The sequence below is a fragment of the Thermocrispum agreste DSM 44070 genome, from assembly GCF_000427905.1.
Lineage (GTDB): Bacteria > Actinomycetota > Actinomycetes > Mycobacteriales > Pseudonocardiaceae > Thermocrispum > Thermocrispum agreste.
In genome coordinates, this window is record NZ_KE386604.1 from 285,026 (window position 1) to 514,977 (window position 229,952).

Sequence of the window (229,952 nt, forward strand, 5' to 3'; positions counted from 1 at the left end):
GACGGTGGCAGCGACGACGCGGCGCCGCTCTCTGGCGCTGATGCCACCGCCGTTGGTGGCGTCCGAGGTGTTCATGAGAACTCCCGCTGGGTGTCGTGACGTCGGTGTCAGACGACTGGGGTGACGTCGTTATCGCGTGTGCCGGGGCCTGGTGCGCCGTTTGCCCTGCTGCGCTCCGTTTGCCCCTCTGCGCGGGTATCGTATACGATTTCGGATACAACACAAGGGTGTGAAGGGAGCTCATGACTTCACCGCAGCAGTCCGCCGGGGATCCCGCGAGCGACAGCCGCTTCGGTGTGCTGCCGCGCCGGCCCGGCAAGATCGTGGCCGTCCACCTCAGCTACGCCTCGCGGGCTGAGCAGCGTGGGCGCCGGCCAGCCCATCCCTCCTACTTCTTCAAGCCGTCGAGCTCTCTCGCGCCGTCGGGCGGCACCGCGGAGCGCCCGGCGGGCACCGAGCTCCTGGCCTTCGAGGGCGAGATCGCCTTGGTGATCGGCACCGAGGCGCGGCGCGTCCCGCTCGCCGAGGCGTGGCGGCACGTCGGCTGGGTGACGGCGGCCAACGACCTGGGCGTCTACGACCTGCGCGCAGCCGACAAGGGCTCGAACGTGCGGTCCAAGGGCCGGGACGGATATACCCCGATCGGCCCGGCGCTGTTGGACGCCGCGTCGCTGGACCCCGCCGGACTGCGGGTGCGGACATGGGTCAACGGTCGCCTCGTGCAGGAGGACACGACCGCGAAGCTGCTGTTCCCGCTCGCCCAGCTGGTGGCCGACCTGTCGCAGCACATGACGCTCGAGGTCGGCGACGTCATCCTCACCGGGACGCCCGCGGGCTCCAGCGTCGTCGGCCCCGGCGACGTCGTCGAGGTCGAGGTCGACGAGCCCGCTTCCGGGGCGACCACCGGGCGGCTCGTCACCACCGTCGCTCAGGGGCAAACCCCGTTCGACCCCGCGCTCGGGTCGCTGCCGCAGGCCGACGACCGGCAGCGGATCGAAGCGTGGGGTTCACGCCAGGCCGCGGGACTGCCGCCGGAGGGCCTGGCGCCGGAGCTGCGCGCCAAGCTCGAGGCGGCCCCGACCGCCGGATTGTCCGCTCAGCTGCGCAAACGCGGCCTGAACGACGTGACGATCGACGGCGTGGCTCCGCTGAAGCCGGGCGTCAAACTGGTCGGCACCGCCCGCACGTTGCGTTTCGTGCCCCATCGCACGGATCTGTTCGCCAGCCACGGCGGCGGCTACAACGCCCAGAAGCGGTGCTTCGACAGCGTCGGCGAGGGCGAGGTCATCGTCATCGAGGCGCGCGGTGAGACCGGCTCGGGCACGCTCGGCGACATCCTCGCGCTGCGCGCCCGCGCCCGTGGAGCGGCCGGTGTGGTGACCGACGGCGGTGTCCGTGATTCTGCCGCCGTCGCCGGCATCCTCCCGGTGTTCGCCGCCGGCAGGCACCCCGCGGTGCTGGGCCGCAAGCACGTGCCGTGGGACACCGACGTCACGATTGCTTGCGGTGGCGCGACGGTGCAGCCCGGCGACGTGATCGTCGGCGACGACGACGGCGTCGTGGTCATCCCGCGTGCGCTCGTCGAGGAGGTCGTCGACGCCGCGCTGGCGCAGGAGGAAGAGGACGCCTGGATCGCCGAGCAGGTCGCCGCGGGAGAGCCGGTGGACGGGCTGTTCCCGATGAACGCCACCTGGCGGGCCCGGTACGAGCAGCAGCGGGGGAAGGCGTGACCGAAGCAGAGACCAAGGCGGCCAAGCAGAGCAAGTCGCAGCGCGCCTACCAGTGGATCAAGGAGCGCATCGCCAACCACCAGTTCACTCCCGGCTACCGGCTGGTGCTCGGCACGATCGCCGCCGAGCTGGGCATGAGCGTGGTGCCGGTGCGCGAGGCGATCCGGCAGCTGGAGGCCGAAGGCCTGGTGACGTTCGAGCGGAACGTCGGCGCGCACGTGGCGATGCTCGACGAGGACCGCTACAGCGCGAGCATGCAGGCGCTCAGCCTGATCGAGGCGGCCGCGGTGGCGCTGGCCGCGCCGACGCTGAAGCCGGACGACCTGCGCCGCGCCCGTGAGGTCAACGACCACATGCGGGAGATCCTGGACCCGCCGCTCGGGTTCGACCCGCACGCGTTCACCGTGCTCAACCAGAAGTTCCACGCAATCCTCTACCGCGCTTGCCCCAATCGGCGCCTGATCGAGCTGATCGAGGCCGAGTGGGCGCGGCTGGGCAACATGCGCGACTCGATCTTCGCGTTCGTGCCTGATCGGGCGCGCGAGTCGGTGCGCGAGCACGACGCGCTGCTCGACCTGATCGAGCGGCGCGCCCCGGCGCACGAGATCGAGCACGCGATGCGCCGCCACCGCGCGGGCACGCTGCAAGCGCTCCTCAGCCACACCCACCCCGACCAGCCGGTCCGGCTGCCCGACCTGTGACGTCAGGAGGTACGTCCATGAGCACCGTCAACGAGCCAGCGGTTGGCCACGTCCCAGCGGACCTGCCCGACCGGATCCAGCACTACATCGACGGCGAGCACGTCGACTCGATCGACGGCGCGACGTTCGACGTGCTCGAGCCGGTCGGCAACACCACGTACGTGAAATGCGCGGCGGGCAGCGCGGCCGACATCGACCGGGCGGTGCGGGCCGCGCGCCGGGCGTTCACCGACGGCCCGTGGCCGCGGATGCTGCCACGCGAACGGGCGCGCGTGCTGAACCGGATCGCCGACATCGTGGAGTCCCGCGACAAGCGGCTGGCCGAGCTGGAGTCGTTCGACTCGGGCCTGCCGATCACCCAGGCCCTCGGCCAGGCACGGCGCGCGGCGGAGAACTTCCGGTTCTTCGCCGACCTGGTGGTGGCGCAGGCCGACGACGCCTACAAGGTGCCCGGCCGCCAGGTCAACTACGTCAACCGCAAGCCGATCGGCGTCGCCGGGCTGATCACGCCGTGGAACACCCCGTTCATGCTGGAGTCGTGGAAGCTGGCGCCCGCGCTGGCCACCGGTAACACCGTGGTGCTCAAGCCCGCGGAGTTCACGCCGCTGTCGGCGTCGCTGTGGGCGGGCATCTTCGAGGAGGCCGGGCTGCCGCAGGGCGTGTTCAACCTGGTGCACGGGCTGGGCGAGCAGGCGGGGGACGCGCTGGTCAAGCACCCCGACGTGCCGCTGATCTCGTTCACCGGGGAAAGCCGCACCGGCGAGATCATCTTCGCCAATGCCGCGCCGCACCTGAAGGGCCTGAGCATGGAGCTCGGCGGCAAGAGTCCCGCGGTGGTGTTCGCCGACGCCGACCTGGAAGCCGCCGTCGACGCCACGATCTTCGGCGTGTTCTCGCTCAACGGCGAGCGCTGCACCGCCGGCTCCCGGATCCTCGTGCAGCGGGAGATCTACGACACCTTCGTCGAGCGCTACGCCGAGCAGGCCAAGCGGGTGCGGGTCGGGTATCCGCACGACCCGGCCACCGAGGTGGGCGCGCTGGTGCACCCGGAGCACTTCGAGAAGGTGATGAGCTACGTCGAGCTCGGCAAGACCGAGGGCAAGCTGGTGGCAGGCGGCGGCCGTCCCGAGGCGTTCCCCACCGGCAACTTCGTCGAGCCCACGGTGTTCGCCGACGTGCCGCCCACCGCGCGGATCTTCCAGGAGGAGATCTTCGGCCCGGTCGTCGCGATCACGCCGTTCGACACCGAGGAAGAGGCGATCGCGCTGGCCAACGACACCAAGTACGGGCTGGCCGCCTACGTGTGGACCAACGACCTCAAGCGCGCACACAACGTCGCGCACGCGATCGAGGCCGGCATGGTCTGGCTGAACAGCAACAACGTGCGTGACCTGCGCACCCCGTTCGGCGGCATCAAGGCTTCCGGACTGGGCCACGAGGGGGGCTACCGGTCGATCGACTTCTACACGCACCAGCAGGCCGTGCACATCACGCTCGGCAAGGTGCACAACCCCACCTTCGGCAAGGCGGAGCGCGACTGAGCACCGGCGCTCACCTCCGGTGCCCCGCAGTCGTGCCACGGATCAGAGCAAGGACGCCTGAGATGACCAAGAACGACAAGACCTTGACCTCCTCCGGGTTCTACGTGTCGCAGGAAGCCCCGATCGTGTGCGACAACCCCGTGCCGAAGCCGTCGGTGCCGCCACCGGAGGTGCTGCGGTGCGCGTCGATGGAGCTGGTGGTGAGCGACCTCGCGGCCGCGCGCGAGTTCTACGTCGACGTGCTGAACCTCGTGGTCACCGAGGAGACCGACGGGGTGATCTACCTGCGCACGCTCGAGGAGTTCATCCACCACAACCTGGTGCTCCGACAGGGCCCGGTGCCCGCGGTGGCTGCGTTCTCCTACCGGGTGCGCTCGCCGGAGGACTTGGACAAGGCGGTCGCGTTCTACTCCGAACTCGGCTGCCGGATCGAGCGCCGCAAGGACGGCTGGGTCAAGGGCGTCGGCGACACGGTGCGCGTCGAGGACCCGCTCGGTTTCCCGTACGAGTTCTTCTACGACGTCGACCATGTCGAGCGGCTTGCGTGGCGGTACGACCTGTACACGCCGGGCGCGCTGGTGCGGCTGGACCACTTCAACCAGGTCACCCCGGACGTGCCGAGGGCCGTGTCGTACATGCAGCACCTCGGGTTCCGGGTCACCGAGGACATCCAGGACGACCAGGGCACGGTGTATGCGGCGTGGATGCGGCGCAAGCCGACCGTGCACGACACCGCGATGACCGGCGGTGACGGGCCGCGCATGCACCACGTCGCGTTCTCCACGCACGAGAAGCACAACATCCTGGCGATCTGCGACAAGCTCGGCGCGCTGCGCCGATCCGACTGCATCGAGCGCGGCCCCGGTCGGCACGGCGTGTCCAACGCCTTCTACCTGTATCTGCGCGACCCGGACGGCCACCGCGTGGAGATCTACACGCAGGACTACTACACCGGTGACCCGGACAACCCGGTCGTCACCTGGGACGTGCACGACAACCAGCGGCGTGACTGGTGGGGCAACCCGGTGGTGCCCAGCTGGTACACCGACGCGTCGCTGGTGCTCGACCTGGACGGGAACCCGAAGCCGGTGGTCGCTCGCACGGACAGCTCGGAAATGGCGGTGACGATCGGCGCCGACGGGTTCTCCTACACCCGCAAGGACGACGACAAGCCGCTGCCGGAGTGGAAGCAGGGCGAGTACAAGCTGGGCCACCAGCTCTGAGTCGCCACACGCTGGGTCACCAGCGCTGAGCCTCGCTCGCCCCTGACCGCCTAGCTCGAGGGAGATTCATGCTCGAACCCGACGTGATCACCGCGATCGCCGACGAGCTCGCCGAGGCCGACCGGAAGCGGACCGTGGTGCCCCGGATCACCGCCCGCTACCCGCAGGCCGACGTCGAGGACGCCTACGCCATCCAACGCACCTGGCGGGACCGCCAGCTCGCCGCCGGGCGGCGGCTGGCCGGCCGGAAGATCGGGCTGACGTCGAAGGCGATGCAGTCGGCGACCGGTATCAGCGAGCCGGACTACGGGGTCGTCCTCGCCGACACCGTGTGGACCAGCGGGTCGACGATCCCGTTCGACGCGTTCTCCAACGTGCGCATCGAGGTCGAGTTGGCGTTCGTGCTCTCCGCCCCGCTGGAGGGTCCCGGGCGTACCGTGATCGACGTGCTGCGCGCCACCGAGTACGTGATCCCGGCGCTCGAAGTGCTGAACTCCCACATCGAGCTGGAGGGCCGCACGATCGTCGACACCATCGCGGACAACGCCGCCTACGGCGCGATGGTGATCGGCGGCAACCCGACCCGGCCGGAGGACGTCGACCTGCGCTGGGTCTCGGCGTTGCTGTACCGGAACGAGACGATCGAGGAGACCGGTGTGGCGGCCGGGGTGCTCAACCATCCCGCGACCGGGGTGGCGTGGCTGGCGGACAAGCTGTCCCAGCACGGTGACCGGCTCGAGGCGGGGGAGATCATCCTCGCGGGCTCCTTCACCCGCCCGATGTGGGTCGAGCGCGGTGACAGCGTGCTGTGCGACTACGGACCGATGGGGACGATCACGTGTCGCTTCCAATGACCTTCCGTGATGCGCTGGCAGCCGCCGACCGGCCGCTGGCCGGCATGTGGTGCTGCACCGGCAGCCCGCTGGTCGCCGAGATCTGCGCGGGCTCCGGGCTGGACTGGCTGTTGATCGACGGCGAGCACGGGCCGAACGATCTGACCACGATCCTCACCCAGCTGCAGGCCGCGGCCGCCTACCCGGTGACCACGGTCGTCCGGGTGCCGAGCAACGACGCAGTGATCATCAAGCAGGTGCTCGACCTGGGCGCGCAGAACATCCTGGTACCCATGGTCGCCTCGGCCGAGGAAGCCCGTGCCGCGGTCGCGGCGATGCGCTACCCGCCGGGCGGAATCCGTGGCGTCGGGTCGGCGCTCGCCCGTTCGGCCCGGTGGAACCGGGTGGACGGCTACCTGGCAGATGGCGACCGGCACGTCAGCTTGTTCGTCCAGGTGGAGAGCGGTGCCGCGGTCGAGGCGGCCGGCGAGATCGCCGCGGTCGACGGAGTCGACGGGGTCTTCGTCGGCCCGTCCGACCTGGCCGCCTCGATGGGGCTGCTCGGGCAGCAGACCCACCCGGACGTCGTGGCCGCCGTGCTGCGCACGTTTGAGGCGGTGCGGGCGCGGGGGAAGCCTGTGGGGGTGAACGCGTTCGACCCCGAGTTCGCGCAGCGGTACCTGGACGCCGGGGCGTCGTTCGTCGCCGTCGGCGCCGACGTCACGCTGCTCGCCAGGGGCAGTGAGGCGCTTGCCGCGCGCTACATCCGTTGAGCTGCCCCATCCCCAGACCGATGCGACCGGTCCGCGGGGCGGGCCGGAGAGGACGGGAACGATGACCGACGAGCGAGAGAAGCAGCTGCTGGCCGGCGTGCCGGACGGACTGTTCATCGGTGGCCAGTGGCGCCCGGCCGAGGGCGGCCGCACGTTGCCGGTGCACGACCCGGCCACCGGCGAGGTCGTCAAGGAGATCGCGGACGCGTCCGTCGCCGACGGCAAAGCCGCGCTGGACGCCGCCTGCGAGGCGTTCGACGACTGGGCGGCGACGCCGGCGCGGGAGCGGGCGGAGCTGCTGCGCCGGACGTTCGAGCTGGTGCGGGAGCGGGCCGAAGACCTCGCGCTGCTGATGACCATCGAGATGGGCAAGCCGCTGGCGGAGTCGCGCGGCGAGGTCACCTACGGCAACGAGTTCGTGCGTTGGTTCAGCGAGGTGGCCGCGCACGTGCAAGGCCGGTACGGGGCCAACCCGGAGAACACCGGCCGGATGATCGTCTCGCAGCATCCGGTCGGGCCGTGCTACCTGATCACGCCGTGGAACTTCCCGCTCGCCATGGCGACGCGGAAGATCGCCCCGGCGCTGGCGGCAGGCTGCACGGTCGTGATCAAGCCCGCCGCGCTGACCCCGCTGACGACGTCGGCCTTCGTGCAGATCCTGGTCGAGGCCGGGCTGCCGCCCGGGGTGGTCAACGTCATCAACACCTCCGACTCCGGCGGGGTGTCCGAACCGATCATCACCGACCCGCGGCTGCGCAAGCTGTCGTTCACCGGGTCCACGCAGGTCGGGCAGATCCTGCTGCGGCAGGCGTCGGAGCGGGTGCTGCGCACCTCGATGGAGCTGGGCGGCAACGCGCCGTTCATCGTCTTCGAGGACGCCGATGTGGACAAGGCAGTCGAGGGTGCGCTGCTGGCGAAGTTCCGCAACATCGGGCAGGCCTGCACCGCGGCCAACCGGTTCCTCGTGCACGCCGACGTGGCGGAGGAGTTCACCCGCCGGATCGTCGAGCGGGTGAAGTCGTTCAAGGTCGGCCGCGGCACCGAGGAGGGCGTGACGATCGGCCCGCTGATCGACGACCGTGCGGTGGCGAAGGTCGAAGCGCTGGTCAAGGACGCCGTCGCGCGAGGCGCGAAGGTGCACACCGGCGGGCAGCGGCTGGACCGGCCGGGCTCGTTCTACGCGGCCACCGTGCTGAGCGACGTGCAGCCGGGCAGCGACATCCTGCGCGAGGAGATCTTCGGCCCGGTGCTGCCGATCGCCACGTTCGGCGACGAGGACGAGGCGGTGCGGCTGGCCAACGACACCGACTTCGGCCTGGTCTCCTACGTCTACACGGAGAACCTGGCCCGCGGGCAGCGCATGATCGAGCGGCTGCAGAGCGGGATGATGGGCCTGAACATGGGCGTGGTGTCCAACGCGGCGGCGCCGTTCGGTGGCTGGAAGCTGTCCGGGCTGGGCCGGGAGGGCGGCGCCGAGGGCATCAACGAGTACTTGCAGACCAAATACACGTTGACGCCCAACCCGTTCGCCTGATTGGTTGGGTGGCCGAGGGCGGGCCTGCGACGCCCACTGCGCATGGCCCGCCCGACCTGCCCTGCGTTCCGGTCTCCCTGGTGTCCTGGTGGCCCGGGCAGTGACCGGTCATCCCGGGGCCGCCGGGCTCACTCGCCAGGGCGGCTCGGTGCCAGGACGGGCTGGCGCAGTTCGAACCGGCTTGAGCTGCGCTGTTCGCTGCGCGTGGCCCTGTCCGGCCTGCCCGCGTCCTGGTGACTTCGCCGGTGGCCAGGGGCCTGCGGCCGGCGGACCGCAGGCCCGAGCCTGTCCGGCTCAGATCGTGCGGCCCACCCCGCGCCAGTACGGCTCCCGCAGCTGCCGCTTGAGGATCTTGCCCGACTCCAGGCGCGGGATCTCGCGAAACTCCACGACCTTGGGCGCGTTGTAGGAAGCCATGCGCGCACGCACGTAAGCCCGGACCTCGTCGGCGGTGACCGGCGTCGTGCCGTCCAGCTCGACCGCCGCCGCGACCGACTCGCCGTACTCGTCGTCCGGGATGCCGAACACCGCGACGTCGCGGACGCCGGGCATGGTGAGCAAGCATTCCTCGATCTGCGGCGGGTAGATGTTCACCCCGCCCGAGATGATCATGTCCTTCTTGCGGTCGTTGAGATACAGGAACCCGTCCTCGTCGACGTAGCCGACGTCGCCCGCGGTCAGGAACCCGTCACGTTCGATCCTGCGACGGTCCTCCGGGTTGTTGGTGTACTCGAAGTCCGGCTGCTCGGCGATCCTGGTGTAGATCTCACCCGGCACACCGGGCGGGACCTCGTTGCCCTCATCGTCCAGGATCCGCAGTTCCACGCCGGGCAGCGGCTTGCCGACGGTGCCCTCGTGCGCCAGCCACTCCGCACTGTCCGCCCCGGTGACCAGGCCGATTTCCAGGCTGCCGTACATCTCGTAGAACACCGGGCCCCACCAGTCGATCATCGCCCGCTTCACGTGCCGGGGACAGGGTGCCGCTCCCTGGGTCACGTGCTGCAGCGAGGACACGTCGTACCGGTTGCGCACCTCCTCCGGCAGCTGCAGCAGGCGGTTGAACATGATCGGCACCAGCATCAGGTGCGTGATCCGGTACTTCTCGATGGTGGCCAGCAGGCCCTCCGGGTCGAACTTGGGCGCGAGCACGACGAACCCCTTGCTCCGGACCCAGCCGTTGGCCCAGTTCAGTGGTGCGCCGTGATACATCGGGCCGGTGACCACCGCCCGGACGCCCGGCCGGAAACCGCAGAACTTGGCCAGCTCGGTGTGATACCGGGTGGGCCGGGTGACCGGATCGCGGCGCACGCCCTTGGGCTTGCCGGTCGTGCCCGAGGTGTAGAGCATCGCGGAGGGGGCGGGTTCCGGCGGGTCGGTGCGCGGCTCGAAACCGGCGATCCACCCGTTCCACTCCGTCGCACCCTCCGGGACCTCGCGCTGGTCGCTCGGGATCCGGTACGCATCACCGATGTCCGCCGGGGTCGGGACGACGCGCACCGCGACGTGCGGCGGGAGCAGATCGAGCAGCGGCCGGACCAAGTCGGCGTGGCCGACGAGCACCTTGGCGCGCGCGTCCAGCACGATGTCGGCCACTTCCTCCGGCTTCAGATGCCAGTTCACCGGCGCCGCGGAAACACCGAGTATGTTGGCGCCCGCCATTGCCTCAAAGAACGGAATGTCGTTGCGCATCAGCAACGCCACGGAATCGCCACGTGTCACCCCGAGGGATGCCAACGCGCTCGCGGCCCGCTTGCTGCGCACGTCCAAGTCGTGCGACGAGACGAATTCGTCGCCCCGCAGAATGCCTGGTTCGTCGATCACGTACGCCTCCGCGCTGGAAGAACTGAGAAAGCCGAGAAAGAAACGCTGACTAGTGCTTGCTGACCGGTTCCAGGGCTTCGAGCAGCATGCGATGCCGCTGTTCCAGGTACGGGCCGATCATGTCGTCGGTGTAGATGTAGAGCCGGTTCTCCTTGATCGCCTCGAGCACCATGATTCCCACGTCGTCGGGGGAAACCCCGTTGGCCAGCGCGGACGAATGCGGGTGGTCGTCCCTTTTCCGCCCACCGGAGCGTGGGCTCAATGCTTGGGAGTGGGCGAAGATGTCGGTGTCGACGTAGCCGGGGCACAAGACGCTGACCCCGATGTCGTGCTTGGCCAGGCCGTGCCGCAGCGCCTCGGACATGCCTACGACGGCGAATTTCGTCGCCGTGTACATCACGCCCGCGCCGATGACCACCAGGCCGGCACCGGATGCGGTGTTCACGATGTGGCTGTCGCCGCCGCGGGCGAGCATGCGCGGCATGAAGGTCTGGATGCCGTTGACGACGCCGAACAGGTTGACCCCGACCATCCAGTCCCAGGTCTCGTAGGTCATCTCGGTCGTCGGCTCGCCGCCTGCCACCCCGGCGTTGTTGAACAGCAGCGACACCGCCCCGAGTTTCGTCTCCACCTCGTCGGCCACTTCGCGGTAGCGATCACGGTCGCGCACGTCGAGCACGTGTGCCTCGACGGCGGTGAGCTCGCTCAGCTCGGCCTTGGCCGCATCGAGGCCCGCCTGGTCGACGTCGACCAGCGCCAGCCGGGCGCCTTCCTTGGCCAGCGCGCGAGCGATGCCGAGGCCGATGCCCGCGGCGCCACCGGTGATGAATGCCGTCCGACCGTCGAATTGCTGAATCGCCACGCTCGATCCTCTCTTCGCCCGGATGTCGCCCCCGCACCGAATCTAGACGCGCAATCTAGCCTATGTCAATCAACATAGTGACATCACGGTCCAGTGCACGTAATGCGACGGCGGCCGGTGCTGGCGGGCCCGAGGCATTGGGATCACTGCGCGCGCACGTGCGCAAAATGATCACTGCGCGCAGAGCGCCTCGACCGGCGAATACGCCATGACAGATGACGCGGACACGGTCGGAACCTGGTGCGATGGCGCGCCGGGGCTATTTGTTGTTGATCATGTTTTCGACCAGTTTCTCCAGCCAGTCCATGGCCGCGTCGAGGTCGAAACCGGGGTCGAGCTGCCGCTGCAGGCCGAGGCCGAAGATGGCGCCGTTGACCACGGCCGCGATGTGATACGTCGACTCGTCGCCCTGGTCGGCGCCCGCCGAGGCGAGGATGTTCGCCGCCGCTTTCCGGCGGTTGGCGAAGAACTGCACGTAGTGCTCGTGGATCGTGCCGTCCTTCGACATCGCCTCGCTCAGCAGCGTGTAAAGCATGGCGGCGGCGGGGGTGTGCAGCCACTCCTTGACGCGATCGAAGAGCTCCCGCACGCCTTCCGGTCCTGGATTGGTGATCGTTCCGGCGTGGATGAACTTGTCGATCGCGCGCTCGACGACGGCGACGAGCAAGCCTTCCTTGTTGTCGAAGTGCCACGGGATGGAACCCCGGCTGATGCCGGACAACTCCGCGATGTCGACGAACGAGGTGCGCGCGAACCCCTTCTTGGCGAACAGGGTTTCGGCAGCGTCCAGGATGCGGCGGCGGCTCTCCTCGCCGATCTCGTCCATCCGGCTCTTGCGCCTGCTCATCTCACCATCCTCCCGACCGGGCTGGACATACTCTATGCCTGGTGGCACCGGCTCTGCCGGCCGGCTCGGTTCCCGGGGATCTCGCCGTCCAGGCAGCGTGCCTCGGCGAAGGCGCAGCGATCGTGGAAGCGGCATCCGGCGGGGAAGGCGCCCGCCGGTGGCACTCGGCCGGGAATGATCGGCAGGGCGGTCAGCCGTCTGCCTGCCTGCGGCACCGAGGACAGCAGGGCCCTGGTGTAGGGGTGCGCGGGGTTGGCGAAGAGTTCTTCGGTGGGCGCCTGCTCGACCGTCTGGCCGGCGTACATCACCACGACGCGATCGGCGATGCCGGCGACCACGCCGAGGTCGTGGGTCACCAGCAGCATGCCCATCCCGGTGCGTTGCTGCAGGTCGGCCAGCAGTTCCAGGATCTCCGCCTGGACGGTGACGTCGAGCGCGGTGGTCGGCTCGTCCGCGATGAGCAACCGCGGTTCGCAGGCGATGGCGGCGGCGATCAACGCCCGCTGCTGCATGCCCCCGCTCAGCTCGTACGGGTAGGCTGCGGCCCGGGCCCGGGGGTTGGGAATCCCGACCAGCTCGAGCAACTCGACGGCTCTCTCCAGCGCCACCTTGCGGGGTTCCCGCAGGTGCAGCCGCCGGGACTCGGCGATCTGCGCGCCGACGGTCATCGTCGGGTCGAGGCTCGACATGGGGTCCTGGAACACCGAACCGACGACCGACCCGCGCAATGCGTCCATGCGCCGGGCGGTGGCGGCCGTGACGTCCTCCCCGGCGACGGAGATGGTCCCGGACGCGACGACGACCTGTGGGGGAAGCAGATCGAGAACGGCCAGGGAGGTGATCGACTTGCCGCAACCGGACTCGCCGATCAGGGCGACGGTCTCCCCGGCGCGCACCTGGAAGCTCACGTCCTCGACCAGGCCGGGCTGGCCGGGAGAGCCCAGCAGGTCCAGGCGCAACGTGTCGACGGACAGCACCGTTTCGTGCCGAGCAGCGGTGGCGTTCATGAGTTCTTCCGATCGGCCGTCACGTCGCGCACCACGTCGCCGAGCGTGTTGAGCGCGAGGATGGTCAGGGTCAGGCAGACGCCGGGCGGAACGACCGCGTAGGGGGCGCGGAACTGCTGGTCGGCGGCGGCTTTGAGCATCGATCCCCAGCTCGCTTCCGGCAGCTGCACGCCGAGCCCGAGGAAGCTCAGGCCCGCCTCCGCCAGCAGCGCGAAACCCATCATCAGCGTGACCTGCACCAGCAGCGGGGCCAGCACGTTCGGCAGGCAGTGCACCCAGAGGATCCGGCGGGTCGAGCAGCCGATGGATTCCGCGGCGTCGATGTAGCCCTCTTCGACCACGGTGAGCGTGGCACCACGGACGATGCGGTACAGACGGGGAGCGAAGACCAGGCCGATGGCGATCATGGTCGGTCCGATGCCGGGTCCGAGGACCGCGACGATGGCGATGGCCGCGACGATCGCCGGAATGCTCAGCAGTGCGTCGGCGATGCGCGAGAGCACGGCGTCGAATCGCCCACGGAGGTAGCCGGCCAGCAGCCCGGCCGGTAGGCCAAGCAGAACGGCGATGCCCACCGCCACCACCGGCGCGACGACCACGATGCGGGTGGCGTAGATCAGGCGGCTGAGCACGTCCCGCCCGTAGTCGTCGGTGCCCAGCCAATGCGCGGCGCTCGGACCTTGGAACTGCTCGCTGAGGCTTTGGGCATAAGGGTCGTACGGGGCGAGGACGGGCGCGAACACCGCCGTGACCACCAGGCCGACGAGAAACGCGAAGCTGACTGCTCCTGCCGGCCTTCGCAGGATGAGCCGCACGGTGCGGAAGGCGGGCCGCTTTCCCTGGGACGGCACGACCGCGGACGACGCAGCTGACGTGGTCATGAGCGCACCTTCGGGTTGATCCAGCCGTAGGAGATGTCGACCAGCAGGTTGATGACGATGACGATGAGCGCGACCAGGACAACGTAGGCCTGGATGACCGGGTAGTCCTGGCGGACGACCGAGGTGATCGCCAGCGTCCCCAATCCGGAGATGCCGAAGACGGCCTCGATGATCACGACACCGCCCAGCAGGGACGCCGACTGCAGCCCGAAGACCGTGACGACCGGGATGGCCGAGTTGCGCAGGACGTGCTTGCGGACCAGCCAGCCGCGGCTGGCGCCACGGGCACGGGCGGCCAGGATGTAGGGCCGGGAGAGCACGTCGACCACACCGCCGCGGGTCTGCCTGGCGACCTCGGCCGTCATGGCCAGGGCCAGGGCGAAGGCGGGCAGGATGACGTGCCGCAGCCAGTCGCCGAATCCTTGCTCGATGGGCACGTAACCGGTGGCGGGCAGCCAGCCGAGATCGAACGCGAACACCGAGACCAGCAGCAGGCCGACCCAGAAGTTGGGCATTGCGATGCCCAGGGTGGCCAGCAGCGAGACGCCGCGGTCGGCCCAGCTGTTCTGGCGCAGCCCGGCGACGGTGCCCGCCGTCACGCCGAGCACCGCGGCGATCAGCAGCGCGACGACGGAGATCGAGATGGTGGCGGGCGCCGCCGCCAGCAGCGAGTCGATCACCGGCCGGTCCGAGTACAGCGATGTGCCGAAGTCGCCTTGCACCGCTGCCAGCAGCCAGTTGCCGAACTGCACGACCAGCGGCTCGTTGAGTCCCAGCCGCTCGCGGGCGGCCTCCACCTCGGCCGCCGTCGCGTCGCTGCCCACCAATGCCTCCGCGGCATCGCCGGGAGCCGCCTGCATCAGCAGGAAGACGACCACCGCCACCAGGAACAGGGACACGAGCGAGATGCCGAGGCGGCGCAGGAGGCGGATCACCATGGCGTCACCACCGCGCGATGTGTGTGTCTCGCGGGTCGGTGCGCTGCCGCGCGATGTGCGTCTCCCGCCGGCCGGTGCGGCGTCGTGGCGACGCTGCGCGTTCGGCAGTCCAGGCGCTGCACGATCTCTCCACTCCCTTGTGTTGTGAGCTGCAACACGTGGCTGACTTGGCTAGGTACCGTACAGCATGGCAGAGGATATGTCGAGCAACATAGACTTTGATGCGCCGCAGGGAAGGTGGGGCGACGAGGTGGCCGAGCCGGGGTTCGGCCGCCTTGGCACGGCGGAAAGGGAAGGCTCGATGCGCGGTGAGCGGATTGCGTTGCACGCCCGACGTGGCAGGCGAAAGTGCTGGTCAGGTGGCCGCGAAGGTGCCGGTGATACTCAGCTGGCCCAGCTTGTCAAGCGGGGGAGCAGGGCGGCGTAGACGTCGGGGTCGAGCGCCATGCCGGTGTGCGTGCTGCGCACTTCGACGTGTTCTGCACTCGGGTCCCGGCACAGCTCCCACGGCGCGATCTTGTCGTGCCGGGAAAAGACGGAGACCGCCGGGATGTCGCCGGGCAGCGGGCTGTCCAGGTGCTCGCGGTTGGTGCGGTAGCAGGGGCCGGTGAAGCAGTCCTGGTCGACCACGCCGGGGATGCCGGCGGTGCCGAGCCGGGCGATCACGCGGGCGACGGCGAGGAACTTGGCCCTGCCGCCCAGGGGGTTGAGCACCGCGCTGGCCAGCATGACCAGTCCGCCGACCAGGTCGGGCCGGCGGACCGCCACGATGCGCCCCAGCCAGCCGCCGCGGCTCTGGCCGAAGACGATCACTTTGCGGCCGGTCGCCTCGGCATGCCGCTCCAGCGTGCGCTCCAGTCGCTCCACCATGGTGGTGGTGCAGCCGACGTTCAAGCCGGTGCGGGAACCGATGGCGCGATAGCCACGCGCCGCGAACCAGGTGCGCGCCAATGCCAGGCTGCGGTCGCCGAACCCGAAGCCCGGGATCAGCAACACGCCCTGGCCTCGGCCGATGTGTTCCCGACGGGTCCAGATCGGATGCCGGAGAAGCCGGGGGATGTCCCGCACGATGGTGCGGAACGTTCCTTCTTCGACGGCCGACGGAGGTTGCGCTGGCACGCCGGATGGATATCCCGTTCGGCCGGCTTTCATGCGCGGCGCGCGGACCGCGTCACCCGAGACAGCGCCACAGGAACGCGAAGGTCAACGCCCAGTGGAACGCGCGCTGGGCGTTGTCGGCCGCCGCACCGTGGCCGCCTTCGATGTTCTCGTAGTAGTGCACCTCGTGGCCCAGTTCGCGCATCCGGGCGGCGAGTTTGCGGGCATGCCCGGGATGTACGCGGTCGTCCCTGGTCGAGGTCACGATCAGGGTCGGCGGGTAGCGGCGGTCACGCTCCAGGTTGTGCAGCGGTGAGTAGGTGCGCAGGTAGGCGGCGTCCTCGGGGTCGTCGGGGTCGCCGTACTCTGCGATCCAGGAGGCTCCGGCCAGCAGCCGGTGATAGCGCAGCATGTCCGTCAGCGGCACATGCGCCACGACCGCACCGAACAGTTCGGGGTAGCGGGTGAGCATGACGCCCGCGAGCAGGCCACCGTTGCTGCCGCCTTCCACGCCGAGCTGCTGGGGCGTGCACAGGCCGCGGTCGAGAAGGTCCCTGGCCACGGCGGCCAGGTCCTCGTAGGCCCGGTGACGGTTGTGTCGCAGGGCCGTCTGATGCCAGCGCGGACCGTACTCGCCGCCGCCACGGATGTTCGCCACCACGTAGCGGCCGCCGCGGGCCAGCCAGCCTCGGCCGACCGTCCCGCTGTAGGAAGGGGTCAAGGAGACCTCGAAGCCGCCGTAGGCGTTGAGCAGGGTGGGGCCGGGCTCCGGTCGCCCGACGACGAAGTAGGGGATCGCGGTCCCGTCGTCCGAGGTCGCGAAGTGCTGCTCGACGGTGATGCGGTCGGTGTCGAACCAGGCGGGGCTCTGCTTGAGCGGCTGCGGCTCCTCGGCGTCGAGGACGCCCCGGCTGAGCGTGGACGGCTGGGTGAATCCGGAGGTGCGCAGGAAGTACTCGTTGGAGTCGTCCGGCGAGGTGTCGATGATGTCGGCGCTGCCGATGTCCGGGACCCCGGGGAGCTCGTCTCGCTGCCAGGTGCCGGGTTCGACGAGATACAGGCGGCTCTTGACGTCGGTGAGTGTCTCGAGCAGCAGGTAGTCGCGGGTCCAGACGTGATACTGCAGCGAGGAATGCTCGTCCGGTCGGTAGACGACGGTGAAGTCACGCTTGCCCGCGAGGAAGTCGTCGAACCGGATGGCCAGTAGTGAGCCGGGTGGATGGCCCAGCCACTCGGAGCGCGGACGCACCAGCATCCACTCCCGGTGAACGCTGAGCCTGCTGTCGTTCGGCACGTCGATGCGCCGCAGGCCGTTCTCGGTGCGCAGCAGCTTTTCCGAGTTGAAGAAGTCGATGGAGCGATGGATCCAGTCGCGCTCGAAGCCGGGAGTGGCGTCGTGCCAGCCGCCGACCGCCACGTCGTCCTCTTCGCCTTCGAACACCAGCTGCGCCTCGGACACGGGGGTGCCGCGCCGCCATTCCCTGACCTGCCGGGGATACCCGGAGGCGGTCAGCGAGCCGGGGCCGAAATCCGTGCCGACGTAGATGCGGTCCCGGTCGATCCAGCTGACCTGGTGCTTCGCCTCGGGCAGCGTGAACCCGTCGGGCACGAACCTCAGTTCACGCAGGTCGAACTCCCGGACCACGGTGGCGTCGGCCCCGCCGCGGGACAGTTCGATCAAGCAGCGGTCGTAGTCCGGCCGCCGCGCTGTCGCTCCGCGCCAGACCCAGTTCTCGCCCTCCGCGGCGGCCAGCTCGTCGACGTCGAGGACGACCTCCCAGTCTGGTTGCGCTTGGCGGTAGGACTCCAGCGTCGTCCGGCGCCAGAGACCGCGCGGATGGTCGGCGTCCTGCCAGAAGTTGTAGAGGTACTCGCCGCGCCGGACGACGAACGGGATCCGGTCGTCGGCGTCCCACACCTGGCGAATCTCGCGCTGCAGCTGCGCGAACCGCTCGTCCTTGGTCAGGGTGGTGACCGTCTCCTCATTGCGGGCCCGGACCCAGTCCAGCGCACGGTCTCCGGTGACTTCTTCCAACCACAGCAGTTCGTCCACACCGCGACGTTAGCCGCACTGAGTGACGCGGGTCGGCCCGTGCCCGGACGGTGGGCTTGTCGATCTCGGGACGGCGAGCCAGCCATCCAACGCCGCACACTTTGTCGACAAAACGACTTGTTTACTTGTCGGTGGGGAGATCGGTCGCCGAGCCGGCGCCTTCGCGTCCCAGCGGTAGCTCGCCACGAGGCGGCACGCGCGGTACTCGTCCAACCGCTACGCCCGCCCAGCGAGTCGCCGTACCGCGGCGAGGTCGGGCTGGGCGGCGTTGACGATGGCCTCCGTTACCGAATCCATGCTCGCCGGATCGACCCCCGTTGCGGCGCAGTTGTCGCGGAACTTCGCGATGACGCGAGTGGCATCCCACGGGCGGGAGCCGTTGCCGTCGACGTCGGGGATCCGGACGAGTTGGCGGCTGCCGTCGTCCCATGCCGCTTCGAGCTTCGCGGGGAACCGTGCGGGATAGCCCGAATCCGGCCAGGGCTCCCAGGTCACGCGCTGTGCGAACCGCACGACTTCCGGGTCCGGCTCGCCGACGAAGTCATCAAGGTCAACCTGACCGCGCACGGCTTGCAGGGCCACGACGTACGGCAGGCTCCACCGTGCTTCGTCAGCACGTTCGGGTGACTGCTTGCGCTCCCAAGGAACCGCGATGACGTGCTCCTGCCTGGTGGGCACGTGGCACGTCAGTCGCTGCAGGCGCTCGTGACCACCGGGTCCGAGGTTCAGCTCGGCGACGGCCTCGACGAACGGGTGCAGGAAGTGGCAGCACGGCAAACCCTTGAACGCCGCTTCCGCCAAGTACCAGCGCGTTCCGAGATCCTCCAGCGACGACTGGAAGCGCTCGGCAGCGGCGGCGTCTCGCGCGTAGAGCCCGAAGAATCCGCGCTCGCCCTCGAAGACCGTCCGGGCTCCGGTCACACCGCCACCGACCAGGCGAACCGCGGACACGGCGGCCTGCGCTGCGCTGCCGACCTGGGCGGCTTTGCTGGTCGCGCCGCTGGCCAGGAACGTGAAGTTGCCCGCAGCGAAGCTGGCCGCGACGCCGATCGCGTCAGCGAGCCGTTCGCGGTCGAGACCGTTGATCAGGCCGACGGCCAGGGCGCCGGCGAGCGGCCCGGCGACCGACGTGCCTTGGAATCCCACGCGCTGGAACCCGCTCGGGCTGGCCAGGCCGAGGCGGACGAGCACCTCCCACCCCACGGCGAAAGCCTTGATGACCTGCCGGCCGTCCGCGCCGGTGTCCTCGGCCGCGGCAAGCACCGCAGGCGCGAGCACGCTGCTGCCGTGCATCACGGAGCCGGTGTGGGTGTCGTCGTACTCCAGCGAGTGGATGAGTGTGCCGTTGACCAGGGCCGCTTCGGCCGGCGAGGTGGTCGCGTCGGCGCCCAGAACGGTGCAGGGCCCGGTCGTGGCGACGGTGGAGGGAAGCTCACGTACGGGCCCGCGACGAGTGGCTGCCAGCCCCACTCCGACGGCGTCGAGGAAATGCAGCCGCGCGGACGCTTCGATGTCCGGCGGAAGCTCCGGAAGATCGGCGACCTTGTCGATCAGAACGTCGACGACGGACATCAGGACACCTCCCCGAGAAGTCGATCCAGCACCACGCGGAGCGGGACGTCGAGGTCCAGCGGCCGGTCAGGGTCGGTCAGCGCCTCAGCCTGTGCAGCGAAGCCGGGTCTGAGCTCGGCCGTCAGCGTTCGGAACTTGTCGAGGAGCTGCTCGCGCGACATCGGCCGGTCCGGTCCGCCGAGCGCAGACATCACGGTTTCCTCGTGGACGCTGCCATCCGCCAGGGTCACCCGCACACTGGACGGCCGGTCGTGCGGCGGCTCGGGTACGTCGGTCCACTCCTCGATCCGCACGCGATCCCGCAGCTGGACGACTGTTGCCTCGTGCAGTGACTCCCGGGCGAACGCCTTCATATCGGGTTCGCCGGCCAAGAGCACGGCGGCCACGGCATGGGGCAGCGAGAAACGCGCGGCAAGGCTCGTTTCGGGGCTCTTGTTGTCGAGCGCCGCAGCAAGCGGGTGCGCGCGTACAGCAATCTCGACGATCTTGTCGACCGGTATCCGCTTCGCCAGCTGACCGGCGGCTTCCACGCTGGAATGCAGATACTGACAGCACGCGTACGGCTTGTGATAGGCGTCCTGCACGCCGTAGCGCTCACCCAAGCCCTGCGTGAGCTCTTCCTCTCGCGCCGCCGCGCCACCGACGTCGGCGAAAACTTCGCGGAACGCCGTAGGACTGCCGGTCAGCCCGGCGTCAGCCATGTCCGCGGCGAGGAATCCGAGCTGGGAAGCGGCCGCCGCCCACGCGTTGCGCACGGTGGCACCTTGGGTCGCATTAACGAACGGCCTGGTCATCGACATCGAGGCCGCACCAAGCACGGTTCGGGCAAACGCGTCCGCTGGGAGACGACGAGCGGCGCCCACCGCAGCGGCGGCCCCGATCGGCGACAACGACGCATGAGGATGACGCGACAACGGAAGCGGTGGCCGATACGCGCGGGCGACCCGGGTGACGACCTCGTACCCGGTCACGAGCGCGATGAGCAGGTCACCCACGCTGCCGTTCGTCGCTTCCACCTCGGCGAGCGCGGTCGGCAGCGTGTACAGCGAGCCGTGGCAGGTTGCCGGGCGGTAGCCGCCGTCAAGCTCCGTCCAGTTCGCGGCCACCGCATTCGCCACCGAAGCCCGACCGCGATCAGTTCGCCGACCAGGGACGCCGACCACGGTCGACTCGTCACCGTCGACGGCCTGCGCGGAAACCTGCCGTACCTCGTCCTCGGTGTGCGCCGCGATCATCTCGGCCAGGTCGTCGCAGACGATGAGCATCGCCTTGCGCAGCACGGGTTCGGGAATCGTGGCGACTCCGCGGCGCGCGTGGTCCGCCGCCCAGTCCAGCAGCTCCGTGGCCTCAGACATGCACGCCTCCCGCCGGCTCGGCGGCCGCTTGCGTGACCCGCACGTGCCGGCGGTGCGCCAGCCACGCACATCCGGCCGCAACCAGGCAGAGCCCGACGATGTACCAGGCCATGGCGGTGTTGCTGTCGGTTTCGCTGTACAACCAGGTCGCGATGAACGGCGTGGTCCCGCCGACGAGCGTGGTCGGCAGCGCGTACGCCAGCGACGCGCCGGTGTAGCGGATCTTGGTCGGGAACAGCTCGCAGTAGATCGCCGGCTGCGGCGCGTAGGCGGCGGACTGGATGACCGCCAGCCCGAGAATCATGCCGAGCAGGATGATCCACGAGTCACCCGTCTCGATCATCGCGAAGTACGGGAACGTGAAGGCAGCGGCGGCCAGGGCCGCCAGCGTCACCTGACGGCGCAGCCCCACCCGGTCGGAGAGCCACCCGAACACCGGGATGGAGATCAGATAGCACACCGAGACGATGGTCAGGTGGTTCAGCGTCTGCGACTCCGGCACCTTCAGCGAGTCGGTGACGTACGCCAGGGTGTAGGTCGCGATGACGTAGTAGAGCGCATTGTTGGCCGCCGCCAGGCCCGCCCCGATCAGGACCGACCGCCAATCCGTGCGTAGGACCTCCGCGACCGGGACCTTCGTGACGTCGTCCTTCGCCTTCGTGGTGACGAAGTCCCGCGACTCGGCCAGCCCGCGGCGGATGTACAGGCCGACCAGGACGATCACCACGTTGGCCAGGAACGGGATCCGCCAACCCCAGTCGCCGAAGGCGTCCCCGCTGACCCACGACGACACACTGACGACAAGGCTGGCCAGCAGCAGCCCGGCGGGGGGAGCCGATCTGCGTGGACGAACCGAACAGTCCCTTGCGGCGGGCCGGCGCGTTCTCCACCGACAGCAGCGCGGCGCCACCCCACTCGCCGCCGAGCGCGATGCCCTGCGCGATCCGGCACAGCGTCAGCAGCACCGGAGCCCAGACACCGATCGCCGAGTAGGCCGGGATGAGGCCGATGAGGACGGTCGCGCCGCCCATGATGAGCAACGTGGCGACGAGGACGTTCCGCCTGCTGATCTTGTCGCCGAAGTGCCGCCGAAGCGCATCCAGCAGATGAGGTGTTGCAGCCCGGTCTCGTCGTGCAGCGACTCGAGCTGCCGGATCAGGCCGTCGGGGTCGCCGACGTAGACGACGCCGCCGTCGCGCAAGCCGTCAACGGTGACGCCGCCCGCCTTGTCGGTGGCGGAGACCAGTTCGGCGTACCGCTCGTAGCTCGGCGGCACGTCCTCGCCTTGCGGAACGATGGACAGAACCGAGTCGAAGTACCAGGTCAGCGCCTCGCGCGCGTTGTCGACCGCGGCCTGTTCGGTCTCCGCGAGGTGGATCTGCCAGTTCATCGGGAAATCCAGCTCGAGGATGTCCCGGCCGAGATCCCGTAATCGCCGTTTGGCGTCGACGACGAACGCGTTCAGCTCCGGCATCGTCATCAGCGTCGGCGTGACGAGCATGTTGCAGCCCTGTGCGACGGCCAGGTCGAACGACTCCGGGCTGATCGAGGCGAGGTAGATCGGCGGGGTCGGGCGCTGCACCGGGGTGGGCCGGCAGTCCACGTCGGTGATGTCGAAGTGCTTGCCGTGGTACGAGAACGGCTGACCGGTGGGTTTGCTCCACAGGCCGCGGATGATGTCGAGGGCCTCGACGAACACCTCACGGCTTTCCGCCTGCCGTTCGCCCGCGCCCATGTTGCGGAACTCGTGCGGTTGGTAGCCGCGGCCGACGCCGAAGTCGAGCCGTCCGCCGGAGAGGACGTCGGCCATCGCGTAGTCCTCGGCGATGCGGACCGGCCAGTCGAACGTCAGGTTGCTGACCGCGATCCCGATGCGCATGCGCTCGGTGCGTTGCGCGATGGCGGCGGCGGCCACCTGCGGGGAGGGCATCGAGCCGTAGTCGCTGCCGTGGTGCTCGGCCAGCCACACTTCGTCGAAGCCCAGCAGTTCGGCGTACTCGACCTGTTCGAGCATCTCGCGATAGGCACGCGGGAAGTCGTGGTCGGGACATTCCAGGACGTAGAAGATGCCGAACTTCACGCAAGGTCCTCCTCGTGACGGGCGTGGAGGTGCGGGTTATGCGGGTGAGGGCGCCGCATGGTGCGGGTCCGCGAAGAGTCCGGCGCCGACGCTGCTGCGCAGCCGCTTCTTGTCGAGCTTTCCGACGCTGGTCCTGGGCAGGGAGTCGACGACGATGACGCGTTCGGGCAGCCACCAGCGCGGCACCCGCTCGGCCAGGGCCGACCGCACCTGCTCGGGGTCCAGCTGGGCGCCTTCGGCGGCGACGACGAAGGCCAGTGGACGTTCCTGCCAGCGTTCGTGCGGGACCGCGATGACGGCTGCCTCGGCGACCTGGGGGATCGTCGTCAGTGCCTGCTCGAGCGCCAGCGAGCTGATCCACTCACCGCCGCTCTTGATCAGGTCTTTGGCCCGGTCGACGATGGTCAGGTAGCCCTCGGAGTCGATGGTCGCGATGTCGCCGGTACGCAACCAGCCGTCGGCGAACGCCTCCGGGTGCTCGTCGCGGAAGTAGCGGTCGGCGACCCACGGTCCGCGCATGAGCAGCTCGCCCCGGTCGACTCCGTTGTGCGGGACCTCGTTGCCGTCGTCGTCGACGAGCTTCCAGTGCAGGCCGGGTAGCAGGCGTCCCTGGCGACGGACGTACTCGTAGCGGCGCTGCGGGTCGTCGTCGGCGTCGCGTGGTGGGCGGGCGAATGTGCCCATCGGGGACAGCTCGGTCATGCCCCAGCCCTGGTAGGCCGGCACGCCCAGGTCTTCCTCGATGCTGCGGATCAGCTCCGGGGTCGGGGTCGAGCCGCCGAGCACCAGGGCCCGCAAACTGGTCAGGTCGATCCGGTTGGCCGTGGCGTGTTTGACCAGGTCGACGGCGACCGTCGGGACCATGCCGGTGTAGGTGACCTGTTCGGTCGAGAGCATGGTGGCGATGTCGGCCACCGACGGGTGCGGCCCGGGCAGGACCTGATTCGCGCCGGTCATCAACGCGGCGAACGGGATGCCCCACGCGTTGGCGTGGAACATCGGGACGACGTGGCAGACGGTGTCGCGCTCGCAGATCGCGTGGCCGTCGGCCAGGCATGCGGCGAAGGTGTGCAGGTAGAGCGCGCGGTGCGAGTAGCCGACGCCCTTGGGGGCGCCGGTGGTGCCGGAGGTGTAGCAGAGCGCGGCCAGGTCGTTCTCGTCCCGCGGTACGGGTTTTTCCAGCGGCGTGGCGGCCGCGATCAGTTCGTCGTGGTTCGGGCTGTCCCCGTCGGTGGTGATCACCGGCATCTCGGGGCGGCGGGAGCGGACGCTGTCCAGCAACGGCAGCAGCGACGAGTCGACGAACACCACGCGGTCATCGGCGTGGTCGACGATGTAGGCGATCTCGTCGGCTGCCAACCGCAGGTTGAGCGTGTGCAGCACGGCTCCCGCCAGCGGAGCTGCCAGGTACAGCTCGAGATGGCGGTGGTGGTTCCACGCCAGCGTCGCGACCCGATCGCCTGGCCGCACCCCGAGGTCGATCAGGGCTTGAGCGAGGCGCAGCACGCGGTCGGCGTACTCGGCGTAGGTGTAGCTGAAGATCTTCTCGCCGTCCTGGTACTGGGTGATCGTCTTCGCGGCGAACAGGTCGCGTGCCCGGTACAGGAAGTCGGTGATCAACAAGGGGGAGCCGGAGGCCGGCGCAGGGGTCATACGGACACCTCCTGTCGTCCGGCCGCGACGGCCGCGCGTACTTGCGGGATGACGCGGGAGGTGAGCAGTTCGATGCGGGCCGACCCGCTCTCCACCGATTCGCCGGGCAGCTGCGCCCAGAAGTGCACGTCCTTGATCTGCGGACGGTCGAGCAGCAGCGTGGTCAGCTCGCTGACCGCGGTGTCGACGTCCCACAGCAGGAACGCGCCGGCGTCCAGCAGGGCCTGCGGGTTCGGGAAGGTGGGGACCTGGTCCGGCGGGCCGAACGCGCCCATGCCGATGTAGCCGTTGATCTGGTAGAGCGCGTGCTGGCCGATGCGGGCCCACTCGCGTTCCGGGTCCTCGGCGATGATTGCCCACTGACCTGCGTAGATGCGGCCCTCGTCGACCGGTTTGCCGACCTTCTCCAGCGCGTCGATGTACATCTGGTGGTGGGCGTTCTGGGTACTGAGGAAGCCGTCGGCGATGCGGGCGACGCGCTCGATGGCGGGCTCGGCCATGGCGCCGACCAACAGTTGCGGGGTGGCCTCCGGCTGCGGGGTGACCGGCAGCGCGGGGAAGTCGTAGCGCTTGCCGTGGAACTCCGCGGTGTCCCGCGACCAGGCGCGGCGGATGATCTCGACGCCTTCTTCCAGCAAGCTGGGCCGGTTGCGCAGGTTCCGGCCGAAGGCTTGGAACTCCGGCTGCCAGTAGCCCTGGCCGACGCCGAGGTCGAACCGGCCGCCGCTGAGCAGGGACAGGGTGGCGGCGTCCTCGGCGAGGCGGATGGGGTTGTGCAGCGGGGAGACGATCAGGTTGGTGCCGATCTTGAGCGACTTCGTGCGGGCGGCGATCGCGCCACCGATGACGAACGGCGACGGCGTGTAGCCGTCGGCCATGAAGTGGTGCTCGGTGAGCCACACCGACTCGATGCCGCGGCTTTCCGCCCAGGCGATCTGGTCGAGGGTCTCGGCGTAGAAGCTGGTGAAGCTGCGCGGCCACCGCGCCGGATTCCGGAAGTCGTACCACAGGCCGAAGGTGCAGGTGTGCTCGGACACGGCGGGCTCCTCAGATCGTCACAGCGGGCACAGGGGTATGTCGTGGATCACAGAATGGGCCCGGGGTGGTGGCCGGTGAAGGCGCTGGAAGCCGAGCCGTTGTCGGTGGATCCAAAGGCTTTGCGGCGAACAGCACCCGGTGCGGTGATCCGGCGTGGGCAGTGCCGAGTGCGCAGGTGAGCGGGTCTGCCGTGGGTGATTCGGCGCAGATAGCGGGGTGGATCTGCACCTCGGCGGGGTTCGGTCAGCCGGAGTTGATCAGTCCTCCGGGCGGCGCAGCGGGACGTGTGACAGGGCGCACATTGCTCCAGAAGTGTTGGAGGTCCGCACAAGGCGGCCTTCGACGGTCATTCGTCCCAGGTGGAGCGCTTCGCGTGCGCGGAAACCGCTTCGCCGATCCGTTGGATCCGCTCGCCCAGCATTCTCATGGTGGCAGGCTCGAGGTCGGCTTCGGTGAGCTCGCGTATCAGCAACGTCAGCGTGCGCACGATGCCAGGGCAGGATTGCGCGATCGTGGTGAACAGCAGGGTGTCAGTTTCCACCGTCCGCTCGTGCCCGGTGTCGGCGGCGGACTGGCCAGGTGGTGGCGGCACCATCGGTCCGGAGTTCCACGTCATGGCTTCCGAGCCTGGTCACAGGGGTCCTAGGGCGGGAGGGAAGATCGGCAGGATCCCGCGGGAACGTCGTACGCTGAATTCGTGCCCGAACCGAACGAACGGCTGCGGTTCGCCCGCGAATCGATGCCCTCTCGACGCTCACCGGGCACCCATGCGAGCCGCGAGGAAGTGGCCGAATTGGTGGTGGCGTGGATCGCCCGTCATCACGGCAAGGACTCGGCCTTCGACGCCAATCACCTCGGCAAGTTGGAACGCGGGACCGTGCGGCGTCCGTCGTCGCTCGTTCGCGCCGCACTGTGCGCTGTGTACGACGCAACAGAAGCCGACCTCGGCTTTGCGCCTACCGAAGCCGCCGATCGTGTGTCGGCTGCGCTGCGCGGACGGACCGACGTGGTCGCGCTCGATGCTGTCGCGTCGGTGCTGGGGAGTTTGCGACGGTTGGAAGACGTCGCGGGTGCTGCCGAAGTCGTGCCCAGTGTTCGGCGGCAAGCCGCACTGGTGGACCGGCTGGCTCGCAACGCATCGGGCGATGCGCGCTCCTGTGCCGTCGGGCTGTTGTCCGAGATCGAGCAGTACCTCGGGTGGTTGGCGATCCCGCTCGGTCAGTGGGGTGAATCGCGGCGACATCTGGACCGGGCGACTGTTCTGGCGATCGAAGCGGACGACTCACATCGCCTGGTGACCGCGTTGTCGTTCGCGGCGGACCGAAGCTTGCGCCGTCACGACGTGCGTACGGCTGATGCGCTGAACGAGGCCGCTGCTCGCAACCCGCGCTCCCACCCTGCACTGCGCACGTACTTGGCCTATCAACGCGCCGACGTATTGGCGCGCGGCGGGGACCGGACCGAGGCCGCCCGCCAGCTCGGTCGAGCTGACCAGTTGGTTGATCGGCTTCCGGGTGAGGTGCCCGAGTCCGGCTACTGGTACACGCCGTCGTTCTTCACCGGCGAGCGAGCCTTCGTGCTGCACGCCCTTGACGATCGGCAAGGCGCCCGTCGCGCCGCCGCAGATGCGTTGGCCGCCATGCCTGCCACGTGGCGCGGGGAAGAATGGGAGCAGCGCCGCCGTGAGCTTGCCGAGCTCGCGGCATAGCCAAGTCGAAAGAACGCGCGAGCCCGTGACCGTTCCGCTGACCGGCACGGGTGAGCAGCGCATTCGTCGCTCAGGATGAGACGGCTGGCGGTCCGGGCGCACGTTCAGCAGAATCATGCGCGGATGCGTACCCGAACGAAAAGGAACCGAGCATGTCGGATCCGGGCAGCCGGGAGATGCCTTCACGATCAGCGTTACTCGTCCTGGGCCGGATTCCCGCGGGCCGGTCATGAGCGGTCCGCGCGTCGCACTGTTCGCCACCTGTCTGACTGACACGCTGTACCCGGACACGGCCAAAGACGTCGTTCGCCTGCTGGAACGGCTGGGCTGCGAGGTCGATTTCCCACTCGGGCAGACATGCTGCGGGCAAATGCACTTCAACACCGGCTACCGGGATCACGCCCGCAAGCTCGCTGAGTCTTATGCCGACGTCTTCGCCGAATACGACTATGTGGTGGCGCCGTCCGGCTCGTGCTCGGCGATGGTGCGGGACATCCACCCGGACCTGTGCGGCACCGGGCCGGCGGTCGAGCACACCTACGAGCTGAGCGAGTTCATCATCGACGTATTGGGTGTCGAGGACGTCGGCGCCTACTTCCCGCACCGCGTCACCTACCACCCGACGTGCCACTCACTGCGGATGCTCGGCGTGGGGGACCGGCCGCTGCGCCTGCTGCGTGCGGTGAGAGGGCTGGAGCTCGTCGAACTGCCGTTGGCCGAGCAGTGCTGCGGCTTCGGTGGCACGTTCGCGCTGAAGAATTCCGAGACGTCCACGGCGATGCTCGCCGACAAGATGCGCAACGTGCTGGACACCGGTGCGCAGGTGCTGTGTGCCGGCGACAACTCGTGCCTGATGCATATCGGCGGTGGTTTGTCGCGGTTGAAGACGGGCGTGCAGACCGTCCACCTGGCGTCGATCCTGGCGAGTACGGAGGAGGAGCCGTGGGCGGCCGCAACCCGGTGACCTGGCTGGGCAGTCCAGCCTTTCCGAAGGCCGCGCACGAGGCGTTGGCCAACACGCAACTACGTCGCAACCTGCGCAAAGCGACCACGACGATCCGGGCCAAGCGCGCCGAGGTCGTCTCCGAGATGGCGGACTGGGAGCGGCTGCGCCGCGCGGGCGAGGCGATCAAGGACGACGTGCTCGCCAATCTCGACACCTACTTGGTGCGGCTCGAGGAGGCCGTCACGGCGCGCGGCGGCGTCGTGCACTGGGCGCGGGACGCCGAAGAGGCCAATCAGATCGTGCTCGATCTGATCCGCGCCGAGGGCACCGACGAGGTGGTCAAGGTCAAGTCCATGGCCACGGCGGAGATCGGGCTGAACGAGGCGCTGCAGGCCGGCGGGGTGAACGCGATCGAGACCGACCTTGCCGAGTTGATCGTGCAGCTCGGCGAGGACCGGCCGTCGCACATTCTGGTGCCGGCGATCCACCGCAACCGGGCGGAGATCCGCGAGATCTTCAGCAGGCGGATGACGGAGAAGCCGGCGTCCGACGAGCCGAAGGATCTGGCGGAGGCGGCGCGCAAGTACCTGCGGCGCAAGTTCCTTTCCGCCAAGGTCGCGATCTCCGGGGCGAACTTCGCCGTCGCCGACACCGGGTCGATCGTGGTGGTCGAGTCGGAGGGCAACGGGCGCATGTGCCTGACGTTGCCGGAGACGCTGATCACCGTGATGGGCATCGAGAAGCTGGTGCCCACCTGGCAGGACCTCGAGGTGTTCCTGCAGCTCCTGCCGAGGTCGTCCACCGCGGAGCGGATGAATCCGTACACGTCGGTGTGGACGGGGGTGACACCGGGCGACGGGCCGCAGAAGTTCCACCTGGTCCTGTTGGACAACGGACGAACAGCAACGCTGGCGGACAAGGTGGGCCGGCAGGCGCTGCGGTGCATCCGGTGTTCGGCATGCCTGAACGTGTGCCCGGTGTACGAGCGGACCGGTGGGCATTCCTACGGGTCGGTCTACCCGGGACCGATCGGGGCGATCCTGGCGCCGCAGCTCGTCGGCGACATGCACGACAAGCAGGCCGCTTCGCTGCCGTACGCGTCGTCGCTGTGCGGAGCGTGCTTCGAGGTGTGCCCGGTGCGGATCAACATTCCCGAGGTACTGACGCACCTGCGGGCGGAGGCCGTGGAGGCGAAGGGCAAACGCACACCGGAGGCGCTGGCGATGGCTGCGGCCGCGTGGGTGTTCGCCGATCCGAAGCGGTACGAGGCGGCGCAGAAGGCCGGGTCGCTGTCGCGGTTCCTGGCCCGTGACGGGTGGATCAAGAGGATTCCGGGGCCGGGAGCGAAGTGGACGGATTCGCGGAACGCGCCTGCGGTGCCCAAGGAGTCGTTCCGCACGTGGTGGAGGCGCAATCGTGTCGAGCGCTCGTGAAGAGATCCTGAGCAGGATCCGTGCGGTGGACCGTCCGGCGAGTCCGCCGGTGGTGCGGGACTACGAGCGGGAGCGCTCGGCGTCCGACGTGCTCGCGCTGCTGGACGAACGGGTCGCCGACTACAAGGCGATCGTGCACCGGGTGTCCGAGGCCGAGGTGCCGGATCGGATCGCCGAGTGCTTGGCCCGGCGCTCGGCGAAGACCGTCGTCGTGCCTGCTGATGCCCCTGATTCGTGGCGAGTGTCCGGGGTCGAGTGGAAGTCCGACGATCCGCCGCTGGCGTTGTCCGAGCTGGACAGGGTGGACGGTGTGGTGACCGGTTGCGCGGTGGCGATCGCGGAGACGGGCACGATCGTGCTGGACTCGGGTGCCGCGCAGGGGCGGCGGATCATCACTCTGGTGCCGGACTACCACCTGTGTGTGGTTCGGGCCGATCAGGTGGTGGTCAGCGTGCCGGAGGCGTTGGCGCGGCTGGAGGCCACCCGGCCGTTGACGTTCATCAGCGGGCCGTCGGCCACCAGCGACATCGAGCTCGACCGGGTCGAGGGCGTCCACGGTCCCCGCACGCTGGAAGTCCTGATCGTCGGCTAGTTGAGCGTGGCGTCGAGAATCGCCGCAGCTGCTTCCCGTGCGCGCGTGGCGGGTGCGGACGAACCGGCCATCGCGCAGCGGGTGATGGCGCCTTCGCTCAGCAGGATGAGCTGGTCGGCCAGCTGCTCCGGGGCGTCGGCTCCGGCTTCGCGGGCGAGTTCGACGAGTTCGGCGCGGAAGCCGTCCTTGTGATGGGTAGCCATCTCCGCGATGTGCGGTGACGTGGCGCGAAGCTCGTTGAACGTCCTGATGAACGCACAGCCGCGGTAATCCGGCTGGCTCGACCAGTCGCGCAGGAAGTCGAACACGGCGAGGATGCGTTCGCGCGGATCGGTCCGGGCGTCGACGTGCTCGTCGAGCATGGACTGCCACAACGCGTCGCGGTGCCGCAGGTAGGCCTCGATCAGATGCTCCTTGGACGGAAACAGCTGGTAGAGGCGCTTGAGCGACACACCCGCGGCATCGCGGATGGCGTCCATGCCGACGGCTTGCACGCCGCGCTCGTAGAACAGTCGATCGGCCGCGCTCAGGATCTGCTGCTGCGCGGTCTCGTCGTCGAGCCTGGTCCTGCTCGTCTTGCCGCCGGTCTTGGTTGCTGTCTTGGCTTCACTCGCCGTTGCTGACTTGGCCACTTCGCCTTCCCTTCGTCCCTCAGCTTGCCTTCCCGGCACCGTGCGTCTGTATGCCCCTCCGCCTCGCGCCGACAATTCGCTCCGTCTGGGCGTTGCTGAACTGCTCCGCCTTCGCGATCCCTCGGCCCGTCGCGTCTGCGTCCCTGCGCCTCCGCGATCACCGTCATTCATCCCGGGATCGCCGTCTTTCGTCTCCCGCGACCGCCACGTGACGCACGCCATGTTGCGGGGAGAACCATCGTTCTCCTAGAGTAGCAGACATCGGAGAACGAACGTTCTCCAAAGACTTCCACAAGGGTTGCGAGTCCCCGAAGACCTCGAGGGCTCCGAGTTCGAAAGGGTTGTTCGACATGAGTGTTGTTCTGGAACCGGCCGCTCAGGAGTTCGCCAACGCGACCGCCAACCCGCCGTTCCTGTTCGAGTTGCCTCCGGAGGAAGGTCGCAAGGCGGTCGACGAGGCGCAGACGACCGACTACCCGAAGCTGCCGGTCGACGAGGAGTGGATCACCCTCGAGGACGGGACTCGGGCGCGGATCGTCAAGCCGCAGGGCGCCACCGGCGTTCTGCCCGCGATCCTCTACATCCACGGCGCCGGCTGGGTGTTCGGCAACGCGCACACCCACGACCGGCTGGTCCGTGAGCTGGCGGTCGGCGCGGAGGCCGCGGTGGTGTTCCCCGAGTACGACCTGTCGCCGGAGGCGCGCTACCCCCGTGCGATCGAGCAGAACTACGCGGTCGCGAAGTGGATCGTGACCAAGGGCAAGGAGAAGGGGCTCGACGCGGAGAAGCTGGCGATCGCCGGTGACTCGGTCGGCGGGAACATGTCGGCCGCGCTGACGCTGCTGGCCAAGGAGCGCGGCGATGTGAAGTTCGTGCAGCAAGTGCTGTTCTACCCGGTCACCGACGCTGCCTTCGACACCGGTTCGTACCACGAGTTCGCGACCGGCTACTTCCTGCAGCGCGACGGCATGAAGTGGTTCTGGGACCAGTACACCACCGACGAGAAGCAGCGGAACGAGATCACCGCCTCGCCGCTGCGGGCAACGACGGAGCAGCTGAAGGACCTTCCGCCGGCGTTGGTGATCACGGCCGAGGCCGACGTGCTGCGTGACGAGGGTGAGGCGTACGCCGCCAAGCTGCGCGAGGCCGGGGTGCCCACCACCGCGGTCCGATTCGCCGGAATCATCCACGACTTCGTGATGCTGGACGCGCTGCGCGACACCCACGCCGCCAACGCCGCGATCGACCTGGCCATCCGCACGCTCAAGAGCGCGCTGCACTGACCGAACAGCGACCAAGGCCGCCGGAATTACGGCCCGGGCAGACCCCGAAGGATCTGTCCCCGCCGTTGCTCCGGCGGCCTTTGTTGTTCTCGAGCCAGGTCATTGCCGCTGCGGCGCGAACCGCGGCCGTGTGGCGTACCCGCCCGCGTGCAGCAGACGCACGACGCGGTAGCGGTGCGGCCGCCACGGTTCGAGTGCGGCAACCATGGCGTCGTCGTCGAAGTCGGCGTTGAACATGGCGTGGCCGACCACACGGGCGAGGTGCACGTCTCCGACGGACAGGGCGTCCGTGTCCCCGAACGCCCGCTGGGCGATCTCCGCCGCTGTCCACACCCCGATCCCGTCGATCGTGCACAGCAGGCGCTTGGCGTCCTCGGTGGGCAGCCCGCTGAGTCGTTCGAGCCGACCGGCTCGGCGTACGCAGGCGATGATGGTGCGAGTTCGTCGTGGGTCGACCCCGAGGCGATGCCATTCCCAGGCGGGTATCGCCGCCCAGGTGGACGGCGCCGGGAAGACCTTCATGCCCTCAGGCGCGGGCCCAGGCACGGGGGGTGCCGTAGCGGCGAACCAGTCGGCGCCAGGCCGTCGTGGCTTGCCGCCCGAGCACTCGCTGCTCGAGGATCGCGGGGATCAGGGCTTCGAGGACGCGATTGGTGCGGCCGATGCGCAGCCCGCGGTTGCGCCGGAGCAGGCCCTCCAGCATCGGATGATCCGGCCGGAACTCGCTCGGGTCGTCGGCCGCGCCGCACAACTCGGGCGCGTTCTCGACGGCCCGCCGCGCACCGGGACCCCATGCCCGGCAGGTCAGCGTGTGGACATCGTCCTGCGTCAGCAGCATGCTCACCGGGCCGTCATCGGTCAGCGATGTCCGCCAGACACCCGGCAGCCCGGAGTGGGCGGCCGACTCCACGATCCGATGTGTCGGGTCGGCCCGGCCACGCTGCAAAGGAGCCACGGTCTGCGCTATGGCCGTCGGCCAGGACGACTCCCACGTCGTGCTGGCGTCCGGTTTCGGCAGATGCGTGTGGCCCACGCGGCGATTGTCCCGCAGCGGCCGTTGATCAGGTGAATGCCACCGGGAGCGCGGGCGTAGGTAGGAACGCCGGAAGGGGATCGGCTGATGCGTTGATCTTGATCCGGTACGACGGTGCGCGGCGTGCAACGAATGATCAATGCTCCGGGGCGGTGCGCCGTCTAGGGCAAGAAAAATGGCCCCTGATCAGGGGCCTGATGCGCGCCCGGAGGGATTCGAACCCCCAACCTTCTGATCCGTAGTCAGATGCTCTATCCGTTGAGCTACGGGCGCCTGTTCGGTTGCGCGGTACACGTTACCGGGTCCGCGGGAGCGGCCTGCCACCGGGTCCCGGAAGGCATCCGCCCCTGCCGGTGGCGCAACCGCCAACTGCCTCAGCCAGTGTACCCGGGCGACGGCCCGCAACGGCGCAGGGCCAGGCGGCCGCATAGGGGCCGGCCTGTGGGGCGGTGGCTGCGCCGAGTATGTGATGTCGTCCTGGCAACGTGATCAACTTGTGGTGGGTGATGTTGACGGTGGCCGGAGGGTTGCTAGGTTGCCGCCGGGACGAAAGGGGCATATCTCCATGGATGGTTCGGTGCTTGATCCGGAGGGCGCCCGGGAGCGCTTGGCGGCGTGGAAGGGCCGGATCGACCAGCTGGCCGCCAACACCAAGGCGATGAGTGATCGCTTGCAGCAGTTGCAGGAGACGGTGGCTGATCCGCGTGGGCTGGCGAAGGTGACCGTCGACTCGACTGGGTCGTTGATCGGTTTGCAGCTGACGTCGAGGATTCAGGGGCTTCCGCCGGATGTGATCGCGCAGGCGATCATGGACACCGTTCGCCGTGCCAAGGCCCGGTTGGCGGAGCGGTCGCGGGAGATCGTCGAGGAGACGATCGGCACCGAGTCGGCGGCAGGGCGGGCGATTGCGGCCTCGGTGGGCAAGCATCTGCTCGCCGACGATGTGTCCGAGACGGTGACCAAGACCACGCCTGCTGCCCCGCCTCCGCCGACACCGTCGCCTGGGGTGTCGATGTCGTCTGGTCTGCCGGGGTCGGCTGGCCCGGCGGGTGCTTCGCCGCCGTCCGCGCCCGCATCCACTGTGAAACCGTCGAGTGCTCCACGGCGTCCAAATCGGGTGGACGAGGACGACGACGAGGAGCCGTTCGAGTTCAAGTTCGAGTGACGGCCGGGAGGTGTCGTGGGGCATCAGGGGTATCACGCTCCGGTGGAGGACATCACCAAGCACGCGGGCAACATCGACGCGTTGCGGGAGCGGTTCGGCGCGATCAAGGCCGCAAGCAGTCACATCGCCAAGGACAACGAGGCGTACGGGTTGTTGTGCGGGTGGATCGCGGACGTGTTGGAGGGCAAGCACGTCAAGGTCGACGACGTGATCGCCTACGTGGAGGAGAACCTGCAGCTGGTCGCTGACACGTTGCGGGATGCCGCGAAGGTCTACGAGCGCATGGAGGAACAGCATCGCGGCACCTTCCAAGCCATCGAAAGCGGGGTGCGATGACCGACACCTCACTGATCGCTCCGGTCGAGTCCACGCGCAAGCCGTGGACCGGGTCCACCCTGGCCGACGGGGTCGAGGGCTTGGTGCAGGCGATCAAGTCGGAAGGCTGGGTCGACGACGTGCTGGCGGGTGCCTCGCTCGGGGTGGACGTGGCCGCCACGGTGATGGATCCGATCAGCGCGCTGCTGGCCAACGGGCTCGGCTGGGCGATCGAGTACTTCGACCCGCTGCGCGAGATGCTGGACGAGCTGACCGGCAAACCGGACGTGGTGCAATCCCACGCCCAGACCTGGGCGAACATGGCCGGCGAGTTCGCCTCGATCGCCGACGAGCTCAAGAACGCCGTCGACAACGACCTCAAAGCCTGGCAGGGCGAAGCGGCGGACGCCTACCACAACCTGATGGAGCACAACGTCGAGGCCATCAACGGCCTGTCCGCCATCTGCACCGCCATGCAATCGGCCACCGAAGGCGCCGGCGGCCTGGTCCAGCTCACCAGGGACATCGTCCGCGACCTTATCGCCGACCTGGTCGCCCGCGTCATCGTCTGGGCCGCCGAAGCGATCTTCGTCGTCACCATCCCCGTCATCGCCTCACAAATCGCCGCCGCCGTCGTCAAATGGGCCGGCCGCATCCTCACCTACGTCACCGCCCTGATCACCAGCCTCACCAACCTCGCCAAACTCCTCGGGTGAACCGACCATGACACCCAAACCGAAAACACCCAACACCACCGGGAAAACCCCAGCAACGAACAAAGGCGACGGCAACAGCGCCGACGGCAAGAAGCAGTCGACCACCAAAGGCACGCCCACCATCGACAGCGTCGATCAAGGCGTGGCCGAGGTCAAAGCCAGGGCGATCGAGGGGCGGCCGAACAACGCCCTCAAGAAGACCCTGGAGGATCCCACGAAGTCCAGCACGGACTCCGAGACGAACAAGGGCGACAAGGACGACAAGGGGCCCGAGAACCAGGAGAAGGACAAGGAGCGGACCGAGGAGAAGGAGCGGGAGAAGGAGAAGGACGAGGGCAAGGACAAGGACGAGAAGAAGGACAAGGACGGGGACCAGCAGGGGCAGGAGGAGCTGCCACCCGGCGTCAAGGAGGGATGGACCAAACGCACGGCCGACAACGGCAAGGGCGTCGTGTGGCAGCGCCCCGGCGCCCAAGGAAACGCCGACATGGTCCGCATCATGGATCCGACGCCTCGGTACCCGTATGGATATGTCCGGTTCTACAACAAGCACGGCCAGCCGATAAATTTGGACGGCAAGCCGGGCTCCAGGGCGGACACCCACATTCCCAGAAATCCGGACGGATCGTATCCGGTGCCCAAAGGCTGGTAGGAGATGACTATGGACTTGGGCGTTGCTGGGCAGTTCATCGCGGAAGCGACGGGCGAATTCGCGCTGGTCGTGCGCACCGACGGTGGGGTCGAGGTGCGAGTCGAGTCCGATTTCACGGTGTCCGGCAACCGGGGCACGGTGACGTATTCGCCGGACACCATCACCGACTCCACGGTGTTCAACTGGCTGGTCGGCAAGCGCATCATCGCGGCAGTCGTCGACGATGCGGGCGCGCTGACCATGACGCTGGCCGACGGTACGAAGATCTCGGTGCCGCCGGACGAGGAGTTCGAGGCGTGGACGCTTGCCGGGCCCGGCGCGCGGAAGATCGTGTCCATGCCGGGCGGCGAACTCACCGTGTTCAGCGGCGACAAGTAGCCAGGACGGAGCGAGTGCTCCGGCACTGATCACCGTGGCTTGGACGAAGTGAGCGCTTGGCGTCCGAGCGACGTCGGTGCGGTTTCCGCGACCAACCGCCGACATGCGGCGGCTGCCCCGGATCATCCAGGGCAGCGCGCCGGCATCTTGCGGAGGCTGCGGGATTCGAACCCGCGAGGGGGCTCAAACCCCCAACCGCATTAGCAGTGCGGCGCCATAGACCAGACTAGGCGAAGCCTCCCGGGTATATCGGTGCGACTAGGTTACCGTCCACCCTCCGCGCGACCCACCCCGCCCCCACCATCTCCGTGGCCACGCCCACCGAGCAGCCGACGGAGCCGGCGCTGACCGCCGGAAGGCATGGGCCGGTGCCCCGCGCTGGGCGGCCGCCAGAACTCAATTTCTCCGATCCGTACCTGGGAGGTGCCGGTGCCCCGCGCTGGAAGGCCGCCAGGGTCGGCACTTGCGGAAGCCGAGGCAGGCTGACACACCCGGGAGCGGACCCGGACCGCTCAGCGGTCGGTCCGGGCCGCGGGCTCCGGCTCTTGGGTGGCTTTCAGGTCTCGGCGTTGTCCGCCGGGGGCGCGGGCTCCGGCTCTCCGGTGGCCCTCAGGTCTCGGCCTTGCCCGCCATCGCCACGAACGGCTTCAGCGCCGCTGGATCGGCCAACGCGTCCGCGCTGATGGCCTCGGCCGGGTCGACGCCGCTGAGGATCTTCTTCACCGGCACCTCGCACTTCTTGCCGTTCAACGTCCGGGGGATGGCCGGCACCTCGATGAACCGGTCCGGAACGTGCCGGGGCGACAGTTCGGACCGCAGCTTCGTGCGCAGCTGCGGCTCCAGCTCTGCCAGCGATGCCCCCGGCGCCAGCACGAGGAAGCACAGCAGTGCGCCCTCTTCCTCGCCGATCCGGGTTGTGTCGATCACCAGCGAGTCGGTGATGGCGTCGAAGCTTTCCACCACGCGGTAGAACTCCGCAGTGCCCATCCGCACCCCGCCGCGGTTCAACGTCGAGTCGCTGCGGCCGTAGATGACCGCGGATCCGCGTTCGGTGATCCGCACCCAGTCGCCGTGCCGCCACACGCCGGGGAAGTCCTCGAAGTACGCGGCACGCAGCCGCGACCCGTCGGGGTCGTTCCAGAAGGACACCGGCATCGACGGCATCGGCTTGGTGACCACCAGCTCGCCGACCTCGTCGACGATTTCGTTGCCGTGCTCGTCGTATGCCGCCACGGCCGCCCCCAGCGAACGACACGACAGCTCGCCGAGCCATACCGGCACGTCCGGCGAGGCGCCGAGGAATGCCGTGCAGACGTCCGTCCCGCCGGAGACGGAACAGATCTGCACCGGGCCGACCTCGTCGACGATCCATCGGAATCCGTCCACCGACAGCGGCGCACCGGTCGACCCGATGGCGCGCATGGCCGACAGATCGTGCTCCGCGGCCGGCCGGATCTTCTGCTTCATGCAGCTCTGCACGAACGGCGCCGAGGTCCCGAAGTACGTGATCCGATGCTGGGCGGCCAGCCGCCACAACGTGCTCAGGTCCGGGTGTCCCGGGCTGCCGTCGAACAGCACCACGGTGCTGCCCACCAGCAAGCCCGACACCAGGAAGTTCCACATCATCCACCCGGTGGTGGTGAACCAGAAGAACCGCTCGCCGGGCCCCAGGTCGAGCGCCAACGCCATCTGCTTGAGGTGCTCGACGACGATCCCGCCGTGCCCCTGCACGATGCCCTTCGGCAGGCCCGTGGTCCCCGACGAATACAGCACCCACAGCGGGTGCTCGAACGGCACCGGTTCGTACTCCAGTGGCGCGCCGTCGTGCTCGGCCAACGCGGTGTCGAAATCCACTGCGCCCGCCAGCTGCTCCTGCTCCAGCTCGACGTAGTCGATCAGCAAGATGCCCTGCAGCGACGGCATCTTCCCGGCCAGTTCCCGCACCGTCGGCCGCACGTCGAACTTCTTGCCGTTGTACAGGTAGCCGTTGACCGCCAGCATCACCTTCGGCTCGATCTGGGTGAACCGGTCGGCGACGGCCCGCACACCGAAGTCCGGCGAGCACGACGACCAGATCGCCCCCAGGCTCGCCGCGGCCAGGAACGTCACCAGCGTCTGCGGGCAGTTCGGCGCCAGCGCCACGACCCGGTCACCACGCTGCACGCCCAGCGCGCGCAGCATGCCGCGCGCCGCACCTACCTTCGCGCGCAACTCACCGAACGTCAGCTGCTGCTCCAGCCCGTCTTCCCGGCGGAAGATCACCGCGAGCTCGTCGTCGGCCTTCTCGGCCCCGGCAACACCGCTCAGCGCATGCTCGGCGTAGTTGAGCTCGCCGCCCGGGAACCACCGCACACCGGGCATCCGGTCGCCTTCGCGGACCGCGCTCGGCTCGCTGCGCCACCGCACGCCGATGAACTCGCTGAACGCGGACCAGAACGTGTCGAGCTCGTCGACCGACCACCGCCACAGGTCTTCGTAGCGGCTGACATCGAGCCCGTGCTGCTCGGACAGCCATCGTTTGAACTGCTCGATGCGGGTGTCGGGCAGACGATGCGGATCCGGACGCCAGAGGACTTCGGGGATGTCGGACATGCCCCGCAGACTAATGCGGCACTGTGGATCAGACCACGGTGTCGAGCATCTCCTCGGCCATGGCGACCAGCCTGGCCTCGTCCGCGGGCGTCACCGTCATCCACTCGCCGTCGGTGCGCAGCGCGTACCGGCCGTCCTCGGCGTCCACCCACGACACGGTCACCGGCGCACGATGCCAGCGGCCACGGCCGTCTCTGGCCTTCGCGCCGAGGCGGCCGCCGCCGAACCTGGTCCCGAACGCCTTGGACAGCACAAGACACTCTTCCCGTCGCACGCCCAGTTCGGTGAGCGTTTCGACGAACCCGCTGACGCCGTCCTGCGCGGCGGCCGAGCACGCCTTCTCGAAATCCGCGATCGGCAGGTTGGCCGAGATGCCGCTGCCCGGGTTCATCGGCGGGGGCACCTCGAGCATGGTGCGCACCAGCGCGTCGCTGCTCGCCGGCCCGATCCGGACCTGAGTGTTCACCCGTGCCACCGCCGCCGCCCGTCCCGCGGTGATGCCGCCGAGCGCGCGCAGCGACGCTTCCCGGGTATCGACCTGGAGCTCGAGCATGGCCTCGGCGTCCGCGATGGTCCGCAGCAGTCCGGCCAGGTCACCGGCCGGACGCTCCACCGTGCCGAGGTCGCGCATCGTCAGCGCCTCGCTCACGATGGCCGACCACTCGGCCCTGGCCCGCGGTGTCCGCCCGAACGCCGGTATGCCCAGCCACTCCGGCACGTCGCCCAGATCGAGCCCGCGCCACAGCAGAAAGAACTCCGCCGCGTGCAGTTCGATCCAACCCGTTTCCTCGTCGCGCACCCGTCCTCCGGTCTAGAACCGCCGCGGCGGCTCGTCGTCGCCGGCCTCCCCGAGGAGCCTGCGTTGAATGTCGTTCTTGCCGACGTCGAAGATGCCTTCTTCGCCGGCTACCGGCGTGGAGCGCTTGTGCGACCGATCGTCGGACCGGCCCCCTGCGGCTCCGGCGCCCATCGCGCCCACGGGCATGGCGCCCATGCCCCGGGCACCGGCACCGGCTCCGGCGCCGGCCGCAGCGGCCGCCGGGCCAGCGGCGGGTGCGCCCGCATTGCCGCCGGCGAGCACACCGGAATGCGCGCCGCCGCCAAGAGATCCCGAGCCACCTGGCGTGCCGCCGGCCGCGCCACCGCCGAGACTGCCGACGCCGCCGACAGCACCGACTGTCCCGGAGATGGCACCCGCAGCGCCGGCGCCGGTGGCCACGGCGGCGCCGGATGCCGCCGACGTGGTCGTCCGCGGCGGCTGGTCCGGCACCCGGGGCGCCCTCGGCTCGTCGTCCGGACGACGCCGCCGGTCGTCCGGCACCTCCTGCTTGAGCGGTGTGAACCACGGGACCGAGCCGTACACCTCGGCCGACTCGCGCTGCATCGTCCGCATGACCTCGGCGGCTCGCCGGTGCGCCGCGCGGGACTTCTCCAGCGGCCCCCACGGATCCTGGACCAGCAGCCCGGCGTTGGAGAGATCCTGGCTGACGAACGGGCTACCGGAAGGGGACAGCACCCGGACCCCGTCGGACGCCGACATGGCCATCGTGCCGCCACTGGACGCCGACATGGCCATGGTGCCGCCACTGGACGCCAGCGCCACCGAACCGCCACCGCTCACGCCACCGGCCACCCCGCCGGTGCCGCCCGCCGACGGGGTCGGCATGGGGATCTGCTCGGGCACCAGGACCGGCTCCGGCATCTCCCGGGCGGCCCGCACCGCGATGTCCGTCTGCCTGCTCACGCACGTGCCCGCCTCGTGCGCGCGGCCGCCGGTGTCCTCGGCCCAGCGGGCCAGCTGCGCGGCCGTCTTCCTGGCCAGCTCGGCGGCCGACCCTTCCCAGCCCGCTTCCGACTTGCGCGCGGCCCGGTCCAGGTCGTCGGCGATCTCCTGCAGCAACACGCCGACGTCGCCCCACTTGGCCGCCACCGCGTTGGCCCCGGCCACGTCCAGGCCCTGGGTGGCCATCAGGTAGAGCTCTTCATGGCTCCACGTCATCCAGTCGATGTCGGCGTGCAGATCGCCCGCGCCGAGCGGTCCGTAGTCGGTGTCCTTCGGCCAATGGTCCGGCGGGATGCAGCCACCCGGCCCGATACCCATCGACGACGACCCGCCGCGATCGGCAGGCGTCTCGTCGCGCTCGTCCGGCGGGGTGCCGTCGGTGTCCCAGCCGTCGTCCGTGCCCCAGGTGCCGCCGCCCTTCGGCAGACCGGGTTCGTCCGGCCGGACACAACCGCCGGGAGCAATGCCTTGGGCCTGCCCGCCACCACGCCCGCGCAGGCCGCCTTCGGAAGGTGGGAGGGTCACGCTCGGCTCCCTTCGTCAGCGACTTTGCGTTGCATGTCCCGCATCGCCGTCTGCAGCTCTTCCTCGGTGGTGTAGTAGCGGCGCGTCGCCGCCCGCACCGCCGCCTCGTAGTCGGCGATCACCATCGCGAACTGCTTCAGCACGCGGATCGCCGCACTGTCGGTGCCGTCCGCCACCGCGTGCAGCCGCTTGCTCATCGTCTCGGCCACCCAGTTGGCGCCGAGCTTGAGCGGCACGTCCAGCTCGCGCGCCTCGGACAGCACCTTGTCCACCTTCTCCTTGATGTCGGCCAGGTCCTTCAGCAGCGCGTCGGCGGTCTCCTCGTCCAGCCGCAGCTTGCCCTCCTGGGCGGCTTCCTTCAGCGCCGCCATGTCCCGGGACACCGGGACCAGGTCGACGCCCGACCCTTTGCCGAACGTCTCGTCCGGGTCGGGCCGCTGCGGAGCATCGGCGACGTCGTCATCGGCCACGTCACCGGGAGTCACGGGAGCAACGACCTCCGGGTCGGGCGCCAGCGCACCTTCATCGGACGGCGACGGGACGGGCGGAGCCGGAGCAACCCCTGGCACGGTACCCTCGCCCGTCTGGTAGGCGGGGTCCAGGTGAGCCGGTGGCGGATCCTCACCACCGAGGGCGACCAACTTGTCTTCGCTCATGCTGCGGAGTACCCCCTCCTGCGGCGCCTGGCGATCAAGCCCTGCAAACACGGTACCGAGTCGGCCCGATTCGGAAAGGATTTTTGCCGGAATTCCTCGGCGGCCCTCGGCGCGCTAGCCTCAAGCCACCAACAAGCACTGACCAACCCCTTCGACGGTGCCTCCCACCAGGAGGTTCCCGGTCGCGCGACAGATACAAGGAGCCGTGTCGATGCCCGTCACCCCGCGAACCGACCTGGACACGCTGCCCAGTTACGTGCCCGGCAAGTCCGTGCCCGGGGCGATCAAACTCGCCAGCAACGAGTCCGCGGACGGCCCGCTGCCGAGCGTGGTGCGCGTCATCGCGGACGCCGCGGAGGCGATCAACCGCTACCCGGACATGGGGGCGTGGACGCTGGTCGAGCGGCTGGCGGACAAGCTGGGGGTCGAGCGGGACCAGGTCGCCGTCGGCTGCGGCTCGGTGTCGCTGTGCCAGCAGCTCATCCAGGCGATGTGCGGGCCGGAGGACGAGGTGCTGTTCGCCTGGCGTTCGTTCGAGGCGTACCCGATCATCACCCAGGTCGTCGGGGCCAAGCAGATCACCGTGCCGCTCGACGACAGCTACGCCCACGATCTCGACGCGATGCTGGCGGCCATCACCCCGCGGACGCGCGTGGTGTTCGTGTGCAACCCGAACAACCCGACCGGCACCGTCGTTCGCCGGGAAGAGCTGCTGCGGTTCCTCGACGCGGTGCCGGACGGTGTGCTGGTGGCGCTGGACGAGGCGTATCGGGAGTACGTGACCGACGGCGACGTCCCCGACGGTGTCGAGTTGCTGGCCGGCCGGGACAACGTGGCCGTGCTGCGCACGTTCTCCAAGGCTTACGGGCTGGCCGGGCTGCGCGTCGGCTACCTGGTGTCGAACCCGAAGGTCACCGCGGCGGTGCGCAAGGTGTACGTGCCGTTCAGCGTGAACTCGCTGGCCCAGGCGGCCGCGCTGGCCTCGCTGGACGCCTACGAGGAGCTGATGGCCCGCTGCGCCCAGGTGGTGGCGGAGCGGAGCAGGGTGCGCAACGAGCTGCTCGCCGCGGGCTACGACGTCCCGGAGACCCAGGCGAACTTCGTCTGGCTGCCGCTCGGCGAGCAGACCGCGGCCTTCGCCGAGCACGCGCTGGCGAGCAAGGTCGTGGTCCGGCCGTTCGTCGGCGACGGTGCCAGGGTGACCATCGGCACCCCGGAGGAGAACGACACCTTCCTGGCGGCGGCGCGTTCGTTCAATCGAGCAGGAGCTTGATCACCGCGGCCAGGCCGACCACCACGATCACCGCGCGGAGCACCTGCGGCGGCAACCGGCGGCCGATCTTCGCACCCAGCATCCCGCCGAGCGTGGAGCTCACCGCGAGGATGGCCACCACCGGCCAGCTCACCGGCGCGAGGAACGCGTAGATGATCCCCGCGACGGTGTTGACCACGCCAGCCAGCACGTTCTTCAGCGCGTTGAGCCGCTGCAGCGACTCGGTCAGGAACAGGCCGCCGATGGCCAGCAGCATGATGCCCTGCGCCGCGGTGAAGTAGCCGCCGTACACGCCGACCAGCAGCGTGCCGATCCACATGGCCAGGCCGCCGTGCTCGTGCCGCTTCTCGCGTCGTTCGCCCAGCCAGGCGCTGATCCTGGATTGCAGCACGACCAGTGCCAGGGCGAACAGGATCAGCACCGGCACGATCGTCTCGAACGCCGTCGGCGGCAGGGACAGCAGCAGGACCGTGCCGAGCACCGCGCCGAGGAACGAGGCTACCGCCAGCCGCATCACCCTGGCCCGCTGCCCGGCCAGCTCGCGGCGGTAGCCGATGGTTCCTGCCACCGTGCCGAAGATCAGCCCGATGGCGTTGGACGTGGTGGCGGTGACCGGTGGATAGCCCACCGTCACCAGTACCGGGAACGTCACCAGGGTGCCGGAGCCGACGACGGTGTTGATGGTTCCGGCCCACAGGCCGGCCAGGAAGATCAGAACCGCTTGCCACCAGCTCACCGCCTGCAAGCTACGCCAGTGATCGTCCGGGCGCTTCTCGTGCGTGGCGCAGGCCACGGCCGGCCGGTGCTCACAACCGGCGCAGCAGCCTCCCGGTGAAGTCGATGAGCCGGGCGTAGTTGGCCAGCGACAGCCGTTCGTCGGTGCCGTGGATACCGCTCAGGTCGGCGCTGTCCACCAGGATCGGGGCGAAGTTGAATCGTTCCCTGGCGACGTGGTGGTAGTGCCGCGCGTCCGTGGCACCCGGGACCAGGCCGGTGGTGACCACCGCCTCCGGCACGACCGCCGTGGCCAGCTCGGCGAGCATCCGGAAGACCGGGCTGTCGGTCGACGAGATCGGCGACGGTTCGGAATGGTGCTCGCCGGGCGCCAGCTCCACGCCGACCTGCTTGTCACGTACGACCCGGCGGCAGTGCTCGAGCACGCTCTCGGTGGTGTCGCCGTGCAGGATGCGGAAGTTCACGTACGCCTCGGCCGTCTGCGGGAGGACGTTCGGTTTGACACCGCCTCGGATGACCGTCGGTGCGGTGGTCGTGCGCACCAGCGACGCGCTTTCCCGGCTGAGCGCCAGTGCGTAGGCGAGCGGTTTGCCCAGCGATGCGGCTCGGCCGGCCAGCTTGCCGAGCGGGCCGCGGATGTACGGCGCGACGCGGGCGACCATCTCCCGCACCGGGTCGGTCAGGCGCAGCGGCAGCGGATGGTCCTGGATGTCGGCAACCGCGCGCGCCACGCGAGCCACCGCCGTCTGGCGCGGCGGCATGGACGAGTGACCGCCGACGTCGCTGGTGAACAGCCGCACGGTGGCGAAACCCTTCTCGCCGGTCATGATCATCGCGGTCGGCACCGGCACGCCGTCGACCAGTCCCAAGCCGATCACGCCGCCCTCGTCGAGCACGAAGTCGGCGACGACACCCTCCGCGGCCAGCAGGTCGGCCATCTTCGCTGCGCCGTGCATGCCGCCGATTTCCTCGTCGTGGCCGAATGCCAGGTAGACCGTGCGTCGCGGACGCCACCCTTCCGCCAGGGCCCGCTCGGCCGCCTCCAGCGTCGCCAGCACGCGTGACTTGTCGTCGATGGTGCCGCGGCCCCACACGTATCCGTCGGCGATGACGCCCTCGAACGGCGGATACGTCCAGGCTGCCTCGTCGTCGACCGGCACGACGTCCTGATGGGCGAGCAACAATGCCGCGGGCCGCCCATCCGCGCGGCCGGCCCAACGGTAGAGCCGGCTGTGTCCCGCCGTGCGCAGTTCGAGCTCTGCATGCACGCGTGGGAACGACCGCTCGAGGAACTGGCCGAACTGGGCGAATTGCTCGTCGTCGATGCGATCGCGCTCTTCGTAGGAAACCGTGCGGTACCGCACCGCCTGAGCCAGCCGCTCGGCGGCGGGATCGACGTCTCCCGGCCGGTGACGGACGCTCAGTCCGAGCTTCACCAACGGATCGGGGAGGGGAGCGCCGGTCAACTCGACGGTCGCGCGCTGCACGGAGGAGCGCGGCACCAGCTGCAGGACGGTGTCTCCCGCCCGCCACACCGCGCCCTCGCCGGGCAGCAGGGCACGGTAAGCACGGGCGGCCCGATCAAGGTCGTGGACGGGCACCACCACGCGCCGGATCTCGCGCTCGCCGTGGCGGTCGTCGGGCGGGGCCGAGCGGTATTCGATCACCAGCGGGACATCGGGATCATCGCAGTCCGCCTGGCGCCAGCGGCTCCGTTCTCCGCCGGGTGCCGATCGCTCACGGTCCACCGGGTCGTGCACGGCGAACCCGGCGGACCGCAGGGCTGCGACGGCCTCTTCGAGGTCGTCCACCCGCAGCACCGGGACGACGGTTCCCGGTTCGTGTTCCGATCCCGAGTGCCGTCGCCATCTGCGCAGCAGCCGCCGGCCCCAGGGAGTGGAGCGCAGCTCCAAGCGGCAGTGCGCCAGCGGAACCTGCACGGTGCCACCGGACGGCGAGCGCCACGCGACGAAGCCGGCTTCGGCGAACTGCCGCGTGCATGTGCCGAGGTCGTCCACCACGCACACCAGGTGATCGAGCTCGGCCATGCATGTGATCCTGCCACCACGACCCGGTCACCGGTAGCTCGCGCGGATAAGGTGAGCAACCAGACAGCGAAGGAGGCGCCGTGGCAGAGCCGACCGCGCACAGTTCCATCGACATCGCCGCCCCGCCGGAGCTGGTGTATCGCATCGTCTCCGACGTGACCGGCTTGCCGGAGTGGGCCGAGGAGACCGAGCGCTGCGTGTGGCTGGGCGGTGCCACCGGGCCCGCCGTCGGCGCCCAGTTCCGGGGCGTCAACCGGCACAAGGGCCGCAGGTGGGCGATGAAGTGCACCGTCACCGAGGCCACGGAGGACCCGCAGCGTTGCCGCTTCGCGTTCCAGGTCAGCCTGCTCGGCGTGCCGACCGCGGTGTGGAGCTACGACATCGAAGCCACCGAGCGGGGCTGCCGGGTCACCGAGAGCACCCGCCGCCTGGCGCCGGACCTGCCGACCAAGCTGGTGAACAGGTACCTGCTCGGCGTGCCCGACCGCGACCGGCACAACCAGCGCAACATCGAACGCACGCTGCAGCGGCTCAAGGAGTACGCCGAGCGGCAAGCGGCCAACTCCGCCGACGTCTGAGGGACGGGCGCGCGCACCGAGTGCTGAACGGATTTCCGGGCGGCGTCGGCGTCGTTCTCGGCGACGGGCGCGCGCCGGGTGCCGAACGGTGCGCCGGCCGCGCTAGCGGACCTGGAGCACCACCTTGCCCAGCGCCGCGCGATCCTCCAGCGTCTGCAGCGCCTTGCCGACCTCGGACAGCGGGAACCGGGCGCCGATCAGCGGGTCGAGCACGCCGGAGCTGATGTGCGGCCACAGGTCGTCCCACTGCCGCTGCATGAACTCCGGCTGCGGCCTCCAGTACGGGCCCCAGCCCACCCCGACCACCGCGATGTTGTTGAACAGCAGCCGGTTGACCTTCACGGTCGGGATCTCGCCCGCGGTGAAGCCGATGACCAGCAGCCTGCCGTCCGGGCGCAGGCAGCGCAGCGAGTCGGTGAACCGGTCGCCGCCGACCGGGTCGACCACGATGTCCACGCCGCCGGTCAGCTCCTGCACCGCGTCCTTGAACCCGTCGACCCGCACCACGTCGTCCGCGCCTGCGTCCCGCGCGACCTGTGCCTTGGCGTCGGTGGACACCACGGCGATCACCCGGGCGCCGAGCACCTTGGCCAGCTGGATCGACGCCGTGCCGATCCCGCCCGCGGCGCCGTGCACCAGCACGATCTCGCCCGGCTGCAGCCTGCCCCGGTGCACCAGGGCGAAGTGCGAGGTCAGCACGTTCATCGGGATCGCGGCCGCGGTCTCGAAGCTCATCCGCTCCGGCAGGCGGAACACCGCCCGCCGGTCGACCGCGACCGTCTCGGCGAAACCGCCGAAGCCGGGGAACGCGGCGACCCGCTGGCCGGGCTGGAATCCGGAGCCCTCCGGGGCCGACCGCACCGTCCCGGCGACCTCGGAGCCAGGCACGAACGGCAGCTCCGGCTGAATCTGGTACTTCCCGCGGCTCTGCAGCACCTCGGGAAACGTCACGCCCGCGGCGTGAACGTCGATCAACACCTGGCCTTCGCCCGGCTCCGGCTCGGCGATGTCCACCACCCGCACCGCGGCGGGCCCGTCCAGGCGCTCGATGTGCACGGCTCGCATGCGCCACATGCAATCACACCGACGGCCACACTGAGTGTGGCCCCGATCACCGTCAGAGCCGGGTGATCGGGGCCACGTCGCGCCGGAGATCAGCCTGCGGTGCCGCTGCCCGCGCCGACCTCCTCCAGGAGGATGTCAACGGCTCCGTCGTTCCGGCTGGTCTCCCGCTCGATCACCTCGTCCGGCGGGTAGAAGCCGTCGATGCCACCGCTGGACGGGTACATCTCGAAGCAGAAGCTGAGGATCTTGTGCTTGCCCCACATCCAGTCGTTGATGTCCCCGTCGGTGATGTACAGGTCGCTCGCCTGCTCCGGGGTGTACCCGTTGCTCTTCGCCATCCGGGTGCCGACCCTGCGGAACCGGGCCGCCTCCTCCTCGGTCATGCCGTCGGTGGTTTCGTCGGTGGTGTGCCCGAACGGCCACAGCACCAGCTCGCTGAACGTGTGGAAGTCGATGTGGCCCTTGATCTGCTGCTCACCGTCGATCACCCGGGAGTCGACGAACGTGGTGATCGCCTTGGTCTCCGGCTGGTCCTCTGGGGCCGCGCCGCGGTAGTCCTCGGCGCCCGGGTGGCCGCTCGACCCGCCGCAGCAGCCCCACTTGTAGGAGAAGTTGCGGTTGATGTCGGTGCCGACGTACTGGCTGCCCTCGTTGGGCTTGCGGGTCTTGCGCCAGAACCGGTACTGGCCGGTGGCGATGTCGTACTCCACGCCGTCCGGGTTCACCATCGGGACGACCCAGATCTCCGCGGTGTCCACCAGCGACTTGATCTTCGGGTCGGAATCGTAACCGTCGGTGAACCGGTTGACGATGTGCAGGCACATCTCCGTGGTCAGGTGCTCCCGTGCGTGCATGTTGCAGGTGAACAGCACCTCGGGCTCGTCCTCGTCGACGGCCGCCGAGTCGCTGATCTTCACCAGCGGGATGTCCCTGCCCTCGTAGGACGTGCCGATGCTGCTGACCTGGACGATGTCGGGGTGGTCCTGGGCGGCCTTGGTGATCTCGGCCACCATCTCGTCGTAGTTGTGGTAGCCGGAGTCGGCAGGCGGGAAGTCGCCGGGCTTCTTGCCTTTGGACCGCTCGGCGAGCCGCTTGAGCACGTCGGTGTCCGCGATCAGCCGGAACCCGGCCGCGCGCAGCTTGGCGGCCTGTTCCTTGGTCGCCCGCACGGTCATGATGCCGTGGTCGGCGCTGAGCACGTCGACGCCGGACCGGGCCACGGACGTGCGCTTGGCGACGCTGTTCAAGCCGGTGATGGTGTAGACGGTGGCACTGTCGACGGTCTGCGGGGCCGGTGCGTCCGCCTGGGCGGCCGCCGGGACCAGCACCGCGAGTCCTGCTGCGAGCGCCGCGGCTGCGGCCAACCCGCGTCGAGTGGGCATTTTTTCCTCCGCGCGCAAGTAGTTGGTGTACTTCTCACGGTGCTGGTAGTGCGCGCGGTGCAACACCGTCGAAAGTCGCGTTCAGCCGATCGAGCGCGGCTATCCGCCGATAGTCGGGTGAACCCGGCCGGGTTGCGGTCTTGCCTGCACCGCGAAGATGAACGCATGACTGCTACCGGCAAGCCATCACCGTTGTACGAGGTCCACCACGACCTGGGCGCGACCTTCACCGAGTTCGCGGGCTGGACCATGCCCGTTCGTTACAGCTCCGACCTGGCCGAACACCGGGCCGTGCGGCAAGCGGCCGGCATGTTCGATCTGTCCCACATGGGCGAGATCGAGGTCACCGGGTCGCAGGCCGGGCAGGCGCTGGATTACGCCGTGGTGGGCACCGTGTCCACGCTCAAGCCGGGCAAGGCCCGCTACACCATGCTGTGCGCCGAGGACGGCGGGGTGATGGACGACCTCGTGGTCTACCGGCTGGCCGAGGACCGCTTCCTGGTCGTGGCCAATGCGGCGAACGTGACGGTGGTGGCCGAAGCGCTCACCGAGCGCGCCGCACGCTTCTCCGGAGCGACGGTGACCGACCGCTCCGCCGAGTACGCCCTGATCGCCGTGCAAGGCCCCGCGTCGCCGGAGATCGTCCGCGCCGTGTGCGATGCGGACGTGGACGGGCTGAAGTACTACTCGGCGGCACCGGCCCAGGTGACCGGTCACGACGTTTTGCTCTCCCGCACCGGCTACACCGGCGAGGACGGCTTCGAGCTCTACTGTGCGCCGGACCATGCCGCCGAGGTGTGGGCCAAGCTGGCCGAGGTGGGAAAGCCGCACGACCTGCTGCCCGCCGGGCTGGCGGCCCGCGACACCCTTCGCCTGGAAGCGGGCATGCCGCTGTATGGTAACGAGCTCAGTCGGGAAGTGACTCCGTTCGACGCCGGGCTCGGACGGATCGTGAAGCTGGACAAGGAAGGCGGGTTCGTCGGCCGCGAGGCGCTGGCCGCGCGGGCGGGGCGACCCGACGAGAAGGCCCTGATCGGGCTTCGGGGTACCGGCAGGCGCGCACCGCGGGCCGGCTACCCGGTGCTCGGGCCGGACGGGCCCATCGGCCACGTCACCAGCGGGGCGCTCAGCCCCACGCTGGGGTATCCGGTCGCAATGGCTTACGTGGACGCCGGGTTCCGTGAGCCGGGCACCGAGCTGCAGGTCGACGTGCGCGGCAAGCAACTGCCGGTCGAGGTCGTCGAGTTGCCGTTCTATCGGCGTTCGTGACGAACCCACGAGTTCGTACATCGTTTTGTTACTTCGCGCCGCTAACGTCCGATAGCCCCGAAGTGCCGGAAGGACAGGACAGAACAAGAGAGGGGCGAAACTTGTGGCGGTAGAGGCGGAGCGCCAGTCTGATACGGACCGGCTCCCGTGGTACCGGACGGTCCACGGGCCGGTGTTCTGGCCCGCAGCGGCCATCGTGATCGTTTTCGTCGTGGCGGCTGCGGTGTGGCCGACGACGATGAACGACGACGTGATGGCCCCGGTCCAAATGTGGATCGTGGAGTGGTTCGGCTCGTACTACACGCTGTTGGTCACCGGGTTCGTGGCATTCTCACTGTGGATCGGCCTCGGACATTTCGGTGACATCAAGCTCGGCAAGGACGACGACGAACCCGAGTTCGGGGTGCTGTCGTGGTTCTGCATGCTGTTCGCCGCGGGCATGGGGATCGGCCTGGTGTTCTGGGGGGTCGCCGAGCCGCTGAGCCACTACGCGGGGGTGCCGAACCGGGCAGCCGGCGCGCCGAGCGGCATGACCGACGAAGGCGTGCACGAGTCCCTGGTGACCACCTTCCTGCACTGGGGTTTGCACCCGTGGGCCATCTACGTCGTCGTCGGTGTGGCGATCGCTTACGCAGTGCATCGCAAAGGCAAGCCGGTCTCCATTCGCTGGACGCTCCAGCCGATTTTCGGCAACAAGGTCAGGGGATGGATCGGTGACGTCGTCGACATCGCGGCCATTGTCGGGACGCTGTTCGGCGTGGCGACGTCCCTCGGCCTCGGTGTGCTGCAGATCGGATCCGGTCTGAGCTTTCTGGAGATCATCGGCGGGGATCCGGGCAAGATCGTTTACATCGTGCTGATCGGTGCCATCACGCTGATGGCGACCGTGTCCGTGGTGACCGGCGTTCGCCGGGGCATCCGGTGGCTGTCGAACATCAACATGGGCCTGGCCGCCGTGCTGTTGTTCTTCGTCGCGGTCGCCGGAGCTTCGCTGTTCCTTGCCAGGGAATTCGTCGAGGCGGTTGGCCTGTATTTCCAGGAGCTGGTGAAGCACAGCTTCAACACCACCGCGCTGGCCGGTGAAGACGGCACCGCGTGGCAGGGCTGGTGGACGGCGTTCTACTGGGGCTGGTGGATTTCCTGGGCGCCCTTCGTCGGCGTGTTCATCGCTCGGATCTCCAAGGGCCGCACGGTCCGCCAATTCGTCGCGGCCGTGCTGTTGGTGCCGGCCACGCTCGCGTTCGTGTGGTTCACCGTGTTCGGTGGCACCGCACTGAACGAGGAGCGGAACGCCCCGGGCACGTTGATCGCCCGGGGCCAGGACGGCCAGCCGTTGCTGGACGCCGACGGCAACAACATCTCGGTCAACGTCGACAACTCGCTGTTCGAGCTGCTCGACGGGTTCCCCGGCGGGAAGGTGCTGGTCGGCGTGGCGATCATCCTCGTCGTGTTGTTCTTCGTCACCTCGTCCGACTCCGGATCGCTGGTGGTCGACATGCTCGCTTCGGGCGGCCACCCCGAGCCGCCGACGTGGAGCCGGGTGTTCTGGTCGGTGATGGAGGGCGCGATCGCGGCGGTGCTGCTGACCGTCGGCGACCAAGCGGGCCTGACCGCGTTGCGCTACGCGGCGATCATCATTGCCCTGCCGTTCAGCGTGGTGATGATCCTGATGTGCTGGGCGAGCCTGAAACAATTCCGCGCCGAACGTGAGATCGCGTTGCGGATACAGCGCAGGCAGCAGCAGCAGGAACTGACCGAGCACGTGACGCAGAACCTGATCGAGGACGGCCTGGTCGAACCGAACAACGTGTCCGGCGGCAGGTAACGTCACCTGTCGTGCGCAGCATTCTGGTGTCCGGCGGCACCGGCACGCTCGGCACGCATGTGGTCGAGCGGCTGGTTGCCGCCGGTTGCCGTGTCGTGGTGTTGACCAGGCACCCGCGCCCGGGCGGGCAGGGCGAGCAGCGCAAGGGCGACTTGACGACCGGCGAGGGGCTGGCCGCTGCGGTCGCCGGGGTCGACACGATCGTGCACTGCGCGACCGGTGCTCGGTTCCGTCGCGTCGAGCAGCTCGGTGCGCAGCGGCTGTTGGAGTTGTCCCGCGAGCACGGCGTCAGGCATTTCCTCTACGTCTCCATCGTCGGCATCGACGACCACCCGATGCCGTACTACCAAGCGAAGCTGGACACCGAGCGGTTGATCGCCGACTCAGGAGTGCCGTACACCGTGCAGCGCGCCACCCAATTCCACGAGCTGGTGTTGCGGATCGCCGCCGCGCTGGCCAGGCCGGCGGTTGCACTGGCGCCACACGGCGTTTCGGTGCAACCGATCGACGTCGAACAGGTCGCCGGGCGGGTCGCCGAGCTGGCGTTGGGGGACCCGGTTGGACGAGCACGGGACATCGGAGGTCCCCGCGTGCAGTCGTTGGCGGAGTTGGTCGCGGAGTACTGCGCGGCGGCCGGCCGGCGACGCCGGGTGGTCCGGGTGCCGGTGTGGGGAAGAACGGCCCGGGCTTTCCAGGCCGGCTTGCACCTGCTGGGACCGGACGGGGAACGGCTCGGTGGTTCGTTCGCGGACTTTCTGAGCAGGCGGTTCTCGGTGAAGTGAGTGCCCGCGGTGCGAGACTGCGGCGCACCCGGTCTACACTGAACGGCGGACCCCCGCGACGTCCACCCTGTGAACCTCCCCAGGGCCGGAAGGCAGCAAGGATAAGCAGGCTCTGACGGGTGCGGGGGTCCCCTTTTGTGCGGGTGGGGTGCCTGCGTTCGTGGTGGGCCGACCCGGGGGCGTGAGGAGCGTCCGCCCCCGGCGGTACTCTCGGCCCGTGGCTCTCGCGCTGTATCGCAAATACCGTCCGGCGACTTTTGCCGAGGTCGTTGGCCAGGACCACGTGACGGAACCGCTTCGGGCAGCGTTGGCGTCCGGGCGGATCAACCACGCGTATCTGTTCTCCGGGCCACGCGGCTGCGGGAAGACGTCCAGCGCGCGCATCATGGCCCGTTCGCTGAACTGCGAGCAGGGGCCCACGCCCGATCCGTGCGGCGAATGCGCCTCGTGCGTCAACCTCGCCCCGGAAGGCCCGGGCACGGTCGACGTCGTGGAGCTGGACGCGGCCAGCCACGGCGGTGTCGACGACGCCAGGGAGCTGCGGGACAGGGCGTTCTTCGCGCCCGCCGAGTCCCGCTACCGGGTGTTCATCATCGACGAGGCGCACATGGTCACCACGCAGGGTTTCAACGCCCTGCTGAAGATCGTGGAAGAGCCGCCGGAGCACCTGATCTTCATCTTCGCCACCACCGAGCCGGACAAGGTGCTGCCGACCATCCGCTCGCGCACGCACCACTACCCGTTCCGGCTGATCCCGCCCCCGGCCATGCGCGAACTGCTGGAGCGGGTGGTGGCCGCCGAGGGGGTGCGGGTGGACCCCGCGGTGTATCCGCTGGTCATCCGGGCCGGTGGGGGATCGGCCAGGGACACCCAGTCGGTGCTGGACCAGCTGCTGGCCGGTGCCGGGCCGGACGGCGTCACCTACGAGCAGGCCGCGGCCATCCTGGGCGTGACGGATTCCGCCCTGCTGGACAAGCTGGTCGAAGGCCTGGCGGCGGACGACCCGAAGGCGGTGTTCGGCACGATCGAGCAGCTGGTCGACGCCGGCCACGATCCGCGTCGCTTCGCCAGCGATCTGCTCGACCGGCTGCGGGACCTGCTGTTGCTGCGGGCGGTGCCGGATGCCGGCTCGCGCGGTCTGGTCGCCGCGCCCGAGGACCAGCTGGCCCGGATGGAGGAGCAGGCCCAGCGCATCGGGCCCGCCACGTTGACCAGGTACGCGGAGATCGTGCACAACGGCCTGCTCGACATGCGCGGCGCGACCGCTCCGCGGCTGGTGCTCGAGCTGCTGTGCGCGCGGATGCTGCTGCCTGCGGCGGACGACTCCGAGGGCGCGGTGCTGCAGAGGCTGGAGCGGTTGGAGCGGCGGATGACCACAGCGGGGTCGGCTCCCGCCTCCGCAGGCTCTGCCGCGGATGCGGAGCCCGGTGCGGCCGCGCCGCGGTACCAGCGTCCTTCGGCGAGCCGGCCCGCTGCGCAGGCTGACCCACCGGCCGCCGCGCCGGCTCCGGCCGCGCGAGTGGAGTCTGCTCCCCAGCGGCGTCCCGCGGCGCCACCCCAGCCGCAGCCACAAGCTCCGGCGCCGGAGGCCCCGGCGACGCAGGCTGCCGCTGGGCAGCTGGATGCCGAAGGGGTACGCAGCAGGTGGTCGGAGATCCTGAAAGCGGTGCGCAAGCAGTCCCGCAGCACCGAGGCGATGATGATCAACGCCACGGTGCATGCGGTGGACGGCGGCGACGTCACGCTGATGCATCCGGCCGAGCCGCTGGCCCGTCGGCTGTGCGACCCGCGGAACGCCGATGTCATCGCCAACGCGCTGACCGAGGTGTTCGGCGGCCAATGGCGGGTGCGTTGCGTGCCCGCGGACAGTGTCGGTCCGGCCATGGCGGCGCCACCCAGCCCGGCTCCATCGCGTGGAGCCCGTCCGGCGGAGCCGAACCCGCCTGCGGCCGCCGCGCCGCCGGAGCCCGAGGACCCGCCGCTGCCCCCCGAACCACCGGAGGACGACGAGGACCTCTACGTGGAGGAGCCGTCGTCGATGCCGGCGGAGCAGGACAAGCCGGAGGACCCGGGCGAAACGGCGATCAAGCTGCTGTCCGATCAGCTGGGCGCCCGGCCGCTGGAGTAGGTCGTCACCGCGCCCCGAGGTACCGCAGCACGCCGTCGGCAATGGCGTCGGCGTACTTCTGCCGTCCGGCCGCCTGCTTCATCGTGGCCGCTTCCTGCGGGTTGCGCATGTTGCCGCACTCGACGAGCACCACGGGGCGCTTCGACAGGTTGAGCCCGGCCAGGTCGTCCCGCGGTGCCAACCCGTCCGATCCCAGGTAGGTCGAGAGCGGGAAGCCCGCGTCGCGCAGCGCATCGCGCAGAGTACGGGCCAATCGGACGGACGGCTTTCCTTGCGCGGCGTTCAGTGGCGGGGAGGAGTAGGCGATGTGGAATCCGCGGGCCGTACCTTCGGCCCCGTCGGCGTGGATGGAGACCACCGCGTCGGCTCGAGTTCGGTTCCCGATGTCCGCCCGGCGGTCGACACAAGGCCCGACGCCGTCGTCCGACTGGCGCGTCATGACCACCTCGATCCCCTGTTGCCGCAGCAAGCGGCGCACCCGCTTGGCTACGTCGAACGTGAACGCGTGCTCGGGATAGCCGTCGTTGGTGGCCGTGCCGGTGGTGTTGCACGGCTTGGTGCGGCCGCGGCCTGCCGGGACGTGGCGGTTGATCTCCTCGGGTGCGGCCGCGTTCCCGCCGTTGTGGCCGGGATCGAGCACGACCACGGCCTTCTTCGCCTGGGTCGTGGCCGTGGCCGACGCCGAGTTGGGTGGCTGCGTCGGCGCGGCCGACGGCGGAACTGGACGCGTGCTCTGGGCCGGACGCGAGCTGGCCGGTGGTGGGGAGCTCGGCCGGTCGGCATGCCCGTTGGGGCTGGTTTCCGGGGCGTTGCTGCACGCACCGACGGCCATCACTGCTAAGACAGAGCACAGCCACCTTCGCACGGGCCCCACAGTGCCATGCTCGACGGCGCTAGGCTGGCTAGACGAGCCGTAGCGGTGAAGGTTCACGCAGAAAGGCAAGGGCGATGGAGCAGTCCGGGGGCATGCCCGACATGCAGGCGATCCTGGAGCAGGCCAAGCAGATGCAGCAGCAGCTGCTGAACATGCAGCAGGAGCTGGCCGACGCGGAAGTCACCGGCACCGCTGGCGGCGGCCTGGTCTCCGCGGTGGTCAGCGGGGACCTGGAGCTGAAGAGCCTGAGCATCGACCCGAAGGTGGTCGATCCCGACGATGTGGAGACACTGGCGGACCTGGTGGTGGCCGCGGTGCGCGACGCGATGGCCGCCGCGCAGCGGCTGACCGCGGAGAAGTTCGGCCCGATGGCCGGTGGCCTCGGCGGCCCCGGCGGGCTGGACCTCGGCGGCCTCGGTCTGCCCGGCACCGGAAAGTAGTCGAGGTTGTACGAAGGCGTCGTCCAGGATCTGATCGACGAGCTGGGGCGGCTGCCCGGCGTCGGTCCGAAGAGCGCCCAGCGCATCGCCTTCCACTTGCTGGGTTCCGATCCGGCCGACATCAAGCGGCTGGTCGACGTGCTGAACGCGGTGGCCGCCGGGGTGCAGTTCTGCGAGGTCTGCGGCACGGTCGCGGAACAGGACAAGTGTCGCATCTGCCGGGATCCGCGGCGGGACGCCACCACGATCTGCGTGGTGGAGGAACCCAAGGACGTGCTGGCGATCGAGCGCACCCGCGAGTTCAAGGGCCGCTACCACGTGCTGGGTGGCGCGCTGGACCCGCTGTCCGGCGTCGGGCCGGACCAGTTGCGCATCCGCCAGCTGCTGGCGCGCATCTCCTCCGACGAGGTCCGCGAGGTCATCATCGCGACCGATCCGAACACGGAGGGTGAGGCAACGGCCACGTATCTGGTTCGGATGCTGCGCGACTTCCCCGATCTGACGGTGACGCGATTGGCGTCCGGGTTGCCCATGGGTGGTGATCTGGAATTCGCCGACGAACTGACGCTCGGTCGGGCGCTGTCCGGCCGCCGTCAGGTCTGACCAGGCGAAACGCCGCATCGAACGGTGTCCGTGCCGCCCGTGAGCGGTCAAAGTCTTACGGCCGCGTAGCAGGATCGTGACCTGCCGGGCTTATGTCGTCGGGCCATTCCGGCTATCGTCTGGCCCCGACACGCAACGCGTTGGCCGCTCACCCATGCGGGCGACGATGGATCGAAACGGGCAAGAGGTGCCAGATGCTCCACAACAGGGCAACGAGATGGAAGAAGGCGGCCCTGATCGGGCTGGCGAGCGCGCTCGCGCTGTCGGTGGCCGCGTGCGCTTCCGAGCGCGGCCAAGGTGGTGAGGGTCAGGTCAGGGGCGGCACGCTGACGTTCGGCAGCGCGGGCGACCCCAAGATGTTCGACGCCACCTTCGCCACCGACGGGGAGACGTTCCGGCCGGTGCGGCAGATGTTCGAAACGCTGATCACCTACAAGCCGGGCACCGCCGAGCTGGCGCCGGCTCTGGCGACCAAGTGGGAGCCGGTCGACGACGGCAAGGGCTGGAAGTTCACGCTGCGCGAGGGCGTGAAGTTCCACGACGGCACCGACTTCAACGCCGACGCGGTCTGCTTCAACTTCGACCGCTGGTACAACATGAAGGGCGCCGCCGCGCAGAGCCAGATGATCTACTACGCCGACGTCTTCGGCGGCTTCAAGAACAACACCAGCGAGGACTTCGGCGAGCCGTTGTACGCCGGGTGCGAGAAGGAGGACGACTACACCGTCACCATCAAGCTGACCCGGCCGAGCGGTGCCTTCCCGGCGGCCTTCGGCCTCACCTCGCTGTCCATCGGCAGCCCGACGGCGATGAAGAAGTACAACGCCGACGAGGTCAAGCAGAGCGGCGAGGCGTTCACCTACTCCGAGTACGCCACCAAGCACCCGACCGGCACGGGTCCGTTCAAGCTGGAGTCCTACGACAAGGCGAACGGCACCGTGACGCTGGTGCGCAACGAGGACTACTGGGGCGACAAGGCGTACCTGGACAAGCTGATCTTCAAGACGATCCCGGAGGAGCAGGCCCGCAAGGACGAACTGCGCGCAGGCACCATCGACGGTTACGACCTGCCCAGCCCGGCCGACTACCAGGCGCTGGAGGACGAAGGCCACCAGGTGATGGTCCGGCCGGTGTTCAACATCCTGTACCTGGGCATCAACCAGAAGAACAACCCGAAGCTGCGTGACCTGAAGGTCCGCGAGGCGCTGGAGATGGCCATCAACAAGGAGCAGCTGGCCAAGACCAGGCTGCCCAAGGGCGCGGTGGCCCGTGACCAGTTCGTGCCGCAGGACCTGCCCGGGTACACCGAGGACGTGGTCAAGCGGGAGTACAACCCGGAGGAGGCCAAGAAGGTGCTCAACGGGTTGAAGGTGAAGTTCTACATCCCGACCGAGGTGACCCGTCCGTACATGCCGGATCCGCGGTCGATCGCCAAGTCGATCATCTCCGACCTGAAGGCGGCCGGGGTGCAGGTGGAAGAGGTCAGCAAGCCGTGGAACGGCGGCTACCTCGACGACGTCACCGTGAACGGCAAGCACGACCTGCACCTGCTCGGCTGGACCGGTGACTACGGCGACGCGGGCAACTTCATCGGAACGTTCTTCGGGCGGAAGAAGGCCGAGTTCAGCTTCACCAACGAGAAGATCTTCGATGCGCTGGCCACGGCCGACCGTGAGCCGGACCCGGAGAAGCGCGGTGAGCTGTACGAGCAGGCCGCGGTGGAGATCTCCAAGTACGTTCCGGCCATCCCGCTGACCTCGTCGCCGCCGGCGATCGTGGTGTCCAAGAACGTGCAAGGGCTGGTCCCGAGCCCGTTGACGGACGAGCGGTTCGTGACGGTCAGTAAGAAGCAATCGGACTGACGCGCACAGCTGGCGTGTCCGACGCGCAGTAGTACGGCGAGTGCCCACCCATGACCGGGTGGGCACTCGCCGGTTCCCACCACACGGGCGGTTCCATGCTGAGGTTCATCGTTCGGCGGTTGCTGCAAGCGATCCCGACGCTTTTCATCCTGTCGTTGCTGATATTCGCCTGGTTCCGGGCGCTGCCCGGCGGGCCGGCCAGCGCCATGCTCGGTGAGCGGGCCACGCCGCAGCGCATCGCGGAACTGAACGAGACGATGGGTCTCAACGACCCGATCCCGGTCCAGTACCTGAAGTTCCTCGGCCGGATGCTCAACGGCGACTTCGGCACGTCGACCATCACCGGGGACTCGGTGCTGACCGAGATCGGCAGGCACTTCCCGGCCACCATCGAGCTGGCGTTCGCCGCGCTGTTTCTGGCGGTGGCGTTCGGCATCCCGTTCGGCTACCTGGCCGCCCGGTACCGGGGAAGCCTGTTCGACACCGGCATCGTGATCAGCACCCTGGTCGGTGTCGCGGTCCCGGTGTTCTTTCTCGGTTTCTTGCTCAAGTACGTCTTCTCCACCCAGCTGGCGTGGTTGCCGCCGTCCGGCAGACAGGACGTCGACATCGACGCGACGTCGGTGACCGGGTTCGCCACCCTCGACGGCATATTGACCGGTGAGTTCGACGCCACGCTGAACGCGCTCGAGCATCTGGCGCTGCCCGCGATCGCGCTGGCCACCATTCCGTTCGCGGTGATCGTGCGCATCACCAGGGCGTCGGTTCTGGACGTGCTGAACGAGGACTTCATCCGCACCGCGGAGTCGAAGGGATTGACCGCCCAGGTGGTGCGCACCCGCCACGTGCTGCGCAACGCGTTGCTGCCGGTGGCCACCACCATCGGCCTGCAGACCGGCTTGCTGCTGGCCGGGGCGGTGCTGACCGAGAAAGTGTTCGTCTGGCGTGGCCTCGGCTTCCTGCTCGCCCAGGGCATCGAGCAGCGCGACTACCCGCGATTGCAGGCGCTGATCCTGCTGGCCGCGGTGGTCTACGTGGTGGTCAACCTGCTGGTCGACATCTCCTACGCGATCATCGACCCGAGGGTGCGGGTGAGCTGACATGCAGATGTTGCTCGAGCGCAAGAAGCGCCGCATCGACGAGCTGGCGGCCGCCGGGCAAGGCGGCACCAGCTTGGCCAAGCAAGCGCTCAAGCGGATGCTGCGGGACCCGGTCGCGCTGGTCGGCCTGGTGATCGTGGTGCTGTTCGTGCTGCTCGCCGCGTTCGCTCCGCTGCTTGCCCCCAAGGACCCGTACCGGCCGTATCCGGAGCTGCTGGAGAACCTGACCGTCACGAACATCCCGGGGCCGATGCCCGGCTTCCTGCTGGGCAGCGATGCGGACGGGTTCGACTTCTTCTCCCGGCTGCTGGTCGCGTCCCAGCAGACGCTGATCGTGGCGGTGCTGGCCACCCTGTTCGGCCTGATGCTCGGGATGATCATCGGTGGCCTGGCCGGCGCGATCGGCGGCTGGGTGGACAGCCTGCTGATGCGGCTGGTCGACGTGCTGCTGTCGCTGCCCGCGCTGATCCTGGCGGTGTCCATCGCGGCACTGTTCGCGCGCAGCAACCAGTGGACGGTCATCATCGCGGTCGGCATGGTCAGCGTGCCGGTGTTCGCCCGCCTGTTGCGCGGCTCGATGCTGGCGCAGCGGGAAAGCGACCACGTGCTCGCGGCCACCGCGCTGGGCGTCAAGCGCACCACCATCGTGTTCCGGCACATGCTGCCGAACGCGCTCGGGCCGGTGATCGTGCAGGCCACGTTGACGCTGGCGACCGCGATCCTGGAGGCGGCCAGCCTGTCCTACCTCGGCCTCGGCGACCAGGATCCGTTTCGTGCCGAGTGGGGCCTGATGCTGGCGCAGGCGCAGCGCGTGTTCGAGGTCAAGCCGTCGCTGGCCTTCTTCCCGGCGGGCGCCATCATCGTCGTCGCGCTCGGGTTCACGCTGCTCGGCGAATCCATGCGCGAGGCCCTCGACCCCAAGAACCGCAGGTGATGGCGATGACATCGGAACGGAGGTGGAGCTGACCATGGCGCTGCTGGAGGTCGAGGACCTCACCGTGGTGTTCGGTCGCAAGGGGATCGAGCCGACGGTGGCGGTGGACAAGGTGAGCTTCACCGTGGAATCGGGGCAGACGATCGGCCTGGTCGGTGAGTCGGGCAGCGGGAAGTCGGTGACCTCGCTGGCCATCATGGGCCTGCTGCCCAAGCGTGGCGTGCAGGTCACCGGGTCGGTGCGGTTCGAGGGCACCGAGCTGTTGTCGCTGTCGGACGCCCAGATGCGCGACCGGCGCGGCCGGGACCTGGGCATGGTGTTCCAGGACCCGCTGTCGGCGCTGAACCCGGTGATCACCATCGGCAAGCAGCTGACCGAGACCCTGCAGCGGCACCAGGGCCTGGACAACAAGCAGGCGCGGGCCGAGGCGGTCGAGCTGCTGCAGAAGGTGGGCATCCCGGACCCGGCCCGGCGCATCGACGAGTACCCACATCAGCTGTCCGGCGGCATGCGGCAGCGGGTGATGATCGCGATCGCGCTGGCGTGCCGCCCGAAGCTGCTGATCGCCGACGAGCCGACCACCGCGCTGGACGTCACCATCCAGGCGCAGATCCTGCGGCTGTTGTCGGAGCTGGTGGCCAACACCGAGACCGCGATGATCATGATCACGCACGACCTCGGTGTGGTCGCCGGCCTGTGCGACGAGGTGAACGTGATGTACGGGGGGCGCATCGTCGAGCGGGCCGAGCGGTATGCGCTGTTCGCCGAGCCGCGCCACCCGTACACCAACGGCCTGCTGGGCTCGATCCCGCGCCTGGACATGCCGCGGGGTGAGCGGCTGGTGCCGATCACCGGTTCGGTGATCGACAACATCCCGTGGACCGAGGGATGCGCGTTCGCGCCGCGCTGCCCGAACGCCAACGACGACTGTGTCCAGGGGCCGCCGCCGCTGGAAGAGCTGCCCGGCGGCCGCATGCTGCGCTGCTACCACCCGGTCGAACCCGCGGCGGAGCAGCCGGCGACTTCGGAGGTTGCGCGATGACCCAGACCGCGGAGCAGATTCAGCCGGAGGCGCCGGGCACCTCCGACGTGCTGGTCAGCGTCGAGGACCTGAAGGTGCACTTCCCGATCAAGCGCGGCATCATCCTGGACCGCGTGGTCGGGCACGTCTACGCGGTCGACGGCGTCGATCTCGTCGTGCGCCGGGGGGAGACCTACGGCCTGGTCGGCGAATCCGGGTGTGGCAAGACGACGCTGGGCCGGGCGCTGCTACGGCTGGTCGAACCCACCGGCGGCCGCACGGTCTTCGACGGTGTGGATCTGTCCACGCTCGACGGCGAGGAGCTGCGCCGCATGCGCCGACGGATGCAGATGGTGTTCCAGGACCCGTTGTCCAGCCTCGATCCACGCCAGTCGGTGGAGTCGATCCTGGTCGAGGGAATGCGCGCGCACGGACTGGCCAAGGATCGGCAGCAGACCGGGAAACGCCTGCGGGAGCTGCTCGACGCGGTCGGCCTGCCGTCGTACTCGCTGTACAAGTACCCGCACGAGTTCTCGGGCGGGCAGCGGCAGCGCATCGGGATCGCCCGGGCGTTGACCGTGCAACCGGACCTGATCGTGGCGGACGAGCCGGTGTCGGCGCTGGACGTCTCGGTGCAGGCACAGGTGATCAACCTGCTGGAGGACCTGCAGGGCGAGTTCGGCCTCACCTACATCGTCATCGCGCACGACCTCGCGGTGGTGCGGCACATCTCCGACCGCATCGGCGTGATGTATCTGGGCTCGGTGGTCGAGGAAGCAGATTCGGACGAGCTGTACCAGACGCCGCTGCATCCGTACACGCGTGCGCTGCTGTCGGCCATCCCGGTGCCGGACCCGGTCGTGGAGGATTCCCGCGAACAGATCCTGTTGGCCGGGGACCTGCCGTCGCCGGCCAAGCCGCCCGCTGGGTGCCGCTTCCACACCCGCTGCCCGTGGCGGCAGGAGCAGAAGTGCGCCACCGAACGGCCCGAGCTGCGGGAGATCCGCCCCGGTCACCGGGTGGCATGCCACTGGGCCGAGGACATCGAAGCGGGCAAGATCACCCGCCACGAAGTCGAACCCGAACTGGTGGAAACGGAAGTCGGCCCGCGCGACGTCCCGGACACCCCGGTCACGGTCACCGACATCGTCTGACCGCCCGTCTCCAAGACGTCGACGTGAGTGAGCGGGCAGGTTGTCCTGCCCGCTCATTGCGCATTCCTGACGCGGAGTCGTGGCAAGAACTTCCGATCCGACGTCACTCCGTGATGTCGACCTGGTTCGGGGCACGGGTTCGTGACCGGGGCGATCGACGGCAAGACCACCGCGTGCTTCGAGACGGTGCCTCCGCTCGTCCGCGACCCGTCGGACGGCGAAATGCGGCCGGATCGGGCGGTTGGGTCGAACCGGACGAGGAGCACGGCCGGCCGATTGCCAAGGCACTACTGGAGCACCGGATGGGCGCGAGTCGATCCACGGTGGCTGGAGCAGAGCATCCGACCAGAGCACCCGACCCACGGCGGTCGGAGCAGCAGCACCGACGTACTGGAGCAGCAGCACTGACGTGCTGGAGCAGCAGCACTGACGTGCTGGAGCAGCAGCACTGACGTGCTGGAGCAGCAGCACTGACGTGCTGGAGCAGCAGCATCCGACGTATCTGCGTGCCTGGTGATCTGCGGCACCGAAATCAGGTGGCGCGGCTGCTCAGCGGCGAAGCCGGCGCAGGCTCTGTGGCGTCGACCGCCAAGGCCGTCGGCTGCGGCCGTTTCCGCCCGGGCAGTGAGCCGAGCAGGACACCGGTGATGACCACCACGCTCGCGATCAGTTCGACCGCGGTGGGCTGCTCGCCGAGGACGATCATCGCGGACGTCATGCCGACGATCGGCACCAGCAGCGAGAACGGAGCGACGGCGGTGGCCGGGTTGCGCCGCATGAGCGCGGTCCAGATGCCCGTGCCGGTGATCGTGGCGGCCAGCACGATGTAGGCCAGCCCGGCCAGCGCCAGCCACCCGGAGGGCGTAGCCACCGTGGTCAGCGCCTGCCATCCGGCGGCCGGGCCTTCGAAGATCACCGACAGCGCATACAACGGCACCGGCGGGACGATGCACATCCACAGCATCACGTGCAGCGGATTGACGTCGGGCCGGCCTTCCAGCGCCTTCCTGCTGCACAAGTTGCCGATCGCCCAGCTCAGCGCGGCGAGCACGGTGAGCAGCACCGGCAGCACGGCCGCGTACTCGGCGCGCCGCCATGCGATGGCGGCCATGCCGCCCACCGCGAGCAGGATCCCGGTGACGGCTCGCCAGGAGAGCTTCTCGCCGAGCAGTAGCCAGCCCAGCAACACCGTGAACGGGGCGGAAGCCTGCAAGACCAGGGAAGCGAGGCCGGTGGGCATACCGGCGTGCATTCCGACGAACAGGAACGCGAACTGCCCGGTGCCGAAGCCGAGTCCGTAGCCGATCAGCCAGCGCAGCGGCACCTGCGGCCGCGGGACGAGCAGCAGCGTCGGCACGGCGATGACGACGAACCGCAACGCGCCCGCGAACAGCGGTGGGAAGTGCTCCAGCGTGGCGTGGATGGCCAGGAAGTTGATGCCCCACAGCACGGCGACCGACGTGGCGAGAAGGCGATCACGGACGGGCATGTCTCCACACTGCGCAGAGATGACCTTGAAGACAAACGAATTGTTCTTTCGCATTTGTGTAGCTTTGCTTCATGGACATTGCCCGGTTGCGCGCGTTGCGCGAGTTCGCCGACCGCGGCAGCATCGCGGCCGCCGCCGCCGCGCTGCACTGCACGCCATCTGCGGTGTCGCAGCAGCTCAAGGCGCTGCAAGCGGAAGTCGGCGTTCCGCTGACCGAGCCGCACGGCCGCGGCTTGCGGCTGACCGACGCGGGCCGGGCCCTCGTGGTGCACGCCGACGAGGTGCTCGGAGCGGTGGCACGGGCGGAGGCCGAGCTGGAGAGCTACCGTGCCGGTCCCCGCGGCAGAGTCCGGCTGGCGATCTTCCCGTCCGCCGCGCTCATGGTGCTTCCCGGCCTGCTGCACCGCGTCGCGCAGGTCGACGGCCTCGAACTCGAGGTGCGTGACGTGGACATGTCGCCGCCGGAAGTGCCCGGCCTGCTCGCCGACTTCGACGTCGTGGTCACTCACCGCGACGAGCACGCCGACCCCTGGCCGACGGATCGCATGGACGTCGAACCCTTGCTCCGGGAACCGCTCGACGTGGTGCTTCCGCCCGGGCACCGGCTGGCGAAGCGGCGGAAGGTCGAACTGAGCGACCTGGCGCACGAGCGGTGGATCTCGGTCGACATCGGCTTTCCGGTCGACGACGTGCTGCGGTCGTTGGCCGTCCGCACCGGTGTCCGTGCCAACATCGTGCACCGGATCAACGACTTCAGGATCACCGAGGCGCTGGTCGCGGCCGGGCATGGCGTGGCACTGCTGCCTCGCTACACGGTCGACACCCGCGGCGGGAAGCGGCTGTTGCGCAAACCACTGGCCGGGACGCGTGCCGCCAGACACATCGACGCGGTGCTGCGCCCCAGCTCCCGCGCCCGTCCCGCGGTGTGCCGCCTCGTCGAGCTGCTGCACGCCGAAGTCGTGGCAGCGGTCAAGGAACCGCGCTGATCAACAAGGGTTGACCTCTACTTATCTTGAAGTTTTAGCGTGGGGGAATGCACGCGATCCGGCAGTACGAATTCGGCCCACCGGCGACCCTGCGCTACGAGGAGGTGCCGGACCCGGCTCCCGCCGAGGGGCAGGTCCGCATCGCCGTCACCGTGGCCGGGGTGCACTTCGTCGACACCCTGATCCGGCGAGGGGATGGTCCGCGACCGCGGCCGGTGTTGCCGATGACACCCGGCAGGGAAGTCGCCGGGGTGATCGACGCGATCGGTGACGGAGTCGACGTCGAGTGGCTGGGGGCGCGCGTCGTGGCCCACCTCGGCATGGCGTCGGGAGGCTACGCCGAGCGCGCGGTGACCAGCGTGGAGTCGGTGCACAGGCTGCCGGATTCGCTCGCCGACGACGTCGCGGTCGCGATGATCGGTACCGGGCGCACGGCCATGGCGATCCTGGCGAATCTGCGGCTCACCGGCGACGACGTCGTGCTGATCACCGGGGCGTCCGGGGGACTGGGTGGCCTGCTGCTGCAGGCGGCCCGCAACGCGGGAGCGCTGACGGTCGGGCTGGTGAGCAGCGAGGCGAAGGCGGAGCGAGCGCGGGATCTCGGCGCGGACGTCGTGCAGGAGTACTCGCGAGCCGGGTGGACGGATCAGCTTCGTACCGCGCTCGGCGAGCGCGAGCCGACCATCGTTCTCGATGGAGTTGGCGGCAAGTACGGCGCCGGCGCCCTCGCACTGCTGGGGCAGGGCGGGCGGCTGCTGGTGTACGGGTGGTCGTCCGGCGAGCCGGTGCCGCTCGACGCCGCGGACCTCATCGACCGGGGGATCACGGTGGCCCCGGCGATCGACCGGCGACTGCTCCAGCGGCCCGGTGGCATGCGGGAGCTGGAGTCGCGGGCGCTGGCGGCGGCCGCCGAAGGTGACCTTCGGCCGGAAGTCAGCACGAAGTTCCCGCTGCACCAGGCCGCCGAGGCGCACGCGGCCGTGGAGTCGAGGGCCACCGTGGGCAAAGTGCTTCTCGTTCCGTGACGGCCGGGGCCGCAGGGGCCGCCCAGGTGAGCGGACGACGGGCGTCGGGCGCTGGATCCCGCCGACGCCAGAAATTCCGGCTGCAGCCGGAATATCCGGGCGAGCCACGGCGTTGCACACGACACACCGGTATTTCGGGGCCGGTGCCGGACACCAGCACCTCAACACCGGGAATCGGGGCCGGTGTGCTGGTCTCCGGGATCGCCGGGGGAGCTGGGCCCGCGCCAGGCGGCCGCGGGCCCAGCAACGTGTCAGCGATATGCCCGGTTGATCGCCGACACCACCGCGCGCAGCGAAGCGTTGACGATCGACGGGTCGATCCCGACACCCCAGTAGATCTTGTCGTCGATGGCGCACTCGATGTAGCAGGCGGCACGAGCGTCGTCGCCTGCCGTCATCGCGTGCTCGGAGTAGTCCAGCAGCCGCACGTCGTACCCGATGGCGGCCAGCGCGTCGAAGAACGCTGCGATCGGACCGTTCCCGGTGCCGGTGATCTGCTGCTCCACACCGTCCACCCGCACGGTCGCCTCGATCGAGTACTCGCCGCTGCCGTTGTCCGTCACGTGCGAGCTGACCAGCTCCAACGGCGCGGTGGCGGTCAGGTACTCGTTGCTGAAGACCTCCCACATGGTCTCCGGGTCGACCTCGCCGCCCTCGCTGTCGGTGAAGTGCTGGATCACCTTGGAGAACTCGATCTGCAGCCGGCGCGGCAGGTCGAGCTGGTGCTCGGTCTTCATGATGTAGGCGACGCCGCCCTTGCCGGACTGCGAGTTCACCCGGATGACCGCCTCGTAGGTGCGGCCGACGTCCTTCGGGTCGATCGGCAGGTACGGCACCTCCCACGGGTGCTCGTCCACCGGCACCCCGGCCTTGGCGGCCGCCTCGTTCAGCGCGGCGAAGCCCTTGTTGATCGCGTCCTGGTGCGAGCCGCTGAACGCGGTGAACACCAGGTCACCGCCCCACGGAGTGCGCTCGTGCACCGGCAGCTGGTTGCAGTACTCCACCGTGCGCTTGATCGCGTCGATGTCGGAGAAGTCGATCTGCGGGTCGATGCCCTGGGAGAACAGGTTCATGCCCAGCGCGACCAGGTCGACGTTGCCGGTGCGCTCGCCGTTGCCGAACAGGCAGCCCTCGATCCGGTCCGCCCCCGCCTGGTAGCCGAGTTCGGCCGCGGCGATGGCGGTGCCCCGGTCGTTGTGCGGGTGCAGCGACAGGATGATCGCGTCGCGCCGCTCCAGGTTCCGGTTCATCCACTCGATGGAGTCGGCGTACACGTTCGGCGTGGCCATCTCCACCGTCGCCGGCAGGTTCACGATGACCGGGTTCTCCGGGGTGGGCTGCCAGATCTCGGTCACTGCGTTGCAGATCTCGGCGGCGTACGACAGCTCCGTTCCGGTGTAGGACTCCGGCGAGTACTGGAACCGCCAGTCGGTGTCCGGGTACTTGTCCGCCAGCTCCAGCACGTACTCCGCGGCCTGCGTGGCGATCTTGGTGATGCCGGGCTGTTCCTCCCGGAACACCACCCGGCGCTGCAGGATCGACGTCGAGTTGTAGATGTGCACGATCGCCTTCTTGGCGCCCTCCAGCGCCTGGAAGGTGCGGTCGATCAGCTCCGGGCGGCACTGGGTCAGCACCTGGATGCGTACGTCGTCCGGTACCAGGTCCTCCTCGATGATCAGCCGGACGAAGTCGAAGTCGGTCTGGCTGGCCGCCGGGAAGCCGACCTCGATCTCCTTGTAGCCCATGCGCACCAGCAGCTCGAAGAACTTGCGCTTGCGCGCCGGCGACATGGGGTCGATCAGGGCCTGGTTGCCGTCGCGCAGGTCGACCGCGCACCACAGCGGCGCACGGGTGATGCGCTTGTCCGGCCAGGTGCGGTCGGGCAGCTGAATGTCCTCCACCAGCCGGTACCACGGCTTGTACCGGTGGTACGGCATCCAGCTGCCGCGCTGCGGGTTCCAGTGCGGCTGGTCGGCGGGAACGGGACGGGACGGGGTGCGAATGGTCGGATACGCGTCAGAACGCGGGGAATTGCTCATGGTGGGGGAATCTCCTGCTTGCTGGGATGGCCGACGACCGGCGCATGGCGAAACTCCGCGACGAGGAGCCGGTCTGGATCAGGCCCCGTCGCGGCAGCGAAGCAGGAGGGCACGCGCCACGTCAGTCACGATAGCGCGGCCGCGGCGGTGCGCAAACACCCACCCGGACATCTCACATGCGCACGGAGATCAATCAATGCGATAAATCCGGCGTCGCGCCCCGTGGCGTTGGTCGGACGAACGTGCCAAACTTCCGGCCATGGGCGAGCACACCGACAAGCCAGCGGCGGAGCAGACCACCGCCAAGCGCGACGTCGACTGGGGCGAGATCAAGGATCGCTTCGTCGGCTTGCTGGCGGGTGTCGTGCGCTGGGTATGCCTGATCTTCGCGCTGATCCTCGTGCTGCACGTGGTGTTCGTGGTGGCCGAGGCCAACCCGGCGAACGGCGTCGTGCAGTTCGTCGACGGCTGGGCGGATCGGCTCACGCTCGGCGTTGGTGACTTGTTCACCCCGGGCGACGCGAAGTTGCGCACGCTGATCAACTACGGCATCGCCGCCGTTCTGTGGCTGATCATCTCCAACGTGGGCTCGAAGATCATCCGGCGAGTCGGCGGCGTGCGCGGCTGACCTGCTGCCGGGCGGTGCCTGCCCCGGTCAGTCGGAACGGTCGCGGCCCGGGAAGCCAGAACGGTCACGGCCCCGGGCAGCCGGAACGGTCACGGCATCGGGAAGCCAGAACGGTCACGTGTTCGCCTGACGGCGCGAAGCAGGTACGTGGTCCGGCGACAGCCGTGCTGCTCAGAAGGCGGGCTTGTTCCAGTCGCGCAACGCGATCTCGCTCAGCGGCAGCCGCTTCCGCGGTGCCCGCTCCCGCTCGATCAGCGATTCGTGACCGAGGATCTCCGGGTCCGTCGGCTTGCCGACGGCGATGGCGACGACCGGCTCGACGTCCTCGGGCAGCGCGAACTCCTTGCGGACCGCGTCCGCGTCGAACCCGGCCATCTGGTGTCCGGCGAAGCCTTCGGCGACCGCTTGCAGCACCAGATTCTCGGCAGCCAGCGCCACACCGTAGGTGGCGTAGGGGATCTCACCCTTCTCGTTGCGGGTGACGGCGAGGCCGATCAGCAGCGCGCAGGCACGATGCGCCCACGCCTGGTTCGCCTCGGTCAGCGTGCCCAGAATCCGGTCGAACGTCTCCGAGCCCCGGGCGCCGACCAGGAACCGCGCCGGCTGGGTGTTGCCGTACGAGGGCGCCCAGCGGGCGGCCTCCAGCAGCGCCCGCAGTTGCCGTTCGTCGATCTTCTCGTCGGGGTCGAGCGCACGCGGGCTCCACCGGCGGGCGATCAGCTCGTGCAGTTCCACGCTGCTCTCGGCTGGCTTGTCGGTCATATCGCGTACTCCCACACCAACAACGCATGTGCTCCGAACCACCCGCTGGCGAGCGCGGCCGCGGCGACCACGAGCACTGCGGTCGCCGGGCGTCTCCGCGCCAACGCCACCGCGACCGGGATCAGCAGCGTGAACGCCGGAACGAGCAACCGCGCCTTGGAGTTCATCAAGCCAGCGGACCCGGCGACCATACTGAAGACGGCGAGGCCGTAGATCAACATCGACCACGGCAATCGTTGTGTACAGCACACCACGGCGAGCACGGCAGCGGTCAAAAGTACGAAAACCGTGCCGATGTCGTAAGCCGATCCGGCGGTCGCCAGCGCGTGCAGGGCGTATTTGGCCGTGGAGATTCCGCCGTCGAACGCCGAGCCCCAGCCTTCCGCCTGCAATTCGTTCCACGACAGGATCTGCGTGACGATGTCCGCCCCCGGGGTGATGCGGGCGCCGGCCCACCACAGGAACCCGATCAGCCCGAGCGGAGCGAGAACCGCCGCGCCGATGGCCGCCAGCCGCTCGCCGGTCCGCGCATCGCGCTCACGCACCAGGAAGATCACCACGCTGACGACGACGGCCAGGACCAGCGCCGCGGCGGTGATCCGCACCAGCCCGGCCAGCCCGCACAGCGCCCCGGCGGCCAGCCACTGTCGTCGCAGCAGGAACACCAGGACCCAGCTCGCGCAGGCGCAGAACAGCGCCTCGGAGTAGGTCATCGACAGCACCACGCCCATCGGCGAGGCGGCGAACAACGCCACCAGGATGAGGCCGACGCGGCGGGAGCCGCCTTTGACCAGCGTGCCGATCCGGTAAATGCCGTATGCGGCGACGACGCCACTGATCAGGGTGACGGCGAAGCCCACGGAGTGATACGGCAGGCCGAATCCGTCCGCCAGGGCACCGACGAGTTTCGGATATCCCGGAAAGAACGCCAGCGGAGTGGCGTCACTGCGCTGTCCGTTCGCGTCGACCAGTTGTTCCGGTGCGTTCTGGTAGCCGCCCGCGGCAATGCCGAGGAACCACTGCCCGTCCCAGGAGGTCAGCGCTTGCGTCGTGGTGGCCTCGTGCCTGCTCGCCATCAGTGACAGCACGAGCACGCCGAGCTGTCGAACTCCCAGGTAGACCAGTGCCGGAGCGGTCCACCACAGCAGCGTGCGGCCGGTGGTCCCGTCGGTTCGCTGCGCGTGCCACACCCCGGTGTCGGCCGAATCGCTGGTACGCGTCGCCGCGTCGGTCACGCTGCGTGTCCTCCTGCTCTGGTCGTCATCAACAGTAGTGGTTACTGCCACAAGCAGTCGTTGTCAGTCGCTTCGTGGCCGGTAGGCTGAGCGAAAACAGGGACGGGGGCGTTCGCCTGGCAAGTGGGACGGGCGCCGCCGCGAGGAGGTTCGTGCCCCGTGGCGCTGGTGGTCCAGAAGTACGGTGGGTCGTCGCTGGAGAACGCCGAACGCATCACCAAAGTCGCCGAGCTGATCGTCGAAACCAAGCGGGCAGGCAACGACGTCGTGGTGGTGTGTTCCGCGATGGGCGACACCACCGACGAACTGCTCGATCTGGCCGCGCAGGTGAATCCGAACCCGCCGGAGCGGGAAATGGACATGCTGCTCACCGCGGGTGAGCGCATCTCCAACGCGCTGGTTGCGATGGCGATCAGCAAGCTCGGCGCCCAGGCGTGGTCGTTCACCGGCTCGCAGGCGGGCATCGCCACCACCGCGGCGCACGGCAACGCGCGCATCCTCGAGGTGTCGCCGAAGCGGGTCACCGAGGCGCTCGAGCAGGGCTACATCGCCATCGTCGCCGGCTTCCAGGGCGTCGCCAAGGACACCAAGGACATCACCACGCTGGGCCGCGGCGGTTCGGACATGACGGCGGTGGCGCTGGCCGCCGCGCTGAAGGCCGACGAGTGCGAGATCTACTCCGACGTGGACGGCGTGTACTCCGCCGACCCGCGGATCGTGCCCAACGCGCGCAAGCTGGACAAGGTTCCGTACGAGGAAATGCTCGAGCTGGCCGCGACCGGGTCGAAGATCCTGCATCTGCGGTCGGTGGAGTACGCGCGCCGGTACGGCGTGCCGCTTCGCGTCCGTTCGTCGTACAGCACCAAGCCGGGCACGCTGGTGGCCGGATCGATCGAGGAGATTCCCGTGGAACAGGCGCTGATCACCGGCGTTTCGCACGACAAGTCCGAAGCCAAGATCACCGTCACGGACGTGCCGGACTACAAGGGCGCTGCCGCCCGGATCTTCCGCGCCGTCGCCGACGCCAACATCGACATCGACATGGTGCTGCAGAACGCCTCACGCACCGCTTCCGGTGTCACCGACATCACCTTCACCCTGTCCAAGGACCGCGGCCCGGCGGCGGTCGCCGCGCTGGAGCGCATCAAGGAGGACGTCGGCTTCAGCGGCGTGCTGTACGACGACCACATCGGCAAGGTGTCGCTGGTGGGCGCGGGCATGCGTTCGCACCCGGGCGTCACCGCGACGTTCTGCGAAGCGATCGCCAATGCGGGCGTCAACATCGAAATGATCAACACCTCGGAGATCCGCATCTCGGTGCTGATCAGGGACACCGACGTCGAGGCCGCCGTGCGCGCCGTGCACGATGCGTTCGACCTCGGCGGCGACGAGCCGGCCATCGTCTACGCGGGGAGTGGTCGCTGATGCGCGTGGGAGTCGTGGGTGCCACCGGTCAGGTCGGTGGCGTGATGCGCACGCTGCTGGACGAACGCGGCTACCCGGTCGACGAGATCCGGTTCTTCGCCTCGTCCCGGTCGGCGGGTTCCAAGCTGCCGTGGAAGGGCGCGGAGATCGAGGTCGAGGACGTCGCGACGGCCGATCCGTCCGGGCTGGACGTGGTGTTGTTCTCGGCGGGCAAGGGCGCTTCGAAGGCCTACGCGCCGAAGTTCGCCGAAGCGGGCGCCACGGTGATCGACAACTCGTCGGCGTGGCGGCTGGACCCGGAGGTCCCGCTGATCGTCAGCGAGGTGAACCCGGAGGCGGTCCACGATGCCAAGAAGGGCATCATCGCCAACCCGAACTGCACCACGATGGCCGCGATGCCGGTGCTCAAGCCGCTGCACGAGGAGGCGTCGCTGGTGCGCCTGGTGGCCTCGACCTACCAGGCGGTTTCCGGCAGCGGGCTGGCCGGTGTGGACGAGCTGGCCGAGCAGGTCGCCGCCGCGGGTTCGCGGATCAAGGAGCTGACGCACGACGGGTCGGCGCTTGAGTTCCCCGAGCCGCGCAAGTACGCCAAGACGATCGCGTTCAACGCGCTGCCGATGGCGGGGTCGATCGTCGACGACGGGTCCGGCGAGACCGACGAGGAACAGAAGCTGCGCAACGAAAGCCGCAAGATCCTCGGCATCCCGGAACTGCGGGTGTCCGGCACGTGCGTGCGCGTGCCGGTGTTCACCGGGCACGCGTTGTCGATCAACGCAGAGTTCGAGCGGCCGCTGTCGCCGGAGCGGGCCATCGAGCTGCTGGCGGAGGCGCCTGGAGTGCAGCTCACCGACATCCCCACCCCGTTGGAGGCGGCAGGTAAGGATCCCAGCTACGTGGGCCGGATCCGGGCGGACGCCGGCGTGGACGGCGGTCGTGGGCTGGTGTTGTTCGTCGCCGCCGACAACCTGCGCAAAGGCGCGGCATTGAACGCGGTCCAGATCGCCGAGCTGCTGGTCAAGTAGCGCGCGATATTCGGTTGCTCGTACGGCGCGCCGGCGGGAGAGTGACGGCGTGATCGTTCGCCGGGAAACTCCTGCCGACGTCGCGGCGGTCCGCGCCGTGCACTCGGTGGCCTTTCCTGCTCCGCGCCCCGGGGAGCTGCCTGTCGAAGTGGGTTTGCTCGACGCGCTGCGGGCCAGTGACGCCTGGGTGCCTGCTCTTTCGCTTGTCGCGTGTCCGTCCAGCGGCGACGGCGTGGTGGGGCACGTCGTCGCCACCAAGGCGACCGTGGCGGGGCGAACAGCTCTCGGGCTCGGCCCGATCGGAGTGGTGCCCGATTGGCAGCGGCAAGGGGTGGGCAGCGCCCTGATGCACGCCGTGCTCGCGGCCGCGGACGCCCTGGAGTATCCGCTGGTCGTCTTGCTCGGCAATCCCCGCTTCTACCGGCGTTTCGGATTCTGGCCTGCTGCCGAGCTGGGTGTCCGCCCGCCCGACCCGAGCTGGCGGGAAGCATTCCAGGCGCGGCCGCTGGCCGCATACACCGACGACTTGCGGGGCGAATTCTGCTACGCCGCGCCGTTCAACGATCTGTAGCGCGATCCGCGCCCATCACCCGGCCTTTCTGGTTCTTTCGGTGCCGGGCTTCTGCGTTGCCGAGAGCGGCGGCCGCTTGTTCTCCATGCCGTGACGCGACTGCCGGGGTCGCGACGGAAGCGCGACTTGGGCGCCTGGACTGTGCCGGAAAAGGTGCCGGTATCCGGATTCAGCTCGCTCACGGCGCGTGATGGCGGGCGCGGTCGGCTGATTTGGCGACGATCTTTGCGTTCGGACTGGAAATCACCACGGTCAGGTGCGATAGAGTCGCCGTCGGTAATCACCGGGTTGAAAGGTGGATGGCTGCGCTATGACAGCGGACGAGCGGGTCGACGTGGAGATTCCCCTGGACCGGCCGACGCCCGCGCGGGCGTACGACTGGCTGCTCGGCGGCAAGGAGAACTACGCCGTCGATCGCGAGTTCATGACCGAGAACCTGAAGAGGTTCCCGCAAGTGCTGGACAGCGCCCGGCAGAACCGCCTGTTCCTCTACCGCGCGGTGCGTTACCTGGTGCGGGACGCGGGCATCGACCAGTTCATCGACCTCGGCTGCGGGCTGCCGACCAACAACAACGTGCACCAGGTCGCCCAGCAGTTCAATCCGAACGTCAAGGTCGTCTACGTCGACATCGACCCGATCGTGCTTGCCCACGGCCGCGCGCTGCTCGCCGAGGACGACAGCACCGCGGTGATCACGGCCGACTTCCGGGACCCGTCGGTGGTCCTGGAGCACCCGGACACCAAGCGCCTGATCGATTTCTCACGGCCGGTGGCCATGCTGTTCTTGTCGGTGGTGCACTTCCTCGGTGACGACGACGAGGTCGGCAAGGGCCCGAGGCACGCGCTGCGGTACATCATCGACGAGGTCGCGCCGTCCGGCAGCTATCTGACGCTGTCCCACCTCGTCGTCACCGACCCGGTCAAGCGGCAGATGATCAGGGAGATCGGCAGCAAGGCGGGCATGAACGTGCAGGTCCGCTCGCCGGAGGAGGTCGACGCCCTGCTGGACGGCCTCGAGCCGGTCGAGCCGGGGCTGGTGAACATCGACGACTGGCGCCCGGACCCCGATCAGCCGCCGCTGAACCCGGTCCCGCCGGAGCTGCGCATCTACGAGGGCATGAGCGCGAAGAACCCCGAGATGTTCGAGTACGGCGGCGTGCTGCGCAAGCCGTGACGTCGATGGGCGGATGACCCGGTGATGCCGGCCCCGAGGGCCCAGGCCGCGGCACTGCCAGCCCGGACCGTGGTCCTCGGGCGCGAGCGTCCGGCCGGCGGGCCGTCGTCTGTTGGGCCGGGTGCGTGTTGCCGTTGGGCTGGGCTGTCTGCCTGTGACGGTGTTCGGCTCTGTGGTTGAGCGGTCGTTCTTTCGGGTCGGCTTGTGCTGTCCGGCCGGGGGGGGGGGCGTGTTGCCATTGGGCTGGGCTGTCTGCCTGCGGCGGTGTTCAGCTCTGTGGCTGAGCGGTCGTTCTCTGCTCGGCATGTGCCCCCGGCCGGGCATGTCCCCTCGGGCCGTCGCCTCCTCGGCAGGGCCACGCCCACCGGGCCGGGTGGTGCTTGTCCCCGGCCGGGCCAGTGCGTGACAGCCGTCAGCCCGGTGTCCACACCGTGTTGGCGCCGCAGAGGATCACGCACGGCCGTTCCCCCGGAACCTCCCCGGTCAGCAGGGCCGCGAACGCGACCGCGGCGGCTGGCTCCACGGCGAGCCGGAACTCCTCCCACAGCCGGTCACGCGCGGCCACGATCTGGTCCTCGGACACCAGCAGCGACTGCGCCTTGGCGTCCGTCAGCAGCTGGAAAGCGATGGTGCCGATGCGGTTCGCGCCCAGGCCGGACGCGGCGATGGACTCGACCGGGGCGTCGACCGGCTCGCCCGCCTGGAGCGCGGCGTTGAAGCAGCAGCACCCCTCCGGCTCGGCAGCCACGACGTGCCGCCCCTCGGCGGCGAGCACGACGCCCGAGGCGAGACCGCCCCCGCCGACCGCGACGACGATCGTGTCGACATCCGGTGCGTCCGCGACGATCTCCGCGGTGACCGTGCCCTGGCCGGCGATGACATCAGGGTCGTCGTAGGGATGCACATAACGGACGCCCGGTTCGCTGCCCTCTTCCAGCGCGGCCGCGAGCACGTCGGCCATCTCGGCGTGGCGAACCAGTTTCGCACCGGCTGCGGCCATCCGTTCCGCCTTCTGCGGCGGCACGAAATCCGGCATGTGCACGGTCACCGGCACACCCACCGAGGCCGCGGCGGTGGCCACGGCCAACCCGTGATTGCCGCCCGAGGCCGTGACCACGCGCTCCGGCAGGGGCCTGCTCACCAGCGCGTTGGTGGCGCCACGCAGTTTGAACGACCCGGTGCGCTGCAGGTGCTCGAGCTTGAACACCACCGGTTTCCCGTCCACCTCGGTGGCGAAGACCGGGGTGCGGCGGACGTAAAGCCGAATACGCCCGGCCGCGGCGACGACGTCGTCGTAAGTCGGAAGAGCAGTCACGCGGTCCAGTCTGCCGAAGTTTGCCGTGGGCGCGCTGGCGATCTGCTCCTGGCGGAACGATCTTTCCCGGGAACGCGGATCGCCACGAAACGGGGCCGCATCTTGCTCCAATCGCGTCATCGCGGTCCGGAGCCCGCTGCGGGGTCTGGTGGCTTGCGGGAAAGGGGGATGGGCTCGTGCTGTCGGTTGTCTGGCTGCGCCTGATGACCAAGGGCGGCGAGTGCGTGGGGCGGACGTGATGCATGGGAGGGGAGCGGGTTCGAGATACCGGTTGCCTGTCTACGCCTGATGACGGGACGGGGGAGGTCACGTGGAAGCGGTGAGCGAGGCGGAGCGGGTCGTACTGACGGTTGCCGAGTCACGGGTGGCGAGAGTACGGGTGGACGCGGGCTTGGGAGGTGGGCTTGCGACGGGCGCACCGGCTTTGCCCCGTGGCACGGAACAGGCGGGCACAGGGCGGCCGTGGAGATCGACGTGGCGCGACGCTGGTGCCGCTGGTCCGTCTGGCGCAGCGGGCGGGCCCCCACGCTCGTCGAAGCAAGCAGCGTCCGGCTGGTGGTCCCGGCTGCTTTGGCGATCTCCTGGATGGACCACTCGGCACGAGCGGGGTGCCGGGCCGATGTGCTGCCCCCGCCAAGCGGTGATTCGTCCCGGTACACACCGCCGCTAACCCTGCGGGGGGAACGTGATCGGTCGTTCCCCCGAACTACCGCAATTCAGGTGACTGGGCCCGCCTCGAACGGGTCTGGCGTCCGGTTCTAGCTGCGGAGCGTTGCAGAGAAGTCACACCGATGGTGCAGTCGATCACAACATTCGGTGATCTCGGTGTGTCGCTCTGGAGGCGTGTCATCGGCCCTGCCCTCAGCCGGTGGGATGACAACCGGTAGTGCGTTACCTGCCGGGGGAGTACGGGTGGAGGCGGGAAGTCGCGAGGGGCTGACAAGGGAGTGCACACATGAAAACCACCGTGTCCCGCGTGGTCACCGCACTGTTCACCAGTGCGGCGCTGGTAGCCGGCGGCATCGGCATGGCGACCGCTGTGCCGGTCGACCGTGAGCACGCATCCGTCATCACATCCACCGCCGACGACGTGCAGTACCTGCACGATCAGCTGGCGCAGGCGGTCGAGGACGACGACGTCGAAGCCGTCGACGGAGTCCTCGGCCAGATCGACCGAACGATGCAGGTCATCCTCACGGCCGAGCAGTACGAGCGTGCTGCAGCGGTTCGCGCCGATGCGGAAAAGGCGCGGGATCTCGGCACGCGACTGCAAGCCAAGCTCACCCAAGCACGCGGTGACGACCCGCTGGCCACACTGAACGGCTTGATTCAGACGCTGTTGGCCACGCTGTCCGCGCTCGTCGACAACCTGCTTGGCGGTGGCACGCCTGGCGTGCCGGACGTGCCAGGGGTGCCTGGCGTGCCGGACGTGCCCGAGGTGCCGGAGACCCCGGACCTGCCCGAGGTACCGGAAGCTCCGGGACTGCCACCGGCGCCGCTGCCCTGACCTGCGGGGCGAGGCCGTCACCGACCACCTCGGTGGGGGAGAGGAACCCGGTGCCTGGGAGTCGGCACCGGGTTCCGTCATGTCCGGCGGATGTCGCGCCAGGCAACAAGGCCCGGCAACGCCGCTCACCCAAGGCAGGCGCCGGGCGAGCTTCCCGCTCCCGTCAGCGGGCGTAGGCCAGCCCGGCCCGCAGTGCCGCGGCGATTTCCAGGGTGGCCTCCCGGAACCGCCCGCCGAGCGGCGCGAAGTTGATGAACCCGTGGATCATGTCCCGCTGGCACTGGTAGGACACCGAGACGCCCGCTTCCTCCAGCGCCTTGGCGTAGGCGTGGCCGTTGTCGCGCAGCGGGTCGAAGCCGGCGGTGACCAGATAAGCCGGTGGCAGGCCGGACAGGTCGCCGGCGAGCAGCGGGGAGATCCGCGGGTCGCTGCGGTCGTCGTCCGGGCTCAGATAGTGCCCCTCGAACCAGTTCATGTCCGCGTCGGTGAGGAAGAAGCCCTCCGCGAACAGCTGCCGCGACCGCCGCTTGGTGACGAAGTCCACCTCGGGATAGACGAGCAGCTGGAACACGGGGGCCGGACCACCGCGCTGCGCGCATTGCAGCGCGGTGACCGCGGCCAGGTTGCCGCCCGCGCTGTCGCCGCCCACGGCGATCCGCTGCTGATCCACCCCGAGCTCGTCGGCGTGCTTGTGTGCGTAGTCGAACGCCGCCAGCGCGTCGTCGACAGCGGCGGGGAAGCGGTGCTCGGGCGCCAGCCGGTACTCCACCGACAGCACCCGGACACCGGAGTGCTCGGCCAGGAACCTCGCGGCGTAGTCATGCGTCCGCACGCTGCCGAGTACCCAGCCTCCGCCGTGGAAGTAGACCAGCAGCGGGCCGGGCTCGGCATAGTCGCGCGGCGTGTAGAGCCTGGCGGGAAGCTCGCCGTCCGGCGTGGACATCCGCAGGTCGCGGGAGGTGACGTCGAGCGGAGGGGACGGCAGCAGGTCGACGTTGATCTCCATCCCGGCGCGGGACTCCGCCACGCTGTTCGAGGTCAGGTTGATACCGCTTGCGGCCGTCAGCTTCACCAGCAGTTGCGCATCCAGGGCGAGGGTCTGGCCGTCCCGTGTCACCGGCTTGCCCGCGATCAGGCGCTTGAGCATTGCCGGGAGCCGGAACACTCCGCGCATGGCTGCCGCTTGCACCGGCAGGGGGATTTTGGCGGCCAGATTCGTCATGGTGGACCTCCTTCGCTGGACGACGGATGCCGGGAGTCTTGCACGACGTGCATGGCAACGGTGTGTGATAACCGGACAACCGAGCGTTGGGCCGGTTGGCGCGACGCGCGACACGTCGGCTGGACCTCGAGTGCACTGGAAGTCGTAGGGTGCGGGTATGAAGGTGGTCGGGATCGGCGGGTCGCTACGGCCGGGCTCGCAGAGTGAGTACGCGGTACGGGTCGCGCTGCGCGGGGCCGAGGAAGCCGGCGCGCGCACGACCTTGATCGCCGGCGATCAGTTGCAGCTGCCGTTCTACGACGCCGCGATCGCGGAACGCACGGCGTCAGCGCGCCGGCTGGTGGAGGCGGTCCGGGAAGCGGATGGGCTGATCGTCGGTTCGCCCGGCTATCACGGCGGACCGTCCGGGCTGATCAAGAACGCCCTCGACTACCTGGAAGACCTGCGTGACGACGAGCGGCCGTATCTCGCCGGACGGGCGGTCGGGCTGATCGCCGTCGCCGCCGGGTGGCAGGCGGCCGTGGGCACCTTGAACCACCTGCGCACCGCGGTGCACGCGCTGCGCGGCTGGCCGACTCCGCTGGGCGGAGCCATCAACTCGCGCGAGACGAAGTTCGACGAGACGGGCGCGTGCAACGACAGCGCGGTCTACGACAAGCTGCGGCTCATCGGGCGGCAGGTGGCCACTTTCCAGCCGGCCTGAGCAACCGTCGGCTCGGTGAAGTGACCAGCGCGCCGGTTCCGGAGCGGGACGGTGACCGTCAGGCCCGTCCCAGCTTGCGCAGCGCGAACGACACCTCGACGGCGGTCTGCTTGATCACCTCGGCCACCACCAGCGACCCGTGCCCGGCGTCGTAGCGGTAGAACGCGAAGTCCGCCCCGCGCTCGGCCAACCGGTCCACGTAGTTCTCGATCTGCCGGATCGGGCAGCGCGGGTCGTTGTCGCCGGCCAGGATCAGCACCGGCGCCCGCACCGCGTCGACGTAGGTGATCGGCGAGCACTCCCGGTACAGATCCGGCAGCTCGTCCGGTGAACCGCCGAACAGCGACCGGTCGAATGCCCGCAGCGGTTCCATCTCGTCGGCGTAGGCCGTCACGTAGTCGGCCACCGGCACCCCGGCGATGCCGACCGCCCAGCGCTCCGGCTGCACGCCGAGCGCCAGCAAGGTGAGGTAACCACCCCAGGAGGCGCCGGTGACCACGCAGCGCTGCGGATCGGCCAGCCCGCTGGCCACGGCCCAGTCGTGCACCGCGGCGATGTCCTCCAGCTCGGTCAGGCCCGGGCGGCCCTCGATGGCGTCACGCCACTGCGAGCCGTACCCGTCGGAGCCGCGGTAGTTGACCTCGACGACCGCGAACCCGGCGTCGACCCACACCGCACGGTAGGCGGAGAACCGGTCCGTGTCGGCGGCGTGTGGCCCGCCGTGGATGGAGAAGACGGTGGGCAGCGGCCCGGACGCGCCCTCCGGACGGGCCACGAGGGCATGAATCGTCCCCCCTGGGCCTTCCACGAACGCGTCGGCCACCGGAACCGACCCCGGCGCCCGCGGTCCCGGCGGGGCCAGCAGCACCTCGTCCGTTCCGTCCGGCAGCCTGCGGCGGATCACCGACGGATGAGCCGCCGACGACCACGAGTACTCGATGCTGCCGTCCGGGCGCACACCGGCGCTGCCGATCACCCCCGACGGCGTGTCGAGCGCGGTGAGCTCCCCGGTGTCGAGCCGCAGCGTGTGCAGCGTGCTGCGCGCGTGGTAGTGGTGCAACACCAGCAGTGCCTTGCCATCCGGGTACCACGTGCCGGTGATCTCGCCCGGCAGGTCGATGGCGAGCTCGGTCTGCTCGCCGGTGGCGACGTCCCAGATCAGCAGCTCCTCGTGGCCACGACGCTCGTGCTGCACCAGCAGGCGCTGATCACCCGGCACCGGCGAGAACTCCAGCGCCTCCAGGCCACGCCCTTCTCCGTCCCACAGCTCGCCCACGGCGCGATCGCCGTCGTCCAGCGCCAGCACGCGGATCGCCGGATGACGCGAGTCCCCGTGCTCGGAGTGGGAGATCGCCAGCAGCTTCTCGTCCCTGGACAGCGCCGAGACGCCCGCGTCGTGCTCGCTGGCGTACACCCGGCGGGTCGCGCCGCCGGAGTGCACGAACAGCTCGCTGCCGTCGTCGGTGGACACCCCGACCGCGGCCAGCCGATGCCCGATCACCAGGCCCGCGGGATATCCGGGGCGGACATCGGCCACGGCCACCTCCGCCGATCCCGGTCCCGCGGTGAATGGCTGGCGCATCCACCGGCCGAACTCGTCGCCGTCGGTGTCGTCGAACCACCAGATGGCCGAGCCGTCCGGAGCGATGTCGGCGTGCATGGTGCCGTTGGGCCGCTCGGTCACCTTCCGGTGATCACCGCTGTCCCGGTCCCACGCGTACACCTCCCACACGCCGCTGGCGTTGGAGACGTAGAAGTTGGCCGACGGAGCGTCCAGCGCCCAGTCCGGCGCGGACATCCGGGGCGCGGTGAACCGGGCCCGCCACCGAGACTCCGCCGCGTCGTCGTCGAACAGCCGATCCGGGATGTGTGGCGTGGGGTACTGCACGCCTTGATCGTTGCACGTGCTTTCCAGCGGGTGCCGGGCGGCCTGAACCAGGCTCCCGCTCACCGGAAAGTGCCCGGAAACGACGAAACGGCCCGCGATCTCTCGCGGACCGTTTCGTCTGGTCCCGTCGGGGTGGCGGGATTTGAACCCACGACCTCCTCGACCCGAACGAGGCACGCTACCAAGCTGCGCCACACCCCGGTTGGCTAACGGGCCAAGACAGAGTTTAACGGACCCCTCCGCCAGGCTTTGAACCGGGACTCCCGCTTTGCGCGCTGCGGCTTCCAGTCGCGCGGCACCAAGGTCAGCAAACTGGCCTCCGGCGGGCACGCGAACCGCACCGGCGCGTACGGCGAAGTCCCCAGACCAGCGGAAACGTGCAGCCACATGTCTGCGCCCCAGCGGCTGGCGCCCCGCGCGCGAGAGCGATCGAGATCACAGTTGGTCACCAGCGCGCCGATGCCAGGCACCCGCAGCTGCCCGCCGTGCGTGTGACCGGCCAGCACCAGGTCGTAGCCGTCCGCGGCGAAGGCGTCGAGAATCCGCGGCTCAGGCGAATGCGTGACGCCGATCCGGACCACCGCGGCCGCGTCCGCGCGCCCGGCGATGGTGCTGTAGCGGTCGTACTGCATGTGCGGGTCATCCACACCCGCGGCGAACAACGACTGCCCGGCCACCTGCAGCGGCACACGCTGGTGCGTCAGGTCGTGCCAGCCGTGCTCGATGAACGCCGCACGCAGGTCCTGCCACGGCAACTCGGGACCGTGCACGAGCTTCTTCCGGCCGCGCGGCATCAGGTAGCGGGCTGGGTTCTTCGGCTTGGGCGCGAAGTAGTCGTTGCTGCCGAAGACGAACATGCCCGGCACGTTGAGCAGCGGCCCGAAAGCCCGCAGCACGGCGGGCACCGCCGCCGGGTGGGCGAGATTGTCACCGGTGTTGACCACCAGGTCCGGAGCCAGCGCGGCCAGCGAGGCCACCCAGCGTTGCTTGGCATGCTGCCAAGGGAGCATGTGCAGGTCGGAGATGTGCAGCACGCGCAGCGGCTGGGACCCCGGCGCCAGCACCGGCAGGTGCGCGGTGCGCAGCGTGTACAGCTGCCGTTCGATGGCCGTCGCGTAGGTCAGGCCGGCGGCGCCTACCGCGGCCACCGCTCCCATTGCTGCTCGCAGCCTGCTGTTCACCACGCACCGAGCATACGTCGGGCGCCTTCTGCGGGCGGTGTGGGAAGTACGTCGGATCACGCCGACGCCGGGACGGCCACGGGCCCAAAGTCACCCGACTCGGTGATCGTCTCTCTGTCGCTGCGGGGACGGCCGTCAGTTGGCGTGCAGGTACTTCTCGGGCGCCTTGGGGACGCTCTTCTTCGGCAACCCCTCGTGGATCGGCTTCATCGCGTTGAACCACGTCTGAGCCGGGATGACGCCACCGAACATGTTCCCGGAGCCGCAGCGGTAGGCGCCCATCGAACCGCCCACGCACAGCGGCTGCGCGTTGCCGTCCGGCTGGAAGATCATCGCCGCCCCGGCGTAGAACGGCGTGGCACCCACGAACGTCGACGCGGTGTGGTTCTGCGCGGTACCGGTCTTGCCGATCATCGGGCGGTCCCAGCCCGCCTTCCTGGCCGCGCCCGCCGCGGTGCCCGACACGTGGTCCTTGCTCAGCGCATCGGCCAGCGCGTGCGCCAGGTCCTTGGAGATAACCTGCTCGCACTTCGGCTCCTTGAGCTTGACCGGCTTGCCGTTGCGGTCGCGCACCTCGAGGATCGGCGTCGGCGGGCACCAGCGGCCGTCGCTGATGATGGTCGCCCCCACGTTGGCCAGCTCCAGGCCGCTCAGCGGGGCGGGGCCCAGGGTGAACGACCCCTTGCCCGGCGAGTTCTCCGACGGGCCGAAGTGCTTCCGCAGGTCCTCGGACACCAGCGGGTCGTTCGACGACGGGTCCGGCTTCTTGCCCTGCATGTTGCTGCTCATCGTCTTGCGCATGCCCAGCCGGTAGGCCATGTCGACGATGGGCTTCATGCCGGTGCGCTCTTCCAGGATGACGAACGTGGTGTTGGGCGAGTTCGCCAGCGCCTGCTGCAGCGTCGGGTTGCCGCCCGGGGTGCCCGCGTAGTTCTGCACGCAGTAGGGCACGACGCCGTCCGGTCGCTGGCCGCACCGCGGGTTGCCGCCGCCGAAAACCTTCGACGTGTAATGGCCGGGCGCCGGCACCCGGTCGAGGATGCCGACCACGCCCTTCTCCAGCGCGGCCGCCGCGGTGAAGATCTTGTACGACGACCCGGCACCCTGCATGTTGTAGACGCCGGCGGGCAGGGCCAGGAACGTCTCGTTCCGCTCCTTGTCGCCGCCGTAGTCCCGGTTCGCGGCAAGTGCGATCACTTCGTGCCGCTTCTTGCCCGGCTTGACCAAGGACAACGTCAGAACGACGTCGTCGTTCTCCTTGGGCACCTGCTCCTCGGTGGCCTTCGCCGCCGCCTTGTTCGCCTTGCGGTCCAGCGTGGTGCGGATGGTGTAGCCGCCGCTGTAGAGCTCGTCCCGGTCCATGCCGAGCTCGTTGACCAGGTAGTCCTCGACGTACTGGCAGAAGAACCCGTCGGTGGCACCCGCGCCGACGCAGTTGGCGGGCGGCTTCTTCGGGCCGCCCGGCACCACGCCGAGCCCCTGCTTCTTGTACCGCTCGGCGTCCTCCTTCGACAGCTTGCGGTTGCGCACCATCATGTCCAGCACCAGGTTGCGGCGCTTCTTGGCCGCCTCCGGGTGGTTCCACGGGTCCAGCGCCGCCGGGTTGTTCACCATGCCGGCCAGCAGCGCCGCCTGCGCCGGGTCCAGCTCCTTGGCGGTGGTGTTGAAGTACGCCTTGGCCGCCGCGCCGACACCGAAGATGCGCCGGGAGAACTCCACCACGTTCAGGTACCCGGTGAGGATCTCCTCCTTGGTCATCTTCGACTCGAGGTTGATGGCGATCCTGGCTTCCTTGAGCTTGCGCGCGATGGACTGCTCTTGCGCCTTCTGCCTGCCGATGCGGTGCTTCGGGTCGTTGTCGTTCCAGTAGACGACGTTGATCAGGTAGTTCTTGACGTACTGCTGGGTCAGCGTCGAGGCACCCTGGGTCTGGCCGCCCGAGGTGTTGGAGATGGCGGCCCGCACGGTGCCCTTCCAGTCGACGCCGTTGTGCTCGTAGAACCGGCGGTCCTCGACCGAGATGATCGCCCACTTCATGGCGTCGGAGATCTCGTCCGGACCGGTCGGGATGCGGTACTGGTTGTACAGCGTGGCGATCGGCCTGCCGTCCCGGTCGGTGATCGTGGTGACCAGCGGCGGCGCCTCGTTGGCCAGCTCGGTCGAGGTGTTCTCCACCGTCGCGCTGGCCTGGTTGGACAGCAAGCCCGCCCCGCCGACGACCGGGAACAGCAGGCCGGCCACCAGCACGCCGGCCAGCAGACACAGTCCGAGGAGCTTGAGGATTCCGTCCGTCCTACGCACGTTTCGATGCTACGTGCTACCGGTGTAAGGGGCGCGTCACGCCGCCGGGTTACCCCTGCCGGTCACGATTTGACCAAACCCGGCTCGCCAAGGGGAACCGATACCCTCTACAGTCCGTCAAGGTCTCACGTTGGCACAGGGGAGTGCCGTGGGTGGAGTGTGAGAACCGTGACCAGAGAGGGAGCTGGGGGACAATGAGCATGACGCAACCGGATTGGCGTGTGCACGCGGCTTGCCGTGACACCGATCCGGACGGCTTGTTCGTCCGAGGCGCCGAGCAGAACCGGGCCAAGCTGATCTGCATGGGCTGCCCGGTGCGCACGGAGTGCCTTGCCGAGGCCCTGGACAACCGGATCAGCTTCGGCGTCTGGGGGGGAATGACCGAGCGGGAGCGGCGTGCGCTGCTGCGGCGCCGTCCCGACGTCGAGTCGTGGGCGGATCTGCTGGACGCGGCACGCCGGGAGCACCAGGAGGAACAGCTGACCCGGGCGGGCTGAGCGCTCCGCCGCCCGTCAGCCGTGCGGCGGCGTGGTCACTCGCGCCCGTCAGGCGGCCTTGCCGTTCCCGGCGAGCCGCTCGCCGATGATGCGCAAGCCGGAGATGTCGTGCACGTCGCGCGGCAGCGCGGGCACGGTCACCATGGGCACGTCCGGATGGGCGCGGGTGAAGCGCTGGAGCAGCCGCCGTTCCCGTTTGTCCAACGCCACGCGGTCGGCATGCAACCGGAGCACGGCCGCGGCCAGTGGTGCGGAGTTCTTCGCCTCCAATGCCTCGGCCGCGGCCAGTGCCCGGGGCGCGGGCAGGTCGGCAAGCACCGGGTGGGTGCGGTTGGCCACCAGCCCGGTGAGCGGCATGGACTCCGACGACAGCCGTTCCACGAAGTAGGAGGCTTCCCGTAGGGCGTCCGGCTCGGGCGCGGCCACCACCAGGAACGCCGTGCCCGGCGACCGGAGCAGCTCTGCGGTCTTCTGTGCGCGCTCCTTGAAACCACCCGCGGTCGAGTTGAACGCCTGCATGAACGCCGACGCGTCGGTGAGCAGCTGGCCGCCGATCACGGTGGACACCGCCTTCATGCCCAGCGCCAGGCTCGCGGTCAGCGCCTTGCGGATGCCCCATCCGCCCGCCCGGGCCGGCGCGGTGAGCAAGCGGATCATCCTGCCGTCCAGCGCGCTGGACAGCCGCTTGGGAGCGTCCAGGAAGTCCAGTGCCGACCGGGACGGCGGGGTGTCGACGACGATCAGGTCCCACTCCGCGTCGGCCACCAGCTGACCGAGCTTCTCCATCGCCATGTACTCCTGCGTTCCGGAGAACGACGTGGAGATCGTCTGGTAGAACGGGCTGGCCAGCAGCTCCTCGGCCCGCTGCGGGTCGGTGTGGGCGATGATCATGTCGTCGAACGTGCGACGCATGTCGAGCATCATCGCCCACAGCTCGCCCGCCGGATTGAATCCTTCGACCTCGACCTTCCGCGGCACGTTGTCCAGTTCGGCCAGCCCGAGCGACTGGGCCAGCCGGCGCGCCGGGTCGATGGTCAGCACCACCGTCGTGCGGCCGCGCTCGGCGGCACGCAGCGCCAGCGCGGCGGCGGTGGTGGTCTTGCCGACCCCGCCGGAGCCGCAGCAGCAGATCACCTTCGTCTTCGGGTCGTCGATGAGCCGGTCGATCTCCAGCGCGCGGCGCGTGGCCATCACCGGACCCCCTTCTCCACCAGCAACTCGGCCAGCTCGTACAGCGCGGCGACGTCGATGCCGTCCGGCAGGTCCGGCAGCTGCAGCATCGGCTGGTCGGCCGCGGACAGCTGCTCGGCGGCGGAACGCTCGGTGGCGACCCGAATGGCGTGTTCCACCGTCTCGGCCACCAGGCCCTCGAGCACGTCGTCGGGGAGATCAAGCCCGGCTTCCCGCAGGCCGGCGCGCACCCGGGAGGCGTCCACCCGGCCGTCCGCGGCCGCGGTCACCGAGCGATCCGGCAGTCGCGGCTGACGCACCCGGTTGATCAGCACCGCGCCGGGGCGCAGGTCCGCCTGCTGCAGCTCCTCGATGGCCTCCAGCGTTTCCCGGATCGGCATTTCCTCCAGCAGCGTCACCACGTGCACCACGGTCTGCTCCGAGTGCATCAGCTTGACCACGCCGTCCGCCTGGCTCTTGATCGGGCCGCTGCGCGTGACGTCGGTCAGTGCGCGGGTCACGTCCAGGAACTTCACCACCCGTCCGGTCGGGGGCGCGTCGACCACGATGTGGTCGTACACGTGCCGCCCGGTGCTGTCCGTGCGGGTCGCGCACTCCTTGATCTTTCCGGTGAGCAGCACGTCACGCAGGCCGGGGGCCAGCGTGGTGGCGAACTCGATGGCGCCCATCCGGCGCAGTGTCCGGCCGGCGAAGCCGAGGTTGTAGAACAGCTGGAAGTACTCCAGCAGTGCCGCTTCCGCGTCGATGTGCAGCGCACGCAGCTCGCCGCCGCCGGGAGCGGACACCAGGTGACGCTCGCCGTAGGGCAGGGGTTCGGTGTCGAACAACTGCGCAATACCCTGGCGGCCCTCCACCTCGGCCAGCAGCACCCTGCGACCGCCCGCGGCCAGTGCGATCCCCAGCGCCGCGGCGATCGTGGTCTTGCCGGTGCCGCCCTTGCCGGTCACGAAATGCAGCCGGGCCCGCCGCAGTTCGGGTGTCCAGACGCTCGCCGGACGTGGTCCGGCGGAAGCAGGGGAGCCGGTGGTCACCGCACGAGACTAAGTGAGCCGATGTCAGGATGCCAGAACCATGACCGTCACCGTGACGCCTGCCACGACGACGAATGTCCAGGCCAGCCAGGGCGCCAGCACCGTGACCATGAGCACGCCGACGATCAGCGAGGCGGCCAGCACCACGGCACCCGCGATGGCTGCCTTGGCGAACGAGTCGGTCCGCTCGCGGACATGGGCCATGACGAACAGCACCAGAGCCAACTGGGCCGCTGCGAACAGCGCAGTTGCGATGATTCGCCATGTTTCCATGGCGGACAGGCTACGAGTGGGGTGATCGTCGTGGTGGCGCAGCCCCGGCGGGGTGTGCCGGGAGTCGCTCCACCGACCGGGGGACACGGCGCATGCGACGGTCGTAGGCTGCCCGGTGACAAGAACGAAAAGGAGTGTGCCTTGAGCGCGAAGAAGTGGGAGTACGCGACGGTCCCGCTGCTGATCCACGCCACCAAGCAGATCCTCGACCAGTGGGGCGAGGACGGGTGGGAGCTGGTGACGGTCCTGCCCAACCCGACCGGTGAGCAGCACGTTGCGTACTTGAAGCGGGAGAAGGAATGAGCTGGAAGGCCAAACTCGACGAACTCGGCATCGCGCTGCCTCCGGTGCCCACCCCGGCGGGCGCGTACGTCCCCGCGGTGCGGTCCGGCTCGCTGGTCTACACCTCCGGCCAGGTGCCGCTGCGGGACGGCAAGCCGCTGGCCACCGGCAAGGTCGGCGCGGACGTCAGCCCGGAGCAGGCCAAGGACCTGGCCCGCACGTGCGCGTTGAACGCGCTGGCCGCGGTGGACGCGCTGGTCGGCCTGGACTCGGTCGTGCGGGTGGTCAAGGTGGTCGGCTTCGTCGCCTCGGCCGAGGGTTTCGGCGGTCAGCCCGGCGTGATCAACGGCGCGTCCGAGCTGCTCGGTGAGGTGTTCGGCGAGGCGGGACAGCACGCCCGATCGGCCGTCGGCGTGGCGGAACTGCCGCTGAACGTGCCGGTCGAGGTGGAGTTGATCGTCGAGGTGTCCTGAGTGGAGTCGATGCGCCTGCCCGCAGGCTTCGAGTTCGCTCCGCCCGAGCGGCCGGTGACGCCGAAGGACGCGGCCACCGTGATGCTCGTCCGGGACCGGGACGGCCATCTGGAGGTGTTCCTGCAGCAGCGGGTCTCCGCGATGGCCTTCGCGGCCGGGATGACGGTCTTCCCCGGCGGTGCGGTCGACCGGCGCGACGCCGACACCGCGGTGGCGTGGGCCGGTCCGGATCCGCAGTACTGGGCCGAAACGTTCGGCTGCTCCGCCGAGCTGGCGCGCGCCCTGGTGTGCGCCGCCGTGCGGGAGACGTTCGAGGAATGCGGTGTGCTGCTGGCCGGCCGCTCGGCGGACACCGTCGTCGACGACGCCGAGGAGTTCCACGACGTGCGGCAGCGGCTGGTCAGCAAGGAGCTGTCGTTGGCCGAGTTCCTGGACGACGCGGGCCTGGTGCTGCGTGCCGATCTGCTGCGGCCGTGGTCGAGCTGGGTGACGCCGCCGCAAGAACCCAAGCGGTACGACACCCGGTTCTTCCTGGCCGAGATGCCCGCGGGGCAGCGCGCGGACGGCGAGACCTCCGAGGCCGAATCGACCGCGTGGGCCAGGCCGGCGCAGGCACTGGCGGATCTGGAGGCGGGCCGCAGGCAGATGTTGCCACCCACCGCCTACACCTTGCGCGAGCTGGACGGCTACCGCACGGTGGCCGAGGCGCTGGCTGCCGAGCGTGAGGTGTACCGGGTCAAGCCGAACCTGGTGGCCGACGACCAGGGCGTGCGGGTGGAGTTCGAGTGACGGTGCCGCGCAGGCACCGACGGAGTTGCGAGGAGCGACGGTGAAGCACCCGGCGTACGAACAGCTCAGGCAGGTCAGCCCGATCGCGGGCGTGGTGCTGGAGAACAACCCGTCCTCGATGACCCTGGAGGGCACCAACAGCTGGGTGCTGCGCGCCGAGGGGCACGGTGGCGGCGTCGTGGTCGACCCCGGTCACGACGACCGGGAACACCTGCAGGCGCTGCTCGGCGTGGCCGGGGACGTGGAGTTGGTGCTGCTGACGCACCATCACGGCGACCACGCCGACGGCGCCGCCTGGTTCGCCGAGCAGGCCGGGGCGCCGGTGCGGGCGTTCGAGCCCTCGCTGTGCTCCGGAGCCGAGCCGCTGCGGGACGGTGAGCGGTTCAGCGCAGGCGGGCTCGAGCTGACGGTGATGCACACCCCCGGGCACACCGCGGACTCGGTGTGTTTCGTGGTGGACGCCGATCAGCCGCACGTGCTGACCGGCGACACCATCCTCGGCAGCGGCACCACGGTGCTGTCCGACCTCGGCGCCTACCTGGACACGCTGGCCAAGCTGGCCGGCCTTCCCGCGAGGTCGCTCGGCCTGCCCGGGCACGGGCCGGAACTCGTGGATCTGCCGGCGACGGTCCAGGAGTACCGCGAGCACCGGGAGCAGCGGTTGAACCAGGTGCGAGCGGCACTGGCCGAGCTAGGCCCGCAGGCCACTCCGCGACAGATCGTCGAGTTGGTCTACGCCGACGTCGACCCCGCGCTCTGGGGGCCCGCCGAGGCCAGCGTCCGTGCGCAGCTCGACTACCTCCGCCGTGGGTGACATCGTCCTGCGCCGCAGGAAGACCACGGTGGCCAGCACCAGGCCGACGACGAGCGCGCAGACGAACGACCACGGCGGGCCGAACGCCTCCACCACCTGACCGCTCAGCGAGTGGCCGGCCGACAGGCCCAGGGTGACCGCGGTGACCACCCAGCCGAACGCTTCCGTCACCGTGCCGCGCGGCGCCACCTGCTCGATCACCGACGAGTGGGTGGTGGACTGCGGGGTGATCAGCATGCCCGCCAGGATCATCGACAGTCCTAGCGCCAGCATGGACTCCGGCGCCAGCGAAGTGGGCAGCGCCAGGGCACCGACGCAGAGCGAGAAGGCGCCGAGCAGCACGGGGAGCCTCAGCGGCACCGAGCGGGGGAACGGATGAATGCTGTACAGCACGCCGAACAGCACCGAGCTGAGTGACCACAGCGACAGCAGCAGGCCACCCAGCGTGCGCTGGCCGACCGCGGTCGCGGCCGCCGGGACGGCGACTTCCACGAAACCGACGACGACGCCGAACCCGACCGCCGCGATCACCAGGGTGCGCATACCCGGACTGACGAGTGCACCGAGCATCCGTCGCCGTGCTTTGTGCTCGGCCGGGCCCCACGCCCGCACCACCGGGCTGAGAGCGAACGCCACCGAGCCGAGCACCATCATCACCGCGCTGACGACCACGCCCAGCCCCGGCCACGGCAGCGCCACCATCACGCCCGCGAAGCCGGGCCCGATGATGAAGAAGACCTCCATGCTGATCGCCTCGTAGGCGTAGGCCGCCTCCCGGCTGGGGCCGGACGGCAGCACCCTGGTCCACAGGGACCGGGAGGACGAGGCGACCTGCGGCTGGCTCAACCCGGCGAGCACGGCGATCGCCGTCATGGCCACGGTCGGCGCGCCGCTTTCCACCGACAGCACCAGCCCGGTGATGGCCGCGGCGAACAGCGCGGTCGCGACCAGCAACGGCCAGGTCGGGCCGTACCGGTCGATGATCCGGCCTTGCGCCACGGACCCGATGGCGACGCCGATCAGGGAACCGGCACCGACCAACCCCGCGGTCGCGAACGATCCGGTCACCCGCTGCACGTACAGCAGCACCGAGAAGCCGACCATGGCGACCGGAAGGCGTGCCAGCAGCGACGACAGGACCGGCCGCAGCATGCCGGGAGAGGTCAGTGCGGCGCGGTACGACGCGAGGGAGGTTTTACCGGTCACGTCGCCCAGTATGCGCAATTGTGGTACGGCAGTACCAGTCATTTACCGGTTACCTCCGTCACCGTGGAGAACCCGTGCTACCTGCGGAAACGGGGGAGCCGCCCGGTCGTGACCGAGGGCGTTCGGCCGCCTACCGAGAGCGGCGATCAGGGGAGGAACGCGGGGTAGGCGACCGTGGCCGTCTTCCGGCCGGGGCCGGAGCAGGCGGCCGTTGGCGAAGTCGCTTCCGGCCTGACACTCGCCGGCGACCATGTCGCGCCTGGGGCTTCTACGTGGCGGTCATCTACTACAGCACCACCGGGACCACGCACGAGATGGCCAAGGCCGCTGCCTACGGTGCGGAAAAGGCCGGGGCCCAGACGCGGTTGTGGCGGGTGCCGGAACCTGCGCCGGAGGAAGCGATCGAGGTCGACGAGGACTGGGCCAAACACCGCGGGCAAGGCTGTGGCTGCGCCTGCGGAGGGACATGGCCGCGCCTGCCATGGGTGGTGCCGCCAGTCGGTGCCGCCAGCCGAGGACCGAGGCCGCCCGGGATCGGCATTCGGGTGAATTCTCCTCACAATCCGTACATCTGTCTTGGATGCTTTGGTTCGTCCCGACGTTCGCGTTCCCGGTCTCCGGTGCATTCGGCAACCGTCGGCACGCCCGCTCGCCGAATCGTGAACCGCGGATAATCCGGTTCCTCGGGAGCGGCCGCGACCTGCGGTTCCCTGGTCGGCGTGCAGCGGCATCGCTGCCGGTCAGCCGCGGGTCGTGACCCGGCGCCCGCCTGGCGCGAATGCCGGTCAGGCGGCAATATCTCGGTTCGGTAACGGTCCGCGGAAATGGGCCAGTATCGTGCAACATCTCGGTCGCAACAACGTCCTTGAGGGTGAAGGCCCTTGAATAAAGGGGTAGTCGTCGGGGATTGTGGGTATATCAACGGCAAAGACTCCCTCCGGCAACACGGGTCGGGGCCTATGACCGGAGGGCGGGGAGCGCGGAACGTCGGGGGATGGGCCGCGCAAAGGTGAAGGGCCGGTGCGCCACGTCGGGGGTGGCGCCCGGCCCTTCATCTCTGTCCAGGTCACGATCGGTGTCGTGGGGCCGCCGGTGGCGCGAAGCTGCGATCCAGAAGGCGAAAAGCGAACGGGCTGCGCGGCCTCGCCGCACAGCCGATGACATGAAGTGCGTCGCGTCAGCGGGCGCGGCGAGCGAGCCGTTCCGGGTCGAGGATCAGCACGCTCTTGCCCTCCAGACGCAGCCAGCCGCGCTGCGCGAAGTCGGCCAGCGCCTTGTTCACCGTCTCGCGGGAGGCGCCGACGTACTGGGCGATCTCCTCCTGGGTGAGATCGTGGGTGACCCGCAGCAGGCCGGCCTCCTGCGTGCCGAACCGCTGCGCGAACTGCAGCAGGGCCTTGGCCACCCGGCCAGGCACGTCGGTGAAGATCAGGTCGGCGACCATGTTGTTGGTGCGGCGCAGCCTGCGCGCGATCACCCGGAGCAGCTGTTCGGAGATCTCCGGGCGGGTGGCGATCCACTGCCGCAGCGCGGGCCGGTCCATGGTCATGGCACGGACCTCGGTCACCGTGGTCGCCGTCGAGGTGCGCGGGCCCGGGTCGAACACGGACAGCTCGCCGAACATGTCCGCGGGCCCGAAGATGCCGAGCAGGTTCTCCCTGCCGTCCGCGGACTTGCGGCCGATCTTCACTTTCCCGGACAGGATGATGTAGAGCTTGTCGCCGGGTTCACCCTCTTGGAAGATGACGTGGCCGCGCGGGAATTCCACGCTCTCCAACGTCTGGGCCAGAGCCTCGGCGGCAGCTGGCTCGACGCCTTGGAAGATGCCCGCCCTGGCAAGAACCTCGTCCACCTCATGCCTCCTGTCGCATGCGACATCTGCCCAGCTCACGGGCGGCGCCGCTGGTCACGTCGGTGCTGATCCTATCTGCGGGTGACGAGGGCGCGCCAACCCACGTGCGCTTGCTCAGCTGCGTGCGCGCTCCGGCGGGCGGGCGCGCAGTGGGGTCCGCCTGCCGTTGTGCGTGCCCGCTGCCCGGTCCGCGCGCAGCCGTGCCGCGCGGCCGCGGCGGCGCAGCCGGAACAGTTCCAACGCCCGGCCGATGCCCTGCTTGTAGAGGGCCTTGACCTCGTGTGGCTGCGCCGACTCGAGGAACTCCTCGACCTCGGTCTCCCGCACGGTGACGTTGGCGAGCTTCTCCTCGACCCGCTCCATGAAGAGGGCGAAGAACAGCACCACCAGCGGTACGGCGATGACGAACCAGACAGTCATATCGGACAATCCTCGCTCATGTGCCGCGGACCCGGCGGTCACCCGGTCGGTGTCGGCGTGTTGTGTCTCGCCTGCGTCGATTGTTCCCGCGCCCCGCAGCGGGTGGAGCTCCGGCAGGCGCGGGTAGCGTCGCCGGTGCGCCGATGGGCCCCGCCTGCGTGTGCGACGGGATCCCCATCCGTAGGCTATCCAGGTGCCCTCCGTAGCTAACACGCACCCCGGCGCCCGATCGAGTCTTCCGAGGCGGAAGCGCTCGTTCGACGCCGAGAGCAGGCTGGCACTCACCAGACGCGCACGCCGGATGAACCGTTGCCTGGCCGAGGCTTTTCCCGGTGCGCATTGTGAGCTGAATTACCGCACTCCGCTCGATCTGCTCGTCGCGGTCATCCTGTCGGCGCAGTGCACCGACGAGCGCGTGAACCAGGTCACCCCTGAGCTGTTTCGGCGCTATCCGACCGCGGCTGACTACGCCGCGGCCGACCGCGCCGAGTTGGAAGAGCTGATCAAGCCGACCGGCTTCTTCCGGAACAAGGCGAACGCGCTGATCGGTCTCGGGGCGGCGCTGGTGGAGCGGCACGGCGGCGAACTGCCCGGCAAGCTGGAGGACCTGGTCAAGCTGCCCGGCGTCGGGCGCAAGACCGCGAACGTGGTGCTCGGCGAGGCCTTCGGCGTTCCGGGGATCACCGTCGACACGCACTTCAACCGGTTGGTGCACCGGTGGAAGTGGACCGCGGAGCAGGACCCGGTGAAGGTGGAGTTCGCCGTCGGCGAGCTCATCCCGCGCAAGGAATGGACCTTGCTGTCGCACCGGGTGATCTTCCACGGCCGACGGGTGTGCCATGCCCGCAAGCCCGCCTGCGGTGCGTGCCTGCTGGCGAAGGACTGTCCCGCTTTCGGCGCCGGGCCGACCGACTTCGAAACGGCCGCGAAGCTGGTCAAAGGCCCGGAGCGGGAGCATCTGCTGACGTTGGTGCAGGACAAGATGGCCGGCCGGGGAACGGGCAAGGCCGCGGACGGCGGCGCGGACGTAGAGCGGTGACCAGAGCGGCGTGGGTGGCGCTGGCCGTGGGCGGGCTGCTGCTCGCGGCGCTCGTCGTGGTGCTTCCACAAGTGCGCGACGACGCAGGAGGCGGGCAGGCGCCCGCGGACGGCGCCGAGCTGGCTGACGCGCGCGAGCAAGCCGGCCTGCCGCCGTGCCCGAGCGGGTCCGGTGAACCGGTGAAGAAGCTGGCCGGCGTGACGGCGACGTGCCTGGCCGACGGACGCAAGGTCGACGTCGGGCAGATGCTCGCGGGGAAAGTCACGCTGATCAACGTCTGGGCCACCTGGTGCCCGCCGTGCCGCGACGAGTTGCCCGTGCTGCAGGAGTACGCGTCGAGCCCGGGCGCGGTGCAGGTCCTCACTGTTCAGGTCGACAGCCCGCCTGCGGACGGTTTGCGCATGCTGGCGGATCTGGGGGTCCGGCTGCCGACCGTGCACGACGGCGACGAGCGCTATGGTCCACTGCGTCGCGCGTTGTCGGCGCCCAACGTGCTGCCCGCGTCGTATGTGGTCGACCGGGACGGCACGGTGCGCCTGGTCAGCAACCCACGCGTGTTCGCGACCGTTGACCAGGTACGATCCGCCGTCACGCGCCACCGGAAGGGGGCGGAATGAACCAGGGCGCCCTGGTCGACGTGGACGATGTGCCGCCGTGGCTGCGCAGGCTGGTCGAGTTCGCCGGGCGGGCGAGGGCGGAGCACTTCACCCGTTTCGCGCCGCCGCCCGACGAGCGGACCAAGGCCGCAGCCGTGCTCGTGCTGTTCGGTGACGGGGAGGAGGGCCGCGGACACGACGTCTTGCTGCAACGCCGCGCGCACCACCCGAACGACCGGCACAGCGGTCAGGTCGCCTTCCCCGGCGGGGGCGCCGAGGACGGCGACGACGGCCCGGTCGGCACGGCGCTGCGCGAGGCCCAGGAGGAGACCGGGTTGGACCCCAGCGGCGTGCTGCCGATCGCGGTGATGCCCGAGCTGTGGATCCCGGTGTCCGGGTTCTCGGTCACCCCGGTGCTGGCCTACTGGCAGCGGCCCAGCCGGGTGTGGCCGGTGGACCCGGCGGAGACCGCGGCGGTGGCCAGGGTGCCGATCGCCGATCTGGCCGATCCGGCGAACCGGTTCGTGGTCCACCGGCCGGACACCGGGTGGCGCGGTCCGGCGTTCTCGGTGAACGGCATGCTGGTATGGGGGTTCACCGCCGGCCTGCTGAGCACGCTGCTGTCGCTGGCCGGTTGGGAACGGAAGTGGAACACCAAGGACGTTCGCACGCTCGACGATGCCCTGCGTGAGCACGGCGAACGCCTGGTGACGGGCACCGAACGGGAAGGCGACGGGTGAACTGGGTCGACGTGCTGGTGGTCGTGGTCGCCGTCATCGCCGCGGCGTCCGGGGCCAAGCAGGGGGTGATCATCGCGCTCCCCGCCTTCCTCGGTGTGCTCACCGGTGCGGTCGTCGGCATCAAGGTCGCGCCGCTGATCGTGGACATGTTCGAGCACCCGGCGGCCAAGGTCGCCTTCGCGGTGGCCACCGTGGTGTTCCTGGTGGCGCTCGGGGAGACGTTCGGCGTCTGGATCGGCCGGACCATCAAGGAACGGGTCGACCTGCCCAAGCTGGCCTGGCTGGACAACAGCCTGGGCGCGATCGTGCAGGGCGTCGTGGTGTTCGTGGTGGCCTGGCTCATCGCGCTGCCGCTGACGTCGGTCAGCGGGCTGCCCGGGCTGGCCAGGGCGATCAACGGGTCCGTCGTGCTCAGCGAGGTCAACGACGTGATGCCCGAGCAGGCCAGGGCATTGCCGAACGACCTGCGCAAGCTGCTCGACGTGTCGGGGCTGCCGTCGGTCATTGCGCCGTTCGTGCAGCCGCCCAGCGCCGAGGTGCAGCCGCCGGACAAGCGGCTGCAGCACTCGCCCGTGGTGCAGCGGTTGCGGGACAAGGTGCTGAAGATCCGCGGTGACGCCCCCTCGTGCTCGCGGACGCTGGAGGGCAGTGGATTCGTCGTCGCGCCGCAGCGGGTGATGACGAACGCGCACGTGGTCGCAGGCACGACGAGCGTGCGGGTGGAGTCGCAGCAGGGAGTCCTTCCGGCTCGGGTGACCTACTTCGACCCGGATGTCGACGTGGCCATCCTGGCCGTGCCCGACCTGCAGGCACGGCCGATTCCGTTCGCCGAGGTCCCTGCTGCCAGCGGGGACAGCGCCATCGTGCTGGGGTACCCGCTGGACGGCCCGTACACCGCTACGGCCGCGCGTATCCGGCAGCGCACCGAACTGCGCGGTCCGGACATCTACGAGACCAAGACCGTCCGGCGGGACGTCTTCACCGTCCGCGGTGCGATCCGCAGCGGCAACTCCGGTGGGCCGATGGTCAATCCCGACGGCGAAGTGATCGGCCTGGTGTTCGGCGCTTCGGTGCAGGACCCCGACACCGGTTTCACGCTCACCGCGGCGGAGGTCGCGCCGGAGGCGCGCCGCGCTCCGGAGATGGTCAACGACGTCGGCACCGGCCGCTGCACGGCCTAGCGCCTCAACGGTTCAGCCACTCCAGCAGCAGGTCAGTGGTGAGCTCCGGGGCCTCCAAGTGGGGATAGTGCCCCACTCCGGGAAGCTCGCGCAGGGTGGAACCTCGGCCTGCCCACGCGGTCGATGCTTGCGCCGTCCTCGGCAGGACGCACCCGTCGACCCTGCCGTGCAGCTGCAGCACCGGCACGGGGCTCGGGTCCCGCATGGCGTTGGCGAAGCGGCGGCCGTCACCACGGAACAGCGAGCGGAACGCCCACCGGTAGAACTCCAGCGCGCAGTGTGCGACGCCGGGGATCTGCATGGCGGCGCGCAGATAGCGCGCGGCCTCGGTGAACTCCGGGGTGTCCTGCCACGCCGGGCCGGACCACCTGCGCAGGTACTGCTCGACGGCGGCGGCGTCGTCGGCGACCAGATCGCGTTCCGGCTTGATCGGCACCTGGAAGCGGTAGAAGTGCCCCATCGCCCTGCGCTGCTCCCGGTCGTACAGGCAGCGGCGGAGCTCGGGGCGCAGCGCGAGCGGATGCCACCCGCCGAGCACGCCGACGGAATGCACTACGCGGGGGTGCAGCACGGCGGCGGTCCATGCCAGCGCGCCGCCCCACCCGTGCCCGATCAAGTGGGCCCGGCTGGCGCCGAGCGCCCGCACCAGCCCGGTGATGTCACCGGCCAGCGTCCAGGCGTCGTAACCGCGCGGCGGCTTGTCCGAGTCGCCGTAGCCGCGCAGGTCGGCGGACACCACCCGGTAGCCCGCCGCGGCCAGCGCGGGCATCTGCCGGTGCCAGACCCACCAGCACTCCGCGAACCCGTGCAGCAGGATGACCAGCGGCCCGTCGGTGGGGCCGTCCGCTTGCGCCACGTGCAGCGAGATGCCGTTGGCGGAAACCGTGCGGTGCGTCCACGGGCCCGGCGTGCGCACGCTCGACGGGTCGGGTGCCGCTTTCACGCTAGCCGGTGGTCAGCTCACTCGACCCGGCGGATTCGGACGACTTGGGGCGCAGCGCCGCGGCGGTCTGCTTGACGCTGTCGATGGTGCGTTCCGGCGCTTTGATCTTGCGCACCCGCTGGAAGCCGAGGAACGCGCAGAGCGCGGCGAACACCAGCATCAGCCCGAACACGATGGCGAACGCCGCCCAGCGGGGCAGCCACTCGGCCAACAGCTCGGCCAGGAAGAAGAAGAAAAAGAACGAGCTGTACAGCGCCACGGTCAACGCGATGATGAACAGCACGCTGCCCTTGACGCCCTTCTTCACCTCGCCGACCAGCTCTGCCTTGGCCAGCTCGACCTCGGCACGGATCAGCGTCGACATGTGCGTGGTGGCGTCCTTGACCAGCGCGCCGATCGACCGGTCGCCGCCCGCGCCGTTGCCGGCGGCCGGCTCGTCGGGGGTCAGCGGAAGATAGCCGACCGTGCCGCCTGCCTGAGACAATTGATCATCGCGCCTGCTCACCCTTGACATCGTGCCATGGCGCGGCGCCGGCGCAAGGCACGACCCTCTTGGCGCGTCGGCGCAGGCGGGCCCACGCGTGCCTGCTCGGCTGGCCCTGCTCAGGCCTCTCCCACGGCGCGGCTCCTGCGGTGCGCCCGCGAGCGGATGCCCAGCATCAGCGCGGCCAGCAGCGAGGCCACCAGCGAGCCGATCAGCACCGCGGCCTTCGCCGGTTCGTGCAGGCTGTCTGGCAGCCCGAGGTCGGCGATCAGCAGGCTCACGGTGAACCCGACTCCGCCGAGCACCGCGAGCGCGGCGATGTCCAGCCACCCGGTGCGGGCAGGCAGCCGCGCCAGTCCCGTCGCGACGGCGAGGCCGCTGGCGCCCAGGATGCCGATCAGTTTGCCCGCCACCAGCCCGACCGCGATGGCCAGCGGAACGGGCGTGGTCGCCATGGTGGACAGCGCTTCCCCGTCGACCGGCACGCCCGCGGCGAACAGGGCGAACAGCGGCACCGCGACCATGGCCGAATACGGCTGCAGTCGGTGTTCCAGCCGGAGTGCGGGCGCCTCGTCCTCACCGGGATCCGGCCGGACGCGGGTCAGCAGGCCCATGGCGACCCCGGCCATGGTGGCGTGCACACCCGTGAAATGCACCGCCACCCAGATGACCACGGCCAGCGGCACGTACAGCAACGACGAGCGGACGCGGCGGTGTTGCAGCCACCAGTAGAGCGCGAGCCCTGCGGCGGCGACCGCGGCCGCGGCCAGGTCGATGCCGCTGGTGAACACCACGGCGATGACGATGATGCCGCCGAGGTCGTCCACGACGGCCAGGGACAGTAGGAAGATCCTGGCTCCGCTGGGCAGGTGCTGCGCGGTCACCGCGAGCACCCCGAGCGCGAACGCGATGTCGGTGGCCATGGGCACCGCCCATGCCGTGGTGAACCCTTCTTCGCCCCAGGACAACAGCAAGGTGATCGCCGCCGGGGCCACCATGCCGCCGATCGCGGCGATGATCGGCAGCGTGGCGTCCTTGATCGACGACAGCTCGCCCAGGACCAGTTCGCGCTTGAGCTCTAGGCCCACCACGAAGAAGAACAGGGTCAGCACGCCATCCTTGGCCCAGTCGCCGATGGACAGGTGCAAGTGCAACGCGTGGGGGCCGACGGTGTAGTCGCGGACGGCGGTGTAGGTGTCGCCGAGGCCGGAATTCGCCCAGATCAGTGCGATCGCGGCGGCGACGAGCAGGACCACGCCGCCTGCCGTCTCGGTGCGCAGAAAACGAGCGAACTCGGCGATCGGCCGGGTCTGGCGGCGCGGCTGCGGCACGAGCGACTCCTGTCGTCAGGGGACCATCACGCCGACCAGACTTCCCGGCACACCGTTAGCCATCCTAGCGATTCCGGCGTCAGCCGACCGTGATCCCGAACACGACGCCTACGTAGTAGGTGACCAGCATGGCCAGCACCCCGACGCCCACGTTGCGCATGACGGCACGGGCGACCGGGGCGGAGCCCAGGCGGGCGGCGGTCCACCCGGTCAGCACCAGCCCGGCGACCACCGCGGCGCCGCATGCCAACACCCGCACTTCCACCGGGGGCAGGGCGATCGCGATCACCGGCAGCAAGCCGCCGATGGTGAAGGCCAGGAACGACGCCCAGGCGGCCTGCCACGGGCTGGTCAACCGGTCCGGGTCGATGTTCAGCTCCGCCTCGGCATGCGCGCGCAGCGGGTCCTTCGCGGTCAGCTCCTCGGCTACCCGGCGCGCCAGCTCGGGGGACAAGCCCCGCTTCTGGTAGATCGCCGTGAGCTCGTCCAGCTCCTGCTCGGGCATCTGCTCCAGCTCCTGCCGTTCGAGCTGGATCGCCGCCCGTTCGGTGTCGCGCTGGGTGCTGACCGAGACGTACTCACCGCCCGCCATGGAGAGCGCGCCCGCCACCAGCCCGGCGATGCCCGCAGTGAGGATCGCCCTGACGTCGGTGGTTGCGCCCGCCACGCCGACCACCAGGCCGGCCATGGACACGATGCCGTCGTTGGCGCCGAGGACCCCGGCGCGCAGCCAGTTCAGCCGCCCGCCGAGGTCCTCGTGGTGCGCCTCGCCCGGGTGTTCCGAGACGGCGCTCATGACCGGGACGTCCCGGTACGCGACGATCCGGCCACCGGGTCAGTCCTCGGTGCCCTTGCCGGAGGTCAGCCGCTCCTTGATCTGGTCCATCACGCTCGAGTCGGCCAGCGTGGTGACGTCGCCGATCGGGCGGTTCTCCGCCACGTCACGCAGCAGCCGCCGCATGATCTTGCCGGACCGGGTCTTCGGCAGCTCCGGGACGACCATGATCTGCCGCGGCTTGGCGATCGGGCCGATCTCCTTCGCCACGTGCTCGCGCAGCTCGGCGATGGCCTGCTCGCCGGCAGCCTCGTCGCCGGCGCTGCCGCGCAGGATGACGAACGCCACGATGCCCTGGCCGGTGGTCGGGTCGGGCGCGCCCACCACGGCCGCCTCGGCCACGTTCGAGTGGGACACCAGCGCCGACTCCACCTCGGTGGTGGAGATGCGGTGGCCGGAGACGTTCATGACGTCGTCCACCCGGCCGAGCAGCCAGATGTCGCCGTCGTCGTCGTACTTGGCGCCGTCACCGGCGAAGTAGTAGCCCTTGTCGGCGTACCGCGCCCAGTATGTCTCCTTGTACCGCTCGGGGTCGCCCCAGATGCCGCGCAGCATCGACGGCCACGGCCGGTCGAGCACCAGGTAGCCGCCGCCACCGTGAGGTACTTCGTTGCCCTGGTCGTCGACCACCTTCGCGGAGATGCCGGGCAGCGGGCGCTGGGCCGAGCCGGGCTTGGCCGCGGTGACGCCGGGCAGCGGGGAGATCATGATCGCCCCGGTCTCGGTCTGCCACCAGGTGTCCACCACCGGGGTCTTGCCGCCGCCGATGTGCTCCCGGTACCAGACCCACGCCTCCGGGTTGATCGGCTCGCCGACCGAGCCGATCAGCTTCAGCGACGACAGGTCGTACTTGGCCGGGATGTCGTCGCCCCACTTCATGAACGTGCGGATCAGCGTCGGCGCGGTGTAGTACTTGGTGACCTTGTACTGCTGGACGATCTCCCAGTGCCGTCCCTCGTGCGGCGTGTTCGGAGTGCCCTCGTAGACCACCTGCGTTGCCCGGTTGGCCAGCGGGCCGTAGACGATGTAGCTGTGCCCGGTGACCCAGCCGATGTCGGCGGTGCACCAGTAGACGTCCTCACCGGGCTTGTGGTCGAACACCACGTGGTGGGTGTAGGCGCACTGGGTCAGGTAGCCGCCGGAGGTGTGCAGGATGCCCTTCGGCTTCCCGGTCGTGCCGGACGTGTAGAGGATGAACAGCGGGTGCTCGGAGTCGAACGCCTGCGGGGTGTGCTCGGCCGATTGCTTGCCGACCAGGTCGTGCCACCAGATGTCCCGCTCGTCGTTCCACGGCACGTCGGACAGGTCGTCACCGACCCGGCGGACGACCACGACCTTCTCCACCGAGCTGGTGCCTTCCAGGCCCTCGTCGACCTTCTCCTTCATCGGCACGGCCTGGCCGCGGCGGTACTGGCCGTCGGAGGTGATGACGACCTTCGCCTCGGCGTCCTCCACCCGCTGCCGCAGCGCGGCGGCCGAGAAGCCGCCGAAGACCACGCTGTGCATGGCCCCGATGCGGGCGCAGGCCAGCATGGCCACGATCGCCTCGGGGATCATCGGCAGCTGGATGGCCACCCGGTCACCGGAGGAGACCCCGAGCGACTCCAGCGCGTTGGCCGCCTGGCAGACCTCGTCCTTCAGCTGCGCGTAGGTGATGTCCCTGGTGTCGCCCGGTTCACCGACCCAGTGGATGGCCACCTGGTCGCCGTGGCCTGCCTCCACGTGCCGGTCCACGCAGTTGTACGCCACGTTGAGCTTGCCGCCGACGAACCACTTGGCGAACGGCGCGTTGGACCAGTCCAGCACCTGGGTCCACCGGGTTTCCCAGTGCAGCCGGTCGGCTTGGGCAGCCCAGAAAGCCTGGTAGTCGGCCTCCGCCTCCTGGTAGACGCTGGCGTCGACGTTCGCCGCAGCGGCGAACTCCTCGGGCGGCGGGAACGTGCGGTGCTCGGTGAGCAGGTTCTGCAACGTTGCTGACTGCTGCTCTGCCATGTTGGTGACGCCTCCTGGTGCTCAGGTGCTGGGCCTAGCAGTGTGCTGTGAGGGACAGCACTGTTCCAGCCCCGACGTTAGCGCTCGATGAGATGACGCGCACCACCGTTCGTCTTGCACCGATGACCGTTCGTCGGCCGTCCGGTGTAACGTCGCGGCTCGTGACCGATCCGCTCGCCCCGTTGCTGGAACTGTCCGGGGTCTCCGATGCCGTCCAGGCGGCGCGGGAAGCCGTCGACGCCGTCCACCGCCACCCGACGAACCGCAAACGGTGGCCGACCACCGCCGCCGAGGCGTCGGTGCGGGCCGCCCGGGCGTCGGCCGCGATCGACGGTGGTGACGCCGAGATTCCACCGGACGGGGAAGTGCGCGAGCCGGTGCTGGCCGGGGCGTTGCGGGTGGCCGAGGCGCTCGGCGGGCTGTTGACGACCTGGGAGCGGTCGCCGCTGCAGGTGCTGGCCCGCCTGCACGTGCTGGCCGCCGCCGACCTGGTGGACGATCCGGACCGGCTGGGCAGGCCGCGCGGGGACGAGGCGACGTCGCGCAGGCTCGAGCTGCTTGCCGAGCTGGTCACCGGCGGAACGAAGGCGCCAGGGGCGGTGCTGGCTGCTGTGGTGCACGGCGAGCTGCTGGCGTTGCGGGCGTTCGGCGTAGGCGACGGGGTGGTCGCGCGCGCGGCCGCCCGGCTCACCATGATCGGCACCGGGTTGGACCCGAAGGGGCTGTGCGTGCCGGAGGTGTGGTGCTTCCGCAAGCTGAGCGCCTACCGGGAGGCGACCGCCGGTTTCGCGGGCGGGACGCCGGAGGGGCTGCGTCAGTGGCTGTTGTTCCATTGCCAGGCGGTGGAAGCCGGCGCCCGGGAAGCGGTGGGCATCGCCGACGCGGCGGGAGAGGCGCGGTGAGCAGGCGGCTTCCGGCGGCTGTCGCGGCGCTGGTGGTACTCACGGGATGTTCTCCGTCGTTGGAGGCGGGGACGCCGTCGGGGGCGGTCTCCAGCGCCACCGCCGAGGTTGGCGCCTCTGCCGAGGTTTCCGGCCCTGCCGAGTTCACCCTGGTCGCCACCGGGGACGTGCTGATCCATCCGGCGCTCACCGAGCAGGCCGAGGCGGACGGTGACGGCGGCCGGGATTTCCGTCCGCTGTTCGCCGGGGTGCGGCCGTTGGTCAGCTCGGCGGATGTGGCGCTGTGCCACCTGGAGGTGCCGTTGGCGGGACCGGACGGGCCGTTCTCCGGGTACCCGTCGTTCAGCGCTCCGCCCGAGGTGGCCGATGCGCTCGCCGACACCGGCTACGACGCATGCTCGACGGCGTCGAACCACACGTTGGATCAAGGTGTGGACGGCGTGCGGAGCACGTTGGATGCACTGGACAAGGCGGGATTGGCACACACCGGGTCGTATCGGTCGGAGCAGGAGTCTCGCCGGCCGCTGCTGCTCGACGTGAACGGCGTCCGGGTCGGCCACATCTCGATGACGTACGGGTTCAACGGCATTCCGCTGCCGGAGGACCAGCCGTGGGTGGCCGACCAGCTGGACGTGGCGGTGGCGAAACGGAAGGCTGCGGCGGCCCGCAAGGCGGGCGCCGATGTCGTCGTGGTGAGTGCGCACTGGGGTGTCGAGCATCAGCACGAGCCGACGCCGGAGCAGCGGAAGCTGGCCGAGGAGCTGTTGGCCGACGACGACATCGACCTGGTGATCGGGCACCACGCCCATGTCGTGCAGCCGATGGAGCGGATCGACGGCGAATGGGTGGCGTACGGGCTGGGCAATCACGTGGCGCGGCACGCCGAGCCGACCGGAGCCACCGAGGAGGGGATCGCCGTGCGGTTCACCTTCCGGCGTTCGGCCGACGGCTGGCGCGTGCGCCAGGCGGAGTACGTGCCGACGCTGATCGATCTCGGGCCGCCGATCAGGCTGCGGGATCTGTCCGCCGAGGATGCCGGGACCTACGTCGATGCACTCGAGCGCATCGACGACGTGGTGCTGTCGCTCGGCGCCGAGGCGGACGGGCTGACCAGGCCAGGGCGCTGACGACGATGCGCCCAGGACGAGACCGAGCCCGTCCCGGGCGCACGCCGCCGGGCGATCGCCGCTGTCCGCCCGGCGGTGTCACCTGCGGAGATGATCTGGTTTCAGCGGATGCGGCCGCTTGCGGCGCCGGTCCTGCCGGACGCCGAGTCGGTGGGTGCCGGTGGCGTCCTTGGCCGGATCCAGCGCTGCCGCGGCTGCCGGGCCGAGCCGCTGGGCGACCCCGACGAACAAGCAGTCGATCACGGTGAGCTGGGCGATCCGGCTGGCCGCCGACCCGGAGCGGAACGTCGTCTCCCTGGCCGCGGTGGTGAGGACGTGGTCGGCCAGCGAGGCGACCGGCGATTGCGGGAAGTTGGTCACCGCGACGGTGGTGGCCCCGCGCTCCTTGGCCGCCCGGAGTGCCTCCAGGACGTCCGTGGTCGCCCCGCTGTGCGAGATGGCGATGGCGACGTCGTCGGAGGTGAGCACGCCCGCCGAGGTCAGCATCAGGTGGGTGTCCGACCAGGCGAAGCTGATCTTCGACAGGCGGTGCAGCTTGTGCTGCAGTTCGTTGGCGACCAACGAGCTCGCGCCGACGCCGTAGATGTCGATCCGGCCGGCCGCGGCCAGTGCGTCCGCGGCCCGGCTCACCGCGGTCGGCGACAGCTGGCTGGCGGTGTCCTCGATCGCCCGGGCGTCGGCGAACGTGACCTTGTTGATCACGGTGGCCATGTCGTCGTCGAGTTCGATGGTGCCGCCGTACATCTGGCTGACCCGCGCCTGCATGCGGGCCGCGTCGGCGGCGAGCGCGATGCGCAGCTGCGGGTAGCCGCCGACGCCGATCGCCTTGCAGAAGCGGGTCACCGTCGTCTCGCTGGTCCCGGCGGCCATGGCCACCTCGGTGATGCTGCGGGTGGCCACCGCGGACGGGTCTTCCAGGACGACCTTCGCCACCCGCTGCTCGGCGCGGGCGAGCCCGGGAAGCAAGGAGCGGATCCGGACCAGCGGACCCACGTCGGCGTCGTTGCCATCGAAGAAGGGTGTGTCCACCTGCGCACGGCCGGCTGGCTGGTGTGGAGGAGAGTCTGTGAGCGACACCGACGATCACGCCCTTCGTTGTGGTGCAACCGGGGGACCAGCAGATGGGTGATCTGTAACGGTTAAATCGTACTTTTCACCCAAACGTTGCGAGGTACGCCGTAAAGGTCGCTCAACAGTGTTACAGCGTTAGCAGTCGAGAGTTAACGAGTTGGCAAAGAAATCCGTGCATTGGTCACGGAACGTGAATCTGGATGAACATAACGCAGGCGGCGGCCGTCGACATGGTGTCGGCGACCGCCGCCTGCTCGCGCGGACACGCGGGTTACCAAGCGTGCAACTCGTGTCGTCCGTGTCGGGGACTCGGCGCCCAGCGTCCTGGTACGCAGTCCCGAGACGACAAGCCTCCCGCGGCGTGCTCCGCGTGGGTGCCCGGAGTCCGCGCACGGAGCCCAATCGGGGAGGATCCGGCTTCTCTTCCGCCGCATCCTTGGCCGACTTGGGGTCCGCACCTTCTTTCTACCGAGTGATGGCGGTCACTTCAAGCGCTGAACAGGGTGCACCGGTCAAGACGCGTTCAGCTGCTGACATCGGCCCTGCCGGTTAGTAGGATTTTCCGCTGGCTCTGGTACGAATGCGCTGATCAGGGCCGCTTTTGGGGGGTTTGCACGGTGCGGTTCTCGCGCTTGCGTCTGCGGATGCCGTACCATGTCGCGCCCGCCGCGGCGACGGCTCCGACGCCCACCCCGAGCGCGACGGCGACGGTGGTCGACTGCGGAATCCGCGACCGCAGGGTGACCGGGCGGGAGAAGGTCAGCACCGGCCAGTTGCGCTCGGCGGCGACCTTGCGGAGCAGCCTGTCCGGGTTCACCGCGAACGGGTTGCCGACGGTGTCCAGCAGCGGGATGTCGGTGCTGGAGTCGCTGTAGGCGTAGCAGGCGCCGAGGTCGTAGCCGCGTTCGGCGGCCAGCTCGCGGGCGGCCTTCGCCTTGTTCTCGCCGTAACAGTAGAACTCGACCTCGCCGGTGTAGCGGCCGTCGACGATCTCCATGCGGGTGGCCACGGCGTGGGTGGCGCCGAGCATGTCGGCGATCGGTGCGACCACTTCCTGGCCGGTGGCCGACAGGATGATCACGTCGTGCCCGTTGGCCTTGTGTTTCTCGATCAGCTCTGCGGCTTCGGCGTACACCAGCGGGTCGACGACGTCGTGCAGGGTCTCCTCGACCACGGCCCGTACTTGGGCGACGTCCCAGCCCGCACACAGGGCGGAGATCTGGGCGCGCAGCCGTTCGGTGGTCTGCTCGTCCGCTCCGGCGAGGCTGAACATCAGCTGGGCGTAGGCGGAGCGCAGGGCCGCGCGGCGGTTGATCAGTCCCTGGCGGAGCAGCGGTTTGCTGAAGGCCAGCGCACTGGACGAGGCAATGATCGTCTTGTCGAGGTCGAAGAACGCCGCGACCGGTCCGGCTGACTCCATGCGCTCACCATAGTTGGGCGCTGCCTGCGGGTTGGCGGGTGATTGTGGGGCGTGGCCTGGGGGTTGGCGGGTGACTGTGAGGCGTGGCCTGGGGGTTGGCGGACGGCCGATTGTCGAGCGCTGACTACCGGTTGGCGGCCCAGTCGGCCGGGCTGCCGCAGTGCGGGGCCTCGGGGTCATGCGCAGCGCCATCAGCGCGTGAGTCACGGACGTGCCCGGGCCCGGCCGGGCGAGTTGTCCACATCTTCTCCACAGCTGACCCGGGTTCTCCACAGCCTTGTCCACAAGCGGCGCCGCAGTTGTCCACAGAGTTTGTCCACAGGCGGCTAGTTGTCCACAGGGGGCTGAACAAGTCCTCCCGACCGCGCGAGCGGTGGCGGACCCTGTGAGCAGCGGCCGCGCCGGCGGTCGCGCTAGCACGGACTGGGGGATCGATGTCGGAACGGCACGTGCCGCTGCCTGATCAGCATCGCGCGCAGGCGGATCAGCGCAGGCCTGCGTCACCGTCGGACCAGCACCAGGCGCTCGTGGGCACGCAGCCGCCTTCGGAGCGGGAGGCGTGGCATTGGCAACGTGAGCCCACGCGGGCGGAGGCGGAGGTGCAGGGGCAAGGGTGCGAACGGCGGCCGGATCGGCGCCGGATGCCGCTCGTCGTCATGCGGGAGGAGCCCCTGCTCGACGAGGTGCTGCGGCTTGCTGCGGCCGTCGGCTGTGAGGTCGAGGTCGCTCCGGACGTGCCCGCGGCCGCTGGATCGTGGATCCATGCCCCGCAGGTGCTGGTCGACGAGGCCGTGCTGCGCGAAGCGGCGGGAGGTCGGGTGCCGAGTCGCCGTGGGGTCGCGCTGGTGTGCCTAGGGCCGCCTCCGGCCGAGTGCTGGCAGTCGGCGTTCACCGCAGGGATAGAGCGGGTGATGTCGCTGCCGGAGGACGAGCAAGCGTTGATGGCGCTGCTGGCCGAGGTCGTGGAGGGGCCGAGCAGCGAGGACGGGCGAGTCCTCGGTGTGCTGGGCGGGCGTGGAGGCGCCGGGGCGTCGGTGTTCGCGGCTGCGGTCGCTGTGGAGGCCGCGCGACGTGGAGAGGACGCCTTGCTGGTCGATTGCGACCCGCTGGGCGGCGGGATCGACCTGCTCCTCGGTGCCGAGCACGACGGCGGCTTGCGCTGGCCGGAGCTGGCGGTGCAGGGTGGCCGGGTCTCGATGCAGGCGCTGCGCGCCGCGTTGCCGCGGATGCGCTGTGGTTCCGGGTCGCTCGTGGTGTTGTCCTGCGGCCGGCAAGGGCCCGGGCCGAGCGCGCAGAGTGTCGTCGCCGTGGTCGAAGCGGGTGTGCGCGCGGGCCACACGGTGGTCTGTGATCTGCCCCGCGCGCTGGATGCCGTCGGGTGGGAGGTGGTCGACCGAGCAGACCTGATTGCCGTGGTGGTGCCCGCGGAGGTGCGGGCCAGTATCGCGGCGATGCGTGTCGTCGAGTCGTTACGAGGGCGAGCGCGGCGCCTGGGTGCGGTGGTGCGCGGTCCAGCCCCGGCGGCTTTGCCGGCGGCTGCGGTAGCCGAGGCCGTCGGTGTCGAGCTGCTGGCAGGCATGCGGGCCGAGCCCCGGCTGGGGCGCCGCGTCGAGTGCGGCGAATTCGGTCCTCGGGCCGGAGGTCCGCTGGCACGGGCAGCGCAGAGCGTGCTGAGCGCGTTGTGGGAATCGTCGGGCGAGCCGTCGAGCGTGGCGGAGGTCGCCTGATGCGTGCGGACCTTGTGGAGCGAGTCCGTCGGCGGCTGGCCGCGCGGGGAGCCGACGTCAGCGCGGCGGCGGTAGCCGATGCGGTTCGTGCCGAGACCGGCGGGGTGGCCGGGCACGGGGACGTCCTGGCTGCGCTACGACAGCTGCGGCAGGAGTTCGTCGGGCTCGGCCCGCTGGAGGAGCTGGTCACCGACGATGCGATCACCGACGTGCTGGTGACCGGGCCGGATCAGGTGTGGGTGGACGGTGCAGGTGGCTTGCGCCGGACCGAGGTCAGGTTCGCCGACGAGTCCGCTGTCCGGCGGTTGGCGCAGCGCTTGGCCCTTGCCGCGGGTCGCAGGCTGGACGACGCCCAGCCGTTCGTCGACGGGTGGCTTCCCGGCGTCGGCCCACACGGCCGAGTTCGCCTGCATGCGGTACTGCCGCCGGTGGCGGCCGACGGCACCTGCATCGCGTTGCGGGTACTGCGCCCGGCGACGTTCGACCTGGAGCAGCTTCGCCGGCTTGGCGCCTTTGATGCGCGGCTGGTGAAGGTGCTGCAGGCGATGGTGGCGGCTCGGCTGGCGTTCCTGGTCACCGGTGGTACCGGTGCGGGGAAGAGCACGCTCCTGGGAGCGCTGTTGGCGGCCGTGCCGGGGGGCGAACGCATCGTGTGCGTGGAGGACGCGCAGGAACTGGCCCCTCGGCATCCGCAGTTCGTCCGCCTGGTGTCACGGCCGCCGAACATCGAGGGCGCTGGCGAGGTCACGTTGCACGAGCTGGTCCGGCAAGCGTTGCGGATGCGCCCTGACAGGCTGGTGGTCGGCGAGATCCGGGGTGCGGAAGTCGTCCCGATGCTCAACGCGCTGAACACCGGCCACGACGGCGGGGCCGCCACGCTCCACGCCAACGCCCCGGCGGAAGTCCCGCCGCGGCTGGAGGGGCTGGCGGCACTGGGCGGGCTCTCCCGTGAGGGCCTGCACAGCCAGCTGGCCGCAGCGGTGCAGGTCGTGCTGCACATGCGGCGTAAGACCGGTGGGGTACGGGCATTGACCGAGATCGGGGTGCTCCATCGGGACTCCGCCCTGGTGCGGGTGATTCCAGTGTGGCGGTGCGGCCGGTGGACCGAGGAGCGGCGGCTGCTCACCGCGTTGTTCCAGGCCAGGGGAGTGCGGTTGCCGTGGTGACGTCGTTGGTGCTGCTGGCCGCGGTGTTCGCCTGGCCGCCGGGTTCGGCTGCGCGGCTTCGGGCGGCACGGTGCCCGCAGGCGGGCCGTGTGGCATGGACCGCCCGGTGGTGGATGGTGCCGTCCAGGCATCTTCGGGTGATTGTCGCGACTGCCGGTTCGGCTGCCGTGTGCGGACTTGTGCTGGGCGTTGCGGGCGCGGTGGTCGGTGCGTTGATCGGGATCGCGGTGACTGCCCGGATTCGTGCTCGCAGGCAGCGAGCTGCCGAACTCGGGGAGTACCGCGCGATGTCCGAGGCGCTGGGAGCCCTGGTCGCGGAGCTTCGTGCCGGAGCGCATCCCGCTGCCGCCGCGGAGTCCGTGGCCGCTGATGCCCCGAAGGGCACGGCGGCCGCGCACGGCCTGCGTGCCGTGGCCGCTGCGGTCCGCCTCGGTGGTGAACCCGATGCTGCGCTGGTCGATGCTTCGGTACACGCTCCGGTAGCTGCGGACCTCCTGGCCCGCGTGGCGCGGGCGTGGCGGGTTGCGCAAGCCCACGGGGTGCCATTGGCCGAGGTGCTGGATACAGTCCGTCGTGACGTGGCCGAGCACACCCGCTTCGTCGGCCGGTTGCACGCCGAGCTGGCAGGCCATCGAGCCAGCGCTGCGGTGCTCGCCGGGCTGCCGGTGCTCGGGATCCTGCTCGGCGAAGGCATGGGGGCGGGCCCTGTCGGGGTGCTGTCGTCCACCCCGGCAGGTCAAGTCCTGCTGGTGGTCGGAAGCTTGCTGATCTTCGCCGGAACGGCGTGGAGTGAACGACTTGCGCGTCGGGCGGTGGTGACATGATGCTGCTCTGCCTGCTTGCGGCGGCGCTGCTGGTGGCACCGGCTGCCAAGAACGCAGAATCCCGGCTGAATGCGGCGGTGGCTCGGGCAGGGACGGGCGAGCGCGCCGGGCGAGGCGTGGAGTGGCAAGGCCGCGCGATGGCCGTGCCCGGCCGCGCGAATGCAGTCGACCCGTTCGCTCTGGCGGCTGGTTGGGATCTGTTGGCCGCGTGCTTGCGGTCGGGTCTGCCGGTGGCAGAGGCATTGCGTGCGGTTGCCGGCAGCTTGCCTGTGGCGGTGGCTGACGTGCTGCGCCGGGTGAGCGAGCTCCTGGCATTGGGGGCATCGCCGGATGAAGCCTGGCGGCCCGCCGCCGCGTGTGCGCACACGGCAGCGTTGGCACATGCCGCTCGCCGGGCATCGCGATCGGGAAGCGCGCTGGCCGGAGCGGTCGGCGAGATCGCCGCTCGGCTTCGAGCCGAGCAGCACGAATCGGCGGAGACGAGGGCCCGCCGGGCGGCGGTGCTGATGACGGGTCCGCTCGGGCTGTGCTTCCTGCCCGGCTTCCTGTGCCTGGGCGTGGTGCCGGTGGTGATCGGGCTCGCCGGTCACCTCACGGTGCTGCAGTGACGTGCGGAGCGCTCGCGGTGAGCGCTCGCAGGAGAAGCGGTCGACCTCTCGCGATGGGAGGTGTTCATGAGACTGTCGGACTTCATGACGACCATGACGGGGGGCGTGCTGGATGCTGTCCGCTCACCGGTGCGCGGAAGGCGGCGTGGCCTGATCAGGTGCTGGTGGCGAGCAGTGGGCCGGGCCGACCGGGCCGCGCGCACCGGACCGGCGCTGCGCCTGTCCGGCGACCTGGGGATGTCAACGGCTGAATACGCCATCGGGACGCTGGCTGCTGCGGCGTTCGCCGCGCTGCTGTATGCGGTGGTGACCAGCGATTCGGTCCTGGGGGCTTTGACCGACCTGGTCGAGCGTGCCCTGTCCGTGAATTTCTAGGTGCCGTCATGTGGCACGGGGAGCGTCGGCGATGGCCCCACCAGGGAACGCGTCAGTCGCGGCTCGGAGCGGACGTCTCCTGGAGGTTCGGAACGGATGGGTTGGCAACGGATGGGCGACGTCGGCTGGGGATGGATCCGCGCCGATCGTCCTTCAGAGCTGGCAGGCGGTGCCGATCCCGGCCCGGGTCCAGCCGGGCGTGCTTGTCCCTGACGGGGGTCGGCTGGCGGGACAGATTCAGTGGCAGGTCCGGTCGGCGGTGCTTGTCCCTGACGGCGGCCGGCCGGCGAAACAGATTCCGCATCAGGTCCGGCTGGTGGTGGCGATCGCGTTCCGGGGTCGATCCGCGGTGCCACTCCCGGAGCGGGGTCGGCTGGCGGCGATCGAAGTTCGTGGCCGGCCTGCACGGCGATCGGGGTGCGGTCACGGTCGAGGCGGCGATAGCGGTCAGTGCTCTCGTTGTGGTCGTGGCCTTGTGCTTGGCCGGCCTGGGCGTGATTGCCGACCAGTTGCGATGCACCGACGCCGCGCGTGAGGCGGCTCGCTTGATCGCCCGGGGAGAGCCACAGCTGGCCAGTCGCGCGGTGGCCGAGATCGCTCCCGCTGGCGCGCGCCTTGACGTTGACGAGTCCGGCGAGGTCGTTCGTGTCCGGGTCCGTGCCCGTCCCGTCGGGGGAATGCTGCCCGGCCTGCGCGTGACCGGCGAGGCGTATGCGGTCAGCGAGCCCAATGCCGAACCTGCCGTACCAGCTGGCTCACAAGTGGAGCAGGAACCGGTAGGGCGGACCGCTCTGAGTGGAAACGGACCGGGGCTGCCGAAGCGGAAGGAGCCAGGGGATGACTTCACCGCCCCGATGTGACTCAGCAGCGGGCCGAAGTCGCGGTGAGCACGCCTCGGGGCGTCGCGACATGCTCCGGAGTCGTCGTGAAGGCGACGAGGGAGTGGCCACGGTGTGGGCGGCAGCAGCGGTTGTGGCCGTACTGCTGGTGTTCAGCGCCGTGATGTGGCTCGGCGCGGCTGTGATCACCCGGCATCGGGTCACCGGCGCCGCTGATCTGGCCGCACTGGCGGCGGCCACGTACGCCCACACCGGCGAGGCGGGCGCGTGCGCTCGGGCGCGCCGGATAGCCGAGCTCATGGGAGCCGAGCTGACGACGTGTCGGCTGCGCGGCTGGGATGCGTTGGTGCGGGTGGGCAAGGATCCGCCCGGGCCACTGAGCGTGTTCGGTCGGGCTTTCGCCGCAGCGCGGGCTGGACCGATCGATAGCGTCGGTGAGCGGTCGACGAACGGTCGCGGCAGCGAAATCCAGTCCGGACGGACGGTCATTCGTCGGCGATGAACGGCATCGCCATCGTGCGGCGTGGCCGAGATCACCGCGGAGTCACGTTCGGTTGAACCGTTGTCCACTCGTCGTTCAGCGTCCGGTGGCTACCGGTCGCCGAGAACGACTCCCAACGGCTCGATTCGTGCATTTCACTGAGAGTTGCGGGCACGGTCGGAGAAGTCGGCCAGGCCGCACCGAAGGGAAACCTCCGGCATTCAAGGGAAGTCAATCGAGGAGACGGAAAGACCGATGTTGCACACCGAAGGCCCTGACGCGTGGCGCAGTGCATTCCGTATCGAACTGCGTACCGGCGCAGTGGATTTCGCGCTGCGTGGGTGGCCGGTCTTTCCGGGGACTCACCCCGACGGCGGTGAGTGGCGCGGCCCCCAGCCACTGACCGACGACTGGCGTCGGGGTGTGCGGGTGGACGCCAAGGCCGTCGCCGCGAAGTGGCACGAGGAGCCGTACAGCGTCCTCGTCGCGACCGGTTCCGTGGTCGACGCCGTCGAGGTCGACGCCGAGCTGGGGCGTGCTGCGGCCGGCCTGCTGCGTGCCGAGGACCGTCCCGCGCCGATCCTGGCCATTCCCAACGGCCGGTGGATCTTCCTCACCGAATCAGGCCCCGCGCTGCCCGAGGAGCTGGCCGAGCGTCCCGGCGTGGTGCACCACGGCAAGGAGAGCTGGGTTCCCCTCCCGCCCAGCCCCTACCCCGGCGGCATCGTGCACTGGCGCGTCAAGCCCGCGGTCTGGGAGTGGAAGCTCCCCCGCGCCGCTGCCATGCACGGTGTCCTGGCCAGGGCCGCCGATATGGTGGATCGCCAGGCCCGGCTGCAGCCGAGCGCGGCGTAACAGCGCGGCAAGTGGCAGCGCCCCGACGGCTGCCGCGTGAGCCGCGCAGGCACCCGCGGCCGAGCTTTCCAGCCCCGGCCGGCCGCGGGCGCCGCCTTCAACCCGAGGCGATGGCCGTGCCGCCGTGGCCCCCGACGCGGCGGTGCGAGCGATCGCCTCGGGTTGAAGCCCACGACAACCGAACCCGAGACGACAACGGAAAACCGAGACGACAACTGAACAGTGGACCACCGTGGTCGTGCGACCGCACCGGAAAGCGGGCGGGTCACCGCCTCCCGTGGTGAGCGGATTCCCCCCGCGTCCCCTCACCGCGATCCGCCCGGCTGATGGCACCCAGCACGGTGTCCAGCACGGCCACCGCCCCTGCCTTGTCCAGCGGTTCGTTGCCGTTACCGCACTTCGGCGACTGAACGCAGGACGGGCAGCCGGTCGAGCACTCGCAGGAGACGATCGCCTCCCGCGTTGCGGCCAGCCAGGGCACCAGCGCCGCATGCCCCCGTTCGGCGAATCCCGCGCCCCCGGGATGACCGTCGTGCACGAACACCGTGGCCTCCCCGGTGTCGGCATGCAGAGCGGTTGACACTCCCCCGATGTCCCAGCGGTCGCAGGTAGCGAACAGCGGTAGCAGGCCGATCGCCGCGTGCTCGGCGGCGTGCAGGGAGCCGGGGACGCGCGCGGGCTCCAGCCCTGCGCCCCCCGGCTCCCTGCCGCACAGCAACGCATCGCTGATCGTGTACCAGACGGCTCTGGTGTGCAGGGTTTGCGCAGGCAGGTCCAGTGGTGTCTGGTCCAGCACCTCCCCGGACGGCAACCGCCGCAGATAGCTCACGACCTGCGAGGTCACCGCGACCCGGCCGAGACACACCGTCACCCCGCCGTAGACCGCCTTCTCGTCGGTTTGCAGAACTTCGATGTCGATCACGTCGCGCGGCGACGTGGTCCACTCCGGCTCCTCGGCGTGCACCAGCGCAAGCCGCTCGTCGAAATCCAGCTCGTCGACCACATAGGTCTCGCCCTGGTGGTAGTACACCGCGCCGGGATGCACCGTGGCGCAGGCGGCGCTCGGGTCGACGGTGCCCAGCAGCCGCGCCGTCTCGCTTTCCACCACCGCGACCTGCTCCCCGCCCGAACCCCGGATGCTCACCTCGTGGTGCGGCCGGTCCCGCCCGGTCCAGTACCAGCCGCTCGGCCTCCGCCGCAGCACTCCGTCCGCCACCAGCTCGTCCACCACGTCACGGGCCGCGGCTTCCCCGAAGATCGGCAGGTCCTCGGCGCGCAACGGCAGCTCCGCCGCGGCGCAGGCAAGCTGCGGAGCCAGCACATAAGGGTTCGCCGGGTCCAGCACCGCGGCCTCCACCGGCTGATCCAGCATCACTTCCGGGTGATGCACCAAGTACGTGTCCAGCGGATCGTCCTTGGCGATGAAGACGACCAGCGCGGCCTCCTCGGCGGTGCGGCCCGCCCGGCCGGCCTGCTGCCAGAACGACGCCCGGGTACCGGGGTAGCCCGCCACCAGCACGGCGTCCAGCCCGGAGATGTCCACCCCGAGCTCGAGCGCATTGGTGCTGGCCACCGCGAGCAGCTCACCGGACATCAGGGCGGCTTCCAGCTTGCGCCGATCCTCGGGAAGATAACCGGCCCGGTACGCCGCCGCCCGCTTGCTCAACGCCGGATCGACCTCCGCCACCATCCGCCGGGCCGAGACGGAGGCGAGCTCGGCGCCGCGCCGAGAACGGACAAAAGCCAGCGTGCGGGCGCCCTCGATGACCAGATCGGCCATGATGCGGGCCGCCTCGGCGCCCGCGGATCGCCGGATCGGGGCGCCGTTCTCCCCGGTGATCTCCCGCAGCAGCGGTGGCTCCCACAGCGCGATCGTGCGCGGCCCGCGAGGCGAGCCGTCGTCGACCACCGGCACGCAGCCGAGCCCGGCAAGCCGGCGGGCGAACTCGGCGGGCTCGGCGATCGTCGCCGAAGCGAGCACGAACGTGGGGTTCGCGCCGTATCGCGCGGCTACCCGGCGCAGCCTGCGCAGCAGCAGGGCGACGTGCGAACCGAACACGCCACGGTAGCTGTGGCACTCGTCGACCACCACGTACGCAAGCCGCTGAAAGAACCGGGCCCAGCGGGCATGCGCGGCCAGCAGGCCGTGATGCAGCATGTCCGGGTTGGTGAACACCCAGTTGGCGTGCGCCCGCACCCAATCCCGCTCTTCCAGCGGGGTGTCCCCGTCGAACGTCGCGGCCCGCACCCCGGTCAGCTCCAGCGCGGCAGCGGCCCGCAGCTGGTCGTTCCCCAGTGCCTTGGTCGGGGACAGGTACAACGCCGTGCGCTTCGGCTGCTGCGTCAGCAACGACAGCACAGGCAGCTGGTAGGCCAGCGACTTCCCGGACGCCGTCCCGGTGGAGAGTATGACGTGGCGCCCGTGCCAGGCGTGGTCGGCGGCTTCGGCCTGGTGCGACCACGGTTGCGCCACGCCGCACTCGCCGAACCGGCGGGCGACGGCCTCCGGCACCCACGACGGCCACGGCACGCAGCGAGCCGGGCGTGCGGGGAGTGTGCGCACGTGCGTCACCGGGTTCTCGCCCTCCGGGGTCCCGGCAAGCACGCGGGCCAGCAGCTCGTTGGCCCGCTCCTGGTCGGCATCTTGCTGCGGCACGACTCGAGCTTGACACATTCCACCGACGCCGGAACCGGTGAAGTCCACCGGCTCCGGAGCCGGGAAGTGCCGGGCACGTGCGGGCCGCGACCGGACCAGGACGGGACGACGTTTGCGCAGCCTGGCTTGCGCCGGAGCCGTCTTGGCGCAAGGCTCGGCACACAACACGGATGCGATGCAGGTGCGCGGTCGCCGCAGCCCGCAGGCTGGAATGCGCCCGACCGGGCGTGCCGATGCGGCGATCGGCGGGTAGCTCGGCCCCCGATGTGACGGAAGCTACTGCGAACTGGTATGGGCTGTTGTCAGTGTTAGGAAGCCCAACCAATAGACTTCCGCTCTCGAACTTCGTCAGTCGGTGCACCGGCGGGAACTGAACCCGCACCTTGCAGTACCGACCAACATGCGACACAGGAGGACGAATGTCCCGGCAGATCCTCGCGGACGGCATCACGCTGTCCGGAGGCGACTACGGCATCGTGGCCGTGGTCGCAGTGATCGCCCTTGCCGCGCTCGGTATTGGTTACATCCTGCTCAAGGAGGTTCTGGCCGCCGGTCAGGGCACCACGAAGATGCAGGACATCGCCAAGGCCGTGCAGGAAGGCGCGATTGCCTACCTCAAGCGGCAGCGCAACACCCTGGTCATTTTCGGCGCCGTGGTGTTCGTACTGCTGTTCTTCCTCCCGGCGGCGGATTGGGGCGAGCGCATCGGGCGCTCGGTGTTCTTCCTGATCGGTGCCTGCTTCTCGTTCGCCATCGGCTACCTCGGCATGTGGCTGGCCACCCAGGCCAACCTGCGGGTGGCTGCGGCGTCCCGGGAGGCGGGCGGCCGGGAGAAGGCCATGCGGATCGCGTTCCGCACCGGCGGCACCGTCGGCATGATCACGGTGGGCCTCGGTCTGCTCGGCGCCGCACTCGTGGTGTTGGTCTACGCGGGCCAGGCACCCAAGGTGCTGGAAGGCTTCGGATTCGGTGCCGCGCTGATCGCGATGTTCATGCGTGTCGGCGGCGGCATCTTCACCAAGGCGGCCGACGTCGGTGCCGACCTGGTGGGCAAGGTCGAGCAGAACATCCCGGAGGACGACCCGCGGAACGCGGCGACCATCGCCGACAACGTGGGCGACAACGTGGGTGACTGCGCGGGTATGGCCGCTGACCTGTTCGAGTCCTACGCGGTGACCCTGGTCGCCGCGCTGATCCTGGGGTCGGTGGCGCTTGGCGCCGACGGCCTGGTGTTCCCGCTGATCGTGCCGGCCATCGGTGTGGTCACGGCGGTGATCGGTGTCTACATCACCAAGGCCCGCGCCGGCGAGAACGGCCTGGTCACCATCAACCGTTCCTTCTACATCTCCGCGGTGATCTCCGCCGTGCTGTGCACCGCGGCGGCGTTCATCTTCCTGCCCTCCGACTTCGCGGGCGAAGACGGCAACCCGGCGGTCGTCGCCACCGTGTCGGTGATCATCGGCATCGTGCTGGCCGGTGTCATCCTGTGGCTCACCGGCTACTTCACCGGCACCGAGTACAAGCCGGTCAAGACGGTCGGCGAGACCTCCGAGACCGGTCCGGCCACCGTGGTGCTGTCCGGTATCTCCATCGGCCTGGAGTCGGCCGTCTACACCGCAGTCGTCATCGCCGCCGCCGTGTTCGGCGCGTACCTGATCGGCGGCACGCTGGCCCTGTTCGCCGTGGCGCTGGCCGGTACCGGCCTGCTCACCACGGTGGGCGTCATCGTCGCCATGGACACCTTCGGCCCGGTCAGCGACAACGCGCAGGGCATCGCGGAGATGTCCGGTGACGTGGACGAGAACGCCGCGGCGATCCTGACCGAGCTGGACGCGGTGGGCAACACCACCAAGGCGATCACCAAGGGCATCGCCATCGCCACCGCCGTGCTGGCGGCGACCGCGCTGTTCGGCTCCTACGTGACCGAGATCGGCGCTGCGCTGAGCGAGGTCGGTGCTCGCGGCGGCGAGCTGGCCGAGCTGCTGGCCTTCAACGTGGTCGAACCGAAGGTGCTGGTCGGCGTGATCGTCGGTGCGGCCGTGGTGTTCCTGTTCTCCGGCCTGGCGATCAACGCGGTCGGCCGCGCGGCGGGCGCCGTGGTGTGGGAGGTTCGCCGCCAGTTCCGGGAGATCCCGGGCATCATGGAGGGCACCGGCAAGCCGGAGTACGGCCGGGTGGTCGACCTGGTGACGCTGGACGCGCAGCGCGAGCTGGCCACCCCGGGCCTGCTCGCCGTGTTCGCCCCGATCGCCGTCGGCTTCGGGCTGGGTACCGGCGCGCTGGCCGGTTACCTGGGCGGCGCCATCGCTGCCGGCGTGCTGATGGCCGTCTTCCTGGCCAACTCCGGTGGCGCGTGGGACAACGCCAAGAAGCTGGTCGAGGACGGTCACCACGGCGGCAAGGGCTCGCCCGCGCACGAGGCGACCGTCATCGGTGACACCGTCGGTGACCCGTTCAAGGACACCGCGGGCCCGGCGATCAACCCGCTGATCAAGGTGATGAACCTGGTGTCGCTGCTGATCGCCCCGGCGATCGTGCAGCTGTCCGTCGGCGAGAGTGCCTCGGACGCCGCGCGGTTGATCATCTCGCTGGTCGCGGTGGCCATCATCGTCGTGGCCATCGTGGTGTCCAAGCGGCGCACCAGCTCGCTGTCCGACTCGCCGACCCAGGAGACGGCGAAGGTCTGACGCGACGTCACATTCAGCCGGCGATGGCAGCCGGCTGGCACGACGAACGACAGCCCGTCCGGCCCGCTCGTGCGGCGCTGGGCGGGCTGTCGTCTTTGTCGGTGCTGGGTGCGCTTCGCCTTTGGCGCTAGGTGCGCTGTCGCCTTGTCATCGCATGCGATGCAATTCGACAGGATTGTCGCCGTAGTGGAGCGCCCAAAGGCCAACCAGGACGAGCACCGCCATTGCCGCCGCAAGGAGCAGGTAGCGCGCCCATGTCGGCAGGGGAGTGGCGACCACTTCCTCGGGATCGGCCTCGGCGGCCGACGGCGGGCCGGGCGAAGCCGAGGGATCGGTGGAGGACTCGTCGAACGGGGCCTCGGCCGGCCGCTGCTCGAGCGGGAACTCCGTGTGCTCTGGCCCGGGCCATCGGCCTGGGCCCCACGCGGGCTGCATCGGCCCGGTCAGGCCTGCCATGACACCCATCCGATCCACAGGTTGGCGCTCCGCCCGTAGATCCGCGGCGAGTCCGCCGGCACCTGCTGCCCCTGCCGGTCGTAGCAGCGCAGCCTGGTCACCCCCACGCCGCCGGAAGCTCCGCAGGTGATGCCCCTGGCCAGCAACGTCTCGTCGGGCGAGACCGTGATGAACACGATCGCGCCGCCGTGCGGGCCGGTCAGCACCAGTTCCCCGGTGCGGCGGTCGGCATACACCCGGTGGACGCCGACGCAGGCGTGAGTCCGATTGATGTGCTTGCGCGGAACGGTGCGCCCGTGCCGGTCTTTGTGGTCGAAGCGGATGACGCAGCCACGGATACGAAGCTGTTCCTCACCGACGGTGGATGTGCCGTCCGATGGCCGGGTCGGCATCGCAGTGTGCGACGGATCGGCCGGCTGATCGGACGGTGTCGGTGGCGGGGCCGCCGAAGTGCTGGACGCGGTCGGGGTGGTCGCCAGGCTGGCCCCCACCATCACGGCGGTCAGCCACCCCACGACCGTCACCACCGCTGCGACGACCTTGCGCACCGTCTCCTCCCCCTGGTCGGTTCCCTCGCTCTTAATGGACGGGCATTCCGGGGAGGACGTTGCGTCTGCGATGACTCGAAGCGATAACAAGGGCTCAAATAGCCCGTTCGCGTCACCGTTGGCACGGAAGCTGCGCGGGGCAGTGCACCGACCGTCACGAATGCGGCAGTCGCGGCGCTGTGCGGTGGGCCGGAGTAGCAGCGATGGCGACTGCGGCGATACTGAATGGCAGCGCGGCATACTGACGATCACGCTGCGGATCGGCCCGATTGACCGTGGGCTGTGACGGGTAGCACACAGGCCAAGCCCGCGTATGGCGGCGTGTCCGGCGAGCAGGACCCGTCGTCACGGTCGTGCTACAGCTGGAAAAGGAACTTCGCGACACTCGCCACTCGTCTGCGGCCGGGGTGGCGGTAGGAGGGAATGGAGGCAGCCGAAGGTGGCTGGATCGACGAAGAGCTCGGGCGGCGATGACGTCCGGCGGCTGGTGATTGTCGAATCACCCGCTAAGGCTCGCAAAATAGCCTCCTACCTGGGCCGCAACTATGTGGTCGAGTCGTCCAAGGGGCACATCCGCGACCTGCCGCGGGGTGCGGCGGACGTGCCCGCCGAGTACAAGGGGCAGCCGTGGGCCCGCCTTGGCGTGGACGTGGACAACGGCTTCGAGCCGCTGTACATCGTCACGCCGGACAAGAAGGCAACCGTCAAGGATTTGAAGGGCAAGCTCAAGGACGCCGACGAGTTGTATCTGGCCACCGACGGCGACCGCGAGGGGGAAGCGATCGCCTGGCACTTGATCGAGGCGCTCAAGCCGAAGGTGCCGGTGCGCCGGATGGTCTTCCACGAGATCACCGAGCACGCCATCCGGGACGCTGCGCAGAATCCGCGTGATCTGGACACCGATCTGGTCGACGCGCAGGAGACCCGCCGCATCCTGGACCGGCTGTACGGCTACGAGGTCAGCCCGGTGCTGTGGAAGAAGATCATGCCGAAGCTGTCCGCGGGCCGGGTGCAGTCGGTGGCCACCCGCATCGTGGTCGAGCGGGAACGCGAGCGGATGCGGTTCACCTCGGCCTCGTACTGGGACATCGCGGCCACCATGTCGGCCGAGGGGCAGGACACCACGGACAAGGTGGACTTCGCCGCCAAGCTGGTCGCGGTCGACGACGACCGGCTGGCCACCGGCAAGGACTTCGACTCCGACGGCAGGCTGAAGTCGTCGCTGCGGAACGTCCGGGTGCTCACCGAGGCCGAGGCGGTGCGCCTGGCCGAGGCGCTGACCGACGTCGAGTTCACCGTCACCAGCGTCGAGGCGAAGCCGTACACGCGGCGGCCGTACGCGCCGTTCATGACGTCCACGTTGCAGCAGGAAGCGGGGCGCAAACTGCGCTTCTCGTCGGACCGCACGATGCGCATCGCGCAGCGGCTCTACGAGAACGGCTACATCACCTACATGCGCACGGATTCGACCACGCTGTCGGAGACGGCCATCGCTGCTGCCCGCGCCCAGGCCGCTCAGCTGTACGGCCGCGAGTACGTCTCGGCGACGCCGCGCCAGTACACCCGCAAGGTGAAGAACGCCCAGGAGGCGCACGAGGCGATCCGGCCGGCCGGTGAGGTGTTCCGCACGCCCGGCGAGGTCGCCGGTGAGCTGGATCCGGACGAGTTCAAGCTGTACGAGCTGATCTGGCAGCGCACCATCGCCTCGCAGATGGCGGACGCGAAGGGCACCACGATGTCGGTGCGCATCACCGGCACTGCTGCCTCGGGCGAGGAGTGCACGTTCGCTGCCAGCGGCCGCACCATCAGCTTCCCCGGCTTCCTGCGCGCCTACGTCGAGGCGCCGGACAGCGAAGCGGGCGGCGAGGCGGACGACGCCGAGCGCAGGCTGCCCCACCTGACCAAGGGGCAGGTGGTGCGTGCGCGGCGGCTGGACGCGGACGGGCACGCCACCACGCCGCCCCCGCGCTACACCGAGGCCAGCCTGGTGAAGACGCTCGAGGAGCTGGGCATCGGCCGCCCGTCGACGTACGCCTCGATCATCAAGACGATCCAGGATCGCGGCTACGTGTGGAAGAAGGGCGCGGCCCTGGTGCCCTCGTGGGTGGCTTTCGCCGTGGTCGGGCTGATGGAGCAGTACTTCGCCCGCCTGGTCGACTACGACTTCACCGCGGCGATGGAGGACGAGCTGGACGCGATCGCCGCGGGTCGTCAGGAGCGCACCAAGTGGCTGTCCGGCTTCTACTTCGGCGGCAACGACGGCGTGGAGGGGTCGGTCAGCCGGCTGGGCGGCCTGAAGAAGCTGGTCGGCTCGGGTGTCGACGCCATCGACGCCAGGGACATCAACTCGATCCCGCTGTTCACCGACGACGAGGGTCGCACCGTGTACGTGCGGGTCGGCCGGTACGGCCCGTACCTGGAGCGTGAGGTGAACGGCGAGTCCCAGCGCGCCAACCTGCCGGAGGACCTGCCGCCGGACGAGCTGACCGCCGAGGTCGCCGAGAAGCTGTTCGCCACCCCGCAGGAGGGGCGGTCGCTCGGCGTGGACCCGGAGACCGGCTACGAGATCGTGGTCAAGGAGGGGCGCTTCGGGCCGTACGTCACCGAGGTGATCCCCGAGCAGGAAGAGCAGGCGAACGGCAAGAAGAAGGCCAAGGTCAAGCCGCGCACCAGCTCGCTGTTCAAGTCGATGTCGGTGGAGACGGTCACCCTGGAGGACGCGCTGAAGCTGCTGTCGCTGCCGCGCGTGGTGGGCGTGGACCCGGAGACCGGTGAGGAGATCACCGCGCAGAACGGCCGGTACGGCCCGTATTTGAAGAAGGGCAGTGATTCCCGCTCGCTGGCCAGCGAGGAGCAGATCTTCGACATCACGCTGGAGGAGGCGCTGAAGATCTACGCCGAGCCGAAGCGGCGGGGCAGGCAGACGTCGTCGGCGCCGCTGAAGGAACTGGGGCCGGATCCGCAGTCCGGGAAGCCGATGCTGGTGAAAAGCGGCCGGTTCGGCCCGTACGTGACCGACGGCGAGTACAACGCCTCGCTGCGCAAGACGGACAGCGTGGAGGATCTCACCGTCGAACGGGCGGCCGAGCTGCTGGCGGAGAAGCGCGCCAAGGGACCTGCGCCGAAGAAGCGGGCGGCGGCACGAAAGAAGTAGCCCAAGCGCGGAAAATATCACCGTGAGTGACTGGGGGTTCGCGGATTGCACCTGATTGACAGCGCTGACGCGCGGCCGTGCGTGGTTACGATCAGGCTGGAAGTCGTGCCGTGAGAACGGAAACCGCTGTGGCCAACGTCAGCTGGACACCGGACGGAACGCAACCGCTCCCGCCGCCGCCGCTTTACCCGGATGCGCTGGCGGGCTTGGTGACGGTCGCCGACGCGGTCGGGAACGTGCAGCAAGACACGTACGACGATCCCGCCGTTCCCGTCGCCGAACCGGTCGAACCGGACCCGGAGCGGTCACGGGCCCTGATCGAAGCGGTGCTGGCGGCCGAGGAAGCGCCCTCCGGTCCACCGGTGGCGTTGCCGCCCCCACCGGGGGTCGCCACGACGGGCCCCCCGCCCGGGATGGTCGCCGCGCCGGAGCGTGGTTCGGCCGCGAAGCGGATGCGGCAGGCGCTGAGCGGTTCCGGCCAGGACGTGGAGAGCTGGCGGGAAGCGCTCAGGCAGCGGCGTGAGCAGATGGCGAACCGGTCGAAGGGCGGGCAGAATGGCTCGTCGTCCGGCTCCAGCCTGGGCGGCGTGGTGTTCGCGCTGATCATCCTGCTGGTCTTCCTGGCGATCGCGGTGCAGGTGATCTCCGGGGTGGCCAGCAGCGTGAGCGAGCTGTTCAACTGACGGCCTGCCGCATCGGGTAGCTGTCGCCCGCGCCGGCGCGACTAGCTGGCGTGACGCGGCGAAGACCGCCCCGACGAGTGGTGGGATCCCCCGCGCCGGTTACGCTGGGTCGCGTTCGCCAACCCGACCATTCGGGTGATCCCGGTGGTCGACGAAGCGAAAGCGGGGTGTGGCTCATCGCAGGGGTGGCCGGTCCGACACAGTTCTCCGACGCCGGTGCGCCGGGGTTGTCGTCCGCATCGACGCTCTACCGCGCCCGTCGGGTGCTGGCGATCAAGCCGTTCCGTCGGCTCATGGGAGTGTCCTTCCTGTGCAGCACGGCGGATTGGCTGACCCTGCTCGGGCTCACCGGCTACGTCACCAAGCTCACCGAGTCGTACACCGCGCAGAACTTCGCCTTCACCGGTGTGGTGCTCACGCTGCTGCTGCCCGGGCTGATCTTCGCTCCGCTCGGCGGGCTGCTCGCGGACAAGTTCGACCGCCGGGTGATTATGGTGCTGGCCGACCTGGCCCGGTTCGGGCTGCTGGTGTCCATCGCGATCGTCGGCTCGCCGGTGTGGCTGTTCGTGGCCAACTTCCTGGTCGGCCTGTCGTCGACGCTGTGGATCCCGTCCAAGGACGCGGCCGCGCCCAACCTGCTGCGCCGTAAGGACCAGGTCGAGACGGCCAATCAGCTCGGCCTGGTGGTCACCTACGGGCTGGCTGTGGTGTCCGGCGCCGGCTTCTACGCGTTGCTCAGCGGCCTGCCGCAGATGCTGAGCCTGCCGGAGGGCACCACCGGCGAGTTCGGGCTGGCCCGCATGGTCGTGGTCATCACCGGGGTGCTTTACCTGTGCAGCGCCATGGTGGTGTGGCGGATCCCCGAGTTGTCGCTGCGCAACGTGCACGACGAGCCGCTGCGGCCGGCCGGCGAGGACAAGCCGAGCATGCTGCAGATGATCAAGGACGGCATCACGTTCGTGCGCAGCACGAAGCTGGTGCGCGGCTTGCTGATCGGCATGGTGGGCGCGTTCGCCGCCGGTGGCGCCGTGGTGGGCTCGGCCAAGCCCTACGCGCACAGCCTGCTGGCCGGTGACACCGCGTTCGGCATGATGTTCGTGGCCATCTTCGTCGGGCTCGCGCTCGGCATGGCCGGGTCGCCGAAGCTGGCCCGCAGGCTGCCGCACGACCGGCTGTTCGGCGCCGCCATCGTGTGCGCCGGGCTCACCTTGTGCGTGGTCGGCCTGGCCACCCACCTGATCGTCGCCATGGCCGCCATCGTGCTGGTCGGCGCGTGCGCCGGGGTGGCGTTCCTGACCGGGATGACGATCATCGGCTCGCGCATCGAGGACGACATCCGCGGCCGCATCAACGCCGTCTACCAGTCGCTGATGAAGATCGTCCTGGGCGGTTCGGTGGCCGTGGTGCCGCTGCTGATCGGGCTGGTTCAGCCGCGCAGGGTGGAGATCTTCGGCAACACCGTGCAGATCGACGGCACGCGCCCGGTGCTGCTCGGCGGCGGTGTGCTGGCCACGCTGGTGGGGATCGTCGCCTACCGCATGATGGACTCGCGGCGCGCCGAGCCGATCTTCTCCGACCTGCGCAACGCGCTGCGGCGGCGCCCGCGCCGGGTGAACGGCCTGCTGATCGCCATCGAAGGCACCACGGCGACGGACACCGCCCTGCACGCGGCCAAGCTGGCGCTGTGGCTGCGTCGCACGGTGACCGCGCCGATCGCGCTGGCCACCGATCCCGCGCTGGACGACGAGCGCCTGCAGTCGCTGTTGCGGAACGCATCGCTGACCGGGGCCAGGGCGAAAGCGCTGGCCGCCGCGGCGGTGCGAGCCGACATCGTGGAGCGCGACGTGCGGCCTGCGCTGGATGCGGGCGGCATCGTGGTCATGGAACGCTTCGCCGACTCGTCGTTGGCGCACTTGTCAGCGGTGGCCGGGTTGGACATCGCCGAACTGGAAGGGCTGGCGGACTGGGCGATGGACCAGCTGCGTCCCGATCTGACCGTGCTGCTGGACGTCGATCCCGGGGAGATCCCGGACAAGGACGGCACCCCGGCCGAGGCAGCATGGCGGATGCGGGGGCTGCTGGCCGAGTGGGCGGCGGCCGACCCGGAGAATTACGTGGTGGTCGACGCCGAAGGCAGTCAGGACGAGGTCGCCGCGCGGGTCCGTGCGGCGGTCGAACCCCTGCTGGACAAGCGCGGTATTCAGCGGTTGCAGAAGTCCGAGGGCAAGCCGGTGGAAGCGGGGACTGCACCGTGAGCGTGTGGCGGCAGTTGGTCGGGCAGGAGCCTGCCGTGGCCGTGTTGTCCGCGGCGGCCGCCGGCGAGGGGATGACGCACTCGTGGCTGTTCACCGGGCCGCCCGGATCCGGCCGCACGGTGGCTGCCCGGGCGTTCGCGGCGGCGCTGCAGTGCGAGAGCCGTACAGGATGTGGTGAGTGCGCTCATTGCCGGACGGTCATGGCGGGCACGCACGCGGATGTCCGCTTCGTCGAACCGGAAGGGCTGTCCATCTCGGTGGCGGAGATGCGCTCGCTGGTGCAGACGGCCGCGCGGCGGCCGTCCACCGGGCGGTGGCAGATCGTCATCGTCGCCGATGCCGACCGGTTGACCGAGGGGGCGTCGAACGCGCTGTTGAAAGCGGTCGAGGAGCCGCCGGCGCGCACGGTCTTCCTGTTGTGCGCTCCTTCGGACCACCCCGAGGACGTCATGGTGACCATTCGCTCCCGGTGCCGGGTGGTCACGTTGCGCACCCCGCCCGCGGACGCCATCGCGCGCGTGCTGATCGAGCGCGACGGGATCGACGAGGAGCGGGCCCGCTGGGCCGCGTCGGTCTGCGGCGGACACGTCGGGCGGGCGCGCAGGCTGGCCACCGACGAGGCCGCTCGGTCACGCCGGGCCGAGGTGCTGCGCATTCCGGTGAGCCTGCGTCGCCCGGATGACGTCTTCGCCTTCGCCGACCTGCTGATCACCGCAGCGGAAGCCGATGCCGTGGCGGAAAGTGCGCGACGCGACGAGGCCGAGGAGGCCGAGCTGCGCATCGCCATGGGTGGCGACGGGACCGGCCGCGGGACCGCGGGGGCCAAACGGGCCGCCGAGGCGGCGGTCAACCAGCTGCGCAAGCGGCAGAAGTCGCGGGCGACGCGTACCCAGCGGGATTCCATCGACCTGGCGTTGGTCGATCTGGCGAACTTCTACCGTGACGTGCTGGTGTATCCGACCGGCGCGACGCTGACGCATCCGGACCACGAGGACCAGATCCGGTCCGCGGCCGAGCGGTGGAGCCCGGAGTCGACGCTGCGCCGACTGGAGGCGGTGCTGGAGTGCCGTGAGGCGTTGCAGCTCAACGTCAAGCCGCGTATCGCCGTCGAGGCGATGGTGACCGCGCTGGCCAGAGGCTGAAACCGCACGGCTGGGGCGGCCGCTGAACCGCACGGCTGGGCGGCCGCTGTGGGCCAGTCGCTGCGTGCGCGGTCCTGGCCACCGCGAGCAGATACGCGCCGAGCAGGACGAGCCCCGCACCTCCCCACAGCAGGACGCGGATCGGCGGTGCGGACGAGCGACCCGGGGCGATCTCGTCGGGCGGGGCCGCGATCGTGACCTCCCCGGCACCGGGTTCGCCGCACCGCGCGCCGGAGGGTGGCGCGGCTGCCCGGACGGCTTGCTCGCCGAGCGTGAAGTGCGCCAGCGTCGACGGCAGCTCGTGGTCACGCTCGAGCGCATCGGTGAGTGCATCGGTGGGCAGCAGTTGCACGTCGAGCAGCCGAGCGGACCCGGTGACCTGATGGCCGGTGAACGGCTCGTCGAGCGTGGCGGATCGGGTCGTCAATCCGCCCACGGACAGCCTGAGCACGAACAACTCGGTGACCCGGGACCGGTTCGCGGCGGACAACCGCACGGGCTTGCCGTTGGTTCCCACGCCGTATCCGTCGACGATCGGCTGGCTGGTCAGCCCGCGCTGGGCGAACCCGCGTCCGGGTACAGCGATCGGGACGTCCCGGGCCGGGCGGGTCCGGTCCAGGCGGAACAGGGTTCGGCCGCCACGCTTGAATTCGACCACCGGGGTGTCGTGGACGATGCGGGAGGTCTCCGGTTTTCCAGTGCTGTTCGCGGTCAATGCTGGCGCGTTGCGGACCGTGGCGGTCATGGCAAGCGGGCTGCCCGGGAAGATGTCGATGCGGTCGGCCTCCACCCGTGACGTCGCGCGCACCGTGGGGCGCTTGGCGGCGGTCAGCACGTCGACCGTCGCGACCGTGGTCAACCCCCGTGGGACGCGGACGAGCGGGCCCTCGCCGGCCCGGCCGGAGAGCAGGCCGCCGAGCGTGGCGATGCTTCCGGACGGCATGCGGCCGGGAAGGCCGAGCTCGGTGAACGGGACGTCCGGCAGCGACGCCACCGCCGCGCCCAGCGAGATGGGACCGCTGGTCGTCGTGGCTTTCGCCACCTGCCCGACGCACGGCCCGCGGTCGACGCTCCAGCGTGCGTGCACCTGGCCGGTAAGCCGCTCGGTACGCATCAGCGCGGCGAGCGGGCCTTCCTCCGGTGGTAGCTTGCCGCGGGCAGGCTCGGCCTCGCTCGGTGGCGCCGTCCTGACGAGGCTGTCGCCGGTGGCAGGGGCCCGGGCCGACAGTGCGGTGCCTGCCGGGACGGCTCGCGCTATCGCCCGCTCGTACGGCAGCTCGGCGCCGGTGTCGACACTGACGGTGCTGAGACCGATGCCGCCTTCGAACGAACGGGTCGGCGACACCAGGTCGGCTGCTTGGGGCAGGAGCGAGGAGTCAGGGACCGAGCCGGCAAGCAGGCGAGTCAGCGCGGCCGCTGTGCCGGCGTCGCCCAGTGCCGCACCCACGTCCGGGCGGGCGTCCGTACCGGTCGCGGGATCGGTGCCGAGCAGGGCGTGCTGACCGGCCGCGGCGGGCGCAGCGCAAGTGCCGACCAGCCCCACCGCGAGCGTCAGCGCCACGACCCGTGCCCGCACTCTCGCCTCCCACGCACGTCGTCCGGACGATGGTAAGCGGGAAAGGGTGGGGGTGCTGATCCACACCGACGCATGTCGCTACACTGTTGGACGTTGCCGCCTTAGCTCAGTTGGCCAGAGCGATTCACTCGTAATGAATAGGTCGCGGGTTCGATTCCCGCAGGCGGCTCGCCGTGGAAGCCCCGCCGGGCCTGGCAGAGGAAGTCAGAACCGGCGGGGCTTCGGCGTGACCGGGCCGGGCAGGGCCCGGCGTGCTTGACCGCCGCCACCGCCGCTGTCCAGGTGCGTTCGGCTGTGGCCTACCTTGGAGACGATGCGTGCAATGCGTCCCGTCCACGTCATAGGAGCCGGCCTCGCAGGCAGCGAGTGCGCCTTCCAGCTCGCCGCGCGCGGCATCCCGGTGGTGCTGCACGAAATGCGCCCGGAGCGCATGACACCTGCGCACAGCACCGGGTGGTGCGCCGAGCTGGTGTGCACGAACTCGCTGCGCTCGGACGACCCGGAGCACGCCGCCGGGCTCCTGAAGCGTGAGATGGAGTCCTTTGGCTCGCTGGTCATCGGTGCGGCGCGGGCTTCGGCGGTGCCCGGCGGCTCGGCCCTGGTGGTCGACCGCGACCAGTTCTCCGCGCGTATCACGGCGACCCTGGAGCGCATGCCCGGTGTGACGATCGAGCGCCACGAGGTGACCGATCTGCCCGACGGTGACGTGGTCGTGGCGACCGGGCCGCTGACCTCGCCCGCCCTGACCGAGCGGATCCAGGGCATCCTCGGGTCGGAGCACCTCTACTTCTACGACTCCATCGCCCCCATCGTGGAGGCGGACAGCCTCGACACCAGCCGCATGTTCTGGGCCTCGCGCTACGGCAAGGGCGAGGGAGACGACTACCTCAACGTGCCGCTGACGCGCGAGGAATACCTCGCCTTCCACCAGGAGCTGATCACGGCCGACGTGGTGGAGCTGCACGAGTTCGAGAAGAACCTGTTCTTCGAGGGCTGTCTGCCGATCGAGGAGATGGCGCGGCGCGGGGTCGACGTGCTGCAGCACGGACCGATGAAGCCGGTGGGCCTCACCCCGCCGGACGGCAGCAAGCCGTACGCCGTGCTGCAGCTCCGCCAGGAGAACCTGAGCCGCAGCCAGTTCAACATGGTGGGCTTCCAGACCCGGATGAAGTGGAGCGAGCAGCGGCGGGTCTTCCGCACCTTGCCCGGCTTCGCCGACGCGAAGTTCGCGCGTTTCGGCCAGGTCCACCGCAACACCTTCATCAACGCGCCGCTGCACCTGGACGAGCTGTACCGGTTGCGCAAGGAACCGCGGGTGCGGCTGGCTGGCCAGATCACCGGCGTCGAGGGGTACCTCGAATCGGCTGCCGCCGGCCTCGTCGTGGCGCTTTACGTCGCCCTCGAGCGGCGCGCGGAGACGGGCCAGGAGTTCGAGCCGTTGCCGACGACCACGGCGCTCGGGGCCCTGGCACGCCATCTGACCCAGTCGGATCCGCGCCACTTCCAGCCGTCGAACATCCAGTACGGCCTGTTCTCCGAGCTCACCGTGCGGCTGCCCCGCCGGAAGCGGCGCGCCGCCTACGCCGATCGTGCTCGCCGTGACCTTGAGGCCTGGCGGCGGAAGTTCGAGGTGCCTGCCGTCACGCCGCCCGCCGTCGATGTGGAGGCGCGCATGGAGGCCGCGGAGGCTGTGCCGACGGACGTCGCCTGACGGTCGACACTGCGCGTCCTCCGGCGACGGCCGGGAGGTCTTCGACGGGATCAGCGAACTGCTCCAGCCAGCCCGAGCTTTGCGCCCTGCTCGAGGGTCGATCCCGCCATCGTGGGAAGCGCTGGGCTGCGCTCGGCAGCGGCCGAATCTGTGGTGCGCCATGGACAGGTGACGACACGGGCGAGGGTTTCGGCGTGGCTGACGAGTCGCCGGGCTCGGTCGGCGTGACCCGTCGTGGCCACTGCGGCGGCGACCTGGGCTGGTGCTTGTGCTTGCTCGTCGGAGGCGGTGATGGCACGGGCCAGTGATTCGGCTCGGTCATGGTCATCGGTTGCCGCCGCTGCTTTCGCCAGCCGGGCCAGGACCTGTGTCGTCCAGCAGGGGTCGGCGATGGTGTGGGCGAGGGTTTCGGCGTGGCCGACGAGTCGCCGGGCTCGGTCGGCGTGACCCGTCGTGGCCACTGCGGCGGCGACCTGGGTCGGTGCTTGTGCTTGTCAGGTGGCGTCGCTGACGGAGTGATCCAGGGCTTCGGCTCGGCCGGGGTAGCCCGCTGTCGCCATGGTCTCGGCGACCTGCGCCAGTGCCCGTCCGTGCCAGAGGAGTCGCTGACCGAGCCGGGGAGGCCTTCGGCCCGGTCGAGGTCGCCGGTGCTCGCCGCTGTTCCGGCCACCTTGGCCAGTGCCTCCGACCGCTGCTCGGGGTCGGTGACGGCGCCGGCGACGGTTTCGGCCCGATCGACAAGGTGCCGGGCTCGGTCGCGGTCACCGGCCGCCGCTGCTGCTTCGGCCAGTCTGGTCAGCGCTTGGGGTTCCCAGAAGGCGTCGCCGAGGGAGGGCACGAGGGCGTTGACGTCGTCGACGAGGTGCCGGGCCTGGTCGAGGACACCGATCCTTGCCACCACGACGGCCAGCCGGGCCAGTCCCAGTGCTTGCCACATGGGGTTGACGACGGAGTCACGGATGAGCCAATCGGCCTCGTCGACGAAGTGCCGAGCTCGGTCAGCGTCACCCGTCGTCGCCGCTGTTCCGGCCTGCCCGGCCAGCGTCTTTGCCCGGTGATCGGGGCGGCGATGGCGCGGGCGAATGATTCGCTCTGGCCGAGCTGGCGTCGTGCTCGGCTGGCGTCGCCTGCTGTCCTCGCTGCTGTGGCTACCCGGGCCAATGCCTGGGCTCGCAGCATGGGATCACGCAAGGAACGGGCGAGCGATTCGGCGCGGTCGTCGTTGCCCAGCTCGGCCCACGCGGCAGGCAGCCGGACCGGGTATGTCGCGGGATACCTCCCCGGGCTTGTCACCCGTCACCACGGATCTGTCCCGTCCTTTCCCGGCCGACCCTGTCCACACCGGCACTACCTGCACGGCATGCCGATGTCGACAGGGTCGAGACCGCAAGATTCGCTTGCACCGAAACGGGTCACGGGCTTGCTGCCCGTCGTCCGGCCGTCACGGCAGTTGCGACCAGAAGCCGCACTGATGCGCTGCGGCGAAATCGATCTGGTGGATCTGTCCGGAGCCTGGGGCGAGTTGCTGCGTACCGGTGGACTGCCCGGGCCGCATGCGTGGCCACGGCACGCTACCCGCCGTCGCATCCGGGGCGCCGGAGGTTACGAACGACGCCCAGTAGTCGATCATCTGTTCCGCCAGCTTCCGCTGGTCCTCGGTCAACGGCGGTGCCATGCCGAGCAGGTCGAAGAAGTACCACAGCTCCGAGGCGTGCTGCGCGCCCGTCGGGATCCCCGGCTCGGGCCCGAGCGGCGGCGGGCTCGGATCGGCGAACTCGTAGTGGTACACCGGGACGCGCTCGGCCAGCCGCCGTGTGATCCGGTACTGGCTGCACGCCCACGAATCGTCGGTGACGATGGCCGCCCACGCATTGGCCGGCGTCGGGTAGTCGTGCAGCGGATAGCGTTCGCTGATCGTGTCGGCGTCGTCGCCGAAGGTCTCCTGCAGCACCGTGCGGTAAGTGGTCTCGCTCATCGGCTTCCCGGCGTCGTAGACGGACGTCCACGAGGTGGCTTCGTCCTTGGTGCTGCCGGACAGCACCGGAACGCGGTTGAACAAGCCTTTTCGTATCGCCTGCTCCGGTTCGACCGGCAGTGTCGCCGTGCCGTAGGCGGGTTGGATGAAGTGCTGCTGCACCGACATCAGCCGATCCACCGGGAGCTTGCGCAGACATTCCAGAACGGTCCGCGGGTCGCCCTCGCAGCCGAGCTGAGCTGCCGTGGCGGCGCCGCGTTGCCGCATGACGTCGACCGGCTGGAAGATCGACGAGGCCTGTTCGTTGCGGTAGTGGTAGTTGTCCCGCCATCGGTAGCCGCACGAGCCGCTTTGCATGATCGCCTTGTCGAACAACCCGCGCGCGGACGGCGAAGTCAGCTGGGCGCACACGCTCATTGCGCCCGCGGACTGGCCTGCCACGGTGACGTTGCGCGGATCTCCGCCGAAGGCGGCGATGTTGCGGCGCACCCACTTCAGCGCTGCCTGCTGGTCTTGCAGGCCGAACGTCCCGGACCCGGCAAGCCCGGGATGGGCGAAGAAGCCGAACACGCCCAGCCGGTAGTTGACCGTGACCACCACGATGTCTCCGCGGGCGGCCAGCCGTTTGGCGTCGTAGTTGCTGCCCGTGCCCATGAAGAAGCCACCGCCGTGCACCCACACCAGGACCGCTCGTGGTTTCGCCGACCGCTTCACCGGTGTGGTCACGGTGAGGTACAGGCAGTCTTCGCTCTTGCTGCCCTCGGGGACTTCGCCCGGATGCTGCGGGCAGGCGGGCGGTGGCTTGGTCGCGTCCCGTACGCCCTCCCAGGGCTGGGGCCTGGCCGGCTTCCGCCACCGGAGCTTCCCGGTCGGCGGGGCGGCGTAGGGGATGCCTTGGAAAACGGCCGTGGCCCCCTGCCAGGTGCCGCGTACCTTGCCGTACTCGGTGGTCACGATCGGCCCATCCGCCTCGTCCGGTTGCGCGGCCGCAGGCGGAACGAGGCAGGCAAGCAGGCAGAGCGTCGCGGCTGCGCCCAGGAACGGGCGCCATCGTCGGCTGATCATCATCGTCCCCCTCGTCGTCGATCCTGGCCGATGTACCGAGTTCAGCGCGCCGGACCGGCCGGTGAACAGCCGCATTGGAGGGCAACGCGATCGACGAAAGTTGCGCCTTGTCCACCTGGCGTGCATCTTTGGTGGTCTCTTGCCGCGCATGGGCGCACAGTTGCACCAGGTGCACATACGGTGACCGGCATGATCGCAGCGACGCGCAGGGACCGCCGGACCGCGTGGTCCGGCGGGTGGTGCAACCGTGGTCAGGCGATGGCTGACGGTGCCGCATTGGGTGTGGTCGCGACGCTGTCGGTGCTCGTGCCGCTGCTGTTGCCCGAAGGAGAGCCGCGCGCGAACGCCCTGGCCGGGACGCTCGGGTTCGTGCTCGTCGCGGCCGCGCTCCTGGCGGTACGTCGGGCCCGGCCGGGTGGTCAGCAGGCGGTCGCAGCCGGTGCGGTGGTGACGGTGACAGCTGGTGTGCTGGCCTTTCCCGGGCTCCTTGCCACCTCGAACGACCTCACCAACCTGTGGATGCCGCTGGCTTCGGTGTGGCCGACCTACGGTGCTTGCCGCTACCGGCAGGACCGGCGACGCGCGTGGCTGATGATCGGGCTGCTCACCGCAGTCGTCACCCGGCCATGGGTGGCTTCGGTACCCGTGGTGGCCACCGGGCTGCTGTATCTGACCGTGCCGATGCTGTTCGGTTTCTACCTGTGCGCGCGACGGGCCGTGGTGGCTTCACTGACCGAGCGCGCCCGGCGAGCGGAGCGAGAGCAAGAACTCCTCGCCGAGCAGGCCAGGGCCGACGAACGGGTGAGGATCGCGGCCGAGCTGCACGACATCGTCACCCATCGGCTCACCCTGATGGTGCTGCACGCGGGTGCGCTCGCGGTCTCCGCGCCGGACGCAGACACCCGCGCCACCGCGGAAGAAGTGCGCGCCACCGGCGCCAAGGCGCTCGACGAACTGCGCGACCTGATCGGCGTGCTGCGCAGGCCGACCGGCTCGGCCGGATGGATGGTGCCCCGATGACGGCGTTCGGTGCGCGGTCTACGCGTTCTACCGGCCGGTTCGACGTCCCCGCCGCGGTGATGGCGGTCCTGGCGACGGTCGTCGTGGAGGCCGTCGCCGCAGTGGCGCACCCCGCCTCCACCATGGCGGGGGCAGAGGCGATCACGGTTCTGGTGCAGCTTCCGGCGGCGGTGCTGGTGGGACTGCGCAAGCGGCGTCCGCTGTGGCTGGTGGCGGCGACGTTCCTGGGAACGGTTGCGTTGCTGGTGCTGACCCTCGCCGGTGTTGCTGCAGACCGGTTCCCGGGGGACGCCGTGACGGTGTTCGTCCCCGTGATCACCCCGGTCGCGGTCTATGCGGCAGCGGCCTATCCGGCCAGCCCGCGGCGCGCCGTTCCGATGCTGGCGGCGTTGTTCCTGGTCGCGTCCAGACCGTGGGATCCGCACCCGGCGGTCGTCACGGTGGCTGCCGTGGTGGTCGGCCTGCCCGCGGTACTCGGCCTGTACGTGGCGGCCCGCCGGAGGCTGATCGCGGAGCTGATCGAACGTGCGGAGCACGCCGAACGGGAGCAGGCGATGCTGGCCGAGCGGGCGAGGGCCGACGAACGTGCCAGGCTGGCGGAGGAAATGCACGAGGTGGTGACCGAGCGGGTCCGGCAGATGCTGGCCGGGGCCGAACGCCTGCCGGGGGAGCCCGCGCGGCACATGATCGATGCGGGCCGCCAGGTGCTCGCCGAGCTGGCCGATCTGGTCGCAGCGCTGCGCGCCGACCTTCCGGGCGAGCAGGCAGCCGCCACGGTGTCGTCACTGGAGCAGTTGGCCGAGGAGTCCGCAGCGGTCGGCTTGCCGGTCGAGCTCGTGCACGACGGCGACATCGGCGATTTGTCGCCCGCTGTGCACCGCACGGTCCACCGGGTGGTGCAGGAGTCGTTGACGAACGTGCGCAAGCACGCTCCAGGCGCCAGGACGCAGGTGCGGGTCAGCCGCCATGGTGGTCGAGTACGTGTCGTCGTGCGCAACAGCCCGCCCGCCTCCCGGGGAGGCGACGCGGAGCTGGCGGCTACCGGGTCGGGCCTCGGCCTGCGAGGCTTACGCCATCGCGTGGAACTGGTCGGTGGCACTGTGCGTGCGGGCCGGGAGCCGGACGGTGGCTTCGCCGTGGATGCGGTCCTGCCCGACTTCGTGCCCGCGCCCACTGGGGGAGGACTTGCGTGATGATCCGGGTACTGACCGTCGACGACGAACCCATGGTGTGCGCGCACTTGGCCACCATCCTCGGAACGGCGGACGACATCGAGGTGGTGGCGGAGGCGCACGACGGGGAAGCTGCGGTGGGAGCCGTCCGTCGGCATCGACCCGACGTGGTGCTGATGGACCTGCGGATGCCGGGCGTGGACGGGCTCGTCGCCACCGAACGCATTCGGGCAATGCCCGCACCCCCGGTGATCGTCGTCCTGACCACCTTCGACGCCGACGAGTACGTCCTGCGGGCGCTGCACGCAGGCGCGGCGGGATTCCTGGTCAAGTCCACCCCGCCGCAGGATCTCATCAATCTGGTGCGGGTAGCTGCCGACGGGCACACGGTGCTGTCCCCGCAAGCGGCGCGGCGTCTCGTCGCGGCGTCGTCCGACGGCGAACGCCATCGGCAGCGGGCGCGGCAACTGGTCGGCGAACTGACCGATCGCGAGGTCGACGTGCTGAAGTGTCTCGGAGAAGGCCTGTCCAACGCCCAGATCGGGCACCGGTTGCACCTGTCCGAGGCCACCGTGAAGAGCTACGTCTCGCGCATGTTGGTGAAGCTGGACTGCGAGAACCGCACACAGGCCGGCCTGCTGGCGTACGACGCTGGGTTGGTGAACCGTTCGGCGCCGTGACAGCGACTTCCGGCCGTGCCTGCCGGGGCCGCGATCAGGACCGGAGGAACCGGAACTGGCCGGCGCCCGCCGGTACCCAGACGCCGGTGCCCGTACCGGCGTGCTCGCTCTCGTCGGGCAGGGCCAGGACCGCGTCCAGGACCGTGGTGACGTTTCCGTGCTCGCGCCAGAGCACGGTCGAGGGTGCCATGATGTCCGGCTCGTCCACCGGCATGCGGGTCGCCGTGACGTCGTCCTCGGCGTGTAGCTGCACGACGTCGACCACGCCGTCGTGCACCCGGATGCCGACCACGGCCTGCACCTGGCCTTGGGCGTCGGTGGGGTGGAGGAACTGGAAACCCAGGTCGATCAAGGCGGTGAGCCGGGCGCTCACCGGATCCGGCTGGCCGGGCGAGGTGGTCATCGACGCGCCTCGCCCGGGCCGAGTGACGGCGTATCCAGCCTGACTTCCCGCCGGAACAGGCGGGTCACTCGCGTTCCGGTGATGACCCCCATCATCGCTCTGCCTCGTGGTGTGTGGGGATGCATTTGCACATGCATCGGACCGTGACGCGAACCCTAGGCCGGGTACGACGAGGGCCGCAAGTGCCGCCCCCGCGCATCGGGTGCCCTTCTTCACGCCGCGGTGTTCCGCCATCGCGCGGCTTTCACTCAGACGGTTCAGCGGCCGAGATCGAGAGTGGCTGCCGGTAAGAGCGGCTCGTGACAGCGGTCACAAGTACTACGACGAACGGCGGATTGAGGCCAGTCGATTCGGTGGTTTGTGGCCTGTCCCGCCCGGCATGGGGACGGCGGTCGCCGTCGAGGAGCTGGACAGCTGGATCCTGCCCGTCCCACCGGCATGGGGACGGCACGCACGAGCCGGACGGATCGGACGGCGATGGCTGCGCGTCTGGGGCGGCTGGCGGCCGCCGCGTACCTCACGGCTCCGGCGCTCGACGCACCGCGCAGGTGAACTCGGGCGCGAGGGAGTACCGAATCGGGGAGCGGCAGGTAGGCGTGGGCCCGGTGCTGGAAGGCGTCGTGCACGGTCCGGCAGGTAGGCGTGGGCCCGGTGCAGGAAGGCCTCGTGCACGGTGTCGATCCCCGGGGGAGCGGCAGGCAGGCGTGGGCCCGGCCCTTCCTACGCTGCCGAACGCGTCGAACGGTCTCCGGCGAGCTACGCAGCCTGACGGGCGGGGGTCGTGCTGCGCAGCGCGATGTACTGGTCGAGCAGAGCGTTCATGCGGCGTTCGGCCCGGGCAGCGGCCTCGGGGTTCCGATCGCACCGGGCCCGCTGCAGCTCGCGGCGGGCCATGGCGATCTGCATGGTCAACACACGGATGCGCGGCGAGTTCACATCGGTATTCACGCATGGCGGCCGCGCCGCGGATCACCGATGCCCGTCATGGGCGATCCCGCTCACGCCCGACATGGGGGATGCTGGTCGTGCACACTCGCTCACGCCACGTCACTGGTCGTTGTTTTCCCAGGTAGGAGCGGCTTTACCAGCGCGAGGCGAGGTGTCCGCCCAGCGGGTCGGCCAGCGGTCAGCCGTCGTCCGCCTGCCGGTTTCGATCCGTCGCGGCATGGCGTCGATGGGCGCGCCGCCGCAGCGGTTAGATTGGGGCTTCATCCGGCCGAGCGCGGGCCGCAGGGTCCGGCCCGCGCGGGCCGAAGACGAGCGGTGCGGGAGGTAGTGTCACGCGATGTCCGACAGCTCGTTCGTCCATCTTCACGTCCACACCGAGTACTCGATGCTCGACGGTGCGGCGAAGATCGGACCGCTGTTCGCCGAGGCGGAGCGGCTGGGCATGCCCGCGGTGGGCATGACCGATCACGGCAACATGTACGGCGCGGACGAGTTCTACCGGCAAGCCGTCAAGTCGGGCATCAAGCCGATCATCGGCATCGAGGCCTACCTCGCGCCGATGAGCAGGCACCACAAGAAGCCGGTCTTCTGGGGCCAGACCAACCAGCGTGACACCGACGAATTCGGCGAGGGCGGCGACGTCTCCGGCGGTGGTGCGTACACGCACATGACGATGCTGGCGGAGAACGCCCAGGGCCTGCGGAATCTGTTCAAGCTGTCCTCGCTGGCCAGCATCGAGGGCTACTACCGCAAGCCCAGGATGGACAAGGAGCTGATCGCCGAGCACGCCGAGGGCATCATCGCCACCACCGGCTGCCCGTCCGGTGAGGTGCAGACCCGGCTGCGGCTGAAGCAGTTCGACGAGGCGCTGCAGGCGGCGGCGGATTACCGCGACATCTTCGGCAAGGACAACTTCTTCCTCGAGCTGATGGACCACGGGCTGCCGATCGAGCGCGCGGTCCGCGAGGGCCTGCTGGAGATCGGCCGCAAGCTCGGCCTGCAGCCGCTGGTGACCAACGACTCGCACTACGTCACCAAGGATCAGGCGGGCCCGCACGCGGCGCTGTTGTGCGTGCAGTCCGGCAAGACGCTCAACGACCCGAACCGCTTCAAGTTCGACGGCGACGGCTACTACCTGAAGTCCGCGCAGGAGATGCGCGAGTACTGGGACTCCGAGGTCCCGGGCGGGTGTGACACCACGCTGCTGATCGCCGAGCGGGTGCAGTCCTACGAAGAGGTCTACGCGCACCGCGACCTGATGCCGCGCTACGACGTGCCGGAGGGGCACACCGAGGCCTCCTGGCTGCACCACCAGGTGATGGAGGGCCTCAAGCGCCGCTTCCCGGACGGCATCCCGGACGGCTACGTCGAGCGGGCCGAGCACGAGCTGAAGGTCATCGAGGAGAAGGGCTTTCCTGCCTACTTCCTGGTGGTCGGTGACCTGGTCCGGTACGCGCGCAGCGTGGGCATCCGGGTCGGTCCAGGCCGTGGCTCGGCGGCCGGGTCGCTGGTCGCCTACGCCCTGGGCATCACCAACATCGACCCGATCCCGCACGGCCTGCTGTTCGAGCGGTTCCTCAACCCCGAGCGCGTGTCCATGCCGGACATCGACATCGACTTCGACGACCGCCGCCGGGGCGAGATGATCCGGTACGCCACCGAGAAGTACGGCGAGGACAAGGTCGCGCAGGTCATCACGTTCGGCACCATCAAGACCAAGGCGGCGATCAAGGACGCCGCCCGGGTGCACTTCGGCCAGCCCGGCTACTCGATCGCGGACAAGATCACCAAGGCGCTGCCGCCGCCGATCATGGCCAAGGACATCCCGCTGTCCGGCATCGTCGACCCCAGCCACGAGCGGTACGGCGAGGCGGCCGAGGTGCGGTCGCTGATCGAGAACGACCCCGAGGTCAAGACGATCTTCGACACCGCGCGCGGCCTGGAGGGGCTGATCCGCAACGCCGGCGTGCACGCCTGCGCGGTGATCATGTCGCGGGTGCCGCTGATGGACGTCATCCCGCTGTGGATGCGCGAGGACGGCGCGATCATCACCGGCTGGGACTACCCGTCGTGCGAGGCCATCGGCCTGTTGAAGATGGACTTCCTGGGCCTGCGCAACCTGACGGTCATCGGTGACGCCATCGACAACATCAGGGCCAACCGGGGCGAGGAAATCGACCTCGACACCCTGCCGCTGGACGACAAGAAGACCTACGAGCTGCTCGGCCGCGGCGACAGCCTCGGGGTGTTCCAGCTCGACGGTGGCGCGATGCGCGACCTGCTGCGCCGCATGCAGCCCACCGAGTTCAACGACATCACCGCGGTCAACGCGCTGTACCGGCCCGGTCCGATGGCGATGAACACGCACAACAACTACGCGGACCGCAAGAACGGCAGGCAGGAAGTCAAGCCGATCCACCCCGAGCTGGAGGAACCGCTCAAGGACATCCTGGACGAGACCTACGGCCTGATCGTCTACCAAGAGCAGATCATGCAGATCGCGCAGCGGGTGGCCGGCTACTCCATGGGCCGCGCGGACATCCTGCGGCGCGCGATGGGCAAGAAGAAAAAGGAAGTCCTGGAGCAGGAGTTCGCCGGCTTCGCCGAAGGCATGCGCGCCAACGGCTATTCCGAGGACGCGATCAAGACGCTGTGGGAGACGGTGCTGCCGTTCGCCGGCTACGCATTCAACAAGTCCCACGCGGCCGGCTACGCCCTCGTCGGGTACTGGACCGCCTACCTGAAGGCGAACTACCCCGCCGAGTACATGGCGGCGCTGCTGACCTCGGTGGCGGACAACAAGGACAAGTCCGCCGTCTACCTGTCCGAATGCCGCAGGCTCGGCATCAAGGTACTGCCGCCGGACGTCAACGAATCGGTGGAACGATTCTCGGCAGTCGGTGACGTCATCCGCTTCGGCCTCGGCGCCATCCGCAACGTCGGCGCCAACGTGGTGCAGTCGATCATCAAGACCCGTGAGGAGAAGGGCAAGTACACCTCCTTCACCGACTTCATGGACAAGTCGGAGCTGGTCGTCTGCAACAAGCGGGTCATCGAATCGCTGATCAAAGCAGGCGCGTTCGACTCGCTCGGACACACCCGGCTGTCGCTGATCCAGAACCACGAGGAAGCCGTCGACGCGGTCGTGCCGCTCAAGCGGCAGGAGGCCATGGGCCAGTTCGACCTGTTCGGCGGTTTCGGCGAGGCCGAGACGGCCGACGACTCCGGCCACTCGCCGCTGGCCCACCTGAAGTTCACCGACGAGGAGTACCCGCGCAAGCAGAAGCTCGCCTACGAGCGGGAAATGCTCGGCCTGTACGTCTCCGGGCATCCGCTGGACGGCGCCGAGCGCATCCTGCGCAAGCACGCACCCAAACCGATCGCGCAGATCCTGGCCGACCCGCCCAAGGAAGGCGAGATCGTCATCGCCGGGTTGATCACCAGCATGGAACGCCGGGTGAACAAGAACGGCGAGCCGTGGGCGATCTGCACGGTGGAGGACTTGGACGCGGGCATCGAGGTGCTGTTCTTCCCCAAGGCGTACGCGCTGTTCGCCGCCGAGCTGCACGAGGACAACGCCGTCGTGGTCAAGGGTCGGGTGAACTGGCGGGAAGAGCGCATGTCGGTGTTCGGCGGCTCGGTGGTCTCGCTCGATCTGTCCGCGGTCGAGATGGGCGCCGAGGAGGAGCCGTTCGTGCTGCAGGCGGCGGCCGACAAGCTGGATGCCGCGGTGGTGGGCGAGCTCAAGCGCACGCTGGAGGTGCACCGCGGCGACACTCCGGTGCACTTGAAGCTGGTCGGCGGCAAGAAGGAGACGATGCTCGCGCTGGACCTCACGGTGCGGCCGAGCCCGTCGCTGCTCGGTGAGCTGAAGGCCATCCCCGGCATCAGCGTGCCCAGCTGATCGCGCCCGACCTCCGGTTGCCGCCACCGCCGTGGTGGGGTTGACCGGAAGACCGGGTGGGGCTGCCACCAACGCCAGGTCTCTGTCCTGCCGGATGGGCTCTGACCTGGGATTTCGCCATCGTTTGATGCATGGCGAACATCGTTGCGGCTCCCGTTTCCGCCCGGTCGGCCACCGCCCCTGTCACCCGTTCGGCGTGGCCGCACCCGCTGGCCGTCGGCCGTCTGCTCGGCATGACCGGCGTGATCGTGGCGTTCGTGTTCATGCTCCTGCTGCACCTGTTGGCGGGGGCCGCCATTCAGCCGGTGACCGAGACGCTCTCCGGTGCGGTGTTCGCTCCCGGGGTGGGGTGGATGTTCCCGGCCGGGGTGACGAGCATGGCGGTGGCCGGCCTCGGCGTGGCCGTCGTGCTGCACGGCAGCGGACTGCCGGTCGGCCGGGTGGCCATGGTGGGCGCGTGGCTGACCACGGTCGGGCTGGTGTTGGTGACGCTGTTCCCCACCGATCGGGTCGGTGCCGGGTCGATCTCGGCGCAAATCCACCGCTACGCCGCGGCGGTCGCGCTGCTCGCGGTGCCGGTCGTCGCTCTGCTGGTCGCCCGGCTGCTCGGGCACGGCAAGCGGATGCTGCAGGCCGCGGCGTGGTTCGTGGTGGTGGTCCTGGTGCTCACCGGTGTGGCGATCTTCCTGCCCGGTGTCTTCGATCCGGTGCGCGGGGTGATTCAGCGCGTGCTGCTGGTCGGGGAGCTGGTGGTGCTGGCGCAGCTGATCCACCTGACGGTGCGGGCCGCCGTGCGCTCCGACCGGCCGGTGCTCGCTGCCAACCGCGAGACTTCGTCCACAGCTGAGTCACCGGAGGCTGTGACAGCGACGTCCGCCGCTTGTCTGGAAGGCTCAGCCGTGTAGCGGGTCGTGCTCGCCAAAAGGCGTCCCAGCGGTCCAGGTCGTGTGCGGCAGCGCTTGCCGCACACGACGCCTGCCCGGCGCGGGATGACGCCTCGAACGGCTCGGACGATTGATTCAGTTCGTCACGATTCCTGGCGCAGTTCCGCCGGTTCGGGATCGTCCGGTCGGATGCGTCGACTGCCACGCTTCCGAGCCAGGCGTGGGCTGACGACGATCGCGGGCCAGTGTGCCCCATCACACTGCTCGCGGCATGCTGCCGCCTTGACCTCGGCAGCGGCGTGGCATAGGAGAGACGCATGCCTATCTACTCCTTCGAGGGGAAGACCCCGCGTGTGCATCCGGACGCTTGGATCGCTCCCACGGCGACGCTGATCGGGGACGTCGAGGTCGGCGCGGGCGCGTCGATCTGGTACGGCGCCGTGCTGCGAGCAGACTTCGGTCGCATCGTGGTCGGCGAGGGCGCCAACATCCAGGACAACGCCGTCGTGCACGTCAACGAGGGCGTGTGCGAGATCGGCAAGAACGTCACGGTCGGCCACCAGGTGCTGGTGCACGACTGCACCGTCGGCGAGCAGGCGCTGATCGGCAACGGCGCGACGGTGCTGGACAAGGCGGTCATCGGCAAGAAGGCGATGGTGGCCGCGGGCGCGGTGGTGACACCGAACACCGAGGTGCCCCCGGAGTCGATCGCGATGGGCGCACCCGCCAAGCGGATCCAGCCGCTGAGCGAGTCGCAGCGGGGCTGGGTGGAGTACAACGCGGTCATCTACCAGGAGATGGCGCGCAGGCACCGGGACGGCATCCGGCTGGTGGAGGAAGCCGAGCGGCCGGACGCGTGAGGGCCGGGCCACCGGATGCGTGGTGCGGATCCCAACGGTGCCGACCGCCTGGCCCGCGGACGATACGCTCAGCTCATGACCCACCAGCCGCAGATTTCCACCCTGGCCGCCACCGACCCCGAGGTGGCGAACCTGATCGAGGCCGAGGCCCGGCGCCAGCACGACAAGATCCGCATGATCGCCTCGGAGAACTACGTGTCCGAGGCCGTGCTGGAGGCGACGGGCACGGTGCTGACCAACAAGTACTCCGAGGGGTACGCCGGCAAGCGGTACTACGAGGGCCAGCAGGTGATCGACCAGATCGAGCGGCTGGCCATCGAGCGGGCCAAGGCCGTGTTCGGGGTCGAGCACGCCAACGTCCAGCCGTACTCCGGCTCGCCGGCCAACCTGGCGGTGTACTTGGCGTTCGCCAAGCCCGGCGACAAGGTCATGGGGATGTCGCTGCCCCACGGTGGACATCTGACCCACGGCTGGAGCGTGTCGGCGACCGGCATGTGGTTCGAGCCGGTGCGCTACGGGGTGCGCAAGGACACCGGCCGGGTGGACATGGACGAGGTGCGCCAGCTGGCGCTGGAGCACCGGCCCAAGGTGATCTTCTGCGGCGGCACGGCCATCCCGCGGACCATCGACTTCCCGGCGTTCGCCGAGATCGCCCGCGAGGTCGGCGCTGTTCTGGTGGCCGACATCGCGCACATCGCCGGCCTGATCGCAGGCGGAGCGCACCCGTCCCCGGTCGGCCACGCCCAGGTCATCACCACCACGACGCACAAGACGCTGCGCGGCCCGCGGGGCGCCATGATCCTCTCGGACGCCGAGCACGCCAAGGCGATCGACAAGGCGGTGTTCCCCGGCCTGCAGGGCGGGCCGCACAACCACACCACGGCAGCCATCGCGGTGGCGCTGCACGAGGCGCAGCAGCCGTCGTTCACCGAGTACGCGCACACCGTGGTGGCCAACGCCAAGGCGCTGGCCGACGCGTTGCTGGAGCGCGGCTTCGACCTGGTGTCCGGCGGCACGGACAACCACCTGCTGCTCATCGACCTGACGTCGAAGGGGATCGGGGGCAAGCCCGCGGCGCAGGCGCTGGACCGCGCGGGCATCGAGCTGAACTACAACACCGTCCCGTTCGACCCGCGCAAGCCGTTCGACCCGTCGGGGATCCGGCTGGGCACCGCGGCGCTGACCACCCGCGGGCTGAAGCCGGAACACCAGCCGCAGATCGCGGACTGGATCGACCGGGCGGTGACGGCCGCGGTGAGCGGGGACGAGCCCGCCATCGAGAAGATCGCGGGCGAGGTGCGGGAGCTGCTGGCCCAGTTCCCCATGCCGGGTTACCTCGTCTGAGCGCACCGCAGGCAGCCAAGGCAGCGAAGAACTCCGACGCGGACCGGCCGAACCGGCTGCGCCGGGGTTCTTCTTCTCTTGGCTGAGGTATGCGCGGCACGCGCTGCGGTGACGTCGGACGGATTGTTCAGCGGACGCGCACGGGATCGCCGCTCGCGCTCGGCGCGGCCGCCGACGATCGGCCGGGCGGCCAGGAGAAGTAGGGAAATCGCGTCGGTGGGTGCTCAGGCTTCGCCGGTGGTCTGCTGTTCGCCCTCGCCGGGCTCGCCTTCCTCGGCGGCCCGCTGCTGCCTGGCCCGCTCGTAGGACGCCCTGATCTCGGCCTCCGCCTCGGCGCGGCCGACCCACCTGGCGCCCTCGACGCTCTTGCCCGGCTCCAGGTCCTTGTAGACCTCGAAGAAGTGCTGGATCTCCATCCGGTGATAGGTGTCCAGATGGTGGATGTCGCGCAGGTGCTCGGTGCGCGGGTCCTCGGCGGGGACGCACAGCACCTTGTCGTCGCCGCCCTTTTCGTCGGTCATCCGGAACATGCCGATCGCCCGCGCCCGGATCAGGCACCCGGGAAACGTCGGCTCCTGCACCAGCACCAGGGCGTCCAGCGGATCGCCGTCCTGGCCGAGCGTGTCGTCGATGAAGCCGTAGTCGGCCGGGTACTGCGTGGCGGTGAACAGCGTCCGGTCGAGTTTGATCCGGCCCGTCCGGTGGTCCAGCTCGTACTTGTTCCGTTCCCCTTTGGGGATCTCGATGGTGACGTCGAACTCCATGTTTCTCCTTCGTCGCGGCCGGCCGGCGAGGGCAACGTGCCCGGGTGTCCGTACGTTCATGCGTTTGAGGAGGTTTGTCCCACCCGCACTGCCGGGCGCGCGGCGTGTTTAGTGTGGACCAGGTACCGGGTGGTTGCATGCACGAGGCGTGGCGAGGGAGACGTAGGTGACAACGGAGCGTGGTCCAGGCCGCCCGCAGGAGGAGTGGCCGACCGTCGATCTGGACCCCGGCGCCGCGGCGCCGCGCCAGCCTTCCTCGCCGTATCCGCCCGGCACGGTGCGGCCGCCGGGGGAGCCGATCCCGGTCAAACGTCCGCCGCAGCAGGAACAGCAGCCGCAGCAGCCGCAGGCACGGCCGCGGCCGGCGCCGGACGTGCCGTTGCACGAGATGCCGACGCGCATCATTCCCGCGGTCGAACCGCCGCAGCCGCCGGAGCCGGAACCCGACCCGCAGCCCGAGGGCGCCGGAGGCGGCAAACGGAAGCGGCGGCTCATGGTGCTCGTCGTCCTCGCCGTGGTCGTCGTGCTGCTGGCGGCGGCCGCCGTCGTGCTGACCCGGCCGTCGGTCGCCAATCGGTTGATGCTGCCGTGGGCGCCGAACAAGCCGCTGGCGGACGAACCCGCGCCCATGACCCTGTCGAGGGCCATCACGGTGCCCACGGCGAAGCAACCGCCGACCCCGGGCGGGGTCGAGAAGGCGCTCGCTTCCGTGGTCGGCGACCCGGCGCTGGGCGTACTGGCCGGCGTCGTGGTGGACCCGTCGACCGGTGACGTGCTGTGGGAGAAGGACCCGGGCCTCGCGTCGCCCCCGGCCTCGACGCTCAAGATCCTGACCACCGCTGCGGCCCTGCTCGAACTCGGCCCGGACGCCAGGTTGACCACGCGTGTGGTGCAAGGCGCACCGCGCGAGGTGATCCTGGTCGGCAGTGGCGATCCCACGCTGACCGTGCTGAAGGACTCCGAGGATTCGTTCTATCCAGGGGCCGCCACGGTGGACGAGCTGGCCGAGCAGGTCCGGAAGGCGACCGGGGGCAAGGTCGACATCGTGCGGGTCAGCACCGCTGCCTACCGCGGTCCGGCCACCGGGCCCGGTTGGGATCCGTCGGATGCTCCGTCGACGTACGCGGCGCCGATCGAGCCGGTGATGGTGGACGGCGGCCGGCTGGATCCGACCCGGTTCGATGCGGACCGTGCCTTGGAGCCCGCGCTGGAGGCCGCGCGGGCGCTCGCCACCCGGCTGGACGCCCAGGCCGTGTCCGGCGAGCCGGACGTCTCGGAGGACGCCGACGTCCTCGGTGAGGTGCAGTCACCCCCGGTCGAGGAACTGGTCACGATCGCACTGACCGATTCCGACAACGTGCTGTCCGAGGCCCTGGCCAGGTGGGTGGCCACCGAGCGGGGCGAGGAGCCGTCGTTCGACGGCGCGGCCAAGGCCGTGCGGGCGGTGCTGGAGGAGGCGGGGTTCGACCTGGCAGGCGTGGAGATCGCCGACGGCAGCGGGCTGTCGCCGGAGAGCAAGGTGCCTCCCCGGCTGCTGGCTGACATCCTCACCGCGGCGGCCGGTGACGACGAGGTGGCGCAGAAACTGCGTCCGCTGCTGGCCGGCCTGCCGGTCGCCGGCGGCACCGGCACGCTGTCCGATCGGTACGTCGACGGCCAGGCCGAGCAGGCCAAGGGCTGGGTGCGGGCCAAGACAGGCACACTGGACCGTGTGAACACCCTGGCCGGCACGGTGCTCACCGAGAGCGGCTCGACGTTGGTCTTCGCGTTGATGTCCGTCGGTACCGATCAGCAGGTCGCCCGGCCCGCGCTGGACGACGTCGTGGGCGCGCTGCGTGGTTGCGGATGCTCGTGAGCGGGTAGCGTCGAGGCTGTGAGTGAGCCGACTACCCACGACAAACCTGCCGGCCCGGCATTGGTCGACTGGGACGTGGCCGCGTCCACGGCGGCGGTCTTCGTCGGCGGCGGGCCGGGGGTGCCGCCCGCCGAGGCGGAGCAGGCGGTGGCCGAACTGACTCGGCTGGCCCGCACCGCCGAGCACCACGTGCGGGAACTGACCGGGATGGGCGCAGGCCTGCCGATCCCGGAGGCCGCGGTGCTGGATCGGCGGTCGTGGGTGCGTGCGGCCGCGGACGGGCTGGACGCGCTCACCTCGCGCGCCATCGCGTCCCACCCGCGGGCGGCCGAAGCGGTCGCGAGCAAGCGGATGATGCCCAGGAGCGCGGGCGTGCAGACCGGCCTGGCCCTGGCGTTCTTGGGCACCAAGGTGCTCGGGCAGTACGAGCCGTTCGGCCGCGACGGAAGCGGTGGGCGGTTGCTGTTGGTGGCGCCGAACATCGTGCACGCCGAGCGGGCGATGGGCGTGCCCGCGCAGGAGTTCCGGCTGTGGGTGTGCCTGCACGAGTCCACCCACCGGCTGCAGTTCACCGCCGTGTCCTGGCTGACCGAGTACTTCGTCGACGAGGTGGGCCGGTTCATCGCCGGGATGGACGACGTGCCGTCGAACTTCTTCGCCCGGCTGCCGGACGTCATCCGGTCTGCGCGCGGCGGCACGCTCGGCTTGGTGGAGGCCATGCAGTCGCCGGGCCAGCGCAAGGCGTTCGACCGCCTGGTGGCGCTGTCCACCCTGCTGGAAGGGCACGCCGATTTCGTCATGGACGCGGTCGGCCCCCAGGTGGTGCCGTCGGTGGCGAAGATTCGCCGCCGGTTCACCGCGCGCCGCAAGGGCGGCAGCATGCTGGACCGGCTGCTGCGGGTGCTGCTCGGGGTCGACGCCAAGATCCAGCAGTACGAGCAGGGCGGCGCCTTCGCCCGGCACGTGCACCGGCGGGCGGGCATGGCAGGCCTCAACGCGGTGTGGCGGTCGCCGAACACCCTGCCGACCAGAGCGGAGATCTCCGAACCAGAGGCATGGCTGCGTCGCATCAACCCGTGAGGATCGCGCCCAGCGTCGCGCCGGGCGGCAAGCCCGGGCGCGCGGGCCCGGCTTCCATGCAGATCCGCGCCGCGGTGCGGGCAGTGCTGGCCGAGGCGGAGGTGTCCGGGCCGGTGGGGGTGGCGGTGTCCGGCGGAGCGGATTCACTGGCGCTGGCCGCTGCCGCTGCGGCGATCGCGGGTGAAACCCACGCCGTCGTGGTCGATCACGGCTTGCAACCGGGGTCGGCCGAGATCGCCGAGGCCGCCGCCGAGGTCGCCCGCAAACTCGGCGTCACCACCGCGCGCGTCGTCCCGGTCGAGGTGGACGGCCCCGGCGGGCTGGAAGCCGCGGCCCGGCGGGCCCGGTACTCCGCGTTGCGCCAAGCGTTGCCGCACATGCCGGTCCTGCTCGGCCACACCCTCGACGACCAGGCGGAGACCGTCCTGCTCGGCCTCGGCCGGGGCTCGGGGCCACGGTCGATCGCGGGCATGCGGCCGATCGACCCGCCGTGGCTGCGGCCGCTGCTGGACCTGCCGCGGTCGGTGACCGCCCGGTCGTGCGCCGAACTCGGGGTCGAGCCGTGGCAGGACCCGCACAACGCCGACCCCGCCTTCACCCGGGTACGGCTGCGTACCGAGGTCATCCCGCTGTTGGACGATGTTCTGCAGGGCGGTGTCGCGGGAGCATTGGCCCGGACCGCCCGTCAGGTCAGAGAAGACCTGGAAGCCCTGGATGCGCTGGCCGGCGACTTGCTCACCGCCGCGCGGCTGCCCGGCGGTGAGCTGGCCGTCGGGCCGCTGGAAGGTGCACACGCGGCGATCCGGCGCCGGGCACTGCGCCGGTGGTTGCTCGACCGCGGAGCGCGCGATCTCAGCGAGGGGCACCTGCGCGCGGTCGACGACTTGGTGAGCCGATGGCGGGGGCAAGGGGGAGTGTGGCTCCCCGGGGACTTGGTGGCCGCCAGGGCACATGGCAGGCTGACGCTGGCCGGCAGACGCGAACGGGTGAACGAGGAGTGCGGATGAACGTCGGAGGGGACCAGCCGGGTGTGGCGACCGGGCCCTACGCGGGCGAGATCGCCAAGGTGCTGATCACCGAACAGCAGATCAAGGACAAGACCGCGGAACTGGCGACCAAGGTCGCCGCCGACTACTGCGGCATCGTGGCGCGAGGCGAGGATCTGCTGCTGGTCGGGGTGCTCAAGGGGGCGGTGATGTTCATGACGGACTTCGCCCGCGCCCTGCCGATCCCGGCCCAGCTGGAGTTCATGGCGGTCAGCTCCTACGGATCGTCCACGTCCTCCTCCGGCGTGGTGCGCATCCTGAAGGACCTGGACCGCGACATCACCGGGCGGCACGTGCTGATCGTGGAGGACATCGTCGACTCCGGGCTGACCCTGTCCTGGCTGTTGCGCAACCTGGCCACGCGCAACCCGGCCTCGCTGGAGGTGTGCTCGCTGCTGCGCAAGCCGGAGGCGGTGAAGGTGGACGTCCCGGTCAGCTACGTGGGCTTCGACATCCCCAACGAGTTCGTGGTCGGCTACGGGCTGGACTACGCGGAGCGTTACCGGGACCTGCCGTTCATCGGCCTGCTCGACCCCAAGGTGTACGCGGCGTGAACGCGATTGCGGCAGGCAGGTGCCAGCTGCCGCAACGGCGTTGCCAATTCGATGGCGATCGGGAACCCTGATCGCAGAGAAACCGTCATATCGGCACAACCGGTGCGTTAACCTTAGCGAACACGACGAGCCGCGCTGCGGGGCGCGGACTGGGGAACAGGGGAGAGTGACCAATGGCCAAGACCCTCGCAGACGCGGAGGCGTTCGCCAGGGCGGCCGCTGAGGGCCAGATCGGCATCGATCCGGATGCCGCCAGGACCGTGCTGAGCAAGATCCGTGCAGGCAAGGACGAGGTCGAGGACCTGCTGCGTGCGGTGGACGAGCTCAACGTCCAGCCGAAGCTGGGCGCCAACCCGGTTGGCACGGCGATGGCCAGGAAGAGCGCCAACCGTGCCGCGGGGAGCGAGGACTCGTACGAGCAGGCGTTGCGGAACTTGCACGCACACTACGAGAAGGTCGAGCGGGCGTTGGTCGCGGCCATCGAGAACTACGAGGAGATGGAAGCCGCGGGTGCCGAGTCCTTCCGGCGGCAGATGTGACGCCTCACCCGCCCAGCCAGTCGTCCTTCGTGTTCAGGAGCAGGGGGAACCGTGTACGAATCCGATGACAACCGGCCGCAGGTGCCCGGCGGGCGATCTCCGCACGGGGCGGGGCGGTCGACGGACGTTCTCGGCGACACCTCGACCGCCGAGCAGCTGGTCCGGTCCGCGCAGCGCAACCGCGACGACTTCATGTACGGCGACGACCGGGCCATCACCAATCCGCCGAACTGGCCGTCGTACTCCAGCCGCGAGCTGTACGAGGGCGCGGTCAACAACAACGACCCCGGCTCGGCGGAAGAGCTCGGCGCGCTGTGGATGTCGCAGGGCAAGCGGCTCAGCGACGCCGCGGACGCGCTGTACGAGGCGATCACCGAGCTGGCGGGCGCGTGGGTCGGCAAGGCCTCCGGTGCCGCGCAGGGCGCGCTGGTCGAGGTGGCCAACGCCTCCAGCACGGCGGCGGACGCCGCGCGCACCATGGGCAAGCGCATGCAGGACCAGGCGGCGGCCGCGGCCGAGGTGAAGAAGATGCCGCCGCCGAAGGAGTTCGACCTGGACCGGGCGCTGGCCGCAGGCCTGTCGGGTGGCCCGGCCGCGATGGCGGCGGACATGAAGAAGCAGGCGGACGAGGCGCGCGCGGTGCAGCAGGAGCAGCAGCGCTACATGAACGCCTACACCAAGGCGATGTCCGAGGTGGACAGCACCACGCCGAGCTTCGCCCCCGAGTCGATCGGCCTCAAGCCGGTCGAGCAGAGCCACCGCAGCACGTCCGTGCGGGGCACCCTGTCCGGGTTCAGCGGCGCGGGCGGCGAAGCCACCTCGCTGAGCAGCATCGGCGGCGAGGTGCGCGGCATGAACGCCGGCCAGCTGGGCTTCGCGGGCGGCTACTCCGGTGGCGCCGGCAGCGGCGGCAGCGGCGTGGCCGGCGGTGTCGATGTCGACGGCGGTCACCGTGGCGCGGCGACGGACAAGCCGGTGAGTACCAGCGGTACGGCGCAGATCACCAGCCAGGGCAACGGTCCGAGCGCGGGTTCCGCGTTGGGTGCTGCGGCGCTGGGCGCCGGCGTGGGTTACGCGGGCGCCAAGGCGCTCAGCAGGGCCACCACGGGTGGCGGCAAGCACTCCGGCCGCAAGCCGGGTGAGGAGCCGGAGCCGACGCTGGCCGAAGGCGCGCAGACCGGGGTGGCGGAGAACATGGAGGTTCCGCCGCAGGGCGCTCCGCCGGAGGCGACGACCCAGGCCCCGGTGCTGCAGGGTCAGCCACCGCTGGCCAAGCCGGGCGCGACCGCGGCGGTGGCCAGCGGCGACCCGCAGCTGCAGGCGAAGGGGCAGCCGCATCCGCACGGGCAGCCGTTGCCGCAGCAGCCGCTGCCGCAGCAGGCGCAGGCCGCCGCGATGGCGCCGGGGCCGGTGCAGCCGATGGGCCCGGCAGGCGCCGGTGCCCCCGTGGCCGGTGCGGCGGGCGCGGGCGCCCAGGGCGCGGAGGACGCCGAACACAAGTCGTCGTACCTCATCCAGCCGGATCCGGACGACATGTTCGGTCCCGCCGAGGCCGTCACCTCCGGCGTCATCGGCGCGGACTTCGACGATGACGACGAGTGACCCCGGGCTGGCCTGATCGATGACCCAGCCCGCATCGAGCCCGATCACGGCGCTGGAGTTCGACTTCCTCTGGGAGCTGGCCGAGCCGGGCGAGGTGCCGTACCCGCTGGTGCGGACGTCGCACGGCAGGACCGTGGGCGAGCGTGATCAGCTGCGCCGCACGGTGCTTGCCGACCTCGCCCGGCGCGGCATGCTCGACGGCGCCGGGCGGGTCGAGCCGCGCTTGGCCGGGTACTTGGAGATCCTGGCAGGCGGCGAGCTGACGGTCGACGCGGTGCACATCGCCGAGCGCGGCCGCAAGGCCGTCCGCGTGGTGGCCGGTGCGCTGGACGGCCGTGGGCTGCTCGCGGTGCAGGACGAACGCGGCCTGTGGCTGAAGGAGATCCCGCACGACGGGCTGGCCAGCGCGGTGGTGTCGCTGCTGCCGCCCGGCGAACGCGGCACGCTGCGTTCGGTGACCATGCCGGTGGACGAGCTGATGACCGGTGCCGGGGTGGACTTCCTGCAGCGCAAGGACCCGTCCGGGCGGCAGAGCCCGATCGACGAGGACCGCAAGGTGCTGGCGCAACTGCACGCCGAGGAGCGAGTGCGGGGCGGCCAGATCGGCGCCAATGTGCGGACCGAGGTGGGCACCAAGGCCCGCTCCCCGGTGTTGAGCTGGTTCGATACCGTGTCGGGCCGGTACCTGACCAGGGCCAGCACCGGCACCGACGGCCGGGAGTGGATCACCGTGGCGCCCGCGGATGCGGCGACGCTGCGGGAACGCATCAACGAGATGATCAACGGGGTGCAGCGCGCGGACAGGGAGGTCGTGTGAGCGAGCGAACCCTCACCCCGATGCAGTTCGACTTCCTGTGGGAACAGCTGGGGTTGGGCGAGCATCCGTATCCGCTGCAGGTGCCGTCGCACGGCAAGACGATGAACGAGCGGGTCTCGTTGAAGCACCGGGTGGAGCGGGAGCTGCGGTCGCTCGGCCTGAAGAACTCCTACGGCGAGCTGGAACCGCAGCTGGACACGTGGCTGCGGGTGCTGGCCAGGCCCCAGGTGAGCGTGGACGCCGCGCACATTCCGGAGTTCCGGCATCCGCCGGTGTGCGCCATCGCCGCGCACGACGGGGAGAACGCGGTGCTGGTCAAGCAGACCAAGGAGGCCATCACGTTCCGGCCGATCTACCCGGACGCGCTGGCCTCGGAGATCATCTCGCTGCTGCCGCCGTGCCAGCGCGGCACCGAGCGGTCGGTCACCCTGTCGCTGGACGAGGCGCTGCGCACGCGCCCGGCGCTGGTGAAGGTCGGCCCCGATCCGGCGGAGCTGGAGCAGCAGAAGGAGAAGGAAAAGGAGAAGGCCGAGGCGAAGCCGAAGTCCCGGTTCGGGCTGTGGCGCAGGGAGCCGGAGGAGCCGAAACCGGAACCGGTGCGGCGCAAGCCGCTGTCCGAGCGCACGTCGGGGAACCCGCAGAAGGACTACGCGCTGCTGATCGCGCAGCCGCGGTTGCGCGGCGGGCAACTGGCCGCCAACGCGCGGGACGAAGCCGGCCAGAAGTTCCGTTCCCCCGCGTTGGCCTGGTTCGACACCGTCACCGGCCGGTATCTCAGCCTGGCCCGCCCCGGCCCGGACGGTCACGAGTGGATCACCGTCTCCGGCGCCGACGCCAAGACGTTGCGCACCAGGCTGGCCGAGATGGTGTCGTCGGTGCAGGCGCAGGCGGGGCTGAGTGTCTGATCGAGTCGGCGGAACCGGTGCCGCCGGTGCGACGTTGTCATGACGACGAGTCGTCCGCTGGACTGTCCGTATGCGTACGTGGACGTGGGTAGGAGCTGCTTCCGCGAGGGCGGTACGCTGGTAGGACGTGGTGTCTACCCGACGTTTTCCGGGTATGCACGCGGCGTGATGGCAGTCCGCGCAATCAGGGAGGTCAAGGCCGCCGAGGCCGATCAGCATGGACCGTAAGCGCCTGCTCAAGAACCCCCTGCTATGGCTGGTCGTGGCCATCGCAGCGTTCTTCTTGATCTCCACCCTGACGGACGAGAACCGTGACTACACCGCGGTGCCGACCTCGCAGGCGATGCAGCAGATCTCCGCGAACAACGTCGCCGAGGCTGTCCAGAAGGATCGCGAGCAGGAGATTCTCCTCACACTCAAGGAGCCGGTCGAGGTCGACGGGCAGCCGGCCACCAAGATCATCGCGCAGTACCCGGCGGGGGCAGGCGAGGATCTGGTCAACCAGCTGGTGAAGAACGACGTCAAGACGACGTCGGAGGTCACCCAGGACACCATCTGGGGCCAGCTGCTGATCTACATGATCCCGCTCGGCCTGCTGCTGTTGCTGCTGTTCTGGATGATGAACAACGCCCAGGGCGGCGGGAACCGGGTGCTCAACTTCGGCAAGGCACGGGCCAAGCAGCTCAGCAAGGACATGCCGAAGACGACGTTCGACGACGTCGCGGGGGCCGACGAGGCGGTCGAGGAGTTGCAGGAGATCAAGGACTTCCTGCAGAACCCGGCGCGCTACCAGGCGCTCGGCGCCAAGATCCCCAAGGGCGTGCTGCTCTACGGCCCGCCCGGCACCGGCAAGACGCTGCTGGCCAGGGCGGTCGCAGGCGAGGCCGGGGTGCCGTTCTACTCCATCTCCGGTTCGGACTTCGTGGAGATGTTCGTCGGTGTCGGTGCCTCGCGCGTGCGCGACCTGTTCGAGCAGGCCAAGCAGAACGCGCCGTGCATCATCTTCGTCGACGAGATCGACGCGGTCGGCCGCCAGCGCGGCGCGGGCCTGGGTGGTGGCCACGACGAGCGCGAGCAGACGCTGAACCAGCTGCTGGTGGAGATGGACGGCTTCGACTCGCGCGGCGGCATCATCCTGATCGCCGCCACCAACCGGCCGGACATCCTGGACCCGGCGCTGCTGCGGCCGGGCCGGTTCGACCGGCAGATCCCGGTGTCGGCGCCCGACCTGCGCGGCCGCCGGGCCATCCTGCAGGTGCACGCCAAGTCCAAGCCGCTGGCCCCGGACGTCGACCTGGACAGCCTGGCCAAGCGGACCGTCGGCATGTCCGGCGCCGACCTGGCCAACGTGCTCAACGAGGCGGCATTGCTCACCGCCCGGCAGAACGGCACCCAGATCACCAACGCAGCGCTGGAGGAGTCCGTCGACCGGGTGATCGCCGGCCCGGCGCGCAAGAGCAGGATCATCTCCGAGAAGGAGAAGAAGATCACCGCCTACCACGAGGGCGGGCACGCGCTGGCGGCGTGGGCGATGCCGGACATCGAGCCGGTGTACAAGCTGACCATCCTGCCGCGCGGGCGCACCGGCGGGCACGCGCTGATCGTCCCGGAGGACGACAAGGAGCTGATGACCCGCTCGGAGATGATCGGCAGGCTGGTGTTCGCCATGGGCGGGCGCACCGCCGAGGAACTGGTCTTCCACGAGCCGACCACCGGCGCGTCGGCCGACATCGAGCAGGCAACCAAGATCGCCAAGGCGATGGTCAAGGAGTACGGCATGAGCGCCCGGCTGGGCGCGGTCAAGTACGGCCAGGAGCAGGCCGACCCGTTCCTGGGCCGGTCCGCAGGCCGGGACGCCGACTACTCGCTCGAGGTCGCGCACGAGATCGACGAGGAAGTCCGCAAGCTCATCGAGACCGCGCACACCGAGGCCTACGAGGTGCTGTCCACCTACCGGGACGTGCTCGACGACCTGGTGATGGAGCTGCTGGAGAAGGAGACCTTGCACCGCAAGGACCTCGAGCGCATCTTCGCGAAGGTGGAGAAGCGCCCGCGGATCACCGTGTTCAACGAGTTCGGCAAGCGCAAGCCGTCGGACAAGCCGCCGATCAAGACGCCTGCCGAGCTCGCCGCCGAGCGCGGTGAGCCGTGGCCGCCGCCGGGCAAGCAGGCCAAGCCGGACGCGGCCGAGCAGCCACGACCGCAGGAAGAGCCCGCCACCCAGGTGGTCACGGCCGCGCCGGAGGAGCCGGTCACCGGTCCCGGCGCCAACGGCGGTGGCACCAACAGCGACAATCCGTACGCGTACCGGCCGGCCAGGTCGAACGGCGGGGCGCCGCCGAACTACGGGGCTCCGCCCGGCTGGCGGCCGGCGACGTGGCCGAAGCGACGGAACCCCGGCACGTACACCCCGCCGCCGACCCGGCCCCCGGGCGTGGCGAACGAGCCGGGGCAGCATCGACGGGACGACGAGGACGGTCATCATCAGCGGTGAGCACCCGCGGCTGCGTGTCGACGTCAACGAGTACGAAGACGTCATCGCTCCGCGAGAGGATTCGGATTCGACATTCGATCTGGCGCGCGCCGAGAAGGCCGTGCGCGAGTTGCTCATTGCCTGTGGCGAGGACCCGGACCGACCCGGGTTGCAGGAGACCCCTGCCCGGGTGGCGAGGGCCTTCCAGGAGATGTTCGCCGGCTTGCACACCGACCCGGACGAGGTGCTGGACCGGACGTTCGACGAAAGCCACGAGGAGCTGGTGCTCGTCACGGACATCCCGATGTTCAGCACCTGCGAGCACCACCTGGTGCCGTTTCACGGCGTGGCCCATGTCGGGTACATCCCGGACGAGCGCGGCCGCGTGGCCGGCCTGTCCAAGCTCGCCAGGCTGGTGGATCTGTACGCCAAGCGACCGCAGGTGCAGGAGCGGCTGACGTCGCAGATCGCCGATGCCCTGGATCGCAAGCTCAACCCGCGCGGGGTCATCGTGGTGATCGAAGCCGAGCACCTGTGTATGGCCATGCGGGGAATCCGCAAACCAGGCGCACGCACCACCACGTCGGCGGTGCGGGGGATCCTGAAGACGTCCGCGGCCTCCCGGGCGGAGGCGCTCGACCTGATCAAGGCACGTCGATGAGCTTCCAGTTGCCACGCCCAGGGCGTTGCGTGGTGATGGGGGTGCTCAACGTGACGCCCGATTCGTTCTCCGACGGTGGCCGCTACCTGCATTTGGACGACGCGCTGGCGCACGCGGCGCAGATGGCCGCGGAGGGCGCCGACCTGATCGACGTCGGCGGCGAGTCGACCAGGCCGGGTGCCGAGCGAGTGGCCGCCGAGGTGGAGCGGGACCGGGTGATCCCGGTGATCAAGGAGCTGGCCGCCGACGGGCTGGTGCTGTCGGTGGACACCACGCGCGCGGCTGTTGCCGCCGCAGCGCTGGAGGCGGGCGCCGCGGTGATCAACGACGTGTCCGGTGGCCTGGCCGATCCGGACATGGTGCATGTCGCGGCGGACGCGAAGGTTCCGCTGGTGCTGATGCACTGGCGTGGGCACAGCCGTGACATGGACCGCCTGGCCATCTACGACGACGTGGTCACGGACGTGCGCGACGAGTTGAGCCGCCGGGTGGACGCCGCACTGGCGGCCGGGGTGTCGGCCGAGCAGATCGTGCTGGACCCCGGCCTGGGGTTCGCCAAACGCCCGCACCACAACTGGGCTTTGCTGCACCGCCTGGGGGAAATCCTCGACCTGGGCTTTCCGGTGTTGATCGGCGCTTCTCGCAAGCGGTTCCTGGGCAGTCTGCTCGCCGTCGGCGACACGCCCCGGGAGCCCAGCGGCCGGGAGGACGCCACGACTGCCGTCTCGGCGCTGGCTGCGGCCAACGGGGCGTGGGGCGTGCGGGTGCATGCCGTCCGGCCGTCGCTGGACGCGGTGAAGGTGGCGCACGCCTGGATGCGGGGCAAGCCGTGACGCGCGGCGACCGCATCACGCTGACCGGTTTGCGGGTGCACGGCCGCCACGGGGTCTTCGACCACGAGAAGCGCGACGGCCAGGATTTCGTCGTCGACGTGGTCGCCTGGCTGGATCTGGCCAAGGCGGCGGCGACGGACGACCTGGCGGACACCCTGGACTACGGCGCCCTTGCCGAGCAGGTGGCCGCGATCGTCGGCGGGGAGCCGTGCGACTTGATCGAGACGGTCGCCGAGCGGATCGCCCGGCACGTACTGAGCGACGAGCGGGTGCAGGCCACCGAGGTGACCGTGCACAAACCGTCGGCACCGATTCCGCGCGAGTTCGCCGACGTCGCCGTGACCGTGTACCGACGGCGGGAGGGTGCCGGGGAGGACGCTCGGCAACGATGAGCGACGCCGTGTTGTCCCTTGGATCGAACCTCGGGGACCGGCTGGCCTATCTGCAGCTGGCCGTGGACGGACTGGGCCCCCGGGTGCGCGCGGTGTCCCCGGTGTACGAGACCGAGCCGTGGGGCGTCACCGACCAGCCGCTGTTCCTCAACGCCGTGGTACTGGCCGCGGACGACGACCTCGACCACTGGGGCTGGCTGCGGCTGGCCCAGGATCTGGAGCGCAAGGCCAACCGGGTGCGGGAGATCCGCTGGGGCCCGCGAACGTTGGACGTCGACGTGGTGACGGTCGATCAGGTGCGCTCGGACGATCCGCGGCTGCTGCTTCCGCACCCCGGGACACCCGACCGCTCCAGCGTGCTGATTCCTTGGCTGGCCGTGGACCCGGATGCCGAGCTGCCCGGTCACGGCCGGGTGGATGCGCTGCTGGCGGCGCGCCCGGCACAGGAGCGGGCCGGTGTCGTGCGGCGGGACGATCTCGTGCTGCGCGTTGCGTGACGAGCCTGCGCCGGGTGCTCCTGGCTAGGCTGGCGGCGTGCACTTCACCCGGGTCACCGACTTGTTGCTGGCCGGCGTGATCGGTCTCGGTGCGGGGTACCTGCTGTTCGAGGTCGCCTCGTCGCAGATCCCGCGGCTGCCGACCGCCGCTGGCCTGCCGTTGGCGGTGCTGGCGTTGATCGAAGGCATCCTGGCGCGGTGGGTGAAGTCCAGGATCACCCGGCGGCAGGTGACCCAGCCGATCGTGGTGGCGCGGTGCGTCGTGCTGGCCAAGGCGTCGTCGTTGCTGGGGGCGGTGATGCTCGGCGGCTGGCTGGGCGCCTACTTCTATCTGGCGGGCCGGTCGAGCGTGGTGGCCGACGCCGAAGTACCCGCCGCGTTGATCGGTGCGGCCTGTGCCGCGGCCTTGATCGGCACGGCGCTGTGGCTGGAACACAGCTGCCGGACCCCTGACCAAAGGGACGCCGAGCGGGACGATCGGACAACGAGCTCATAGTTCTCGACACAGATTGGTCTCGGGCCGATAACTACCAGGTACCCTCGGGGCCATGCATCAGGACGGACACCGGTCGAGCCCCGCGTGGCTGGTTGCCGGAGCGATCTTCGCCGTGGTCGCCACGGTCCTGCTGGTGCTGTCCGATGATGCGCGCTGGTTGCGCCTGGGCATCGTCGCCGCGCTGTGGGCGGCGTTCCTCGGCGGTTTCCTCGCCACCCACTACCGCAGGCAGGCCGATCGCGCGGTGGAGTCGCTGGAAGACGCCCAGGCGATGTACGAGCTGGAGCTCGAGCGGGAAGTCGCCGCCCGCCGCGAGTACGAGCTGCAGGTCGAGGCCGACGCGAAGGTGGCAGCGGAGGAAACCACGCGCAAGGAGCTGGATGCCTTGCGCAACGAGCTGGCCACGTTGCGCGAGACGTTGCAGCGGCTGATGAACGGCGAGGTGCTCTACGAGCGAGTGGCGTTGACCGCGCAATCGACCCGCATGCGGTCACTGCGCAGCGAACCGAAGCCGAAGACGATCGACGCGCCGTCCAACCGGACCGACGGACCGCAACGGCAGTTGCGTAGCGCGCTGGCCGATCAGCGCACCGAGTTGTTGCCGCCGGTGGTCGATACTGCGCAGGAGCGTGACGGTTCGGCAGGCGCCGATCAGTCGGTGCGGCCGGGGCCGCGCCGCGGCGCGAACCGGCCGGTGGACGGCCCGCCGTCGTTCCCGGACGGCCAGCGGGGGCCCGGTGCGCGGGATCACGACCGGGCGGGCGGCCCGCGCCGTGAGGGTGCGGCTCGGCCGGATGCCGGTCGTGGCAGGCCAGCCGAGCCCGCGCCGCCCAGGATCCGGGAAGACGACTTCGCCCGGCGAGGCCGGCCGGAACGGCGCGGCGACGGCCGTCCGCCCGGCCACCCCGGCGAGAAGCCGGTGCATGCGGCGGCGCGATCGCCCGAGCCGGCCCAGGTGCGGCCGGCCCCACCGAATCGGGACCGGCACGCGGGCTTCCCCAACTCCAGGGACGAAGGACGTGAGCCACCGTGGCTGGGGCGTCGTGGCGCGGGCGCTGAGCCGCCCGCAGGTCGGCCGGAGCAGCAGCGGCGGCCCGATCCGGGCGAGGAGCGTGGCCGCGCACCGAAGGAGGACGTACCGCCGTGGCTGGCCGGTTCGGAGCCGAGCAGGCCGGTGCGGCCGCAAGGCGGCGACGTCCCGCATCGCCGCGGGCGCGATGCCGACGAGGCGAGGGCCCCGCGCGGTCGGCACGGAGCCGACGGTGACGACGTTCGTGACGAGTCGATCTTCGACGAGAAGACGCACATCACGCTCAACCCCACGTTGCCGCCCGCGGTGCGGGAGAACCTGCGCCCGGGTGGCCGTCGCCGCAAGGAGGAGCCCGAGCCGGGGTCGCCCGAGGTCGGCACGACCGGTTCGCGTCGCGACCGGGACGACGAGCCGGAGCGGCCGTGGTTGCACTCGGTCGAGTCGCAATCCGCGCAGCGCGAGGAGGAGGACGAGGCATACGGTTCGCACTCGTCCGGCCGCTCGGTCTCGGAGCTGCTGGCCGCGTACGGCTCCTCAGTGCCGCGCCGCCGTCGACGGCGTGACTAGCGGGCATCGTTACCCCGGAATCCCTGGCGCTCACCGAACGGTCGCCACGCCGGAATCCCTGGCGCTCACCGAACGGTCGCCACGCCGGAATCCCGGCGCCCACCGAACGGTCGCCACGCCGGAATCCCCGGCGCTCACCGAACGGTCGCCACGCCGGAATCCCGGCGCCCACCGAACCGTCGCTACACCGGAATCCCGGCCGCCCACCGAACCGTCGCCACGCCGGAATCCCCGCCATCGAACGTCGGTACCGGGTAAGCCGTTGCGGCGAGGGCTCCTCGTTCTCCCGGTCCGGGTAGGGGACCGTTCCATTCGGCGCAAGGTCGCCGGAACGACCGGAGTGGCCGGCAATGCACCTCCGTCCTGGTGTGATCGGTCACCTCGGCGCAGCCGAAGCCGATCGCGGTGAGTTACGCTGCCTCGCGTCGTCCGGTACCCACGCCGCGTGGGACTGGAACGAGCAAAGGAGCAACGATGCAGGCAAGCTCCCCGATGCCGCACGACGGCGGACGGCGGGAGGCCAGGTTGGCCGTCGGCGTGGTCTCCGCGGGCCGCGTCGGCAGCGTGCTCGGGGCCGCGCTGCGGCGCGCCGGGCACGAGATCGTCGCGGCGTCCGGAGTGTCCGCCGCATCCGTCCGCCGCGCCGAGACCCTGCTGCCGGACGTCCCGCTGCTGCCGCCCGACGAGGTGGCCAGGAAAGCCGATCTGGTCCTGCTCGCCATCCCGGACGACGCCTTGGCCGGGACGGTGCACGGCTTGGTGAACACCGGGTCGTTGCGGTCCGGCCAGATCGTCGTGCACACCTCCGGCGCCCACGGGGTCGACGTGCTGCGCCCGGCGGCCGAAGTCGGCGCGCTGTGTGTCGCTTTGCATCCCGCCATGACGTTCACCGGCCGCGCGGAGGACATCGAGCGGCTGGGCTCGGCGTGCATCGGAGTGACCGCCGCCGAAGGTGACGACGCAGCGGCCAACGTGGGTGAGGCGCTGGCGGTGGAGATGGGTGCCGAACCGGTGCGCATCCCGCAAGCCGCCCGGCCGCTGTACCACGCGGCGTTGACGCACGGCGCCAATCACCTGATCACTTTGGTGGCCGACAGCGTCGACCTGCTGCAGCGGGCAGGAATCGCCAACGCCGAGCGCGTGCTGGCCCCGCTGCTGTCGGCGGCGCTGGACAACGTGCTGCGGCACGGCGACCGCGCGCTCACCGGCCCGGTCGCCCGTGGCGACGCCGGCACGGTTCGCACCCACCTGGGTGTGCTGGTCGACGAAGCAGCCGATGTCCTGCCGTCCTACACTGCGCTGGCCACCCGCACGGCGACCCGGGCGCATGCCTCCGGCATGCTGCGCGACGACGGGTACGCAGCCATCAACGGGGTGCTGGGGAGAGGAACCCGATGACGTCGAGTCAGTCGAGCTTCGTCCGCGGCAAGCTGAACGTGATTGCCGACCCTGCCGAGGTGTCCCGCACCACGGCCGCGCTGCGTGCCGTCGGCCGCACGGTGGTGCTGGTGCCGACCATGGGCGCGCTGCATGCCGGGCACATGGAGCTGATCCGCCGCGCCAAGCGCATCCCCGGCAACGTCACCGTGGTGGTGTCGATCTTCGTCAATCCGTTGCAGTTCGGGCCGAACGAGGACCTGGACCGGTACCCGAGGACGCTCGAGGAGGACCTGGCCAAGCTCGAGCAGGCCGGGGTCGAGCTGGCGTTCACGCCGACCGTGCAGCACATGTACCCCGACGGCGAGCCGCGGGTGACGGTGCACCCCGGGCCGCTGGGCGACGAGCTGGAAGGCGCCAGCCGCCCTGGCCACTTCGCCGGGGTGCTCACCGTGGTGTCGAAGCTGTTCAACATCGTGCGGCCGGCGTATGCGTTCTTCGGCGAGAAGGATTACCAGCAGTTGGTGCTGGTCAAGGCCATGGTACGGGACCTGAACATGGACGTACGGGTGATCGGCGTGCCCACGGTGCGCGAGCCGGACGGGCTGGCGCTGTCGTCCCGCAACGCCTACCTGTCGCCGCGCGAGCGCGAGCTGGCGGTGACGCTGTCTGCCGCGCTGACCGCGGGCGCGCACTCCGCCCACAAGGGCGGTCCGGCGGCACTGGCCGCCGCAGAGGCCACGTTGGCCGCGCGGCCCGAGGTCGAGGTGGACTACCTGGAATTGCGTGATCCCCAGCTCGGCCCTGCCCCCGAGACCGGTGCCGCCCGACTGCTGGTGGCCGCGAAGGTCGGCGCCACCCGGTTGATCGACAACGTGGGGATCGTGCTGGGCGAACCGGAGTGACGAGAAAGGCACACCCATGCTGCGGACGATGCTGAAATCCAAGATCCACCGGGCCACCGTGACGCAAGCCGACCTGCACTACGTCGGCTCCGTGACGGTGGACGAGGACCTGATGACCGCGGCGGACCTGTTGCCGGGGGAGCAGGTCGCGATCGTCGACATCACCAACGGTGCCCGGCTGGAGACCTACGTCATCCCCGGCGCGGCGGGCAGCGGCGTGATCGGGATCAACGGGGCCGCCGCGCACCTGGTGCACCCCGGTGACCTGGTGATCCTGATGTCGTACGCGCAAATGGACGACGCCGAGGCCGCCACCTACCAGCCCAAGATCGTCTTCGTGGACGCGGACAACAAGATCGTCGAGCGGGGCACCGACCCGGGCAGCGCCCCGGAGGGGTCCGGGCTGATCAGCGGTTCGGTGCAGGCCGGCCGTCAGGCCGCGGAAGCGCCGGAGACCGCGGACGCCGCCAAGCTCGACGCCTTGCTGCACGCCGACGGCTGATGCTGCTCACCGTTTCCGCCCGCGACACGGACCTCAGGTTCGGCATCTACGAGGGCCGTGGCGACAGCGCGCGGCTGGTGCGCGACTGGCGAATGCGCACAGACAACCGGCTGACCGCCGACGAACTCGCCTGGACCATGCGCGGCATGCTCGGCGAGTACGCCGACCAGATCACCGGGGTGAGCGTGCTGTCGACGGTGCCGCCGGTGCGCCGGGAGCTGCGCGCGATGCTGAGCCGCTATTACCCGGACGTGCCGCGGGTGATCATCGAGCCGGGGGTGCGCACCGGGATCCCGCTGCGGGTGGACAACCCGAAGGAAGTCGGGCCGGACCGGTTGATGAACGCCATGGCGGTGCACGCGCTGCACCCGGACCGGCCTTGCGTCGTGGTGGACTTCGGCACGGCCACAGTGGTCGACGCGGTTTCGGCGGCCGGGGAGTTCCTCGGTGGCGCCTTCGCTCCTGGTATCGAGATCTCGCTCGACGCGCTGGCCACGCGCACCGCGGCGCTGCGGACCGTGGAGCTGGTGCGCCCGCGCTCGGTGATCGGGAAGAACACCGTGGAATGCCTGCAGTCGGGGATCTTGTACGGGTTCGCCGGGCAGGTGGACGGGTTGGTCAGCAGGGTGCTCGCGGAGTGGGGCACCGAGCAGGGCCAGGTGGCGGTGGTCGCCACCGGCGGGCTCGCCGGCTTGGTGGTGGCGGAGTCGCGCACGATCACCGAGCACCGGCCGGACCTGACCTTGCTCGGTTTGCGTCTGGCGTTCGAGCGCAACAAACGATGAACACCGCGGCGTGCCCGCGGCCTCGTTTGTGCCGATCTTCGCGGCGACCGGGAATGCCCGCTCCCGGGATCACACTTTCGGGTGGGGTGTGACGGGCACTTGTCCCGGCTGATCCGGCCCGCGACCGAATCGAGCTCGATCACGGTCGCGTGACTTATTTCACTTTGCGCACCTGGTCCCGGTGAGTGCTGAGGGCAGGTGCCGACAGGTATTCCCCGCCCGGCCGTCCGCCTTGCTCCTGGTCGTACCAACTGAACCGATTCGCTAACGGTCGTGCGTACCGGTACGGAGTTGGCGCGAAGCCGAGCTGCCGAAACTGGTGTCCTGGGCATTCTTGTCGGTTCTGCGGACCGCGGCATTGCCCCGTCGACGGCGGCGATGGGGGATGTGGCCGGATGAGGGCCGGTCACTCTTTCCGCCGGGACCGATTACCACCTGTCGCGCGGGCGGATCGTGCTGGCAATGCCCAGCTCGCTTTCCCGGCGTCCGCCCGGGTCGCGCCGGAAAGTGACGACGAGCCGGTGTCGCCCGGGCATGCAGGACGAACTCGATGCCGAGCCGGTGGATCACTTAGGGAGCGGTGTTCGTATGCGCGTGGCCGCTAATCCGGCAATCGGGAAAACATACCGTATTGATCGGAACCCCCGGCATGCCACCCGTGGTTGCCCACGGCTCCCGGCGTGCGGGCCGCTTGCGCCTTCGGGCCGGCCGGTGTGCGGACCTGCCGCGCCGCGCAGGACGAAGGGAGTGGGGGTTCCCTCGACCCGGTGAGCGGCCTGACCTGGGCGGGATCCGTACGTCAGCACCGGCGGCGCAGAAGCACGTGGCGTGCGCAGGCATTTCTTACCCGTGTCGGTCTACCGGACGCCGCCGACCGGCGGTGCGCCGAATAGCACGGTCGGCGGCGCGCCCGTGTGGACTATCCGCGGAACGCGTGGCGTTTGCGCAGGTGCGAGCGGAATAACGGTCCCAATCACCCTCTGATTGCGCCCGTCGTAGAATGTGGGTATTAATGACATGACCCGTCGTCCGTAGTGTGCATGGGACGCGTGACGATTCAGCCGGAGCATTACCCCCGGGAGGAAAGCCATGGCTCAGAAGGTGCTGGTCTCGCTGATTGACGATTTGGACGGTTCGGACGCCGACGAGACCGTCGAGTTCGGCTTGGACGGCGTGACCTACCAGATCGACCTGTCGGCGAAGAATGCAAAAAACCTGCGCGACGCGCTGGCCAAGTATGTCCAGCACGCGCGGCGTGCCGGTGGTCGTAAGCGTCCGGCTCGTTCGGCTTCGGCCAGCAAGTCCGCGTCGGTCGACCGGGAGCAGAACCAGGCAATTCGCGCGTGGGCGCGGAAAAACGGTTACGCGGTGTCCGACCGGGGCCGGATCCCGACCGAAGTCGTCGAGGCGTACCACAAGAAGAAGAACTGACCTCGGTGGTGGAGTGAAAACGCTCCGCAAGACTCCGGCAGTGCAGGGGGCCGACGGGAGGTCGTCGGCCCCTTTGCCATGTCTGCCGGGGTGACACTTTCGGGGTCTTTCGTCCCACGGGGCGCAGGCGGGCGGTGGAGGGCACCGTACGGGCACTCGATGCCGGAGCGTCCGGGCAGTCTTCGCCGGGTTCTCGCCGAGGGGTGCTCGGTCCGCCGTGGCGAGGGTGCGTGCGTCCTCGAGTCGGTGGCCGGTGGCCGGGCGGGGTTGGTTCTCGGGCTGGCGGCTGGTGGCCGGGCGGGGTTCGTTCTCGGGCTGGCGGCTGGTGGCCGGGCGGTGTTCCTTCTCGAGCTGGCGGCCGGTAGCCCGACAGTGTTCGTCTTCGAGCCGGTGGCCGGTGGCCAGACAGTGTTTATATGTGGATCATGGCGTGCCCGGTCAGCGCTTCGGCTTCACCCGCGGGCAGTCCGCACAGGCTTCGCCGTCGTTGACCAGGTAGGCGAAGCAGCAGGACTCGCGCCGCCGAACCCAGCACGGCGTTCCGTCCACGGTCTGGCAGCGCAGTGTGCTGGCCGAGGTGAACGGCGCGAGCGCGTCGGGCAGGACCAGCGCGGCGTCCGCCACGCCCGCTCCTTCGTCGCCGCCGAGCTGGCCGGCCATCCAGAGCCCGGTGTCCAACGCATCGGTGGCCGTCGCCCACCACGTGTGCGGGCCGAACCGCACCGCCGGGCGGTAGCTGGCGATGAAGCGGGCGGCATGTCCGGCGAATCGTGCGCGCAGCAAAGCGGCGAGCGCTTGCGCCGAAGCGACGGTCGTGGCGGCGCGGGTGCCCGCCGCAGGGTCGTTGGGGAGGCAGACGAACTCGTCAGCCGTCACCGCAACGCCCGAGACGTCCGGCCGCCCCTGCGGTGAGATCCGTACGTGAAGATCGGACGGCCGCAGCGACGGCACCCGGCGTCGGTGATGGAAGAGCATCGCCGCGTAGATGGCGATCGCGGACAGATACCACCAGCGCAGGTAGCCGGCTGCGGTGCGCTCGGGAGCCTCGCCGTGTTCCTCCCGCAGCCATCGCAGTATCTGCTCATGCCACAAGGCGAGGCCGGGACTGCCCGGTGACAACAGTTCGTCGCAGCGATGCCACCCCTGGCCCGTCGGCAGGCCGTGCTCCAAACGCAGCCACGCGGGCGGGAGCTGCCTGATGGACTCGGCTAGCCCAAGTGGGTCACGTGGCGCCGGACCCGCCGCTTGCGGAGCGGCCGCGCGAGCTGGGCCAGCCGCCGGGGGAGCCGCTGTGCGGGTCGCGAGACGGTCGGCCGTCATGTGACGAGCCCCTCTGTGGAAAACGAACGGGAGTAAGGCTTGCCTAACCTTACTGGGCGCACTCGGCTGCTTCGGCAGGCGGGTGAGCGTACGGCCGTCGGGACCAGTGTGTTCGCGCTTAGCGGACACGCTGCGTAGGCAGGAATCCTGTGACGAGCAGACTCGTTGTCTCGGGCGAGCCCGCAGGGTGGAATACAGCTGAGTGGTTACGCCGCGGCAATGGTGTGGCTACTACAGTGGCATTACGGTGCTGCACACATCACGTTGTTCAGGCGTGGTGGCCCAGACACCGCCAACGCAGTCAGGGAGTAGAGATGTTCGAGAGGTTCACCGACCGCGCTCGGCGGGTGGTCGTCCTGGCCCAGGAAGAGGCCCGGATGCTCAACCACAACTACATCGGCACCGAGCACATCCTCTTGGGCCTGATCCACGAGGGTGAAGGCGTAGCCGCCAAGGCCCTCGAGTCGCTGGGCATCGCGCTGGAGGGCGTGCGTCAGCAGGTCGAGGAGATCATCGGCCAGGGGCAGCAGGCGCCGAGTGGGCACATCCCGTTCACGCCGCGCGCCAAGAAGGTGCTCGAGCTGTCGCTTCGGGAGGCGCTGCAGCTCGGCCACAACTACATCGGCACGGAGCACATCCTGCTCGGCCTGATCAGGGAAGGCGAAGGCGTTGCAGCCCAGGTGCTGGTGAAGCTGGGTGCGGACCTGAACCGCGTGCGGCAGCAGGTGCTGCAACTGCTGTCCGGCTACCAGGGCAAGGAGCCCGCGGAGGCGGGTACTGGCGGCCGCGAGACGCCGTCCTCGTCGCTGGTGCTCGACCAGTTCGGTCGGAACCTGACGCAGAGCGCACGGGAAGGCAAGCTTGACCCGGTCATCGGCCGGGAGAAGGAAATCGAGCGGGTCATGCAGGTGCTGTCCCGCCGGACCAAGAACAACCCGGTGCTGATCGGCGAGCCGGGTGTCGGCAAGACCGCCGTGGTGGAGGGTCTGGCGCAGAACATCGTCAAGGGCGAGGTTCCCGAGACGCTGAAGGACAAGCAGCTGTACACGCTGGACCTCGGCTCGCTGGTGGCCGGCTCGCGGTACCGCGGTGACTTCGAAGAGCGGCTGAAGAAGGTCCTCAAGGAGATCAAGACCCGCGGCGACATCATCCTGTTCATCGACGAGCTGCACACGCTGGTCGGTGCCGGTGCCGCCGAAGGCGCCATCGACGCGGCGTCGATCCTCAAGCCGATGCTGGCCAGGGGCGAGCTGCAGACCATCGGCGCCACCACGCTCGAGGAGTACCGCAAGTACGTCGAGAAGGACGCGGCGCTGGAGCGGCGGTTCCAGCCCATCCAGGTCGGCGAGCCGAGCCTGGAGCACACCATCGAGATCCTCAAGGGCCTGCGCGACCGCTACGAGGCGCACCACCGGGTGACCATCACCGACTCGGCGCTGGTGGCCGCGTCCACGCTGGCCGACCGCTACATCAACGACCGCTACCTGCCGGACAAGGCGATCGACCTGATCGACGAGGCCGGGGCGCGGATGCGGATCCGCCGCATGACCGCGCCGCCGGACCTGCGCGAGTTCGACGAGAAGATCGCCGAGGTGCGCAGGCAGAAGGAGTCCGCGATCGACGCGCAGGACTTCGAGCGGGCCGCGCGGCTGCGCGACGAGGAGAAGTCGCTGCTGCAGCAGAAGGCGGAGCGGGAGAAGCAGTGGAAGGACGGTGACCTGGACGTCGTCGCCGAGGTCGACGACGAGCAGATCGCCGAGGTCCTGGCCAACTGGACCGGCATTCCGGTGTTCAAGCTGACCGAGGAGGAGACCACCCGCCTGCTGCGGATGGAGGAGGAGCTGCACAAGCGGATCATCGGCCAGGAGGACGCCGTCAAGGCGGTCTCCCAGGCGATCCGCCGGACCCGTGCGGGCCTGAAGGACCCGAAGCGGCCGAGCGGTTCCTTCATCTTCGCTGGCCCGTCCGGTGTCGGGAAGACCGAGCTGTCCAAGGCGCTTGCCGAGTTCCTGTTCGGCGACGACGACGCCCTGATCCAGATCGACATGGGCGAGTTCCACGACCGGTACACCGCGTCGCGGCTGTTCGGTGCCCCGCCCGGGTACGTCGGCTACGAGGAAGGCGGCCAGCTGACCGAGAAGGTCCGCCGCAAGCCGTTCTCCGTGGTGCTGTTCGACGAGATCGAGAAGGCGCACCAGGAGATCTACAACACCCTGCTGCAGGTGCTGGAGGACGGCAGGCTGACCGACGGCCAGGGCCGCACGGTCGACTTCAAGAACACGGTGCTGATCTTCACCTCGAACCTGGGCACGCAGGACATCTCCAAGTCCGTCAGCCTCGGGTTCTCGTCCAAGACGGACGACGTGGGCCAGTACGAGCGGATGAAGCAGAAGGTCCACGAGGAGATGAAGAAGCACTTCCGGCCGGAGTTCCTCAACCGGATCGACGACATCATCGTGTTCCACCAGCTGACCGAGGACCAGATCGTGCAGATGGTGGACCTGATGATCAGCCGGGTCGAGGAGCAGCTCAAGAACAAGGACATGGGTCTCGAGCTGACCGACAAGGCCAAGCGGCTGCTCGCCCGCCGGGGCTTCGACCGGGTGCTGGGTGCCCGTCCGTTGCGCCGGACGATCCAGCGCGAGATCGAGGACCAGCTGTCCGAGAAGATCCTGTTCGGCGAGGTCAAGCCGGGCCAGATCATCGTGGTCGACGTCGAGGGCTGGGACGGCAAGTCCGACTCGCCCATCGACAAGGCCAAGTTCACCTTCCGCGGTGAGCCGAAGCCGAAGGCCGTGCCGGACGCTCCGCCGGTCGACGTGGCCGCGGCCAGCGGTGGCGAAGGCGGCGAGAAGGCGGCCGAGAGCGAGTAAGCACGCCGGGCTGAACGACGGCGGGTTCGCAGGGTTCTGCGGGCCCGCCGTTCGTTCGTGCAACGCCGGGCGCCCGGTTCCGGTGTGGTGGCCGGTCGGGTGCGCCGCGGGCGGCCGGGTGCGGTCCCGCCAAGGTGCGGTTGCAGCCTGGCATCGAATGATCGTCCGGGCCTGCGTGGGCACGGTGAGTGCGGCATGCTGACGCCGTGACCGTGCTCCCCGGGGACTTCGACGAGACCACCCGGACGCGGCGTCAGCGGCGCCCGGGCGAAAAGCCGTTCGGTGTCGTCCTGGTGGCGCTGGCCACGCTGTATGCCGCGTTCGCGCTGTGGCGGCTGGTCGCCTCGGGGTTGTACGACCTGGACGGCAACGGCCTGACCGTCGCCGCGTTGGCTCTCACCCCGTACCTGGCGGCTACCGGCGTGGTGCTCAGCCTGTTCGTGGCGCTGTTCCGCCGGTGGGGGTCAGCGGTCGTGGTGTTCGCCCTGAGCGCCGCACTGGGACTGACCCTCGTGCCCCGCTACTTCGCCGACGGTCAGCCAGGCACCGGTGGCCCGGTGCTGCGCGTGATGGCGGTGAATCTGTATTACGGCGAGGCTGACGCGGCCGCCGTGGTGTCGCTGGTTCGTCAGCGTGCAGTCGACGTTCTTGCGGTGACGGAGCTGACCCCTGCCGCAGCCAAGCGGCTCGAGCAGGCCGGGTTGGGGGAGGTGCTGCCGCATCAGCATTTCCAGCCGGCTGCGGCGGCCGCGGGCTCGGGCGTGGCGTCCCGGTATCCGCTGGTGGCGATCGATCTGGCCGGACCGTCGAGCTTCCGGCAACCGAGTGCGGCCGTGCACGTCGAGGACCAGGTGGTGGAGGTGGTCGCGGTGCACGCCATGCCGCCGGTCGACGATTCCCGCGCATGGGCGGCGGACCTGCGCAGCCTGCCGCGCGCCAACAAGGAGGGCGCGGTCCGGGTGCTGGCCGGGGACTTCAACGCCACGCTCGACCACGCCGAGTTCCGGAGGCTGCTGACCCGCGGGTACGTGGACGCGGCGGACCAGCTCGGGCTGGGCATGATGGCGACGTGGCCGCGGGAGCGCAGCCTGCCGCCGGTGACGATCGACCACGTTCTGATCGACTCCCGGGCCGCGGTGCGCAACTTCCAGGTCGTCGACCTTCCCGGCTCGGATCACCGCGCGATCCTGGCGACCGTGCGGCTGCCCGGGTCGGCTTGGAGCGGCTAGGGGCGGTGTCCTGAGGGCAGCGCAGCGGTTGCGGGCACGCCTTGCCGGACTGCGTGGGTTTTCGCCGTTCTCGGGGGGCTGGAACGACCACCGCCACCGTCGGAGCCACAGCTTCCGGCATGCAGTAGCTGGCGCGGGCACTTGGAGTCGTAGCTTCTGGCATGGAGTGGCTGGCTGGGGGCGATCGGAGCCGCTGCTTTCGGTTTTGAGTGGCTGGCGCGGGCACTTGGAGTCGCTGCTTCCGGTACCGAGCCGCTGCCTCAGGCATCGAGCCACTGCTACCGCACTGGCCGCATGGGGTGTACGCGCCGTTCACTGCGTCAGCCGTGGCGCCGTTCGGCGTAGAGCGGCCGCGATTCCGTCCGGGAAACGGAAATAGCTGGTGCTCTTCGTTCGACAAGTCTCATGTCGCCGGATCCCGGCGGCGCCTGGTGGTTTCCGGTGCGGATTGTCAGCTGGTGGTGGTTGCTACGAACGGCCAGGTGAACGACTCGAACGGGGTCGATCGCATCGTCGGCCTGTCCGACGGGGTGTTCGCCATCGCCCTCACGCTGCTCGCGCTGCCGCTCGTGGACGCCGACATCCGTGCCGGCGAGGTGGCGGAGAGCCTGCTCGAGGTCGTTCCGCAGCTGCTGGCGTTCGCGCTGAGCTTCGTCGTCATCGGCCGGTACTGGCGAGTGCACCATCGGGTGTATGCGCGCATCGAGCGGACCGACGCCGCGTTGGTGGGACTGAACCTGCTGTTCCTGTTCTGGGTGGCGTTGCTTCCGTTCCCCACCGCGGTGCTGGGCGAGCACGGTGACACCGCCGCCGCGGTGGTGTTGTACGCCCTCACGATCATCCTCACTGGGCTTTCGTCCACCGGTATGTGGTGGTACGCCGCAGTGGGACGGGCCCGCCTTCGTGCGGACGGCCGGGTACTGACCCGCTCGGATCTCGATCGGGAAGAGCTTCGGCAGAGCCTCGCCGGAGGCGCCGCGGTCGTCACCGGGTTCGTCCCGTCGATTCCGCTGGCGTTCGTCGATCCGACCCTCGCCGAGTTGTCCTGGCTGCTGGTGATCCCGATGGGGCACCTGCTCGGATGGGTGGCGCGGCGCGCGGGCTGACCGATCCGGGACTTGCGCGGTGTGTGCCGCCCAGCTCACCCGTTCTTGGCTGAGCTTGCCGGGGTGCTTGTTTCGGTCGGTGGGGTGCTCGCTGGCTTGTTGTCCCGGTCGGGCCTGCCGGGGGTGCTTGTTTCGGCCGGTGGGGTGACGCAGGCTCGTTGTCCCGGCCGAGCCTGCGGGGCGCCAGTCTTGCTTCTCCGGCTGCCGGTTCGACGTGCGAGTCCGTTCGCCGTCCGCAGCCGCTGGTCGGCGGTGTCCCGGGCGGGGCGAGCCACTAGGGTGCTGATCAAGCCGCAGAGCAGCCAGTTCGTGGTCACACTCGCACAGAAGGAGCCCAGGTGAGCGGCCGTCGCGGTGTCGTTGAGTTCGGCGGGGCCGGCCGCCCCATCGTGCTGCTGCACGGGTTGATGGGCCGGGCGACGACGTGGTGGCCGGTGGCGAAGTGGCTGACGGCCCACGGCCGGGTGGTCGGGCTGGACGCCCGCGCGCACGGCCGTAACCCACACCGGGAGGCCGTCGCGACGGAGCAGTTCGCGGACGACGTCGCCGCGTGGGTGCGCGAGCAGGCCGATGGGCCTGCGGTGTTGATCGGGCACTCGATGGGTGGCCTGCACGCGATGGTGGCCGCGGCTCGGCACCCGGAGCTGGTCCGCGGGGTCGTGGTGGAGGACATGGCCCCTGATCAGCGCGGCAGGACGGTCGAGGCGTGGCGGCCGTATTTCGACTCGTGGCCCGACGTGTTCACGTCGCTGGCGCATGTGCGGGAGTTCTTCGCGCCCTACGGCGACTACTTCATCGAGTGCGTGGAGGAGCGGGCCGACGGCTATCACCTGATCGCCGACCTGGACGTCATGTATCGCATCGCCGCGGAATGGGGCGAGCGGTCGTACTGGCCCTACGTGGACCGGCTTCGCTGCCCGCTGCTGGTGATCGAGGCCGAACGGACCGCGATGCCGCCGGGGCAGCAGGCCGAGCTGGCTCGCCGCGCCGGCGGGCGCTACGTGCGCGTCCCCGGGACCGGCCACGTGGTGCACGTCGACGCCCCCGACGCCTACCGCGAGGCCCTGGAGGCGTTCCTTGCCGACCTTGCCGACTAGCCGGCAGAAGACGCGAACCAGGTGCCGTCTGCGGCTCATCAGTTGTGCCGCCTGTGCGCCGCCGGTTCGCGATGGCCTGCCGGAAGTGCGGATGGTGACCTGGGGGCCGGCTACGGTGTCGGCTCCAGTCGGACGATGTGGCGCCGAGGCGCCGGGGCGGTCGCCCTGAGTTCGGTGATCCACCTGATGGCGCCGCGCGCCGTGCCCTCTGCGCACACGGACCGTTTCGGCGAGCTGGCGGAAGGAGTCGCCGACAGCGAAGACAACACGTACCCGATGACGGACATGCGTGAACGGCCAGGGTCGGTGGGCTGTCGGGCGTGGCTGTGCTCGGTGCGCACGGCGCGAGCACAAGCGGAACACGACGTGTCCGGACCGGCGGCCATGGACGCGGCCGTGAATGAGCAGCCACAGACACCGGTGAGCCGTCCGTCCCCGCGTTGCAGGGCCGCCGCAAGTTCGACTGTCGAAACGGCGTGATCGACCCCGCCATGGGTGGCCGTCACCCACACCGCATTCATCTGCCTTCCCCTCTCGCCGGCGAACGGGGCGGTTGGCGCGAACGATGCCTGAGCCGCACAGGTCGCCGACGGTTACCGTTCTAGAACGAAAGCACGGTGTGACCTAGTACACGTATGCCTGCAAGCGGTGAGAATTGCCTGCAAGTCAGCCGGTGTGCTAGAACGCATGCGGCTGACGAGGAGTACATGATGACGAACGACGAGCGCGCAGCGCCGCCGTACCTGCAGATCGCCGGGGCGATCCGGGAGAAGATCGTCTCCGGTGAACTGAAGGACGGGGACCGCGTGCCGTCCGCTCGGCAGATCATGCGCGAATGGGGTGTCGCGCTCGCCACGGCCAACAAGGTGCACTCCGCGCTGCGGGCGGACGGTCTGGTTCGGGCCGTGCCTGGGGTCGGCACGGTCGTGGACACCAAGGGCATGCACCCGCATGCGGCTGACCGGAGCCTGACCGTCGTGCGCACCGGCAAGATCTACCCGGACGGCCACTACGCCCGTATCCGGAGCGTCGAGCTGGTTCCCGCGCCGGAGCGGGTGGCCGATGCGCTCGGGACAGCGGAAGGCGCCATCGTGATCCGCCGGGCCAGAACCACCTACCGCCCCGGCGACGTGCCGGTGGCCACGTCGGTGTCGTGGTTCGACGGCGTGCTGGCCCCACATGCGCCACGACTGCTCGAGGCCGAACGCATCCCTCAGGGCACGTTCGCCTACGTTGCTCAGCAGACGGGACGCGAACTCGCGAAGGTGTACACGCAGCTGGCGGCCAGTTCGGCAGACAGTGCGGCGGCGGAACAGCTGGGTGTCGCGCCGGGCTCGCCGGTGCTCGTCAGCCGGGATCGGTTCGTCGACGCCCTCGGCGGAGTGATCGAATACGGCGAGTCGACCGCACTCGCGGACCAGTGGGTCTTCGTCGAGTCGAGCGCAGCAAAGGACGGTCAATGAAGCACATCCACGCCGGCAAGGTGCGGGACATCTACCAGGACGGCGACGATCTGCTGATCGTCGCTTCGGACCGGGTGTCCGTCTACGACGTGTCCCTGCCCACGCTGATCCCGGACAAGGGTGCGCTGCTGACCCAGCTGTCGGCGTGGTGGTTCGAGCAGCTGGCCGACATCGTGCCGAACCACGTCATCTCGACCACCGACGTGCCGGAGGAATTCGCCGGGCGCGCGATCCGCTGCAAGCCGCTGCGCATGATCAAGGTGGAGTGCATCGCCCGCGGATATCTGGCCGGGCTCGGATGGCGGGAGTACCAGCAGCACGGCTCGATTTCGGGCGTTCCGCTGCCGCCGGGGTTGCGGGAGGGGGACAAGCTTCCCGAGCCCATCTTCACGCCGACCACCAAGGAATCCGACACCGGCCACGACGAGTTCATCACGTTCGACGACGTGGTGGCCCAGGAAGGCCGGGAGGTCGCCGAGCGGCTGCGCGACCTGACGTTGCAGATCTACACCGCAGGGGCCGAGAAGGCGCTGGAGCGGGGGATCATCATCGCGGACACCAAGCTGGAGTTCGGGTGGGACGGTGACGTTCTGACGCTCGGGGACGAGGTGCTGACCTCCGACTCGTCGCGGTTCTGGCGCGTCACGGAGTGGGAACCTGGCCGTCCGCAAAAGGCGTTCGACAAGCAGTTCGTGCGGGACTGGTCGCTGTCCACCGGGTGGGACAAGACGCCACCTGGGCCGGAGATTCCCGACGAGATCGTCAAGGCCACCCGGGATCGCTACATCGAGGCGTACGAGCGCATCACCGGCCTTCGCTGGCGGCCGAAGGACGGTGAGCCCGCCACCGTGCACTGGGATCCCAACGGCCAGTACTACGACCCGCAGCGGCTGATCGACGACGTTCGCCGCGTCCTGCGCGAACACGGGTTGAACCCGGTCAGCCACCCTGATCATGCGGATCTCCGGGACAGGGGTGCGAGCCTGTTGCTGCGCGGGTTGAGTGTGACTCCGGGCAACCCGCCGGAGGACGGCGGCGCCGATGGGGCGCCGGGTGCGGGTGGCCAGGCTTGAACGGCCGATGAGGCGCCGGGTGCGAGTGATGAGGCCTGACAGCTGATGGGGTGCTTGAGCGGGCTTGACAGCCGATGGGCGCCGGGCATCGGCGACCAGATCTGATCGCCGTCTCGGGGCTGAGGTCGCCGCTCCGCCTACTTCCGGCCCAGTGCCGATTTGACGTAGTCCTCGTCCTTGATCCGGACCGCTCCTTGCTCGAGCGGCACCCGGTGGCCGTCCGTGCACCGCACCTGGACGGTGAGCGGCGCTTCGCAGTCGCGGTGGATCAATTCCACTCCGGTGCGGTGGTCGTCGCGTAGCGTCTCGCCCCACTGCATCAGTGCGACGAGGATCGGGAACAGCTGACGGCCGCGCTCGGTCAGGACGTACTCGTCGCGAGTACGTTTGCCTGCTTCCCGATACGGGCGGCGCTCGACGATGCCGTCGGCGTGGAGCTGTTTGAGCCGCCCCGCGACCACGGCTTCGCTCAGGCCGGTGCGCCGCGTGAACTCGTCGAAGCGCGTACCGCCGTAGAACAGCTCGCGCAGCACCAGCATCGCCGACCGGGTGCCGATCACCTCCAGCGCTCGCTCGATGCGGCACCACCCCTTGGCCGGCCACCTGTCCCGCGCCGCGAACTCGCCCAGCCGCTGCAGAACACCTTCCGACGGAGCCTGCGCACTGTCCTCGCTCATGTCCTCATCCTACCTCTAGCTTTACTTTTCCAAAGTCAGAGGTGTAGCTTCTAACTATGGTTTTCCATAGCCAGAAGGCTTCCCGCTGCGAAAGGACCCGCCCATGAGCACCGCTTACCTGATCGACGCCGTCCGCACTCCGATTGCCAAGGGCAAGCCGGGCGGCGCGTACACCGGCATCCACCCGGTCGACCTGCACGCTCGCACGCTGGCCGCGCTCGTCGAGCGCGTCGGTATCGACCCGGCCCACGTCGACGACGTCATCAGTGGTGCGGTCGGCCAGATCGGCGAGCAGTCCGGCAACACCGCGCGCTGGGCGCTGCTCGGCGCGGGGTTCCCCGAATCCGTCCCCGGGGTGACCGTGGACCGTCAGTGCGGCTCGTCCCAGCAGGCACTGCACTTCGCCGCGCAGGGAGTGCTCGCCGGGGCGTACGACGTGGTCATCGCTTCCGGGGTCGAGTCGATGAGCCGCATCCCGATCGGCTCGCAGTCCCAAGGCAAGAATTTCGTCGGCAGCCGCGTCGGCGACCGCTACCCGGACGGCCTCGTCCCGCAGGGCGTCAGCGCCGAGCTGATAGCCCAGCGCTGGAACCTGTCGCGCACCGAACGACGAGTTCGCCGCCGAGTCGCACCAGCGCGCGGCGAAGGCGTGGACAGACGGGCTCTTCGACAGCCAGGTCGTGCGGATCACCGACCTGGTGATCGACGAGAGCATCCGGCCCGACACCTCCGTGGACGTGCTGGCCGGGCTCAAGCCGTCGTTCAAGGCGGATCACTGGGTCGAGCGGTATCCCGATCTCGAGTGGCGGGTCACCGCGGGCAACAGCTCGCCGGTCAATGATGGTTCCGCTGCGGTGCTGGTGGCCAGTGAGGACGCGGTACGGCGGTTCGGCCTGAAACCCCGCGCGCGGGTGCACGCGTTCGCGGTCACCGGCGACGATCCCGTGTTCATGCTGACCGGGATCATCCCGGCCACGCACAAGGTGCTGGCCAAGGCCGGCCTGCGGCTCGACGACATCGACGTGTTCGAGGTCAATGAGGCCTTCGCCTCGGTCGTGCTCGCTTGGCAGCGGGAGACCGGTGCCGACCTGGCCAAGGTCAACGTCGACGGCGGTGCCATCGCGATCGGTCATCCGCTCGGTGCATCCGGCGCCCGACTGATGACGACGCTGGTCAACGCCCTGGAGCACACCGGCGGCCGCTACGGGCTGCAGGTCATGTGCGAAGGCGGCGGGATGGCCAACGCCACGATCATCGAGCGGATCTGACATGGCCGGCTTCTCCTGGGCCGACCTGCTTCGGAACGGCCTGGAAAAGCACATCGCCCACCTGGAGCGGCACTACGGCGCTGCCACGGCCGCCGACGCCCCCGTGCGCGCCGGCGGCGTGGACGCCCGCTCACCGGCAACCGAGGAGGCATCGATGAACCGGACGCGCACCTACAGCTGGGAGGATCCGAAGGTCTTCGCCGACCCGGCTCGTCAACTCAGCGGCCTGGAATTCCTCAACCAGATCGGCAGCGGTGAGCTGCCCATGGTCCCGGCAGGCGTCACCACGGAGATTCTTCCGGTGGCGGTCGGCGACGGCTGGGCCGAGTTCCGGATGCAGCCGGCCGAATGGCACTACAACCCGATCGGCTCGGTGCACGGTGGCATGCTCGCCGGCCTCGCCGATTCGGCCCTCGGCTGCGCGGTGCACAGCAAACTGCCCGCCGGGACCGGCTACACGTCGCTGGACCTGACCATCAAGTTCACCCGGCCTGCGAACCTCGACAGTGGAGTTCTGCGGTGCCGTGGCGAGGTGGTGACCATGGGCCGCCGCACCGCGACAGCCGAAGCCCGGATCGTGGACGGCCGCGGCAAGGTGGTCGCGCACGCGATCGCCACCTGCCTGCTCTTCCCGCTCTGACCACGGTCACGGCGCGGTCAGCGGCCTCGAAGCTTCCGCCACCGGTCCTTCCAGCTCGAGCCTGCCGAGACGACCGCGTCGTCACCCGACGGCAGCGGGTTCTTGTCGTCCGAGTCGTAGGTGACCGGCGATGTGCTCGGGACACGAAAGGCTTCCAGCTCCGAGTCCGCCAGGATCGCGTCGATGCATGCGCGGCTGCCGCCGACGTGCGTCACCGCCAGGTCGATGTCGGTGGCGACACACCACGAGCGGCAATCGGGCCACCACGCGTACGGTGACTGATAGTGACCGTCGTGCGTGTCGTCCCGCATGGACGTCGTGACAGCGTCCAGGCTCCCAGTGAGCAGGATCAGTTCACGGTCCAGAGGTAGCGTGAACCGTGCTCCGCGAGACCACTCGGGGCGGAAGTCGCCCCCGTCCCACACCGCGAACCAGCACCGGCCGGGGTTCGTGGTGAACGGCTTCAGGAGCTTCGCCAGCCTGCTCGCCATCGGCCGGGTGATCGATCCGGTTTCCGGTTCTTCGGTGAACGGCGGCGGAAGCTCCGGATCGACCGGGTTGGCGATGGCGGCCCACTGGGCGCGCGCGTGCATGACCCGGCCGCTCCACTGTGCGACCGCTGACCACGAGACGGGCCGTCCCTCGATGTCCATCGCCGGATGGAAGAGGCGCGCATAGTCTTCGAAGACCTCAGGAACCAACGACCTGACGTCGTATTTCTCGACCAGCGCCTGCTGGATCCAGTCGACCATGCCGTCGGTGCCGACTGCTGGGGTGAGGTCAGTCATCTGCTCGCCAGGTGCTGCACGGTGATCACGGTGAACGTCTTCCATCTTGCCGCGTCACCGTGCTGGCATGGCATGGATTCTTGCCCGCGTCACCGTGCTGGCATGGCCCGGATTTTTGCCCGCATCACCGTGCCGGTATGGCCCGAACGACTGCGATCACCCCTGCAGCATGGCCTTCCACTCGGCGGTCGAGTACTCGCCGGTGATCAGCAGCGGCCAAATGTCGGCACCCAGCAGCCCGTGTTCGCCGGCCCGTGCCGCCGCGATGCACGTGTGCTGCGGCACCCCGCGCTCGGCGGCGAACGCGGCCACCGCCTCCGCGGTGCGCGGCCCGTAGTAGCCGTCGACCGGGACCTGCACCCCTTGCCTGCGCAACAGTCGCTGAGCGGTCCGCACGGCCTCGCCCCGGTCGCCGACCCGAAGCAGCGGCCACTGCGGCCGGTGGGTGGGTGCCGGGGCGCCGAGGACCTCGGCGACCGCCTCGCGCAGCTCGGGGATCCGGGCGTACAGCACGTCGCCGGGACATTGGGTGGAGTTGAAGTCCCGGTGGCCCATGATGTGCTCCACCGGAATGCCGTACTGGGAGGCGATGTAGGCGACCAGCTGCACCAGCGAGTCCCACAGTGCCTGCGGCACGTCGGCGGAGACGTAGTTGCCTTCGTTCTCGATGCCGATGACCTCGCTGTTGTGGTTGGCCACGTTCGCGCCTTGGACGTGCTGGGTGCCGACGCGCAGCACCTCCAGGCTGCGATGCCGTCCCTCGGTGATGTAACCGCCGCGGGAGTTGGTGAACTGCTGGCCGGAGTCGATCCAGCCGTTGTTGTCCATGTGGTGGTTCTGGATCGCGCGGGAAATGGCGAACGCGCGCTCCTTGCTGAAATCGTCGCTGTTGCCCGGTTCGACGGTGTGGTGGACGACGATGTAGGTGGGTGCGTGGTCCAGCACGACGATCTGGCCGTTCGGCGGTCGTGCTCCCCAGTCGGCCGTGCCGAAGATCTCCGGGGCCTCGACCGTGCGGCCGCGGCTGCCCGGACTTCCGGCGGTGCCCGCCAGTGCCCCCGGAGCCGTGATGCCGCCGATCACGGTGGCCGCCAGTCCACCTTTCAGCAGCGTCCTTCGGTGGAATTCGACATCGGCCATCGGTGGTTCCCCTCTCGCGCGCAGGGCGGCTCACCAGGATGTCATCGGTCGGTGAGCGGAAGTGCACCGAAGGTAACTCCGCGCCAGGGACGCCGACAATCATTGACGAACGGTATGCGCATCTTGCGAACTAGTTACCGTTCACAGTTGAGTGCTCGCCGGGAAGCGCGAAGCGCCCGTCGGCGATCTGCTCCACCAGGCCGTCCTCCAGCAGCGAGTGCAGACACCGGTCGCGCTGCCCGTCGATCGGCCATGCCGCATCGAGCTGTGTCTTGTCCACCGGCTCCGGCGATCCCCGCAGCACGTCCAGCAGCAGCCCGCGCACGTGGCGGTCGGTCCCGGCATAGCGTTGGACCGGCCGGGCAGGCTGACCGGTGTAGGCGGGACATCCGGCGCGCTGCCAGGCGCAGGTCTGCACCAGCGGACAGCGGGAGCACCGCGGAGTGCGCGCGACGCACACCAGCGCGCCCAGCTCCATCAACGCCGCCGACAGCCGCGCTGCGCGCGCTTCGTCGTCCGGCAGCAGCTGCTCCACGTCGGCCATGTCACGGGTCATCGAGGCCGGTCCGGCATCCCCGGCGCCGTGCACTGCCCGAGCCACGACCCTGCGCACGTTGGTGTCGACCACGGGAGCCCGCTTGTCGTAGGCGAAGGCTGCGACCGCGCGAGCCGTGTAATCGCCGATGCCCGGCAGGCGCAGCAGCGTCTCGACATCCGCGGGGACGACGTCGCCGTGCTCGGTGGCGATCACCGTCGCCGTCTGATGCAGTCGCAACGCGCGCCGCGGGTACCCGAGCTTGCCCCAGGCTCGCAGTACCTCGCCCTGACTGGCGCCGGCCAGAGCCGACGGCTTCGGCCACCGGCGGATCCACTCCTCGTACACCGGCAGCACCCGGTTGACCGGCGTCTGCTGCAGCATGATCTCGCTGACCAGCACCCGCCAGCCACGGTTCGCCACCGGCTCCCGCTCGCGCCAGGGCAGCTCGCGGGCGTTCGCGTCGAACCAGTCCAGCAGCAGCTCGGGGTCCACGCTGAGACGGTAGCGCTCAGGCTTCCACCTCGGTGATGGCGGCGGTGTTCACGTCGTAGACGAAGCCGCGGACGTTGTCGGTGTAGGGGATGAACGGGCTCTGCCGGATGCGCCGAAGGGTCTGTCGGACGCTCTCGGTGACGTCCCGGAACGACTCGATCGCCCACGGCGGCCGGATCCCGGTGGCCTGTTCCACCTCGTCCTTGAACGAGTCCTCGGTGATCATCGACAGGCCGCACTGGGTGTGCTGCATGACGATGATCTCCCGGGTCTGCAGCTTGCGCTGGCTGATCGTCAGCGACCGGATGGCGTCGTCGGTGGCCACGCCGCCCGCGTTGCGCAGGATGTGCGCCTCGCCGTGCCGCAGGCCGAACACGTCGAAGACCTTGATCCGGGCGTCCATGCAGGTCAGCACGGCGATGCCGAGACTGGGCACCGGCGTCCGGATGGTGGGTGCGCCGTGGTCGACACCGTCCACATGGCGCTTCAGCAGGAGATCGATGTTGCTCACCGCGCACCTCCGACAACGGTTTCGGTCATTGGAGCGTGCCCGGCGTGCCCGCGACAAGCGGGCGGGAGAAACATCACTCAGACGATCATGGACCGAACCAGCGCTGCTCCGCCGTGCGTGGGGGAGCGGACGTCCGGCCGATGCGCAACTCGGTCTCCAGCGTGATCACCTCGGGGGTGACCGCGGCCGAGCCCACCCGCCGGTTGGGGTCCAGCAGCAGCTTGCCCGCACACCGGCCCTTCTCCCGTACCGGCTGGCGCACCGTGGTCAGATCCGCCCGCTCGCCCTCCGGCACCCCGTCGAAACCGGTGATGGTCAGGTCCGCGGGCACCTGCAACCGGCGTCGCTGTGCCTCCTTCAACGCGCCCAGCGCCAGGATGTCCGACGTGCACACCAGCGCGGTGACGTGCGGGTGCGCGTCGAGCAGCTGGCGGGCGGCCGAAGCGCCGTCTTCGATGGTGTGCTCGAAGCGCTCCACGACCGGCACCGTGGACCAGTCCACACCGACCGCCTCGAACGCCTCGGCGAGCGCGGCCAGCCGGGCGCGCTGCACGTGGTAGCTCGCCTTCTCCTGCCGTTCCCGGGACACGAAGCCGTTGCGGCGCTCCCGGGACAGCCGCATGCACAGCACGCCGATGTCCCGGTGGCCGAGTTCGATGAGGTGGTCGGCCAGCGAGGCCATCGCCGCCTTGTCGTCCGGACCCACCCGGTCCACGTCCGCCACCACCGGCTGGTCGATGATCACCGTCGGGACGGGGCGTTGCAGCACCGCTTCCAAGTGCGGATCGTCGTCCGGCACCGAGTAGACGACGAAACCGTCCACCCCCGCCCGGTGCACCGCGTCGATGTTGTCCTTTCCGGGGCTGGCGGGCACCAGCTGCACGCCGACCCCGGCGTCCTCGCACGCCAGCGCGAGCCCTTCCAGCACCCCGAGCGCCGCCGGGTCGCGGAAGGCGTACGACAGCGCCTCGGTGAGCAGCAGGCCGACCGCCCCGGCCTTACGCGTGCGGAGCGAGCGGGCCACCGGGTCGGGCCCCGGGTAGCCCAGTTTCCGTGCGGTTTCCAGGACGCGGCGCCGCAGCTCCGGGGACAACTGGTCCGGGCGGTTGTAGGCGTTGGACACCGTTGTCCTGGACACGCCGAGTTCGGCGGCAAGCGAGGCCAGTGTGGCCTGCCGCCGGGTGCGCATCGGACGACCCATGTTCGGAACGTTAACGGTTCAGTAGCCTCGGCGGGAACCCGAGCCGGGAAATGATCACGGAACGTCGCACAGCCCGGCCGAGGCGACGGCTGTGCGTCACCACCTGGGCCGTGCTCGCCGCGCCCGCGCCGTCCGCACACTGTCCGTGTGCGGCCACGACACTCCGCTCGCCAGTGGCGCTGTTGCGCCAGGCCGAAGACCCGTCTACGGCCGGACCGTGTCACTCGTTTGCGGTACGCTATTGATAACGGATTCCATTTTCTACTAGTGATCACGAACGGAGAACCGGATGAGCCTGCGCCGCCTTGTGCCGACCGTCGTGGCCAGCGCCGTCGCCGTGGTCGCCGCGGGGTGCGGAGGCAGCGCGGCCGGAGATGCCGACGGCAAGCTCTCGGTCGCCACCTCCACCAGTGCATGGGCCGGCGTCGTGCGTGCGGTCGCCGGTGATTCGGTCACTGTCTCGGCAGTGATCGACGACCCGGTCGCCGATCCGCACTCCTACGAGTCGACCGCGGAGGACGCCCTGACGTTCACCAAGGCCGACCTGGTGGTGATCAACGGCGGCGGTTACGACGCGTTCGCCGAGAAGCTGGCCGAGCAGGCGCCCGATGTCCCGGTCATCGACGCGTTCGCCGTGTCCGGCCGCGGCTCCGAGGAGGAGCACGACCACGACCACGGCGACGACCATGCCGAGGACCACGACGGACACGCGCACGAGCACGGCGCGGTGAACGAGCACGTCTGGTTCGACCTGGACACGGTCGAAGCGGTCGCTGACGAGGTGGTCGCACACCTCGGCGCGCTGGCGCCCGAGCGGAAGGCGGAGTTCGAGGCCAACGGTAAGAAGTTCGCGCAAGGCCTGGCCAAGCTGCGCCAGGAGCTGACCGCGCTGCGCAAAGCCGCGGCGGGGCAGCGGGTGATCGCAACCGAGCCCGTGGCGTTCTACCTGCTGGACGCCGCCGGGCTGCACGACGTCACGCCGAAGGCGTTCAGCAGTGCGATCGAGGGCGATTCCGACGTGCCGGTGGCGGCCCAGGCCGAAGTGACCCGCCTGGTGGAGCGCGGCGAAGTGACCGCCGTGGTGCACAACCCGCAGACCGAGACCGAGGTGACCCAGCAGCTGGTGGCGACGGCCGAGCGGTCGGGCACGCCGGTGGTCGAGATCAGTGAGACGCTGCCGGAGGGAGAGAGCGACTACCTGCGCTGGCTGGCAGCGGAGATCGAGGAACTCAAGACGGCGGTGGCCAGACCATGACGACACGACCAGCGGTACGGCTCGTGGACGCGGGCCTGAGTTTTCCCGGGCGCACCCTGTGGTCCGGGCTGACCATGTCGGTGCAGCCGGGGGAGTTCGTCGCGGTGCTCGGGCCCAACGGGTCGGGCAAGTCCAGCCTGCTCAAGGTGCTGCTGGGGCGGCTGCGGCTGTCCACGGGCGCGGCCGAGGTCGCCGGTGGCCCGGATGCGGTCGGCTACGTGCCCCAGCAGGGGGCGGTGGAAACCGGGGCGGCGACCGGAATACGCGGGGTCGACCTGGTCGGCCTGGGGCTGGACGGCCAGCGCTGGGGCCTCGGCCTGCGCGGCATGCGCCGACGGCGGCAGCGGGTGGCCGAGGCGGTGGCGGCGGTCGGTGCGGAGCAGTTCGCCGGCAAGCCGTTCAACCAGCTGTCCGGGGGCGAGCAGCAGCGCCTGCGGGTGGCGCAGGCGCTGGTGGGGGAGCCCGCGGTGCTGCTGTGTGACGAGCCGCTGCTGTCGCTGGACGTGGCCCAGCAGCAGGCGATCAGCGAGCTGATCGACCGCAGGCGGCGGGAAGCCGGCACCACCGTGCTGTTCGTCACGCACGAGATCAACCCGATCCTGTCGTACGTGGACAAGGTGCTCTATCTGGTGGACGGGCGGTTCCGGGTCGGTCCCCCGCGCGAGGTGATGACCTCGGCGGTGCTGTCGGAGCTGTACCGGGCGCCGGTGCGGGTGGTCGAGCTGGACGGCCAGCTTCATGTGGCGGGCGCGCACAGCGCGGTGTGCGAGGACGAGCCGCATCACGTGCAGCAACGGGTGGCGGGCTGATGGACAAGTTCGGTGACGTCGGGCTGACCCTCGACTTGCTTGCACTGCCGTTCGTGCAGTCGGCACTGCTGGCGGCGGCGATTCTCGGTGTGGTGGCGGGCGTGATCGGCCCGCTGATCGTGCGGCGCCAGATGGCGTTCGCGGTGCACGGTACGGCCGAGCTGGGGTTCACCGGCGCGGCCGCGGCGCTGCTGCTCGGCGTCGGCGTCGAGTACGGCGCGGTGGCCGGCGCCGTGATCGCTGCGCTGGCGCTCGGCCTGCTGGGCACCAAGGCCGACGAGCGCGATTCGGTCATCGGCGTGGTGCTGTCGTTCGGCCTCGGCCTGGGCGTGCTGCTGCTGTGGTTCTACGAGGGGCGGGCGTCCAGCAAGCTCGGCTTGCTGTTCGGCCAGGTCATCACGGTGGATTCGACCAACCTGGCGGTGTATGCCTGCTCTGCGGTGCTCGTCCTCGGCGTGCTTGCGGTGATCTACCGCCCGTTGCTGTTCGCTTCCGTCGACCCGGTGGTGGCGGCGGCGCGCGGAGTTCCGGTGCGCGTGCTGACGCCGCTGTTCGCCGTCCTGATCGGTATCACGACGGCGCTGGGGGTGCAGACCGTCGGGGTGCTGCTGGTGCTGGCGCTGCTGGTGACGCCTGCCGCCGCTGCCTGTCGCGTGACGTCGAGCCCGCTGCTGGCCACCGTGCTGTCGGTGGTGTTCGCCGAGGTGGCCGTGCTCGGCGGCATCGTCCTGTCGCTCGCGCCGGGGGCGCCGATCAGCGCGTTCGTCACGACCCTGTCGTTCGTGATCTACCTGGTGTGCCGGGCGATTGCGGCGGCCCGCGGCCGGGTCAGCGGACGGGTTGCTCAGCCAGTTTCGGTGCCAGCCGGTCGATGAAGCCGTCGTAGAGGAACCCGGCGGTTCCCGCCGCGAGCGCCCGCTCCACGATCTCCACCACGACGATCTCCGACCGCACGAACGCCTCGATGGTCGCGTCCAGGTCGTCGTTCGCCGTCGAGTAGCTGAGCATCGTCACGTCGGAGAAACCCGCGGTGAGGTAGCCGGAGGCCGCCTTGGTGAACGAGTCGCCGAACACCAGCGTCGGCTCGGAGATCGACCCGGGCACCGGCGGGAGCTGCCTGCGCACCGGGCGGTCGATGTCCAGCGCGAGCAGGGTGGTGCGGTTGGTCTGCCCGTCCGGCATCACCGCGTAGCGGACGGAGGTCTTCGTCCCGGACCGGCCGATCATCTTCGGCAGGTCGGCCGACGACGAGTACATGCCACCCGGCACCACCTGCCAGTTCTGCGTCAAGCCCGGCTGCAGGTTCTCCACCAGCGTCATGGTCATCGCCACCGAGCCTTCGTCGGTCCAGTGGGTGTCGTTGGGGTAGTAGACCGGACGGCCGACGTTCTGCTCGGCTTTCTCCAGCAACGGGCGTATGTCGACGGCCTTGGCCTCGTCGATCAGCTTGGGCCACAGCGTGCGGGTGAACCTCTCGGCGCACTCCTTGCCCGCGTAGCGCTCCGGCAGGTGCTCGGGCACCATCGTCGTCTTGTCCGGCGCGACGATCAGCACGAACCTCCGCCCGGAGTCCTCCACCGCCTTGCGCAGCTTGTTCAGCGCCGCGATGGTGCGGCCGAGCGGCTTGCGCGGATGGCACTTGCCGCGCACGTCGTCGCCCAGGTACAGCCAGCCGTCGTCGCCCTCGATCACCCGGCGGAAGCCGGCCGCGACCTCGGGGGACTCGTCGTTCTGCGGCCCCGACGGCGTGGTCCCGGGCAGCGGACCGGTCTGGTGTTGCTCGGTGCCGAACGGGGGTGGTTCGCCGAAGATGCCGCGGCTGATGCCGTCCGCCGCGTCGATCGCCGCGCCCCGGAAGACGAGCTGGTCGATCGCCCACTGCGGCAGCTTGGTGAACATGCCCCAGCCGTCGCTGATGCTGGGGAACTCGGTCAGCTTGCGGTTCTCGATCTCGGCGGGTCGCATGCCGAACACCCACAGTGCGGTGGGGGTGAGGAAGAAGACCACCGCGGATATCAGTGCGACCAGCTGGCGGCCGCCGTGTCGAGGGCGGTGCAGCGCGTGCTCTCGTGGCAGCCACGCCTCATGGACCGGAGGCAGCCGAGACGAGTCCGTCACCACGGCCATCACCGTACCGGGCGAGGCCGCACCGGGTAGCCCGAACGGTGCCATCAGGTGAGGGGAAGCATCATCTGGATGGCCCCGACGGCCGCGCCCGCCACCGCGACGATCACCGTCAGCGCCCACCGCGCCGACTGCAGCGCCGGGCGGGCGAGCAGCTCGAATTCGGCGTCGGTCAGTTCGGCCAGCCCGTAGGACACCCTCCGCTGCACGGCCATGGCCTCGCCGAGGTACCGGTGCGCCGGGCGCGCGGTGTAGGGCAGGTTCTCCAGCGCCCGCGCGGCCGCGGTGCGCTTCATGGCAGGCAGCTGATCCGTGCCGATGGTGGCCGAGACCAGGGTGCGCAGCGCCCGCACCTGCTCGTCGACCAGCTCGTCGACGATGTCCTCGAGCACGGCGCGGGCCTGCCTGCGTTCGACGCCGTTGGCCAGGGCGTCCAGCAGCACCGCCGGGGTCAGCACCTCCTCCGCGACGAGCCCGGCGTAGATCTTGGTGATGGCGGCGCGACGGCGATGAAACGGCCCCCGCAGGAGAAGGCGGCCGACGGTGTGCGGCCGGCGCGGCCGGAAGATCCACTCAGCGGCCACCCAGCACGCCGAAACCGCGACCGCGGCCCCGAACACCGGAAGCAGCAATTTCCAGGGCACCACGGCCAGCACAGCGGCCTCGACGACCCCGGCGAGCAGACCGGCCCCGAGTGCGACCACCGAGCTGCGGCGCAGGTCGGCGATGGTCATCGCGCGGATCAGCCTGCTCATCCGGTTCGGGTCCGACAGCCGTCGCAGCACGATGTCGCGGATGTCGACGACCCAGTCGGCGTGCCCGCGGAGCCGGTCGACGAGCTCGCGCACGATCCACGGCGCCGCCGCCTGCAGCCGCTTGACGACCATGTCCTGCACGAACAGCGGCAGGGCTTCCCACACCGTCGGGTGGTGCTTGGCCAGCGTTTCGTGCGCCACCGTGTCGATGGTGCGCAGCAGCGGCTGCTCGACCTCGGCGAACAACCGCTGCGGGTCGACGTCGGCGAACAGTTGCTGCGTGGTCAGCATGCGGCCGGTGAGCAGGTCGGCGTTGACGGCGGCGAGTTTGCCCGCGGACCGGGGGACGGCGCCATACCAGCCCAGCGGTCCCACCCCGAGGAACTTTCGTGGCTTGAACAGCAGCACCACGATCAGTGCCCGGGTGGCCAGGCCCACCGCGGCCGCCGTCAGCGGGATGCTCAGCAGGACCGCCCAGTGCACGGCTGAACCCTAGCCGATGACGGCCGCGGTTCGCGGACGCCGGACCGGGTCGTCCGCGGGACCGCCGGAGCGCAGCGTGCGGCTTGGCTGGGTGGCGCGGTCGCGGGACCGCTGGAGCGCAGCGTGCGGCCGCAGGACGCGTCAGTGCAGCATCAGCAGCACTTGCATCTCGCCGACGATGCCGCCGATGACCGCGCCGACGGCGATCAGCTTCCACTCGTCCTGCCGGAACGCCGGGCGCAGCAGCTGCTCGAACTCCAGCCGGTTCAGCTGCCGCATCCGCTCCACGACCGTGTTGCGCACGTCCAGCGCCCCGGTGGCGTAGTCCTCGGCGTGGCGGACCGTCTGGGGCACCCGCTGCACGGTCTTCTCCGCCACCGACGCCTTCATCTGCTGGAACCGGGTCGACCCGACCGCGGCGACCACGAACGGCTTGATCACCCCGGCCTGCTCGTCGATGGTCCGCTGCACTTCCCGCTGGACGATCTGGAACAGCCGGTCCGACTTCGGTCCGGTGAGCACCGCCTCGACGATGTTGGGGATGGTGATGATCTCCTTGGCGATCATGTCGCCGTAGTCGGCGGCCACCTGGTCGCGGCGCTTCTGGAACACGCCTTGCCAGGTGAACACCCCGAAGAACTTCCTCGGCTCCCTGGGCAGGAACACCATCTTCAGCGCCAGCCAGTCGGTGATCCAGCCGATGAAGAAGCCGAACAGCGGCATCACCAGCGGTTCGTGGGTCAGCGTCCACACCGCCAGCTGCACGATGCCCAGCCCGAACCCGAAGAAGATGCCGGACCGGGCGATGAACCGCATCTCCGGCCGGGAGATGTCCCGGATCAGCCGGACCAGCAGCTCCTTGTCCCGCACCAGGTTCGTCACGACCATGTGCTTGAGGTCGAAGACGTCCTCGATGTTGTCGGCGAACTGCTTCATGATCGAGGCGATCGCCCGGGGCGCCTGCGCGCGCACGCGGGAGAGCAGCAGTTCGCGCACCGCCGGGGGCAGCCGCTCCCACAACTGGGGCTGGTACTCCTCCATCACCTCGCGGGTGATCTCGTCGACCGCCTGCAACAGCGGTTGTTCGACTTCCTTGGCGATCTGCTCGGGATCCAGCCGGGAGAAGATCTCCTTGGGATCGACCAGGTTGCGGGTGAGGGTGTCGGTGGCGATGCTCGCCATCCGCTCGGCGTTGGCCGGCAGCACGCCCTGCCAGCCGAGCAGCGGCGGGATCCCGACGAACTCCAGCGGCCGGAACATCATCTCGATGGCCACCCGCTTGGTGACGTAGCCGATCAGCGCCGCGATGAACGGGATCGAGACGTACAGCGGCCAGCGGTCGGACACGTCGGCGACGATGGTGTTCCAGTCGACCATCGCCGCCCCCTCCGGTTGCTTGCCGTCCTGCCCGTGCCCGACGCCCGGCATGCGCTCCCCGACGCTGTGACGGTAGCTGAGCGACGGCGGATCCATGGCCGCGACCACGGGTGACACCCGGTCGGATGGCGTACCCGGCGGCCACTACGGGCGGTGCGGAGAAACGGTCCGCAAGATTACTCCGTTTGGAGGTATGAGCTCGAGCCCGGTGACTCATTATGGTGGCCGACGATTGCCTGACACGACATTGGCGTAGAGCAGCAAGGCTTCGAGCTGTTGGCTTTTGTCAACCAGCTGCTCGCGAGCATGGCCCAAGCGTTCGCGCAGGTTGCAGATACGTCTCTGCTGCACACCGATGACCGCACCCAGTCCGGTGACGAGTACGGACACATCCCAAGCGATGCTCATGGCCAGCGTCCCCGAATCACGCGTCGAAGTCAGTCCCCGGTTCTCTCCTCCGTGGAGAGGCCGGGGGCTTCCTGCTTAGGTGTCAGGCGGTGTCGTCTGGGTCAATGATCGTCATGGCCTGTCGGTCGACGTAGTCGATGACCGCGGCGCCGAGCTTGGTCAGGTACCGGCCGTAGCGGTGTAACACCTGGGGCGGCGGGAGCGGGCCTGTCTTCAGATGTCCCTCGAGCGCTACAAGCGTCGACACCAGCCCAGGGTTGGTCAGAGAGACGTCGTAGAACAGCTGCCCGTCGTGGGGCACCGAGATGTTCGGCTCGAACAGGCCCTTCGCCACGTAGGGATACCCCGCTCTCTCGTCCAGCACGATTTGTCGTCTCACGCTCTCCACCCCGCTCGATGTCGGCCTCGTCCGCCCGCACCTCGTCGTCACTGATGTAGATCGCGTGCTCCGGATAGGCGTCAGTGACGACGATCTGCGCCCCCGTAGGTGTCGGCAGGCAAGGGCTGGAGTTCCAAGTCATGGGGCAATTCTGGGATCAACCAACTACGCTGTGACACCGGACACGTACTGACAGCAGCCGCACGGCTCGTTCGGCGGTTGTGTGCGAGCAGTGTGAGAGTCAAGCTCCCCAAGGTGTGGGTGGTATGATCGAGCTTTTTGCCGGAGAGCTGAGGCGTGCCAGAGAACAAGCACAGATGACCCGGGAGCAGCTGGCCCAGCGGTCGGCATTCTCAATCAGCTTGATCGAGAAGGTCGAGACCGGGCAACGCCTGCCGAGCGAGCAGTTCGCTGAGGCGATGGATGCGGTGCTCGAGACGGGCGGGTTGCTCAGCCGTATCCGGCAGTTCGCGATGACCCAGAAGGCAACGCCGGAGTGGCTGCGGTCATGGCTGGACGTCGAGCAGCAAGCCGAGCGCATCCTGTGCTTCGAGCTGTCCTTCGTGCCCGGGCTGCTCCAAACCGAAGAGTATGCCCGCGAGCTGCTGCACGGTGACGAAGCCAAGCTGGCCGCACGGATGGAGCGACAGTCAGTGCTCGAGCGTGGGACCTCCTACGTGGCCCTGATCGACGAGCGATCTCTGCGGTACCCCGTCGGCGATCCGTCGATCATGGCCAAGCAGCTCCGAGCACCTGATCACCGCTACCGAGCGCTTCGTCATCCAGGTCATTCCGTTTGGCTGCGACACGTACCTACACCTCGATGGGTCGTTCTCCCTGGCTACAGTGAACGGGCGCGAATACGTCTACATCGACTCCGCGGTACAGGGCGTGCTCTTCGACAATGCCGAGCTGATTCACCAGACCAAGGAGCGATGGGACCGGATCCGAGCCGAAGCGCTGTCGAGGAAGCAGTCGATCGCACTGATGCGGGAGGTAGCGGAAGAATGGAACAGCAAAGCCTGAGGTGGAGGAAGTCGACCAAGTCGAACACTCACGGCGCGTGTGTCGAAGTCGCCTTCGAAGGTGACAGAGTCTACGTGCGTGACTCCAAGGACCGGCAGGGCCCGGTGCTCCGGTTCACGCAGAAAGAGTGGGACGCTTTCCTGGACGGCGCGCGCAAGGGCGAGTTCGACCTCTGACAAGGCATCCGGTTCGCCGGCGACGCACACAACCTCGACCCCGGCCTCTCCCGCCCCGGAGAGCTGGGGTCCTTTTTTGTGCGCCAGCTCAGTTCGTGAACACCTCAAACCCTGACTCGATGACCAGGTCGCCTCGTACGTCTTCTCGATCTCGCCGAACTCATCGGCCCGATCCGGGCAGAAGTGCCCGACAATGACCTGCCCGCGAGCGAGTGTCCCGGCGAGCTCCAGGAAGTCATCATGTGGTCGACGAACACTTCATGACTGGCAACGCAGATCGCTCGCGCAAGGTTTCCATGTCACCCCATTTGGTGTACTGTCCCGGCGTGTATCCGGAGGCGTGCATGTCAGCGCGGAACTGCGTGATGCCGACCTCATGCTCGTCGTCGCTGGAGCAGCCAGTCAGAGTCCGACCAGCACTGCCATGACCGCAAACCATCTTCACCGGGTCCTCCAGTCCTGTTCACCCTGGTGATCGAGGTCGTGGTAGGCACGGTTGCAGGTGTGTACCGGAGTAGAACATTGCCAAACCCCGATCCATCCCCCGTATCCACGAAGAAACCCGTGTTCGGCACCGCGTATCGCGGATACAACAAGGCCGAGGTCGACCAGCAGATCGATCGGCTGATGAGCGAGCTGGCGCAGACGGCCAAGCAGCGTGACGAGGCCGTGGCGTCGGTCGCCGAGCTCACCAGGTCGCTGGCCTATACGCAGAAGGAGCTCGACGAAGCCAAGGCGGCCCTGGCCCGCCTGGCCGAGGACCCGACCGGTCCGGCGGCGATGTCCGAGCGCATCAAGTCGATGATGCAGCTCGCCGAGGAGGAGATCGCCGAGCACAAGGCCAAGGCGGAGCAGGACGCCGCGGCCACGCGCGAAGCCGCCGACGCCTACGCGGAGAAGACCCGCAAGAAGGCGGAGGAGGTCGCCGAGCAGCTGGCCGCCGAGGCCAAGGCGGAGCGGGAACGCCTCGACGCGGAGGCCGCCGAGCGGCGCGCCAAGGCCGAGCAGGAGTCCGCCGAGAGGATCGCGGCGGCCCAGCAGCAGTCGGCCGAGGAGATCGCTGCCAAGAAGGCCGCCGCGGACAAGGAGATCGCCGAGCTGACCGCCGACGCCAAGGCGCGCGCAGAGGCGATGATCGCCGACGCCGAGGCCCGGCTGGCGGACGCCACCAGGCAGCAGAAGGCCGCGGTGGAGTTCCGCAAGACGGTCGCCGAGCGGCTGTCGGCCACGCACGCCGCGTTGCAGGAGGCCATCGAGAAGCTCGGTGAGATGCCGGAGTTCGACGGCGGCCCGAACGGGCAGGCCACCGGCTCCGCGAGCGACAAGGCCGCAAGCAACGGCTCGGCGTCGAAGGTCAAGCAGCCTGCCTGACGCGATCCGGTCGGCAGATGGACGGCCCGGTGCCCGCGCGGCACCGGGCCGTCATGGTGTGTGCGCGGAACGCCTCCGCGGTGCAGGCGCCGGTAGCGCTGCGCCGGCACGTGCCCGCCACCAAGGCTCGGCGGTGCGGCCGAGGGACATCGGGCTGTTCGGCTTCGAGGCCAAGGGGCGGTCGTCCGTATGGCCCGGCCGTTCGCCGTGCGGACACCGACGGGAAGTCCGGTGCCCAGCGCGGCGACATGCAGGTGCGCACCCTGTCGCTCCCGAAGTACCGGAACGGTCCGTCGGGGGCCGGAACGGGACACGCCCCTGGTCGCGGGGGCCAGTCGGATGGGGGTGCGCTTCGGCTCGCGCGGAGTCATCCGCGACGGCTTTGGCATGTGGGCGGCGGCCCGGGTGTGCTTCGGCTTGCGCGGAGCTACCGGGACGCCCCTACCACTCGCGAAGCGGGTGGAACGGGATGCGCTTGTCCCACGGCACCCAGCTTCTCGCCAGCTCCGGGGTGATCATGTGGCCGATCGCGCTGGCCACACACAGGCCGTCCAGCTTCTCTTCGTTCAGCACCAGGCGCACGACGAGGTCACCGACCTGCTTGCCGATACCCAGCGCGTGCAAATCCCACGTGCCGTGATGCACACCTTCGGCCACGAGCCGCACGGCGTTCGGCGTCCCGTTCCGCGACACCGTCTTCACTTCACCGAGGCGCCCGGTCTCCCGGAGCGCGTCGATCGCGCCCAGCGCCGTCTCGTCGTTGTACGGGATCAGGCCGTCGAGGTGGGAGAAGTCGGCGAGCAGGTTCTTGGTCTTCTCGTAGCCACCGGAGCGGACGTCCAGCGTGTTCCGGTACCGCTCGTCCATCGGGTCGTTGACCAGGTCGAGTCCGTACACCTGCAATCCGTGCACGAAGCCGAGCACGAGCTCGGTGTCGTCGGCGGTGCCCGGTCCGCCGTCGATGCCGACCTTCGCGCCGGCCGGCAACAGGCTCGCCAGGTACTCGGCCATGTAGACGCCGTGGTTGAAGTTCGGGTACACCAGCGACGCGTCCACTGGGAAGCGAGGACGCTCGACGGCGACGACGGACACCCCCTGCCTGCGTGCCTCGGCCACCGCTTCGGCAGGCTCGTCGACGTCGATCGAGTAGAACACGATCGCCCGCACGCCGGCGGCGACCGCCTCCTCGATCAGGGTGTTGGTCCGCTGCAGCCAGTCGTCGTCACGGAAGTCGGCGTAGCCGACACGCAGTTCCAGCCCGGCCTCGGCGAGCGTGTGGTCGATCGCGTGGGTCATCGCGTCGATCGACGGGTTCTCACCGTACTTGAGTGGGCAGATGTAGAGAACGCGCATGAGTATTCCTTCACGGCGCGAGCGTGCCGGACAGGGCGCACGACGGGAAATGCGTGCTGCGCGCCGCGATCGCCTGCTCCACTCCGTGCCGAGGCAGCAGCCGGGGGGACGGGCGACCGGCGCCTGCCGCGCAGCTTGCCTGTCTCCGGGGCCTTTTCGGACTCCTCGTCGATGGCCGGCGGCGCGTGGCGCTCCCCGGCTGCGGTGGGTGGTTCGCCAACGGTGGATGCCTCCGGCCGATCAAGCGCGCCGAGCGACGGCGCGGCACGAACCGGCGAGCCGGCCGGTGAGGCCGTGATCGAGCGGCAGTGCCGCCCCTGGGGTGGGCCAGGCGGTGCCGGAGCGGCGCCTCGTGGACGAGCTCTTCCCACTGCTGCGATCGACGGCCCGGTCGGCTGTGCGGGCGGGGCTCGTCGCTCTCCGGTATCCGACCTGCGGCGGTCGCGCATCGAAGCCGCCATCGGCGTTCGCCGGGAGCTGCGTTCCCCGCGGCATGGTCACCGAGGCGAGGAAGGGGGCTGTGCCGGTGCAGCTGCTACAACGGGGTGGCGAGGGCAACGACCGAGGTGCGCCGGGACCTGTTCGTGCGCTCGGCCCCGTGACAAGTCGTTGCACGCCACCGGGGGCGGTACCAAGGCGACCGCTGCACCGGGGAAGCCATCGGAGTCGTTGCACGCCGGCGTGGGCGGTACACCGGTGTCACCGGCCGCCGTCGCCGGGCTGGCCGGGTCCCAGGGCCTCGGTGCCCAGCCGGATCAGGTCGAGGTCGGCGACTCCGACGAGGTAGTGGCTGGGCCTTGACCCGTCCTCGCGGGCGCGATCAGCCGCGGCCCTCAGAACTGGTAGTACAAGAACGGGCTGAACGTGCCGGTGGCGACCAGGATCGCGGCGTAGAGCAGCCCGCAGGTCATCACGCCCACCCGCAGCACGCTCGCCGGGGTGGAGCGGGAGGACTCCAGCAGCGGGCCGGTGACCGGGTGCGCGGGCAGGAAGAAGATGCTCGCCGCCGCCAGCAGGATGACCAGCCGCTGGTTGGTCAGTGCCTCGTCCACCACGTCGGTCACGCCGCTGAAGTCGGGCAGCAGCATGTGGCCGATCATGGTCAGCGCCGAGCCCAGGTCCGCCGAGTTGAACAGCACCCAGCCGAAGATCACCAGCACGATGGTCAGCGCCCGTCGCCATGCCCTGGCCACCGGGTTGGCCGGGGCCGTGGTGAGGCCGAAGCTGCGCTCGATGATCAGCAGCGCGCCGTGCCAGATGCCCCACAGCAGGAACGTCCACGCCGCGCCGTGCCAGAAGCCGGTCAGCACGAACACGATGCACAGGTTGCGATAGGTCTTGCGCGCTCCGGCCCGGTTGCCGCCCAGCGGGATGTAGACGTAGTCGCGGAACCAGCGGGACAGCGACATGTGCCAGCGGCGCCAGAACTCCGTGACGGTGACCGACGCGTACGGGCGGGCGAAGTTCTCCGGCAACCGGAAGCCGAGCATCCGGCCGAGGCCGATGGCCATGTCCGAGTAGCCGGAGAAGTCGAAGAACAGCTGCAGCGTGTAGGTGATCGCGCCCAGCCAGGCGATCGCGAACGTCATCTCGTCCGCCGGGGTGCGGAAGCAGGCGGTGGCCAGCGGGGCCAGGGAGTCGGCGACGATCGCCTTCTTGCACAGCCCGAGCGCGAACCGCGGGAAGCCGGCCGCGATGTCGTCGAGCCGGTGCAGGCGGCGCTGCGGCAGCTGGTCGGCGATCTCCTTGAACCGCACGATCGGACCCGCGACGAGCTGCGGGAACATCGAGATGTACGTGGCGAACGAGACCGGGTTGCGCAGCGCTTTGCGTTCGCCGCGGTAGATGTCCACCACGTAGGAGATGTGGTGGAACGTGTAGAAGGAGATGCCGATCGGCAGCACCAGCTCCACCACCGGGAAATGGCCGCCGAGCAGCTCGGCGATCGCGTCGATCTGTTCGGTGGCGAACCCGGCGTACTTCCACACCGCCAGCACGGCCGCGTCGAAGCACACCACCGCGATGAGGACGGCTCGCCGGTGCGGTCGCGGCCTGCCGAACTCGTCCGGCTCCAGCAGCGGGCCTGCCAGGAAATTGACCACCATGCAGGCCAGCAGCAGCAGTGTGGTCGCGCCTGCCCCGGTGGCGTAGAAGATCAGGCTGGCGATGGCGATGATGCCGTTGCGCCACGCCCGCGGCAGCACCAGCACGGCGAGCAGCACCGCGGGCATGAAGTACCACAGGAACAGTGGTGACGCGAACGACATCCTCTCGATCCCCCTGCGAGCGGCGGAAGCAGTCAGACACTACCGAAGCCGAGCCGGGAACCGGCACGGATCGGGTAACGTCCCTGTGCACATGACTAAGACGCAGCTCACGGCGGTGATCAACGATCCGCGCATTGCGGACGAACGGCACGTGAACGCTTATCGGGTGTCGGGCCTGTTGCTGGTGCTCTACGGCTTCGTGCCGATCGGCTGGACGACGTACGCCTTCCTGAGCCGTGACGCACCACTCGGCGAGTTCCTGCGCAGCGTCGTCTGGCCGGTGAAGACCGAGCTGGTCTTGGCCATGACGCCCTACGAGTGGGCGTTCGCCGTCTCACTCATCGTGGTGGGCGCGTGCGCACTGGCGCGCAGGCGGGCGGCCCGCGGTAGTGCGGCGGCACTTGCCGTGGGCATGCTCGTGGTCTCGGTCCGGGAGGCCGTCGGGGCGTTCGACCCGGACTACCGCGCGGGCTTCGTCGAACAGGACGAGGGGCCGTGGCTGATCGTCACCAGGGTGTCCGGTCTGGTGATCGGCGTGGTGGTGCTGCTGCTCATGGCGCGTGCCCGGGACGATCGCAACCCGCGGGTGCGCAACGTGACCTACCCGATCGCCGGTGTCGTGATCGCGGCCGCGGGGGCGCTGCAGATCGCCGGGCTGCTGGTGACGCCGGGCGGGGACGCGTTCGTGCGCCGAGCCCTGGACCCGGTAGGTCACTCGCCTGCGAGCATGACCGCGAGCGTGCCGCTGTATCAGCTGTTCCTCATCGTCGCGATGGTGGTGATCGGCCTGCTCGCGGTGACTCAGCTGCGGATCGCGCGGGGAGCCGCGCTGGCGATCGTGCCCGTCGCCGGCTACGTCGCCTACTTCTTCCTCACCCCGCAGCTGCCGTACCTGAATCTCGAGCTGCTCCTGGATCACACGGCGTTCGCGCTGACCTATGCCGGGCTGGCGGCCAGCGTCCTCGCTGCCGTCGTCGTCGCCGTGCTGTTCGCGCGCCGCGATCCGGACGAGCCCGTCGCCCCGTCGGATGCGGCACCTGCCACGGCGTCGGCGGACGACGACGGTCAGGAAGGCATCGGCACCACCGCCGAGGCCAGATGATCCGCCCTTGGCCCGGGCGGGGAAACCGGACGGATCATGCCGTGTCACGGCTGGCATGACCGGACAGGGGCCCACCGGCCTGAGATCGCCGACCGGCGGCGCACCAGCGGTCGCAACGCGGGCCGGTGCCGTGACCTCGGGCGATCGTCCAGGTCGGTCAGATCCGGCCGCGTTCACGCCGTCGCCGGGCGATGTCGGCGAGCAGCACTCCCGCGGCCACCGAAGCGTTGAGGGATTCCACGCCCGCGGCCATGGGGATGGAGACCGTCATGTCGCAGGTTTCCCGCACCAGCCGGGACAGCCCGCGGCCCTCGGAGCCGAGCACCACGACCAGCGGGTCGGCCGCCAGCGGCAGGTCGTCGATCATCGTGTCGCCGTCGGCGTCCAGCCCGACGATCATCAGTCCCTTGGCCGCGTAGTCGCGCAGCTGCCGGGTCAGGTTCGTGGCCATGGCGATCGGCAGTCTGGCTGCGGTGCCCGCGCTGGTCCGCCAGGCCACGGCGGTCATGCCCGCGCTGCGCCTGCTGGGCAGCAGCACGCCGTGGGCCCCGAAAGCCGCCGCAGAGCGCACCACGGCGCCGAGATTGCGCGGGTCGGTGACTCCGTCCAGCGCGACCAGCAGCGGCGGTTCCGCCGAGTCCGCCGCCGCGACAAGCAGGTCGTCCGGGTCGGCGTAGTCGAACGGGGGAACCTGCAGGCCCAGGCCCTGGTGCACCGCGTTCTGCGTCTTGCGGTCCAGCTCGGTGCGCGGGACTTCGAGGATGGTGACACCGCGGTCCGCGGCGATGCGGACGGCTTCGGTCACCCGGTCGTCCGCTTCGACCCCGAGCGCCACGTACAGCACGTCGGCAGGCACGTCTGCGCGAAGTGCCTCGACCACCGGATTGCGGCCGGCGATGATCTCCGGGCCGGACGTGCGATGGTCCCGCGCCTTCTCCGCACGCGCCTTCCTGGCTGCCCGGCGTTGGGCGGGATGACCTGGCCGCAGCTCGGCCTTCGGCGTCGGCCCCTTGCCGCGCAGGCCCTTGCTGCGCTGGCCGCCGGAGCCGACGACTGCGCCCTTCTTGGTGCCCGGTTTGCGGACGGCGCCGCGGCGCCGAGAGTTACCTGCCATCCGCCACCGTCCACTGGGGACCGTCGGGGGTGTCCTTGACCAGGATGCCCGCCTGGAGCAGCCGATCGCGCAGCCGGTCGGCGGTGGCGTAGTCCTTCACCGCGCGGGCCCGTGCACGATCCTCCAGGACGGCCTCGACCAGCGCGGCGAGCGCCTGGCGAGCCTTGTCGTCGGCGCCGGTGCCGGCCCACAGCTCGGACAGCGGGTCGATGCCGAGCACGCCCGTCATGCCGCGTACCGCAGCGGCCGCCTGCCTGGCCTTGTCGTCGTCACCGGCGTCGAGCGCCGCGTTGCCCTCACGTACCACGTTGTGGATGACCGCGAAGGCCTTCGGCGTGGCCAGGTCGTCGTTCATGGCGTCGACGAACTCTCGCGGCAGCTCGCCGGGTGTGACCTCGCCGCGGGCCGCCGTGCGGCGCAGGAACTCCTCGATCCGGCGGTATCCCTGGGCTGCTTCGTGCAGCGCTTCGTCGGAGTACTCGATAAACGACCGGTAGTGCGGCTGGATGAGGTAGTAGCGCAGCTCCGCCGCGCGTACCTTGCGCAGCATCGCCGGGATGGACACCACGTTGCCCAGCGACTTGGACATCTTCTCGCCGGCCATGCCCACCAGGCCGTTGTGCATCCACAGCCGGGCGAACGGGTCACCGGCCGCGCGCGACTGGGCCAGCTCGTTCTCGTGGTGCGGGAACACCAGGTCCAAGCCGCCGCCGTGGATGTCGAACTCCGCGCCCAGGTAGGTGGAGGCCATCACCGAGCACTCCAGGTGCCAGCCGGGGCGTCCGGCGCCCCACGGGGTCGGCCAGGACGGCTCGCCGGGCTTGGCGCACTTCCACAGCGTGAAGTCGCGGTGGTCGCGCTTGCCGGCGGCGGCCGATTCGCCCTGCTGCACTTCCTCCAGCTGCTGCCCGGACAGCGAGCCGTAGGCGTCGAAGGAGCGGACGTCGAAGTACACGTCGCCCTCGGCGGCGTAGGCGTGGCCCTTGTCGATCAAGCGCTGCATCAGCTCGATCATCTGGGTCACGTGCCCGGTCGCGCGCGGGGAGATCGCCGCGGGACGGCAGCCCAGCGCGGCGTAGGCGGACTCGAACTCACGCTCGTAGCGGGCCGAGTGCTCCCACCACGGGCGGCCTTCCGCGGCGGCCTTGACCAGGATCTTGTCGTCGATGTCGGTGACGTTGCGGACCAGCGTCACGTGCAGGCCGTTGTGCTCGAGCCACCGGGCCAGCACGTCGTAGTTCAATGCGCTGCGGACGTGTCCGATGTGCGGGGGGCCTTGCGGGGTCGGCCCACAGACGTAGATGGACGCCGCCCCGGGTCGCACGGGCGTGAACTCCCGCACACTGCGGGATGCGGTGTCGTACAGCTGAAGGGCCACTCAGGAATGGTACGGGTCCAGCCATCGGCGACCGGCACGGCGTCCCTGGCTGCGAGACGCCACCCGCCGTGGCCGGACCCGGTCGGGGGAGCGGCAGGCAGCTAGTGCAGGCCGTGCTCGGCCAGCGCGTCCCGCAACGCCGTGGGCCGCTCCGCCGGGCGGGTGGCGGGCACCAGGCTGAACTTCATGCCCAGCGCCAGTGCGCCGCCGTCAGCTCGCCTGCTGTCGCCGACCATCAGCGCTTCCTCGGCATCGACCCCGATGGCCTTGAGCGCGATCTCGAAGATGCGCCGGTCCGGCTTGACCACACCGTGCTCGTAGCTGAGCACGTATTCCGTCACGTACTGGTCGATGCCTGCGGCGGTGAACGCCGGGCGGATGTCGAAGGCGATGTTGCTGACCACCGCGATCGGAATGTCCTGCGCAGCCAGCGCCGCGAACACCTCCGGCACGTCCGGGAACGGTCGCCAGCTCGCCGTGTCGATCATGCGTTCGTAGAGCACCGTGGCGTGCTCGCCGGCGGTGAGGCCGGTCCGCCGGATCGCTTCCACGAACGCCTTGCGGTGCAGGACGGGGTCGAGGTCGCGGTTCTGCCAGGCGTGGGCGAACTCCTCCTCGTCCGAGGCGAAGTGCGTGGTCGGTGCGATCACCGCGCGCACCAGCTCGCCGAACCCCTCCGGGGTCAGCTCGTTGCCGTCGGCGTCGGTCACCCCGGCCAGATCGTCGAACCTGGGTTCCGCACTGAACAGCGTCCCGGCGAAATCGAACAACACCCCTCGGATGGTCACGCCGGACACGCTACCGATTCCAGCGCGGAAGCCAAGCCGGACCGCTCACGCGGAAGCCGAGCCGGACCGCTCACTCGGCGGGCAACAGCAGGGCGGTGGCGATGGCTGCGATGCCTTCCCCGCGGCCGGTGAGGCCGAGCCCGTCGGTGGTCGTGCCGGAGACGCTGACCGGCCCTCCCGCCGCCTGCGACAGGGCCTGCTGGGCTTCCTCGCGGCGCGGGCCGATCTTGGGTGCGTTGCCGATGACCTGCACCGCGGCGTTGCCCAGCCGCCACCCGGCGGCCTCCACGCGGTCACGTGCTTCGGCGAGCAGCCGCAGTCCGGAGGCTCCGGCGTACTCGGGCCGGCCGGTGCCGAACAGTGCGCCGAGGTCGCCGAGGCCTGCGGCGGACAACATGGCGTCGATCAGGGCGTGGGTGGCGACGTCACCGTCGGAATGCCCGGCGCAGCCGTCCACACCCTCCCAGCGAATGCCGGCGATCCAGCATTCCCGGCCGGCTTCGACGGGGTGCACGTCGACACCCTGGCCGATGCGTGGGGTCATGGCTGCTCCACCAGAAGGCGTTCGGCGATCATCAGGTCGAAGGGGGTGGTGATCTTCATGGCGTGCGGGTGACCGGGCACGGTGGTGACTTTCGCGCCGTGGTGCTCGGCGAGGGACGCGTCGTCGGTGATCGGGCCGTCCGGCCTGCCCGCATAGGCGCGCCGCAACAGCGGCTCGGCGAAGCCCTGCGGTGTCTGCACGGCGCGCAGCGAGCTGCGATCGGGTGTGCCGATCACCACGCCATTCGCGTCGACCTGCTTGACGGTGTCCGCCAAGGGGAGAACCGGCACCACCGCTTCCGCGCCGCTGGAAAGCGCTTCGACCACCGCACGGGGTACCTCGGGAGGGGTGAAGGCCCGCGCGGCGTCGTGCACCAGCACGGCGTCGAACGCGCCGTCGGCTACCGACGACAGCGCCGCGCGCACGGACTCGGTGCGGTCCACGCCGCCGGGAACGACGCTGCACCGCGCACCGAACTCCACCAGGCAGGAGGTGAACTCGTCGAGCTGTTCCGGGGGCGCGGCGACGACCACCGCGTCCACGACTCCGGAGTCGAACAGCCCGCGCGTCGCCCTGGTGACCAGGGGTACCCCGGCCACCGGAACCAGAGCCTTGGGAACGCGCGCGCCGAGGCGTTCACCCCGCCCAGCGGCGGGAACCAGCGCGACGACTGTCAGCCGGTCGTCAGGACCGGGCAACGGGGAAACTAACTGTCGATGCCTGCGCCGACCGGTTTGGCATCGGACGTCTCGTCGGCCGTGGCGAGGACTTCGTCCAGCAGCCCCTCGGCCTTCTCCTCGTCCGTGCCCTCAGCGAGGGCGAGTTCGCTGACCAGAATCTGCCGTGCCTTGGCCAGCATGCGCTTCTCGCCGGCGGACAAGCCACGGTCCTTCTCGCGTCGCCAAAGATCGCGCACCACTTCGGCCACCTTGTTGACGTCGCCGGAGGCGAGCTTCTCCAGGTTGGCCTTGTACCGACGAGACCAGTTGGTGGGCTCTTCGGTGTGGGGAGCGCGCAGCACGTCGAAAACGCGATTGAGCCCGTCCTGGCCGACGACGTCACGCACGCCGACGATCTCGGCGTTGTCGGCGGGGACGCGCACCGTCAGGTCGCCCTGGGCGACCTTGAGCACGAGGTACTGCTTCTCCTCGCCTTTGATGACGCGGGTCTCGATCGCTTCGATGAGTGCTGCACCGTGGTGCGGGTAGACGACGGTCTCTCCGACCTTGAAAGCCATGTGTCCTCTGCCCCTTTCGCTTTGTCCATGTTAGCACGCGCAAGGGTCCCCCCGACACCGGCCCGTGCCCGTCATCGCAGGTCAAGGCCATAATCGGTGCGGCAGCGGGGGTTGACAAACGCGGCGTCGGCATGCTCACGCAGGTGACGAGCGGGGCATCCGGCGCACTGTTCGAAGTGTCCACTGTGGACGGTGTGGCGAAGACGGCAGCGGGCCGCGTACCGGTGTTTCGGCCGACCGGATAGTCTTGCCAGCGCAGGCTTGCGGGACACGAAAGGATTCCGGTATGCCCAGCAGTTCCGGTAGGCGCGGGGTGAAGCTCGGCTTCGCCACGGTCGCTCTCGCCGCCGCGTTGGCAGGCACGGCCGGTTGCGGCGCGGGTCAGATCACGCAGACCGACACCCAGCTGCCCGCGGTCAACGGCGACATTGCGGAAGCGGGCGCGGTGCGAGTGAACAACGCGGTGCTGGCCTACCCGGAGCCGGGCTACTGGGCGGAGGGCTCCGACGTTCCGCTGCGCATGGCCATCGCCAACACCGCCCCGCGGGGCGACGAGCTGGAGCAGGTCAGCAGCCCGGTCAGCGCCAGCGTCAAGGTCGAGGGCGACACCGTCATCCCGTCGCAGCGCGCGCTGTACGTGGGCATGGAGGCCCCGAAGCCGGCAGGCGAAGCGGCCGCGGCGGCCGATGCCGGTGACGTCGGCACCGCGACCGTGACGCTGGAGAAGATCAACAAGAACCTGTTCCCCGGCATGGTGGTCGAGGTGACGCTGACCTTCCGGGAGGCAGGGCCGGTCAAGCTGCGGGTGCCGATCGCCGCTCCGGACGGGGCGCGCACCGAGGAAGCCGCCGCAGCCGGGCACTGACAAGCGCGCAGCACCCCACGGCCGAGCCTGGTGCTTTGTCGGCGCGTGCCGCGCGGCGAGTACGGCGTGATCCTTCTGCGCGGTATGCCGTAGCGCTGATCGCTTGCGATCCGTCGTGGCGGCTGCGGCATCTGTCGTGGCGGCCGTGACGCCGGGCGATGCCGGCCGTTCGGCGTGCTGCTGATCGAGCCGTGGCATCCGGCGTGATCTTCGCCAGGATGTGGTGCGTGGCGTGCGGTGCCGCGAGGCAGCCCCGAAAATGTCGGTTCCGCCCGCTACGGTGCCAGGCGTGGGGAAGAAGAGCACCGGTTACCGCTGTACCGAGTGCGGCCTCGAGGTCGCGAAATGGGTCGGCCGCTGCCCGGAGTGTCAATCGTGGGGGACGGTCGAGGAGCGCGGCGTGCCGCACGCGGCTCTGGCCACGATCGCGGCGGGCGCGCCGTCGTCGCCTGCGCGGCCGATCGTGGAGGTCGACCTCGATGCCGCTCGGGCGCAGCCGACGGGTGTCGACGAGCTGGATCGCGTCCTTGGCGGCGGGTTGGTGCCGGGTGCGGTCGTGCTGCTGGCGGGCGAGCCGGGCGTCGGGAAGTCGACGCTCCTGCTCGAGGTGGCGCGCCGGTGGGCCGAGACGCGGGGGCCAGCGCTGTACGTGACGGGCGAGGAGTCCGCCGGGCAGGTTCGGCTGCGCGCCGAGCGCACGTCGGCGGTGCACGATGCACTGTTCGTGGCCGCGGAGAGCGACTTGTCCGCCGTGATCGGGCACGTCGACGCGGTGCAGCCGGGGGTGTTGATCGTCGACTCGGCGCAGACCATGGTGTCGCCGAAGGTGGAGGGCTCGCCCGGTGGTGTCACACAGGTCAAGGCGGTGGCCGCGGCGCTGGTCGCCCTGGCCAAGGAGCGCGCCCTGCCGGTGATCCTGGTCGGCCACGTCACCAAGGACGGCACGGTTGCAGGGCCGCGGGTACTCGAGCACCTGGTCGACGTGGTGTTGCATTTCGAAGGGGACAAGCACTCCACGCTGCGCATGGTGCGCGGGGTGAAGAACCGCTTCGGCCCGGCCGACGAGGTGGGCTGTTTCGAGCTGCGGGACGACGGCATCGTGGGTGTGGCCGACCCGTCCGGGTTGTTCCTCAACCGGCGGGGCGATCCGGTGGCGGGCACGGCCGTGACGGTGACGGTGGAGGGGAAGCGGCCGCTGCTCGCCGAGGTTCAGTCGTTGGTGACGACGTCGTCGCTGCCGACGCCGAGGCGGGCCGCGAGCGGGCTGGATTCGTCGCGCATCGGAATGATCCTGGCGGTGCTGGAGAAGCACGCCCGGATCCGTTTCGGGGAGCGGGACGTCTACGTCGCGACCGTCGGTGGCATGCGGTTGACCGAGCCTGCCGCGGATCTGGCCGTCGCGTTGGCCGTGGTGTCCTCGGTGAGCGAGACTCCGCTGCCGAGCGGGCTGGTGGCCGTCGGGGAGGTCGGGCTGGCCGGCGAGCTGCGCAGGGTCACCGGGGTGCAGCGGCGGTTGGCCGAGGCACAGCGGATGGGTTTCACGCACGCCCTTGTCCCGCCGGATTGCGGGCCGGTGCCCGCGGGGTTGGCCGTGCGGGAGGTCGCCGACCTGCCGAGCGCGCTGCAGCTTGCGTTGGAATGGCGACGGCCCGCTCGCCGGGCGGAGGGCCGGGTGGAGGCCGGCGGCTCCGGAGTGGCGGGGTCCGCCCCGGGGTAGGTGGCTTGGCGTGAGCGGTGGCCGTGGCTTGGGTGCCCCGGGTGGGTGGCCTTGGCGTGAGCGGCGGCTGCGGCTTGGGCGCCCGGGGGTGGCGAGTCGTCGCGGAGCGGTTGGTGGCTGCAGCCCAGGCGGCCGATGGGTGCCGCCCCGAGCCGTGGCGCGATCGCCCAGTGACGGTCCGCCGCAGGCATGCTCGCGTTGCCGCGAACTGCCTGCCCCATCCGAGGCCCGGCGCCGTCGCTGCCTGAGCGGTCCGATGCCCGACATTGGCCCGCGCCGTATTGATCAGTTCGGTGACCAGCGCGTCGCCGATGCCCGGGCGTGCGGCGACCGATGCACCGCGACCGAGCGGTCTCCGCAAGGTCCTGGCACAACACGTGCAGCGCCTCGCGGCCGAGCAACCGGCCGCCGGAGGCCTGGCTCGGCGCGGGCTGAGGTGTTCGGCTGCACGCCGACCCAACTGCGCCCTCCGGAGCCGGGCGGCGCGGCAGCCGACCGTGGCCTGATGCTCGCAGATGCCGGAACAGCCGCCCGGGGCGCAGCAGGCGGTCACTGCCGTTCCACAGGTCCCAGCGCTGAGCGGGATCCAATGCTGGGCAGAACCCGGTGCTGAGCGGAACCCGGTGCTGAGCGGAACCCGGTGCTGAGCAGAATCCAGCGCTGAGCAGAACCCAGCGCTGAGCGGAACCCAGTGCCGAGCAGAATTCAGCGTTGGCCAGGACTCACGGCTGGGCACGACTCTGTACTAGGCCGGACTCACCGCTCGGCACCGCAGACACCGGCCTGCAGCACCGAGCGGGCCGTATCGTCCGGCCGACGGGACCCGGGGTCACCAACTTCTTGGCGCAGCCGGGTGGATTTGCCCGCGCCAGGCGGACCGATCAGCAGCAGCCCTGGCCGGACCGAGCGCACCACAGAAGCATCCCTGGTGTGTGGGACGACCTGACCGCGCCGCGGGGCCGTCGGCTTACTGGTCGAGCAGAATCGCGCAGCGGATCAGTCCGATGTGCGAGTACGCCTGGGGGTGGTTGCCCAGCGACCGCTCGGCGATCGGGTCGTACTGCTCGGGCAGCAGACCGGTCGGACCCGCGCAGTCGACGATCTGCTGGAACAGCTCCTCCGCCTCGGTGCGGCGCCCGGTGAGCAGGTACGCCTCCACCATCCATGCCGCGCACAGGTGGAAGCCGCCCTCGTTGCCGGGCAGGCCGTCGTCCCGCCGGTACCGGTACACCGTGGAGCCGCTGCGCAGCTCGCTCTCGATCGCCGTCACGGTCGACTGGAACCGCTCGTCCGACGGGTCGAGCAGCCCGGAGAGCCCGACGAACAACGAGGCGGCGTCGAGGTCGGTGCCGTCGTAGGCGGTGGTGAACGCCTGCACCTCGTCGTTCCATCCGTGTTCGAGCACATCGGCCGCGATGACGTCGCGCAGCTTGGGCCACGCCACCGGCAGTTCCCGGTTGTAGCGCTCGGCCAGCCGGACCGCGCGGTCCATGGTGACCCAGCACATCACCCGCGAGTAGACCCGATGCCGTGGGACGTGCCGCTCCTCCCAGATGCCGTGGTCCGGCTCCCGCCAGCGGCGCTTCACCGCCTCCGCCATGGCCCGCACCAGCTGCCAGTCCTCGTCGCGCAGCTCGCCGCGGACCTCGGCCAGGTCGGCGATCAGCTCCACGACCGGGCCGAACACGTCCAGCTGGACCTGGTGGTTGGCCAGGTTGCCGACGCGCACCGGGCGCGACCCCGCGTACCCGGGCAGCGAGTCGATGACCGCCTCGGCGCCCAGCTGCTGCCCGGAGACGGTGTACAGCGGGTGCAGCCGCTCAGGGCCCGCCAGCTGGCTCAGCACACCGTGCAACCACCGCAAATACCCTTCGGCCTCCTCGGTCGAACCGAGGGAGACCAGCGCGCGCACCGTCATGGCGGCGTCCCGGATCCAGCAATAGCGGTAGTCCCAGTTGCGGACGCCGCCGATCTCCTCGGGCAGCGACGTGGTCGCCGCCGCCAGCACACCACCGGTCCCGGCGTCGCACAGGCCGCGCAGGGTCAGCGCGGACCGGCGCACCAGCTCGGTTTCCACGCCGGGCAGCTTCAGCCCGGCCGCCCACTTGCTCCAGTACTCGCCCGCCCGCGTGCGCCGGTCGATTTCCGGCAGCTCGTGCGGGCTCAAGTCGGTGGTGCCGCAGCGCAGCTCGAGCACGATCGGCTCGTCCGGCTTCGGCCGCACCACGGCCTTCGCCGTGTCGTGCAGGCCGTCCGAGGTGATTTCCCAGGTCACGCCGGGGGCGCGCAGCACGAACGGCTCCGAGGTGCCCAGTACGCGCAGACCCTCCTGCTCGGCCACCAACCGCACCGGGACGCCGCCGAACTCCGGCCGCGGCGCGAACGTGATGCTCGCTTCGGTGTCACCGGAGATGACCCGCACCAGATCGGTTCGGTGCTTGGCCGACTCCGGCTCCAGGTAGTCGGTCACCAGCAGGCGCGACCAGCGTGTCTCCACCGTCATGGTGTTGGGCAGGTAGCGCTGGCCGAGCGGCAGGCCGTTACGGGTGGGCTTGATGCTGAAATGCCCGGCGCTGGGTCCGCCCAGCAGATCGGCGAACACCGCGGGCGCGTCCGGACCCGGGTGGCACAACCAGGTCAGCCGGGCGTCCGGTGTCACCAGCGCCACCGAGCTCTCGTTGGCCAGCATGGTCAGCCGCTCGATCGGCGGTGCCTGCTCCCCGTACAGCCAGTTGCGCCGCTCCTCCAGCACGAACGCCAGTACCGTCGCGACGTCCTCGGTGTCGCGGATCCGGTACTGCGCGAGCGTTTCGCCCTCGCCGACCTTGATGCCCACGTCCGGGCCGGAGAGCCGGGCGAACGCCTTCTCGTCCGTGACGTCGTCACCGAGGAACATGGCCGCGGTGGCGCCTGCCTGGTGCCGGACGACGTCCAGCGCGTGGCCCTTGTCGGTGGCCACGACGGCCAGCTCGACCACCGCCTTGCCGTCGGTGACCGTGATGCCCTCCCATGTGGCCGGTCCTTGGTGCACGGCGTCCAGCACGCGCGCGGCGTCTTCCTGCGACGCCTTCCGCACGTGGACGGCGATGCTCGCCGGCTTGACCTCCAGCGAGACGCCGGGAACGCCGTCGACCAGGCGGTTCAGCTCTTCTTCCAGCCTGCGGTGCAGCGCCTTGGCCTTGGGGTCGATCTCGTGCACGAAGCCGATGTCGAACTCCGACCCGTGCGAGCCGACCAGGTGCACTTCCGCGGGTAGCCGGGAGAGCGTGGCCAGGTCACGCAGCGCACGCCCGGAGATCACCGCGGTGGTGGTCTCGTGCAACGCGGCGAGCGAACGCAGCGCGCCGACCGATTCCGGTCGCGGGCGCGCGTTGTCCGGGTTCTCCACGATCGGCGCGAGGGTCCCGTCGTAATCGCAGGCCACCAGCAGCCGTGGCGTGCGTGCGATGTGCACGATCGCCCTGCGCAGTTCGGCGGGTAGGGACTCGGCGGTCAACGCCCCTCCAGGAAGGTTTTCACGGAGTTGAATGTGCCGGGCTACGGCACAATAACTCCCGCGTTTTGTCAGCCGTCCAGCGCGTCAAGGAACGACCGGGCCCAGCGGTCCACGTCGTGCGTCAGCACCTGGCGGCGCAGCGCCCGCATGCGCCTGCGTCCCTCCGCCGGGTCCACGTTGATCGCCGCGAGCAACGTTCGCTTCACGCCGTCGAGGTCGTGCGGGTTGACCAGAAAAGCGCTGGTCAGCTCGGCTGCCGCGCCCGCGAACTCGCTGAGCACCAGCGCACCGGTCTGGTCGTGCTTGCACGCCACGTACTCCTTGCACACCAGGTTCATGCCGTCGCGCAGCGGCGTGACCACCATGACGTCGGCGGCCCGGTAAAACGCGGCGAGTTCGGCTCGCCCGACCGACTGATGCAAATAATGCACGACCGGGTGACCGACCCTGGCGAATTCGCCGTTGATTCGGCTGACCAACCGCTCGATGTCGCCGCGCATGCGCTGGTAGTGCTCGACGCGCTCCCTGCTGGGGGTGGCCAGCTGCACGAAGGTCACCTCCGCCGGATCGATGGCGCCTTCCCGCAGCAGCTCGTGCAGCGCCTTCAGGCGCAGATCGATGCCCTTGGTGTAGTCGAGCCGGTCGACGCCGAGCAGCATCGTCTTGGGGTTGCCGAGCGAAGCGCGGACCTCGGCGGCACGCTTGGCGACTTCCGCGGTGCGTGCCAGCGCGTCCAGCCCCGCGGAGTCGATCGAGATCGGGAAGGCGCCGACCCGCACGGTGCGGTCACCCACCCGCACGATGCCGGAGCGGGAGCGCACTCCGACCGAGCCACGGCTGGACTCCAGCCCGATCAGCTGGCCGGCCAGCCACAGGAAGTTCTGCGCCCCACCCGGCCGGTGGAAGCCGACCAGGTCCGCGCCGAGCAGGCCGCGGACGATCTCCGCCCGCCACGGCAGCTGCATGAACAGCTCCACCGGCGGGAACGGGATGTGCAGGAAGAAGCCGATGCGCAGATCCGGCCGGAGCTCGCGCAGGATCGAGGGGACCAACTGCAGCTGGTAGTCCTGCACCCAGACGGTCGCGCCCTGCGCGGCCACCTTCGCGCTCGCTTCCGCGAAACGCTGGTTGACCCGCACGTAGGCGTCCCACCACCGGCGTTCGAACACCGGAGGCTGCACCACGTCGTGGTACAGCGGCCAGAGCGTGGCGTTCGAGAAACCTTCGTAGTAGTCCCGGACTTCGGCGCTGCTGAGCGACACCGGATGCAGTACCAAGCCCTCGTCGGTGAACTCGTCGACCTCGATGTCGGGCACCCCGGGCCAGCCGACCCACGCCCCCTTCCGGCTGCGCAGGAACGGCTCGAGGGCCGCTACCAGACCGCCCGGGCTCTGCGTCCAGCGTTGGCTGCCGTCCGCAGCCCGGTCCAGGTCCACCGGCAATCTGTTGGCCACCACGACGAAATCGGGGTCGCTCATGTGGTTCAGCCTACTGTGCGAATCCTGTGAGCAGGCTCTCGATCTTGTGGCGTCCGGGTGGTCTTGCTGCGCCGGAGGGGCGAGCACGGACCGTGATTCCCGCAGCGGGCCGCGGCAGGTCGCGCAACGGAGCCGGGCCCGCGGGCAGGCCGAGGGGCCCGGGGCAGTGCTCGGCGCACCGTGGGGCACAGCTTTGCGGACCGTGGGGCACAGCTTTGCGCACCGTGGGGTAGAGCTCTGCGTGCCGTCCGGCACTGGCCCCGTGCTGGGCCGCGTCGGGCCGGTGGCGGGACGAGCGCATCGGGCTCGCCGCCGGTGGCAGCTCGCCGTACGGGACCTGCCGGTCGGCGGTGTCGTTGCGGGCCTGGTTCATGCGGAGGCGCAGCGGGCTGGCCGGTAGGCGTGCCCCATCACTCCCGCAGGGCCCTTCAGGCGGTACGAGACAGCCGGGGTGCGCGGCGTCAGCGAGCAGGCGAGTCTGCCCGTGCCCTGCCGCAGACGGCGGCTCGGCGGCCCTGGTGCAGGCGGCTCGGTGGCTCTGGTGCAGGCGGCGGCTCGGCGGCTCGACGGCCCTATTGGAGGCGGCGGCGAGACGGCCGCAGCGGACCGGCCATCCGCGGGCCGGCCAGCTTCCGCTCCAGGCGGCCGAGCTGGGTCCGCACCGGCTGGGCAAGGTACTCGCCGAACACCACACCGGCGGCGAGGGCCAGGCCCACGGCGAACGCCTGCATCAGCGTGCTGAACTGGCCGACCGGCTCCACTCCCGCCTCGTACAGGCCGCGGAAGGCCAACAGCCCGGGCAGCAGCGGGGTGATGCCGGAGACCGCCACCACGAGCGGGGTGACCCGCAGCCGCCGGGACAGCACGCCGCCGCAGAACCCCAGCAGCACGGCGGCGACCGCGGTTGCGGCGATCTTGTCCGCGTGCGCCAGCCGCAGGACGCTGTAGACGGTGGTGCCGACACCACCGGCGATAGCAGCCAGCAGCAGGGCGCGCAGGCGCGCGTAGCTGGCCAGCGCGAAGAAGCCCGCGGCGGCCGCCCCGGCGATGATCTCCACCGGGAGGCTGATCGCGCTCGGTCCGGGCAGTGCCGGGAGCGGGGCCCGGGGGAAGCCCAGCGTGATGGCCAGCTGCAGGCCGATCACCACACCGGTGACCAGCCCGGTGGTCATCATGATCACTTCCATCGTCCGGCCTGCCGCGGTGACGTTGTAGCCGGTGACGGCGTCGTGCACGGCCGAGACGGTGTGCAGGCCGGACAGCAACACGGTGATCGCCGCGGCCGCGACCAGGCTCGGTGATTCGAACGGCAGGTCGCTGCTGAGTGCCAGCACCGCGAACAGTGTGGCGATCAGCCCGCCGACGACCTGCTGGAAGAACAGCGGCAGGGCACGCTTGTTGAGCACCCGGCCGATCCGGTCGATCAACGAGCTGACCACGAAGGCCAGCGTGGCGGTCAGCGGACCGCCACCCATCAGGACGGTGATCGACGCGGCCATGGCACCGAGCGCGAGCGTGGCGACCCACCGCGGATAGGGGTGCGGGGCGTTGCTGATCCGGTTGATCTCGGCGGCGGCGGTGTGCAGGTCGGTCCGGCCGCGGGTGATCTTGGTGACGAGGTCCTCGGTTTCGCTCAGCCGCGTGTAGTCCATGCTGCGGCTGCGCACGACGCGCACGGCCGTGACGGGAGAAGCTTCCGAACCGCGGTGGCAGGTGACGGTGATGGACGTGCCGACGACGTTGACTTCGCACTGCGGGAGGCCGAAGGCGTCGGTGACCGCCAGGATGGTGGCGGTGACGTCGGCGGCACCGGCGCCGGTGGCCATCTGCACTTCACCGATCCGCAGCGCGGTGTCCAGTGCGAAATGGATCGACCCCTCGTCGAGCAGCTTCGGCCCGATCGGCCGGGGCGGAGCAGGCTGTTCCGGTACGCGTACCCGATGCTGCCTCGCCAAGAGTTTCACGTCGTCCACCTCCCACGTCGTCCCGCGCTCTTGTGCGCCGTCCCGCGAGTCCATCGGCGCCGTATGCGCAACCGTTGCACGCTTGATCCGTAACGTCGGTCACGATTTCTTGCACCGCCGAACCGGGGCGGTCGTGACGTCCCGCGCGGCCGGCCGAATGGCCTCTGAACAGCCGTTTTGCCGCCGGATGCGCCCGGTGCCGATCCGGCCGAGTACCCGGCGGATCGAGCGTCGATCAACCCTCCGGTTCCAGTCTGACCGGCCTGGGCGATCTCGCCAGTCGAGCCGAGGCTGCGGGCGCCGGGTCAGCGACGCCGCGGAGGCACGGTCAGCGGCGCCGCGACCCGGTACCCGGCCCGGCCACGTCGGCCCGGTGGACTCCTGACCGGGGCAGGTGTGCCGGTGCCGGTCGGCACGAAGGAGCGGAGCTGGTGCTCGGTCCGTGCACCGGCCGGCGGGGTAGACGGGGGCTTGCCTGCCGGGCCGGATCGTCGCCGCATACGATGGACGTGGCCACCCGGCCAGCTGCCGACATAGCTCAGTTGGTAGAGCAGCTGTCTTGTAAACAGCAGGTCAGGGGTTCGAGTCCCCTTGTCGGCTCCGATCGTGCTCCTTGCGGTATCACGCCCGGCCGGGGGCGCCGTCCGGGGCGGGCGCCCCGGTGAGTCGTTCCCCTGGCGCAGCCCGGCGTGATTCCCCTGCCGCTGCGTATCCGGACTCGCCCTACAGTCCTGCTCGTCTGACCGTCCGGCGGTCTGCTGGCGCGGTCACGGGTTCCCAGGGCCGGTCCCGGCGAGCGCGGGAGACACGTCACCCTCGGCCACGACACCACCTACAGCGCGGCCGGTCCCGGCGAGGGCGGGCGGGCGGCGCGGCAGCTCGGCCTGCCGGCCGAGGTTCATCGAGGGTTGCGCCCGTTGTGGGGAAGTCGGTGACGATCAGGCTCGACACCGGGTTCACCGATCCGCACGTGCTCCGCGAGGGCGTCCGGCAGCTGCTCGGGAAAGCGGACTCCTGGAGGTTCTCCTTCGCCCGGTCCGAACTCGACTGAAGGACGGGCGAGCGGCGTGATCCAAGCGTTGTCATCGACCACGGTGACCAGGTCGAATTCGACAGGGTGCTCGGTCAGCGGCTCGTCAGCTCCAACCAGGTGTGCCTGCTGGTCACGTGGTCCGGCGGCGGGATCGACCCACCAGGCGGAGTGACGACAAACCTCACCCCGTCGCCCACGACGGACGAACGGTTCGAGGAGTTCTCCGCGAAACTCAAGGTCGGCGCGGCCAGGTTCACGTCGTCCACGGTCACCGCGCTTCTCGCCCCGTTCTGGCCTTCTTCTCCGTCTACCTCGCAGTACTGGCCGGGGTGGCGGCCGCCCCTGCCTTCCGCGACTCCTTCACGCACTGGCGGCTCCTGGGGCCTGTGGCCGATCTGCCGTTTCCCCGGTGGCTCAAGGGTTGGGCCGACGTCTCGTTCGTCACGTGGATCCTGCTGTTGATCAGGGCCGCGATCGTCGTGGTCCGGCGAATGCGCTCGGGCGGACTGCGCATCAAGCGGAAGACCGACGTCAGGCCGACGTTCTTGCAGTTCCGCTACAAGGTCAGGACGGAGCTGCTGCGGGTCGAAAACCGGCGCACCATCTGGACCGGGGGCGTGGTCTCCATCGTCACTGCCACCCTCACGCTCCTGTTGTCCAAGTAGCGCCCAGGGCAGTCGCCGCGTTGCCGACGGCGACCTTCTCCACGAACTCCGGCCCGCGGTGGGCGACCTGCTCGCGCGGATCGTGCGTGCCCATGGCGAACGGCCAGTCGCTGCCCAGCACCATGCGGTCTTCGCCGAACACCGCGACGGCTTGATCCACCAGCCCGGGATCGTGGGCAAGGCAGTCGACGAACACTCGCCGCAAAGCGGTCAGCGGTTCCTCGGTCAACGGGGCGAGGCCGGGCCGCTTGGTCTGCACCCCGTGCTGCCAGCGCCCGGCGACCGCGGGAGCGCATCCGCCGCAGTGAACCAGCAGCACGCGCAGCCCGGGATACCGGCCGAGCACGTCCCCGAACACGAGCTGCCCGACGGCTACGGCCGTCTCGACCGGGTTGCCGAGCAGGTTGTGCAGGTAGAAATCGCCCAACCGGGGATCGGGGGAGAACCCGGGGTGCAGCAAGAGCAGACGCTCGTCCGCGCTCAGCAGCTCCCACAGCGGTTCGAAGCGGGCATCGGCCAACGACGCCGAGCCGCCCCCGGCCGAGCCGCACACCCCGGCGAATCCCGGCTGGTCCCGAACCCTCCGATACTCGGCGGCCGCACACTCCGGGTTCTCCAGCGGCAGATACGCCAGGGGACGCAGGCGCGGGCGGTCGGCGACGGCCCGAAGCAGACCGTCGTTGACCGCCCGCGCCCACTGGGCGGTGTCCGTCCTTCCCTGCTGGAAGAACGGTGGGGGGATGGACACGACGGCGGCGTCCAGGCCCGCCCGGTCGAGGTACTTCTCGGCTTCTTCCGGCCGGTACAACGCGGGCGGACCCGGACGCTCGCGGAGGGAGCCGGGGTCCAGGGCGGGAGCCAGATGGACGTGGAAATCGACCGCCGTCATGCGGCCACCGCTGCGGTCTCGCGCAGGACTTCGTCGATGGCGGCGGACACCAGGTCACGGACGACCCGCTGCCCGACGCTGGCGCCCGGACCGCGAACGGCCACCTCGGCGTGCCAGGACACCGAGGTACCCGAGTCGCGTTGGTCGAACTCCAGCTTCAACTGCACGTCGACCGCTGTGGGGCCGCGGCTGGCGTGCACCTTCAGCGCGGCGTCGGACTGCCCGGCGTGCTCGACGGCGATGACCACCGCGAAGGGCATCGGCACGAACGTCGCGCGCGGGGTGAAGATCGCCCGGATCCTGCCGGAGCTGTCCCGCCGGACGTCGTCGAGGCTCGGCACGCGCTCTAGCTGGTCCAGCTGGCCGTCCAGGGCCAGCAGCTTCGCCACATCCGCGGGCGAGGAGAACTGTCCGGTCAGCTTCATCGGATCACCTTCACCTTCTCGGCGTTCAGCCCGCGGAGCAGCCGCAGCACGCGCTCGGGCGGGTTGAACGAGTCGAGCACTGCCGCGCTGTCTCCGACGGCGTCCTGGATCGCGGCACTGATCGCCTGCAGCGGCGCACCACCACCTTCACCCATGCCCTTGGCGCCGATCGGGGTGAACGGCGACGGGCTGACCACGTTCGCGTAGCGGAAGCTGGGCAGGTCGAAGGCGGTCGCCGCGTGGTAGTCGTAGAAGTTGCCCGCGCGCAGCTGGCCGTTCTCGTCGTAGGCCATGTCCTCGAACAGCGCGGCCGAGATGCCGTGCGCGGTGGCGCCGTGCACCTGCCCCTCGATCACCATCGGATTGATCGGCGTGCCGCAGTCGTCGACCATTGCGTACCGCAGCAGCGTCGTCTGACCGGTTTCCTCGTCGATCTCGACCACGCACGCGTGGATCTGCGTCGCATAGGTCAGGGTCAGGTTGCCGTACTTGCGCTCCAGGTCCGGCAGGTCGAACGGGGCGCTGTAGACGGCGCGGCCGACCAAACCGACGTTCTCGGCAACTTCCCGGGGCAGCGAGGCCGGGGAGAAGTGCACGATGCCGGCGACGTCGGACAGCGGCAGCGCCTTCTCGGCGTCACCCACCACGCGTGCCTTGCCGTCGGCGAGCTCGATCTCCTCCGGCTTGACGCCCAGCACGGCCGCGGCGACCTGCTTGATCTCGGCGGCGAGCTTCCGCGTGGCGTTGAGCATCGCGCCGATGCCGGTCACCGCGAACTGCGACGCATACGAGCCGGACAGGCCCATCTGCGCCGACAACCCGGAGTCGCTTCCCCGCTGGACGTGCACGTCGTCGTAGGACACGCCCAGTTCGTCCGCGACGACCTGGGAGATCGTGGTCTCGTGGCCTTGACCGAAGGCCACCGCCCCCGTGGTCGCGTACACCGCGCCGTCGATGCCCAGGCGCACCAGCGCGGCTTCGCTGTTGCCGCCGAACGGCAGATGCGGATTGAGCAGCCTCGCCTGGCCGAAGTTGTTCGTGCCGGAGTCCAGCGTCGAGCCGATCCCGATGCCGATCCGTTTGCCGGTCCCGGCCGCGGCCCGCTGCAGCTGCCGCGCTTCCTCGTAGTCGATTAGCTCCAGTGCCTTGCGCAACGACTCCGGCAGGTTGCCCGAGTCGTACACGCAGCCGTTGACCGTCGTGTACGGGTACTGGTCGGGCTGGATGTAGTTCTTCATCCGGAACTCGACCGGATCGAAGCCGAGCTTGTGTGCGGCGATGTCCATCATCCGCTCGACCAGCCACAGATGCTGTGTCCGCGAGTACCCGCGGTTCGGGTGCGTCGGGCACTTGTTGGTGTAGACGGAGCGGTAGTGCACCCGCAGGTGCTTCAGCTGGTAGCAGGCATTCGCCACCTGCGTCCAGATCACTGCGCCCAACGGCTCGTAGCGGGTGTAGGCGCCGACGTCGTCCAGCGCCTCGTAGCTGAGGCCGAGCACGGTCCCGTCCGACTGCAGCGCCATCTTGACGTTGCGGAACCACCGCTCGTTGCCGTGCCCGCCCATCTGGTGCGACTCGGTGCGGGTCTCGGTCCAGCGGATCGGACGGCCCAGCTTGCGGGCCAGCAACGCGGCCGCGGTCGCCGGGATGTGCGTGTTCAGCTTGATCCCGAACGAGCCGCCGATGTCCTTGCTCAGCACCCGCAGTTTGTTCGTCGGATGCCGCAAGGCGCCCGCCAGATTCAGCGTCGCCAGCTGCGGGGTGGCGAAGCCGCCGGTGAACGTGAACGTGTCGGTGCCCGCGTCGTACTCCGCGGTGATCGCGGTGCACTCCAGCGGCGTGGAGGAGAACCGGTGGAAGTGCAGCTCGTCGACCTCGATCACGTGGTCGGCGTTCTCCAGCGCGAAGTCGATGTCACCCCAGTCGAACGTCGACTCGAACGCGACGTTGCAGCCGACCTGGTCGTGCACCAGCGGCGCGTCCGGCTCCACCGCCTTGCGCGTGTCGACGACATGGGGAAGCGGTTCGTAGTCGACGACCACCGCGGCCGCGGCGTCGCGGGCAGCTTCGCGTGAGGTGGCGGCAACCGCGACGACCGGTTCGCCGGAGAAGCGCACCTTGCCGCCCGCCGCCAGGCACCGGTCGACCTCGGCATCTCCCGGCGGGCCCTGCAATTCCGCATACGGATCGGTCAGCTCGGCGACCTCGTCGGGGAGCAGGCAGCCCAGATAGCCGTCGACCTTCTCGGCGGCGGACACGTCGATGTCGACGATGCGCGCGTGCGCGTAAGGCGAGCGCACGAACGCCATGTAGGCGAGGTTGGCCACCGGGGTGTCGTCGCCGAACTCGCCCTGCGCCTTGAGCAGCCGCGCGTCTTCCTTGCGCGGCATCGCCTTGCCGGTGAACCGGCGGGTGTCGGGACGGGTCTGCTCTATGGTCATCGAACCTCCGCCTCCCGGGGTTCGCTGCCATGCGGCGGCGGCACCTCCTGGCCCGCCGCGGCGCGGATGGCTTTGACGATGTTGTGGTAGCCGGTGCAGCGGCAGACGTGGCCCTTGAGCGCGCGCCGCACCGAGTGTTCGGTGATCTCTTCGCCGGAGGCCAGCAGGTCGGCGGCGGTCATCAGCATGCCGGAGGTGCAGTAGCCGCACTGCAGCGCGTGATGGTCCGCGAAGCACTGCTGCAACCTGCTGAGCGTGCCGTCCTCCTCGGCCAGCGAGGCGGCGGTCTCGATCTCGTCGCCGTCGACCTGGACGGCCAGCACCATGCACGACTTCACCAGCGTGCCGTTCCAGCGCACCGTGCACGCACCGCAGTTGCCGGTGTCGCAGCCGATCTTGGGGCCGCGCTTGTCCAGTGCGTCGCGCAGCCAGTGCACCAGCAGAGTGCGATCGGAAACCACACCGGTTTCGCGCCTGCCGTCGACGGTGACCGTGATCTCGCGTGTGTCGTTCGTCGTCATTGCACGCTCCTCTCCACCGCCGCCCGGATCGCCCGGCGCAGCTGGACTTCGGCCATTTCCCGGCGGTAGGCCGCCGAGCAGTGCACGTCGTCGGCTGTCTGCACGTCGACGTCCTGCAGCGCGTCGGCCGCCTCCGCCAGATCCGGCGTGGCTCGCTGGCCGATCAGGCGCCGTTCCACTTCGGGCAGGCGCAGTGGCGACCCGTACACCGCGCCGAGCACCGCTCGGGCGTCGGCGACGACACCGTCGGCCACGTCGAGGCGGACCACCGCACGGGCGATCGCCCACGAGTCGGCGCCGACCTGCAGGTGTTCGTGCGCCACGCCGGAGCCCTGCGGCATGGGCGGGATCTCGATCGTGGTGAGCAGCTCGCCGCGGCCGACGGCGGTGGCCAGCGTGCCGCGGAAGAACTCGCTCGCCGGCAGCCGGCGCTCGCCGTCACGGCCCAGCACGCGGAACCGGGCGTCGAGCGCCACCATCAGCGGCGGGTAGTTGCTGGTCGGGTCGTTGAGGCAGCAGTTGCCGCCGATGGTTCCCCGGTTGCGGACCTGCCGGTCGACCAGGCCGGCCGCCATCTCGGCCACCGCGGGGTGGCTGCGCCGAACCTCCGGCGATCTGGCCAACTCGGCGTAGGTGGTGGCCGCGCCCACGACCAGGGTGCCGTCGGCGTCGTGCTCGATCCCCCGCAGCGCGTCGATGCGGTGGACGTCCACCAGCGCATCCGGGTGCGCCAGGTCGAGCTTGAGCATGTTCATCAGCGTCTGGCCGCCGGCGAGCACGACGCTGCCGTCCACGTCGGACAGCATGGCGACGGCGTCCTCGGGGGTTTCCGGGCGGAGATAACGCAGTGGTGGCAGCAGCATGTCGGACCGCCTTCACACGTCGGGATGGGGAGTGGCCACGTGGTAGGCGCCGGCGTGGAACACCAGCGGTTCGCCGTCGGAGGTGTCGAACCGCTCCACATGGCCGAGGCAGATCACGTGGTCGCCGGCGTCGACCCAGCGGACCGTCCGGCACTCGAACCGGGCCAGCGCACCCTCGATCAACGGCGCGCCACCCAGCCCCTCGGTGGTGGTCACCCCGGCGAACTTGTCCGGCGCCGGGGTGGCGAACTGTCTCGACAGGTGGTGCTGGTCGGCGGCCAGGACGTTGACCGCGAAGTGCGTCGACTGTCTGAGTGCGGGCAGGCTGGGCGCGCTCTTGGCCGGGCACCACGCCACCAGCGGCGGATCCAGCGACACCGAGGTGAACGAGTTCGCGGTGACGCCGATGCGGCGCCCCTCCGGCGCCCGCGCAGTGATCACGGTGACGCCGGTGGCGTAGCGGCCCAGTGCCTTCCGCAGCTCGCGGGAGTCGAATGCGGTCACGGGCTGCTTGGGCAACGTGCTCGTCATGGTCACTCCGAAGGGGAACAGGGTCAGGCCGCAGCGCCGGTAACGGCGTCCAGGTAGGCCTTGGCCTTGTCCGGGTCCATGAACCAGTGGAAGAAGTCGCGCGGGTCGTCGAAGCCGTTGACGAACCGGCGGGCGATCTGCGGGTACTTGCCCGCCGCGCCGAGCAGCTCCAGCACGTGCTGCGGCGGGTCGCCCAGCAGGGCGTTGGTCCAGGTCGCCACGTAGTAGGCGTAGTCGTAGTACCGCTCGAAGGCGGTCTGCATGAACTCCCGGTCGAACGGCCGGTCACCGTGCTCGAGGATGCTGGCCAGATACGACGCAGCGCACTTGCTGGCGTTGTTCGAGCCCTGGCCGGTGATCGGGTCGTTGAGCACCACGACGTCGGCCATGCCGAGCACCAGCGCCCCGGACGGCAGCTCGACGACCGGTTTACGGATGGTCGGCGGGAACCGGCCGGCCAGGATGCCGTTGTCGTCGGTCAGCTCGACGTTGCGGCACCGCTCCGCCTCCCACGGCAGGAACTCGTTGAGGATCCACAGCGACTTCTCCAGGTGCTGTTCCGGCGTGGTGACGTCGTGCCAGCAGTCCATCGGCCCGCCGAGCCTGCCCTCGAACACCATGATTTCGCACGGGCCGGTGGTGGTCAGCGACGGGAACACGAAGTACTCCCCGACACCGGGGATCATGTTGAACGACACCGCCGAGAACGGTTTGCGCGGCTCCATTCCCTTGACGTAGGTGAGCGCCAGCGCCCGCTGCGGCTTGTCGAACGTGGAGCGCTTGGCGTCCCGCTCGAACAGCTTGGCGATCTCTCCCTTGCCCGCGGCGACGATCACCAGGTCGGACTCGCGCGCGTAGGACTCCAGGTGTTCCACGCCGGCGTCGACGATGTCCACCTTGCCGCCGCGCAGCTCCACCTCTTTCATCCAGCGCGGGAACTTGATCCGCTGATCGACCGCCTGAGCGGGCAGGTCGAGCCGGGACGCCCACGAGATGGCCTTGCCGCCCTTGCCGTCCGGCACGGTGAACCCGATGCCTTCCACCGGCGGGCACTCGTCGTCCCAGAAGTTCAATCCGTACTGGCGTTCGCGGGCCAGCGCGGCGCCGAACATGCACTGGCTGGACATGACCTTGCCGTGGTAGATCTCCTCCGGCGTCCGGTTGGACACCACGGTCACCTCGTAGCCGTGGTGCAGCAGGCCGAGTGCCAGCTGCAGGCCGGACTGGCCCGCTCCGACGATGGTGATCTTGCGCATGGCTTACCTTTCCGGGTCGGACAGCTGAGGGATGGTGGGGACGGCCTGCTCCGGGCCCATCGCCGAGTAGCCACCGTCGACGGCCCAGTCGGCCCCGGTGACGAACGAGGCGGCGTCCGAGCAGAGGAAGGCCACGACCTCGGCGACCTCTTCCGGGTCACCGACGCGGCCGAGGACGTGGAACGGCGCGGCCACCCGGTCGGTCTTGGCCCGGTCGCCGCCGGTGAGCGTGTCCATCACCTTCGACCAGGTCCACCCGGGGCTGACCGAGTTGACCCGGATGCGGTCCGGCGCCAGGTCGAGCGCCATGTTCCTGGTCAGCTGCACCAGCGCGGCCTTGCTCACCGGATACAGCCAGCGTCCGGTCTGCGCGACCTTGGCCGAGATGGACGTGAAGTTCACGATCGCGCCGCCGCCTGCCGCGACCATGTGCGGGCGAACCGCTTTGGCGAACATGGCCGCGCTGATCACGTTGACGTCCAGCGCCTCGGCCCATTGCTGACGAGTGGAGTCCGCGCCGTCGTCGACGTAGGAACAGGCCAGGTTCACCAGGATGTCGATGCCGCCGAAGCGGTCGACGGTTTCGGTCACGCACCGGGCGATCGCGTCGTCGTCGGTGATGTCCGTGGGGATGGCCAGCACGTCCGGGCCGCACTCGGTGGCGACCGCTTTCGCGCCTGCCTCGTCGATGTCGGCGATCGCCACCCGGGCGCCTTCGCGGTGCAGTGTGCGCACCACGGCCTGCCCGATGAGCGTGGCACCGCCGGTGACCACGGCCCTCTTGCCGGAGAGTCGTCCCATCGCACCTCCCGGGGTCTCGGGTTGGTGCGAGACGGTACGGCCGGGCGGTGCCACTCACTATCCGTGAGACGAACCGACTGTGCGGAATACGAAGCAATATCGCTGCTGGTCTCGCGTATGCAACGTGATCTGCAGCATAGTGAGCACGCGACGGCGAGGATGGAGGTGAGCACATGGCCGAAGACCGGGAAGGTGACGAACCCCGATCAGCCGCGGCGCCGCTGGCGCAGGGTGACCGTATCCGCACTCGGGACGTCGACGAGGCGCGCGAGCAGGTGGCCCGCGCCTTCTGCGCGCACCAGCTCCTGCCGCTGAACGGCCACCGCTCCCTCGACGTGCGATTCCACTCGGTGCGGCTGGGCCAGGTGGGCCTGCACTATCTCGACTACGGTGCGGAAGTTCGCATCGCGCCGAAGCAGCTGGAGGACTTCTTCCTGATCCAGATGCCGTTGGACGGCTGTGCGGAGATCACCTGTGGCAACGACTCGGTGATCTCCGACCGCACGGTGGCTTCGGTGCCCGACCCCGACCGTGAGCTGGTGATGCGCTGGGGCGAGGGGAATCCGCAGCTCATCCTGTGGATCGACCGGCAGGCGCTGGAGACCCACCTGAGCAAGATGCTCGGCCAACCGCTCACCCAGCCGCTGCGGTTCGACCTCGGCATGGACATGACCCAGCAGGCGGTGCGGTCCTGGCGCCGGGTCGTCGAGCTGCTGCGGCACGAGGTGAACACCGGCGGGGCGCTGCCGTCCGAGCCGTTGGCGATGACCGAGCTGCAGCGGCTGCTGTTCAGCCAGCTGCTGCTGGCGCAGCCCAACAACTACAGTGCCGCGCTGCACCGCGAGCCGACCACCAGCGCACCGAAGGTCATCCGGCGGGCCGCCGAGCTGATCGAGGAACACGCCGCCGAGCCGCTGACCGTCGAGGACATCGCCGAGGCGGTCGGCCTCAGCGTGCGTGCGCTGCAGGAAGGGTTCCGGCGGTTCCTCGACACCACGCCGATGAACTACTTGCGCGAGGTGCGCCTGCGGCGGGTGCGCGCCGAGCTGGAGGTGTCCGACCCGACACAGACCAACGTCACCGAAGTGGCCATGCGGTGGGGGTTCCTGCACGCGGGCCGGTTCTCGGTGCAGTACCGCAAGCGGTTCGGCGAGACGCCGTCCACCACGCTGCGCGGATCACCCCGGATAGTCGGCTCGCGGAACGGATAGTTCCGCGAAGATCCCGCTCCTACGGTGGCTGACCACACACAGGCAGTGATCGAGGAGCGGGAGAGCCGGTGACCGAACAGCAGACGGTTCCGGTCGGCGAGCTGATCGAGTCGATCCGCCGGATCTTCGTGGCCGCCGGCCTGAGCGAGCGTGCCGCGCGCACGGTCGCCGAGGCGCTGGTGGACGCCGACTGCCGCGGCATCCCCTCGCACGGCGCGATGCTCGTCCCGATGTACGTCGAGCGCCTGCGCAAAGGCTCGGTGAGCATGGCGGAGCAAGCGGAGGTGATCTCCGACTTCGGCGCCGTCGCCACGCTGGACGGCAAGCACGCGCTCGGCCAGCTGACCGGTGACCAGGCGATGCGACTGGCGGTGGACAAGGCGCGCCGGTTCGGCGTCGGTGCCGTCGCCGTACGGCACGCGTTCCACTTCGGCGGCGCGTTCCGCTACGTGCTCGCGGCCGCCGACCAGGGGTGCATCGGCCTGGCCGCGGCCAACACCCGCCCGATGATGCCCGCCCCCGGCGGCGCCGAACCGGTGGTCGGCAACAATCCGCTCGCGCTTGCCGTCCCGGTCCCGGGCCGGCCGCCGATCGTGCTGGACATGGCGTTGTCCGAGGTGGCGCTGGGCAAGATCCGCCTCGCGGCGTCCGAAGGCAGGCCGATCCCCGACACCTGGGCCACCGACGCCGAAGGGAGACCCACCACGGACCCCGCCGCCGCGGTGGCGGGCATGCTGCTGCCGATCGGCGGCCCCAAGGGGTACGGCCTCGCCGTCTTCGTCGACGTTCTGACCGGGGTGCTCTCCGGTGGGGCCTTCGGCGCCGGGGTGGCCGGTCTGTATGCCGACACGAGCGTGCCGAACGACTGCGCACATTTCTTTCTCGCGCTCGACCCGACCGCGTTCGGCGACCCCGGGGAGTTCGCCGAGCGAATGTGCCGCTTCGCCGACGCCATCGCCGCCTCGTCGGCCGCACCCGGCGTCGAGCGTGTCTTTCTGCCCGGTGAGCCGGAAGCGCTGCGATACCAGCGGGCGCGCACCGAGGGCGTTCGCCTGGAGCCTGCGGTGCGCAAGCAGCTCACCGACGTCGCCCGTGACCTGGGGGTCGACATCGAACTGACTCCCGCAGGAGGTGTCCGGTGAGCACCGAAGTGGACGCGATCGTCATCGGTTCCGGCATCAACGGCCTGGTCGCCACGGCCGAGCTGGCGAAGGCCGGATGGTCGGTGACGCTGGTGGAGCGCAACGACGAGCTGGGCGGATTCATCGCGACCGAGGAACGCACTCTGCCCGGCTACCGCCACGACACGTACTCGTCGTGGCACCCGTTGTTCGTCTCCGGCGCCGCTTACGCGGTGCTGGGTGACGATCTGCACCGCCACGGGTTGGAGTACCGCAACACCGACGGCTGGGTGACCGCGAGCGTCGCCGACGACGGTCGGGTGACCATGGCGCACCGCGACCCGAAGACCACCGCGGAGCGGTTCACCCACGACCGCGACCGGGACACCTACCTGGCCAAGCTCGATGCCTTCGGCGCGATCGCCGAGCAGTTCGGCACGGTGATGAGCACCGAGCTGCACTCGCCGGCGACGCTGCGCACCGGGTGGAAGCTGCTGCGCGCCGTGGGCCGGTCCCGTGCCGGTGAGCTGCTGCGCGACGCGGTGACCAGCGGGCGCTCGTACTGCCGGCGCGAGTTCGCCGGTCCCGAGGTGGATCACCTGTGGTCGCCGTGGCTGCTGCACGCGGGCTTGTCGCCCGATCACGCTTCGGGCGGCCTGATGATCCCGGTCTTCGCCGCCACCATGCACGGTTTCGGACTGCCCGTGGTGGCCGGTGGCGCCGCCCGCTTCGTCGAGGCGTTCCGCACGCTGTTCGACGAGCTCGGCGTGACCGTCCGGACCGGAACCGAGGTCCAGCGGATCCTGCTGGAGCGAGGTCGTGCGGTGGGGGTGGTTGCGGGCAACGAGGTCGTGCGCGCGCGCAGGGCGGTGCTGGCTTCCTGCTCGCCGGCCGCGTTGATGCGCGATCTGCTCCCGGCCGGGGCGGTCGAGACACGGCTCGCCGACGAGGCCGAGCGGTACCGCTACGGGCGCGGCGCGATGCAGATCCACGTCGCCCTCTCCGCGCCGTTGTCCTGGCGCGAGGAGGAACTCGGCGAAGTCCCGTTGATCCACATCTCGGACGGTTCGGCAAGCACCGGGATCGCCTGCGCCCAGGCGGAGGCGGGACTGCTGCCTGCGAAGCCGACCGTGGTGGTCGGCCAGCAGTACGTGCTGGATCGCACGCGGGTTCCCGAGGGCGCCGCGGCGCTGTGGCTGCAGCTGCAGGAGGTGCCGTTCGCCCCGGCCGGTGATGCGGCGGGCGAGGTGGATGTCGGCCGCGGGTGGAGCAAGGAGCTGGCTGACGCGTTCGCGCAGCGCGTGCTCGACCGGGTCGCCGCGCACGCGCCCGACCTGAAGCAGAAGGTCCGCGCGATCGACGTGGTGACGCCCGCCGACCTGGCCGCCTACAACGTCAACGCCGTGCACGGTGATCCCTACGGCGGGTCGGCCGAGCTGGACCAGAACTTCCTGTGGCGCCCGACGCCCGCCGGGGGCAGGCACGCCGTGCTGCCCGGCCTGTGGCACATCGGCGCGGCCACGCATCCCGGGCCCGGCCTCGGCGGCGGCTCCGGCCACCTGGTCGCACAACGCCTGATCAATCGCCGTCTTCGCAGGAGACAACCATGAAATCGACCTTCGACGCGCACGGTGAGGTGCTCGTCGTGACCGGCGGCGCCAACGGCATCGGCGAGGCCACGGCGCGGGCCTTCGCCGAGCGCGGTGGCACGGCGGTGGTCTTCGACGTCGCGCGCTCCGACCGGCTCGACCAGTTCGACCGCATCGAGCAGGTCCGGGTGGACGTTTCCGACCGCGATGCGGTCGTCGACGCGGTGGACGCCGTGCTGCACCGCCACGGCCGGATCGACGCCCTGGTGGCCGGGGCGGCGATCCAGCCGCGCTGCGACGTGGTCGGCCTGGACCCGCACACCTGGCGGGAAACGCTGGCGGTGAACCTGGACGGGGTGGTGTGGTGCTGCCAAGCCGTACTGCCCGGCATGATCGCCCGCCGGTCCGGGGCGATCGTGGTGTTCTCCTCCGGCCTGGCCAACGCCGGCCACGCCAGGGCGGCGGCGTATGCGGCGAGCAAAGGAGCGCTGATCCCGTTCGCCAAGTCGCTGGCCGCCGAGGTCGCCGACTACGGCGTACGGGTCAACACGATCTTCCCCGGGGTGATCGACACCCCGCAGTTCCGCGCCGCGAATCCGCCCGGTGGCCAGCGCGAGCACTGGGAGGCCACCACCGGGATCGGCAAGCCGGAGGACGTCGTGGGGCCGCTGCTGTTCCTGCTGTCCGACGCCGCCACCATGACCGGCTCCGTGCTGACCCGCGAGCGCGCCTTCAGCCAGGAGGCAGTGGCATGACGCAAGGGACCCATCCGACGAGCAGCGAGGACGTGTTGCCGGTCGCCGTGGTCGGCGGCGGGCCGGTCGGGTTGATCACCGCGCTGGGCCTGGTCCACTACGGCGTCCCGGTGACGGTGTTCGAGGAAGACGAGCAGCTGTCGCTGGACACCAAGGCCGGGACGATCCTCACCAGGACCTTGGAGGTCTTGCACCGCTACGGCGCCGTCGACGCGGTGCTGGGGGCTTCGCTGCGCATCGACGAGATCGGCGATCTGGACCGCGCGACCAACCAGTCCAGGGAGAGCGTGCGCACCGGGACGTTGTCCGACGACACCCGCTTCCCGTTCGTCATCAACATCCCGCAGCACCACCTGGAGCCGGTGCTGCGGGACCGGCTGGACATGCTCGCGCCCGGCGTGCTGCGCATGCGGCACCGGGTGACCGACTTCGTGCAGCACGACGACCACGTCGAACTGCTGCTGGACACACCGGACGGCGAACAGCGGGTGAAGGCCCGGTACCTGCTGGCCTGTGACGGCGGACGGTCGCAGACCAGGGAAAAGCTCGGCATCACGGTCGAGGGCCGGACGCTGGAGCAGCGCTACATGCTGGTCGACCTGGAAGTCGACCTGGACGTGACGAACCCGCGCGACTACCCGTACCTGGCGTACTTCGGCGATCCGTCCGAGTGGATGATCCTGGTGCGCCAGCCGCACTGCTGGCGGTTCCTGTACCCGCTCGACCCGGGCCGCCCGGAGCCGGACGAGGCCGAGCTAACCGCGAAGGCGAAGCGGTTCATCGGCGACGTGACCGGGCTGCGCGTGCTGGGCACCAACGTCTACACGGTCCATCACCGGGTCGCCGATCGCTGGCGGGTGGGCCGCATCTTCCTGATGGGCGACGCCGCCCACCTCATCACGCCGATGTGGGCGCTGGGGTTGAACACCGGGGTGCTGGACGCCTCCAACCTGCCCTGGCGGCTCGCCTGGGTGTTGCGCGGCTGGGCCGACGAGTCCTTGCTGGACGGCTACGAACGCGAGCAAGCGCCGGTCGCCATCCGCGGCGCAGGGGAAATGGCCGAAGCCGCCCGCGCCTACATGGACCGGCGGGACGACGGCATGGCGGCCATGGCCGGTGGCGGCTGGGGCGTCGCAGTCACCCGCTCGCTGCTCGGCGTCCGGCTCGACATCGACGGCTCCGGTGACTGGTCGATGATCGTCCACGGCGACTCGCCGCGGCCGGTCCGCGCTGGAGATCGCATCCCCGACGTGCGGGTTTTCGGCCCCGATGGCGAGGTCTACCTGCACGACCTGTGTGCGGACGCGTTCGTGGCGCTGTACTTCACCGACGCACGGCGCAGGCCGCGGCTGCCGGAGGGCGCCGAGCCAGGACTGCGCCGCTACGTGATCAGCCGCTGGGACGCCCCGCTGAACTCCGGGCTGCGCGACATCGCGCTGTTCGACCCGGGTGAGCGGGCCACCCGCCGCATCGGTGTCCCGCCGGACACCGCCGTGCTGGTGCGCCCGGACGGCCACGTCGCCGCCATCGCCGCGTTCGACCCGGCCGATCCGCAGCAGGATCCCGTCGCCGACGCCTACGCACGTATCACCGGACGCCGCACCAGGGAAGGAGCGCTGGCATGACAGCCGGAACCACCGTGCAAGCCCCCGACGGCACACAGGTCGTGCTGGGCGAGATCGGGCAGAAGATGCTGTTGGAGAACGACCGGGTGCGGCTGTGGGAGGTCGCGCTGGCGCCGGGCGAGACGCAGCCGTGGCACCTGCACCACAACCCGTACCTGGTGGTCAACATCCAGGCGTCGCCGTGCCGGATGGACTGGCTGGACGGCGCCCCGCCCCGCTACGTCAGCGAGTACGTCGGCGGCATCGTCTAC

General features: G+C 69.8%; 200 protein-coding genes, 5 tRNA genes, 1 other RNA gene and 5 pseudogenes (2 of these 211 running past the window's edge). 117 read left to right on the plus strand and 94 right to left on the minus strand.

Annotated features, from left to right (window positions below; translation table 11 throughout):
- On the minus strand, positions 1-75 hold the 5' end (the start) of the coding sequence (locus tag YWY_RS0116065; protein WP_028848451.1) for an MFS transporter. 1,296 nt of this gene lie to the left of the window's left edge; the window shows 75 of its 1,371 coding nt (coding positions 1-75); it begins with the start codon at positions 73-75; its stop codon lies beyond the left edge, outside the window.
- A gap of 167 nt (positions 76-242) precedes the next feature.
- Between YWY_RS0116065 and YWY_RS0116070 the strand changes: the two genes are divergently transcribed.
- From YWY_RS0116070 to YWY_RS0116100, 7 genes are all read left to right on the plus strand, one after another.
- Positions 243-1,730, plus strand: coding sequence for a fumarylacetoacetate hydrolase family protein (locus YWY_RS0116070; protein ID WP_028848452.1), 1,488 nt, complete (start codon positions 243-245; stop codon positions 1,728-1,730).
- Positions 1,727-2,431 (plus strand): GntR family transcriptional regulator, encoded by a 705-nt coding sequence (locus YWY_RS0116075; protein ID WP_028848453.1) that lies wholly within the window; start codon positions 1,727-1,729, stop codon positions 2,429-2,431. The genes YWY_RS0116070 and YWY_RS0116075 overlap by 4 nt, the downstream gene beginning before the upstream one ends.
- A gap of 17 nt (positions 2,432-2,448) precedes the next feature.
- Entirely contained in the window at positions 2,449-3,972 is a 1,524-nt protein-coding gene (gene hpaE, locus YWY_RS0116080; protein ID WP_028848454.1) for a 5-carboxymethyl-2-hydroxymuconate semialdehyde dehydrogenase, read from the plus strand.
- A 62-nt stretch (positions 3,973-4,034) separates the two neighbouring features.
- The gene (hpaD, locus tag YWY_RS0116085; RefSeq protein ID WP_028848455.1) at positions 4,035-5,195 is read left to right on the plus strand and encodes a 3,4-dihydroxyphenylacetate 2,3-dioxygenase; all 1,161 of its coding nucleotides are present in this window, start codon (positions 4,035-4,037) and stop codon (positions 5,193-5,195) included.
- 68 nt (positions 5,196-5,263) lie between these two features.
- Entirely contained in the window at positions 5,264-6,049 is a 786-nt protein-coding gene (locus tag YWY_RS0116090; RefSeq protein WP_028848456.1) for a fumarylacetoacetate hydrolase family protein, read from the plus strand.
- The gene (locus tag YWY_RS0116095; RefSeq protein WP_038045458.1) at positions 6,046-6,801 is read left to right on the plus strand and encodes an HpcH/HpaI aldolase family protein; all 756 of its coding nucleotides are present in this window, start codon (positions 6,046-6,048) and stop codon (positions 6,799-6,801) included. Before YWY_RS0116090 ends, YWY_RS0116095 begins: the two co-directional genes overlap by 4 nt.
- A 61-nt stretch (positions 6,802-6,862) precedes the next feature.
- Entirely contained in the window at positions 6,863-8,335 is a 1,473-nt protein-coding gene (locus YWY_RS0116100) for an NAD-dependent succinate-semialdehyde dehydrogenase (protein WP_028848458.1), read from the plus strand.
- A 294-nt stretch (positions 8,336-8,629) separates the two neighbouring features.
- Here the strand turns inward: YWY_RS0116100 and YWY_RS0116105 are convergent, their stop codons facing one another.
- From YWY_RS0116105 to YWY_RS0116175, 16 genes and pseudogenes are all read right to left on the minus strand, one after another.
- Positions 8,630-10,156, minus strand: a complete 1,527-nt coding sequence (locus YWY_RS0116105; protein WP_038045460.1) for an AMP-binding protein — start codon at positions 10,154-10,156, stop codon at positions 8,630-8,632.
- Between the two features lie 49 nt (positions 10,157-10,205).
- Positions 10,206-11,018: an SDR family NAD(P)-dependent oxidoreductase gene (locus YWY_RS22400; protein ID WP_211227629.1), complete on the minus strand. Its 813-nt coding sequence runs from the start codon at positions 11,016-11,018 to the stop codon at positions 10,206-10,208.
- A 259-nt stretch (positions 11,019-11,277) separates the two neighbouring features.
- Positions 11,278-11,865: a TetR/AcrR family transcriptional regulator gene (locus tag YWY_RS0116115; RefSeq protein ID WP_028848460.1), complete on the minus strand. Its 588-nt coding sequence runs from the start codon at positions 11,863-11,865 to the stop codon at positions 11,278-11,280.
- A 32-nt stretch (positions 11,866-11,897) separates the two neighbouring features.
- A complete protein-coding gene (locus tag YWY_RS0116120) occupies positions 11,898-12,872 on the minus strand; it encodes an ABC transporter ATP-binding protein (RefSeq protein WP_028848461.1) in 975 nt (324 codons plus the stop codon).
- Entirely contained in the window at positions 12,869-13,753 is an 885-nt protein-coding gene (locus YWY_RS0116125; RefSeq protein WP_028848462.1) for an ABC transporter permease, read from the minus strand. The genes YWY_RS0116120 and YWY_RS0116125 overlap by 4 nt, the downstream gene beginning before the upstream one ends.
- Entirely contained in the window at positions 13,750-14,691 is a 942-nt protein-coding gene (locus YWY_RS0116130) for an ABC transporter permease (RefSeq protein ID WP_028848463.1), read from the minus strand. Before YWY_RS0116130 ends, YWY_RS0116125 begins: the two co-directional genes overlap by 4 nt.
- Before the next feature lie 384 nt (positions 14,692-15,075).
- On the minus strand, positions 15,076-15,810 hold the full coding sequence (locus YWY_RS0116135) for an alpha/beta hydrolase (protein WP_245566702.1): 735 nt from the start codon (positions 15,808-15,810) through the stop codon (positions 15,076-15,078).
- A 52-nt stretch (positions 15,811-15,862) separates the two neighbouring features.
- Entirely contained in the window at positions 15,863-17,842 is a 1,980-nt protein-coding gene (locus YWY_RS0116140; protein ID WP_028848465.1) for a prolyl oligopeptidase family serine peptidase, read from the minus strand.
- Positions 17,843-18,058: 216 nt separating this feature from the next.
- Positions 18,059-19,414: an MmgE/PrpD family protein gene (locus tag YWY_RS23390; protein WP_051310352.1), complete on the minus strand. Its 1,356-nt coding sequence runs from the start codon at positions 19,412-19,414 to the stop codon at positions 18,059-18,061.
- Positions 19,414-20,769, minus strand: a complete 1,356-nt coding sequence (locus YWY_RS22410; RefSeq protein ID WP_156899306.1) for an MmgE/PrpD family protein — start codon at positions 20,767-20,769, stop codon at positions 19,414-19,416. Before YWY_RS22410 ends, YWY_RS23390 begins: the two co-directional genes overlap by 1 nt.
- Positions 20,762-21,562, minus strand: coding sequence for an MFS transporter (locus tag YWY_RS22415; RefSeq protein WP_051310354.1), 801 nt, complete (start codon positions 21,560-21,562; stop codon positions 20,762-20,764). The genes YWY_RS22410 and YWY_RS22415 overlap by 8 nt, the downstream gene beginning before the upstream one ends.
- A 100-nt stretch (positions 21,563-21,662) precedes the next feature.
- Positions 21,663-21,800, minus strand: a pseudogene (locus YWY_RS25055) (MFS transporter); the annotation flags it as partial.
- Positions 21,801-21,910: 110 nt separating this feature from the next.
- Positions 21,911-22,849, minus strand: a pseudogene (locus tag YWY_RS22420) (LLM class flavin-dependent oxidoreductase); the annotation flags it as partial.
- Between the two features lie 36 nt (positions 22,850-22,885).
- Entirely contained in the window at positions 22,886-24,502 is a 1,617-nt protein-coding gene (locus YWY_RS0116165) for a long-chain fatty acid--CoA ligase (protein ID WP_028848466.1), read from the minus strand.
- Positions 24,499-25,539 (minus strand): LLM class flavin-dependent oxidoreductase, encoded by a 1,041-nt coding sequence (locus YWY_RS0116170; protein WP_028848467.1) that lies wholly within the window; start codon positions 25,537-25,539, stop codon positions 24,499-24,501. The genes YWY_RS0116165 and YWY_RS0116170 overlap by 4 nt, the downstream gene beginning before the upstream one ends.
- Before the next feature lie 347 nt (positions 25,540-25,886).
- A complete protein-coding gene (locus YWY_RS0116175; protein ID WP_156899308.1) occupies positions 25,887-26,156 on the minus strand; it encodes a hypothetical protein in 270 nt (89 codons plus the stop codon).
- A gap of 81 nt (positions 26,157-26,237) precedes the next feature.
- On the opposite strand from YWY_RS0116175, the gene YWY_RS22425 reads away from it, so the two are divergent.
- From YWY_RS22425 to YWY_RS0116195, 4 genes are all read left to right on the plus strand, one after another.
- Positions 26,238-27,248 (plus strand): NsdA family TPR-like regulatory protein, encoded by a 1,011-nt coding sequence (locus YWY_RS22425; RefSeq protein WP_245566065.1) that lies wholly within the window; start codon positions 26,238-26,240, stop codon positions 27,246-27,248.
- Positions 27,249-27,477: 229 nt separating this feature from the next.
- Complete coding sequence (locus YWY_RS0116185) at positions 27,478-28,212, plus strand: (Fe-S)-binding protein (protein WP_028848469.1); 735 nt, start codon at positions 27,478-27,480, stop codon at positions 28,210-28,212.
- A complete protein-coding gene (locus tag YWY_RS0116190; protein WP_028848470.1) occupies positions 28,191-29,627 on the plus strand; it encodes a LutB/LldF family L-lactate oxidation iron-sulfur protein in 1,437 nt (478 codons plus the stop codon). The genes YWY_RS0116185 and YWY_RS0116190 overlap by 22 nt, the downstream gene beginning before the upstream one ends.
- Entirely contained in the window at positions 29,611-30,219 is a 609-nt protein-coding gene (locus YWY_RS0116195) for a LutC/YkgG family protein (RefSeq protein WP_028848471.1), read from the plus strand. The genes YWY_RS0116190 and YWY_RS0116195 overlap by 17 nt, the downstream gene beginning before the upstream one ends.
- On the opposite strand, the gene YWY_RS0116200 is transcribed toward YWY_RS0116195, so the two are convergent.
- Positions 30,216-30,851 (minus strand): TetR/AcrR family transcriptional regulator, encoded by a 636-nt coding sequence (locus YWY_RS0116200; RefSeq protein ID WP_245566703.1) that lies wholly within the window; start codon positions 30,849-30,851, stop codon positions 30,216-30,218. The two genes, YWY_RS0116195 and YWY_RS0116200, sit on opposite strands and share 4 nt — an antisense overlap.
- Before the next feature lie 350 nt (positions 30,852-31,201).
- Between YWY_RS0116200 and YWY_RS0116205 the strand changes: the two genes are divergently transcribed.
- A complete protein-coding gene (locus YWY_RS0116205; RefSeq protein WP_038045462.1) occupies positions 31,202-32,134 on the plus strand; it encodes an alpha/beta hydrolase in 933 nt (310 codons plus the stop codon).
- A 99-nt stretch (positions 32,135-32,233) separates the two neighbouring features.
- Here YWY_RS0116205 and YWY_RS24720 read toward each other — a convergent pair whose 3' ends face one another.
- The 3 genes from YWY_RS24720 to YWY_RS0116215 form a co-directional block, all read right to left on the minus strand.
- A complete protein-coding gene (locus YWY_RS24720) occupies positions 32,234-32,680 on the minus strand; it encodes a DNA-3-methyladenine glycosylase family protein (RefSeq protein ID WP_245566704.1) in 447 nt (148 codons plus the stop codon).
- Complete coding sequence (locus tag YWY_RS24725; protein WP_245566705.1) at positions 32,661-33,167, minus strand: DNA glycosylase family protein; 507 nt, start codon at positions 33,165-33,167, stop codon at positions 32,661-32,663. The genes YWY_RS24720 and YWY_RS24725 overlap by 20 nt, the downstream gene beginning before the upstream one ends.
- A 200-nt stretch (positions 33,168-33,367) precedes the next feature.
- A tRNA-Arg gene (locus tag YWY_RS0116215) sits at positions 33,368-33,440 on the minus strand.
- 304 nt (positions 33,441-33,744) lie between these two features.
- Between YWY_RS0116215 and YWY_RS22435 the strand changes: the two genes are divergently transcribed.
- The 5 genes from YWY_RS22435 to YWY_RS22445 are packed head-to-tail and all read left to right on the plus strand — an operon-like array spanning position 33,745 to position 36,393.
- Positions 33,745-34,332, plus strand: coding sequence for a YbaB/EbfC family nucleoid-associated protein (locus YWY_RS22435; RefSeq protein ID WP_156899310.1), 588 nt, complete (start codon positions 33,745-33,747; stop codon positions 34,330-34,332).
- Positions 34,333-34,347: 15 nt separating this feature from the next.
- Positions 34,348-34,668 (plus strand): hypothetical protein, encoded by a 321-nt coding sequence (locus YWY_RS22440; RefSeq protein ID WP_084609325.1) that lies wholly within the window; start codon positions 34,348-34,350, stop codon positions 34,666-34,668.
- A complete protein-coding gene (locus YWY_RS0116230) occupies positions 34,665-35,363 on the plus strand; it encodes a WXG100 family type VII secretion target (protein ID WP_028848474.1) in 699 nt (232 codons plus the stop codon). The genes YWY_RS22440 and YWY_RS0116230 overlap by 4 nt, the downstream gene beginning before the upstream one ends.
- A gap of 7 nt (positions 35,364-35,370) precedes the next feature.
- The gene (locus YWY_RS0116235; protein WP_028848475.1) at positions 35,371-36,015 is read left to right on the plus strand and encodes a hypothetical protein; all 645 of its coding nucleotides are present in this window, start codon (positions 35,371-35,373) and stop codon (positions 36,013-36,015) included.
- Positions 36,016-36,024: 9 nt separating this feature from the next.
- On the plus strand, positions 36,025-36,393 hold the full coding sequence (locus YWY_RS22445) for a DUF6188 family protein (RefSeq protein WP_038045467.1): 369 nt from the start codon (positions 36,025-36,027) through the stop codon (positions 36,391-36,393).
- Positions 36,394-36,543: 150 nt separating this feature from the next.
- Here the strand turns inward: YWY_RS22445 and YWY_RS0116245 are convergent.
- The 5 genes from YWY_RS0116245 to YWY_RS0116265 all read right to left on the minus strand — a co-directional run bounded on the left by YWY_RS0116245 (position 36,544) and on the right by YWY_RS0116265 (position 41,949).
- Positions 36,544-36,634: transfer RNA gene (locus tag YWY_RS0116245), tRNA-Ser, on the minus strand.
- Between the two features lie 368 nt (positions 36,635-37,002).
- Positions 37,003-38,985 carry an acetoacetate--CoA ligase gene (locus YWY_RS0116250; RefSeq protein WP_051310356.1) on the minus strand — a complete coding sequence of 661 codons (1,983 nt, stop codon included), beginning with the start codon at positions 38,983-38,985 and terminating at the stop codon, positions 37,003-37,005.
- A gap of 28 nt (positions 38,986-39,013) precedes the next feature.
- A complete protein-coding gene (locus YWY_RS0116255) occupies positions 39,014-39,784 on the minus strand; it encodes an ESX secretion-associated protein EspG (protein WP_028848477.1) in 771 nt (256 codons plus the stop codon).
- A gap of 12 nt (positions 39,785-39,796) precedes the next feature.
- Positions 39,797-41,293 (minus strand): hypothetical protein, encoded by a 1,497-nt coding sequence (locus tag YWY_RS0116260; protein WP_028848478.1) that lies wholly within the window; start codon positions 41,291-41,293, stop codon positions 39,797-39,799.
- The gene (locus tag YWY_RS0116265) at positions 41,290-41,949 is read right to left on the minus strand and encodes a hypothetical protein (RefSeq protein WP_028848479.1); all 660 of its coding nucleotides are present in this window, start codon (positions 41,947-41,949) and stop codon (positions 41,290-41,292) included. Before YWY_RS0116265 ends, YWY_RS0116260 begins: the two co-directional genes overlap by 4 nt.
- Before the next feature lie 211 nt (positions 41,950-42,160).
- On the opposite strand from YWY_RS0116265, the gene hisC reads away from it, so the two are divergent.
- Complete coding sequence (gene hisC / locus YWY_RS0116270) at positions 42,161-43,222, plus strand: histidinol-phosphate transaminase (RefSeq protein ID WP_028848480.1); 1,062 nt, start codon at positions 42,161-42,163, stop codon at positions 43,220-43,222.
- Here the strand turns inward: hisC and YWY_RS0116275 are convergent.
- Both YWY_RS0116275 and YWY_RS0116280 read right to left on the minus strand, forming a co-directional pair.
- Positions 43,203-43,958, minus strand: coding sequence for a sulfite exporter TauE/SafE family protein (locus YWY_RS0116275; protein ID WP_028848481.1), 756 nt, complete (start codon positions 43,956-43,958; stop codon positions 43,203-43,205). The two genes, hisC and YWY_RS0116275, sit on opposite strands and share 20 nt — an antisense overlap.
- Before the next feature lie 70 nt (positions 43,959-44,028).
- Positions 44,029-46,005, minus strand: a complete 1,977-nt coding sequence (locus YWY_RS0116280) for a M20/M25/M40 family metallo-hydrolase (protein ID WP_084609326.1) — start codon at positions 46,003-46,005, stop codon at positions 44,029-44,031.
- A gap of 80 nt (positions 46,006-46,085) precedes the next feature.
- Between YWY_RS0116280 and YWY_RS0116285 the strand changes: the two genes are divergently transcribed.
- Positions 46,086-46,583, plus strand: coding sequence for an SRPBCC family protein (locus YWY_RS0116285; protein WP_028848483.1), 498 nt, complete (start codon positions 46,086-46,088; stop codon positions 46,581-46,583).
- A 102-nt stretch (positions 46,584-46,685) separates the two neighbouring features.
- On the opposite strand, the gene YWY_RS0116295 is transcribed toward YWY_RS0116285, so the two are convergent.
- Both YWY_RS0116295 and YWY_RS0116300 read right to left on the minus strand, forming a co-directional pair.
- Entirely contained in the window at positions 46,686-47,648 is a 963-nt protein-coding gene (locus YWY_RS0116295) for an NADPH:quinone oxidoreductase family protein (RefSeq protein ID WP_028848484.1), read from the minus strand.
- 89 nt (positions 47,649-47,737) lie between these two features.
- Positions 47,738-49,030, minus strand: coding sequence for a M14 family metallopeptidase (locus YWY_RS0116300; protein ID WP_028848485.1), 1,293 nt, complete (start codon positions 49,028-49,030; stop codon positions 47,738-47,740).
- Positions 49,031-49,195: 165 nt separating this feature from the next.
- Here YWY_RS0116300 and gcvT point away from each other — a divergent pair, with 165 nt between their 5' ends.
- From gcvT to YWY_RS0116320, 5 genes are all read left to right on the plus strand, one after another.
- The gene (gcvT, locus tag YWY_RS0116305) at positions 49,196-50,299 is read left to right on the plus strand and encodes a glycine cleavage system aminomethyltransferase GcvT (RefSeq protein WP_028848486.1); all 1,104 of its coding nucleotides are present in this window, start codon (positions 49,196-49,198) and stop codon (positions 50,297-50,299) included.
- Between the two features lie 172 nt (positions 50,300-50,471).
- Complete coding sequence (locus YWY_RS0116310) at positions 50,472-52,124, plus strand: BCCT family transporter (protein ID WP_245566706.1); 1,653 nt, start codon at positions 50,472-50,474, stop codon at positions 52,122-52,124.
- 11 nt (positions 52,125-52,135) lie between these two features.
- Positions 52,136-52,906 (plus strand): SDR family oxidoreductase, encoded by a 771-nt coding sequence (locus YWY_RS0116315; protein WP_028848488.1) that lies wholly within the window; start codon positions 52,136-52,138, stop codon positions 52,904-52,906.
- A 42-nt stretch (positions 52,907-52,948) separates the two neighbouring features.
- Positions 52,949-53,045, plus strand: an RNA gene (gene ffs, locus YWY_RS23835) — signal recognition particle sRNA small type.
- A 78-nt stretch (positions 53,046-53,123) separates the two neighbouring features.
- Positions 53,124-55,034, plus strand: a complete 1,911-nt coding sequence (locus tag YWY_RS0116320) for a DNA polymerase III subunit gamma and tau (RefSeq protein ID WP_028848489.1) — start codon at positions 53,124-53,126, stop codon at positions 55,032-55,034.
- Between the two features lie 4 nt (positions 55,035-55,038).
- On the opposite strand, the gene YWY_RS0116325 is transcribed toward YWY_RS0116320, so the two are convergent.
- On the minus strand, positions 55,039-55,866 hold the full coding sequence (locus tag YWY_RS0116325) for an N-acetylmuramoyl-L-alanine amidase (protein WP_084609327.1): 828 nt from the start codon (positions 55,864-55,866) through the stop codon (positions 55,039-55,041).
- Between the two features lie 116 nt (positions 55,867-55,982).
- Here YWY_RS0116325 and YWY_RS0116330 point away from each other — a divergent pair, with 116 nt between their 5' ends.
- The 7 genes from YWY_RS0116330 to YWY_RS0116360 all read left to right on the plus strand — a co-directional run bounded on the left by YWY_RS0116330 (position 55,983) and on the right by YWY_RS0116360 (position 63,022).
- On the plus strand, positions 55,983-56,348 hold the full coding sequence (locus tag YWY_RS0116330) for a YbaB/EbfC family nucleoid-associated protein (RefSeq protein ID WP_028848491.1): 366 nt from the start codon (positions 55,983-55,985) through the stop codon (positions 56,346-56,348).
- Between the two features lie 6 nt (positions 56,349-56,354).
- Positions 56,355-56,951: a recombination mediator RecR gene (gene recR / locus YWY_RS0116335; RefSeq protein ID WP_028848492.1), complete on the plus strand. Its 597-nt coding sequence runs from the start codon at positions 56,355-56,357 to the stop codon at positions 56,949-56,951.
- 194 nt (positions 56,952-57,145) lie between these two features.
- Positions 57,146-58,813, plus strand: a complete 1,668-nt coding sequence (locus tag YWY_RS0116340; RefSeq protein ID WP_028848493.1) for an ABC transporter substrate-binding protein — start codon at positions 57,146-57,148, stop codon at positions 58,811-58,813.
- A gap of 95 nt (positions 58,814-58,908) precedes the next feature.
- Complete coding sequence (locus YWY_RS0116345) at positions 58,909-59,913, plus strand: ABC transporter permease (protein ID WP_028848494.1); 1,005 nt, start codon at positions 58,909-58,911, stop codon at positions 59,911-59,913.
- A gap of 1 nt (position 59,914) precedes the next feature.
- On the plus strand, positions 59,915-60,847 hold the full coding sequence (locus YWY_RS0116350; RefSeq protein ID WP_028848495.1) for an ABC transporter permease: 933 nt from the start codon (positions 59,915-59,917) through the stop codon (positions 60,845-60,847).
- Positions 60,848-60,881: 34 nt separating this feature from the next.
- Positions 60,882-61,889, plus strand: a complete 1,008-nt coding sequence (locus tag YWY_RS0116355; protein ID WP_028848496.1) for an ABC transporter ATP-binding protein — start codon at positions 60,882-60,884, stop codon at positions 61,887-61,889.
- Positions 61,886-63,022: an ABC transporter ATP-binding protein gene (locus YWY_RS0116360; RefSeq protein WP_051310357.1), complete on the plus strand. Its 1,137-nt coding sequence runs from the start codon at positions 61,886-61,888 to the stop codon at positions 63,020-63,022. The genes YWY_RS0116355 and YWY_RS0116360 overlap by 4 nt, the downstream gene beginning before the upstream one ends.
- Before the next feature lie 532 nt (positions 63,023-63,554).
- Here the strand turns inward: YWY_RS0116360 and YWY_RS0116370 are convergent.
- Positions 63,555-64,511: an EamA family transporter gene (locus YWY_RS0116370; protein ID WP_028848499.1), complete on the minus strand. Its 957-nt coding sequence runs from the start codon at positions 64,509-64,511 to the stop codon at positions 63,555-63,557.
- Between the two features lie 71 nt (positions 64,512-64,582).
- Between YWY_RS0116370 and YWY_RS0116375 the strand changes: the two genes are divergently transcribed.
- Together YWY_RS0116375 and YWY_RS0116380 are read left to right on the plus strand one after the other, a co-directional pair.
- Entirely contained in the window at positions 64,583-65,497 is a 915-nt protein-coding gene (locus YWY_RS0116375) for a LysR family transcriptional regulator (RefSeq protein ID WP_028848500.1), read from the plus strand.
- A gap of 47 nt (positions 65,498-65,544) precedes the next feature.
- Positions 65,545-66,522 carry a zinc-binding dehydrogenase gene (locus YWY_RS0116380; protein ID WP_028848501.1) on the plus strand — a complete coding sequence of 326 codons (978 nt, stop codon included), beginning with the start codon at positions 65,545-65,547 and terminating at the stop codon, positions 66,520-66,522.
- 251 nt (positions 66,523-66,773) lie between these two features.
- Here the strand turns inward: YWY_RS0116380 and leuA are convergent, their stop codons facing one another.
- The gene (leuA, locus tag YWY_RS0116385; protein WP_038045470.1) at positions 66,774-68,561 is read right to left on the minus strand and encodes a 2-isopropylmalate synthase; all 1,788 of its coding nucleotides are present in this window, start codon (positions 68,559-68,561) and stop codon (positions 66,774-66,776) included.
- Positions 68,562-68,820: 259 nt separating this feature from the next.
- On the opposite strand from leuA, the gene YWY_RS0116390 reads away from it, so the two are divergent.
- Positions 68,821-69,189 (plus strand): hypothetical protein, encoded by a 369-nt coding sequence (locus YWY_RS0116390; RefSeq protein ID WP_028848503.1) that lies wholly within the window; start codon positions 68,821-68,823, stop codon positions 69,187-69,189.
- Positions 69,190-69,360: 171 nt separating this feature from the next.
- Here YWY_RS0116390 and YWY_RS0116395 read toward each other — a convergent pair whose 3' ends face one another.
- Positions 69,361-69,951 (minus strand): nitroreductase family protein, encoded by a 591-nt coding sequence (locus YWY_RS0116395; RefSeq protein ID WP_028848504.1) that lies wholly within the window; start codon positions 69,949-69,951, stop codon positions 69,361-69,363.
- A complete protein-coding gene (locus YWY_RS0116400) occupies positions 69,948-71,186 on the minus strand; it encodes a hypothetical protein (RefSeq protein ID WP_051310358.1) in 1,239 nt (412 codons plus the stop codon). The genes YWY_RS0116395 and YWY_RS0116400 overlap by 4 nt, the downstream gene beginning before the upstream one ends.
- Before the next feature lie 159 nt (positions 71,187-71,345).
- On the opposite strand from YWY_RS0116400, the gene YWY_RS0116405 reads away from it, so the two are divergent.
- From YWY_RS0116405 to YWY_RS0116420, 4 genes are all read left to right on the plus strand, one after another.
- On the plus strand, positions 71,346-72,611 hold the full coding sequence (locus YWY_RS0116405) for an aspartate kinase (protein ID WP_028848506.1): 1,266 nt from the start codon (positions 71,346-71,348) through the stop codon (positions 72,609-72,611).
- Complete coding sequence (locus tag YWY_RS0116410) at positions 72,611-73,633, plus strand: aspartate-semialdehyde dehydrogenase (RefSeq protein ID WP_028848507.1); 1,023 nt, start codon at positions 72,611-72,613, stop codon at positions 73,631-73,633. The genes YWY_RS0116405 and YWY_RS0116410 overlap by 1 nt, the downstream gene beginning before the upstream one ends.
- Positions 73,634-73,682: 49 nt before the next feature.
- Positions 73,683-74,204, plus strand: a complete 522-nt coding sequence (locus YWY_RS0116415; protein WP_028848508.1) for a GNAT family N-acetyltransferase — start codon at positions 73,683-73,685, stop codon at positions 74,202-74,204.
- 310 nt (positions 74,205-74,514) lie between these two features.
- The gene (locus tag YWY_RS0116420) at positions 74,515-75,378 is read left to right on the plus strand and encodes an SAM-dependent methyltransferase (protein WP_028848509.1); all 864 of its coding nucleotides are present in this window, start codon (positions 74,515-74,517) and stop codon (positions 75,376-75,378) included.
- A gap of 412 nt (positions 75,379-75,790) precedes the next feature.
- On the opposite strand, the gene YWY_RS0116425 is transcribed toward YWY_RS0116420, so the two are convergent.
- On the minus strand, positions 75,791-76,693 hold the full coding sequence (locus tag YWY_RS0116425; RefSeq protein ID WP_038045693.1) for a threonine/serine dehydratase: 903 nt from the start codon (positions 76,691-76,693) through the stop codon (positions 75,791-75,793).
- A gap of 955 nt (positions 76,694-77,648) precedes the next feature.
- Here YWY_RS0116425 and YWY_RS0116430 point away from each other — a divergent pair.
- Entirely contained in the window at positions 77,649-78,200 is a 552-nt protein-coding gene (locus tag YWY_RS0116430) for a hypothetical protein (RefSeq protein ID WP_028848511.1), read from the plus strand.
- Between the two features lie 163 nt (positions 78,201-78,363).
- Here the strand turns inward: YWY_RS0116430 and YWY_RS0116435 are convergent, their stop codons facing one another.
- Positions 78,364-79,413 carry an alpha/beta hydrolase gene (locus YWY_RS0116435; RefSeq protein ID WP_028848512.1) on the minus strand — a complete coding sequence of 350 codons (1,050 nt, stop codon included), beginning with the start codon at positions 79,411-79,413 and terminating at the stop codon, positions 78,364-78,366.
- Positions 79,414-79,579: 166 nt separating this feature from the next.
- On the opposite strand from YWY_RS0116435, the gene YWY_RS0116440 reads away from it, so the two are divergent.
- On the plus strand, positions 79,580-80,125 hold the full coding sequence (locus YWY_RS0116440) for an NADPH-dependent FMN reductase (protein ID WP_028848513.1): 546 nt from the start codon (positions 79,580-79,582) through the stop codon (positions 80,123-80,125).
- Positions 80,126-80,183: 58 nt separating this feature from the next.
- Here YWY_RS0116440 and YWY_RS0116445 read toward each other — a convergent pair whose 3' ends face one another.
- From YWY_RS0116445 to YWY_RS0116460, 4 genes are all read right to left on the minus strand, one after another.
- Positions 80,184-82,013, minus strand: coding sequence for a S9 family peptidase (locus YWY_RS0116445; protein WP_028848514.1), 1,830 nt, complete (start codon positions 82,011-82,013; stop codon positions 80,184-80,186).
- 127 nt (positions 82,014-82,140) lie between these two features.
- Positions 82,141-82,214 (minus strand) — tRNA-Pro (locus YWY_RS0116450).
- 5 nt (positions 82,215-82,219) lie between these two features.
- Positions 82,220-83,170 (minus strand): metallophosphoesterase, encoded by a 951-nt coding sequence (locus tag YWY_RS0116455; RefSeq protein WP_028848515.1) that lies wholly within the window; start codon positions 83,168-83,170, stop codon positions 82,220-82,222.
- A 159-nt stretch (positions 83,171-83,329) separates the two neighbouring features.
- A complete protein-coding gene (locus tag YWY_RS0116460; protein WP_028848516.1) occupies positions 83,330-85,495 on the minus strand; it encodes a transglycosylase domain-containing protein in 2,166 nt (721 codons plus the stop codon).
- A gap of 194 nt (positions 85,496-85,689) precedes the next feature.
- Between YWY_RS0116460 and YWY_RS0116465 the strand changes: the two genes are divergently transcribed.
- A complete protein-coding gene (locus YWY_RS0116465; protein ID WP_028848517.1) occupies positions 85,690-85,992 on the plus strand; it encodes a WhiB family transcriptional regulator in 303 nt (100 codons plus the stop codon).
- A 48-nt stretch (positions 85,993-86,040) separates the two neighbouring features.
- Here the strand turns inward: YWY_RS0116465 and bagB are convergent, their stop codons facing one another.
- From bagB to YWY_RS0116480, 3 genes are read right to left on the minus strand one after another with little or no spacing between them, the layout of a single operon-like run.
- Complete coding sequence (gene bagB, locus YWY_RS0116470) at positions 86,041-87,183, minus strand: ATPase BagB (protein ID WP_028848518.1); 1,143 nt, start codon at positions 87,181-87,183, stop codon at positions 86,041-86,043.
- On the minus strand, positions 87,183-88,214 hold the full coding sequence (bagA, locus tag YWY_RS0116475; RefSeq protein ID WP_051310359.1) for an ATPase BagA: 1,032 nt from the start codon (positions 88,212-88,214) through the stop codon (positions 87,183-87,185). Before bagA ends, bagB begins: the two co-directional genes overlap by 1 nt.
- A 24-nt stretch (positions 88,215-88,238) precedes the next feature.
- A complete protein-coding gene (locus YWY_RS0116480; RefSeq protein WP_028848520.1) occupies positions 88,239-88,487 on the minus strand; it encodes a hypothetical protein in 249 nt (82 codons plus the stop codon).
- 141 nt (positions 88,488-88,628) lie between these two features.
- Here YWY_RS0116480 and sp36 point away from each other — a divergent pair, with 141 nt between their 5' ends.
- Genes sp36 through YWY_RS0116500 form a run of 4 tightly spaced genes read left to right on the plus strand, consistent with a single transcriptional unit; the run spans position 88,629 to position 90,845 of the window.
- Positions 88,629-88,790 carry a Sp36 family protein gene (gene sp36 / locus YWY_RS24205; RefSeq protein WP_156899315.1) on the plus strand — a complete coding sequence of 54 codons (162 nt, stop codon included), beginning with the start codon at positions 88,629-88,631 and terminating at the stop codon, positions 88,788-88,790.
- The gene (locus tag YWY_RS0116490; protein WP_028848521.1) at positions 88,787-89,242 is read left to right on the plus strand and encodes a RidA family protein; all 456 of its coding nucleotides are present in this window, start codon (positions 88,787-88,789) and stop codon (positions 89,240-89,242) included. Before sp36 ends, YWY_RS0116490 begins: the two co-directional genes overlap by 4 nt.
- A gap of 9 nt (positions 89,243-89,251) precedes the next feature.
- Positions 89,252-90,031: an NUDIX hydrolase gene (locus YWY_RS0116495; RefSeq protein WP_028848522.1), complete on the plus strand. Its 780-nt coding sequence runs from the start codon at positions 89,252-89,254 to the stop codon at positions 90,029-90,031.
- A gap of 40 nt (positions 90,032-90,071) precedes the next feature.
- Positions 90,072-90,845 (plus strand): MBL fold metallo-hydrolase, encoded by a 774-nt coding sequence (locus YWY_RS0116500; RefSeq protein WP_028848523.1) that lies wholly within the window; start codon positions 90,072-90,074, stop codon positions 90,843-90,845.
- On the opposite strand, the pseudogene YWY_RS22450 reads toward YWY_RS0116500, so the two are convergent.
- From YWY_RS22450 to YWY_RS22455, 3 genes and pseudogenes are all read right to left on the minus strand, one after another.
- Positions 90,825-91,997 (minus strand): annotated as a pseudogene (locus YWY_RS22450) (MFS transporter); the annotation flags it as partial. The gene YWY_RS0116500 and the pseudogene YWY_RS22450 overlap by 21 nt on opposite strands.
- Positions 91,998-93,228: 1,231 nt before the next feature.
- Positions 93,229-93,903, minus strand: a complete 675-nt coding sequence (locus tag YWY_RS0116510; protein ID WP_028848524.1) for a Crp/Fnr family transcriptional regulator — start codon at positions 93,901-93,903, stop codon at positions 93,229-93,231.
- Between the two features lie 114 nt (positions 93,904-94,017).
- Positions 94,018-94,323 carry a hypothetical protein gene (locus YWY_RS22455; protein ID WP_211227631.1) on the minus strand — a complete coding sequence of 102 codons (306 nt, stop codon included), beginning with the start codon at positions 94,321-94,323 and terminating at the stop codon, positions 94,018-94,020.
- Positions 94,324-94,624: 301 nt separating this feature from the next.
- Between YWY_RS22455 and nth the strand changes: the two genes are divergently transcribed.
- From nth to YWY_RS0116535, 4 genes are read left to right on the plus strand one after another with little or no spacing between them, the layout of a single operon-like run.
- Positions 94,625-95,362 (plus strand): endonuclease III, encoded by a 738-nt coding sequence (nth, locus tag YWY_RS22460; RefSeq protein ID WP_051310360.1) that lies wholly within the window; start codon positions 94,625-94,627, stop codon positions 95,360-95,362.
- Positions 95,359-95,979, plus strand: a complete 621-nt coding sequence (locus tag YWY_RS0116525; protein WP_028848525.1) for a TlpA family protein disulfide reductase — start codon at positions 95,359-95,361, stop codon at positions 95,977-95,979. The genes nth and YWY_RS0116525 overlap by 4 nt, the downstream gene beginning before the upstream one ends.
- The gene (locus YWY_RS0116530; RefSeq protein WP_028848526.1) at positions 95,976-96,698 is read left to right on the plus strand and encodes an NUDIX hydrolase; all 723 of its coding nucleotides are present in this window, start codon (positions 95,976-95,978) and stop codon (positions 96,696-96,698) included. The genes YWY_RS0116525 and YWY_RS0116530 overlap by 4 nt, the downstream gene beginning before the upstream one ends.
- Positions 96,695-97,879, plus strand: a complete 1,185-nt coding sequence (locus tag YWY_RS0116535) for a MarP family serine protease (RefSeq protein ID WP_028848527.1) — start codon at positions 96,695-96,697, stop codon at positions 97,877-97,879. Before YWY_RS0116530 ends, YWY_RS0116535 begins: the two co-directional genes overlap by 4 nt.
- A 4-nt stretch (positions 97,880-97,883) precedes the next feature.
- Here the strand turns inward: YWY_RS0116535 and YWY_RS0116540 are convergent, their stop codons facing one another.
- From YWY_RS0116540 to acs, 5 genes are all read right to left on the minus strand, one after another.
- Positions 97,884-98,822: an alpha/beta fold hydrolase gene (locus YWY_RS0116540; protein WP_028848528.1), complete on the minus strand. Its 939-nt coding sequence runs from the start codon at positions 98,820-98,822 to the stop codon at positions 97,884-97,886.
- Between the two features lies 1 nt (position 98,823).
- Positions 98,824-99,336, minus strand: coding sequence for a phage holin family protein (locus YWY_RS0116545; RefSeq protein ID WP_028848529.1), 513 nt, complete (start codon positions 99,334-99,336; stop codon positions 98,824-98,826).
- Between the two features lie 89 nt (positions 99,337-99,425).
- The gene (gene nhaA / locus YWY_RS0116555) at positions 99,426-100,637 is read right to left on the minus strand and encodes a Na+/H+ antiporter NhaA (protein WP_028848530.1); all 1,212 of its coding nucleotides are present in this window, start codon (positions 100,635-100,637) and stop codon (positions 99,426-99,428) included.
- A 79-nt stretch (positions 100,638-100,716) separates the two neighbouring features.
- On the minus strand, positions 100,717-101,433 hold the full coding sequence (locus YWY_RS0116560) for a VIT1/CCC1 transporter family protein (RefSeq protein ID WP_028848531.1): 717 nt from the start codon (positions 101,431-101,433) through the stop codon (positions 100,717-100,719).
- Between the two features lie 39 nt (positions 101,434-101,472).
- The gene (gene acs / locus YWY_RS0116565; RefSeq protein WP_028848532.1) at positions 101,473-103,464 is read right to left on the minus strand and encodes an acetate--CoA ligase; all 1,992 of its coding nucleotides are present in this window, start codon (positions 103,462-103,464) and stop codon (positions 101,473-101,475) included.
- A 161-nt stretch (positions 103,465-103,625) separates the two neighbouring features.
- Between acs and YWY_RS0116570 the strand changes: the two genes are divergently transcribed.
- Positions 103,626-104,366 carry a Fic family protein gene (locus tag YWY_RS0116570; RefSeq protein WP_028848533.1) on the plus strand — a complete coding sequence of 247 codons (741 nt, stop codon included), beginning with the start codon at positions 103,626-103,628 and terminating at the stop codon, positions 104,364-104,366.
- Complete coding sequence (locus tag YWY_RS0116575; RefSeq protein ID WP_028848534.1) at positions 104,363-105,493, plus strand: CapA family protein; 1,131 nt, start codon at positions 104,363-104,365, stop codon at positions 105,491-105,493. Before YWY_RS0116570 ends, YWY_RS0116575 begins: the two co-directional genes overlap by 4 nt.
- A gap of 78 nt (positions 105,494-105,571) precedes the next feature.
- Here YWY_RS0116575 and YWY_RS22465 read toward each other — a convergent pair whose 3' ends face one another.
- Both YWY_RS22465 and YWY_RS0116585 read right to left on the minus strand, forming a co-directional pair.
- Positions 105,572-106,522, minus strand: coding sequence for a MurR/RpiR family transcriptional regulator (locus YWY_RS22465; protein ID WP_051310362.1), 951 nt, complete (start codon positions 106,520-106,522; stop codon positions 105,572-105,574).
- Positions 106,523-107,153: 631 nt separating this feature from the next.
- The gene (locus YWY_RS0116585; RefSeq protein ID WP_028848535.1) at positions 107,154-107,984 is read right to left on the minus strand and encodes an HAD family hydrolase; all 831 of its coding nucleotides are present in this window, start codon (positions 107,982-107,984) and stop codon (positions 107,154-107,156) included.
- 641 nt (positions 107,985-108,625) lie between these two features.
- Here YWY_RS0116585 and ssd point away from each other — a divergent pair.
- From ssd to YWY_RS0116625, 8 genes are all read left to right on the plus strand, one after another.
- Positions 108,626-109,711 (plus strand): septum site-determining protein Ssd, encoded by a 1,086-nt coding sequence (gene ssd / locus YWY_RS0116590; protein WP_028848536.1) that lies wholly within the window; start codon positions 108,626-108,628, stop codon positions 109,709-109,711.
- Positions 109,711-110,877, plus strand: a complete 1,167-nt coding sequence (locus YWY_RS0116595) for a TadA family conjugal transfer-associated ATPase (protein ID WP_028848537.1) — start codon at positions 109,711-109,713, stop codon at positions 110,875-110,877. Before ssd ends, YWY_RS0116595 begins: the two co-directional genes overlap by 1 nt.
- Positions 110,874-111,701, plus strand: a complete 828-nt coding sequence (locus YWY_RS0116600) for a type II secretion system F family protein (protein ID WP_211227636.1) — start codon at positions 110,874-110,876, stop codon at positions 111,699-111,701. Before YWY_RS0116595 ends, YWY_RS0116600 begins: the two co-directional genes overlap by 4 nt.
- Positions 111,701-112,309, plus strand: a complete 609-nt coding sequence (locus tag YWY_RS0116605) for a type II secretion system F family protein (RefSeq protein WP_038045700.1) — start codon at positions 111,701-111,703, stop codon at positions 112,307-112,309. The genes YWY_RS0116600 and YWY_RS0116605 overlap by 1 nt, the downstream gene beginning before the upstream one ends.
- Before the next feature lie 66 nt (positions 112,310-112,375).
- Positions 112,376-112,684, plus strand: coding sequence for a DUF4244 domain-containing protein (locus tag YWY_RS0116610; RefSeq protein ID WP_245566707.1), 309 nt, complete (start codon positions 112,376-112,378; stop codon positions 112,682-112,684).
- Between the two features lie 131 nt (positions 112,685-112,815).
- Complete coding sequence (locus YWY_RS24945) at positions 112,816-113,544, plus strand: TadE family type IV pilus minor pilin (RefSeq protein ID WP_342665125.1); 729 nt, start codon at positions 112,816-112,818, stop codon at positions 113,542-113,544.
- Positions 113,545-113,593: 49 nt separating this feature from the next.
- A complete protein-coding gene (locus YWY_RS22475; RefSeq protein WP_051310363.1) occupies positions 113,594-114,025 on the plus strand; it encodes an Rv3654c family TadE-like protein in 432 nt (143 codons plus the stop codon).
- Positions 114,026-114,259: 234 nt separating this feature from the next.
- A complete protein-coding gene (locus YWY_RS0116625) occupies positions 114,260-114,859 on the plus strand; it encodes a bifunctional DNA primase/polymerase (protein WP_028848541.1) in 600 nt (199 codons plus the stop codon).
- Between the two features lie 265 nt (positions 114,860-115,124).
- Here YWY_RS0116625 and YWY_RS22480 read toward each other — a convergent pair whose 3' ends face one another.
- Complete coding sequence (locus YWY_RS22480) at positions 115,125-117,533, minus strand: DEAD/DEAH box helicase (RefSeq protein ID WP_051310444.1); 2,409 nt, start codon at positions 117,531-117,533, stop codon at positions 115,125-115,127.
- Between the two features lie 401 nt (positions 117,534-117,934).
- Here YWY_RS22480 and YWY_RS0116635 point away from each other — a divergent pair, with 401 nt between their 5' ends.
- Positions 117,935-120,202, plus strand: a complete 2,268-nt coding sequence (locus YWY_RS0116635; protein ID WP_028848542.1) for a sodium-translocating pyrophosphatase — start codon at positions 117,935-117,937, stop codon at positions 120,200-120,202.
- 147 nt (positions 120,203-120,349) lie between these two features.
- Here the strand turns inward: YWY_RS0116635 and YWY_RS0116640 are convergent, their stop codons facing one another.
- Together YWY_RS0116640 and YWY_RS23395 are read right to left on the minus strand one after the other, a co-directional pair.
- Positions 120,350-120,658 carry a hypothetical protein gene (locus tag YWY_RS0116640; RefSeq protein ID WP_028848543.1) on the minus strand — a complete coding sequence of 103 codons (309 nt, stop codon included), beginning with the start codon at positions 120,656-120,658 and terminating at the stop codon, positions 120,350-120,352.
- Positions 120,646-121,206 (minus strand): hypothetical protein, encoded by a 561-nt coding sequence (locus tag YWY_RS23395; protein ID WP_028848544.1) that lies wholly within the window; start codon positions 121,204-121,206, stop codon positions 120,646-120,648. Before YWY_RS23395 ends, YWY_RS0116640 begins: the two co-directional genes overlap by 13 nt.
- A 439-nt stretch (positions 121,207-121,645) precedes the next feature.
- On the opposite strand from YWY_RS23395, the gene topA reads away from it, so the two are divergent.
- The 4 genes from topA (at position 121,646) to YWY_RS0116665 (ending at position 128,440) form a co-directional block, all read left to right on the plus strand.
- Positions 121,646-124,360, plus strand: a complete 2,715-nt coding sequence (gene topA, locus YWY_RS0116650) for a type I DNA topoisomerase (protein WP_028848545.1) — start codon at positions 121,646-121,648, stop codon at positions 124,358-124,360.
- A 128-nt stretch (positions 124,361-124,488) separates the two neighbouring features.
- Entirely contained in the window at positions 124,489-125,043 is a 555-nt protein-coding gene (locus YWY_RS0116655) for a hypothetical protein (RefSeq protein ID WP_028848546.1), read from the plus strand.
- Between the two features lie 167 nt (positions 125,044-125,210).
- Positions 125,211-127,298 carry a bifunctional MFS transporter/dTMP kinase gene (locus YWY_RS0116660; protein WP_051310364.1) on the plus strand — a complete coding sequence of 696 codons (2,088 nt, stop codon included), beginning with the start codon at positions 125,211-125,213 and terminating at the stop codon, positions 127,296-127,298.
- Positions 127,295-128,440: a DNA polymerase III subunit delta' gene (locus YWY_RS0116665; RefSeq protein ID WP_028848548.1), complete on the plus strand. Its 1,146-nt coding sequence runs from the start codon at positions 127,295-127,297 to the stop codon at positions 128,438-128,440. Before YWY_RS0116660 ends, YWY_RS0116665 begins: the two co-directional genes overlap by 4 nt.
- On the opposite strand, the gene YWY_RS0116670 is transcribed toward YWY_RS0116665, so the two are convergent.
- Positions 128,388-130,016, minus strand: a complete 1,629-nt coding sequence (locus YWY_RS0116670) for a hypothetical protein (RefSeq protein ID WP_028848549.1) — start codon at positions 130,014-130,016, stop codon at positions 128,388-128,390. The two genes, YWY_RS0116665 and YWY_RS0116670, sit on opposite strands and share 53 nt — an antisense overlap.
- Before the next feature lie 95 nt (positions 130,017-130,111).
- Here YWY_RS0116670 and YWY_RS0116675 point away from each other — a divergent pair.
- Both YWY_RS0116675 and trmFO read left to right on the plus strand, forming a co-directional pair.
- A tRNA-Thr gene (locus YWY_RS0116675) sits at positions 130,112-130,185 on the plus strand.
- 144 nt (positions 130,186-130,329) lie between these two features.
- Positions 130,330-131,727, plus strand: a complete 1,398-nt coding sequence (gene trmFO, locus YWY_RS22490) for a methylenetetrahydrofolate--tRNA-(uracil(54)-C(5))-methyltransferase (FADH(2)-oxidizing) TrmFO (protein ID WP_211227645.1) — start codon at positions 130,330-130,332, stop codon at positions 131,725-131,727.
- 1,441 nt (positions 131,728-133,168) lie between these two features.
- On the opposite strand, the gene YWY_RS22495 is transcribed toward trmFO, so the two are convergent.
- Positions 133,169-134,770, minus strand: a complete 1,602-nt coding sequence (locus tag YWY_RS22495; RefSeq protein ID WP_245566709.1) for a carboxylesterase/lipase family protein — start codon at positions 134,768-134,770, stop codon at positions 133,169-133,171.
- 255 nt (positions 134,771-135,025) lie between these two features.
- Between YWY_RS22495 and YWY_RS22500 the strand changes: the two genes are divergently transcribed.
- From YWY_RS22500 to YWY_RS0116700, 3 genes are read left to right on the plus strand one after another with little or no spacing between them, the layout of a single operon-like run.
- Entirely contained in the window at positions 135,026-135,787 is a 762-nt protein-coding gene (locus YWY_RS22500; protein ID WP_156899317.1) for a sensor histidine kinase, read from the plus strand.
- Positions 135,784-136,980, plus strand: coding sequence for a sensor histidine kinase (locus YWY_RS0116695; protein ID WP_051310367.1), 1,197 nt, complete (start codon positions 135,784-135,786; stop codon positions 136,978-136,980). The genes YWY_RS22500 and YWY_RS0116695 overlap by 4 nt, the downstream gene beginning before the upstream one ends.
- Positions 136,980-137,639, plus strand: a complete 660-nt coding sequence (locus tag YWY_RS0116700; RefSeq protein ID WP_028848551.1) for a response regulator — start codon at positions 136,980-136,982, stop codon at positions 137,637-137,639. Before YWY_RS0116695 ends, YWY_RS0116700 begins: the two co-directional genes overlap by 1 nt.
- 34 nt (positions 137,640-137,673) lie before the next feature.
- Here YWY_RS0116700 and YWY_RS0116705 read toward each other — a convergent pair whose 3' ends face one another.
- On the minus strand, positions 137,674-138,042 hold the full coding sequence (locus YWY_RS0116705; protein WP_051310368.1) for a hypothetical protein: 369 nt from the start codon (positions 138,040-138,042) through the stop codon (positions 137,674-137,676).
- A gap of 756 nt (positions 138,043-138,798) precedes the next feature.
- Positions 138,799-138,978 carry a hypothetical protein gene (locus YWY_RS0116710; protein ID WP_028848553.1) on the minus strand — a complete coding sequence of 60 codons (180 nt, stop codon included), beginning with the start codon at positions 138,976-138,978 and terminating at the stop codon, positions 138,799-138,801.
- Between the two features lie 349 nt (positions 138,979-139,327).
- On the opposite strand from YWY_RS0116710, the gene dnaE reads away from it, so the two are divergent.
- From dnaE to YWY_RS0116730, 4 genes are all read left to right on the plus strand, one after another.
- Positions 139,328-142,894 (plus strand): DNA polymerase III subunit alpha, encoded by a 3,567-nt coding sequence (gene dnaE, locus YWY_RS0116715; RefSeq protein WP_028848554.1) that lies wholly within the window; start codon positions 139,328-139,330, stop codon positions 142,892-142,894.
- Between the two features lie 131 nt (positions 142,895-143,025).
- Complete coding sequence (locus YWY_RS0116720; RefSeq protein WP_028848555.1) at positions 143,026-143,799, plus strand: DUF998 domain-containing protein; 774 nt, start codon at positions 143,026-143,028, stop codon at positions 143,797-143,799.
- A 296-nt stretch (positions 143,800-144,095) separates the two neighbouring features.
- Positions 144,096-144,638: a gamma carbonic anhydrase family protein gene (locus YWY_RS0116725; protein ID WP_028848556.1), complete on the plus strand. Its 543-nt coding sequence runs from the start codon at positions 144,096-144,098 to the stop codon at positions 144,636-144,638.
- Positions 144,639-144,713: 75 nt separating this feature from the next.
- The gene (locus tag YWY_RS0116730; protein ID WP_028848557.1) at positions 144,714-145,982 is read left to right on the plus strand and encodes a serine hydroxymethyltransferase; all 1,269 of its coding nucleotides are present in this window, start codon (positions 144,714-144,716) and stop codon (positions 145,980-145,982) included.
- Between the two features lie 224 nt (positions 145,983-146,206).
- On the opposite strand, the gene YWY_RS0116735 is transcribed toward YWY_RS0116730, so the two are convergent.
- A complete protein-coding gene (locus tag YWY_RS0116735) occupies positions 146,207-146,746 on the minus strand; it encodes an inorganic diphosphatase (protein WP_028848558.1) in 540 nt (179 codons plus the stop codon).
- A 166-nt stretch (positions 146,747-146,912) separates the two neighbouring features.
- Between YWY_RS0116735 and dacB the strand changes: the two genes are divergently transcribed.
- From dacB to YWY_RS0116835, 20 genes are all read left to right on the plus strand, one after another.
- Positions 146,913-148,601, plus strand: coding sequence for a D-alanyl-D-alanine carboxypeptidase/D-alanyl-D-alanine endopeptidase (gene dacB / locus YWY_RS22505; protein WP_051310369.1), 1,689 nt, complete (start codon positions 146,913-146,915; stop codon positions 148,599-148,601).
- Between the two features lie 18 nt (positions 148,602-148,619).
- The gene (locus YWY_RS0116745; RefSeq protein WP_038045474.1) at positions 148,620-149,681 is read left to right on the plus strand and encodes a zinc-dependent metalloprotease; all 1,062 of its coding nucleotides are present in this window, start codon (positions 148,620-148,622) and stop codon (positions 149,679-149,681) included.
- Between the two features lie 56 nt (positions 149,682-149,737).
- Complete coding sequence (gene tilS, locus YWY_RS22510) at positions 149,738-150,688, plus strand: tRNA lysidine(34) synthetase TilS (protein WP_038045721.1); 951 nt, start codon at positions 149,738-149,740, stop codon at positions 150,686-150,688.
- Positions 150,685-151,281: a hypoxanthine phosphoribosyltransferase gene (hpt, locus tag YWY_RS0116755; RefSeq protein ID WP_051310445.1), complete on the plus strand. Its 597-nt coding sequence runs from the start codon at positions 150,685-150,687 to the stop codon at positions 151,279-151,281. Before tilS ends, hpt begins: the two co-directional genes overlap by 4 nt.
- A 173-nt stretch (positions 151,282-151,454) precedes the next feature.
- Positions 151,455-151,820 (plus strand): hypothetical protein, encoded by a 366-nt coding sequence (locus tag YWY_RS0116760; protein ID WP_028848561.1) that lies wholly within the window; start codon positions 151,455-151,457, stop codon positions 151,818-151,820.
- A 51-nt stretch (positions 151,821-151,871) separates the two neighbouring features.
- Positions 151,872-153,422, plus strand: coding sequence for a WXG100 family type VII secretion target (locus YWY_RS22515; protein ID WP_051310370.1), 1,551 nt, complete (start codon positions 151,872-151,874; stop codon positions 153,420-153,422).
- A 19-nt stretch (positions 153,423-153,441) separates the two neighbouring features.
- Positions 153,442-154,239 carry an ESX secretion-associated protein EspG gene (locus YWY_RS0116770; protein ID WP_028848562.1) on the plus strand — a complete coding sequence of 266 codons (798 nt, stop codon included), beginning with the start codon at positions 153,442-153,444 and terminating at the stop codon, positions 154,237-154,239.
- Positions 154,236-155,144, plus strand: a complete 909-nt coding sequence (locus YWY_RS0116775) for an ESX secretion-associated protein EspG (RefSeq protein WP_028848563.1) — start codon at positions 154,236-154,238, stop codon at positions 155,142-155,144. The genes YWY_RS0116770 and YWY_RS0116775 overlap by 4 nt, the downstream gene beginning before the upstream one ends.
- Positions 155,145-155,361: 217 nt before the next feature.
- Positions 155,362-157,638, plus strand: a complete 2,277-nt coding sequence (gene ftsH, locus YWY_RS0116780; RefSeq protein ID WP_028848564.1) for an ATP-dependent zinc metalloprotease FtsH — start codon at positions 155,362-155,364, stop codon at positions 157,636-157,638.
- 43 nt (positions 157,639-157,681) lie between these two features.
- Positions 157,682-158,278: a GTP cyclohydrolase I FolE gene (gene folE / locus YWY_RS0116785; RefSeq protein ID WP_028848565.1), complete on the plus strand. Its 597-nt coding sequence runs from the start codon at positions 157,682-157,684 to the stop codon at positions 158,276-158,278.
- Positions 158,275-159,111 carry a dihydropteroate synthase gene (folP, locus tag YWY_RS0116790; RefSeq protein WP_051310371.1) on the plus strand — a complete coding sequence of 279 codons (837 nt, stop codon included), beginning with the start codon at positions 158,275-158,277 and terminating at the stop codon, positions 159,109-159,111. Before folE ends, folP begins: the two co-directional genes overlap by 4 nt.
- Positions 159,108-159,503 (plus strand): dihydroneopterin aldolase, encoded by a 396-nt coding sequence (gene folB / locus YWY_RS0116795; RefSeq protein ID WP_038045476.1) that lies wholly within the window; start codon positions 159,108-159,110, stop codon positions 159,501-159,503. Before folP ends, folB begins: the two co-directional genes overlap by 4 nt.
- A complete protein-coding gene (folK, locus tag YWY_RS0116800) occupies positions 159,500-160,000 on the plus strand; it encodes a 2-amino-4-hydroxy-6-hydroxymethyldihydropteridine diphosphokinase (protein ID WP_028848568.1) in 501 nt (166 codons plus the stop codon). The genes folB and folK overlap by 4 nt, the downstream gene beginning before the upstream one ends.
- A 37-nt stretch (positions 160,001-160,037) precedes the next feature.
- The gene (locus YWY_RS0116805) at positions 160,038-160,496 is read left to right on the plus strand and encodes a DUF3180 domain-containing protein (RefSeq protein ID WP_028848569.1); all 459 of its coding nucleotides are present in this window, start codon (positions 160,038-160,040) and stop codon (positions 160,494-160,496) included.
- A gap of 52 nt (positions 160,497-160,548) precedes the next feature.
- A complete protein-coding gene (locus YWY_RS0116810) occupies positions 160,549-162,093 on the plus strand; it encodes a DUF6779 domain-containing protein (RefSeq protein WP_028848570.1) in 1,545 nt (514 codons plus the stop codon).
- A gap of 474 nt (positions 162,094-162,567) precedes the next feature.
- The gene (locus YWY_RS22520; protein WP_084609332.1) at positions 162,568-163,491 is read left to right on the plus strand and encodes a Rossmann-like and DUF2520 domain-containing protein; all 924 of its coding nucleotides are present in this window, start codon (positions 162,568-162,570) and stop codon (positions 163,489-163,491) included.
- A complete protein-coding gene (gene panC / locus YWY_RS0116820) occupies positions 163,488-164,375 on the plus strand; it encodes a pantoate--beta-alanine ligase (protein ID WP_028848571.1) in 888 nt (295 codons plus the stop codon). Before YWY_RS22520 ends, panC begins: the two co-directional genes overlap by 4 nt.
- A 16-nt stretch (positions 164,376-164,391) precedes the next feature.
- Positions 164,392-164,877 (plus strand): aspartate 1-decarboxylase, encoded by a 486-nt coding sequence (panD, locus tag YWY_RS0116825; protein ID WP_028848572.1) that lies wholly within the window; start codon positions 164,392-164,394, stop codon positions 164,875-164,877.
- A complete protein-coding gene (locus YWY_RS0116830; RefSeq protein ID WP_028848573.1) occupies positions 164,877-165,662 on the plus strand; it encodes a type III pantothenate kinase in 786 nt (261 codons plus the stop codon). Before panD ends, YWY_RS0116830 begins: the two co-directional genes overlap by 1 nt.
- Before the next feature lie 1,089 nt (positions 165,663-166,751).
- Positions 166,752-167,093, plus strand: a complete 342-nt coding sequence (locus YWY_RS0116835; protein WP_028848574.1) for a histone-like nucleoid-structuring protein Lsr2 — start codon at positions 166,752-166,754, stop codon at positions 167,091-167,093.
- Positions 167,094-167,531: 438 nt separating this feature from the next.
- Here YWY_RS0116835 and YWY_RS0116840 read toward each other — a convergent pair whose 3' ends face one another.
- Positions 167,532-168,185 carry a (2Fe-2S)-binding protein gene (locus YWY_RS0116840; protein WP_245566710.1) on the minus strand — a complete coding sequence of 218 codons (654 nt, stop codon included), beginning with the start codon at positions 168,183-168,185 and terminating at the stop codon, positions 167,532-167,534.
- Positions 168,186-168,727: 542 nt separating this feature from the next.
- On the opposite strand from YWY_RS0116840, the gene YWY_RS22525 reads away from it, so the two are divergent.
- The 6 genes and pseudogenes from YWY_RS22525 to YWY_RS22535 all read left to right on the plus strand — a co-directional run.
- Positions 168,728-171,286 (plus strand): ATP-dependent Clp protease ATP-binding subunit, encoded by a 2,559-nt coding sequence (locus YWY_RS22525; RefSeq protein WP_038045480.1) that lies wholly within the window; start codon positions 168,728-168,730, stop codon positions 171,284-171,286.
- A 206-nt stretch (positions 171,287-171,492) separates the two neighbouring features.
- Positions 171,493-172,515 (plus strand): endonuclease/exonuclease/phosphatase family protein, encoded by a 1,023-nt coding sequence (locus YWY_RS22530; protein ID WP_245566711.1) that lies wholly within the window; start codon positions 171,493-171,495, stop codon positions 172,513-172,515.
- Between the two features lie 482 nt (positions 172,516-172,997).
- Positions 172,998-173,621 carry a TMEM175 family protein gene (locus tag YWY_RS0116860; RefSeq protein WP_028848576.1) on the plus strand — a complete coding sequence of 208 codons (624 nt, stop codon included), beginning with the start codon at positions 172,998-173,000 and terminating at the stop codon, positions 173,619-173,621.
- 338 nt (positions 173,622-173,959) lie between these two features.
- The gene (locus YWY_RS0116865) at positions 173,960-174,718 is read left to right on the plus strand and encodes an alpha/beta fold hydrolase (RefSeq protein ID WP_028848577.1); all 759 of its coding nucleotides are present in this window, start codon (positions 173,960-173,962) and stop codon (positions 174,716-174,718) included.
- A 710-nt stretch (positions 174,719-175,428) separates the two neighbouring features.
- Positions 175,429-176,181 (plus strand): GntR family transcriptional regulator, encoded by a 753-nt coding sequence (locus YWY_RS0116870; protein WP_028848578.1) that lies wholly within the window; start codon positions 175,429-175,431, stop codon positions 176,179-176,181.
- Positions 176,178-177,002: pseudogene (locus YWY_RS22535) on the plus strand (phosphoribosylaminoimidazolesuccinocarboxamide synthase); the annotation flags it as partial. The gene YWY_RS0116870 and the pseudogene YWY_RS22535, both read left to right, overlap by 4 nt.
- A 389-nt stretch (positions 177,003-177,391) precedes the next feature.
- Here the strand turns inward: YWY_RS22535 and YWY_RS22540 are convergent.
- Positions 177,392-177,931, minus strand: coding sequence for a winged helix-turn-helix transcriptional regulator (locus tag YWY_RS22540; protein WP_038045482.1), 540 nt, complete (start codon positions 177,929-177,931; stop codon positions 177,392-177,394).
- 103 nt (positions 177,932-178,034) lie between these two features.
- Here YWY_RS22540 and YWY_RS22545 point away from each other — a divergent pair.
- Positions 178,035-179,199, plus strand: a pseudogene (locus YWY_RS22545) (thiolase family protein).
- Position 179,200: 1 nt separating this feature from the next.
- Complete coding sequence (locus tag YWY_RS0116890; RefSeq protein WP_245566712.1) at positions 179,201-179,839, plus strand: PaaI family thioesterase; 639 nt, start codon at positions 179,201-179,203, stop codon at positions 179,837-179,839.
- Positions 179,840-179,856: 17 nt separating this feature from the next.
- On the opposite strand, the gene YWY_RS22550 is transcribed toward YWY_RS0116890, so the two are convergent.
- From YWY_RS22550 to YWY_RS0116915, 5 genes are all read right to left on the minus strand, one after another.
- Positions 179,857-180,627: a hypothetical protein gene (locus YWY_RS22550; protein WP_051310372.1), complete on the minus strand. Its 771-nt coding sequence runs from the start codon at positions 180,625-180,627 to the stop codon at positions 179,857-179,859.
- Positions 180,628-180,783: 156 nt separating this feature from the next.
- On the minus strand, positions 180,784-181,767 hold the full coding sequence (locus tag YWY_RS0116900) for a peptidoglycan recognition protein family protein (protein WP_028848580.1): 984 nt from the start codon (positions 181,765-181,767) through the stop codon (positions 180,784-180,786).
- Between the two features lie 130 nt (positions 181,768-181,897).
- Positions 181,898-182,797, minus strand: coding sequence for an HhH-GPD family protein (locus YWY_RS0116905; RefSeq protein ID WP_028848581.1), 900 nt, complete (start codon positions 182,795-182,797; stop codon positions 181,898-181,900).
- A 16-nt stretch (positions 182,798-182,813) separates the two neighbouring features.
- On the minus strand, positions 182,814-183,308 hold the full coding sequence (locus tag YWY_RS0116910) for a beta-class carbonic anhydrase (RefSeq protein WP_028848582.1): 495 nt from the start codon (positions 183,306-183,308) through the stop codon (positions 182,814-182,816).
- An 85-nt stretch (positions 183,309-183,393) separates the two neighbouring features.
- Positions 183,394-184,509, minus strand: a complete 1,116-nt coding sequence (locus tag YWY_RS0116915) for a LacI family DNA-binding transcriptional regulator (RefSeq protein WP_028848583.1) — start codon at positions 184,507-184,509, stop codon at positions 183,394-183,396.
- Between the two features lie 289 nt (positions 184,510-184,798).
- On the opposite strand from YWY_RS0116915, the gene YWY_RS0116920 reads away from it, so the two are divergent.
- The 3 genes from YWY_RS0116920 to YWY_RS0116930 are packed head-to-tail and all read left to right on the plus strand — an operon-like array spanning position 184,799 to position 187,448.
- A complete protein-coding gene (locus YWY_RS0116920) occupies positions 184,799-185,764 on the plus strand; it encodes a metal ABC transporter solute-binding protein, Zn/Mn family (protein ID WP_028848584.1) in 966 nt (321 codons plus the stop codon).
- The gene (locus YWY_RS0116925; protein ID WP_028848585.1) at positions 185,761-186,573 is read left to right on the plus strand and encodes a metal ABC transporter ATP-binding protein; all 813 of its coding nucleotides are present in this window, start codon (positions 185,761-185,763) and stop codon (positions 186,571-186,573) included. Before YWY_RS0116920 ends, YWY_RS0116925 begins: the two co-directional genes overlap by 4 nt.
- Positions 186,573-187,448 (plus strand): metal ABC transporter permease, encoded by an 876-nt coding sequence (locus tag YWY_RS0116930; RefSeq protein ID WP_028848586.1) that lies wholly within the window; start codon positions 186,573-186,575, stop codon positions 187,446-187,448. Before YWY_RS0116925 ends, YWY_RS0116930 begins: the two co-directional genes overlap by 1 nt.
- Here the strand turns inward: YWY_RS0116930 and YWY_RS0116935 are convergent.
- The 5 genes from YWY_RS0116935 to YWY_RS0116950 form a co-directional block, all read right to left on the minus strand.
- Positions 187,402-188,745, minus strand: coding sequence for an alginate O-acetyltransferase AlgX-related protein (locus YWY_RS0116935; protein WP_245566713.1), 1,344 nt, complete (start codon positions 188,743-188,745; stop codon positions 187,402-187,404). The genes YWY_RS0116930 and YWY_RS0116935 overlap by 47 nt on opposite strands.
- Positions 188,745-189,935: a DUF445 domain-containing protein gene (locus YWY_RS0116940; protein WP_028848588.1), complete on the minus strand. Its 1,191-nt coding sequence runs from the start codon at positions 189,933-189,935 to the stop codon at positions 188,745-188,747. Before YWY_RS0116940 ends, YWY_RS0116935 begins: the two co-directional genes overlap by 1 nt.
- A 141-nt stretch (positions 189,936-190,076) precedes the next feature.
- Positions 190,077-191,312 (minus strand): DUF445 family protein, encoded by a 1,236-nt coding sequence (locus tag YWY_RS0116945; protein WP_038045748.1) that lies wholly within the window; start codon positions 191,310-191,312, stop codon positions 190,077-190,079.
- A 216-nt stretch (positions 191,313-191,528) separates the two neighbouring features.
- The gene (locus YWY_RS24210) at positions 191,529-191,720 is read right to left on the minus strand and encodes a hypothetical protein (RefSeq protein ID WP_156899319.1); all 192 of its coding nucleotides are present in this window, start codon (positions 191,718-191,720) and stop codon (positions 191,529-191,531) included.
- A gap of 82 nt (positions 191,721-191,802) precedes the next feature.
- Entirely contained in the window at positions 191,803-192,099 is a 297-nt protein-coding gene (locus YWY_RS0116950) for a hypothetical protein (protein WP_156899321.1), read from the minus strand.
- Positions 192,100-192,365: 266 nt separating this feature from the next.
- Between YWY_RS0116950 and YWY_RS23840 the strand changes: the two genes are divergently transcribed.
- On the plus strand, positions 192,366-193,301 hold the full coding sequence (locus tag YWY_RS23840; RefSeq protein WP_156899323.1) for a Scr1 family TA system antitoxin-like transcriptional regulator: 936 nt from the start codon (positions 192,366-192,368) through the stop codon (positions 193,299-193,301).
- A 564-nt stretch (positions 193,302-193,865) separates the two neighbouring features.
- Positions 193,866-194,672 (plus strand): coiled-coil domain-containing protein, encoded by an 807-nt coding sequence (locus tag YWY_RS22555; protein WP_211227647.1) that lies wholly within the window; start codon positions 193,866-193,868, stop codon positions 194,670-194,672.
- Positions 194,673-195,113: 441 nt separating this feature from the next.
- On the opposite strand, the gene YWY_RS0116975 is transcribed toward YWY_RS22555, so the two are convergent.
- Together YWY_RS0116975 and YWY_RS0116985 are read right to left on the minus strand one after the other, a co-directional pair.
- A complete protein-coding gene (locus YWY_RS0116975; protein ID WP_028848593.1) occupies positions 195,114-196,025 on the minus strand; it encodes a sugar ABC transporter substrate-binding protein in 912 nt (303 codons plus the stop codon).
- An 833-nt stretch (positions 196,026-196,858) separates the two neighbouring features.
- Complete coding sequence (locus YWY_RS0116985) at positions 196,859-198,292, minus strand: MBOAT family O-acyltransferase (protein WP_028848594.1); 1,434 nt, start codon at positions 198,290-198,292, stop codon at positions 196,859-196,861.
- Positions 198,293-198,383: 91 nt separating this feature from the next.
- Between YWY_RS0116985 and YWY_RS0116990 the strand changes: the two genes are divergently transcribed.
- Positions 198,384-199,394 (plus strand): hypothetical protein, encoded by a 1,011-nt coding sequence (locus YWY_RS0116990; RefSeq protein WP_028848595.1) that lies wholly within the window; start codon positions 198,384-198,386, stop codon positions 199,392-199,394.
- A gap of 157 nt (positions 199,395-199,551) precedes the next feature.
- Here the strand turns inward: YWY_RS0116990 and rlmB are convergent, their stop codons facing one another.
- The 6 genes from rlmB to YWY_RS22560 all read right to left on the minus strand — a co-directional run bounded on the left by rlmB (position 199,552) and on the right by YWY_RS22560 (position 204,455).
- On the minus strand, positions 199,552-200,508 hold the full coding sequence (rlmB, locus tag YWY_RS0116995; protein WP_028848596.1) for a 23S rRNA (guanosine(2251)-2'-O)-methyltransferase RlmB: 957 nt from the start codon (positions 200,506-200,508) through the stop codon (positions 199,552-199,554).
- Positions 200,498-201,886 carry a cysteine--tRNA ligase gene (gene cysS, locus YWY_RS0117000; protein WP_028848597.1) on the minus strand — a complete coding sequence of 463 codons (1,389 nt, stop codon included), beginning with the start codon at positions 201,884-201,886 and terminating at the stop codon, positions 200,498-200,500. Before cysS ends, rlmB begins: the two co-directional genes overlap by 11 nt.
- 101 nt (positions 201,887-201,987) lie before the next feature.
- Complete coding sequence (locus YWY_RS0117005) at positions 201,988-202,674, minus strand: HAD family hydrolase (protein WP_028848598.1); 687 nt, start codon at positions 202,672-202,674, stop codon at positions 201,988-201,990.
- Positions 202,675-202,744: 70 nt separating this feature from the next.
- On the minus strand, positions 202,745-203,218 hold the full coding sequence (gene ispF, locus YWY_RS0117010) for a 2-C-methyl-D-erythritol 2,4-cyclodiphosphate synthase (RefSeq protein WP_028848599.1): 474 nt from the start codon (positions 203,216-203,218) through the stop codon (positions 202,745-202,747).
- Entirely contained in the window at positions 203,215-203,895 is a 681-nt protein-coding gene (gene ispD, locus YWY_RS0117015; RefSeq protein ID WP_028848600.1) for a 2-C-methyl-D-erythritol 4-phosphate cytidylyltransferase, read from the minus strand. Before ispD ends, ispF begins: the two co-directional genes overlap by 4 nt.
- 29 nt (positions 203,896-203,924) lie before the next feature.
- Complete coding sequence (locus tag YWY_RS22560) at positions 203,925-204,455, minus strand: CarD family transcriptional regulator (RefSeq protein ID WP_051310375.1); 531 nt, start codon at positions 204,453-204,455, stop codon at positions 203,925-203,927.
- 286 nt (positions 204,456-204,741) lie between these two features.
- Here YWY_RS22560 and YWY_RS0117025 point away from each other — a divergent pair, with 286 nt between their 5' ends.
- Both YWY_RS0117025 and radA read left to right on the plus strand, forming a co-directional pair.
- Positions 204,742-205,320 carry a copper chaperone PCu(A)C domain-containing protein gene (locus YWY_RS0117025; RefSeq protein WP_156899327.1) on the plus strand — a complete coding sequence of 193 codons (579 nt, stop codon included), beginning with the start codon at positions 204,742-204,744 and terminating at the stop codon, positions 205,318-205,320.
- Positions 205,321-205,609: 289 nt separating this feature from the next.
- Positions 205,610-207,037, plus strand: coding sequence for a DNA repair protein RadA (gene radA, locus YWY_RS22565; RefSeq protein WP_051310376.1), 1,428 nt, complete (start codon positions 205,610-205,612; stop codon positions 207,035-207,037).
- A 967-nt stretch (positions 207,038-208,004) separates the two neighbouring features.
- Here radA and otsB read toward each other — a convergent pair.
- The 3 genes from otsB to YWY_RS22570 form a co-directional block, all read right to left on the minus strand.
- Positions 208,005-210,533, minus strand: a complete 2,529-nt coding sequence (gene otsB / locus YWY_RS0117040; protein ID WP_028848602.1) for a trehalose-phosphatase — start codon at positions 210,531-210,533, stop codon at positions 208,005-208,007.
- A gap of 68 nt (positions 210,534-210,601) precedes the next feature.
- Complete coding sequence (locus YWY_RS0117045) at positions 210,602-212,011, minus strand: alpha,alpha-trehalose-phosphate synthase (UDP-forming) (protein ID WP_028848603.1); 1,410 nt, start codon at positions 212,009-212,011, stop codon at positions 210,602-210,604.
- 572 nt (positions 212,012-212,583) lie between these two features.
- Complete coding sequence (locus tag YWY_RS22570) at positions 212,584-214,029, minus strand: threonine/serine exporter family protein (RefSeq protein WP_051310377.1); 1,446 nt, start codon at positions 214,027-214,029, stop codon at positions 212,584-212,586.
- A gap of 473 nt (positions 214,030-214,502) precedes the next feature.
- On the opposite strand from YWY_RS22570, the gene YWY_RS0117055 reads away from it, so the two are divergent.
- Positions 214,503-214,575, plus strand: a tRNA-Thr gene (locus tag YWY_RS0117055).
- 525 nt (positions 214,576-215,100) lie between these two features.
- Here the strand turns inward: YWY_RS0117055 and YWY_RS0117065 are convergent.
- Complete coding sequence (locus tag YWY_RS0117065; protein ID WP_156899329.1) at positions 215,101-215,376, minus strand: hypothetical protein; 276 nt, start codon at positions 215,374-215,376, stop codon at positions 215,101-215,103.
- 18 nt (positions 215,377-215,394) lie between these two features.
- Here YWY_RS0117065 and YWY_RS0117070 point away from each other — a divergent pair, with 18 nt between their 5' ends.
- Entirely contained in the window at positions 215,395-215,673 is a 279-nt protein-coding gene (locus YWY_RS0117070) for a hypothetical protein (protein WP_028848605.1), read from the plus strand.
- Here the strand turns inward: YWY_RS0117070 and YWY_RS0117075 are convergent.
- The 8 genes from YWY_RS0117075 to YWY_RS0117110 are packed head-to-tail and all read right to left on the minus strand — an operon-like array spanning position 215,651 to position 223,400.
- Complete coding sequence (locus tag YWY_RS0117075) at positions 215,651-216,562, minus strand: amidohydrolase family protein (protein WP_028848606.1); 912 nt, start codon at positions 216,560-216,562, stop codon at positions 215,651-215,653. The genes YWY_RS0117070 and YWY_RS0117075 overlap by 23 nt on opposite strands.
- Complete coding sequence (locus YWY_RS0117080) at positions 216,559-216,987, minus strand: SRPBCC domain-containing protein (RefSeq protein WP_028848607.1); 429 nt, start codon at positions 216,985-216,987, stop codon at positions 216,559-216,561. Before YWY_RS0117080 ends, YWY_RS0117075 begins: the two co-directional genes overlap by 4 nt.
- A complete protein-coding gene (locus tag YWY_RS0117085; RefSeq protein ID WP_028848608.1) occupies positions 216,984-219,428 on the minus strand; it encodes a xanthine dehydrogenase family protein molybdopterin-binding subunit in 2,445 nt (814 codons plus the stop codon). Before YWY_RS0117085 ends, YWY_RS0117080 begins: the two co-directional genes overlap by 4 nt.
- Positions 219,425-219,949, minus strand: coding sequence for a (2Fe-2S)-binding protein (locus YWY_RS22575; protein ID WP_038045486.1), 525 nt, complete (start codon positions 219,947-219,949; stop codon positions 219,425-219,427). The genes YWY_RS0117085 and YWY_RS22575 overlap by 4 nt, the downstream gene beginning before the upstream one ends.
- Complete coding sequence (locus tag YWY_RS22580; RefSeq protein WP_051310378.1) at positions 219,946-220,812, minus strand: FAD binding domain-containing protein; 867 nt, start codon at positions 220,810-220,812, stop codon at positions 219,946-219,948. Before YWY_RS22580 ends, YWY_RS22575 begins: the two co-directional genes overlap by 4 nt.
- A 12-nt stretch (positions 220,813-220,824) precedes the next feature.
- On the minus strand, positions 220,825-221,343 hold the full coding sequence (locus YWY_RS24320) for a flavin reductase family protein (RefSeq protein ID WP_028848609.1): 519 nt from the start codon (positions 221,341-221,343) through the stop codon (positions 220,825-220,827).
- Positions 221,344-221,366: 23 nt separating this feature from the next.
- A complete protein-coding gene (locus YWY_RS0117105) occupies positions 221,367-222,599 on the minus strand; it encodes a styrene monooxygenase/indole monooxygenase family protein (protein WP_028848610.1) in 1,233 nt (410 codons plus the stop codon).
- A 3-nt stretch (positions 222,600-222,602) separates the two neighbouring features.
- Entirely contained in the window at positions 222,603-223,400 is a 798-nt protein-coding gene (locus YWY_RS0117110) for an SDR family oxidoreductase (protein ID WP_028848611.1), read from the minus strand.
- Positions 223,401-223,573: 173 nt separating this feature from the next.
- Here YWY_RS0117110 and YWY_RS22585 point away from each other — a divergent pair, with 173 nt between their 5' ends.
- From YWY_RS22585 to YWY_RS24455, 6 genes are all read left to right on the plus strand, one after another.
- On the plus strand, positions 223,574-224,611 hold the full coding sequence (locus tag YWY_RS22585) for an AraC family transcriptional regulator (RefSeq protein ID WP_051310379.1): 1,038 nt from the start codon (positions 223,574-223,576) through the stop codon (positions 224,609-224,611).
- A 68-nt stretch (positions 224,612-224,679) separates the two neighbouring features.
- On the plus strand, positions 224,680-225,753 hold the full coding sequence (locus tag YWY_RS22590; protein ID WP_038045488.1) for an Ldh family oxidoreductase: 1,074 nt from the start codon (positions 224,680-224,682) through the stop codon (positions 225,751-225,753).
- Positions 225,750-227,342, plus strand: a complete 1,593-nt coding sequence (locus tag YWY_RS0117125; RefSeq protein WP_028848612.1) for a phytoene desaturase family protein — start codon at positions 225,750-225,752, stop codon at positions 227,340-227,342. The genes YWY_RS22590 and YWY_RS0117125 overlap by 4 nt, the downstream gene beginning before the upstream one ends.
- The gene (locus YWY_RS0117130) at positions 227,339-228,076 is read left to right on the plus strand and encodes an SDR family NAD(P)-dependent oxidoreductase (protein ID WP_028848613.1); all 738 of its coding nucleotides are present in this window, start codon (positions 227,339-227,341) and stop codon (positions 228,074-228,076) included. The genes YWY_RS0117125 and YWY_RS0117130 overlap by 4 nt, the downstream gene beginning before the upstream one ends.
- Positions 228,073-229,701 (plus strand): FAD-dependent monooxygenase, encoded by a 1,629-nt coding sequence (locus tag YWY_RS0117135; protein ID WP_028848614.1) that lies wholly within the window; start codon positions 228,073-228,075, stop codon positions 229,699-229,701. The genes YWY_RS0117130 and YWY_RS0117135 overlap by 4 nt, the downstream gene beginning before the upstream one ends.
- On the plus strand, positions 229,698-229,952 hold the 5' portion of the coding sequence (locus tag YWY_RS24455) for a cupin domain-containing protein (protein WP_211227648.1). It continues 480 nt past the right edge of the window; 255 of the gene's 735 nt are visible here — the first part of the coding sequence; the start codon lies at positions 229,698-229,700; the stop codon falls past the right edge of the window. The genes YWY_RS0117135 and YWY_RS24455 overlap by 4 nt, the downstream gene beginning before the upstream one ends.

Bases quoted from the DNA above. Each gene is read 5' to 3' on its own strand.
- YWY_RS0116095 (WP_038045458.1), top strand. From the start codon at position 6,046: ATGACCTTCCGTGATGCGCTGGCAGCCGCCGACCGGCCGCTGGCCGGC.
- panD (WP_028848572.1), top strand. From the start codon at position 164,392: ATGCTGCGGACGATGCTGAAATCCAAGATCCACCGGGCCACCGTGACG.
- gcvT (WP_028848486.1), top strand. From the start codon at position 49,196: ATGACTGCTACCGGCAAGCCATCACCGTTGTACGAGGTCCACCACGAC.
- nth (WP_051310360.1), top strand. From the start codon at position 94,625: ATGAACCGTTGCCTGGCCGAGGCTTTTCCCGGTGCGCATTGTGAGCTG.
- dnaE (WP_028848554.1), top strand. From the start codon at position 139,328: ATGTCCGACAGCTCGTTCGTCCATCTTCACGTCCACACCGAGTACTCG.
- YWY_RS22500 (WP_156899317.1), top strand. From the start codon at position 135,026: ATGGCTGACGGTGCCGCATTGGGTGTGGTCGCGACGCTGTCGGTGCTC.
- YWY_RS0116495 (WP_028848522.1), top strand. From the start codon at position 89,252: ATGCGCCTGCCCGCAGGCTTCGAGTTCGCTCCGCCCGAGCGGCCGGTG.
- YWY_RS22525 (WP_038045480.1), top strand. From the start codon at position 168,728: ATGTTCGAGAGGTTCACCGACCGCGCTCGGCGGGTGGTCGTCCTGGCC.
- YWY_RS0116120 (WP_028848461.1), bottom strand. From the start codon at position 12,872: ATGAACGCCACCGCTGCTCGGCACGAAACGGTGCTGTCCGTCGACACG.
- YWY_RS0116300 (WP_028848485.1), bottom strand. From the start codon at position 49,030: ATGCCCACTCGACGCGGGTTGGCCGCAGCCGCGGCGCTCGCAGCAGGA.
- YWY_RS22540 (WP_038045482.1), bottom strand. From the start codon at position 177,931: ATGAGCGAGGACAGTGCGCAGGCTCCGTCGGAAGGTGTTCTGCAGCGG.
- YWY_RS0116835 (WP_028848574.1), top strand. From the start codon at position 166,752: ATGGCTCAGAAGGTGCTGGTCTCGCTGATTGACGATTTGGACGGTTCG.
- YWY_RS22495 (WP_245566709.1), bottom strand. From the start codon at position 134,770: ATGATGATCAGCCGACGATGGCGCCCGTTCCTGGGCGCAGCCGCGACG.
- YWY_RS0116410 (WP_028848507.1), top strand. From the start codon at position 72,611: ATGCGCGTGGGAGTCGTGGGTGCCACCGGTCAGGTCGGTGGCGTGATG.
- YWY_RS0116870 (WP_028848578.1), top strand. From the start codon at position 175,429: ATGACGAACGACGAGCGCGCAGCGCCGCCGTACCTGCAGATCGCCGGG.
- YWY_RS0117080 (WP_028848607.1), bottom strand. From the start codon at position 216,987: ATGAAGCTGACCGGACAGTTCTCCTCGCCCGCGGATGTGGCGAAGCTG.
- YWY_RS0116455 (WP_028848515.1), bottom strand. From the start codon at position 83,170: ATGGGAGCGGTGGCCGCGGTAGGCGCCGCCGGCCTGACCTACGCGACG.
- YWY_RS0116420 (WP_028848509.1), top strand. From the start codon at position 74,515: ATGACAGCGGACGAGCGGGTCGACGTGGAGATTCCCCTGGACCGGCCG.
- hpaE (WP_028848454.1), top strand. From the start codon at position 2,449: ATGAGCACCGTCAACGAGCCAGCGGTTGGCCACGTCCCAGCGGACCTG.
- YWY_RS22455 (WP_211227631.1), bottom strand. From the start codon at position 94,323: ATGACTGTCTGGTTCGTCATCGCCGTACCGCTGGTGGTGCTGTTCTTC.
- YWY_RS0116205 (WP_038045462.1), top strand. From the start codon at position 31,202: ATGAGTGTTGTTCTGGAACCGGCCGCTCAGGAGTTCGCCAACGCGACC.
- YWY_RS22520 (WP_084609332.1), top strand. From the start codon at position 162,568: ATGCAGGCAAGCTCCCCGATGCCGCACGACGGCGGACGGCGGGAGGCC.
- YWY_RS0116605 (WP_038045700.1), top strand. From the start codon at position 111,701: ATGCTGCTCTGCCTGCTTGCGGCGGCGCTGCTGGTGGCACCGGCTGCC.
- YWY_RS0116735 (WP_028848558.1), bottom strand. From the start codon at position 146,746: ATGGAGTTCGACGTCACCATCGAGATCCCCAAAGGGGAACGGAACAAG.
- YWY_RS0116370 (WP_028848499.1), bottom strand. From the start codon at position 64,511: ATGCCCGTCCGTGATCGCCTTCTCGCCACGTCGGTCGCCGTGCTGTGG.
- YWY_RS0116990 (WP_028848595.1), top strand. From the start codon at position 198,384: ATGACTAAGACGCAGCTCACGGCGGTGATCAACGATCCGCGCATTGCG.
- YWY_RS0116115 (WP_028848460.1), bottom strand. From the start codon at position 11,865: ATGAGCAGGCGCAAGAGCCGGATGGACGAGATCGGCGAGGAGAGCCGC.
- hpaD (WP_028848455.1), top strand. From the start codon at position 4,035: ATGACCAAGAACGACAAGACCTTGACCTCCTCCGGGTTCTACGTGTCG.
- YWY_RS0116345 (WP_028848494.1), top strand. From the start codon at position 58,909: ATGCTGAGGTTCATCGTTCGGCGGTTGCTGCAAGCGATCCCGACGCTT.
- YWY_RS0116350 (WP_028848495.1), top strand. From the start codon at position 59,915: ATGCAGATGTTGCTCGAGCGCAAGAAGCGCCGCATCGACGAGCTGGCG.
- YWY_RS0116070 (WP_028848452.1), top strand. From the start codon at position 243: ATGACTTCACCGCAGCAGTCCGCCGGGGATCCCGCGAGCGACAGCCGC.
- YWY_RS24210 (WP_156899319.1), bottom strand. From the start codon at position 191,720: ATGAGCATCGCTTGGGATGTGTCCGTACTCGTCACCGGACTGGGTGCG.
- YWY_RS0117135 (WP_028848614.1), top strand. From the start codon at position 228,073: ATGACGCAAGGGACCCATCCGACGAGCAGCGAGGACGTGTTGCCGGTC.
- YWY_RS0116705 (WP_051310368.1), bottom strand. From the start codon at position 138,042: ATGACCACCTCGCCCGGCCAGCCGGATCCGGTGAGCGCCCGGCTCACC.
- YWY_RS0116465 (WP_028848517.1), top strand. From the start codon at position 85,690: ATGAGCATGACGCAACCGGATTGGCGTGTGCACGCGGCTTGCCGTGAC.
- YWY_RS22570 (WP_051310377.1), bottom strand. From the start codon at position 214,029: ATGGACTCGCGGGACGGCGCACAAGAGCGCGGGACGACGTGGGAGGTG.
- YWY_RS0116380 (WP_028848501.1), top strand. From the start codon at position 65,545: ATGCACGCGATCCGGCAGTACGAATTCGGCCCACCGGCGACCCTGCGC.
- YWY_RS0116810 (WP_028848570.1), top strand. From the start codon at position 160,549: ATGCATCAGGACGGACACCGGTCGAGCCCCGCGTGGCTGGTTGCCGGA.
- YWY_RS0116440 (WP_028848513.1), top strand. From the start codon at position 79,580: ATGAAGGTGGTCGGGATCGGCGGGTCGCTACGGCCGGGCTCGCAGAGT.
- hpt (WP_051310445.1), top strand. From the start codon at position 150,685: ATGAACGTCGGAGGGGACCAGCCGGGTGTGGCGACCGGGCCCTACGCG.
- YWY_RS0116640 (WP_028848543.1), bottom strand. From the start codon at position 120,658: ATGGCAGGCCTGACCGGGCCGATGCAGCCCGCGTGGGGCCCAGGCCGA.
- YWY_RS0116915 (WP_028848583.1), bottom strand. From the start codon at position 184,509: ATGGGTCGTCCGATGCGCACCCGGCGGCAGGCCACACTGGCCTCGCTT.
- YWY_RS0116725 (WP_028848556.1), top strand. From the start codon at position 144,096: ATGCCTATCTACTCCTTCGAGGGGAAGACCCCGCGTGTGCATCCGGAC.
- YWY_RS22585 (WP_051310379.1), top strand. From the start codon at position 223,574: ATGGCCGAAGACCGGGAAGGTGACGAACCCCGATCAGCCGCGGCGCCG.
- YWY_RS0116985 (WP_028848594.1), bottom strand. From the start codon at position 198,292: ATGTCGTTCGCGTCACCACTGTTCCTGTGGTACTTCATGCCCGCGGTG.
- YWY_RS0116730 (WP_028848557.1), top strand. From the start codon at position 144,714: ATGACCCACCAGCCGCAGATTTCCACCCTGGCCGCCACCGACCCCGAG.
- YWY_RS0116545 (WP_028848529.1), bottom strand. From the start codon at position 99,336: ATGTCAAGGGTGAGCAGGCGCGATGATCAATTGTCTCAGGCAGGCGGC.
- YWY_RS0116695 (WP_051310367.1), top strand. From the start codon at position 135,784: ATGACGGCGTTCGGTGCGCGGTCTACGCGTTCTACCGGCCGGTTCGAC.
- tilS (WP_038045721.1), top strand. From the start codon at position 149,738: ATGCAGATCCGCGCCGCGGTGCGGGCAGTGCTGGCCGAGGCGGAGGTG.
- YWY_RS0116480 (WP_028848520.1), bottom strand. From the start codon at position 88,487: ATGGAAACATGGCGAATCATCGCAACTGCGCTGTTCGCAGCGGCCCAG.
- YWY_RS0116490 (WP_028848521.1), top strand. From the start codon at position 88,787: ATGAGCTGGAAGGCCAAACTCGACGAACTCGGCATCGCGCTGCCTCCG.
- YWY_RS0116235 (WP_028848475.1), top strand. From the start codon at position 35,371: ATGACACCCAAACCGAAAACACCCAACACCACCGGGAAAACCCCAGCA.
- YWY_RS0116100 (WP_028848458.1), top strand. From the start codon at position 6,863: ATGACCGACGAGCGAGAGAAGCAGCTGCTGGCCGGCGTGCCGGACGGA.
- YWY_RS0116355 (WP_028848496.1), top strand. From the start codon at position 60,882: ATGGCGCTGCTGGAGGTCGAGGACCTCACCGTGGTGTTCGGTCGCAAG.
- YWY_RS0116560 (WP_028848531.1), bottom strand. From the start codon at position 101,433: ATGAGCGCCGTCTCGGAACACCCGGGCGAGGCGCACCACGAGGACCTC.
- YWY_RS0116375 (WP_028848500.1), top strand. From the start codon at position 64,583: ATGGACATTGCCCGGTTGCGCGCGTTGCGCGAGTTCGCCGACCGCGGC.
- YWY_RS0116890 (WP_245566712.1), top strand. From the start codon at position 179,201: ATGGCCGGCTTCTCCTGGGCCGACCTGCTTCGGAACGGCCTGGAAAAG.
- leuA (WP_038045470.1), bottom strand. From the start codon at position 68,561: ATGAGCAATTCCCCGCGTTCTGACGCGTATCCGACCATTCGCACCCCG.
- YWY_RS0117045 (WP_028848603.1), bottom strand. From the start codon at position 212,011: ATGAGCGACCCCGATTTCGTCGTGGTGGCCAACAGATTGCCGGTGGAC.
- YWY_RS0116930 (WP_028848586.1), top strand. From the start codon at position 186,573: ATGGACAAGTTCGGTGACGTCGGGCTGACCCTCGACTTGCTTGCACTG.
- YWY_RS0116700 (WP_028848551.1), top strand. From the start codon at position 136,980: ATGATCCGGGTACTGACCGTCGACGACGAACCCATGGTGTGCGCGCAC.
- YWY_RS0116945 (WP_038045748.1), bottom strand. From the start codon at position 191,312: ATGGTCGACTGGAACACCATCGTCGCCGACGTGTCCGACCGCTGGCCG.
- YWY_RS0116265 (WP_028848479.1), bottom strand. From the start codon at position 41,949: ATGAGCGAAGACAAGTTGGTCGCCCTCGGTGGTGAGGATCCGCCACCG.
- trmFO (WP_211227645.1), top strand. From the start codon at position 130,330: ATGCGTGCAATGCGTCCCGTCCACGTCATAGGAGCCGGCCTCGCAGGC.
- YWY_RS0116295 (WP_028848484.1), bottom strand. From the start codon at position 47,648: ATGCGAGCCGTGCACATCGAGCGCCTGGACGGGCCCGCCGCGGTGCGG.
- ispF (WP_028848599.1), bottom strand. From the start codon at position 203,218: ATGACCCCACGCATCGGCCAGGGTGTCGACGTGCACCCCGTCGAAGCC.
- YWY_RS24320 (WP_028848609.1), bottom strand. From the start codon at position 221,343: ATGACGAGCACGTTGCCCAAGCAGCCCGTGACCGCATTCGACTCCCGC.
- YWY_RS0116720 (WP_028848555.1), top strand. From the start codon at position 143,026: ATGGCGAACATCGTTGCGGCTCCCGTTTCCGCCCGGTCGGCCACCGCC.
- panC (WP_028848571.1), top strand. From the start codon at position 163,488: ATGACGTCGAGTCAGTCGAGCTTCGTCCGCGGCAAGCTGAACGTGATT.
- YWY_RS0117130 (WP_028848613.1), top strand. From the start codon at position 227,339: ATGAAATCGACCTTCGACGCGCACGGTGAGGTGCTCGTCGTGACCGGC.
- YWY_RS0116280 (WP_084609326.1), bottom strand. From the start codon at position 46,005: ATGGCCGAGCTCGATCACCTGGTGTGCGTGGTGGACGACCTCGGCACA.
- YWY_RS22475 (WP_051310363.1), top strand. From the start codon at position 113,594: ATGCTCCGGAGTCGTCGTGAAGGCGACGAGGGAGTGGCCACGGTGTGG.
- acs (WP_028848532.1), bottom strand. From the start codon at position 103,464: ATGGCAGAGCAGCAGTCAGCAACGTTGCAGAACCTGCTCACCGAGCAC.
- YWY_RS22480 (WP_051310444.1), bottom strand. From the start codon at position 117,533: ATGTGTCAAGCTCGAGTCGTGCCGCAGCAAGATGCCGACCAGGAGCGG.
- YWY_RS22560 (WP_051310375.1), bottom strand. From the start codon at position 204,455: ATGGCTTTCAAGGTCGGAGAGACCGTCGTCTACCCGCACCACGGTGCA.
- YWY_RS0117075 (WP_028848606.1), bottom strand. From the start codon at position 216,562: ATGACGGCGGTCGATTTCCACGTCCATCTGGCTCCCGCCCTGGACCCC.
- folK (WP_028848568.1), top strand. From the start codon at position 159,500: ATGAGCGACGCCGTGTTGTCCCTTGGATCGAACCTCGGGGACCGGCTG.
- YWY_RS0116925 (WP_028848585.1), top strand. From the start codon at position 185,761: ATGACGACACGACCAGCGGTACGGCTCGTGGACGCGGGCCTGAGTTTT.
- YWY_RS22580 (WP_051310378.1), bottom strand. From the start codon at position 220,812: ATGCTGCTGCCACCACTGCGTTATCTCCGCCCGGAAACCCCCGAGGAC.
- YWY_RS0116325 (WP_084609327.1), bottom strand. From the start codon at position 55,866: ATGGCCGTCGGTGCGTGCAGCAACGCCCCGGAAACCAGCCCCAACGGG.
- YWY_RS0116360 (WP_051310357.1), top strand. From the start codon at position 61,886: ATGACCCAGACCGCGGAGCAGATTCAGCCGGAGGCGCCGGGCACCTCC.
- YWY_RS0116530 (WP_028848526.1), top strand. From the start codon at position 95,976: ATGAACCAGGGCGCCCTGGTCGACGTGGACGATGTGCCGCCGTGGCTG.
- YWY_RS0116165 (WP_028848466.1), bottom strand. From the start codon at position 24,502: ATGACCCCTGCGCCGGCCTCCGGCTCCCCCTTGTTGATCACCGACTTC.
- YWY_RS22550 (WP_051310372.1), bottom strand. From the start codon at position 180,627: ATGACTGACCTCACCCCAGCAGTCGGCACCGACGGCATGGTCGACTGG.
- bagB (WP_028848518.1), bottom strand. From the start codon at position 87,183: ATGGCCACGCGCCGCGCGCTGGAGATCGACCGGCTCATCGACGACCCG.
- YWY_RS0116340 (WP_028848493.1), top strand. From the start codon at position 57,146: ATGCTCCACAACAGGGCAACGAGATGGAAGAAGGCGGCCCTGATCGGG.
- YWY_RS23390 (WP_051310352.1), bottom strand. From the start codon at position 19,414: ATGTCCGTCGTCGACGTTCTGATCGACAAGGTCGCCGATCTTCCGGAG.
- YWY_RS0116390 (WP_028848503.1), top strand. From the start codon at position 68,821: ATGGGCGAGCACACCGACAAGCCAGCGGCGGAGCAGACCACCGCCAAG.
- YWY_RS0117110 (WP_028848611.1), bottom strand. From the start codon at position 223,400: ATGGGACGACTCTCCGGCAAGAGGGCCGTGGTCACCGGCGGTGCCACG.
- YWY_RS0116760 (WP_028848561.1), top strand. From the start codon at position 151,455: ATGGCCAAGACCCTCGCAGACGCGGAGGCGTTCGCCAGGGCGGCCGCT.
- YWY_RS24945 (WP_342665125.1), top strand. From the start codon at position 112,816: ATGGATCCGCGCCGATCGTCCTTCAGAGCTGGCAGGCGGTGCCGATCC.
- YWY_RS0116830 (WP_028848573.1), top strand. From the start codon at position 164,877: ATGCTGCTCACCGTTTCCGCCCGCGACACGGACCTCAGGTTCGGCATC.
- YWY_RS0116935 (WP_245566713.1), bottom strand. From the start codon at position 188,745: ATGGCACCGTTCGGGCTACCCGGTGCGGCCTCGCCCGGTACGGTGATG.
- YWY_RS0116090 (WP_028848456.1), top strand. From the start codon at position 5,264: ATGCTCGAACCCGACGTGATCACCGCGATCGCCGACGAGCTCGCCGAG.
- YWY_RS22575 (WP_038045486.1), bottom strand. From the start codon at position 219,949: ATGACGACGAACGACACACGCGAGATCACGGTCACCGTCGACGGCAGG.
- ssd (WP_028848536.1), top strand. From the start codon at position 108,626: ATGCCGCTCGTCGTCATGCGGGAGGAGCCCCTGCTCGACGAGGTGCTG.
- YWY_RS0116585 (WP_028848535.1), bottom strand. From the start codon at position 107,984: ATGGAGTCAGCCGGACCGGTCGCGGCGTTCTTCGACCTCGACAAGACG.
- YWY_RS0116330 (WP_028848491.1), top strand. From the start codon at position 55,983: ATGGAGCAGTCCGGGGGCATGCCCGACATGCAGGCGATCCTGGAGCAG.
- YWY_RS22445 (WP_038045467.1), top strand. From the start codon at position 36,025: ATGGACTTGGGCGTTGCTGGGCAGTTCATCGCGGAAGCGACGGGCGAA.
- YWY_RS0116770 (WP_028848562.1), top strand. From the start codon at position 153,442: ATGACCCAGCCCGCATCGAGCCCGATCACGGCGCTGGAGTTCGACTTC.
- YWY_RS0116635 (WP_028848542.1), top strand. From the start codon at position 117,935: ATGTCCCGGCAGATCCTCGCGGACGGCATCACGCTGTCCGGAGGCGAC.
- YWY_RS0116610 (WP_245566707.1), top strand. From the start codon at position 112,376: ATGAGACTGTCGGACTTCATGACGACCATGACGGGGGGCGTGCTGGAT.
- folP (WP_051310371.1), top strand. From the start codon at position 158,275: ATGAGCTTCCAGTTGCCACGCCCAGGGCGTTGCGTGGTGATGGGGGTG.
- YWY_RS0116185 (WP_028848469.1), top strand. From the start codon at position 27,478: ATGAGCGGTCCGCGCGTCGCACTGTTCGCCACCTGTCTGACTGACACG.
- YWY_RS0116430 (WP_028848511.1), top strand. From the start codon at position 77,649: ATGAAAACCACCGTGTCCCGCGTGGTCACCGCACTGTTCACCAGTGCG.
- YWY_RS0116920 (WP_028848584.1), top strand. From the start codon at position 184,799: ATGAGCCTGCGCCGCCTTGTGCCGACCGTCGTGGCCAGCGCCGTCGCC.
- YWY_RS0116250 (WP_051310356.1), bottom strand. From the start codon at position 38,985: ATGTCCGACATCCCCGAAGTCCTCTGGCGTCCGGATCCGCATCGTCTG.
- YWY_RS0117085 (WP_028848608.1), bottom strand. From the start codon at position 219,428: ATGACCATAGAGCAGACCCGTCCCGACACCCGCCGGTTCACCGGCAAG.
- YWY_RS0116125 (WP_028848462.1), bottom strand. From the start codon at position 13,753: ATGACCACGTCAGCTGCGTCGTCCGCGGTCGTGCCGTCCCAGGGAAAG.
- YWY_RS0116625 (WP_028848541.1), top strand. From the start codon at position 114,260: ATGTTGCACACCGAAGGCCCTGACGCGTGGCGCAGTGCATTCCGTATC.
- YWY_RS22410 (WP_156899306.1), bottom strand. From the start codon at position 20,769: ATGTCTGAGGCCACGGAGCTGCTGGACTGGGCGGCGGACCACGCGCGC.
- YWY_RS0116395 (WP_028848504.1), bottom strand. From the start codon at position 69,951: ATGACCGACAAGCCAGCCGAGAGCAGCGTGGAACTGCACGAGCTGATC.
- YWY_RS0117025 (WP_156899327.1), top strand. From the start codon at position 204,742: ATGCCCAGCAGTTCCGGTAGGCGCGGGGTGAAGCTCGGCTTCGCCACG.
- hisC (WP_028848480.1), top strand. From the start codon at position 42,161: ATGCCCGTCACCCCGCGAACCGACCTGGACACGCTGCCCAGTTACGTG.
- YWY_RS0116130 (WP_028848463.1), bottom strand. From the start codon at position 14,691: ATGGTGATCCGCCTCCTGCGCCGCCTCGGCATCTCGCTCGTGTCCCTG.
- YWY_RS0117105 (WP_028848610.1), bottom strand. From the start codon at position 222,599: ATGCGCAAGATCACCATCGTCGGAGCGGGCCAGTCCGGCCTGCAGCTG.
- rlmB (WP_028848596.1), bottom strand. From the start codon at position 200,508: ATGGCAGGTAACTCTCGGCGCCGCGGCGCCGTCCGCAAACCGGGCACC.
- YWY_RS0116175 (WP_156899308.1), bottom strand. From the start codon at position 26,156: ATGACGTGGAACTCCGGACCGATGGTGCCGCCACCACCTGGCCAGTCC.
- YWY_RS0116230 (WP_028848474.1), top strand. From the start codon at position 34,665: ATGACCGACACCTCACTGATCGCTCCGGTCGAGTCCACGCGCAAGCCG.
- YWY_RS0116900 (WP_028848580.1), bottom strand. From the start codon at position 181,767: ATGGCCGATGTCGAATTCCACCGAAGGACGCTGCTGAAAGGTGGACTG.
- YWY_RS23840 (WP_156899323.1), top strand. From the start codon at position 192,366: ATGATCGAGCTTTTTGCCGGAGAGCTGAGGCGTGCCAGAGAACAAGCA.
- YWY_RS0116975 (WP_028848593.1), bottom strand. From the start codon at position 196,025: ATGCGCGTTCTCTACATCTGCCCACTCAAGTACGGTGAGAACCCGTCG.
- ftsH (WP_028848564.1), top strand. From the start codon at position 155,362: ATGGACCGTAAGCGCCTGCTCAAGAACCCCCTGCTATGGCTGGTCGTG.
- YWY_RS0116595 (WP_028848537.1), top strand. From the start codon at position 109,711: ATGCGTGCGGACCTTGTGGAGCGAGTCCGTCGGCGGCTGGCCGCGCGG.